Below are 230,686 nucleotides of genomic sequence, written 5' to 3'. Positions count from 1 at the left end.
TTCGCGCCGATGCTGCCCAGCGGCGCCAAGGAGCCGCAGGCCGCCGAGCTGGAGCGGCTCACCGAGCGCGAGCGCGAGGTGATGGTCCTCGTCGCCCAGGGCCTGTCCAACGGCGAGATCGCGGCGCACCTGGTGCTCTCCGAAGCCACCGTGAAGACGCACGTCGGCCGCATCCTCACCAAGCTGGGCCTGCGCGACCGCGTCCAGGTCGTCGTCCTCGCCTATGAGACGGGGCTCGTCCGCGCGGGCGGGCGCTGAGCCACGGGGGCGTCAGCGCAGCACGCCCTCGATGAAGTCGCCGCCCAGGCGTGAGACCACGCTCAAGTCCAACTGATGCTGCACGTAACGCCCCTGACGGCGCGTCGTGATCAGGCCCGCCTTCTTCAGCACCGACAGGTGCCTGGATATCTCCGGCGCCGACATCCCGTGCGCGTCGGCCAGCTCGCTCGTCGTGTACGAGCCGCGCGCGAGGTGGCGGCACAGGCGCATCCGCACCGGGTGGGCGAGGGCGGACATGCGCAGGGTCAGCTGCTCCACGGAGGGCGGCGCCGTGAGCCCAGGTGACGAGACCGGGTAGGTGATCACCGGCTGCCAGCCCGCGCGGTGCAGCACCCACAGGTGCGGCCAGCCCAGGCTGGTCGGGATGAGGACGAGGTCGCCGTCCCCGGTCGCCGCCACCCCGTTGCTGATCTTGTCCACGACGAGGGTGCGGCCCGTCTGGTCGAGCGAGACCGCCGAGGACGTGGCCTTCAGGGCGTCCCCGAGGCCCTTGCGGCGGATCAGCGCCGTCTTGTGCCGGGCGTCGGCCGCGAGCTGGTGCTCCACCCGCGCCCACACGTCCGCGAAGAACGCCTCCTCGCAGTCGCGCAGCAGCTCCCGGAACCAGGCCCTGACCGCGGGCGGATCGTCAAGGAGGCGCTGGGTGAAACGGACCTGGTGGGCGCCGCGCGCCGCCGCGAGGTCGAGCGCGCGCTCGCGGACGCGCGGGTCGTCGAGCCGGCTGACGGACCGGCTCCCGTAACTGGTCTGGCAGGTGAACTCCAGGGCGGCGTCCACGAACTGTTCGTCGGACAGCTTGTCCAGGAGGTCCAGCTCCTCGGTGAGCGTGGCCCCGGGCCGGGTGCGCCGCCCGGCGATCCCCGCCGACGGCGTGAACACGTCCGAGAACGTCGTCCGCCACAGGAAGTCCGCCTCGCACAGACGATCCGCGAGGCAGGGGTCCAGGCGCGTGGACACGCTCGTGGTCCACCCCTGCAACCCCGGGTGGTGCGCTGGCTCGGCCAGCGCGTGCAGCGCCATGCCCAGCTCGGCCAGGGGCGAGGGCACGACGCCGATGCGCTCGGGCGTCAGGCCCGTGATGTCGATGCTCACGCTCATGGCCCCATGGTGCCCGCCGCCACTGACAACCGGGCCACCGATTGACGGCTCCCGTCAATCGACGTGACCGCGACCCCGGACTTGGCACAACCTCGTGTCATCCACCCCGGAACACGACAGTGCGGTGTCTATCGGGGGAAGACACCGCACTACGGGATGCAAGGCGCCGAACCGTGCCCAAGGGGTGCGGGGAACCGCGCGAGCAACCACAGCGAACCGGCACCCGGCAACACGCGTCACCACCCTCCCCGGAAGCCGCCACCGCACGCCGACCCACCGACCGAGCGAGGTGCCAGCCATGACCGTCACCCAGCAGTACGCCCTCGACGTCTACCGAGCCGCCCAGCGCGGCGAACCCGGGGCCCCCGCCCCCGGCCGCCACGACCGGGCCGCCCTGCGCGAGCTGCGCGACCACCGCCGCTTCGAGGCGGTCCTTGCGGGCCGCCCGGCCCGCGGCCGGATCCGCGCGGCGCTGACCCGCCGCTTCGCGGCCTTCCGCAGGCGCCCCGCGGCCGGCTGCTGACCGGGCGCTACGCCCGCCCGGGCAAGCGCCCCACGAAGTCCGCGACGGCCGCGCGGACGTCGTCGGCGCTCCACCCGAGCCCCGGTTCGGCGACCGTCACCTCGCTGACGGACACGCCCGGCACCTCGTCCGTCGGCCACCAGCGCCCGAAGAGCGACACCTTGGTCTCCTCGGCCTGGGCCACCCCGGCGTCCGTGAGCGCCTCGGCGTCGTAGGGCAGCCACACCCGGAACTCGTGCGTGTGCGGAACCTCCGGGTGGACCTTCGCCCAGGCCACGCCCGCCTCCGCGAAGCCCTCCCGCAGCGCGTGCGCGACCACGCGCGCGTGCCGCACGTACGACGGCAGCTTCGGCAGCTCCCGCTCCAGGCCCGCAAGCGCCGCGATCACCTGCGGGAACTGCTGGTAGACCTGCCCGCCGTAGCGGTGCCGCCAGGCCCTGGCCTCGTCGATGAACGACCGCGGGCCCGCGAGCGCCGCGCCACTGAGCCCACCGAGCGTCTTGTAGAACGACACATAGACGCTGTCCGCGAGCGCCGCGATCTCGTCGAGAGGGCGGCCGAAGTGCTCCGTGCACTCCCACAGGCGGGCTCCGTCGAAGTGCACGACGGCGTCACGCGCGCGTGCCGCCTCGCACACCTCCTCCAGCTCGTCCCAGTCCGGAAGGACGAAACCGGCGTCGCGGAGCGGCAGTTCCAGCATCAGCGTCCCGAACGGCTCGTCGAGGCCGGCCACCTCGTCGGCGGAGGGCTGGCGCGGCTCCCGCGTGAGGTGCACCGTGCGCACGCCCGTCAGCTGCGAGAGGGCGTCGCGCTCGTGGACCTCCGGATGGGCCAGCGGATGCAGCGCCACGGTCGGGTTCCCGGTGCGCCCGGCCCAGCAGCGCAGCGCGACCTGCTGCGCCATCGTGCCGCTGGGGAAGAACGCGGCCGCCTCCTTGCCGAGCAGCCGGGCGACCTTCTCCTCCAGGGCGGCGACGACCCCGTCACCGTAGAAGTCGAGATCACCGTCGAGGTCGGTCACCGAGGCGGCGTCCTGGGTCAGCCGGGCGAGCCGCTCGCCGAGCGTCGCCTCGTTCGGCCGCCGCGCCAGCCTCCGCTCCGCGCCCCGCCAGGCCGCGAGCCGCCGTGCGGCCCGCTTCTCGTCCTCGGTCCCGAACCCGCCGTCAGCGCTGTCAGTCATTCCCGGATGATCTCGCACGCGCGTGCGCTTGCCCACAGCCTGTGGACAGCCGAGGCCCGCCCGCCCAGATAGCGTTAACATGACGAGAAATCGTCCGGTACCCCGAGCGGACTGGAACGGAAGGCCATCGTCCCGTGTCACTTCCCCCGCCGAACGCCCATCCCGACCCCACCGATCCCCGGGACCGGCCGGCCCGCCTCACCGTGGGCGTCGTCGGCGCGGGCCGCGTGGGTCCCGCGCTCGCCGCGTCGCTCCAACTGGCCGGGCACCGCCCCGTGGCCGTCTCCGGAGTCTCCGACGCCTCCGTGCGCCGCGCCGCTGCCCTGCTGCCCGACGTGCCCCTGGTGGAGCCCGCCGAGGTGCTCGCCCGCGCCGACCTGGTGCTGCTCACCGTCCCCGACGACGCCCTGCCGGGCCTGGTCGAGGGGTTCGTCGAGACGGGCTCCATCCGCCCAGGCCAGCTGCTCGTGCACACCTCGGGCCGGTTCGGCGCCAAGGTCCTCGACCCGGCCCTGCGCGCGGGCGCCCTGCCGCTCGCGCTGCACCCCGCCATGACGTTCACCGGCACCGCCGTCGACGTCCAGCGCCTGGCCGGCTGCTCGTTCGGCGTGACCGCGCCCGAGGAGCTGCGCCTGGCCGCCGAGGCCCTGGTCATCGAGATGGGCGGCGAGCCCGAGTGGATCGCCGAGGAGAAGCGCCCGCTCTACCACGCGGCCCTCGCGCTCGGCGCGAACCACCTGGTCACCCTGGTCGCCGAAGCCATGGACCTGCTCCGGGACGCGGGCGTCGGCGCCCCCGACCGGATGCTCGGCCCGCTGCTCGGCGCCGCGCTCGACAACTCGCTCAGGTCGGGCGACGCGGCGCTCACGGGCCCGGTAGCGCGCGGTGACGCGGGCACGGTCGCCGCGCACGTCGCCGAGTTGCGCAAGCACGCCCCCGGGACCGTCGCCGGATACCTCGCGATGGCCCGCGCCACCGCCGACCGCGCCCTCGCGCACGGCCTGCTGAAGCCGGAGCTCGCCGAGGACCTGCTCGGCGTCCTCGCGACCGGAGCGGAGGACCCCCGATGAGCACGGCCCTGCTGCACAAGGGCGAGGAACTGCGGGCACGCACGCGTAGCGGGCAGCGCGTCGTCGTCATGACGATGGGCGCCCTGCACGAGGGCCACGCCACCCTGATCCGCAGCGCGCGCGAGCGCGCGGGCGCCGACGGCGAAGTGGTCGTCACCGTCTTCGTGAACCCGCTCCAGTTCGGCGCGGGCGAGGACCTCGACCGCTACCCGCGCACCCTGGACGCCGACCTCAAGATCGCCGAGCAGGCGGGCGCCGACACCGTGTTCGCGCCCTCCGCCGACGAGGTCTACCCCGGCGGGCAGCCGCAGGTCCGCATAGCGGCGGGCCCCATGGGCGAGCGCTACGAGGGCGCCTCCCGGCCCGGCCACTTCGACGGCATGCTCACCGTCGTCGCCAAACTGCTGCACCTCACGCGCGCGGACGTCGCCCTGTTCGGCCAGAAGGACGCCCAGCAGCTCGCCCTGATCCGCCGCATGGTGCGCGACCTCAACTTCGACGTGGAGATCGTCGCCGTGCCCACGGTCCGCGAGGCCGACGGCCTGGCGCTCTCCTCCCGCAACCGCTACCTCTCCCCGCAGGAGCGCCGCAGCGCCCTCAACCTGTCCCGCGCCCTGTTCGCGGGCCGCGACCGGCACGCCGCACAAGAAGCTCTACGCGCGCGTGGCGCCGAGAACCCCTCCACGCTCGCGCGGGCCCAGGCGCTCGGCGCGCTGGGCGAGGCCCGCGCCGCCGCCGACGCCCACGCCGTCGCCGCCCCGGGCGGCCCCGCAGGCGTCCTCGCCGCGACCCGCCTGGTCCTCGACGAGGCGGCCCGCCTGACGCCACCGGTCGAGCTGGACTACGTGGCCCTCATCGACCCGGCCGACTTCAGCGACGTACGGGACGGCTTCGAGGGCGACGCCGTCCTCGCCGTCGCCGCGCGCGTGGGGACGACCCGGCTGATCGACAACCTGCCTCTCACGTTCGGAGCCCGCCCATGAGCGCCTCTGCAGGAACCGGCATACGACTGCACGCCCCCGCCCCCGGCTGGTCCATCGAGGCCGACGTCGTGGTCGTCGGCTCGGGCGTCGCGGGCCTGACCGCCGCCCTGCGCTGCGAGGCCGCGGGCCTGACGACGGTCGTCGTCACCAAGGCACGGCTCGACGACGGCTCGACGCGCTGGGCCCAGGGCGGCATCGCCGCGGCGCTAGGCGACGGCGACACCCCCGAGCAGCACCTCGACGACACCCTCGTGGCAGGCGTGGGCCTGTGCGACGAGGAGGCGGTCCGCACCCTCGTCACCGAGGGCCCCGACGCCGTACGCCGCCTCATCGAGACCGGCGCCCGATTCGACGAGGCCCCGGACGGCACCCTCGACCTGACCCGCGAGGGCGGCCACCACCGCCGCCGCATCGCGCACGCGGGCGGCGACGCGTCCGGGGCGGAGATCTCCCGGGCCCTCGTCGAAGCCGTACGCGCGCGTGCGCTCCACACCATCGAGAACGCCCTCGTCCTGGACCTCCTCACGGACGCCGACGGCCGCACGGCCGGCATCACCCTGCACGTCATGGGCGAGGGCCAGCACGACGGCGTCGGCGCCGTCCTGGCACCCGCCGTGGTCCTCGCGACCGGCGGCATGGGCCAGGTCTTCTCCGCGACGACCAACCCGCGCGTCTCCACCGGCGACGGCGTCGCGCTCGCCCTGCGCGCGGGCGCCGAGGTCAGCGACCTCGAATTCGTCCAGTTCCACCCGACCGTGCTCTTCCTGGGCGCCGACGCCGAGGGCCAGCAGCCGCTCGTGTCCGAGGCCGTACGCGGCGAGGGCGCCCACCTCGTGGACGCCGACGGCGTGCGCTTCATGGTGGGCCAGCACGAACTCGCCGAACTGGCGCCGCGCGACATCGTCGCCAAGGGCATCACCCGCCGCATGCAGGAGCGCGGCGCCGAGCACATGTACCTCGACGGACGGCACTTCGGCGCCGCCATGTGGGAGAAGCGCTTCCCGACGATCCTGGCCGCCTGCCGCGCCCACGGCATCGACCCCGTCACCGAGCCGATCCCGATCGCCCCGGCCGCGCACTACGCCTCCGGCGGCGTCCGCACCGACCCGCACGGCCGCACCACCGTGCCCGGCCTGTACGCGTGCGGCGAGGTGGCCTGCACGGGCGTCCACGGCGCGAACCGGCTGGCCTCCAACTCCCTCCTGGAGGGCCTCGTCTACGCGGAGCGCATCGCGGACGACATCCAGCGCGGCCATGCCGGACAGCGGCTCCACGCCCGCGTGCCGGCACCCGTCCCGCACCCGAGCACCCCGACCCACCCCCTCCTGCCGCCCGAGGCCCGCTTCGCGATCCAGCGGGTGATGACCGAGGGCGCGGGCGTGTTGCGCTCCGCCGACTCCCTCGCCGAGGCGGCGGCCCGCCTCGGCCGCATCCATGCCGAGGCCGTCAACTCCCTGGCCGAGGACGGCAAGACGGCCGAGCCCGGCGTCGACACCTGGGAGGCCACGAACCTCCTGTGCGTGGCCCGCGTCCTGGTCGCCGCCGCACGGCGCCGCGAGGAGACCCGCGGCTGCCACTGGCGCGAGGACTTCGCCGACCGCGACGACGCGCACTGGCGCCGCCACATCGTCGTGGGCCTGAACGCCGACCGCACCCTGGCCACGCACACCACCCCGACCGCGAACTTCCCGGCAACGACCCTTCAGGAGCAGTGACCGACGTGAGCGCCACCCCCGACCTTCCCCTGGCAGCCGCCGACAGCGGCGGCTGCGGCGACAACTGCGGCTGCGCGCAGGCCACCTCCGACGACGCCACCGACGCCATGGAGTGCGGCCTCGACCCGTCGCTCGCCCAGCTCCTGCTCGACGCGGGCCTGCACCCCGTCGAGGTCGAGGACATCGCCCACATGGCGATCGCCGAGGACCTCGACGGCGGCGTCGACGTGACGACCGTCGCGACCATCCCCGAAGAGGCCGTCGCCACCGCCGACTTCACCGCACGGGACAACGGCGTCGTGGCGGGACTGCGCGTCGCCGAGGCGATCATCTCCGTCGTCGCCACCGACGAGTTCGAGGTCGAGCGGCACGCCGAGGACGGAGACCGCGTGATCGCGGGCCAGAAGCTCCTGTCCGTCACCACCCGCACCCGCGACCTCCTCACCGCCGAGCGCAGCGCGCTCAACCTGCTGTGCCGCCTCTCCGGCATCGCCACGGCCACGCGCGCGTGGGCGGACGCCCTGGACGGTACAAAGGCCAAGGTCCGCGACACCCGCAAGACCACCCCGGGCCTGCGCTCCCTGGAGAAGTACGCGGTCCGCGCGGGCGGCGGCGTCAACCACCGCATGTCGCTGTCGGACGCGGCGCTCGTCAAGGACAACCACGTGGTCGCCGCGGGCGGCGTCGCCCAGGCGTTCCAGGCGGTACGGGACCGCTTCCCCGGCCTGCCGATCGAGGTCGAGGTCGACACGCTGCACCAGCTGCGCGACGTCCTTGACGCGGGCGCCGACCTGATCCTCCTGGACAACTTCACGCCCCTGGAGACCGAGGAGGCGGTGGCCCTCACCGACGGCCGCGCGCTTCTGGAGTCCTCGGGCCGGCTGACCCTGGAGAACGCGGCGACGTACGCCAGGACCGGCGTCGACTTCCTCGCCGTGGGCGCCCTCACCCACTCCGCGCCGATCCTCGACATCGGCCTCGACCTCCGAGAGGCCGATGCCTGATGCTGCTCACCATCGACGTGGGCAACACCCACACCGTCCTCGGCCTGTTCGACGGCGAGGAGATCATCGAGCACTGGCGCATCTCCACGGACGCGCGCCGCACCGCCGACGAACTCGCCGTCCTGCTCCAGGGCCTCATGGGCATGCACCCGCTGCTCGGCGACGAACTCGGCGACGGCATCGACGGCATCGCCATCTGCTCGACCGTCCCCTCGGTCCTGCACGAGCTGCGCGAGGTGACCCGCCGCTACTACGGCGACGTGCCCGCCGTCCTCGTCGAGCCCGGCATCAAGACCGGCGTCCCGATCCTCATGGACAACCCCAAGGAGGTCGGCGCCGACCGCATCATCAACGCGGTCGCCGCCGTCGAGCTGTACGGCGGCCCCGCGATCGTCGTGGACTTCGGCACGGCGACGACGTTCGACGCGGTCTCCGCGCGCGGGGAGTACGCCGGCGGCGTCATCGCGCCCGGCATCGAGATCTCCGTGGAGGCGCTCGGGGTACGCGGCGCGCAGCTCCGCAAGATCGAGCTGGCCCGGCCGCGCAGCGTCATCGGCAAGAACACCGTCGAGGCCATGCAGTCGGGCATCGTGTACGGGTTCGCGGGCCAGGTCGACGGCGTCGTGCACCGCATGGCGAAGGAATTGGCGGCCGACCCGGACGATGTCACCGTCATCGCCACCGGCGGTCTCGCGCCGATCATCCTCGGCGAGTCGTCGGTCATCGACGAGCACGAACCGTGGCTGACCCTGATCGGATTGCGACTGGTGTACGAGCGCAATGTCTCGCGGCTCTGAAACGGCTCCATCGCCGGGCCTATAGCCGACCCCGTAGCCCGACCTCATAGTCCGACCCCACAGCCGGCTCCCTGGTCGGCTCCATAGCCACGCCGTAATTTCCGAATAAGCCGATTTTGTCGGTAATGGCACGTATCGTCTTTTCATGCCCACGCCTTACGGAAACCGCGGCGGCCTGGCGTTCGGTGCAGAAGAGCTGCGTGTGCTCCGACGCGCCCTCGCCCTCGCCCTCCATCCCAGCCCCGCCTCGGACACGGACGTCCGGGACTGTCTCCGACTCGCGGAGTCGGTCGACGCGGCCGCGCGGGAGAGCGCCCGCATGCGGGCCTTCCTCCTCGCCGACCTCGACCGCTACCGGGCCGCCCTGCCCGGCTCCGCCAGCGGCTACCTGAGCCTCCTCGCCGACGCCCTGGCCGCGGGGTACCGGCCGGGCGCCGACGACCTCGCCGGGCTGCGTGCCCTGCGCGGCAACCCGGTGGCCGCCACGCTGCTCGGCCGCTGCCGCGCCTTGGCCGAGGAGGGCGTGCGCGAGCGCCTGGCGGCCCGCCACCGCCCGCGCGTCCCGGCCTCCAGGTCGCATCTGCTCGCCCTGCCCGGCGGCCTGGCGGCGGGCGACAAACAGCCCGCGAAGCCGCAGCCCGCGCCGCCGAAGCCGATGCCGACCCCGGCCGAGGTCTTCCCGCCCAAGCGGCGACCGGCGCGTCCCGCGGCCCCGTCGCAGCGCCTTGCCGTGGGCTAGCTACTCTGGAGCCATGGACTACGTCTCCGCGCTCGTGCCCCCCGTCGTGATGGCCGTGTTCTTCATCGGCCTGATCGTGACGATCGTGAAGTCGCAGGGTGGCGACAAGAAGGCCAAGGAGGACGCGGCCGTCGACGCCGCCCTCGCCCGCGCCGAGGCCGCCCGCCAGAGCGGCGGCGCGCACGAGGCCGGGGCCTGACAGCACCGCTGCCACGCACGTCCGTGGCAGAGCGAGGGGCGCCCACGGGCGCCCCTTTTGCTGTTGCTTGCAGCCGTTCGCCACGTCTGGCGTTGAATTACCGTCTTCTCCCACTATTGTGCTGTTCGTGCCCCGCCCCTTGGGAGAACTCGAAGACGCTGTGATGACACGGGTGTGGAAGTGGAACCGCCCGGTGACGGTGAGGGAAGTCCTGGAGGATCTCCAGCAGGAACGCTCCATCGCGTACACGACGGTCATGACCGTATTGGACAATCTCCATCAGAAGGGCTGGGTGCGCCGCGAGGCGGAAGGCCGGGCCTATCGATATGAGGCCGTCTCCACCCGCGCCGCGTACTCGGCCGCGCTGATGAACGAGGCATGGGGGCGCAGCGACAACCCCGCCGCCGCCCTCGTCGCCTTCTTCGGCATGATGTCGTCCCAGCAGCGCGAAGCGCTCCGCGACGCCATGCGCATCGTTCAGCCCGAAGTGCCCGCCGAAGTGCCGGTCGAAGTGCCGGTCGAAGTGCCGGTCGAAGTGCCCGCCGTAGTCCCGGCGGAAGAAGCACCCGAAGTCCGGGCCGAAGGGGCCCCCGAAGAGGCCCCCGAAGAGGCCCCCGAAGAGGCCCCCGAAGAGGACCCTGAAGAGGACCCCGAAGTACCGGCCGAAGTGCCGCCAGGACCCGGGGAACCGGACGAGGGCCCCGGGCGATAGCGTCCGCTCATGCCAGCAGAGCCCCCCGAAGTCTTCCCCCGCTCCGATTCCTCCGCTAAAGCGGTCAGCGTCCGCAGGGCCAGGACCGCCGATGTGCCCGCGGTGCGCCGACTGCTCGACGCGTACAGCCGACAGGGGATCCTGCTCGACAAAGCCACCGTGACGCTTTACGAGGACATCCAGGAGTTCTGGGTCGCGGAACGGGACGACAACGCGGAGGTCGTCGGCTGCGGCGCCCTGCACGTCATGTGGGAAGACCTGGCGGAAGTCCGCACGCTGGCGGTGAACCCCCTGGTCAAGGGCGGCGGCGTGGGGCACCAGGTCCTCGACAAGCTGTTGCAGACTGCACGTTGGCTCGGCGTTCGCAGGGTTTTCTGCCTGACCTTCGAAGTCGAGTTCTTCGCCAAGCACGGCTTCGTGGAGATCGGCGAGACGCCCGTCGATACGGTCGACACCGATGTCTACAGCGAGCTACTGCGTTCCTATGACGAGGGCGTCGCGGAGTTCCTCGGTCTCGAACGAGTGAAACCGAACACCTTGGGCAACAGCCGGATGCTTCTGCATCTGTGATCGACCCGTCCGGCATTTCGGCAACGGGGCGGAGCCGGGTGCCCTATGTCCGAAACGCGCATGTTTACTGCCCGGGCGGGCAGCGTACAACTCCGGGATCTCTCCGGATCTCAGCCAGGGGTTTGTGTTTTTCCCGGAAAAGCGGTTTGCTTTCCGACGTACTGCAGTAGTGCATATAACAAGGGGACGGCGAATCGGCGGCCGTGGTCGCGTGGTCGGCCCTTCGGATATCGATGAAAGGAAATCCGGTGGCACAGAAGGTTCAGGTCCTTCTTGTCGATGACCTCGACGGTGGCGAGGCGGACGAGACCGTGACGTTCGCGCTCGACGGCAAGACCTACGAGATCGACCTCACCACCGCCAATGCGGACAAGCTGCGCGGTCTTCTCGACGCGTACGTGAAGAGCGGCCGACGCACCGGTGGCCGCGCCGCGAGCGGCCGGGGCAAGGCGCGCGCCGCGTCCGGCGGCAACCAGGACACCGCGCAGATCCGCGCGTGGGCGAAGGAGAACGGCCACGACGTGAACGACCGCGGCCGTGTCCCCGCGGCGATCCGTGAGGCCTACGAGAAGGCCAACGGCTGAGCGCTCGGCGATGCCGACGCGCGGCGCAGCCGGGCCCGGTGGCAGCACGTCGCCGCCGTGTCCACGAGACGTACGAGATCGGGGGCGCCCCCACCGCCACCCACGACCGGCAAGGTCGACACGGCCGTCAAGGTCGTCAGGGCCGGCAGGACCGGTTCCACCTCGCGTCCGGGCTCGGGGGGCCGCACCCACACGGCGGCCTCCTGCGAGCCGGTCCATCCCGGAGGCGTCGGCGCGTCGATGGACCCGCCCGCCCCGAGCGTGACGAGGTCGAGGGGGAGCGCCCCCCACTCCAGCCAGTCGAGCAGGCCCGGCACTTCGTCGGCGCTGCCCGCCGCGAGCAGCAGCCGCATCGTTTCCCCCCGCACGGCCACCGGCGAGCGGGGATCGAGCCTGCGCAGCATCGCGAACCCGGCGTCGGCCGGCACCTCGAGGACGTCGAACCGGAGCCCCGTGTGCAGCCGGGCCCCGTCGGGGCCGCTCGTCGCGGCCCAGCCGAGCTCGTCCTCGTACCACTGACGGACGCGCTCGGATCCGGCCACATCGGCCGGTACACCCACATCGGCCGGTGCACCCGCGTCGAGCGGGCGTCGCGGCTTCGGGAGGGCGGCGTCGGGGCGCGAAGGGCTGGGCGAAGGAACGACCATGCCAGAAGCAACCCCGGAAAACGGTCCGGGGTTACGCGCTGTGCCGGTCCAAACGCGTTACGTGTCCGAAATGGGGGCGTACGGGAGCGTTGGGTAGCGCAATGGTGTTCGCCCATAGCGGAGGGAACCGGCGCGCGCCGCATGGACTGTCAGTCCTTGCGGGTAAGACATCCCTAGTGGGAGGGGCGACACGGAAGGGCCGGGCCGCCCGCGTTCGCCATCGGCGTAGTGATGGTGGTCGTATCTGCCTGGCCTGCGGGAACATCGTCTCGCACCATCGGGTTGGAGCAGGTGTCGGCGTTCGGGGACGGGAGACTGTCCAGGGAAGGGTCCGGGTGTCGGCAGATGGAATGAGCGGTCCCCGCTTACGGGACTAAGCTGCGGAAGGACAGGGAGGGGACAGCCCCCTTACTGCCTGACCGCTCTGAGGAGCGATTAACGATGTTCGAGAGGTTCACCGACCGCGCGCGGCGGGTTGTCGTCCTGGCTCAGGAAGAAGCCCGGATGCTCAACCACAACTACATCGGCACCGAGCACATCCTCCTGGGCTTGATCCACGAGGGCGAGGGTGTCGCCGCTAAGGCCCTGGAGAGCCTCGGGATTTCGCTCGAGGCGGTCCGCCAGCAGGTGGAGGAGATCATCGGCCAGGGCCAGCAGGCCCCGTCCGGCCACATTCCCTTCACCCCCCGTGCCAAGAAGGTCCTGGAGCTGTCGCTCCGCGAGGCCCTTCAGCTGGGCCACAACTACATCGGCACGGAGCACATCCTGCTCGGCCTGATCCGCGAGGGCGAGGGCGTCGCCGCCCAGGTCCTGGTCAAGCTGGGCGCCGACCTCAACCGGGTGCGGCAGCAGGTCATCCAGCTGCTCTCCGGTTACCAGGGCAAGGAGACCGCCACCGCCGGCGGTCCTGCCGAGGGCACCCCCTCCACGTCCCTGGTGCTCGACCAGTTCGGCCGCAACCTGACGCAGGCCGCTCGTGAGTCCAAGCTCGACCCGGTCATCGGGCGCGAGAAGGAGATCGAGCGCGTCATGCAGGTCCTGTCGCGCCGTACCAAGAACAACCCGGTCCTGATCGGTGAGCCCGGCGTCGGCAAGACCGCCGTCGTCGAGGGCCTCGCCCAGGCCATCGTCAAGGGCGAGGTGCCCGAGACCCTCAAGGACAAGCACCTCTACACCCTCGACCTCGGCGCCCTGGTCGCCGGTTCCCGCTACCGCGGTGACTTCGAGGAGCGCCTGAAGAAGGTCCTCAAGGAGATCCGCACCCGCGGCGACATCATCCTGTTCATCGACGAGCTGCACACGCTCGTCGGCGCGGGTGCCGCCGAGGGCGCCATCGACGCGGCTTCCATCCTGAAGCCGATGCTGGCCCGCGGTGAGCTCCAGACCATCGGTGCCACCACGCTCGACGAGTACCGCAAGCACCTGGAGAAGGACGCCGCGCTCGAGCGCCGCTTCCAGCCCATCCAGGTCGCGGAGCCGTCGCTGCCGCACACCATCGAGATCCTCAAGGGTCTGCGCGACCGCTACGAGGCCCACCACCGTGTCTCGATCACGGACGAGGCCCTCGTGCAGGCGGCCACGCTCGCCGACCGGTACATCTCGGACCGCTTCCTGCCGGACAAGGCGATCGACCTGATCGACGAGGCCGGTTCCCGGATGCGCATCCGCCGGATGACCGCGCCGCCGGACCTCCGCGAGTTCGACGAGAAGATCGCGGGCGTCCGTCGCGACAAGGAGTCGGCGATCGACTCCCAGGACTTCGAGAAGGCGGCCTCTCTCCGCGACAAGGAGAAGCAGCTGCTCGCGGCGAAGGCCAAGCGCGAGAAGGAGTGGAAGGCCGGCGACATGGACGTCGTCGCGGAGGTCGACGGCGAGCTGATCGCCGAGGTCCTCGCGACCGCCACCGGCATCCCGGTCTTCAAGCTGACCGAGGAGGAGTCCTCGCGTCTGCTGCGCATGGAGGACGAGCTCCACAAGCGGGTCATCGGTCAGAAGGACGCCGTCAAGGCGCTCTCGAAGGCGATCCGTCGTACGCGGGCCGGTCTGAAGGACCCGAAGCGTCCGGGTGGATCGTTCATCTTCGCGGGCCCGTCCGGTGTCGGTAAGACGGAACTCTCCAAGGCGCTCGCCGAGTTCCTCTTCGGCGACGAGGACGCGCTGATCTCCCTCGACATGTCGGAGTTCAGCGAGAAGCACACGGTCTCGCGTCTCTTCGGTTCGCCCCCCGGCTACGTGGGCTACGAAGAGGGCGGCCAGCTGACCGAGAAGGTGCGCCGCAAGCCGTTCTCCGTCGTCCTCTTCGACGAGGTGGAGAAGGCCCACCCGGACATCTTCAACTCGCTGCTCCAGATCCTGGAGGACGGTCGCCTGACCGACTCCCAGGGCCGCGTCGTGGACTTCAAGAACACGGTCATCATCATGACGACCAACCTTGGTACGCGGGACATCTCCAAGGGGTTCAACCTGGGCTTCGCCGCCCAGGGCGACACGAAGTCCAACTACGAGCGCATGAAGAACAAGGTGTCGGACGAGCTCAAGCAGCACTTCCGTCCCGAGTTCCTCAACCGTGTGGACGACGTCGTCGTCTTCCCGCAGCTCTCGCAGGACGACATCCTCAAGATCGTCGACCTGATGGTCGGCAAGGTGGACGAGCGCCTCAAGGACCGCGACATGGGCATCGAGCTCTCGCAGTCCGCGAAGGAGCTCCTCTCCAAGAAGGGCTACGACCCCGTGCTCGGCGCGCGTCCGCTGCGTCGCACGATCCAGCGCGAGGTCGAGGACACCCTCTCGGAGAAGATCCTCTTCGGCGAGCTGCGTCCGGGCCACATCGTGGTCGTCGACACGGAGGGCGAGGGCGAGAACAAGACCTTCACCTTCCGCGGCGAGGAGAAGTCGGCGCTGCCGGACGTTCCTCCGATCGAGGACGCGGCGGCGGGCGGCTCCGGCGGCCCGAACCTGAGCAAGGAGGCGTAGCCCCTCCGGGGTGAGCCTGTAAAGGGTGGGCCCGAACCGTTCCTTCCGGACGGTTCGGGCCCACCCTTTTGTCGTGTGCGGCCCTTCAGCTTTGTCGCGTGCGGCACCCTTCAGCGGGCCCGGACGGTGATCTCCGCGTCCGGGAGGAGGGCGGCGTACGCGGCCGGGTCCTGGTCCGTCGCCGCGCCCGGGAAGACCTCCACGGCGCGGACCGAGGGGAAGAGCTCCGCGTACGGGGCGAACCGGGCGGGGCCGTCGGGCAGATGGAGGCCGAGGCGGGTCACGCCCGGGAGCGGCGGCAGTGGCGGCGAGGGGAGGATCTCGGCGGCCAGGAAGAGGCCGGTGAGCCCCTCGTGCAGGGCCAGGTCCTCCCAGTCGTCGGGGGAGAGGGGGCCGAGGGTGGCGCTCAGGCTGAGGAAGCCGAGACCGGACAGGATGGCCAGGGCGCGCAGCCCGGTGTGGGTGACCGCGCCCCGGGTCAGGAAGAGGGAGCGGAGCCGGTCCGAGAAGGGCAGCTCGTCCGTGAGCGCCGCTCCGGGCAGCGGATAGCCGATCGTGAGGGAGCCGAGCCGCTTCAGTGCGGACAGGCCACGCGTGCCCGGTACGTCGATGACGCCGAGATGCTCGACTCCGGTGTTGGCGAGCGGCGCGAGGTCGAGGGTGTGCGGGGAGCGCCGCAGCGTCAGGCTTCGCAGCGCGGGCAGCTCCCGCAGCGGGCCCAGATCGTCCACGGCGGCGTTGTCGGAGAGCGTGAGGCCTTCCAGCCGCTCCGGGTCCGTCGCGGCGAAGATCTCCTCCCATGTGTACGAGCCCGTGAGGTCGAGGCGGTGCCAGGGCGCCATCGTCCGCGCCGCCTCCCACTGCTCGCGGCTGTGCACCGTCAGGTCCAGCCTGTCGCGGTCCAGGTGGGCCAGGACGTCGTCCGCGTACTCCTGGGACGGAAACCTGTGCCACGTCCCCACCAGCTGTCTCCGCACTTCGAGGGACGGGTGCTCGCGGTACTTCTTCAGGACCGGGAGGGAGCCCTCCTCGCCGAGGAGGGACGCCGTCACGGTCACCGCGTGTGCCTCGTCGTCCGACAGGCCCCGCGGTCCGGGGAGGAGTTCCAGGACGAGACGGCCCGCCTGCGCCAGCGCCTCCGCCTCGGTCACCGTGCGCGGCGGGATCAGCACCCCGGCCCGTCTCCGGACCTCCTCCGCGACCTCCTGGTCCACCGACGCCGCGTCCTGGAGGCACGCCAGGGCCAGCAGCGTCATGCGCGGGGTCCCCGCGGCGAGGAGGCCGCGCAGGAGGCGGCCCCGTTCGCGGGTGCGGGCGTGGGCGACGGCCATGCGCAGGACGTCCTCCCACTGGGTGTCGTCGGCGCGGCCGAGCAGGACGTCGAAGTGGCCCTCCTCGACCGCGTACCGGGCGGCGAGATGGTCGAGGAAGGTGCGGTGTGCGAAGTCGACGACGCCGGCGGCAGGGGAGCGCAGGACGCCGCTGCGGAGGAGGAGGTGGCGCAGGATCGCGGTGGCGTCGCCCTGGGAGGCAGCCGCGGGGACGGTGGGCAGGGCGCGTTCGAGGAGGGAGAGCGCGGTCTCCTCGTCCATCTCGCTGCGGCCCGCGAGGACGAGGGCGTAGGCGAGGCGCTGGAGGAGTTCGATCTGGTCCTCGGTCTCCAGGTCGATGCCGTCGAGGTTGCCCATGCCGCGCTGCCGGTCGCGCTCGGTGAGGATCATCTGGAGCGCGGCGTCGTAGAGGGCCTTGCGGCGGGGCGGGAGGTAGCCGCGGCGGGCCCGGTGCAGGGCGCAGATCAGGCCGCACATCAGCGGGTTGGCGGCGAGCCGGGCGAGGTCGGGCTTGGTGCGCAGGGCGTCGAGCAGGGGGTCCTGGTGCTCGGGGGCGCGGGCGGCGGTGTGCCAGCGGCGGACGAAGGCGGCGACGCGGGGGCCGTCCATGGGGGCCAGCGTCAGTTCGGCGAAGTCGTCGTCGGCCAGCCACTGGGGGCGGACGGCGGTGGGGCGTGCGGTGAGCAGCCAGCGGTTGCCGGGGTAGCCGCGGACGAGGGCGAGGAGCCAGTCGCGGACGCGGCGGCGGTCGGCGGCGGGGATCTCGTCGAGGCCGTCGACCATGACGAGGGCGCGGCCGTCGGTCAGGACGCGCTCGGCCCAGCCCTCGGGCGGGGTGTGCGGGCAGTCCGTACCGGCGAGGAAGTCGGCGGGGGAGGGCAGCCGGGGCGCACGGGCCAGGGTGCGCAGCGGCAGGACGTAGGGGACGCGGTCCTCGGTGGTGGTGGCCAGCCACTGGATCAGGGTGGTCTTGCCGGATCCGGCGCCGCCGCGCAGCAGGACGCGGTCGTGGGCGGCGATGGCGTCGGCGACCGCGACGCGCACGGTGACCGGGGCGGGCTCGGGCGAGCCGGGCCCCGGTGGAGCGTCCTCGACGGCAGTCGCTTCGAGGCTGAGGTAGGCGACGTCGAGCGGCCAGGTGTCGGCGGTGTCGCCGGCGTCGAGGCCGAAGATCGTCAGGTGGTTGTGGCGCAGGCCGAGATAGCTCCGGTACCGCTGCTCGAACGCGCGGTCGGCGGCGCTGCCCGGGGCCCGAGCGAGCAGGGCGTCCAGCTTGGCGATGGTCTCGGCCTGCCCTCGGCTCTGTTCGACCAGGGTCCGGGCGACGAAGGTGGACCGCTGCGTGAAGAAGTGCAGGATGTGCAGGCACGCCCACTCGGTGAGGGAGTCGAGGAAGTAGGCGGCGTCCGTGGACAGGCCGGGGGCGGGGGCCGCGGCGCGCAGGGCGCGGGCGAGCGCGCCGGGGCCGAGCCGGACGGCCTGCACGTCGTCCATGGACAGGTCGCCGAGGGAGCGCAGGGTGCGGGCGAGCGCGAGGACGACCGCTTCGCCCTCGTCGTACGGGAACGGGGGCTCGCCGGGCCCTTCGAGGGCGGCCGTGACGAGCTTCCTGGCCAGCCGTTCGACGTCCTGTTCGGTGAGTGTGCGCTTCTCGCCCCTGAAGGAGACGAGGCCCGAGATACGGACGGGGCGGTCGGTGAGGCCGGCTCCCGGACCCTCCTGGACGAGCAGTTTGCGGAGCGCCGGGACGATCAGACTCGATGCCAGCCGGGTGCCGAGGACAGCGGGATCCATGGCTCGGGAGCGTAGCCCCGATCACACTCGGCGGGGGTTGGATCTTGAGCGTCGGTGACAAGCCGCACAGGCGTTTTGTCCGGTACTACCTGAAATAGTGGGACGTTCGTCCGGCGGGGTGGCTGTTACGCGATCGATGGCGACCCTTGTTTTGTCCGTTTTGAGAATAAAGAGGCCGACTGGGCGGGCAGGCCCGGGAGCCAGGCGCGCCAGGTGGGGCTAAACCATCGATCGGCGGATAAATCCGGCACTTCGCCGTGGGTTCGCAAGGGGTGTCAAGAGACCGCCGTCACCCCACCCGTGTACGAGGTGTCGTAGTAATTCGGGACATTGAACCGGGGTCGGGGTGGGGGTTACCAAGGGATGGCCGACCCGGCGACACGAGGACGTGAGCCGGGTCCCTTCCTGCCCACCGGATTCCGCTTCAGGGATTCAGGAGGGCGACCGGACCCGAATGTCCCCGAAGCTCGAAGAGGTCTCCCGCATGTCGAAGCGCACCATGTCCCACCGTCCCAGCACGTCGGTCTTCCGCAAGCGCGCCACCGTCGTGGCCGCCGGTTTCGGACTCTCCGCCGCACTGGGCACCGGGGCCGCGTTCGCCGCCGACTCCGCCCAGGGCCCGCTGCCCGCCGTGTCCGCCGCGTCCGTGCAGGCGCAGGCCGACGCCCAGGCCAAGGCCGCCACCTCCGCCAAGCAGAGCGCCGCGAAGGCCAAGGAGGCCGCCGCGAAGAAGGCCGCCTCCTGGATCGACCCGGTCAAGAACTACAAGCTCTCCGCCGGCTACGCCCAGGGCGGCAGCATGTGGTCCACCGGCAAGCACTCCGGCCAGGACTTCGCCGTGCCGATCGGCACCAGCGTGATGGCCGTGCACGGCGGCACCGTCGTCAAGACCGGTGGCAACGGCGCCGGTGACGGCCCCGCCTACGGCAACGCCGTCGTCATCAAGCACGCCAACGGCACGTACTCGCAGTACGCGCACCTCTCCCGCGTCGACGTCCACGTCGGCCAGACCGTCTCCACGGGCCAGCACATCGCCCAGTCCGGCAACACCGGCAACTCCAGCGGCCCCCACCTGCACTTCGAGATCCGTACGACCCCGAACTACGGCTCCGCGGTGAACCCCGTGAACTTCATGCACTCCAAGGGCGTGAAGGTCTGACCCACCCGGGGCGTCAGCTCTGGTGGGCCTGCACGACCAGGTCCATGGCGACCTCGAGGATGGCTTCGCGCTTCTCCTCGGGGTCGCCTTCGACGTCCTTGAGGACGAACATCCCCGCGTGCATCGAGAACAGGGCGCTGAAGCAGCGCACCCGGTTGGTCATGGTGGCGTCCTCGGGCAACAGGTGGTCGAGGAGGGTCTTCATCCGCTCCTTGAAGTTCTCGCCGATGCTCAGCTCGCGCATCGTCGCCTGGTTCTCCTGCATGAAGCGGAAGAGCGGGGACGCGTTGGTGAGCGCGGTGCCGTAGCGGGTGAGGATCTCGCGCTTGGTGTCCAGCGTCGGCGGTTGCTCGCCCGCCCAGACGATCAGGTCGTCGATCGGCGTCATCAGGTCGTCGAAGAGGCTGACGACGATGTCTTCCTTGGTCTTGAAGTGGTAGTACAGGGCGGCCTTGGTGACCCCGAGCCGTTCGGAGATCTCCCGGAGCGAGGTCTTCTCGTACCCCTGCTCGGCGATGAGTTCGAGGGCCACGTCCTGGATGCGCTGGCGGGTGTCCCCGCGCCGCTGCTGCGGCTTGTTGCTGCTGCCCGTGACCATCGCGTGCCCCTCGTGCTCCTTGAAGTTCTCTTGGGAGAAACTTACTTGACGCCCGGCTAGTTAGCCCTCTACCTTCCCCATTGTAGGTAACTAGCCGGGCGACAAGTAAGTCCCGGAATCCGTCTTCTGGGGGAGCTGGGGATCATGGCGACAGCAGCGATACAGGACAAAGAGCAGGTGAAACAGCCACGCAGCGTACGCGTGGTGCTGATGGCGCTGATGATCGCCATGCTGCTCGCCATGCTCGACAACATGATCGTGGGCACCGCGATGCCCACGATCGTCGGCGAACTCGGCGGCCTCGACCACCTCTCGTGGGTCGTCACCGCCTACACGCTCGCCACCGCCGCCTCCACCCCCATCTGGGGCAAGATCGGCGACATGTACGGCAGGAAGGGCGCCTTCCTGACCTCCATCGTGATCTTCCTGATCGGCTCCGCGCTCAGCGGCATGGCCCAGGACATGGGCCAGCTCATCGGCTTCCGGGCCGTCCAGGGCCTCGGCGCCGGCGGTCTGATGGTCGGCGTCATGGCGATCATCGGCGACCTCATCCCGCCCCGCGAGCGCGGCAAGTACCAGGGCATGATGGCCGGCGTCATGGCGCTCGCCATGATCGGCGGACCCCTTGTCGGCGGCACCATCACCGACCACCTCGGCTGGCGCTGGGCCTTCTACATCAACCTGCCGATCGGCGCGGTCGCGCTCGTCATGATCACGGCGGTCCTGCACCTGCCGAAGAAGCGCTCCTCGGGGAAGATCGACTATCTGGGTGCGGCGCTGCTCACCGTAGGCATCACCTCGATCGTCCTGGTCACCACCTGGGGCGGCTCCGAGTACGCCTGGGGCTCCGCCGTGATCATGGAGCTCATCGCGATCGGCGTCGCCGCGCTCGTCGGCTTCGTCTTCTCGCAGACCAAGGCCGCTGAACCGATCCTGCCGCTGCACATCTTCCGCAGCCGCAACTTCACGCTGATGTCCCTCATCGGCTTCATCACCGGCTTCGTGATGTTCGGCGCGGTGCTCTTCCTGCCGCTGTACCAGCAGGCGGTCCAGGGCGCGTCCGCGACCAACTCGGGTCTGCTGCTCCTGCCCATGCTGCTCTCGATGATGGTCGTCTCGCTGGTCGCGGGCCGGGTCACCACGAACACCGGCAAGTACAAGGTCTTCCCGATCGTCGGCAGCGTCCTGATGGTCGCCGGGCTCTTCCTGCTCGCCCAGATGGACACCGGCACCTCCCGCTTCACCTCCGGCCTCTACATGGCGGTGCTCGGCGCCGGCATGGGCTGCCTCATGCAGATCACGATGCTGGTCGCGCAGAACAGCGTCGAGATGAAGGACATGGGCGTCGCCTCCTCGTCCACCACGCTCTTCCGCACCCTGGGCTCGTCGTTCGGTGTCGCCATCATGGGCGCCCTGTTCAACAACAAGGTGCAGGACGTCATGGCGCAGAAGGCCGGCGCCCTCGGCGGCAAGATCACCGAGCAGTCGGCGCAGCTCGACGCGGCGAGCCTGGCGAAGCTTCCCGCGCAGGCCCGCGAGGCCTACCAGGACGCGGTCTCCTCCGGCACGCACTCCGCGTTCCTGCTGGGCTCGATCGTGGCGATCGGCGCGCTGATCACGGCGTGGTTCGTGAAGGAGGTCGCGCTGCGGGGGGCGGGGCCGCAGAAGGCGCCGGGGGCGTCTGCGGAGGTGGCTCCGGGGGCGGCTCCGGGGGACGGTACGGGGGCCGGTGTTGAGGCGGCTGACCGAGGGGTGGCCGGTGCCGAGGCGGCCGGTGCCGAGTCGGCCCGTGTTGCGTCGGCCGATGGCAAGTCGGCGGGTGTCGTGTAGGTCGGTGCCGACCCGGCCGGGGAGTCGGTCGGTCGGTTACGAGCCGGCCGTGGGCGGTGCGGCTGGGGACGCCGCGTGGGGCGGGGGGACGGGCGTGGAGTCCGTCTGAGCGGACCGCCCCCTCATCCGCCCTCGGTCTATGGACGGCCCCGGCGCTGTGAAGCGCCGGGGTCGTCCGCCGTTCACGTCCGCCGTTCACGGACATCGGGTACGGCCGCCGTTCACGGACATCGGGTACGGACATCGGGTACGGACACCGCGTACGGACACCGGGTACGGGCTATGTACGGGTGTCGGGCAGGCGCAGCATCGGGAAGCTGCCGGTGTTGGTCGGTGCGTGCTCGGGCAGCCAGAGCACGGCGACCGCCCCCTCGGCGGGCGTGTCGGGCCCGGCGCCCGGCGGACGTACGTTGCGGAAGGTGAGCCGGGCGCCGAGCACCTGTGCCTGGCCGGCCGCGATCGTCAGGCCGAGCCCGTGCCCGTGCCCCGCGCGGTCGGCGGCGCCGGTGCGGAACCGGCTCGGCCCTTCCTCCAGAAGCTCCTCGGGGAAGCCGGGCCCATGGTCGCGGACCCGGATGACGCGGCCCTCGACGCTGACCTCGATGGGCGGCCGGGCGTGCTTGGAGGCGTTCGCCAGCAGGTTGATGAGGATGCGCTCCAGGCGGCGCGGGTCGGTCGTCACCTCGGACTCGTGGACGACCTGTACGGAGACTCCGTCGGCGGCGCGGGCCGCGATCCGGCGCTCCACGAATTCGCCCAGCAGGATGTCCTGCAGCTCGGCCCGCTCGGCGGCGCTGTCGAGCCGGGCCACTTCGAGGACGTCCTCGACGAGGGTGCGCATCGCCTGCGCCCGGTCCTTCACCAGCTCGCTCGGCCGCCCCTCGGGCAGCAGTTCGGCCGCCGTCAGCAGACCGGTGACCGGGGTGCGCAGCTCGTGCGCGATGTCCGCGGTGACCCGGCGCTCGGCCTCCAGACGCTGCTGGAGCGCGTCCGCCATCGCGTCGACGGCACGGGCGAGGTCGTCGGTCTCGTCCCGCACGACACCGCCGATCGCCTCCCGTACGCGGACATCGGTGCTGCCCTGCGCGACCTCGCGGGCCGCGCCCGCCGCCTTGCGCAGTCGGCGCGAGAGCTGGCCGCCGATGAGCACGCCGAGCGCGCTGCCGCCGAGGACCACCGAGATGGAGCCGATGAGCAGGGCCTGGTCCAGGTCCTTCATGACGGTGGCGCTGCGGTCGGTGAAACGGGTGTGCACCGAGAGCAGGTCGCCGTTGCTGAGCGGCACTGCGGCCCAGATGTCGGGCACGCCGTTGGACGGCTCGGAGATATAGGTGGCGCGGCGGCCGGACAGCGCCTTCAGCCGCAGGTCACGGGGCATGTCGGGGTCGTTGACCTTGAACCCGACCGGCAGGTTGCCGCCGCGCGCCTCGTACTGCCGCTGCACGAACTGGATCCGCTCGTCCTGGACGTCGCGGGCGTTGTCCAGCATCGAGACGCGCGCCGCGTTGTGCACGACGAGACTCAGCGCGACGGCGACCAGCGCCCCGACCGAGGCGATGGCCACGCTGATCTTCCACCGCACGCCGGAGCGCAGGCTGCGCCGCAGACGGCGGGGGAGAAGGGTGCGCAGGGAGAGCCGGTTATGCCGTGACTCGGGCCCCGTCATATCCCCGTCCCCGTAAAAGCTCTGGGCGTCAGCATCAACATCGTCGTCAACATCGGCATGGGTATCGGTATCGGCATCGGCATCGGGATCGGCATTGATTTGGGCCGCTCAGGCCTTGAGCTTGTAGCCGAAGCCGCGGACGGTCTCGATGCGGTCCTGCCCGATCTTCGTACGCAGCCGCTGCACGTGGACGTCGACGACGCGGGTGTCCCCGCCCCAGCCGTAGTCCCAGACGCGCTCCAGGAGCTTGTCGCGGGAGAGCACGGTGCCGGGGGCCGAGGAGAACTCCAAAAGGAGCCGCATCTCGGTCGGCGTCAGCGCGACCGTGACCCCGTCCTTCCTGACCTCCATGCCCTCCGTGTCGATCTCAAGGTCACCGAAGTGCAGCACACCCCCGCCGGGCCCCTCCGACTCCTCCGCGCCGCCGGAATGCGCCGACGACGGCCCGCCGGCGTGCCCGAAGCGGCGCAGCACCGCGCGGATACGGGCGACGAGCACGGCCCCGTCGAACGGTTTCGTCACGTAGTCGTCGGCCCCCGCCTCCAGGCCAAGGACGACGTCGATGGAGTCCGCGCGCGCGGACAGCATGATCACGGGGACGGTCGAGTCGTCGCGGATGCGGCGGCACAGGGAGACCCCGTCGAGCCCCGGCAGCATCACGTCGAGGAGGGCGATGTCCGGCTGGTCCGTGCGGAACGCCTCCAGCCCGGCGAGCCCGTCGGGCATCGCGGTGACCGCGAAACCGTCCCGCTCCAGAGCGAGCTGCGTCGCCTCGCGGATGACGTCGTCGTCCTCGACGAACAGCACGTGGGTCTGCTCGCCCTTGCGCTCACCCATCGCGCTCATCGCCCTCTGCCCTCTCCATCGATGCACCTGTCCGTAGACGTCCGTAGGTGTCCATATGAGTAGTCTCAGCCGTCGTCCGAGGGCGGGGGCGACGCCCCGTCCACCGCATGGCTGTAATCGTTGTGCGTACGGCTCTCCTGCGCGAAGCCGTCGCCGCTCCAGCGGTAGGTGAGGATCTCCTCGCCCGACGGGGAGGAGACCGAGTCGCCCTTCTCGTACACCTGCTTGGTGACCACCAGATCACCCCGGTCGATCTCCGCGTAGACCGGGGGCTCCTCGGCCTGGAAGACGTTCCGGTACGAGCCCGCGTCGTCCTGGTACACATATGTCCCGATCCCGACTGCGTCACCGCAGGTCATCACGTTGACCAGGACGTCGTTCGACGCGCTGCCGGTCAGATTCCCGTAGCTGACGTCGACCGGGTACTCGTCGGCGACACATGGCTTGAGATCGCGCTTGATGTCCGAGCTGACCTTGGGATCGTCCTTGACCAGCCGAACGGCGTCGACCGAGTCGGGAGCCTCGGCAGACGGGGCCGACGAGGACGAGCGGCCCGACGAGGACGAGCGGCCCGAAGAGGACGAGGGGGACGACGGGGACGAGGGGGTCGGCGGCGACGCCTTCGCGGTGGCGGCCGACTCGCTCGACCCGACCGGATCCGTCCGGGCGGGGCCCTCGTCACGGGCGCCCGTACCACCGGCCGAACATGCCGCGAGGACCCCGACGAAAAGCCCGACGGCGGCGAGCCCGGCGATCGCCGAACTCCCCGCCCTCAGAGCCCACAGGGCCCAACGGATCCGAGAGGCACGTATGCCTAGGCCGCGCAACGCTCCCGCTCCTCACGCTCGAGCGCGCGTGCATCGAGGTCCCGGCTCTCCAGCTCCTCACGGAGGCGGGCGAGGGCCCGGTGCAGCGTGCTCTTCACGGTTCCGGCCGACATTCCGAGCGCGGCGGCCGTCTCCTCGGTGGACATCTGCTCCCAGTGTCGCAGCACCACGACACTGCGCTGCTTGGGAGCCAGCACCTTCATGATGTCCATCAGGAGCGCGCGGTCGGCGTGCTGCTCCGTCGAGTCGTCCATCGAGGACTCCGGGAGCTGCTCGGTCGGCACCTCTTCCAGCTTCCTGGCGCGCCACCACTCGGTCCGCGTGTTGATCATGACGCGCCGCAGGTAGGCGTCGGCCAGGCGCTTGTCGGCTATGCCGTCCCAGCGCCCGTACGTCCGAACGAGCGCGGTCTGCAGCAGGTCCTGGGCGTCCACGGGGTCCGGCACCAGGCGCCGGGCGCTGCGCAACAGGGCGTCCTGTCGCGTCCTGACGTACTCCTCGAACTCGAGCACCTCGCCGCCGTGCGCCATGATCAACCGCCTCCCGCTTCCCGCAAGCCCCGTGTGTGTCGCCCGCACCGGTCATGTGCGGTCACGAGGAAGAAGTTACGGAGGGGTTGTCACGGCGTTGTCCGTTCCAGGCGTCGAAGAACGCACGGCTGTCCGTCGGTTGTGTAACGAACGCAAGAGTCGACTCTCAACTGCGACGACGCGCTCCGCGACAGCGACGGGGAAGCGGCGGAGTCTGCAGGTCAGCGTACTGGTCAGGCTGTTGCTCGGCGCGCTGCTCAGCCTGCTGCTCGGCGCGCTGCTCAGCCGGCGGGGAGGCGGTAGAACCCGCCCCCCAGCGGTTCCACCAGACCGTCGTCGACGAGGCCGTCCAGCGCGCGGGCCCGCTGCACGGGCTCGTGCCACACGCGGTCGAGCGCCGCCTGCGGTACGGGGGCGACGGCGTCCCGCAACACGGCCAGCAACTTGCCCCGCACCTGACGGTCCGTCCCCGCATACGTCTGTCCGCGCCGCGGCGGCCCGTCATGCGCGGGCTTGCCGGCCAGCCGCCAGGCACACATCGCCGCGATCGGACACCGGTGACACTCCTCGTTCTTCGCCGTGCACACCAGCGCACCCAACTCCATAGAAGCGGCGGCCCACTTGGCCGCCGTCTCCTCCTGCTCGGGCAGGAGCGCGCGGGCGAGCTTGCGCTCCGCGGCGGTCGTGGCGTTCGGCGGATACTGCACGCCGCTGACGGCCCGCGCGAGAACGCGCCGCACATTCGTGTCGAGGACGGCATGCCGCTGCCCGTACGCGAACGACGCGACCGCCGCCGCCGTGTACTCCCCGATCCCCGGCAGCGCGAGCAGCTGCGCGTGCCCCGTCGGTACGTCGCCGCCGTGCCGTTCCGTTATGGCCACGGCCGCGCCGTGCAGCCGCAGTGCGCGCCGCGGGTAGCCCAGGCGGCCCCACGCGCGTACGGCCTCGCCGGGGGCGTCCTTGGCGAGGTCCGCGGGGCGGGGCCACCGCTCGACCCACTGCTCGTACACGGGCAGCACCCGGCTCACCGGGGTCTGCTGCAGCATGAACTCGCTGACCATCACGGCCCACGGGCCCGCGTCGGGGTGGCGCCAGGGGAGGTCCCTGGCGTGTTCGCCGAACCAGTCGATGACGGGTTCGTGGAGATCGGGGCGGCCGGGGACGTTCTCGGGGATCTTCGTGAGCGCAGTCATGGCACCCACGATGGTGCCACGCCCCGGGCGTCCCCCGGGCCCGACCCGCGCGCCTGCTCGGCTGGCCGGGTATTGCGGGGGCCTGTTGGTGTGGTGCGGCCGGTTTCAAGCGTGTCTCTCTTGGCACGGGCCACCTAATGCGGATGCCCCGCATACACGCGGCAGCGCGCCCGCCCGGCGCCCCGGCGCTAAGCGAGCCGCCGGGGTCCTTGCAGGGGCTCGCTCGCCCGGTGCCCCGGCACTGAGGTGCCGCGTTCTTGTACGGGCCCGTATACCCGCTGCCCCGGCGCTGGGGTGCCGCCTTGCCCACCCTGCCGCCCCAGGCGGCAGATTGCCCAAGGCGGGGCGGGCCTCGCCCGGGGCGGGCTGGGGTGGGCCTTGGTCGGTGACCGGGCGGGCCACCGGGATGCACTCGCGTCTCGACGGGAGGGGACGTGTCGGGGTGCCCCCGCAGGACTCCGCGGGAATGCAGTCCAGGATGACGCGCCTATGGCGGACCGTGGGGGATGAGGCCTATCCGGCCGAGGAGGTACCCCGGCGCGGCCCCGCCCCACGACACGACTGGGCGCAAGGAGAGCGCGGCTCCTCCCCCACATGCTGGGCGCAAGGAGAGCCCCGCGCCCAGGGCGCCAGGAAAGCCCGGCCCCGAACCCACGCCCCGGGCGGACCCCTTACCGTCGAGGGGGTGAAGCGCAGAGTTTGTCGTGTCGTTGCGCCGGATCTGGCGCTCTGGATGGCGCTCGCCCTGCCGGTCCTCCTCGTGGACCACCTCCACCTGCACGAACCCAGCGCCGCCTGGCAACAACCGGCCGGCCTCACCGCCCTCGCCGCGGCAGCGGCCACGCACCGCCGGCTCCCCGCCACCGCCTTCCTCCTGGCGGCCGCCCCGGGCCTCGCCACCGCCCCCAGCCTCTTCACGCTCTCCTACGGCCCCGCCCTGGCCGCCTTCGCGTATCTGATGGGGTTGCGCTCCCACCCCGTACGCCCGTCGCTCCTGACCTTCGCCGCTCTGACCCTCACCGGCACCGCGAGGATCATGGCGCGCCAGGTCGACCCCGCCGCGGAGTGGCTCGTGCTGATGGGCACGCTGCTGTTCGGCGCGGTTTTCCCGTGGCTCATCGGCCGCTATTGGCGACAGAGCAGGGAGCTGACCGCGGCCGGCTGGGCCAGAGCGGAGCAACTGGAGCGCGAGCACCGCATCGTCGCCGACCGCGCCCGCCTCCTGGAACGGGCGAGGATCGCCCAGGACATGCACGATTCCCTGGGCCACGAGCTGAGCCTGATCGCGCTGAGGGCGGGCGCCCTCCAGGTGACCCCGGACTTGGCGGAGCCCCACCGCAGGGCCGCCGCCGAACTGCGCGCGGCGGCGTCCGACGCGACGGACCGGCTGCACGAGATCATCGGCCTGCTGCGCGAGGAGGACGACGAACCGGCCCCGCTCGCCCCGCCCGGCGAGAGCGTCGCGGAGCTGGTGGAACGGGCAGCGGAGTCGGGCATGCCGGTCCAGCTCGTCGGACCGCGGGCCCCGGCCGACCGGACCGCGTACAGGGTGGTCCAGGAGGCGCTGACGAACGCGGCGAAACACGCACCGGGCGCGGAAGTCACGGTGGAGACGACGGAAGCGGCGGCGCACCGGGAGCACCCACCCGCGCTGACGATCACCGTCACCAACGGCCGCCCGCCGAGCCTCCCGCGCCCACCCCACCGCAGCAGCGGCACGGGCCTCCGCAATCTGCGGACCCGCGTCACGGCCCTGGGCGGCACGTTCGAGGCGGCCCCGCACGAGGAGGGCTTCCGGGTCACGGCCCGCGTGCCCGCGCCGAACGCACCGCAGACGCGCACCACCCCGGACGGCTTCGCGTACGCCCGCCGCAGCGCCCGCCGCCGCGTCGCTCTGGCGTTCACGGCGGCGGCGGTCGCGGGAACCGTTCTGATCGGCGCGGCGTTCACCTGGTACGCGTACACGAAGACGCATGCCGTCCTCTCCCCGCAGGCGTACGCGCAACTGCGCCCCGGCACCCCCTTCGCCGAGGCGGCGTCCCGGCTGCCCGACCGCACGATCAGCGATCCGCCGGTGGAGCGGGCGCCGACGCCGCCGCCCGCGCGGGCGGACTGCCGCTACTACCGGGCGAGCGGTGAACTGTTCGTGCCGGTCGAGCACTTCAGGCTCTGCTTCGACGACGACGCGGCGCACACCCTCATCGACAAGGCGGTGATCCCGAAGGCGGGCACGGCCGAGCAGGTACAGGAAGAGGAAGAGGAATGGGCCCGCTGAACGAGAATCCGCAGCAGCGCATCAGGGTCCTCCTGGCCGACGACGAGGCGATGATCCGGGCCGGTGTGGGCGCGATCCTCGCGGCGGGCGGGGACTTCGAGATCGTGGCGGAGGCGGCGGACGGCCGCGAGGCGGTCGCGCTGGCGACGGCGCACCGCCCGGACGTGGCGCTGCTCGACATCAGGATGCCCCGCCTGGACGGTCTGGCGGCGGCCGAGGAGATCACGGCGACGGTGCCGGGCACGGCGGTGGCGATGCTGACGACGTTCTCCGAGGACGCGTACGTGGCGCGGGCACTCGGCGGCGGGGCGACGGGTTTCCTGCTCAAGTCGGGCGACCCGCACGAACTGATGGCGGGCGTACGGGCGGTGGCGTCCGGCGCGGCGTTCCTGTCGCCGAAGGTGGCCCGGCACGTGATCGACGGCATGGGCGGCGCCGGGAGGCTCGCGCGCGAGGCGTCGGCACGCGAGCGGGTGGCGCGGCTGTCGCCGCGGGAGCGGGAGGTCCTGGGCCTGGTCGGCGCGGGCCTGTCGAACCCGGAGATCGCCGGCCGCCTGCACTTGGTCGAGGGCACGGTGAAGGCGTATGTCAGCGCGGTCCTCGACCGGTTGGAGGTCAAGAACCGGGTGCAGGCGGCGATCGTGGCGTACGAGGCGGGCCTACTGCCGTAGCGAGGCGAGGCGAGGCCCGCAACGCGAAGCCCGCAACGCGAAGCCCACAAAGCGAACCCGCAAGGCGAGGCCCACAGGGCGAGGCTGCGAAGCGAGGCCCGCAAGCCGGCCCCCCGCGAAGCGAGGCCCGCAAGCCCGGCCCCCGCGAAGCGAGGCCCGCAAGCCCGGCCCCCCGCGAAGCGAGGCCCGCAAGCCGGCCCCCCCGCAAAGCGAGACCCGCAAGCCACACCCCGCGATAACCCCCTACCGCCGATGCGCCCCGCCCCGGGCCCGTCGCCCCCCGGACGCCACCGCATACCCGCCCCCGCCCGCAGGCCCGGGCCCGGCGAACCATCGGGCGAGCCCGTTCCCCGACCCCCGCATCGCCTCGGTGACCCGCGCCCCCGGACGCGTCAGAAGGCGTACGAGGAGCAGCGCGACCAGGGTGCCGAGGACAAGGCCCGTGGCGACGTCGTGCGGGTAGTGCACGCCGACGAAGACGCGGGAGAAGGCCATGAGAATCGCCATCGGCACGGTGAGGAAGCCGAGTCTGGGCCAGGCGAGGGCAAGCCCGACGGCGGCCGCGGCGGCGATCGTGGCGTGGTTGCTGGGGAAGGACCAGTCCCCGTAGACGGGACAGTCCACGAGGGGCGGCAACGCACCGGAGACGGCCCGGCACGGCCGTTCCTCATCGATCCCCGATTTGGCCAACTCGCTGCACACGTAGGCGACCGCGGTGGCCAGCGGCGCCAGTACGGCGACGGCGAAGGCGCGCGGGTCGCCGCGTCGTGCCCGTCCCCAGGCGACGACGAAGAGCACGGCGAAGAGCAGCAGCCCCAGTTCCGTCCACACCTCCATCAAGTGCTGAAACCAGGAAGGAGTGTCGTGTGCGAACTGGAGGATGGAGCGATAGAGATCGGAGTCGATGGTTCCCATGGTGACGGACAGTACGCAATGACCGGGCCCCGTCACATCTCGCGATGGTCGCGGACCGCACCTGACGAAAGACAGGGGTGCGTGGAGGCGCGCGCCGCACCCGAGTGACGCCTGCGTGATGATGATCCGGAAAACTTGCCGTGCGGGGCGGCGGGTGAGCGCGGGACAACGCCCTTTCTCTCGTAAGGTTTGGGGCGTGGGATCTCTGCGCAATCCGATCGGGCCGCTTCCCTCCTCCATCTACTGGCGTAGGAGGGTTGTTCTGGCGTCCGTTGTCGTGCTCCTGGCGCTGCTCGTCGTGTGGGTCGCCAACTTGGGCGGCGGGGGCGGGAACAACGGCGCCGACGGTTCCAACGGCAAGCACCCGACGGACGCCATCACGCCGGGCCCGTCCGGCACGGGTCCCGCGATCACCGAACACCCCGGCGGCCGGGACGAGTCGGGCGGTTCGGGGTCGGGCGGCGGTTCCGGTTCCGGCGGCGGATCGGGCGGCGGATCGGGCGACGACGCGGGCGCGGGCGACGGTTCCGGCGACAGCGCGGGCGGCTCGGCGGGTGGCAGCGCCGAGGGCACGGGCGGCGACAAAAGCGGCGCGGGCGGCGGCAACGGCTATGGCGGCGGCTCCACTTCGACCTCCGGCGACCAGGTCCCGGCCGGATCGAGCCTGCCCGACTGCACGGCCGGCGGTGTGAGCCTAGCGGTGCGCAGCATCCACAACTCGTACGGCCCGGGGGACAAGCCGAAGCTCGAACTGGCCGTCAAGAACACCACCGACAAGGACTGCAAGGTCGATCTCGGTCCGAAGACGGCCGTCGTCACGATCACGAAGGCGGACGGCGACGAGAAGTACTGGGCGTCGGAGGACTGCCCGGCCGGTACGGGCGGCATCCTGCTCCGGGTTCCGGCGGGCGGCAAGGTCACGCAGACGCTGACGTGGGACCGCAAGCCGAGTGCTCCGCGGTGTGCCACTCCCGCGGCGGGGTCGGCGGGTCCCGGCACGTACCTGGTCGAGGTCAAGGGGGCCCAACTGGCCGCCGTCAGCACGTCGTTCGTGCTGAAGTCGGACTGAGGGCCCCACCGGGGCCCGGCCCACCGCCCCGTGGCTCCGCCCGGCCCCCGCTCCTCAAATGACGGAGAGGCTGGAACCGCTCCGCAAACGCCGGAGAAGCTGAAACAGGGGCCGAGAACCAGCACCCTTACACGTACCGCTCCAAGATCGACGACTCCGCCAGCCGCGACAACCCCTCCCGCACGCTCCGCGCCCGCGCCTCCCCGACCCCGTCCACCGTCTGCAGGTCGTCCACGCTGGCGGCGAGCAGTTTCTGCAGGCCGCCGAAGTGCTCCACGAGGCGGTCGATGATCGCGCCGGGCAGTCGCGGGACCTTGGCGAGGAGGCGGAAGCCGCGTGGCGACACCGCGGAGTCGAGCGCCTCGGGGGACCCGGTGTAGCCCAACGCGCGGGCCACGGTGGGCAGTTCGAGCAGCTCCCCGTGGTGCAGCGAGTCCAGTTCGACGAGGGCCTCGTCGACCGTGCGGGACCGCTTGGCCGTCGGCTCGGGCACGTAGTCCCGTACGACGAGTTCGCGCTCGGGCTCGACGCCCGCGATCAGCTCGTCGAGCTGGAGCGCCAGGAGGCGTCCGTCGGTGCCGAGCTCCACCACGTACTCGGCGATCTCGGTGGCGATGCGGCGCACCATCTCCAGGCGCTGCGCGACGGCGGTGACGTCCCGGACGGTGACGAGGTCCTCGATTTCCAGCGCGGACAGCGTGCCCGCGACCTCGTCGAGGCGGAGCTTGTACCGCTCCAGGGTGGCGAGCGCCTGGTTGGCGCGGGAGAGGATCGCCGCCGAGTCCTCCAGGACGCGGCGCTGCCCGTCCACGTACAGGGCGATGAGCCGCATCGACTGCGAGACCGAGACGACCGGGAAATTGACCTGCTTGCTCACGCGGTCCGCGGTGCGGTGCCGGGTGCCGGTCTCCTCGGTGGGGATCATCGGGTCCGGGACCAGCTGGACGCCGGCCCGCAGGATCTTGTCGAGGTTGGAGGAGACCACGATGCCGCCGTCGAGCTTGCACAGCTCACGCAGGCGCGTGGCCGTGAACTCCACGTCGAGGACGAAACCGCCGGTGCACATCGACTCGACCGTCTTGTCGGAGCCGAGGACGATGAGCCCGCCGGTGTTGCCGCGGAGGATCCGCTCCAGACCGTCCCGCAGGCCCGTTCCGGGCGCCACGGCGCTCAGCGCGGCGCGCATCGAGGCGTCCGCACCGGAGCTCCCTCCGGACTTGCCGGGAGCTGCCGCCCGGTCGTTGGCTGCCACTGCACTCCTCCGGATCGCAGACTCTGGGGCGCCGCCCTGGGTTTGTCGCGTTCGTACGGTTGTCGCGTTCGCACGCACAGGCGAGACCAGGGCAAAGTCTACCGGCGCTCCTCCATCTCCCGCGGGGCCTCTCGACGACGGCTCTTGGGCAGGACCCGCAGCGCGTCCCCTATATCGGCGACTTCCAGGACCTTCATACCGGCTGGGATCTTGCCCGGATCGCCCGGAACCAGCGCGTGCGTGAAGCCGAGACGGTGCGCCTCGGCCAGCCTGCGCTGCACCCCGGTGACCCGTCTGACCTCGCCCGCCAGGCCCACTTCTCCGATCGCGACCAGGTTCTTCGGCAGCGGGGTGTCGCTCGCGGCGGAGGCGAGGGCGAGGGCGATGGCCAGGTCGGCGGCGGGTTCGGTCAGCTTCACGCCGCCGACCGTCGCCGAGTAGATGTCCCTTTTGCCCAAGGCGCTGATCCGGCCGCGCTGTTCGAGGACCGCGAGCATCATGGACACCCGGGACGTCTCCAGGCCGGATGTCGTACGGCGCGGCGAGGGGATCTGGGAGTCCACCGTGAGCGCCTGGACCTCGGCCACCAGCGGGCGGCGGCCTTCCAGGGTGACGGTCAGGCAGGTGCCGGGAACCGGCTCGTCGCGGCGCGTCAGGAACAGGCCGGACGGGTCGGCGAGGCCGGTGATGCCCTCGTCGTGCAGCTCGAAGCAGCCCACCTCGTCCGTCGTCCCGTACCGGTTCTTCACGCCGCGGACCAGGCGCAGGCGCGCGTGCCGGTCGCCCTCGAAGCTGAGGACCACGTCCACGAGGTGTTCGAGCAGGCGCGGGCCCGCGATCGCACCGTCCTTCGTGACGTGACCCACGAGCAGCGTGGACATGCCGCGCTCCTTCGAGGCGCGGATCAGCGCGCCCGCGACCTCGCGGACCTGCGCCATGCCGCCGGGCGCCCCGTCGATCTCGGGCGACGCGACCGTCTGCACGGAGTCCATGATCAGCAGGGACGGTTTCACCGCGTCCAGGTGGCCGAGCACCGCCGACAGGTCCGTCTCCGCCGCCAGGTAGAGGTGGTCGTCGATCGCCTTGATGCGGTCGGCCCGCATCCTGACCTGCGACGCCGACTCCTCGCCGGTCACATAGAGCGTCTTGTGCTCCGCGTCGGCCGCCTTCGCCGCCACGTCCAGGAGCAGCGTGGACTTGCCCACGCCCGGCTCGCCCGCCACCAGCACCACCGCGCCGGGTACGAGGCCGCCGCCGAGCACCCGGTCCAGCTCGGGCACGCCCGTGCTGCGGGCCGTCGCCTGCTTGCCGTCGACCTGGCCGATGGGCAGCGCGGACGTGGTGACGCGGCCCGGCGCGGTCGTGCGCACCGCTGGCGCGCCGTACTCCTCGATCGTCCCCCACGCCTGGCACTCGGCGCAGCGGCCCAGCCACTTGGCCGTCTGCCAGCCGCATTCGGTGCAGCGGTAGGACGGGCGGTCCTTCGCGGATTTCGTACGGGCAGCCATGGAGGGAACCGTAGCGGGCGGCTCTGACAACGCCCCTGCCCGCCCGGTCGACGGGTCCGGCGCGGCCGTGATCTGCCGGGTATCCAGGGTGACCTTGCCCCTGGCGGTTGCCGCGCGTAGCCACGCTGGCCATGGGATGCAGGGTTCCTGTCCCCTTTTGAGGGATCGTTTCACCCGTAAGGATTAAAAGTGTGCAAGGGGGCGTAAGTGGTTCGCGCCCGACGCCTACGGTCGCACGGGTGATGAGCAGCAGGCCGGAAACCCCCACCCAGACCACCGGCGCACACCGGGCGCAGCGCACCGGGACGCGGCGGCCGGTGCCCCGTGCCGTCCCGCAGCGCCCGCCCGCCCGCTACGAGCCGTGTCTCGACGGCCTGTTCACGTACTGCCTCTCCGTGCTCTGCGACCACGACGAGGCGATCACCGCCCTCGGCGACGCCCTCGCCCTCGCCGAGCGCCGCGGCTCCCGCGCGCCCGCCGCCGACTCCGAGGCCGATCGCAGGGCCTGGCTCTACGCGCTCGCCCGCTGGTCCTGCCTGCGCCGCCTCGCCGAGGCCAAGCGGCGGCGGCAGGCCACGCACGGGGCGGGCAAGAGCCGTCCCGCCGAGCCCGCGCCTTCGTCCGGGGCCGTGCCGGCGCCCCATGCCGCCGGTGACGACTCGCTCCTCCAGGAAGAACGCCGCCGGCAACTCGCCCTGCTCGCCTGGCCCGAAGCCGCCGGCACCACCCCCGAGCAGCGCGAAGCCCTCGAACTCGCCGTCCGCCACCAGCTCTCGCCCCGCGAGGTCGCCGCCGTCCTCGGCACCGACCCCGGCGCCACCCGTGAACTCCTCGCGGCCGCCGCCTGCGAGGTCGAGCGCACCCGCGCCGCCCTCGCCGTCGTCCAGACCGGCACCTGCCCCAGCGTCGCCCGCCTCACCGGCGACAACCAGCTCCTGCTCTCCTCCGCCCTGCGCCGCGAACTCGTCCGGCACGTCGACGACTGCCCCCGCTGCCGCCGCACCGCCGAGCGCGCCGCCCCCGGCACCTGGCCCGGCACCTCCGTCACCCCCGCCGCGCTGCCCCTCGTCGACGCGCCGCGCGCCGCCCTCCACCACGCCATGCACATCCCGCGCCGCCACGGCGCCGCGCCCCGCTTCGACCGGCTCGGGTTCCCCATGGACCCCAAGGACCGCGCCGCCCGGCGCGACCGGCTCCGCGCGCGTGCCGTCACCACGACCGTCGTCGCCACCGTCGTCGCCGCCCCCGTCATCGCCCTCTGGGCCGCCTACCGGGGCGCCCCGCTCATCGGCGAAGGCACCGACGGCCGCTCCATCGGCGCCGGTGAGGCCGGGGACCCGGGCGGCCCCGCCGGTGAGCGCAGCGGCGACACCTACGAGAACGCGGGCAACGCCAGGACCACCCCCGACCCCCGCTTCCGCCACGACGGCAGCGCCTCGCCCGACGACGTCTCCGTCGAAGTGATCTCGCCCCCCACGCGCGCGGGCAGCACCGGGCCCGGACGGCTCACCGTCGAGGCGCAGCCCAGCGGTGGCACCACCCTGATCACGCTCACCGCGTCCGGCAGCACCGCCGTCCACTGGACCGCCCACACCCCCGCCTCCTGGCTCCGCCTCAGCCGCACCTCGGGGACGCTCCAGCCGGGGGAGTCCGTCACCCTCCAGGTCTACGTCGACCAGGACCGCGAGCCGAACGGGCACTGGAGCGCACGCGTCGCCATCGACCCGTCCGGGGCCGTCATCTCCATCGAGGGGTACGGGCGCTGGGGCAGCGGGCATCCGGGACACGGTCCCGGGCACGGGTCCGGCCACCACCCCGGGCACGGGCACGGGCCGGGGCCCGGCTCCGGCGGGGGGACCGGGCCCAGCGATCCCGGGCCCAGTGATCCCGGCCCGAGCGACCCGGGGCCCAGCGACCCCGGGCCCAGTGACCCGGGACCCAGCGACCCCGGGACCGGGGGGCCCTCGCCGTCCGATCCCGATCCGACCTCGCCCGGGCCCGACCCCAGCTCTCCCGGAACCGATCCGTCGCCCGGGGACTCCACGCCCGCGCCCTCCGACCCGTCCGGGTCCGGGAGCGCCACACCGTAGGTGTGAGGTGCTCGCTTACGCGCGCGGGCCCGGCAGTGGCGCCGGGTCCGCCGGGTCCGCCGGGTGCGCCGCCGGCAGCGGGCGGCCCTTCGGCGCCGCCGCCAGGCGCTCCTCGCAGAGCTCCACCAGCTTGTCGTAGCCGTCCTTGCCCATCAGCTCGATCAGCTCCGGGCGGTACGACACGTACACCGGGTCGCCCGCGCCGTGCGCCGACGTCGCCGACGTGCACCACCAGTGCAGGTCATGGCCGCCAGGACCCCAGCCCCTGCGGTCGTACTCGCCGATCGAGACCTGCAGCACCCGTGTGTCGTCGGGCCGGTCGATCCACTCGTACGTCCTGCGGACCGGCAGCTGCCAGCACACGTCCGGCTTCGTCTCCAGCGGCTCCCTGCCCTCCTTCATCGCCAGGATGTGCAGGGAACAGCCCATGCCGCCCGCGAACCCCGGACGGTTCTGGAAGATGCACGAGCCCTTGTACGGGCGCGTCTGCCGCTCCCCGTCCTCGTCCTCCGACACCCAGCCCGTCTTCGTGCCCACCGCGTGGTGCTGCCAGATGTCGGGCGTCAGGCGCGCCACGTGCTCCGCCACGCGCTTCTCGTCGTCCTCGTCCGAGAAGTGCGCGCCGAGCGTGCAGCAGCCGTCGTCCGCGCGGCCCGCCTGGATGCCCTGGCAGCCGCTGCCGAAGATGCACGTCCAACGAGAGGTCAGCCATGTCAGATCACAACGGAAGACCTGCTCGTCGTCGGCCGGGTCCGGGAACTCGACCCACGCGCGCGGGAAGTCGATCCCCTTCTCGTCCGGCCCCGCCGTCAGCGCTCCCGCCGCGGCAGGGCCCGGCTGGATCTGGAGGAGCTGCTCAGGCTCCTTCTTCCGCTTCGCCGACTTGTCTTCGCTCTTGTTGTTCTTGCTGCTCTTGTCGGTCTTGTCCGTCTTGGCCTTTTTCGTCTTTGGCACCGTTCCAGAGTAAGCGCGCCAAGGGGGACGAGAAGACCTCTGCGGCCGATGAGCGGACACATGCGCGCAGTAGCGTTCCTTATATGAGACTCGGTGTCCTCGACGTGGGTTCGAATACGGTCCATCTGCTCGTGGTGGACGCGCACGGGGGTGCCCGGCCGCTGCCCGCGCACTCGCACAAGGCGGATCTGCGCCTCGCTCAACTCCTCGACGAGCGCGGGGCGATCGGGGCGGACGGCGTCTCGCAGCTCATCCGTACCATCCATGGCGCTCTGGAAGCCGCCGAGGACAAAGGCGTCGAGGACCTCCTGCCCTTCGCCACCTCCGCCGTGCGCGAGGCCAGCAACGCGGACGAGGTCCTCGCGCGTGTCAAGGACGAGACCGGGGTCGCGCTGCGGGTCCTCAGCGGCGAGGAAGAGGCCCGGCTCACCTTTCTCGCCGTCCGGCGGTGGTTCGGGTGGTCCGCCGGGACCCTGCTCGTCCTCGACATCGGGGGCGGATCCCTGGAGATCGCCTACGGGATGGACGAGGAGCCCGACGCGGCGGTGTCGCTGCCGCTCGGGGCCGGGCGGCTGACCGCCTCGTGGCTGCCCGGGGATCCGCCGGACCCCGCCGATGTGAAGGCGTTGCGGCGGCATGTGCGGGCCGAGATCGCGCGGACCGTGGGGGAGTTCAGCCGGTTCGGGGCGCCGGATCATGTGGTGGCCACGTCGAAGACGTTCAAGCAGCTGGCCCGGCTGGCCGGGGCGGCCCGGTCCGCCGAGGGCGTGTACGTGCAGCGGGAGTTGAAGCGGAAGTCGTTGGAGGACTGGGTGCCGCGGCTCGGGGCGATGACCGTTCTCGAACGGGCGGAGCTGCCCGGGGTTTCCGAGGGGCGGGCCGGGCAGTTGCTCGCGGGGGCGTTGGTGGCCGAGGGGGCGATGGATCTGTTCGGGGTGGAGACGCTGGAGGTCTGCCCCTGGGCGCTGCGGGAAGGGGTCATCCTGCGGCGGCTCGATCATCTGCCGGGCTGAGCGTTCGGCGCTTCGACTTTCGACTGGTGAGTGGAGGGCGGCCGTCTGATGTCGCCCTGGCGGCCGACGGTCTCGTTCCCACGGGTGTCGGGGTGGGTACGGGGCGGAGCCCTCGGAGGTGCGGGCAGCGGACCGGGCTGTGAAGAGCGGCGCAGATCCCGGCCCGGGCTGTGAAGAGCGGCACAGATCCCGGCCCGGGCCCCACCACTTCCCCCCGCCCGGCAAGGGCCCCGTACTCTGTCTGCGTGGCAGAACCAGTGGTGCGCATCCCGGATGCGAAGGTCGCCCTGTCGACCGCCTCGGTGTATCCGGAGTCGACGGCGACGGCCTTCGAGATCGCCGCACGCCTGGGCTACGACGGCGTCGAGGTCATGGTGTGGACCGATCCCGTCAGCCAGGACATCGAGGCGCTGCGCCGGCTGAGCGACTATCACCGGATTCCGATTCTGGCCGTGCACGCGCCATGTCTGCTGATCACGCAGCGGGTGTGGTCGACGGACCCGTGGGTGAAGTTGCAGCGGGCCAGGGCCGCGGCCGAGAAACTCGGGGCGTCGACGGTCGTGGTGCATCCGCCCTTCCGGTGGCAGCGCAATTACGCCCGGGATTTCGTGAGCGGTATCTGGCGCATGGCCGATGAGACGGATGTGCGGTTCGCCGTAGAGAACATGTATCCGTGGCGGTACCGGGATCGCGAAATGCTCGCCTATGCGCCCGACTGGGATGTCACCAAGGACGACTACCGGCATTTCACCGTCGACCTGAGTCACACCGCCACCGCCCGTACGGACGCGATGCAGATGATCGACCGCATGGGCGACCGGCTCGGTCATGTGCATCTGGCCGACGGGAACGGCTCCAACAAGGACGAGCATCTTGTGCCGGGCCGCGGAACGCAGCCTTGCGCCGAGTTGCTGGAGCGCCTTGCGGTCAGCGGGTTCGACGGGCACGTGGTGATCGAGGTCAATACGCGGCGGGCCATGTCCAGCGCCGAGCGTGAGGCCGATCTCGCGGAGGCGCTGGCCTTCACGCGGCTGCAGCTGGCGTCCGCGGTGCGAGTACCGCGTTCATGACGGAGCCATCGAAGCCATCGAAGCCACCGGGGCCCGCGGCGCCCGCGGCGCCCGTAGAGCCCGCGGCGCCCGTAGAGCCCGCGGCGCCCGTAGAGCCCGTACGGCGGCGTGGGCGGCCCTCGCGGAGTGAGGGTGCGGACGGGCCCGGGACCCGTGAGCGGATTCTCGGCGCGGCCCGGGAGGAGTTCGCCGAGCGGGGCTACGAGAAGGTCTCCGTGCGGGGGATCGCGAAGGCCGCCGGGGTCGACTCGGCGCTCGTACACCACTACTTCGGGACGAAGGAGCAGGTGTTCGCCGCCTCGGTGGAGACGGCTCTCGCGCCCGCCTTCGAAGCGCCCGACCGGCTGGCGGACGGGCCGCTGGACGGCATCGGCGAGCAGCTGACCCGGTTCATCTTCGGCGTCTGGGAGAACCCGGTGACCAGGGCGCCCGTCCTCGCCGTCGTGCGGTCCGCCGTCAACAACGAGGTCGCCGCCGGTGTCTTCCGGCGCCTTGTCGCCGCACAGTTGCTGGCGCGCATCGGGCGGCGTCTCGAGGTGCCGGAGCAGGAGGCCGAGCTGCGGGCCTCACTGGCGGCCGCGCAGCTGGTGGGGACCGCGATGCTCCGGTATGTGATCAAGGTCGAGCCGCTCGCGTCGGTCGATGCCGAGGTCTTGGTCGCGCGCCTCGCACCCGTGGTGCAGGGCCATCTGATGGGCGTCCCCAACAGTTCTCCCTGATCCTTGACGGGCTTTCCCGACAGTTCTTCCTGAGGGGCTTCTCCAGCAGCTCCCCGTGAGACGAGCGTCCCGCCATTCGGACACGCTGTCCGGATCTTGGAGAGGCGGCGTAGGGTCGGACGCAGTCTTTTCTGTCTGAAGGAGCGAGCGACGATGCCCGAGCTGAGGTCCCGCACAGTCACCCACGGCCGCAACATGGCGGGCGCCCGCGCCCTTATGCGCGCCTCCGGTGTACCCGGTGCGGACATCGGCCGGAAGCCGATCATCGCGGTGGCGAACTCGTTCACCGAGTTCGTGCCCGGCCACACGCACCTGGCCCCGGTGGGCCGCATCGTGAGCGACGCCGTGCGCGCCGCGGGCGGTATCCCCCGCGAGTTCAACACCATCGCCGTCGACGACGGCATCGCCATGGGCCACGGCGGCATGCTCTACAGCCTGCCCTCGCGCGACCTCATCGCCGACTCCGTCGAATACATGGTCGAGGCGCATTGCGCGGACGCCCTGGTCTGCATCTCCAACTGCGACAAGATCACCCCGGGCATGTTGAACGCCGCTCTGCGGCTCAACATCCCGACCGTGTTCGTCTCCGGCGGCCCCATGGAGGCCGGCAAGGCCACGCTCGTCGACGGCACCGTCCGGAAGCTGGACCTCGTCAACGCCATCAGCGACGCCGTCGACGAGAGCGTCTCCGACGAGGACATCCTCCGTATCGAGGAGAACGCCTGTCCGACCTGCGGCTCCTGCTCCGGCATGTTCACCGCCAACTCCATGAACTGCCTGACCGAGGCCATCGGCCTGTCGCTGCCGGGCAACGGCTCCGTCCTCGCCACGCACACCGCCCGCAAGGCGCTGTACGAGAAGGCGGGCGCGACGGTCGTCGAGATCGCCAAGCGGTACTACGACGGTGACGACGACTCGGTGCTGCCGCGCTCCATCGCCACCCGCGCCGCCTTCGACAACGCCATGGCGCTCGACATCTCCATGGGCGGCTCCACCAACACCATTCTTCACTTGCTGGCCGCCGCGCAGGAGGCCGAGCTGGACTACACGCTCGCCGACATGGACGCCGTCTCGCGCCGCGTCCCCTGCCTGTCGAAGGTCGCCCCGAACGTCGCCCCCGGCGGCACGTACTACATGGAGGACGTGCACCGCGCCGGCGGCATCCCCGCGATCCTCGGCGAGCTGTACCGCGGCGGACTGCTCCACGAGGACGTCCACACCGTCCACTCCGCCTCCATCAAGGAGTGGCTCGGCACCTGGGACGTGCGCGGCGGCTCGCCCTCGGAGGAGGCCGTCGAGCTGTGGCACGCCGCCCCCGGCTGCAAGCGCTCCGCCGAGGCCTTCTCCCAGTCCGAGCGCTGGGACACCCTCGACACCGACGCGGCGGGCGGCTGCATCCGCGACATCGCCCACGCCTACTCCGAGGACGGCGGCCTCGCCGTCCTCAAGGGCAACATCGCCGAGGACGGCTGCGTCGTGAAGACCGCCGGCGTCGACGAGTCCATCTGGACCTTCGAGGGCCCGGCCGTCGTCTGCGAGTCGCAGGAGGAGGCCGTCGAGAAGATCCTGCTCAAGCAGGTCAAGGAGGGCGACGTCGTCGTCATCCGCTACGAGGGTCCCAAGGGCGGCCCGGGCATGCAGGAGATGCTGTACCCGACCTCGTACCTGAAGGGCCGCGGTCTGGGGAAGGCGTGCGCGCTCGTCACCGACGGCCGGTTCTCCGGCGGCACGTCGGGTCTCTCCATCGGCCACGCCTCGCCCGAGGCCGCCGCCGGTGGCGCCATCGCCCTCGTCGAGGACGGCGACCGCATCCGCATCGACATCCCGGGTCGCTCCATCGAACTCCTCGTCCCCGAGGAGGAGCTGGCCGCCCGCCGCGAGGCCCTGGGCGGCGTCTACGCCCCCAAGTCCCGCCAGCGCAAGGTCTCCGCCGCCCTCCGCGCCTACGCCGCCATGGCCACCAGCGCCGACCGCGGCGCCGTCCGGGACGTCTCCAAACTCGGCTGAACCATCAGGCGCCGAGCGCTAATCGTCGAGCGCCGAGCGTCGAGCGTCGAGTACGGAGACGCAGAAGCTGTCACGTGGCGGTCGCCCCCTCATCAGTCCCGGGGGCGGCCGCCGCGCCCTTTCCGCGGCGACCCGTCTCACCAGTCCTGCGGCCGCCTCACCAGCCCTGCGGCCGCCTCACCAGTCCTGCGGTCGCCCGCCGTCCGTCCCGAACACCGTGCCGTCCGGTGCGCTCGCGTAGACCCGGCCGTCGGCCACGACCGGGGACGGCAGGTCCGCCACCACCCGGTCGGTACGGGCGCCGGGGCGCGGCCGCGTCTGGCCGAGCGGGCGGCCCGTGGTCGGGGAGACGGCCAGGAGGCGGCCGTCAGGGGCGGTCACGTAGACGCGCCCCCGGCTGTCGACGCTGGGCGCCGAGCCTCTGCTCACCGAGGTCTCCGACCGCCAGAGCTGCTTGCCGGAGGCCAGGTCCTGCGCGACCAGCGCCCCGCCCGCGGCGAGCAGGTACGCCTTGCCGGCGTGGACCGACACCGTCGCCTGCGGCAGGGGCAGGGCGAGCCGGACGCGCCGGGCGATCGTCCCGTCGGAGAGGCGGTGTCCGACGAGGCCCACCGTCGCGCCGTCCGCCCCGCGCCGCACGCACCACACCACATCGGCGCTCACCCCCACTGGAGTGGCCGAACCCGGCGACTCCCGCTGCCAGCGCACTGCCCCGGTCGTCGGGTCGACCGCGCTGACCAGCGAGTTCACCCCGTCCGCCGCCATAGTGGTGGCGTAGGCGAGGGCGCCGCCGGGGTACGAGAGCACCGGCTGCTGTGTCGTCGGCCGACGCTGCCAGCGCTGCTCACCGGTCCCGGCGTCGAGCGCGGTCAGCGTGCCGTCGGGGGCGGCCAGCAGGACCGTATCGCCTACCGGCTGCACCTGGCCCTGGTACGCGGCGATCCCCTTCGACCAGCGGGTTTTCCCGGTCGCCGGATCGAGCGCGAGCAGGCGGGTGCTGTCCGCCGAGACGACCTGGAGCAGACCGCCCGCGAGGACGGGCGCGGGCGCATTGCCATAGGCGGTCCCGGACGCCTTGCGCAGCCACAGCACCGTGCCGTCACGCGGATCGAGCGAGGCGGCCAGCACCCCGGGCGCGGCGCAACGCAGAGCCCCCTTCCCGTACGAGCACGCCGTCCCCGGCCCCGAACCGACCTGCCGGTTCCAGGCGTGGGACGCGACCTCCGCCGTACGGGGCGCGGGCGCGTCGTCGTCGGCGGCGTGCGGCACCAGGGCCAGGACCGCCGCCGCGAGGGCGCCGCACAACGCCAGACCACCGATGAGGGCCGCCCGCACACGCGTCCGCAGGCGCCCGGTCGATTTCCCAGCGGAGGCGGAGGCGGAGGCCGAGGCGGACGCACCCGCGGACTCGGACTCGGACTCGGAGTCGGAGTCGGACGAAGACGGGGAGGGGGAGGAAGTCGGAGACGGGGACGGAGACGAGGACGGGGACGGGGCCGAAGGCTCGGGCCCCTCCCAAGCAACCCGCTCCGACGCCCCCCGCTGCGCCGGTATCAACGACCGCCCCGCCAAGGAGTCGGCGAACGCCCCCGTCGTGAACGCCTGCGTGTCGTACTTCGCGGACATGGCCCGCATCTCCGCCATCAGCTCATCAGGCGTCGGCCGGTCCTCCGGCTCCTTCGCCAGGCAGCGCAGCACCAGCGGCGCCAGTTCCTCGGGCAGCCCGGTCACATCCGGCTCGTCGTGCACGACCTGGTACGCGACGAGGTACGGGCTGTCCGAGTCGAACGGCCCGCGCCCGGTCGCCGCGTGCACCAGGACCGAGCCGAGCGCGAACACGTCCGCCGCCGGGCCGACCTCGCGCGGCCGCCGGAACTGTTCCGGCGCCATGAACGGCGGCGTGCCGATCAACTTGCCGGTCTCGGTCCGCAGTTCGCTGTCCTTCGGCCGCGAGATCCCGAAGTCGATGACCTTGGGGCTGTCCTCGGCCAGCAGCACATTGCTGGGCTTCAGATCACGGTGCACCACCCCGACCCGGTGGATGTCGCGGAGCGCCTCCGCGAGCCCCGCCGTGACATGCCGCAACTGGGCGGGCGTCAGCGGCCCGTTCCGCTTGACGTGGTCGGCGAGGGTCGGGCCGGGAATGTACAGGGTCGCCATCCAGGGCCGTTCGGCGTCCGGGTCGGCGTCCACGACGGACGCCGTGAAGGCCCCGCTGACCCGCCGCGCCGCCGCGACCTCCTGCCGGAAACGGCCCCTGAACTCCGGGTCCTTGGCGAACTCGGCGTGCACCACCTTCACCGCGAGCGGCAGCCCCGCCGCCGAACGCGCCAGATGCACCACACCCATGCCGCCCGCGCCGAGGCGCTCCTCCAGTCGGTAGTGCCCGGCATACTCCGGAACTTCCGCTTCCGCGTCGGGCCCGATGCTCGGCCGTGACGGCATGTCCACCCCCGTGGATGTCGTCGTGATCGTCGTGCCCGATCCCGTCCGACGTCGTACGTGATCTCCGTGTGCGCGCGACGCACGGAGCCTAGTCGAAGGTTCGTCCGGGACCGGAGAGGCTTGCTAGCCTCCGCCCACACACCATCGCAACAGGGCCTCAACAAACGCTGAACGAGCCTTGTTCGCGGTTCGGTGTCCGACACGAATGACGCTTCATGATCGACGGGGGAGACGACATGGCGATCGAGAACGTGCCTACTGACGTACCTACTGACGTACCTGCTGACGTACCTGCTGACGTACCTGCTGACGTGCCTACCGAGGACGTGGCGGAGACGGCGGCGACCGTGGCCGCCACGGCGTCCGCCTCCTACCCGGTGGCCCCGGGCTACAACGTGAACGTCCGCAGCGGCCCCGGCACCCAGTACCGCCTGGTCCGCCGCCTGCCGCTGGGCGCGCGCGTCACGATCGGCTGCCAGAAGCCCGGCCAGTGGGTCACCGGCCCGTACGGCACCACGAACATCTGGGACTGCATCGGCGTCGGCGAGTACATCTCCGACTCCTACGTGCACACCGGCAGCGACGGCTACGTGGCCCCCCGCTGCGCCTGACCTTCCCCGCCGCCCGGCGATAATCGACACGTGAGCGACGAAACCGGCACTGGCACAGACACAGGTACAGACACCAGCACCGTTGCAGGCGGCCCACGTCCCGAAGAGATCCGTTTCTTCGGGACGACCTGGGTCGACCACAGCGGCGGCTACGCCCTGCGCCGCGCCGCCGTCGGCGTGGGCGCGCTCGTCGCCGCGGCGGCCGGCTGCCTCGTGCTGCGCCTCGCCTACCAGGGGCTGGCCATCGCGGACGTCGGCTCCTTCGTGAACGTCCTGGTCGTCGTCATGTTCGCCGTCTGCAGCGCCTTCGCCTTCACCCGCACCTGGGGCGGCTTCACCCAGCGCCCCGACCCGGAGCGCCAGGCGTCCCTGCGCGGCTTCATGACCATCGGCTTCGTCGGCGTTCTCGTCGCCCACGCCCTGCGCTGCCTGACCGAGGCCCCGGGCGAGAAACTCCGCAGGCAGGAGTACGAGACCGCCAGCGACCAGTACGAGCGCCGCACCGCCCGCCGCGCGGGCAACCCGGCCAAGAAGCCGCGCAACAAGAAGAGGCGCTGACCCGCCCGGCAGGAGGCGCTGACCCGCCCGGCAGCTGGCAGTGAGGGGCCGGCGCGAAGACGATGCCCCCATGACGAACCAGCCCACGGACCCCGCAGGCACGTCCGACCCCGCAGCCACGTCCGACCCCGCAACCACGTCCGACCCCGCAACCACGTCCGACCCCGCAGGCACGTCCGACCCCGACTTCGCCCTCTCCTTCGACACCGTCGCCGCTCAGTACGCCGCGGCCCGCCCCAGCTATCCCCCCGAGCTGTTCGACGCGGTGGAGGAGCTGGCGGCGCTGGACCTGCGCGGCGCCCGCGTCCTCGACATCGGCGCGGGCACCGGCATCGCCACCCGCCTCCTGCGCGACCGCGGGGCCGACGTCACCGCCGTCGAGCCGGGCCCCGGCATGGGCGCCGAACTCCGCCGCGCCCTGCCCGACGTCCCCCTGGTCCGCGCCGTCGGCGACGCACTGCCGTTCGCGGACGCCCGCGTCGACCTGGTCACGTACGCCCAGTCCTGGCACTGGACCGACCCGGCCCGCTCGGTCCCGGAGGCGTTGCGCGTGCTGCGGCCGGGCGGCGCGCTCGCCGTGTGGTGGAACGTGCCGGACCCCGACGCCGAGTGGACCGTCGCCCAGGAAGCCCGCCTCCAGGAGACGCTTCCCGGCTACCACCGCCACGGGGTCGCCACCGACGCCCCCGCCCTGATCACCGCGCTCGGCCTGCCCACGACCCCGGTCCTCCGCCGCTTGCACTGGTCCCGCCGCATCCCCGTCGACCTGCACCTGAAGCACCTCAGCAGCCGCTCCTACTTCGCGGTCCTTGGCCCCGCCCGTTCCGCCCCGATCCTGGCGGCCGAACGCGCCCACCTCCTGGCCCGCTTCCCCGACGGCATCGTCGACGACGCCTATGCCGTGGAGCTGACGGTCCTCCGCGCCCCCGCCCCTTGACCGCGCCGCGACACCGGGAGCAATATTCATCATGTGATGAATAAAAGCTCGGGCTCCCCCGGAGTCGGCCCCGAAACCGGCGCCAGCACCGAAACCGGCACCGGTACCGGCCCCCGTAAAGCGGTCCCCCGAAAAGCCGACGCCCGGAATGCCGGCCCCCGGAATACCGTCACCCAGGAAGCCCTCACCCCCGCCATCCGCGCCGCAGGCCTAACCGTCGTCCGCGGCCCCCGCACCGTCCTGCACGGCCTCGACTTCACCGTCCCGCGCGGCCGGATCACCGGTCTCCTCGGCCCCTCCGGCTGCGGCAAGTCCACTCTGATGCGCGCCCTGGTCGGCACCCAGGCCAAGGTCACGGGCACACTCGAAGTCCTCGGCGAACCAGGGGGCCACCCGTCACTGCGCGCCCGCGTCGGCTATGTCACCCAGGCCCCGTCCGTCTATCTCGACCTGACGGTGCGGCAGAACCTGGACTACTTCGCTGCCGTCCTCGAACCCGGCCGCGCGGCAGCCGCACGCCGCCGCACGGACATCGACCGCGTCCTGACCGACGTAGACCTGACCACCCACGCGGACGCTCTCGCCGGCAACCTCTCCGGCGGCCAGCTCGGCCGTGTCTCCCTCGCCGTGGCCCTCCTCGGCGCCCCCGAACTCCTCGTCCTCGACGAGCCGACGGTCGGCCTCGACCCGGTCCTGCGCCGCGACCTCTGGCACCTCTTCCACGACCTCGCCGCCACTCGCGGCACGACGATCCTGGTCTCGTCCCACGTCATGGACGAGGCCGAACGCTGCCACCGCCTCCTCCTCATGCGCGACGGCGAACTCCTCGCCGAAGGCACCCCCGAAGCCCTGCGTACGCGCACCGCCTCGCCCACGGTCGAAGAGGCGTTCCTGCGTTTGGTCGACCCGGCCGACGCCACCCACTGACCCGGCCCACCGGCCTCCCCTCCGCGGCCCACCGGCCTCCCTTCCGCGGCCCACTGGCCTCCCCTCCGCGCTCACCCCCGGGACAGACCCGCCATGAACACGTACCGCACCACCGCCACCGCCGCCCGCGTCCTGCGCCAGCTCCGCCACGACCCGCGCTCCATCGCGCTGATGCTCCTGGTCCCGTGCGTGATGCTCTTCCTTCTCCGCTACGTGTTCGACGGCAGCCCGCGCACTTTCGACTCCATCGGCGCCTCGCTCCTCGGCATCTTCCCGCTGATCACGATGTTTCTGGTGACGTCCATCGCCACCCTGCGCGAACGCACCAGCGGCACCCTCGAACGCCTCCTCGCCATGCCCCTCGGCAAGACCGACCTCATCGCCGGTTATGCCCTAGCATTCGGCGCCCTCGCCGTCGTCCAGTCGGCACTGGCCACCGGCCTCGCCCTCTGGGTGCTCGACCTGCACGTCACCGGCTCGGCCTGGCTCCTGCTCCTGGTGGCTCTCCTGGACGCGCTGCTCGGCACGGCCCTCGGCCTGTTCGTCTCGGCGTTCGCGGCATCGGAGTTCCAGGCCGTCCAGTTCATGCCGGCGGTGATCTTCCCCCAGCTCCTCCTCTGCGGCCTGTTCATCGCCCGCGACAAGATGCAGCCGGTCCTGGAAGCGATCTCGAACGTCCTCCCGATGTCCTACGCGGTCGACGGCATGAACGAGGTCCTGCGCCACACCGACCTCACCGCCCTCTACGTGCGCGACGTCTTGATCGTCGCGGGCTGTGCCGTCCTCGTCCTCGCCCTCGGCGCGGCCACCCTCCGCCGCCGCACGGCCTGACCCGGCACCCACGCCCCCCGCCGACTCTCGCGCCGCCGGTGCGGACCGTCCGTCCACCGGACAGGCCCCGGCCGCCCGGCCCGCCCGATGCGAGGATGCGACCGGACGACCCAGCCGCACCCGCGCACACGGAAGGCCCGAGCCGACATGAGCCAGACGACGCCCCAGACGAGCCCGAACCCGCGCCACAAGCTCGCCGTGCTCGGCACAGGGAAGATCGGCGAGGCCCTGCTCAGCGGCATGATCCGCGGCGGCTGGAGCCCCGACGACCTCATGGTCACGGCCCGCCGCCCCGAACGCGCCGACGAGCTGCGCACCCGCTACGGCGTCACCCCGGTCACCAACCAGGAGGCCGCGAAGCAGGCGGACACCCTGATCCTCACGGTCAAGCCCCAGGACATGGGCACCCTGCTCGCGGAACTCGCCCCGCACCTCCCCGCCGACCGCCTGGTCATCAGCGGCGCGGCAGGCATCCCGACGACGTTCTTCGAGGAGCGCCTGGAGCCGGGCACCCCGGTGGTCCGCGTCATGACGAACACCCCGGCCCTCGTCGACGAGGCCATGTCCGTCATCTCCGCGGGCACGCACGCGACCGCCGCCCACCTCACCCACGCCGAGGAGATCTTCGGCTCGGTCGGCAAGACCCTCCGCGTCCCGGAATCCCAGCAGGACGCCTGCACCGCCCTCTCCGGATCAGGACCCGCCTACTTCTTTTACCTGGTCGAAGCAATGACCGACGCCGGCATCCTGCTCGGCCTGCCCCGCGACAAGGCCCACGACCTCATCGTCCAGTCCGCCATCGGCGCGGCCACGATGCTCCGCGACAGCGGGGAACACCCGGTGAAGCTCCGCGAGAACGTGACCTCCCCGGCCGGTACGACGATCAACGCCATCCGCGAGCTCGAGAACCACGGCGTCCGCGCGGCCCTCATCGCCGCCCTCGAAGCGGCCCGCGACCGCAGCCGCGCCCTGGCCTCCGGCAACAACAGCTGACAGCGCGACGGGCCGGGGCGTGAAGTTGACACGCCCCGGCCCGGTACGTAGTGTGCTCCGAGTTGTCCGACGTGAGCGCCGCCTCTGGTCGGCCCCGGACAGCGATTCCGCAAGACCTACTCAAACGCTCGGCGCTTGTCGTCGCGCTGTTCGCGTACGCCTTTCCGGAATGAGGAATCCACGTTCGAAAGAGCGGGACCCCGATTAGGTCGGGGACCGGGATTCCGCTAAAGTCTCACCAGTCGGAACGGCCGAAGGGCCGCGCAGACAACCCGGTTGACAGGGAATCAGGCCCGAAAGGATCTGATAGAGTCGACACCGCAGGAAGGCCGAAAGGCCGGAAAGCGAAAAGCAACACCAAGCAAAACCGAGCAAGACCCCGAGGAAATCGGATCGGAAAGATCTGATAGAGTCGGAAACGCAAGACAGCAAGACCGAAGGGAAGCGCCCGGAGGAAAGCCCGAGAGGGTGAGTACAAAGGAAGCGACCGTTCCTTGAGAACTCAACAGCGTGCCAAAAGTCAACGCCAGATATGTTGATTACCCCGCCTCCGGCCGTCACATGATGGTTGGGGCGAGGTTCCTTTGAAATAAACACAGCGAGGACGCTGTGACCGGACGGGACTATTCCTCCTGTCTGGTCCGCTCTCGTGGTGTCACCCCGATTACGGGGAAACATTCACGGAGAGTTTGATCCTGGCTCAGGACGAACGCTGGCGGCGTGCTTAACACATGCAAGTCGAACGATGAAGCCCTTCGGGGTGGATTAGTGGCGAACGGGTGAGTAACACGTGGGCAATCTGCCCTTCACTCTGGGACAAGCCCTGGAAACGGGGTCTAATACCGGATAACACTTCCGTCCTCCTGGACGGTGGTTAAAAGCTCCGGCGGTGAAGGATGAGCCCGCGGCCTATCAGCTTGTTGGTGAGGTAATGGCTCACCAAGGCGACGACGGGTAGCCGGCCTGAGAGGGCGACCGGCCACACTGGGACTGAGACACGGCCCAGACTCCTACGGGAGGCAGCAGTGGGGAATATTGCACAATGGGCGAAAGCCTGATGCAGCGACGCCGCGTGAGGGATGACGGCCTTCGGGTTGTAAACCTCTTTCAGCAGGGAAGAAGCGAAAGTGACGGTACCTGCAGAAGAAGCGCCGGCTAACTACGTGCCAGCAGCCGCGGTAATACGTAGGGCGCAAGCGTTGTCCGGAATTATTGGGCGTAAAGAGCTCGTAGGCGGCTTGTCACGTCGGTTGTGAAAGCCCGGGGCTTAACCCCGGGTCTGCAGTCGATACGGGCAGGCTAGAGTGTGGTAGGGGAGATCGGAATTCCTGGTGTAGCGGTGAAATGCGCAGATATCAGGAGGAACACCGGTGGCGAAGGCGGATCTCTGGGCCATTACTGACGCTGAGGAGCGAAAGCGTGGGGAGCGAACAGGATTAGATACCCTGGTAGTCCACGCCGTAAACGGTGGGAACTAGGTGTTGGCGACATTCCACGTCGTCGGTGCCGCAGCTAACGCATTAAGTTCCCCGCCTGGGGAGTACGGCCGCAAGGCTAAAACTCAAAGGAATTGACGGGGGCCCGCACAAGCAGCGGAGCATGTGGCTTAATTCGACGCAACGCGAAGAACCTTACCAAGGCTTGACATACACCGGAAAACCCTGGAGACAGGGTCCCCCTTGTGGTCGGTGTACAGGTGGTGCATGGCTGTCGTCAGCTCGTGTCGTGAGATGTTGGGTTAAGTCCCGCAACGAGCGCAACCCTTGTTCTGTGTTGCCAGCATGCCCTTCGGGGTGATGGGGACTCACAGGAGACCGCCGGGGTCAACTCGGAGGAAGGTGGGGACGACGTCAAGTCATCATGCCCCTTATGTCTTGGGCTGCACACGTGCTACAATGGCCGATACAATGAGCTGCGATACCGCAAGGTGGAGCGAATCTCAAAAAGTCGGTCTCAGTTCGGATTGGGGTCTGCAACTCGACCCCATGAAGTTGGAGTTGCTAGTAATCGCAGATCAGCATTGCTGCGGTGAATACGTTCCCGGGCCTTGTACACACCGCCCGTCACGTCACGAAAGTCGGTAACACCCGAAGCCGGTGGCCCAACCCCTTGTGGGAGGGAGCTGTCGAAGGTGGGACTGGCGATTGGGACGAAGTCGTAACAAGGTAGCCGTACCGGAAGGTGCGGCTGGATCACCTCCTTTCTAAGGAGCACTTCTTACCGCACTCTTCGGGGTGAGGTCAGAGGCCAGTACATCGGCGCACGTTCGATGCTGGTTGCTCATGGGTGGAACGTTGACTATTCGATCCGGTTGTCGGGTCGGAGGCTGTGAGTACTGCTCTTCGGGGCGTGGAAAGCATGATCTCCGGACGGGACCGGGTCGGGCACGCTGTTGGGTATCTGAAGGTACGGCCGAGTACGGCTGCCTTCAGTGCCGGCCCCAGTGCACTCGAATCTACTGGTTCGGGGTGATGGGTGGTTGGTCGTTGTTTGAGAACTGCACAGTGGACGCGAGCATCTGTGGCCAAGTTTTTAAGGGCGCACGGTGGATGCCTTGGCACCAGGAACCGATGAAGGACGTGGGAGGCCACGATAGTCCCCGGGGAGTCGTCAACCAGGCTTTGATCCGGGGGTTTCCGAATGGGGAAACCCGGCAGTCGTCATGGGCTGTCACCCGCTGCTGAACACATAGGCAGTGTGGAGGGAACGCGGGGAAGTGAAACATCTCAGTACCCGCAGGAAGAGAAAACAACCGTGATTCCGGGAGTAGTGGCGAGCGAAACTGGATGAGGCCAAACCGTATACGTGTGAGACCCGGCAGGGGTTGCGTATGCGGGGTTGTGGGATCTCTCTTCTGTCGTCTGCCGGCGACAGGACGAGTCAGAAACCGTTGATGTAGGCGAAGGACATGCGAAAGGTCCGGCGTAGAGGGTAAGACCCCCGTAGTCGAAACGTCAGCGGCTCGTTTGAGAGACACCCAAGTAGCACGGGGCCCGAGAAATCCCGTGTGAATCTGGCGGGACCACCCGTTAAGCCTAAATATTCCCTGGTGACCGATAGCGGATAGTACCGTGAGGGAATGGTGAAAAGTACCGCGGGAGCGGAGTGAAATAGTACCTGAAACCGTGTGCCTACAAGCCGTGGGAGCGTCGCGCAAGGAACTTGTTCCTTGCGTCGTGACTGCGTGCCTTTTGAAGAATGAGCCTGCGAGTTTGCGGTGTGTTGCGAGGTTAACCCGTGTGGGGAAGCCGTAGCGAAAGCGAGTCCGAATAGGGCGATTTAGTAGCGCGCTCAAGACCCGAAGCGGAGTGATCTAGCCATGGGCAGGTTGAAGCGGAGGTAAGACTTCGTGGAGGACCGAACCCACCAGGGTTGAAAACCTGGGGGATGACCTGTGGTTAGGGGTGAAAGGCCAATCAAACTCCGTGATAGCTGGTTCTCCCCGAAATGCATTTAGGTGCAGCGTCGTGTGTTTCTTGCCGGAGGTAGAGCACTGGATAGGCGATGGGCCCTACCGGGTTACTGACCTTAGCCAAACTCCGAATGCCGGTAAGTGAGAGCGCGGCAGTGAGACTGTGGGGGATAAGCTCCATGGTCGAGAGGGAAACAGCCCAGAGCATCGACTAAGGCCCCTAAGCGTACGCTAAGTGGGAAAGGATGTGGAGTCGCACAGACAACCAGGAGGTTGGCTTAGAAGCAGCCACCCTTGAAAGAGTGCGTAATAGCTCACTGGTCTAGTGATTCCGCGCCGACAATGTAGCGGGGCTCAAGCGTACCGCCGAAGTCGTGTCATTGCAGCAATACGCCCAACGGCGGCTGTGATGGGTAGGGGAGCGTCGTGTGCCGGGTGAAGCCGCAGCGGAAGCTAGTGGTGGACGGTTCACGAGTGAGAATGCAGGCATGAGTAGCGATACACACGTGAGAAACGTGTGCGCCGATTGACTAAGGGTTCCTGGGTCAAGCTGATCTGCCCAGGGTAAGTCGGGACCTAAGGCGAGGCCGACAGGCGTAGTCGATGGATAACCGGTTGATATTCCGGTACCCGCTGTGAAGCGTCAAACATCGAATCCAGTGATGCTAAGGCCGTGAAGCCGTTCCGGACCCTTCGGGGAATGGAAAGTGGTGGAGCCGCCGGTCCAATCTGGTAGTAGGTGAGTGATGGGGTGACGCAGGAAGGTAGTCCAGCCCGGGCGGTGGTTGTCCCGGGGTAAGGGTGTAGGCCGTGCGGTAGGTAAATCCGTCGCACATAAGGCTGAGACCTGATGCCGAGCCGATTGTGGTGAAGTGGATGATCCTATGCTGTCGAGAAAAGCCTCTAGCGAGTTTCATGGCGGCCCGTACCCTAAACCGACTCAGGTGGTCAGGTAGAGAATACCGAGGCGTTCGGGTGAACTATGGTTAAGGAACTCGGCAAAATGCCCCCGTAACTTCGGGAGAAGGGGGGCCATCACTGGTGATCCGATTTACTCGGTGAGCTGGGGGTGGCCGCAGAGACCAGCGAGAAGCGACTGTTTACTAAAAACACAGGTCCGTGCGAAGCCGTAAGGCGATGTATACGGACTGACGCCTGCCCGGTGCTGGAACGTTAAGGGGACCGGTTAGTGCACTTTCGGGTGTGCGAAGCTGAGAACTTAAGCGCCAGTAAACGGCGGTGGTAACTATAACCATCCTAAGGTAGCGAAATTCCTTGTCGGGTAAGTTCCGACCTGCACGAATGGCGTAACGACTTCTCGACTGTCTCAACCATAGGCCCGGTGAAATTGCACTACGAGTAAAGATGCTCGTTTCGCGCAGCAGGACGGAAAGACCCCGGGACCTTTACTACAGTTTGATATTGGTGTTCGGTTCGGCTTGTGTAGGATAGGTGGGAGACTGTGAACTCTGGACGCCAGTTCAGGGGGAGTCGTCGTTGAAATACCACTCTGGTCGTGCTGGATGTCTAACCTGGGTCCGTGATCCGGATCAGGGACAGTGTCTGATGGGTAGTTTAACTGGGGCGGTTGCCTCCTAAAGAGTAACGGAGGCGCCCAAAGGTTCCCTCAGCCTGGTTGGTAATCAGGTGTTGAGTGTAAGTGCACAAGGGAGCTTGACTGTGAGACCGACGGGTCGAGCAGGGACGAAAGTCGGGACTAGTGATCCGGCGGTGGCTTGTGGAAGCGCCGTCGCTCAACGGATAAAAGGTACCCCGGGGATAACAGGCTGATCTTCCCCAAGAGTCCATATCGACGGGATGGTTTGGCACCTCGATGTCGGCTCGTCGCATCCTGGGGCTGGAGTCGGTCCCAAGGGTTGGGCTGTTCGCCCATTAAAGCGGTACGCGAGCTGGGTTTAGAACGTCGTGAGACAGTTCGGTCCCTATCCGCTGTGCGCGTAGGAGTCTTGAGAAGGGCTGTCCCTAGTACGAGAGGACCGGGACGGACGAACCTCTGGTGTGCCAGTTGTCCTGCCAAGGGCATGGCTGGTTGGCTACGTTCGGAAAGGATAACCGCTGAAAGCATCTAAGCGGGAAGCCTGCTTCGAGATGAGGACTCCCACCCCCTTTGAGGGGTTAAGGCTCCCAGTAGACGACTGGGTTGATAGGCCAGATCTGGAAGCCCGGTAACGGGTGGAGGTGACTGGTACTAATAGGCCGAGGGCTTGTCCTCAGTTGCTCGCGTCCACTGTGTTGGTTCTGAAACCACGAACAACCGTCGTAGCCATGGTCACGGCTCCGGTTGACAGTTTCATAGTGTTTCGGTGGTCATAGCGTGAGGGAAACGCCCGGTTACATTCCGAACCCGGAAGCTAAGCCTCACAGCGCCGATGGTACTGCAGGGGGGACCCTGTGGGAGAGTAGGACGCCGCCGAACTAATTGTAGAGAAAAGCCCCGTGCCCTTGGCACGGGGCTTTTCTGCGTTCAGGAGAACATGCTCATCTAGGGTGCGACGTATGCGCTATGAACTCGTCCTCTTCGACAATGACGGTGTCCTCGTCGACAGCGAGCCGATCTCCAACACCCTCCTCGCCGGCTACCTCACCGAGCTGGGGCACCCCACCTCGTACGAGGACTCGCTGCGGGACTACATGGGCGCTGCCATGCATCGTGTGCACGACCTCATCGCGGAGCGGACCGGGAAGCGACTGCCCGCCGATTTCGACGACGTCTTCCACGCCCGGGTCTTCGACGCGTTCGAGCAGGAGCTCAAGCCCGTACCCGGCGTCGTCGACGTGCTGGAGAAGCTGGCCGCCGACGGAGTGCCGTACTGCGTCGCCTCGTCCGGGAGCCATGAGCGGATCCGGGTCGGGCACCGGACGACCGGGCTCGACCAGTGGTTCGGGGACGGGCGGATCTTCAGTTCGCAGGACGTGGGGCGCGGGAAGCCGGCCCCGGACCTCTTCCTGTACGCCGCTGAGCGCATGGGCGTAGCGCCCGAGAAGTGCCTGGTCATCGAGGACAGTCCGCTCGGGGTGCAGGCCGCCGTCGCCGCCGGGATGGATGTGTACGGGTTCACCGCCATGACGCCCGCCGAACGGCTCGGCGGGGCGCGGCAACTCTTCGCCGACATGCGCGAGTTGCCCGCGCTCCTCGCGGCCGGGGATCCGGACCAAATCACCCGGTGATCCATCTACCCACCAGTATCCCCAGCGCATACGCTGTGCCGCCATGACCGATGGCACGGGCGGGACGGGCAGCACCGACGGCACGAGTGGCATAACCGGCGTGATGCGCCGCGGGCGCGGCGCCCTCGGGTTCAGCTTCTTCGCCCAGGGAGCGGCCTTCGCGCTGCTCGTGACGCGGATCCCCGCGCTCCAGGACCAGTACGGGATATCCGACGGGCTGCTGCCCGTGTTCCTGGCCGCCGTGCCCATCCTGGCCGGAGTCGGCAGCGTGGGCACCGAGCAGCTGGTGAAGCGGGTGCGGCCGAGCCGGGTGCTGCGGTGGTCGCAGCCCGTCGCCCTCCTGGCGCTGCTCGGCGTGGGCGCCGGGGACAGCATGTGGGAAGTGGCCGTAGCGCTCGCCGCGTTCGGGTTTGCCGTGGGGGCGCTCGACGCGTCCATGAACATGCTCGGGGTCAGCCTCCAGCGGGCGTACGGGCGCAGCATCATGCTCGGGTTCCACGCCGCCTACAGCCTCGGCGGGATCGTGGGCGCCTCGCTCGCCTGGGCGGGGGCGCACTGGGATCTCTCGCTGTTCGTGCTGTATCTGCCGGTCGTCGTCGTGTTCGTGCCCGCCTTGTTCGTCGGGAGCCGGTGGTACGTGGATGCCGGTGGCGACGCCGGCCTCGTCGAGGACGCCGTACGGGAGCAGGCGGGCGGGCTCGTCTTCAAGATGCTGCTGCCGTTGTGCCTGGTGATGACCTTCGCGTACATCGGGGACTCGACCGTCTCCAACTGGAGCGCGAAGTATCTGCAGGACGTGCTGGGGAGTTCGGAGCAGCTGTCGACCGTTCCGTACAACGTCTACATGGTGATGACGCTGATCGGGCGGGCCGTCGGCGACGTGGGGGTGCGGCGGTTCGGGGCGGTGGCCGTGGTGCGGATGGGGACGGTCGTCGCCGCCGCCGGATTCGGTGTCGTGGCGATCGCGCCCGGGGCCTGGGTGGGGATGGCCGGGTTCACGCTGCTCGGGCTCGGTCTGTGTGTCATCGTGCCGCAGACCTTCGCCGCGGCGGGGCGCATGTTCCCCGGTGCGTCCGATGCGGCCATCGCGCGGCTCAATATCTTCAACTACGTAGGCTTTTTGATCGGTTCGCCGCTTGTGGGGGCTCTGGGTGACGCGTGGAGCTACCGCTGGGCGATGCTCGTACCGATGGCGCTGGTGCTGGTGACGCTCGTGTACGCCCCTTCGTTCGGTTCCGGGGCGGACCGATACGGTGGCAGGCATGAGCGGCCGCGCGCAGTTGATGTGGGACCCGGCGGTGACGGGGTATGACTTCGGGTCCGGGCACCCGATGGACCCGGTCAGACTCGATCTGACCCGGCGCCTCGTCGACGCCCTCGGGCTCGACCGGGACGTGGAGATCGTCGCGGCCAAGCGGGCGGGTGAGTCGACGCTGCGGCTCGTGCACCGCCAGGACTACGTGGACGCGGTCAAGGCCGCCTCCGCCGACCCGGCCGCGGCCGACCAGGCGTACGGGCTCGGGACGGTCGACGATCCGGCCTTCGCGGGGATGCACGAGGTGTCCGCGCTGATCGCCGGGCAGTCCGTGGGCGCCGCGGAGGCCGTGTGGCGGGGCGAGGCCCTGCACGCCGTGAACTTCGCCGGCGGGCTTCATCACGCCATGCCGGGCGCGGCGTCCGGGTTCTGCGTGTACAACGACGCGGCCCTCGCCATCGCCCGCCTGCTCGAACTGGGCGTCGAGCGGGTCGCGTACGTGGACGTGGACGTGCACCACGGGGACGGGGTGCAGGCCGCGTTCTGGGAGGACCCGCGCGTCCTCACCATCTCGCTGCACGAGCACCCGCGGACGCTGTTCCCGCAGACCGGGTGGCCCGAGGAGACGGGTGCCGAGGGTGCCGCCGAGGGGACCGCCGTCAATGTGGCGCTGCCGGCCGGGACCGGGGACGCCGGATGGCTGCGGGCCTTCCACGCCGTCGTGCCGGAGCTGCTCGCGGAGTTCCGGCCGCAGGTCCTGGTGACGCAGCACGGGGCCGACACGCACTTCGAGGACCCGCTCGCCCACCTCGCGGTGTCGCTGGACGCGCAGCGGGCCGTGCAGGTCGCCTGCCATGAGCTGGCGCACACGTACGCGGAGGGGCGCTGGGTGGCGCTCGGCGGGGGCGGGTATGCCGTCGTGGACGTCGTGCCGCGCTCCTGGACGCATCTGGTGGCCATCGCGGCCGGGCGGGAGATCGCGCCCGAGACGCTGACGCCGGAGAGCTGGCGGCAGGATGTGTACGCCCGTACGCGGCAGTTGGCGCCGGGGCGGATGACGGACGGGCGCTGGCCCGTCGAGCACCGGGAGTGGGAGGCGGGCTACGACCCGGCCGACCGGCTCGACCAGGCGATCCTGGCCACCCGCAAGGCGGCGTTCCCGCTGCGGGGGCTGCTGCCTTAGAGGTTGTTCGCAGACAGGCTCTTAGCCAACACGGGCGTCCGGGGACGGGACTTTGGGCCCGCGTTACTCCGACTGTGGGGTGTTCGGGGCTTTTCGGCGGTATCCGGGCGGCCAATGCGCCAGCATCGGGCACGTGTTGAGCACCGGCGCCCTGCGTGCGCACCTGTTGGCGGCTCGCCTTGCCGGGCCCGTGACGACCTCCCGCGAGGAGAGCCTGCGGAGTTACCGCCTGTTCGAGGCGCGCGACCCGCGGGTCCTGCTCGGGCTCGATCCTGAATGGGCCTGGGGGCAGCGGGACTTGCTCGCGCTCATGGCCGACAAATGTGGCGTGTCGGATGATCCCGGGCACACCTCGGGCTTCGACGTCATCGACCCGGAGCTGACCCTGGCGGCGCTCGACGCCTTCGGGGACCGTCTCGGCCGGGCCGCTCATGAGCGTTCCCCGGTACTCTTCGGGACCGGGCATCCGCACCGCCTGCTCGGCTTCTACGCCGCGCTCGCGGACGCGCTGTCGGCGCTCGGATGTCCCGTCCTCACCCCCGCGCAGGGTCAGAGTGTCGACATAACGACCCGGTTCGGACTACGTACGTACAACCTTGACTACGTACGAGGAGTCGCGCTGGTGCGCGAACCCGGCGCGTGCGCCCCCGGCGACGAGCCCGGCGCGCACACCCACTCCCCACTCCCGGTTCGCACCGCCCTGGCGGGGTGCGCGGAGGCCGGATGGCCCCTCCCGCACCTTGTCATCGGAGACCACGGATGGGTCTGCGGTGCAGGTCAGTTGGGGTTCGATGCCATCGGCCTGGCCGATACCGACGATCCGGCCCTGTTCGTCGGTGAGGCGGAGGGGCGAGTGTCCGTCGTCGTTCCGCTTGATGACGCTGTGCGGTCTGATTACTACCGACCGCTTAGTCGCTATGTACTCAATCGAGCGTGTCTGTCACAGTAGGCGGCCGATCGCTGCTCCTCTTCCCCACTCGCACCACACGCCCCTAGTCTGGGGAGTGAGCACGCAACGACGTTGAGTCACCGGAAGGGGAAGCCGGTGGCCGTCGAGTGCGGAAGGTTCAGGTGTGTCATGGCTGCTGGTGAAGGTAGGCCTCTGAACGAGGTGCAATTCCTGACCGTGGCGGAAGTCGCCTCGGTCATGCGAGTGTCCAAGATGACCGTGTACCGGCTGGTGCACAGCGGTCATCTGCCCGCCATCCGGGTGGGGCGGAGCTTCCGCGTCCCCGAGCAGGCGGTCCACGAGTACCTCCGCGAGTCCTACGTGGGGGTGGAGAGCGGCTGATCGACCCCTCGATTTCTAGCTCGGCGCTCGGGCGGGGTACGCTGGCCCTCCGTAGGTCGTGTGGGCCCCAATGCAGCCCCGCACCGAGTGATTGTCCCCGCACCGCGGGGGTTGTCCGAGAAGTGAGCGAGGGTAGTCGTGGGCTCTGTTATCAAGAAGCGGCGTAAGCGGATGGCGAAGAAGAAGCACCGCAAGCTGCTGAAGCGCACGCGTGTGCAGCGTCGCAACAAGAAGTAAGCGACCGCTGTACCAACAGCGCGATCTGTGGCCCTTCCACCGTTTCCTTACGGTGGGAGGGCCACAGTGCGTTCACGAGCCGTTCCGCGTGCGGTCCGAGTCCGTTCCGACTGCGTTTCGGACAAGTTCTTCCAGGCACTCGTGGGGACGGCACCACGCGGAGCAGGCTCAGGGCTGTACGTACGCCTGTGGCTGTCGTCACTTCCTGCATCGGGTGGACATCACAGCGCAACGACGAAGCGCTAACGTGAGCCGCGACACGGGTACGTCGAGCGTGGAGCGCGGCGGGGCTGGGGACGGAAGGTAGGCGCTGATCTTGGGCAAGGTCGTGCTCGTGACCGGGGTGGCCCGGCAGCTGGGGGGCCGCTTCGTACGGCGCATCCAGCGGGACCCCGAAGTGGACCGGGTCATCGGCGTGGACGCGGTACCGCCCGCGCACCATCTGGGCGGCGCGGATTTCCTCCAGGCCGATATCCGGCAGCCGACGATCGCGCGGGTGCTCGCCGAGCACTCCGTCGACACGGTCGTGCACATGGACGTCACCGGGACGCCGCTCGCCAGTGGCGGCCGCGGCTCGGTGAAGGAGACCAACGTCATCGGCACGATGCAGCTCCTCGGCGCGTGCCAGAAGGCGCCGAGCGTGCGGCGGCTCGTGGTCAAGTCCAGTACCAACGTGTACGGGTCGGCACCCCGCGACCCGGCCGTCTTCACCGAGACCACGCCGCCGAAGTCGCTGCCGAGCGGCGGTTTCGCCAAGGACACCGTCGAGGTCGAGGGGTATGTGCGCGGCTTCGCCCGACGCCGGCCCGATGTCGCGGTGTGCGTGCTGCGGTTCGCCAACATCCTCGGACCGAGGGCCGATTCACCGCTCGCGGAGTACTTCTCGCTGCCGGTTCTGCCGACGGTGTTCGGCTACGACCCCCGGCTGCAGTTCGTGCACGAGGACGATGTGATCGAGGTGCTGCGGCTCGCCTCCCGCGACCCGGAGCGCGGCACGCTCAACAGCGGGACCTTCAACATCGCGGGCGACGGCGTCCTGCTGCTCTCGCAGTGCTCGCGACGGCTCGGCCGGCCGACCGTCCCGGTGCTGCTGCCCGCGGTGACGTGGGTGGGCGGAGCGCTGCGTACGCTGGGCGCGACGGACTTCTCACCCGAGCAGATCAGGCTGCTCACCCATGGGCGGATGGTGTCGACGGCCCAGATGAAGGACACGCTGGGCTTCCGGCCCCTGTACTCGACCGCGGAGACCTTCGAGGACTTCGTCCGTGGCCGGGGCCCCGGCCTGCTGCCGCCGAGGGCGGTGGCGGGAGCCGTCGACAGGATCGCGTCGCTGCCGTTCCTGGGCGGCGGGCGCGCAGCGAGCCACCCCCCGAAGCAGAGCGCCAACTGAGGAGCGCGTGAACGATGGCGGACGCCAAGGTCATTCGGTTCGACGACGACAGGTCGCGGGGGGCCACCGGCAAGAGCGCCGGGCGGCGCAAGGGCCGGCGCAAGAACGAGCCGGCGGGGGCCGGTGACGTGCACGAGATCAAACCGCTGCCGGTGCAGCGCCCGGAACCGGCGGCCGGGCCGTCACCGCAGGCGCCGCCGGCCGGGGAGCGCGGGGGCTGGGAGCGGCGGGTCGCTGGCGGGCTCGCGTTCCTGCGGCGGCGGCTGACCGGGGACTACGAGATCGACGAGTTCGGCTACGACGAGGAGCTCACCGACCACGTCCTGATGTCGCTGCTGCGGCCGGTCGCGGAGAAGTACTTCCGCGTCGAGGTGAAGGGCGTGGAGAACATCCCGTCCGAGGGCGGGGCGCTGATCGTCTCCAACCACTCCGGGACGCTGCCGCTCGACGGCCTGATGATGCAGGTCGCCGTGCACGACCACCATCCGGCCGGGCGGCATCTGCGGCTCCTCGCGGCCGACCTGGTCTTCATGCTGCCGGTCGTCAACGAGCTGGCGCGCAAGGCCGGGCACACCCTTGCCTGCGCGGAGGACGCGCAGCGGCTGCTGGAGAGCGGTGAGCTGGTCGGCGTGATGCCGGAGGGGTTCAAGGGGATAGGGAAACCGTTCAGCGAGCGGTACAAGCTGCAGCGGTTCGGGCGCGGCGGGTTCGTGTCGACCGCGCTGCGCGCCGGGACGCCGATCGTGCCGTGCTCGATCGTCGGGGCGGAGGAGATCTACCCGATGCTCGGCAACGCGAAGACGCTGGCGCGGGTGCTCGGCTTCCCGTACTTCCCGATCACGCCGACGTTCCCCTGGCTCGGGCCGCTCGGGGCGGTGCCGCTGCCGACGAAGTGGACCATCCAGTTCGGGGAGCCGATCCCGACGGACGGCTATCCGCCGGAGGCGGCGGAGGACCCGATGCTGATGTTCAACCTGACCGACCAGGTCCGCGAACAGATCCAGCACACGTTGTACAAGCTGCTGGTGCAGCGACGGTCGGTGTTCTTCTAGCAAGGCATGCGAACGGCGCGGCACGCGACCGGCGCGGCACGCGACAGGGCCCGGGGTGTACGAACCCCGGGCCCTGCGTGTTGCTCGGAAGGACTGGGTCAGTCCGCGTCCTCCGCGTCGATGCCGAGGCCCGGCAACAGGCCCGGCAGGAGCGGCGGCAGGGTCACGTCCGGCTTGGGGACCTGGGGCGTGTCGAGCTTGCCGTCGTCCGACGCGGGCGGGCTCGTCTCGTCCTTCGGCGGGTCGAGGAGGCCGCCGGTGGTCTCGCCGAGGAGGCCGTCATGGTCCTGGCTCGTACCGCTGCCGGAGCTGGACGGCTTCGGCTTGGTGGAGCTGGTGCCCTGGTGGTCCTGGCCCGCCGGGTCGGACGGGGTGGCCCGGTGGGTGCCGGACGTGCCCGGCGTCGTCGCGCCACTGCGGCCGGTGGCCGGGGCGCCGCCCCGGGTCGGGGTCTTGGGGAGCAGGGAGCGCAGCGGGTCGACCTCTTCGTCTATGGCGTCGAAGACCGAGCTGACCTCGTCCCGCACGTCCCCGAGCTGGACCGGCAGCCGGTCGCTGAGCGCCTGCCAGCTGCGCCGGTGCGACTCCGAGAACGCGTTCAGCGCCTGGATCGGGCCGAGGGAGCCGTCCCGCTTGTAGGCGGCGCTGAGCAGCCGGTGCCCCTCGGAGGCGTCGTAGCGCATACCGGAGAGCGCGCGGCGGACCTCGCCGATGGACTCGTGGTCGAGGGGGCCGCTGCGGTCGCGCTCCATCAGCCGCCGCGCCTCACTGAGCCGCGTCGACGCCTGGTCGAGGTATAGCGTGCCGCGGTCGGAGTCGCTGTCGGCCAGGCCCAGCTTGAAGTCCTCCATGCCGCGCTTGAGGCCGTAGAGATTGTCCCCCGGCAGGGCGTTGGAGCTGGCCGCCGCCACTCCGCCGAAGGCGCCGGCGGCCACGCCGACCGTGAGCCCGCCCGCGGCGAGCCCCTTGGTCAGGCGGGTGCGGGGCCGCAGCTTGCGCAGGGGGCTCGCCCGGTGCGCTCCCTTGGCCCGGGTCCGCTGCTCCGGTACCGCTGGGCCTACGGTGCCCTCCTGGAGCATGGCCTCCATGGCGGCGACGAGCTGGGCCCGCTGCACCACTTTGACCTCGGGGTCCAATCTCGGCCTGGGCAGTTCGCCGAGGCCGGAGGCCAGGGACAGGAGCCTGCCCTGTTCGGTCCGATCGGACCGGTCGCTCGCTCGAGCTTCCGGTTCCTCCGGCTGCTGCGCCGCCGGGTCCAGGTCGGACTGGTCCTCCAGGGCCTGGGCGAAGGCGTTCGCCCGCCGGTGTGCCGATACGTTCGCGATCACTGGCGGCACCTCCTCTCGTCATGACGGTCGACTCCCACGTGGTCGACTCCCCAAGGGGTCCTGAGGGTTGCACGCCGCGCCGACTTGCACACGAACGAGTGAGCGGAGTCGGTCCAGGAGTGACCACAGGGAGCCTGCATCCCGCTCAACGAGCGGCGCGGCACTTGGGTTACGGACGAAAGATGATCCGACCACGATCTCATCTCGCCCTCACAGAAGGTGAGTTGAGAATCGCGGACGGTGACGGGCGCCGTGCGCCGGTGCCGGGGCCGGGCGGCGTCAGCGGGCGTCGTCCGGCAGGAGGCGGGCGAGCGTGCGCACGGCCCGGTACTGGAGGGTCTTGATCGCGCCCTCGTTCTTGCCCATCACGCGGGCGGTCTCGGCGACGGACAGACCCTGGAGGAAGCGGAGCGTGACGCACTCCTGCTGCTGCGGGTTGAGCCGTCGCACGGCTTCGAGCAGGGCCGCGTTGGAGAGGGACTCGAGGACGGAGTCCTCGGGGGAACGCTCCACCTCGTTCGCGTCGAGCATTTCGCCGGTGGTCACTTCGAGGCGGAAGCGGCTCGACTTGAAGTGGTCGGCGACCAGGTTGCGCGCGATCGTGACCAGCCAGGCGCCGAAGTCGCGGCCCTGCCAGGTGAAGGTCCCGATACGGCGCAGGGCGCGCAGAAAGGTCTCGCTGGTGAGGTCCTCGGCCGTCGCCTTTCCGCCGACGCGGTAGTAGATGTAGCGGTAGACGGTGTCGCTGTACTGGTCGTAGAGGCGGCCGAAGGCATCGGCCTCGCCGGACTGGGCGCGCTCGACCAGCTCCATCATGCGGGCACTGTCGCTGTCCGCGGCGGGACGGCGTGGGGCGGACGCCGTCGACGTGCCGGACGCGCCGGCGGCTCCGGACCTGGTCCGTCTGCCGACGGTGGCGGCACCGGAATCGGCCATGGCGAAGCACGGGCCGACCGGTGCGGCGACGGCGAGGGCGGGGACGGCGTACGCGGTGGGGACGAAGCCGCGCAAGCGGTCGATGACCGTTGCGCGCAGCGTAGCCAGGCCCGAGGCGTCAACCCCGACGTGTTGAAACACGGGACTCCCAGAGGCAGAGCTTCCATCACGTGCAGTGCGGGACCGTTCACTCGTCGTGCTGACGTGCCGGTACCGGAATGCGTCTGAGGAGAATAACGCTTCGTGCAGGGAGCGCTACACCGAGTTGCTCAAATCATCGATTACGTCACTTCTGTAGTCGATCGACGAGGCTTTGAGCACCGGAGAGTGACCGTTTCTTGATCGGATGAGGTCATGTTCGGGCTATGCCGGTGACTCGTTGTGGCCGAGTGGTATCAACGGGGCGTCAATGCGACTGGCGGCGGCCGGAGCCGGGTATGCCCCTCTGTCCGCCCCGCAGACGTCAGCGACGGCGCCGGTGCAGGGCGATCGCCGCCGCCGTGCCGCCCGCGACCGCGCCCACCCCCGCGGCGGCCGGGATGCCGACCTTCGCGGCCTTGCGGCCCGTGCGGTAGTCCCGCAGCCGCCACTCCCGTTCGCGCGCGTACTTGCGCAGTTTCGCGTCAGGATTGATCGCATACGGATGTCCGACGAGCGAAAGCATCGGGATGTCGTTGTGCGAGTCGCTGTAGGCGGCGCAGCGGCCGAGCTCCAGGCCCTCGGCGGAGGCGAGCGCGCGGACGGCCTCGGCCTTCGCGGGGCCGTGCAGCGGTTCGCCGACGAGCTTGCCGGTGTAGACGCCGCCGATGGACTCCGCGACCGTGCCGAGCGCGCCGGTCAGGCCGAGGCGCCGGGCGATCACCGTGGCGATCTCCACGGGCGCGGCGGTGACCAGCCAGACCTTCTGGCCCGCGTCGAGGTGGGCCTGGGCGAGGGCGCGGGTGCCGGGCCAGATCCGCTCGGCCATGTACTCGTCGTAGATCTCCTCGCCGATGGACTGCAGCTCGGCGACGCGGTGGCCCTTGACGATGGACAGGGCGCTCTCGCGGACGTCCTGCATGTGCTCGGGGTCCTCGACCCCGGCGATCCGGAACCAGGCCTGCTGCCACGCGAAGCGGGTGAGTTCGCGGCGCTCGAAGAACTTCCGCTTGTAGAGGCCGCGCCCGAAATGGAAGATCGCGGCGCCTTGCATCACGGTGTTGTCCAGGTCGAAGAAGGCGGCGGCCTTGTCGTCGCCGAAGACCGGGAATTCCGGTTCCTGGCCTTCCGGGCTCTCCGCGGGCGGCGCCTGTTCCTCGAGTTCCTGCGAGGTCTTGCGGGCGGCCTCCGCCGACGCCTCGCCCGCGAGGACACTGCGCGCGGTCGCGGGGCGCCTGCGAGGGGTGAGCCATCCGAATCCGATCAGCGGCATGGCGTGCCTCCTGCCGGGGCGGCGGTAGGGCGACGGGCGGGACATGGCGCGAGCATAGCCATTGTGTTCGGTGCTTCCGGGGTCGAGGGGATTTCGGGAAGCTGTCGGTCCGGGAAATCCCGGCGTCGTACGACAGCCGAGGGCGGGGTCAGAATGGCCGGTATGAGTCCCATTTTTCGCCGTGGTGAGAAGAAGAATCCGCAGGAGCGTGTCGTCACGCTGATCCGGAAGCCCGGATGCCACCTGTGCGACGACGCCCAGGTGGTGATCGAGAAGGTGTGCGCCGAGGTGGGCGCCGCGTGGGAGATGAAGGACATCACCGAGGACGAGGAGTTGTACCGCAAGTACTGGGAGCAGATCCCGGTCGTTCTGGTCGACGGCGCGCAGCACGATTTCTGGCGCGTGCAGGAGGAGCGGCTGCGGCGTGCGCTCACGCGGTAGCCGTCCGTGCACGGGCGCTGCCCGCGGTCGCGAACGTCACTGACCGACGAGTCCAACTAATCCCCAAAGTCGCTTAGGATCGGGGGCGGTTTGGTCTCGGGGGGCGTGGATCTGAAGGAAGGTGTCCGGTTTTGCCCCCCACAGGTATGCAACGAGGCTGCCTGCGCGCCGGTTCCACGAGAGCGCGCCGGGGGCGCGTGACCCCGGTCACGTTGGCCGGGCAAATCGGACACCATCTTTGTGCACGCGTTCACAAAGACATAGCCTGCATTCGACGGGGCGGTCCAGGAACAAAGAGCCGCCCGCAGCCCCGCTCTACCCGCAGGAGCACCGTGGCAACTGGCCGAACTCACCGACCGGCGACCCGCAGCCGAGGAATTCCCGAGGCCACCGTCGCCCGTCTCCCGCTGTACCTCCGAGCCCTCACCGCTCTGTCGGAGCGCTCGGTGCCCACGGTCTCCTCCGAGGAGCTCGCGGCCGCGGCGGGGGTCAACTCCGCGAAGCTGCGCAAGGACTTCTCCTACCTCGGTTCGTACGGGACCCGCGGTGTCGGCTACGACGTCGAGTACCTCGTCTACCAGATCTCACGCGAGCTGGGCCTCACGCAGGACTGGCCGATCGTGATGGTCGGTATCGGTAACCTCGGCGCGGCCCTCGCCAACTACGGCGGGTTCGCCTCGCGCGGGTTCCGGGTCGCGGCGCTCATAGACGCTGATCCGGCGATGACGGGCAAGACCGTCGCCGGGATGGCGGTGCAGCACGCCGACGACCTCGAGAAGATCATCGACGACAACGGGGTGTCGATCGGCGTCATCGCGACCCCGGCCGGCGCCGCGCAGCAGGTCTGCGACCGGCTCGTCGCCGCCGGTGTCACCTCCATCCTGAACTTCGCGCCGACCGTCCTGTCCGTGCCGGACGGGGTCGACGTGCGCAAGGTCGACCTCTCCATCGAGCTGCAGATCCTCGCCTTCCACGAGCAGCGCAAGGCGGGCGAGAGCGCCATGGAGGCGGCCGAGGGCGCCGTGGGCGTCGAGGGTCCGGCCGCCAAGGTCACCAAGCCCAGCACCGTTGCCGACCGCAAGGGACCCGACGGGGACGTGCCCGCCGTGATGCCGGCATGAGCCTCCTCGTCGTAGGGCTGAGCCACCGCAGCGCCCCGGTCTCCATCCTGGAGCGGGCCGCGCTGACCGCGGACGCCCAGGCCAAGCTCGTCCAGGACACGCTGGCCGCCGAACCGGCGGCCGAGGCGGCGCTCCTGTCGACCTGCAACCGCATCGAGCTGTACGCGGACGTGGACAAGTTCCACGCCGGTGTCGCCGAGCTGTCGACGCTGCTCGCGCAGCACAGTGGCGTGGGTCTGGAAGAGCTGACTCCCTATCTTTATGTGCACTACGAGGACCGGGCGGTGCACCACCTGTTCTCGGTGGCGTGCGGGCTCGACTCGATGGTCGTCGGCGAGGGCCAGATCCTCGGCCAGATCAAGGACACGCTCGCCCGCGCCCAGGACCTGCACTCCGCGGGCAAGCTCCTCAACGACCTCTTCCAGCAGGCGCTGCGGGTCGGCAAGCGGGCGCACTCCGAGACCGGGATCGACCGGGCCGGACAGTCGCTCGTCACCTTCGGGCTCGAACAGCTCGCGCAGAAGGAGCCGGTGGCCGCCTGGGCGCAGGGCAAGCGCGCGCTCGTGATCGGCGCGGGCTCGATGTCCTCGCTCGCCGCGGCGACGCTCGCGCGCGCCGGGGTGGCCGAGATCGTCGTCGCCAACCGGACCATGGAGCGCGCCGAGCGCCTCGTGGCCCTTCTCGAAGAGAACTACGGACACGGTCTGGGTGAGGGCGGTACCGCCGCCCGTGCCGTCGCCATGGACGCCGTGGCGGACGAACTGACACGTGCCGACGTCGCGATCTCCTGCACCGGCGCGACCGGGCTCGTCCTGACCGCCGACGCCGTGCGCGCCGCCGTCGCGGGCCGCACGCCGACCGCGGGCGGCGACGTGCCGCAGCAGGTGTCGGCGCCGGGCGCGAAGGCGCCGGTCGAGGGCTGCCCCGTCGACCCGAGCGCGCCCGTGCGCGGCGGGTTCTCCGTCGAGGGCGAGGCCGCCGTCGCCGGGTTCGACGCCGCCGCGCTGGAACAGCACGGCGCCTGGGTCGACAACGCGCCGGGCGAGCGGGTGCGGCCCTCCGAGGCCGACACCATCGCCGCCCTCGCGGCCGCCGGCCGGGTGCCCGAGATGCGCCGTGAGCGGCAGCCCGAGCCGGTGCAGCGTGTCGCGCTCGCCCTGCTCGACCTGGCGATGCCGCGCGACATCGACGCGGTCGCGCACCGGATCGACGGGGTCCGCCTCGTCGACATCGAGTCGCTCGCGGACGCCTCCGCGGACGCGCCGATGGCCGCGGACGTGGACCAGGTGCGCACGATCGTCGCCGACGAGGTCGCCGCGTTCGGCGCCGCGCAGCGCGCCGCGCACATCACGCCGACCGTCGTGGCGCTGCGCACCATGGCCGCGTCCGTCGTCACCAGCGAGATCGCGCGCCTGGACGGCCGGCTGCCAGGGCTGGACGAGAAGCAGCGCGCGGAGATCACCCAGACCGTGCGGCGCGTGGTGGACAAACTGCTGCACGCGCCGACCGTACGGGTCAAGCAGCTCGCCGCCGAGCCCGGCGGTGCCGGGTACGCGGACGCGCTGCGGACCCTGTTCGACCTGGACCAGGAGACGGTCGCCGCCGTCTCCCGGGCCATCCCCCGAGACCGTGAATCCGCAACCGGCACGGTAGGCAAGAATCGAGGCCCGGCATGACCGCCGCCGACAAAGCACTGAGGCTGGGGACCCGGCGCAGCAAGCTGGCCATGTCCCAGTCCGGGCATGTCGCCGAAGCCGTACGCCAGCTGACCGGCCGCGAGGTCGAGTTGGTGGAGATCACCACGTACGGGGACACCTCCCGTGAGCAGCTGGCGCAGATCGGCGGGACGGGGGTCTTCGTCACCGCTCTGCGCGACGCGCTGCTGCGCGGTGAGATCGACTTCGCCGTGCACTCGCTGAAGGACCTGCCGACGACGCAGCCCGAGGAGCTCACGCTGGCCGCCGTGCCGGTGCGCGAGGACCCCCGGGACGCGCTGGTCGCACGGGACGGGCTGAAGTTCACCGACCTGCCGGCCGGCGCCCGGATCGGCACCGGTTCGCCGCGCCGCATGGCCCAGCTCAACGCGTACGCCCGTAGCCACGGGATGACCATCGAGACCGTGCCGATCCGCGGGAACATCGACACCCGCATCGGCTACGTCGAGAAGGGGGAGCTCGACGCCGTCGTCCTGGCGGCCGCAGGGCTCAACCGCATAGGCCGCGCCGCGGAGGCCACCGACCTCCTCGCGACCGACACCGTCCTGCCCGCCCCCGGTCAGGGGGCACTGGCAGTCGAGTGCACCACGCAGAACAGTGCGCTCGCCGCCGCGCTCGCCGAGCTCGACGACCCGTTCACCCGGGTCGCCGTCACGGCCGAGCGAGCCCTGCTCGCCGCCCTGGAAGCCGGTTGCAGCGCCCCTGTGGGCGCGCTGGCCGACCTCCTGGCCGACGGGCAGATTGCCAATCAAATGCGCCTCCGCGGCGTCGTCGGCACCACCGACGGCTCCGAGCTGGTGCAGCTGTCCACCACCGGTCCCGTGCCCTCGTCGGAGGACGAGGCGCTGGCGCTCGGGCGGGAACTCGCCGCCGAGATGCTGGCCAAGGGTGCGGCCGGTCTGATGGGGGAGCGAGCACTTTGAGCCCCACCACGCCTCAATCGACCGCCTGCGCACCTGGGCACGTCACCTTCCTGGGTGCCGGTCCCGGTGACCCAGGACTGCTGACACTGCGGGCCGTGGAGGCCCTGACCCGAGCGGATGTGCTGATCGCCGAGCCCGAAGTGCTCGACGTCGTCCGCACGCACGCCGCCGCGGGCGTGACCGTGCTCGACGCGGGCACGCCGGGGCGCACGGCTGCTGACGGGGCGTCAACTGCCGTCGTGGTCCCGGCTCTGAGGGACTGGGCCAATCTTGTCATGGAGGCCGCGGGCAGCGGCAAGCGGGTCGTCCGTGCGGTCTCGGGCGACCCCGGGCTCGACACGTACGCGGCCGAGGAGATGCTCGCCTGTGCCTCCGCCGGCATCGACTTCGAGGTCGTCCCCGGTGTCGCCGCCGCCGTCGGTGTCGCCGCGTACGCCGGTGTCCCGCTGCGCGACGCGCAGGGCGCCGACGTCCGCTTCGTCGACGCCGCCACCGCCTCCGAGCGGTGCTGGAGCGAGGTCGGCGCGTCCGACGGCACGCTCGTCGTCTCCACCACGCTCGACTCGGTGGCCGCGGCCGCCGGTGAGCTGGTCGCGGCGGGCCGCAAGCCGGACACGCCGCTGACGGTGACCGTCGCGGGGACGACGACGCGCCAGAAGACCTGGACCGCGACGCTCGGCACCATCGCGCAGACGTTCAAGCAGGCCAAGGTGTTGCCCTCGCCCGAGGGCAACCGGCCGGTGATAGCCGTGGTCGGTGAGCGGTCCGCCGCCGCGCAGCGCGACCAGTTGTCGTGGTTCGAGTCCAAGCCGCTGTTCGGCTGGAAGGTGCTCGTCCCGCGCACGAAGGAGCAGGCGGCGTCCCTCTCCGACCAGCTCCGGTCGTACGGCGCGGTGCCGCACGAGGTCCCGACGATCGCCGTCGAGCCGCCGCGCACCCCGCAGCAGATGGAGCGCGCGGTCAAGGGCCTGGTCACGGGCCGCTACGAGTGGATCGCCTTCACCTCGGTCAACGCGGTCAAGGCGGTGCGCGAGAAGTTCGAGGAGTACGGGCTCGACGCGCGCGCCTTCGCCGGGATCAAGGTCGCGGCGGTCGGCGAGCAGACGGCGAACGCGCTGATCGCGTTCGGCGTCAAGCCGGACCTGGTGCCGAGCGGCGAGCAGTCGGCCGCGGGGCTCCTGGAGGACTGGCCGCCCTACGACCCGGTCTTCGACCCGATCGACAGAGTGTTCCTGCCGCGCGCGGACATCGCCACGGAGACCCTGGTCGCCGGGTTGATCGAGCTGGGCTGGGAGGTCGACGACGTCACGGCCTACCGGACCGTACGGGCCTCGCCCCCGCCGGCCGAGACGCGTGAGGCGATCAAGGGCGGCGGCTTCGACGCGGTGCTCTTCACTTCGTCGTCCACCGTGCGCAACCTGGTCGGTATCGCGGGCAAGCCGCACAACGTGACGGTGATCGCCTGTATCGGCCCGGCCACCGCCAAGACCGCCGAGGAGCACGGCCTGCGGGTCGACGTGATGGCCCCCGAGCCGTCGGTGCTCAAGCTGGCCGCCGCGCTCGCCGACTTCGGCGCCCGGCGCCGGGACGCGGCGATCGAGGCCGGTGACCCGGTGACGCGGCCGAGCGAGCGGCGGCCCGGGTCGCGGCGCAGGCGCGCGGCTCCGTAGGAGTAGAAGTGGGGGCGGGTACCGGGTGCGAGCCGGGTACCCGCCCTGGTTCATTTGGTCCAGGTACACGTAGGTACGACGAGGTGACAGTCCAGTGACTCGGTACGGCTCTTTCCCCGGTTCGCGGCCCCGGCGGCTGCGCACGACTCCCGCCATGCGGCGCATGGTCGCCGAGACACGGCTGCATCCGGCCGATCTGATCCTGCCCGCGTTCGTGCGGGAAGGGATCGACGCGCCGGTCGAGATCGGCTCGATGCCCGGCGTGTACCAGCACACGCGTGACTCCCTGAAGAAGGCTGCGGCCGAGGCGGTCGAGGCGGGCGTCTCCGGGATCATGCTCTTCGGTGTTCCGCTGGAGGAGAAGAAGGACGGCGCCGGAACGGTCGGCACCGACCCCGACGGCATCCTCCAGCAGGGCCTCCGGGACGTACGGGCCGAGGTCGGGGACGACCTGATCGTCATGTCCGACCTGTGCCTGGACGAGTTCACCGACCACGGGCACTGCGGCGTCCTCGACGAGCAGGGCCGGGTCGACAACGACGCGACCCTTGAGCGGTACGCCGAGATGGCGCAGGTCCAGGCGGACGCGGGCGCCCACGTCGTCGGCCCGTCCGGGATGATGGACGGCCAGATCGGCGTCATCCGCGACGCGCTCGACCAGATCGGCCGCGAGGACGTGGCGATCCTCGCGTACACGGCGAAGTATTCGTCGGCGTTCTACGGCCCGTTCCGTGAGGCCGTCGGCTCCTCGCTCAAGGGCGACCGCAAGACGTACCAGCAGGACCCGGCCAACATCCGGGAGTCCCTGCGGGAGCTGGCGCTCGACCTGGAGGAGGGCGCCGACATGGTGATGGTCAAGCCGGCCGGTCCCTACCTGGACATCCTCGCGCGGGTCGCCGACGAGGTGGACGTGCCGGTCGCCGCGTACCAGATCAGTGGCGAGTACGCGATGATCGAGGCGGCGGCGCAGCGCGGCTGGATCGAGCGCGACCGGGCGATCATGGAGTCGCTGACCGGGATCAAGCGCGCGGGCGCCAACATGATCCTGACGTACTGGGCGACCGAGGTGGCCCGGCAGCTGGGCTGACCGGCCCGGGCCCCGGGGGTCCTGTCAGTGCCGTGGCGGACAATCCCGTCATGACAGCGACAGCGATCACCGAGCGCGCCCTGAACAGGTCCACTCTGGCCCGGCAGTTGCTGCTTCAGCGGCAGCCGCTCGGGGCGGAGGACGCGGTACGGCGGGTTGTCGCGCTCCAGGCGCAGCAGCCCGCTTCGCCGTATGTGGCGCTGTGGAACCGGGTGGCGGGGTTCCGCGCGGCGGACCTCGACGCGGCGCTCGCCTCCTTCCGCGTGGTCAAGTCGACGCTGATGCGGATCACGCTGCACGCGGTCCACGCCGACGACTACGCGGCGTTCCGCGCGGCGGTGGAGCCGACGGTACGGGGCGCGCGGCTGCGGGACCCTCGGTTCAAGGCGTCGGGGCTCACGGAGTCGGACGCCGACGCGCTGCTGCCCGAGCTGCTGACGCGGGCCGAAGTGGCGGGCGGCGCGCGGGAGTTGGGGGAGTGGCTGCGGGCGCGGGCCGGGATCGGGAGGGAGTCGGCGCCGACGGCGTGGCGGATGCTGCGGCAGTACGCGCCGCTGTGGCATGTGCCGGTCGAGGGGGCGCCGTGGTCGTACGTGTCCGGGGCCGGGCAGCGGTATGTGTCGGCGGGTGCGGCACACCGCCCGGCGCTGCGGGACGAGGAGGCGGTGGCGGAGGGGATGCGGGCGCTCGTCCGCCGGTATCTGGCGGGGTTCGGCCCGGCGTCCGTCGCGGACATCGCGCAGTTCGGGCTGGTGCAGAAGGGCCGGGTGCGGGCGGCGCTCGGGGACGACCTGGAGGAGCTGCCGGGCCCCGGCGGAAGCGTGCTCTACGACGTGCCCGGGGCCGTCCGTCCGTCGGAGGAGGTGGCGGCGCCGCCGAGGCTGCTGCCGATGTGGGACAGCGTGCTCCTCGCCTACGCGGACCGGGGCCGCGTCCTCCCGCCCGGGTACCGCAAGCAGGTGACCCGGGTGAACGGGGACGTACTCCCGACCGTCCTGGTCGACGGATACGTGGCCGGGGTCTGGCGGATGGCACCGGACGGCTCCGGCATCGAGGTGAGCGCGTTCCACCCGCTCACGGGCCAGGTGTGGGAGGCGCTGGAGGAGGAGGCGCGGGGGCTGCGCGGGCTGCTGGCGGAGCGGGACGAGGCCGCGTACCGGCGTTCTGACCACTGGTGGGTGAAGGGGCTGCCGGTGGTGGAGGCGAAGGTGTTCGGGTAGGTGCGGTGTCCGGGCGCCCGGCCGGTGGACGTTCGGCCGGGCGTCGCCCGCGACGTGGCGGCTACTGCTTGCCCGTGCCCACCGGGTCCACCGTGACGCCCGCTTCGGTGGGGCTGTCGGTGACCGGGAGGTTGATGGCGACGGGGAGGGTCTTGGAGTGGGTCTCGTTCGGCGGGGTGACGACGAGCCGGGTGATGTCGACGCCGGAGCCGCCGCTGTCGTTGCGCGGGTAGTGCAGGTGGAAGCGGGTCTCCTCGCCGGACTTGAGGGTGACGAGCGGGGCGCTGAGCTTGGTGCGCTCGGCGCTGATGGCGCCAGGACCGCTGTCGGCCTTGAGGTCCACGCCGGGGAAGCCCTTGAGGGTGCAGGCGTCGCCGGTGTTCTTCATGGCGACCGTGAAGTCGCCCTCGCCCATGCCGTGGGCGGTGTGGAAGGAGAGGTTCGCGGTCTTGCAGGGGCCGGTGGTGATCTGGCCGCCGCCGCTGCCTTCGGCGGAACCGTCGGTGGCGGCGTCGCTGCCCGTGTTCTCGGTGCCGGCGCCGTTGGAGGAGGGAGAGTTGGCGGAGGTGTCCGATTCCGAGGAGGAGGACGAGGATGACGAGGACGCTGCCGTGGACCCGGAGTCGTTCGCGTCGGAGGCCTTGGCGTCGTCGCCGCTCTGGCAGGCGGTGAGGGAGAGACCTGCGACGAGGGCGATACCGGCGAGGGTGATCTTCTGAGCGCGCATGGTGCCTTCCTTGCGGTCGGTGCGGAGTGCTCGACACGAGCGTTCCTTGCTGCCTCCTAGGACCCGCCTGTGCCGCGCGGCCGTTCCCTCCGCCCGTTCCCTCGTACATGCCTGTTACACGAAGTGGCGTTCGAGGGGGGTTCTGTCACAGGTGGGCAACGCGAAAAGGGGCCGAGCGTCTGCTCGGCCCCTTGCTCAATGATTCGGCCGCGGCGGCTCCCCCTCCGCGCCGCCGCGGCCGATCCCCGTCGGGAATGAGGTCTGTTCAGCCGCGCGGGTCCACAGGCGGCGCGGGCATCTGGTTGTCCATGGTGACGATGGTGTCGTCGGCGGGCGGCGCCGGCATCTGGTTGTCCATCGTGACGATGGCGTCGTCCGCGGGCGGGACGGGCATCTGGTTGTCGAGCGGCCTTGCCTGCGTTTTCTTCTGCTCGCTCATCGTTCGTACTCCTTCGCAACGGCGAGAGCTGGTGTGAAACGCCCGCCCGGAAGTTCCCCCGTGGACCGCCGGGCGGGCGATCAGAGCCGCAGATTAGCCGTAGCGGCTCCCCCGTGGACCGTCTGCCCCCCGATGCGACGGTCCGTTGGTTATGAGAGTGCCGTGCCGCGATAAACGAATGCTGAACGCCTGCGGCGACCGGGACGGCGCGGGCCGTTCAGGCCGCCGCGGCCGGCCTGAGCAGGGCGCGGACCTCGACGGCCTCGGGGGCGCCGGCGTCCTCGTAGAGCTTGAGCGCCTCGTGCCAGCAGGCGCGGGCCCGGTCGACCTGGCCCAGCCGGGTGAGGGCCCTGCCGAGCAGCGTGAGGACGTTGCCCCGCATCCGGTCGCCGCCGATGCACCCGATGGCGAGGGCCTGTTCGGCGTGCTGGGCCGCCTGGGCGGGGCGCAGCGCGGCGACGTGCGCCTCGGCGATGCGGAAGTGCGTGGTCCCTTCCCAGAGCCGCTGGCGGTGGTCCACGAAGATGGTGACGGCCTCGTGCAGCTGGCTGAGCGCCTCGTCGTGCCGGGCGGCCTTGGTCAGCGCCATGCCGAGGGCGTAGTGCCCGTTGGCGAGCCGCATGGTCCTGCCGAGTTCGGCGAGGAGGGCGAGGCCGTGCCGGGCGATGTCGACGGCCTTGGCGACCTGGTCCATGCCGAGGTGGGCGCGGGACAGGTTGAACAGGGTCGTCGCCTCGCCGGCCCGGTTGCCCGCGGTGGTGTAGCCCTGGATGGCCTGGTCGAAGAAGACCTTGCCGTCGAGGTACTGGTGCTGGTGGAGGGCGATGAGCCCCCGGTCGTTGGCGACCCAGCTGTGCGCGGCGATGTCCTTCGCGGCGGCGGCCCGGTCCATGGCGAGCCGCGCCTCGTCCGCGGCCTGCCGGATGCGCCCGGAGACCAGCAGCACGTTGGTGAGCGTCGTCCGGGCGCGGCCCTCGGCGCGGACGTCCCCCGCGGCCTGGGTGGCCTCGCACACGGCGACGGCGGTGGCCTCGTACTGGCGGGAGTTGGCGCCCGACTCGGCCAGGTCCTTCGCCGCCCACAGGAGGTCGACGCCGCGCCGCAGCCGGTCGGTGGTCACGGACTGCCGGACGCAGGCGAGCAGGGACTCGCCCTCCGCGTAGAGCCAGTCCAGGGCTTTGGTGGCGTCCTGGAAGTGCAGGCCGTCGTGGTCGGTCGGCTCCAGATGGTCGACGAGGCGGTCGCCTGGCCGTTCGATGGCGTAGGTCCGCGCGGCCGTCGCCAGGTAGAAGTCGAGGAGCCGCGACAGTGCCGCCTCCCGCTCCGACGACGGCAGTTCGTCGCGCTGCGCGCACGCACGCGCGTAGAGCCGGACCAGGTCGTGGTAGCGGTAGCGGCCGGGCGCCGCCGACTCCAGGAGGGAGGTGTCCACCAGGGACTCCAGGAGGTCCTCAGTCGCCTCCGGGCCGAGATCGAGGACGGCGGCCGCCGCGGCGAGCGAGATGTCCGGGCCGTCGGCGAGGCCGAGGAGGCAGAAGGCGCGGGCCTGGCCGGGTTCCAGGTGGCCGTAGCCGAGTTCGAAGGTGGCCTTGACGGCGAGGTCGCCGGCCTGGAGTTCGTCGAGGCGGCGGCGCTCGTCGGCCAGCTTGGCGGCGAGGACGGAGACCGTCCAGGTGCGGCGGGCGGCGAGGCGTGACGCGGCGATGCGGATGGCGAGGGGGAGGAAGCCGCAGGCGGCGACGACGTCGAGGGCGGCCTCGCGTTCGGCTGCGACGCGCTCCTCGCCGACGATGCGGGTGAAGAGGAGCAGCGCTTCTTCGGGGGACATGACGTCCAGGTCGACGAGGTGGGCGCCGACGAGGTCGACCATGCGGACCCGGCCGGTGATCAGGGCGGCGCAGCCCTCCGTGCCGGGGAGCAGGGGCCTGACCTGGGCGGCGTCGCGCGCGTTGTCGAGCAGCACCAGGACGCGGCGGCCGTCGAGCGTGGAGCGGTAGAGGGCCGCGCGCTCTTCGAGGGTGTCCGGGATCGCCGCGTCCGCCGTGCCGAGGGCGCGCAGGAACGAGCCGAGGACCGTCTCCGGCTCGGTGGCGCGGGCGCCCGCGCCTTGCAGGTCCACGTACAACTGGCCGTCGGGGAAGGAGGAGCGGGCCGCGTGCGCGACGTGGACGGCGAGGGTCGTCTTGCCGACGCCGCCGATGCCCGCCACCGCCGAGACGGCCATGACGGAGCCCGTGCCGTCGTCCGACGAGGCCGCCGCGAGGACCTCGCTCAGCTCCTTGACGAAGGAGGCGCGGCCGGTGAAGTCCGGGACGCGGGCCGGTAGTTGGGCGGGGCGCAGTGGCGTCGAGGCGGGTTCCGGCACCGGTGCGGAGGTCTCCGCGAGTGACGGGTCGGCGCGCAGGATGCGCTGCTGGAGTGCGGAGAGGCCGGGGCGGGGGTCGACGCCGAGTTCGTCGGCGAGGAGGCGGCGGGTGTCCGCGTAGACGGCGAGGGCCTCCGCCTGGCGGCCCGAGCGGTAGAGGGCGAGCATCAGCAGTTCGCGCAGGCGCTCGCGCAGCGGGTGCGCGGCGGTCAGCGCGGTGAGTTCGGAGACGGCGTCGGCGTGGCAGCCCTGTTCGAGGTCCATGTCGAGGCGGGACTCGATGAGCTGGAGGCGCCATTCGTCGAGGCGGGCGCGCTGGGTCTCGGCGTGCGGTCCGGGGACCCCGGCGAGCGGTTCGCCGTCCCAGAGGCCGAGCGCCTTGTTGAGGAGGGCGCGGGCCTGGCGCAGGTCGCCGTTCTGCCGGGCCTTCTCCGCGTCCGCCCACAGCTCCTCCGCGACGGCCAGGTCGAGGGCGCCCCCGGTGAGCGAGCGGATCGCGTAGCCGCCGGACTCGCTGACCAGGATGTCCGCGCCGAGGGCCTTGCGCAGCCGTGAGGCGTAGGTGCGGATCGCCGCGAGGGCCTGCTGCGGGGACTCCTCTCCCCAGACGGCGTCGATCAGTTCGCCCGCCGTGGCGGTGCGGCCCTCGCGCAGGAGGAGCGTCGCGAGGAGCGCCCGCTGCTGCGGCGAGCCCGTCGCCAGCGGTTCGCCGCCGCGCCACGCCCGCACCGGGCCGAGCACGCTGAAGCGCAGGCCGGAGGCGGCGGACGGCACCGCTTCCGGGATGTCGCCGGACGCGGCGGGACGCCGCTGCTCCGGTACCCGCGCTCCACCGTCCATCTCTGCCCCCTGCCGCCGTGCCGGTTCACGTGTGGTGCCGTCGCCGTCCAGGCGGCGCGCCGTCGAGGCGACGGACCCGCAAGGACAACCCCGCCAGTTTGCCTTGTTCATGGCGGATACGTCAGCCGTGGGAGACAGCCATCACAGACACCTCACGCGTACGGATGCCGCTGAAGCCCGATCCGGCTAGCTGACGGGTCGTCAGATCGGCGCTACCGTGACCCCATGGAGACCACGGAGACCGGAAATCCGAACAATGCCCTGATATCCGATGAGTTCCCGCCGATCATTTCCGTCGACGACCACACCGTCGAACCGCCGACCGTCTGGTCCGACCGCCTCCCGAAGAAGTACCTCGACACCGGCCCGCGCGTCGTACGGGCGCCCCTGAAGGAAATGTCCTTCCTGGGCGGAAAGTTCGCGCCCGTCATGGGCGAGCCGGGCGACGACGGACCCATCGGGGACTGGTGGATCTACGAGGACCTGCACCGCCCGCTCACCCGGCTCGACACCGCCGTCGGCTACGACCGGGACGAGATCAAGCTGGAGGTCATCACCTACGAGCAGATGCGCAAGGGCTCCTACGACGTCCCCGCGCGCCTGGCCGACATGGACGTCAACCACGTCCAGTCCGCCCTCTGCTTCCCCACCTTCCCGCGCTTCTGCGGGCAGACCTTCACCGAGGCGCCCGACCACGAGCTCGGGCTGCTCGGCGTCCGCGCCTACAACGACTGGATGGTCGAGGAGTGGTGCGGCCCCGAGGCGCGCGGCCGCCTCATCCCGCTGACGCTCGTGCCGCTCTGGGACGCGGAGCTGGCCGCCGCCGAGGTCCGCCGCAACGCCGCGCGCGGGGTCCGGGCCGTCGCGTTCTCCGAGATCCCGCCGCACCTGGGCCTGCCGAGCATCCACGGCGACGACTGGGATCCGTTCCTCGCCGCCTGCGCCGAGACCGGCACGGTCATCGCCATGCACATCGGGTCGAGCAGCAGGATGCCGTCCACCTCGGCGGACGCGCCACCGGCCGTCGGCTCGACCATCACCTTCGCCAACTGCTGCTTCTCGATGGTCGACTGGCTGATGAGCGGCAAGTTCGAACGCTTCCCGAACCTGCGCGTCATGTACGCGGAGGGCCAGATCGGCTGGATCCCGTACATCCTGGAACGCGCCGACGTGGTCTGGGAGGAGAACCGGGGCTGGGGCGGCGTCGCCGACAAGGTCAGGAAACCGCCGAGCGAGTACTTCGCGGACCACGTCTTCGGCTGCTTCTTCGACGACGCGTTCGGCCTGCGGAACCTCGACGCGATCGGCCTGTCCAACGTCCTCTACGAGACCGACTACCCGCACTCCGACTCCACCTGGCCGAAGTCCAGGGAGGTCGGCGAGGCGCAGATGGCCCACCTGGACCCGGCGACCGTCGAACGGATCGTCCGGGGCAACGCCATCGACCTGCTCGGCCTGACACCGGAAGGGCTGTGGCGCCGGTGACGGCCCGAGGCGGCCGCCTGACCTACGGGATGCAGCTGCCGGTCCAGTCGCAGAGCACGATCTACGCCGAACCGTGGGAGGCGGGCGCGGGCACCGCCGAACTCGCGGAGATCGCCCGCGCCGCCGACCGGGGCGGCTTCGACTACATCGCCTGCTGCGAGCACGTCGCCATCCCGCGCCGCCTGGCCGACGCGATGTCGACCGTCTGGTACGACCCGGTCGCCACGCTCGCCTTCCTGGCGGGCGTCACCGCACGCGTCCGTCTCCTCACCCACGTCGCCCTCGTCGGCCTGCGCCATCCCCTCGCCTCCGCCAAGCAGTACGCGACCCTGGACCATCTCAGCGGCGGCCGGCTGATCCTCGGGGTCGGGGCCGGCCACGTCCAGGAGGAGTTCGAGGCGCTGGGGGCCGACTTCGGGCGCCGGGGCGCGGTCCTCGACGAGACGGTGGACGCGCTGCGGGCGGCCCTCGGCCCGGACGAGTTCCCCGTGCACAAGGGGGAGCGCTACGCGTTCGAGGGGCTGGGGCAGCGGCCACGGCCCGCGCAGGCGCGCGTCCCCGTCTGGGTCGGCGGCTCGTCGGCGCCCGCCGTCCGCCGCGCCGCGCTCAAAGGCGACGGGTGGCTCCCGCAGGGCGACCCGCGCGACCGGCTCCCCGAGCAGATCGCGACCCTGCGGCGGCTGCGCGCGGAGGCAGGCGTCGAGGCGCCCTTCACCGTCGGCGCCCTCACCGAGCCGCTGTACGTGGGCGTGCCCGGCTGGGACGTCGGGCGGCGCACGCTGTCCGGCGCCCCAAAGGCGCTGGCGGAGTCGCTCCGCGCGTACGCGGCCATGGGCGTCGACCAGATCCAGGTCCGTTTCCGGAGCCGGTCGTGCGCCGAACTGCTCGACCAGATCGCCGCCTTCGCGGCCGATGTCGTACCCGAACTCGACTGAGGGGCAGGAACTGATGGGCAAGCTCGACGGGCGCGTCGTCATCGTCACCGGTGCGGCGCGCGGGCAGGGCGAGCAGGAGGCGCGGCTGTTCGCGGCGGAGGGCGCGCGGGTCGTCGTCGCCGACGTGCTCGACGATCAGGGGGAGAAGGTCGCCAAGGAGATCGACGAGAGCGTCGGCGCGGGGAGCGGCGGTGCGAGGAGCGGTGGCGCCGCCCTCTACGTCCATCTCGACGTGAGCGAGGAGGCCGACTGGGCCGCCGCCGTCACGGCCGCCAAGGACGCCTTCGGCAAGATCGACGGGCTGGTCAACAACGCGGGCATCCTCCGCTTCAACGCACTCGTCTCGACGCCCCTCGACGAGTTCCAGCAGGTCGTGCGGGTCAACCAGGTCGGCGCCTTCCTCGGTATCAAGACGGTGGCACCGGAGATCGCGGCGGCCGGGGGCGGCTCCATCGTCAACACGGCGTCGTACACCGGCCTGACGGGGATGGCGTACGTGGGCGCGTACGCCGCCACCAAGCACGCGATCGTCGGCCTGACCCGGGTCGCGGCCCTGGAGCTGGCGTCGAAGGGGATACGGGTGAACGCCGTCTGCCCCGGCGCCGTCGACACCGCCATGAGCAATCCGGCCCAGCTCGACCCGGGCTCCGACCTCGCCGAGTCCGGCGAGGCGCTCGACCGCTACTACCGCGAGCTCGTCCCGCTCGGACGGGTCGGGCGGCCGGAGGAGGTGGCGCGGCTCGCGCTGTTCCTGACGGCGGAGGAGGACTCGTCGTACATCACGGGGCAGCCCTTCGTGATCGACGGGGGGTGGCTGGCGGGGGTGTCGGTCCTCTGACCCCGCTCGCGTCGGTCCTCCGACCCCACTCGCCCCTGAGCTGACGGTGTATCAGCTATTGACGCTCCACGGGCTCGGTGGAACAGTCGGGGCATCCGATCTGACGTACCGTCAGAAACTGACGAGGACGGTGAACCTCCTTGGAATTCGGCCTCTTTGTACAGGGATACGTGGGCAAGCAGGCGCTGACGGACCCGACCGCCGAGCACCGCGCGCTCATGAACGAGACCGAGTACGTCATCCAGGCGGACCAGTCCGGCTTCAAGTACGCCTGGGCGTCCGAGCACCACTTCCTGGAGGAGTACTCGCACCTTTCCGCCAACGACGTCTTCCTCGGGTACCTGGCGCACGCGACCGACCGGATCCACCTGGGCTCGGGGATCTTCAACCCGCTCGCCCAGGTCAACCACCCCGTGAAGGTCGCCGAGAAGGTGGCCATGCTCGACCACCTCAGCGAGGGCAGGTTCGAGTTCGGCAGCGGGCGCGGGGCCGGCTCCCACGAGATCCTCGGCTTCATCCCCGGCGTCACCGACATGAACCACACCAAGGAGATCTGGGAAGAGACCATCGCCGAGTTCCCGAAGATGTGGCTCCAGGAGGAGTACCCCGGGTTCCAGGGCAAGCACTGGTCGCTGCCGCCCCGCAAGATCTTCCCCAAGCCGTACGGGACGTCGCACCCGGCCATGTGGTACGCGGCCGGGTCCCCGCCCTCGTACGCCATGGCCGCCCGCAAGGGGCTCGGGGTGCTCGGCTTCAGCGTCCAGAAGGTCTCCGACATGGAGTGGGTCCTTGAGCAGTACAAGACGGCGATCCAAAACGCGGAGCCGATCGGGGACTTCGTCAACGACAACGTGATGGTGACGTCCACGGCCATCTGCGCCGAGACGCACGAGAAGGCGGTCGAGATCGCCGTCAACGGCGGGCTCAACTACCTGCAGTCGCTGGTCTTCCGCTACCACGACACCTTCCCGCGGCCCGACGGCATCCCCGAGTGGCCGGAGATCCTGCCCGAGTACACCGCCGAGATCATCGAGCTGCTCATCGCCGAGGAGCTGATGATCTGCGGTGACCCGGACGAGGTGCTCCAGCAGTGCAAGCGGTGGGAGCAGGCCGGGGCCGATCAGCTGTCGTTCGGGCTGCCCATCGGGATGGGGCACGAGGAGACGCTGAACTCCATCCGGCTGATCGGGGAGCACGTGATTCCGAAGATCGATACGGATCCGGTCCACCGGACTTCGCGGTTCCGGGCGGCCGGGGTCTGACTTGCTGAGCCGCCCCGGCTTCTCTCCTCCCGGACAGGGGAGCCGGGGCCCCTTGTCGCTGAGGTCGCGGGGCTCCGCCCCTGGCCCCGCTCCTCAAACGCCGGAGGGGCTTGTATCTGACTGCTGGAGAGGCTGGGTAGGGATCGTGCTTGATCACCTCATCACCGGGGCCACCGTCGTCGACGGGACCGGAGCGCCCGGGTTCGTCGCCGATGTGGGGATCCGCGACGGGCGGATCGCCGTCGTCGCCGAACCCGGGGCCGTCACCGAGGAGGCCCGGAGCAGTGAGGACGCCACGGGGCTCGTGCTCGCGCCCGGGTTCGTCGATCCGCACACCCACTACGACGCCCAGCTGTTCTGGGACCCGTACGCGACGCCGTCCCTGAACCACGGGGTGACCACGGTCGCCGGCGGGAACTGCGGGTTCACGCTCGCGCCGCTCCACCCCGACCGGCCCGAGGACGCCGACTACACGCGGCGGATGATGTCGAAGGTCGAGGGCATGTCGCTGGTCGCCCTTGAGCAGGGCGCGCCGTGGACGTGGAGTTCGTTCGGGGAGTACCTGGACGCGCTGGAGGGGCGGATCGCCGTCAACGCGGGCTTCATGGTGGGCCATTGCGCGCTGCGGCGGTACGTGATGGGACCGGAGGCGGTGGGTGGTCAGCCGACGCAGGAGCAGTTGACGGCCATGCTCGACCTCTTCCACGAGGCCATGGACGCGGGCGCCTGGGGCTTCTCCACCACCCAGTCCTCCACGCACTCGGACGGCGACGGAAAGCCCGTCGCCTCGCGCCACGCCCTGCCCGCCGAGCTGATCGCCCTGAGCCAGGCGGTCGGGGAGCACGAGGGGACGCAGATCGAGGCGATCGTCGCCGGGTGCCTGGACCAGTTCAGCGACGCGGAGATCGACTTGTTCGTGGAGATGAGCGCGGTCGCCGGACGGCCGTTGAACTGGAACGTGCTGACCGTCGACGCCGCCGTGCCCGAGCGCGTGCCCCGCCAGCTCACGGCGAGCGAGCGGGCGCGGAAGGCGGGCGGCAGGATCGTCGCCCTGACGATGCCGATCCTGACGCCGATGAACATGTCGCTCGGCACGTTCTGCGCGCTGAACCTGATCCCCGGCTGGGGAGAGGTGCTGGGCCTGCCGGTGGAGGAGCGGATCGCGAAGCTCCGGAACCCGGACGTGCGCGCCGAGATGCTGCGACGGGCGGACAGCAAGGAGGCGGGGGTCTTCCGGCGCCTCACCGACTTCGGCCGTTACGTCATCGGGGACACGTACGCCGAGACGAACGCCGGGCTGACCGGGCGGGTCGTCCGGGACATCGCGGCCGAGCGGGGCCAGGAACCGTTCGAGTGCCTGGTCGAGATCTGCGCCGCCGACCGGCTGCGGACGGTCCTGTGGCCGATGCCGACCGACAACGACCCGGCGTCCTGGGCCCTGCGCGCCGAGACCTGGCTCCACGAGGACGTCATGCTCGGCGGCTCCGACGCGGGCGCGCACCTGGACCGGATGTGCGGGGCCCCGTACACGACACGGTTCATCGGGGACTGCCTGCGGGGCCGGAAGCTGATGGGCCTCGAAGCGGCGGTGAAGATGCTGACCGACGACCCGGCGCGGTTGTTCGGGCTGCGGGAGCGCGGGCGGGTCCGGGAGGGCTTCCACGCCGACCTGGTCCTCTTCGACCCGGAGACGATCGACGCGGGCAAGGCGACGCTCGTCCACGACCTCCCCGGCGACAGCCCCCGCCTCGACTCGAAGGCCATCGGCATCACGGCGGTCTGGGTCAACGGCGTCGAGGCGATCCGGCACGACGTGGTCAGCGGCGCCGTACCCGGCAAGGTGCTCCGCTCGGGCCGTGACACGCGGACGGTGAGCACGAGGTGAGCGCGCCTCCGGAGCGGGGGCTCCTCATCGGCGGCGAGTGGGTCGAGCCGGACGGCGGTTACTACGACGTCGTCGACCCGGCGAGCGAGGAAGTCGTCGGCCAGGCGCCCGAGGCGTCCCGGCGGCAGGTGTACGAGGCCGCGCGCGCCGCGCGTGACGCCTTCGGCGCGTGGTCCCGTACGGCGCCCGGGGAGCGGGCGGCGATCCTCGACCGCGCCGCCGACCTCGTCCAGCGGGACTTCGCGGAGCACGCGCGCGTGGCGCAGGCCGAGAGCGGGGCGACGGTGGGGACCGCGCGGGGGATGCAGGTCGCGGTGGGCGCGGCCCGCTTCCGGCGGTATGCGCGGGGCGCCCTCGAACCGGTCGAGGAAGGGTTGCCGCCGCAGATCAACGAGGCGGGCCCGATGGGCGGGGCCGGGGTGATCGGCGCGCTGGCGGTGCGCCACCCGGTCGGTGTCGTCACCTGCATCACCTCCTACAACAACCCGTGGGCGAACCCTGCGGGGAAGATCGCGCCCGCGCTCGCCATGGGCAACACGGTGCTGGTGAAACCGGCGCCGCAGGACCCGCTGTCCGTGTACCGGATGGCGGCGGCGCTGGCGGAGGCGGGGGCGCCGCCGGGCGTCGTCAACGTCGTGAGCGGCGCGGAGGTGGGGGTCGGGGAAGCCGCCGTCGACTCCCCGGACGTCGACATGGTCAGCTTCACGGGCTCGACGGCCGTCGGGCAGCGCATCGGCGAGGTCTGTGGCCGTGCCATGAAACGGCAGTTGATGGAGCTGGGCGGGAAAGGCGCCGCGATCGTCTTCGGCGACGCGGACCTCGACACGGCCGTCGCGGGGATCGGGACGACGTACTCCTTCTACAGCGGCCAGATCTGCACGGCGCCGACACGGGCGATCGTCCACCGCTCGGTGTACGAGGAGTTCGTGACGCGGCTGGCGGCGTACGCGGGTCTGCTGCGGGTCGGTGATCCACGGGCCGAGGGCACGGTGATCGGCCCGGTGATCTCGGCGGCGCACCGGGACCGGGTGGAGGCGTACGCGGAGCTGGGCCGGAAGGAGGGTGCACGGGTCGTCGCCGGTGGCGTGCGCCCCCCGGACCTGGACCGCGGGTTCTATGTCGCCCCCACGCTGCTCGCCGACTGCACCCCCGACATGCGCGTGGTCCGTGAGGAGATCTTCGGCCCGGTCGTCGCGGTGGTCCCGTTCGACGGCGACGAGGACGAGGCGGTGGCCCTCGCGAACGACTCCGCGTACGGGTTGATCGACTACGTGTGGACCGGGGATGTGGCGCGCGGATTCCGCGTGGCCCGTCGCTTGCGGGCCGGCGGCGTCGGCGTGAACACGATCGGCCGGAACATGGAGGCACCGTTCGGCGGGTTCAAGAAGAGCGGCGTGGGCCGGGACGTGGGCTCGTACGCGCTGCACGCTTACAGCGAGGTGCAGTCGATCGTGTGGCCGGGGTGAGAGTGCGGTCGGGTTCGGGTGGCGTTCGACTTCAGGGTGCTGAGGAGAGCGGAGTGCGGGGATGACGGCGCCCCGCACTCCGCCCCCGCATCTCAGTCCCCGAGCACCGGCAGCAGTTCCGGCAGATGCCCGTCCGATGCCGCCGCGGCCCGGACCCGCTCCTCCGGGACGGATCCGTACAGGGTCGTGCGGGGCTTGGCCGGGCGGCCTGCCGCGTCCGCTACCGCGATCAGGTCCTTGACCGACTTGTAGGAGCCGTAGGAGGAGCCCGCCATCCGGGAGATCGTTTCCTCCATCAAGGTGCCGCCCAGGTCGTTCGCGCCGGAGCGGAGCATCTCCGCCGCGCCCTCCGTGCCCAGCTTCACCCAGCTGGTCTGGATGTTGGGGATGTGGGGGTGGAGGAGGACGCGGGCCATGGCGGTGACCGCCCGGTTGTCGCGGGTCGTCGGGCCGGGGCGCGCGATGCCCGCCAGGTAGACCGGGGCGTTCGTGTGGATGAAGGGGAGCGTCACGAACTCCGTGAAGCCGCCCGTCTCCTGCTGGATCGCGGCCAGGGTGCGGAAGTGGCCGAGCCAGTGGCGGGGCTGGTCCACATGCCCGTACATCATGGTGGAGGAGGAGCGGATGCCCAGGGAGTGGGCGGTCTTGATGACCTCGATCCACGTCGCCGTGGGGAGCTTGCCCTTGGTCAGGATCCAGCGGACCTCGTCGTCGAGGATCTCCGCGGCCGTGCCGGGGATCGAGTCGAGGCCCGCTTCCTTCGCCGCCGTCAGCCATTCGCGGATGGACAGGTTGGTCCGCGACGCCCCGTTCACGACCTCCATCGGGGAGAAGGCGTGGACGTGCATGCCCGGGACGCGTTCCTTCACGGCCTTCGCGATGTCGAAGTACGCGGTGCCGGGCAGGTCCGGGTGGATGCCGCCCTGCATGCAGACCTCGACCGCGCCGACGTCCCACGCCTGCGCCGCCCGGTCCGCGACCTGGTCCAGCGAGAGCGTGTACGCGTCCGCGTCCGTGCGGCGCTGCGCGAACGCGCAGAAGCGGCAGCCCGTATAGCAGACATTCGTGAAGTTGATGTTCCGGGTGACGATGTAGGTGACGTCGTCGCCGACCACCGACGTGCGGATGTCGTCCGCCACCCCGCACAGCGCGTCCAGCGCCGGGCCGTCCGCATGGAGCAGGGCGAGCGCCTGGTCGTCTGTGAGGCGGGTCGGGTCGTCGGCCGCCACCGAGAGGGCTTCGCGTACGTCGGCCTCGATGCGGGACGGGACCATGCCCGGCGCCGCCTGTTCGCGCAGCGCCTCCCAGTCGCCGTACACCTCGTCGAAGTCGTCACGCCGGTCCGACGTGCGGCCCTCCGTGTCGATGGTGCGGTGCAGGTCCGTGCGGCCGGTGGCGGTGAACTGCTCGTCCGGTTCCTGCCACGGGCGGCCGGTCACGGGGGCGTCCGCGATCGCCAGGCCCGTCTCCGGGTCGGCCAGGGCGCGTACGTGTGGCATCAGGCGTGGGTCGAGCCATGGTTCGCCGCGGGTGACGAACTCCGGGTAGACGCAGAGGCGTTCGCGGAGCGTGAAGCCCGACTCCGCCGACCGCGCCGCCAGTTCGTCCAGTCGAGGCCAGGGCTTCTCCGGGTTGACGTGGTCGATCGTCACCGGGGACACCCCGCCCCAGTCGTCGATCCCCGCGCCGATGAGACGCGCGTACTCGCCGTCGACGAGGTTGGGCGGAGCCTGGAGGTTGCCCGACGGGCCCATGATGTGGCGGGCGACCGCCACCGTGGCGACCAGGTCGTCGAGGTCCGCGTCCGGCATACCGCGCATCGCCGTGTCCGGCTTGGCGCGGAAGTTCTGGATGATCAGTTCCTGCACCGAGTGGTACGAGCGGGCTACGCGGCGCAGCGCGAACAGCGACTCCGCGCGCTCCTCGTACGTCTCGCCGATACCGATCAGCAGGCCGCTGGTGAAGGGGACGGAGGAGCGGCCCGCGTCCTCGAGCACACGCAGTCGTACCGCCGGCTCCTTGTCGGGCGAGCCGTAGTGCGGCATCCCCGGCTCGGACCAGAGCCGTTCCGCCGTCGTCTCCAGCATCATGCCCATGGACGGCGCCACCGGCTTGAGCCGCTGGAAGTCCGTCCAGGACATGACCCCCGGGTTGAGGTGCGGCAGCAGACCCGTCTCCTCCAGGATCCGGATCGATATGGCCCGCACGTACGCGATCGTGTCGTCGTAGCCGTGCGCGTCCAGCCACTCGCGCGCCTCCGGCCAGCGGTCCTCCGGCTTGTCGCCGAGCGTGATCAGCGCTTCCTTGCAGCCGCGTTCGGCGCCCTTGCGCGCGAGGTCGAGGACCTCGTCCGGCGACATGAACATCCCGTGCCCGGCGCGCCGCAGCTTGCCGGGCACCGTCACGAACGTGCAGTAGTGGCACTTGTCCCGGCACAGCCGCGTCAACGGGATGAAAACGCTCTTCGAGTACGTGATCACACCCGGCCGGCCCGCCGCATCGAGGCCCGCGTCGCGCACCCGCGCGGCGGACGCCGTGAGGTCCGTCAGGTCGTCGCCGCGCGCCTGCAGGAGGACGGCGGCCTCGGTGACGTCGAGAGCGACACCGTCTCTGGCCCGTTTGAGCGCGCGGCGCATCGCGTTGGCGGTGGGGCGGTCCGCCTGCGGCTGTGTCTGGGGTCGGTCCTCGCTGCGTACGGCGTCGTCCGGATCACTCATGTAGCGAGCATACGAGTGGATGTGTCTCATACGTACTGGTCCAGGCCGTCCAGCGCCTTGAGCACGGTCCGCTCGTCGCCCGGTGGCAGTTGCAGCACCACCTCCGCCACACCCTGCTCGGCGTAGTGCGCGAGCTTGCCCGGCGTCGGCACGACCGCGTACGGGACGACCTCAAGGGCCGCCGGGTCCCGTCCCGCCGCCTCCCACCGCGCCCGCAGTTCGGGCAGCGTCCGGCTCAGACCGCCGCCCCCGATGGGCATCCAGCCGTCCGCGTACGCGCAGATGTGGCCGAAGAGGACCGGGCCCGCCGCGCCGCCGACGAGGGTGCGGGGCGCGCCGCCGCGGACGGGCTTGGGGAAGGCGTGGCTCGCGCGCACGGACCGCCGCCCGGGCCCGTGCGCACCCTCGTACGGGGTCGGGTCCGCGGCCCACAGCGCACGCATCAGGCCGATCCGGTCCCGGGTGAGCTCCCTCCTCGTACGCCACTCGACACCGTGATCGGCGGCTTCCTCCCGGTTCCAGCCGAAGCCGACGCCGAGCGTGAAACGGCCGCCGGAGAGGTGGTCGAGCGTGGCGACCTGCTTCGCGAGGACGATCGGGTCGTGCTCGGCGACGAGCGTGACGCCGGTGCCGAGCGCCAGCCGCTCCGTGACGGCGGCCGCCTGCCCGAGCGCCACGAACGGGTCGAGAAGGCGGGTGTACTCGCGGGGCAGGTCGCCGCCGTTGGGGTACGGGGTGGCGCGCTCGGCGGGGATGTGGGTGTGCTCGGGAAGGTAGAGGCCGTCGAAGCCGCGCTGTTCGAGTTCGCGGGCGAGGCGGACGGGGGTGATGGTCTCGTCGGTCAGGAAGATCGTGGTCGAGATCCGCATGCGGGCATTCGTAGCGCCGGGGGCCCGAGGAGTCCATGGCCGACGACATACGCGTCATCCGCCGCCCCCCTTCCCTTGCACGGGAGTTCACGGCTCAATGCCAGGGTCGCACCCGTCACACCCGACCTTCAGGGGAGCCGCGATATGTGCACCGACGACACGAACGAGCAGGCGCCAGGTATGGGCAGACGGTCGTTGCTCGTGACCGGCGCCGCCGGCGCCCTTACGCTCACCACCATGAGCTTCGCCAGCGCCGCCGAGGGCTCGCCCGAGGGCTCGGAGTCCACCAAGACGCTCAAGGGAACGCTGCCGCCGGGCGCGCCGGACTACGTGTACCTGCCGGTGGAAGTGCCGCGCGGAGTACGCGAGATCAAGGTCGCCTACACGTACACGAAGGCGACGGTCCCGCCCGGCACCCAGAACAACGCGCTGGACATCGGCATCTTCGACGAACGCGGCATCGCGCTCGGCGGCAAGGGGTTCCGCGGCTGGTCGGGCGGCGCCCGCACGGAGTTCTTCCTCCGCGCGGACGACGCGACGCCCGGTTACCTCCCGGGTCCGGTGCGCGCGGGGACGTGGCACATCGTCCTCGGGCCGTACACGGTGGCGCCGGAGGGGCTGCCGTACGAGGTGACGGTGACGTTGACGCACGGGGCGCCGGGGAAGGCGCCCGCCCGTACGTATCCGCCGAGCCGCGCGCGTGGACGCGGCCGGGCCTGGTACCGGGGCGACTGCCACCTGCACACCTGGTACTCGGACGGGCGCCGCACCCCGGCCGAGATCGGCGCGCTCGCCCGCGAGGCGGGCCTGGACTTCATCAACACGTCCGACCACAACACGCACTCCTCCCACGCCCACTGGGCGGACGTGGCGGGCGACGACCTGCTGGTGCTGATCGGCGAGGAGGTCACGACGCGCAACGGTCACGTCCTGGCGCTCGGCGTCGAACCGGAGACCTTCGTCGACTGGCGCTACCGGGCGCGGGACAACCGCTGGGCGACGTACGCGCAGAAGATCCGGCGGGCGGGCGGTCTGGTCGTGCCCGCGCATCCGCACGCGACGTGCATCGGCTGTGGCTGGAAGTTCGGCTTCGGCGAGGCGGACGCGGTGGAGGTGTGGAACGGGCCCTACACCCCGGACGACGAGATCTCGCTCGGTGACTGGGACAACACACTGATCGCGTACACCCGTTCGGGGCGCCGGACGGGCTGGATCCCGGCCATGGGCAACAGCGACGCCCACCGCGACCCGGACCGCGTCGGCGGCCCCCAGACGGTCGTCCTGGCCGACGACCTGTCCCGCGACGCGATCCAGGCGGGCATCAAGGCGGGCCGTTCGTACGTGGCCGAGTCCAAGGACGTGGAGGTCGCCTTCACGGCGACGGGCGGCAAGGGCGCCCACGCGGGCATCGGCGAACGGCTGGCGGTGGCGCTGGACACGCCGGTGACGGTTCAGTTGTCGGTGAAGGGCGCACCAGGCTGCACCCTCCACCTGGTGACGGACCAGGGCACGCTGTTCACCTCCCCCGCGCTGCCCGCCTCCGGCGAGTCCACGGTGAACTGGCGCACGACCCCCTCGTACGCGGCCTACGTCCGCGCGGAGATCCGCCACCCCTCGACGGCCCCGGGCCTCCCCGGCGCCCTGGCGGCGTTCACGAACCCGGTGTTCCTGGGCGAGTGACGAGCGGTCCCGCGGGTCAGCGGCCCAGGTCTCGGCCCAGTTGGGCGTTCGGCTCGGGGGCGTGGAGGGTGGCGGGGCCGAAGGAGGTGATGGCTGTGGTCGTCAGGCCTGTCGCGGTGCCTCGCAGGGTCCAGGCCGCGCCCGAGTCGCGGTAGGCGCCGTCCTCCAGCGGGGCCGCGGCGGTGAGGTCGGCGTGCCGGTCGCCGTCGAGGTCGGACAGCAGGACCTGGAGCCCGAACTGGTCGCCCTTCTCGCTGGCGCCGGGGACGCCGGCGGTGGACTGGTGGAAGGCCTGCGCGCCGGTGCCGGTCAGACCGCCCCTGCCGCCCTTCAGGAGGACGACGGCGCCCGCGTCGGTGACGTCGCCGATGGCCTCGCCGGGGACGCCGACGGCGATGTCCGCGAACCCGTCGCCGTTCACGTCACCGGCGGCGATGTCCGTCCCGAACCGGTCGCCGCTCTCACCGCTGCCCGGGACGCCGTTCGTCTCCTGCGTGATCGCCGTCGTACGGGTGGTGGAGGGTCCGGCGGCGCTGCCGTACAGGACCCGGACTGTGCCCTTCTCGTAGGCGATGTCCTCGTAGTTGTCGCCGATGTCGTGCACGACGAGATCGCCGTAACCGTCCCCGTCGACGTCGGCGACGGCCCCCGCCAGGCTGGAGGTGAGCGAGGTCGAGGTGTGGGAGACGCCCTCCTTGCCGCCCTTCCAGAACTTGCTGGCGTACGCCATCTCCTCGAAGCCGTGGCTCGTGACGATGTCGTCCGCGCCGTCGCCCGTGACATCGCCGACCACGAAGTCCTGCGGGCCGAAGGTCTGGCTCGTCACGATCCGGTCGGTGCGGGCGGCCGCGCCGGTCGTTCGCTCGAAGGGGCCGTACGAGACGGTCATCCCGGCGTCGTCGTTGTCCGGGTCGTCACTGCGGGGGTAGTCGTCGGTGACCAGGTCACGGTGGCCGTCCCCGTCGAAGTCCCCGACGGAGAACAGTCCGGAGCCGCCCGGCAGGCCGACCGCCCCGGTCCCGCTCAGCCCCGTCGCGGAGCCCCACAGCACGACGGGGTGCGCCCCGTTCACCGACCCGGCGACGAGGTCCGTGAAGCCGTCCCCGTCGAGGTCACCGGTGGCGGTCCGCTCCCCGAAGTACTCCCCGCCGGCCGACGCCCCCGGCACCCCGGCGGAGTCCCGGCTGAGCACGCGCGCGTGGGCGACATCGGCCCCGTTCCCCGACCCGTGGACCACCGCCACGACCCCGGCCCCCTGCTGACCGCCCACGGCACTGCCCGGCGCGCCGAGCGCGAGGTCCGCGTAGCCGTCGTGGTTGAAGTCGGTGACGGGGGTGCGGGGCGGAATCGGTGCGGCGGGGGCGGCCGCGGCCGTGGTGACCGTCAGGCCGGTCGTGGCGGTGAGGGTGGCGGTGAGGGCGGCGGTGAGGGTCAGGGCGGTCAGCAAAGTGCGGCGCACGTGGGCTCCCGGTGACGTCGAGGTGGATACGCGGGAAACACCGGCATCCATACATCCATAGGGGAGACGGTCGGGGCGTGCGAAGCGTTGTACGGCTTCCGGAACGGATTCGACGGCCCTAATTCGCGCGCCTTCTGTCAGTGCTGGTTGTTAGCCTCCTGCGGTCCGTGTGCGGAGCGTGCGGAGACGAGCACAGCGGGGTCAATGGGGAGGGGTTCAACTTGACTGTCGGAAAGCGTAGTTCGGGAAGGCTCAGACGGGCGGCGCTGGTGTGCTCGGCGACGCTGGTGGTCGTCGGGGTGCCGTCGGGTGGGGCTCTCGCGGCTGACAACCTGCCGCCCGCGCGGCCGCTTGTGCGGGATCTGGGTACGGGGGGCAAGGACTGTGCCACAGGAGCGGACCGGCCGTACGTGTCGGAGCCGCCGAGGCTGACCGCCGTGCTGTACGACCCGGAGGAGGACAACCAGCCCGCCGAGTTCAACTCCGTACGGGGCGCGTTCGAAGCGTGGTGGACCGGCGCCGACGGAGCGGTGCAGCGCAGGACCTACACGACGAACGCGACGTCGTCGGGCTCGACGCAGGCGTGGCGGATGCCGGACGACGTGCCGCCGGACACCGTCGTGTCGTGGCGGGTGCGGGCGGACGACGGGACCGCCGTCTCCCCGTGGAGCTCCGAGGACGGCGGCTTTGTCTGCGAGTTCGTCTACGACGACGAGAACCCGGCGAAGCCGGTCGTGTCGTCACCGGAGTATCCCGAAGAGCAGTGGATCGAGGGCGTCGGCAGGTACGGCACCTTCACCCTGGACTCGCCGTCCGACGACGTCGTCTCCTACCGCTACTGGTGGCTCGGCGGCTCCTACGACTACGCGCGGCCCGAGGAACCCGGCGGCCCTGCGACCGTCCGGTTCCTGCCGCTCCGTCAGGGGACGGAAACGCTCAGAGTGGAGGCCGTCGACCGATCCGGTCGTGTGAGCGACCAGACGGACTACAGCTTCTTCGTACGGGCCGGCCGTGCCCCGGTGGCCCACTGGGGCCTCGCCGACGCCGTGGGTGCGAAGTCGGCCGCCGCCGAGACCGGGCCGGTCGCCCGGGCCGGTACCGGAGTCGCCTTCGGCGCCGCGGCGCCAAGTGGCACCGCGCTGAAGACCACCGCGCACCTGGACGGTACGGGGCACGGGTACCTGACGCCCGGCACGGCGGTCGTCGATACGCGGCACACCTTCGCCGTGGGCGGCTGGGTGCGCCCCGGGCGGACGGACGCCGTACGGACCGTGGTCAGCCAGGACGCGGGCAGCGCACCCGGTTTCACCCTGGGCCTGCGGCAGGACGGCACGTCACCGGTGTGGGTCTTCGGGTTCGGCGGGGCGCAGGTGACCGGCGGCGCCCCCGAAGCCGGCGAATGGGCGCACGTCCTGGGTGTCTACGACAGCGTGACCGGCCTGGCCACGCTGTACGTGAACGGCCATGAGGTGGGCACACCGCAGGCGGCGACGCCGGCCGAGGCCGCGGGACCCTTCCAGATCGGTCGGGCCCGTGGTGCGAGCGGGTACCGGGACCGCTGGGACGGCGACGTGGGTGACGTACGGGCATTCGACCGGGTGGTCGTCCCGGGGGAAGTGGCGGAACTCGGGTTGCGTAAACCGGAGTTGCGCGGCCACTGGTCGCTGGAGGACGCCCAGGGCGGCATGAGCCCTGAACTCTACGGAGGCGCGCCGCTCGGGCTGTCCGGCGGTGCCACGATCCTTCGTTCCTCGGGGGACGACTGCTGGATGGACCCGGACTGCGTCCCCGATCTCGCGCTCGTGGGCGACGGACACCTGGAGCTGGACGGGGCCACCGGACACGCGGCCTCGGCCGGGCCCGTCGTGGACACGGACGACAGCTTCACCATCGGTGTGACGGTCCGTCTCGCCGACGCCGACCCCGACCGTCCGATGACGGTGCTCTCGCAGGGGGGTGAGAACACGGACGCGTTCAAGGTGCGCTACGTTCCCGCGAGCCACGTCTGGCAGCTCGTGGTGACCGACGGCGACGAGGCCGGCGCCGCGGAGACGGTCGTCGCGCGGGCGGCGGTCGCCGACGGTGGTGAGGGCGCCGGGCAGCGGTTGGCCGTCGTGTACGACGACGCGACCGACCAGATCAAGCTCTTCCTGGACGGTTACACCAGCGACGACGCGACCGTGTCCTTTCACGGGGCATGGCACAGCACCGGAGGGCTGCAAGTCGGGCGCGGTCACGTCGGTGACGGCTGGGGCGAGTATCTGCGCGGTGCCGTCGACGAGGTGCACGCCTTCTCCGGCGCGCTGAGCGACAGCGAGATCTTGAGCCTGGGCTTCGGCGTGGAACCCTGCCTCTGCTGAGCCGTCGGGCGCCGGACGCAGTGACGTGCGGTGCCTGTACGCCTTCGCTAATTGGGCAAAGTCTGTCTCATGTGATTTCGGGGGCGTCTCTTCGCATAAGTGGCGAGGTCATATCGGTCGCTCAAGCGAACGTTCCCGGTCGCGTTCGGTCGATTACAGTGCTGCCCGGAGGAGGGGATCCCATGGGCGCACCGGTCGCCGCCGCGGCCGTCTGGGGCCGCGTCGAGCAGCAGGACTTCCGCAGCCGGGTACGGGGCACGCTGCTCGGTGCCGCGCTCGGCGACGCCTTCGGTGCCCCGCTCAACGGGCTCACCCTCGAAGGGATCCGGGAGGCGCACGGCGCCGCCGGACTCACCCGGCTCGTACCCGCGTACGGACGTACGGGCGCCGTCACCGCGGCGACGCAACTCGCGCTGTTCAGCGTCGACGGGCTGATCCGGGCGCAGGTGCGCCGCGACACCGGGGCCTGGCATCCGCCCACCGACGTGCACCGGGCCTACCTGCGGTGGGCCGCCACCCAGCGGGACTGGGGGCCCGACGAACGCCGCAAAGAAGACGGCTGGCTGGCGCGCGAGGAATGGCTGTACGCGCGGCGCGGAGCCGCCCAGGCGTGCCTGCTCGGGCTCGGCAACGACGTCATGGGGACGCTGGACAAACCGAAGAACCCCGAGGCCGTCGGGGCCGAGGCGGTGACGCGGTCGGCGCCGTTCGGGCTGCTCGTCGGGTGGGAGCCGCAGCTCGTGCTGCAACTGGCCGTCGAATGCGCCGTCCATACGCACGGTGCCGCCGAGGCGTATCTCGCCGCCGGGGCGTACGCCGTGATCGTGCATGCGCTGGCGCGCGGGGAGTCGCTGGACGCGGCCGTGCAACGGACTCTCGTGCTGCTTGCCGCGCGGCCGGGGCATCCGCCCGTCGTCGAGGCGCTCAAGCACGCGGTGGGGGCGGTGCGGCAAGGGATGCCGAGTCCCTCGCGGGTCGGGGAACTGGTCGGCGAGGGCGGGGCCGTGGGGGCGCTCGCCGCCGCGGTGTACTGCGCGCTCGTCGGGGAGGACATACGGCACGGGCTCGGGCTCGCCGTCCACCACGATGGGCCGTCCGCCGCGGTGGGGGCGTTGTGCGGGGGGCTGCTCGGGGCGCTGCACGGGGAGACGGCGTTGCCTCCGGCGTGGGTGGCGGAGTTGGAGGGGCGGGCGACGATTCTGTTGCTGGCGGACGATTTCGCGATGGAAATGACGCAGGGCGCTGCGCTGCATGGACCGGGGGTCTCGTCCCCGGGGTGGCTTACGCGGTATCCGCGGGCCTGAGAGTGGGGGCGTGGGGGGGCGGGGCCGCGCCGGGGTACCTCCTCGGCCGGATAGGCCTCATCCCCCACGGTCCGCCATAGGCGAGTGAGCCTGGACTGCATTCCCGCGGAGTCCTGCGGGGGCACCCCGACACGTCCCCTCCCGTAGCAACGCGAGTGCACCCCGGTGCCCCGTCCGGTCACCGACCAAGGCCCACCCCGCCCCGCCTTGGGCAATCTGCCGCCTGGGGCGGCAGGGTGGGCAAGGCGGCACCCCGGCGCCGGGGCACCGTGTGAAGAGGCGTCTGCAAGGACCCCGTGGCTTCGGCAAGCGCCGCGGCACCGTGCAGACAGGCCCCCGCAAGGACCCGGTCGCCTCGCGCAGCGCAGCGCAGGGGCACCGTGCCGGCAGGCCCCCGCGACGGCCCGGCACCCCCAGCGCCGCGGGCCCGTCCAGGACAGGCCCGCACAACCCCTAGAGCCGCCGCACCTCATCCCCCGCCACCGTCGGAGACGGAATCGCCCCGATGGCGCCCGCCCCGTCGTCATCCGTGTTGAGGCGTTCGATCAGCGCATCCCGCTCAGGTGTGTCCTCCGGCTTGATGAAGCCGATGACGATGTAGAGCAGCAGCGAGACGGCGAGCGGGATGGAGACCTGGTACTGGAGGGGGACGCCGCCGTCGACGTTCCAGCTGATGGGGTAGTTGACCAGCCAGAAGGCGATGAGCCCCATCGCCCAGCTGGTCAGCGCCGCGGTCGGCCCGGATTTGCGGAACGGGCGGAGCAGCCCGAGCATCATCGGGATCGCGATCGGCCCCATGAGCCCGGCGACCCATTTGATGACGACCGTGATGATGTCCTTGAAGGTGGGGGAGTTGACCTGTGTCGCCACCGCCATCGACAGGCCGAGGAAGATGACGGTCGTGAGGCGCGCGGCCAGCAGGCCCTTGCTGCCGATCCACTGCTCCTTCGCCTTCTTCGACAGCGCCGGCGCGAGGTCCCGCGTGAACACCGCCGCGATCGCGTTCGCGTCGGAGGAGCACATGGCCATCGTGTGGGAGAAGAACCCGACGATGACGAGGCCGAGGAGCCCGTGGGGGAGGAGTTGTTCGGTCATCAGGCCGTACGAGTCCGAGCCGTCCGGCTTCTCTGCCTTGACCAGGAGCGGTGACACCCACATCGGGAAGAACAGGACCACCGGCCAGATCAGCCAGAGGACGGCGGAGAGGCGGGCCGAGCGGGTGGCTTCGCGGGGGCTGTTGGTGGCCATGTAGCGCTGGGCCTGGTTGAGCATGCCGCCGTTGTATTCGAAGAGCTTGATGAAGAGGAAGGCGAGGAGGAAGACCGTGCCGTACGGGCCGACCAGTGGTCTCCCGTGGCCTGCCAGTTCCGGTTCGTCCCAGACGCCGAAGATGCCGCCGAAGGGGCCCAGCTTGGAGACTACGGCGACGAACATGGCGATACCGGCGATGAGTTGGATGATGAACTGGCCGAGTTCGGTGAGCGCGTCCGCCCAGAGGCCGCCGATGGTGCAGTAGACGGCGGTGATGGCGCCGGTGATCAGGATGCCTTGGTTGATGGAGATACCGGTGAAGACGGCGAGCAGGGTGGCGATGGCGGCCCATTTGGCGGCCACGTCCACGATCTTCAGCAACATGCCGGACCAGGCGAGCGCCTGCTGTGTCCCCAGGTTGTAGCGGTTCTTGAGGTATTCGAGCGGCGAGGCCACGTGCAGCCGTGAGCGCAGCCGGTTGATGCGCGGCGCGAACAGGTTGGCGCCGATGGCGATGCCGAGCGCGATGGGGAAGGACCAGGTGATGAAGGACGTGACGCCGTACGTGTACGCGATACCGGCGTATCCCGTGAACATGACGGCGCTGTAGCCGGACATGTGGTGCGAGATGCCGGAGAGCCACCAGGGCATCTTGCCGCCGGCGGTGAAGAAGTCGCTGACGTTGTCCACGCGTTTGTGCGACCAGACGCCGATCGCGACCATGATGCCGAAGTAGCCGATGAGCACGGCCCAGTCGAGACTGTTCATGTGCCCCCTCCAGGGGTCCGCCTTGTGAACGTTGCGGCTCTTCGTCAGTACGTCCGTTCCAGCGGGCGCCCCCTTGCGGGAGTGGGGACTTCCGGGATTGAACCGCTTGTTCGGGCGGCCGGTCAAGAGTTTCATGGGTCATGGATGTGAACCCAGATCAGCAAGTCGAACGATTTTGCATTTTCGTTACTCGACGGGGAGTTGTCGTGAACGTGACGCCGCCCACACGATGAGCGGGCACTTCGTCAGTAGCCGCACACACGCGAACGACCGCACGGGATGCGGGTCCCGTGCGGTCGCGCAACGACCTGGAGGAGGGGATCGATCGCCCTCGACTCGCCGTTCATACCTTTCTTGTGCCGCCCGCTCACACCTTCCTGATGCCGCCGGCTTCTACCTCCCTGATGCCGCCCGCTCATACCCCCTGATGCCGTCCGCTCACGCCTCAGCGCATCAGCTCTCCCGCGTTCACCAGCAGCTGTTGGCCCGTGATCGCCCTCGCGCGGTCCGACGCCAGGAAGATCGCCGCGTCCGCCACATCGCCGTCGGTGGCCAGCTCCGGCAGGGCCATCCGTTCGGTCAGCCTCCCCAGGACCTCGTCCTCCGGCACCTGTTCGGTGTGCGCGGTGAACTGGACGTACGCCTGCACCGGCGGGCCCCACATCCAGCCGGGCAGCACCGTGTTGACCCGGATCCGGTGCGGCCCCAGTTCGCGCGCCAGCGAGTACATCGCGCTGGTCAGCGCCCCTTTCGATGCCGCGTACGCGGCCTGCCGCACCTGGGAAGGCGCGGCCACCGCCGACTGCGTCCCGATGATGACGACCGCGCCGCCCTGCTCCTTGAGCGCGGGCAGGCAGGCCCGGGTCATGCGCAGGGTGCCGAGCAGGTTCACGTCGATGACCTGGCGCCACGTCTCGAAGTCCGCGTCCTGCAGGCCGCCGAAGTAGCTGTCCCACGCGGCCACGTGGACCACCGCGTCCACCCCGCCGAACCGCTCCCGCGCGAGCGCCGCCAGCGCCTCGCACTGTGACTCGTCGCCGATGTCCGTCGCCCGGTACGCGGTCCGGGCGCCCTCCGGGTCCAGTTCGGCCGCCGTCTTCGCGAGGTTGGCCTCGGTGCGCGCGCCGAGCACCGCGTTGCCGCCGTCGCGCACGACGGCCGCCGCCACCTGGTGCCCGAGCCCGGCGCCGACGCCGGAGACGATCACGGTCTTGCCGGCGAGCAGCTCACCTGTGCCCATGGGGCCTCCCGAGTCTGGCCAATTAGCTGACGGACCGTCAGAGTATGGGTGGCACGTGGACTTCGGAAGGCAGAAGCGGGGCGGAAGAAGGAGTGGTGGCGATGGACGCACGGCCCGGGTCCGACACCCGGAGCGAGACGTACGCGGAGCTGGCGGCCCTCGGCCCCTACGGGGTCCACCCGGGCCACGCCCTGATCACCATGGTCGAACCGCACCCGGGGCACGAGCACGCGTACAACCGCTGGTACGAGGACGATCACTACTACGCCGGTGCGATGGCGATGCCCTGGATGTTCGCCGGCCGGCGCTGGGTCGCCACCCGGGACCTGCAACTCCTGCGCCTGCCCGCGAAGTCGGCCGTCGCCGAGCCCGTCACCGCCGGGTGCTACCTCTCCACGTACTGGATCACCGAGGGCCGCTACGACGACCACATGAGGTGGACCGTCGGCATCAACAAGCGGCTCAACCGGGACGGCCGCGTCCATCAGGACCGCACCCACGTCTTCACCGCGTTCCAGGACCACGAGGCGACGGTCTACCGGGACGGGGCCGCCGGGCCCCGCGACTTCCATGCCCTCGACCACCCGTACGCGGGGCTCGTCCTGGAGGTCGTCGATGTCGAGCGGGGCGAGCGGCGCCCCGAACTCGTGGAGTGGCTGCGCTCGCGGCATCTGCCGGAGGCCCTGGCCGGGTCGCCGGCCGCGATGGTCACCCTCTTCCGGCCCACGCCGCTGCCCGGCGACCGGATGACCTACGTGAAACAGGTGGAGGGCGTCGACACCCGCCTGACCCTGCTGTGGTTCCTGGAGGCCGACCCGCGCGACTGCTGGCAGGAACGGTTCACGGGGCTCGCGGAGCAGGTGGCGGGGGCGGGGCTCGGGGCGCGGGTGGAGCTCATGGCGCCGTTCGTACCGACCGTGCCGGGCACCGACCGCTATGTCGATCAATTGCGGTAGCGAAGGTTTTTGGGCACAAGCCGAGCCCCCTCGGCCGGGACGGCGGGCCAGTCGAGAGGGCTCCCACGGTGGTGCCTGTCATACAGGTGACGCTGGGTGGTGCTGGGCGTGCCGGTGGTGCTGGTGGTGCTGATCGTGCTGGTGGTGCTGGTCGTGCTGGTGGTGCTGAGTGGTGCATGTGAGGTTGTTGTGCCGTTCCTCGCCTTTTAGAACGAACCCGCGCTCACCTTCCGCACGAACGCGGTCCAGGTCTCGGGGCCGAAGTCGATCGACGGGCCCTGCTCGACCTTGGAGTCCCGGACCGCGATCGCGCACAGTTCGGGAGACCGGACCTCGACGCACGCGCCGTTCCCCGTCGAATAGGAGGACTTGACCCAGGATTCGGTGGCGCCCTGCTGGATTGCCATGATTGCTCCGCTTTTAGCCGGTGGTCGAATGCTTCCCCGCCTGGAGGTCCAGAGCGGTTCTCGCCAACGATGTTGTCTTGATGGCGTGATCGACGCTACTCGCCAACCCGAGTACGTGAAGCGGGCATTCACCCGACCGGATGGCATATTCCACGGGAGTCTTCCATTCCTCCGAGGAGTAGGTGTACCGTGCGGCACCTTTGCCTCGGAGGCATGAAATCCCTTGATCGCCGAGGGAATCCGGCCTTCCGGCGATCAACGTGAAACCGCCGGGAACACGCCTCAGTGCGCGTACTCCTTGGCGATTTCCGAGATGAACTGCCGGGATTGCTCCACATTCAGCGCCTGTGCCCGCAAGTGCTCGTACATAACGCTGTACTTCTGGACATCGTTGGCCTTCTCCAGATACAGGTCACTGGTGACGCCCTCGATGTAGACCACGCTGGAGTCGGCCGCGTCGGGGAACTCCAGGATCGCGTACTGCCCGTTGAGCCCGGGGTGCGCGCCCATGTCGAACGGGATCACCTGGACCGTCACATGCGGCAGCTGCGACTGCTCGACCAGGTGCTCCAGCTGCTCGCGCATGATGTTCTTGCCGCCGACGACCCGGCGCAGCGCCGCCTCGTCGAGCACCGTCCACAGGCGCAGCGGGTTGTCCGGCGCCTGGATGCGCTCCTGCCGGCGCATCCGGACCTGGACGCGCTTCTCGATGTCCTGCGGGGTCGTCTCCGGCAGCGCGCCGTTGATGAGCGCCTCCGCGTAGCCGCGGGTCTGCAGGAGACCGGGCACGACCTGGGGATCGTAGACGCGCAGACTCGCGGCGTCCGTCTCCAGGCCGATGTAGACGCTGTAGGGGATGTCGCCGAAGGAATGCCACCAGCCCTGCTGGCGCGAGTCCTTGGCCATCTGCATCAGCGACTCGACGATCCGGTGGTCCTCGACCTCGTAGACCCCGCACAGGTCGCGTACGTCGCGCTGGCTGATGCTGCGCCGCCCGTTCTCCAGGCGGCTGATCTTGGACTGCGACACCAGCAGGCGCTCGGCGACCTCTTCGGCGGTCATGCCCTTGAGCTCACGGAGCCTGCGCAGCTCCTGGCCCAACCGGCGTCGCCTGACGGTGGGATTGACGTTGGACGCCACGGGACGTGCACCTCCGGCTGCGTGCATCTTTTTGTACGTTGCGTATCTGCTGCTCAGCAGATTGCCACTCGGAAGCCTTTGCCGCTGGGAAACAGCGGATGTGTGTGCGGATGTGTGTACGGACTACCCGTACCAACGCGACCGCGCGGGGCGATGGCCGGGCACCCGCCGCGTTTCACGGACGTCCGGTACATCGCCCCGCGCGGTACAGCGGCTCCCGGACCGGGTCGTGGGGACTGCGGCGCGGCGCTGTTGCGGGTTGTTGCGGATGTTGCGGTTGGTGTCGTGCGGTTCTGCGGTTCTACGGTTCTGCGGTTCTACGGTTTTGCGACTCTGTGGTGCTCTGGTGCCGTGGTGCTCTGGTGTAACGGTTCTGTTTTTGCTGGCCGCCTGCCTAGTGGGCGACGGCCCGGGCCATGGAACCGTGACGCGGCTGCATCGGAACCCCCCTGGCGGGCTCCGGTGCGCCCCGGCCCGCCGGGGCGGCGGGCGAACGGCGTGGCTGAGCGGCCACCCCGTTCTGGACGTCCATCACGGCGTGCGCCACGAGGCCGCCCATCGGGTCGTGCCTGATCAGGTCCCGCAGCCGGGAGCGGGACGAGCGTCCCTCATTGCCCGGGTACAGGTGCTTGCCGAGACCGACCGCGTGGGCCAGCGCGGCGAGCGCCGCGGTCCGTGGGTCCGGCGGGACGCCGGTACGGATCGCTGAATCCAGCCGGGACCTGATCTCCCGGCTGATCGCCGTGTCCGTCGCCTGATAGCGAGTCGTCGGCAGTACCCCGCACATCTGGCCGGCCACGGCATGCACCATGCCGCACCGCTCCAGGTGCGAGAGGTAGGTCTGGCGCAGCCCGAGACGCGGCCCGCCAATCCAGTGGACCGCCCGCACAGGAGCGCCGCGCCTTCGCAGCAACTCCAACGCGCAGTCCAGAGTCGGATCTCCGGTCGGCCGTGGTGCCACCACGGCGATACGATCCCCGTCTGGGGCTATCCGTCCGGCCAGCGCCAGCTCTACTAGCTGTGCTCCGGCCAGACCTAGGTCGAGCGACTGCGGCTGTGCGGTGGTACCCGTGGTCGGGTCCAGCGCCAGCAGCAGAAGCTCCTCCGGAAGTGTTCTGCGGCTCCTGCCCATCCATGCCTCCCCGCGTGGATGAATGACAGGGTGACCCCTCTCACATTGGTCTGTCGAGAGTGCGTGGGGGCTTTGGACGGGAACCAGTAGGTATGTCGTTCTCGTCTACCACGGGGGTTAAGCCCCCACACAGGACACTGGTACATGGTTCGGACAGGGCCGCCGGGCAGGATCGGCCTGTCCGGCGCTGAGTGGTGAGTGGTCGAGGAGGCATCGGTGGCGGGGACCCCGGACAGGTCGGGCGAAGAGCAGAAGGCGTCGGGCGGCCCGGCCCGGGACGAACAGGACCCGCGCCTCGCGGTGGCGCGGGAGACTCCGTCGGAGCCCGGAGTGGATCAGGCGACGGCGGTGTTCTCCGTCCGGGACGTCGCGAAGGCGGAGACCGGTTCCGGTTCGGGTTCCGGATCCGGTTCGGGTTCCGGGTCCGGTGCGGAGACGGATTCCGGTACGGGGTCCGCGTCCGCGGCGGAGCCCGGGGACGAGCGGCTCCGCGCGGCGGTGGCGGCCTGGGTCGGCACGGCGGGATCGAAGAACGGCTCCGCCGACGACGCGGACGCAAAGCCGAGCGCTGCCAAGGCCGCTGCCGCGGACGCCGACGCCGACGCCGAAGCCGACGGCGATGCCGATGCCGGTGAGCAGGCCGGGCCGCGCGACGCCGAAAAGCCGGAGAAGCCCCGGCCCGAGCCCGCGGACGCCGCTGAGCCGGAGGCCGAGCCCGACGCGGCCCCGACGGCCGAGCCCGACGCGGCCCCGGCGGCCGAGCCCGACACCGCGCCGAAGGCCGCTGAGGCCGTCCGTGCGGAGAGTTCCGAGCCCGCTGGCGCCGCCGCCGAGCCGGCGGCCGAGCCCGACACCGCCCCCAAGGCCGCCGAGGCCGCCTGTGCGGAGGGCGTCGAGCCCGTGGACGCCGCCGAGCCGGAAGACGGGCCCCGCGCCGCTCCCAAGGCCGCTGACGCCGTGCCGGAGCCCGTCGCCGCCGACGTCGAGGACGCGGAGCCCGTCGTCGCCGATGTCGAGGACGCCGAGCCCGCCCCCGCCAAGGCGGACCAGGCCGAGTCCACCCCCACCAAGGCGGATCAGGCCGAGCCCGTTGACGACGCCGACGCCGACTCGAAGCCCGTAGCCGGTAAGGACGCCACGTCCGATCGGGGCGTCGACCAGGCCACCGCCGTTTTCAAGGCCGTCGCGCCCCCGGTCGACCAGCCCACCACCATGCTCAAGGCGCCCGGAGCGCCCGGAGCGCCCGGAGCGCCCGGCGCCAAGGGGACCGGTGAGTCCGAGGCCGAGCGGACCAGCAGGTTCGTGCCGCTCAAGTCCCTGGACGACGAGGGCGGAGCCAAGGGCAGGGCCGCCGCGCCCGGTGCCGCCAAACCCGCGGAGCGCACCGCCGAGACGGCCGTCCCTGAGCCGACCACGCAGCAGCCGCTTCCGCCGAAGCCGCCGCTCGATCTGCTCGCCGAGCTGACCAACACGCCGCCGCCCCCGGAGACCCGGGTCCGTACGACGGTGCGGCGGGTCAAGATCTGGACGCCGCTGATCCTGCTCCTGATCGTGATCTTTGCAGTCGTACAGGTCGTGCGCCCGCTGCCGACCCCGACGCTCGACCTGACCGCGAAGGAGTCCGTCTCCTTCGAGGGCGACAAGCCGTCGGTGCCGTGGCCCGGCCAGGGCCAGGCGGCGATGGACGTGAACGGCATCGGCACGTTCGGCATGTCCGGCACGCAGAAGCCGGTGCCGATCGCGAGCATCGCCAAGGTCATGACCGTCTATCTGATCCTGCGGGACCACCCGCTGAAGACGGGTGAGAAGGGTCCGAAGATCCCGGTCGACGCGGCGGCGCAGAAGCACTACGAGACCGGCAAGGCCGAGAACGAGTCGGTGGTGAAGGTCACCGAGGGGCAGCAGCTCAGCGAGTACGAGGCGCTGCAGGCGGTCATGCTCCCGTCGGCGAACAACGTGGCCAAGCTGCTGGCCCGCTGGGACACCAAGAGCTCCTCCGAGTCCGCGTTCGTCGAGAAGATGAACAAGACGGCGAAGGAGCTGGGGATGAAGAACACCACGTACACCGACCCCAGCGGCCTGGACAAGACGACCGTCTCCACCGCCGACGACCTGGTGAAGCTCGGCCGTGCCGCGATGGAGGACCCGGTCTTCAAGGAGATCTCCCGCCAGCCCAGCTACATGGACCTGAACGGGGAGAAGCAGAAGAACTTCTTCGGGCTCGTGCCCACCGTCGCCATCGGCATCAAGACGGGCACCACCACCGCGGCCGGCGGCAACATCCTCTTCGCCGCGGAGAAGACGGTCGACGGCAAGACCCAGACGATCATCGGCGCGGCCCTCGGCCAGTACGGCGCACCCGGCGTCGCCAACATCGACGAGGTCACCGGTGTCGTCCGGAAGCTGATCGAGGCGGGCCAGGGCGCGCTCAAGGCGAAGACCATAGTGAAGAAGGGCGACGTGGTCGGCCAGGTCGACGACGGGCTGGGCGGGACCACGCCGGTCGTGGCCACCAAGGACGTCTCCGCGGTCGGCTGGTCCGGGCTCACCGTTCGTCTGAAGCTGGACGGCAAGAAGGGCGAAACGCTCCCGCACTCGGCGAAGGCCGGCACCGTGGTCGGCGTGCTGAGCGTCGGCGACGGCAAGAACGACGCCACCGCCGTCGAAGTCCCCGTGGCGCTCCAGAAGGACCTCGCCGAGCCGGGCTTCGGCCCCAAGCTCCGCAGGCTCGGCTGACCCCGACCCGGCCGGACACCCTCCGCGCCCGCTGATCCGCCGGACCCACGGCGATCAGCGGGCGCGGTGCGTTGTGCCGTCAGCGCCCGACCGGAGGGCAGCGCGGCATCTCCTTGCCCGAAGGACCGCGGTAGGCCGACGTGATCCGGACCTTGCCCGGCTGCTTGACCGTGAGCCGCGTGAACTCCCCGGACGGCGCCAGGCACCCCGCGTCCGCCCACAGCCAGGGCGAATAGGCGATCCGTACGGTGACCGAGCCCGCGCGCGGCATGGAGACGACGAGGTTGGCCCCGTCGGAGCTGGCCACCGTGGCGGGCGGGTCGACGAGCGGTACCGCGTCCCGGACCCCGTAGATCTGCCAGTTGGCGTCGTGCCAGAGCAGCTTCAGGTAGGGCGGCTCGCTCTTGACCAGGGCGTGTTCCAGTTCGGCGGGGCCGTCGGGCGCGCCCTTGGGGAGGACCACGTAGCCGACCGCCCAGTGCGAGAGCCAGGCGCGGTAGGACGCGGACGTGAACGAGCCCTCGGGTACGTCCGTCCCCTCCCGGCCGCCGTAGAAGAGGCGGCCGCGTTCGACGTCGGCCTGCCGGTTCCAGCCGCGCGCCATGTTTATGTACGGGGCGAGGACGGCCGCCTCGCGGTGGTCGCGGGCGGGGACCACCTCGACGCGGGTGCGTTGCGCGCCGAGCCGCTTCAGCTCGGAGACGACGCCGTCGGTCTGCACCGCCCAGGCCGGGACCTCCGTGTTGGCCACTATGTCGGCGGTCGTCTTGCCCGTGAGCCAGGTCAGGGAGAGCAGGAGGGCGAGGCCGCAGAGCGCGGTCCGCCGTCGTGCCGTGAACCACCCGCCGGGCACAGAGGCCTGCCCGTACCGGTCCATCGCGATCACCAGCAGCGCGACCGGGGCGCCCAGCTCCGTGAGCCGTTCGACGTTCGTGCCGACCGGCGAGGCGATGAAGAAGGTGAGGACGACGCCGAGCCCGTACACGGCGGTGCCCCACCGGAGCAGGCGCCACGAGCGCGGGGCCGTCAGCAGGATCACCGCGCAGAACAGCAGGGGCGGCCAGATCCGCCCGAACGGCATCGGCTGCTCGCCCTTGAACGGGAACAGCCACGTCGTCAGCGCCACGATGAGGACCGGGGGCGCGAGCAGGGCCGCCGCCCGGCTCCCGTCGCGGGTCATGAGGTGCGCGGCGCCGACCACGACGAGGAAGAGGCCGGCGACCGGGCTGGCCATCGTCGCCACCGCCGCGCACAGCGCCGGCGCCGTGAGGCGCAAGGCGCCGCGTCCGCCGGTCAGCACGACGATCGCGGCAAGGCCGAACGCCACGCCCAGCATGAACGTGGAGCGGCCCGAGACGACCTGGCACCACAGGCAGAAGGCCAGCACGAGAGCCGGTGCCAGAGGGCGGCGCACCTTGCTGTGCAGCATCAGCGCCCCGGCGAGCCAGGAGGAGGCGAGTCCGGAGAGCAGGGTCATCGGGACGACGCCGATGGCCGCCATCACGTAGGGCGAGATCACGCTGTAGTTCGCCGTGTGCAGGCCGCCGTACCAGAACAGGTTGTACGCGTAGCCCGGGTACTGCCGCGCGAACTCCGCCCACGCCACCTGCGCCGCCAGGTCGCCGCCGCCCGTCGCGAAGACCGCCCACCACAGCCCGTACAGCGGCAGCGCGCACGCGGTGACCAGGAGCGGCACCCTGAACCGTGCGTGCCACGGCGCGGGGGGCGGGCCGGGACAGGCGGCGGCGAGGGCGTCGCCCGGGGCGGGCAGTTCGGTGGAGTGCACTGAGCGTGTCCGTCTCGGGTCGGGAACGAGGTCGTCGGTCCATGGGCGGGGCACTACCGAAGAGTGTGCCGGGCCCCGAAGGGTTGGGCCTCCGCCCGGAGAACGATGCGCCGTGAGCCCGCGGGCGGCCGGGCCGCTCCAGCGGCGCCCGCCCGCACCGCCCGTGCTAGCGTCGCGAGACCGGGGCAGGACCGGGACGTTCCCTCGGTCGGTAAGACGGTACGTACGGGAGTGTCAGCAGTGACCACAGCGGAGCCGACGCGCGCGGGCGGCGACGGGCCGGGCGCCGGGGGCGTACGAATACGGCCCGAGGCGAAGGAGCGCCGGGAGCCGGCGCCCGCCGACGACGGTGGCCGCGGGCCCTCCTCCTGGCCGGCGCGCGCCGAGCGGCGCCCGATCCTCGTCGCCACCGCCGTCGCCGCGGTGCTGCACCTCGTCTGGTTCTTCACGTTCGCGAACAGCGGCGGTGACCTCGCCGCTCAGGACGCGTGGGCCGAGTTCGTCGGCCGCCACCCCGACTCCGCGTACAACCTCGCCTGGTACGGCGGCATGCACCCGGTCTCGTACAGCGTGGTGTCGCCGTATCTGATGTCGGTGCTCGGTGTCCGGACGACGATGATGATCGCGGGCACGCTCTCCGCCGCCCTGCTGACCCTTCTCCTGATCCGTACGCGGGTGCTCGCGCGGCCCCTGTGGCCCGCGCTCGCCGGTGTCTTCGCCCTGCTGTGCAACTCCGCCTCCGGGCGCGTCACCTTCGGGCTCGGGATGCTGTTCGGGCTCGCGGCGGTCGCTGCCGTGTTCTGCTGGCCGTACCGCTGGCGTCACAAACGATGGGCGAAGGCCGCCGTCGCCGCGCCACTGGCCGCGCTCGCGACGGCGTCCTCACCCGTGGCGGGCCTGTTCGTCGGGCTCGTCGCGGTCGCGCTGTTCCTGCAGAAGCGGCGGCCCGGGGCGTACGCGCTCGGGATCGCGCCCGCCGTCGTGGTCGGGCTCTCGGCGTGGCTGTTCCCGTTCTCGGGGACGCAGCCGATGTCGTTCTGGTCGGCGCTGCTCCCGCTCGTCTACGGCCTGCTCGTCCTCTTCCTCGCGCCGAAGCGGTGGAAGACGGTCCGGATCACCTCCGCCGTCTACGTCCTGTCCGTGCTCGGCGTCTGGCTGATCAGCTCGCAGATCGGCACCAACATCACGCGCCTGCCGATGCTCTTCGCGGGCGTCGCGCTCCTCGCGATGCTGCCGTTCACCGTGCCCCGCTCCCGCAAGTGGTACGTCACGGTGATCGCGTTCATCGGCTTCAACTGCTGGGTCGGCGGCAAGATGGTCTACGACGTCGTGCACACCGTCCCCGCCGCGTCCTGGGCCCGCGAACTCGCCCCGCTCGTCAACGAACTGCAGCAGGTCAAGGCCGAGCGCGGCCGCGTCGAGGTCGTGCCCGCGCGCTCGCACCGCGAGGCGTCCGCCCTCGCCCCGTACGTGAACCTGGCGCGCGGCTGGACCCGGCAGGCCGACATGAAGCGCAACCCGCTCTTCTACGACGACACGCTCAACTCGGCGAACTACCACGAGTGGCTGAAGCGCTGGGCCGTGCACTACGTGGTCCTGCCCAAGGGCGCGCCCGACGGGGACGGCGGCGAGCGCGAGCGGGAGCTGGTCCAGCGCGGCCTGCCCTACCTCAAGCAGGTGTGGGGCGACGACAACTGGCAGCTGTTCGCCATGACCGACCCGACGCCGCTGGCCGAGCCGCACGCGACCGTGGACGCCGCCGAGCAGGCCGAGCTGACCATCGAGGTGACCAAGCCCGGCCGGGTCCTCATCCGCGTCCCGTACTCGCCGTGGCTCGCGGTCGTCGACGAGGACGGCAAGGCCCTTGAGGCCCCGCAGGAGACCGAGGCGTCGAAGCGGGCCCGGGAGAGCGACGAGTCGGCGCCCAAGCGGTACGAGAACGAGCACGGCTGCCTCCTGGAGACCGAGGAGGACGCCGCCGGCGACCAGTGGACCGAGCTGATCGCCCCGCGCGCGGGCACCTACCACCTGGCCGCGCCCTACAAGTGGTGGTCGCGGGGCACGCCCTGCCCGGAGGAGCTGAAGTAGCGGCTCACCGGCTGAAGGAGCGGCTCACCGGCTCCGGCTGGAGGAGCGGCTCACCGGTTCCGGCTGGAGGAGCGGCTCACCGGCAGATGTCCGTCGGCGGGCGGATGCCCTCCGGTGTCCGTGTCCCGGCGATCTCCGTGCGCACCGTCTCCAGCTGGCCGAGCAGTTTCCTCAGCGTCGTCTCCCGGGGCGAGCGGAAGTACTCCAGGACCGCGCGGTAGAACGCGTCGCGAAGGACCGGCGGCATGACGTCCGAGGCGTCGAAACAGAGCTTGTTGCGCTCGTCGGTGAGGTAGGAGGCGATCTCCTGCGCCGCCGCGTTGTCGTCGGGCCGCGGGTCGGAGCGGTCGGGGAAGAACGGGCGCAGATGCGCCTTCGCCTTCCTCGACCACTGCGCGCGCCCCTCCTCGCTGGTCAGCCGCTTGACGAGCTCCTGCGCGCCCGGCGCGTCGGTGAGCACGGCGGCCATGTCGCCCGACACCTCGAACGCCTTGCTGTACGCGGGCGAACCCTTCAGGAAGCGGGCCGCGGGCTCCAGGCGGATGTCGCCGCGCGGCGCGTACACGTACCGCACGAACGACCCCTGGTGCTCGTGGGTGCAGCCGGGCAGCGAACCGCCGAGCAGGCCGCGCGGGTCCCCGTCCGGATGGCGGGGGTCGGGCGTGCCCCAGAACGACATGGTCAGGGAGCGGTCCCGGGCGGCGGCCCCGAGACCACCCTCCTTGAGCAGCCCCGCCCAGGTGGTGAAGGCCCGCTTCACCTCGGTCGACTTCGCCCAGTTCAGCTGACCGGTCGCCCACCGCGCGTACGTCTCCGGGCCCGCCTGGTGCAGCAGGATGTCCTCGACCCAGTCGGTGCCGGGCCAGCCGGACGTGGCCTGCGCCGCCATCCCCACGCACCAGCGCGGCGCGGCGCCCGAGGCACCCGCCCTGCTCCACACCATGCTCTTCAGGTCGACCTTGAGCGGCACCCAGAACGTACGGCGCCTGCCCTCCACCATCAAACCCGGTGACCAGGGCTGATAGGCGCGTTCGGCGGTGGACGGGTCGAGCGGCTTCAGCTTGTTCTGGGTGGCGTACTCGGTGAGTTCGCCGATGCTGTTGAGGATGGCGACGTCCGGCGGCGCGTCGGCGGCGAGCTGCGCGACGAGCGTCTCGCGCAGCGAGCGGGTGCCCTTGTAGACGTAGTGGTGTCCGGAGCCCTCGGACAGGTCGTCCAGGACCTGCTCGAAGGCGTCGCCCTCCGGCCCCGTCCACGGCCCGAGCACGACGATCTGGCGGCCCTCGCCGGAGGAGCAGCCACCAGTGAGCGCGGTGATCCCGAGGAGGCTGCCCGCGAGGAGAAGCCGCAGGGTCCGCCCGATCCGGCTCATGATGTGCCCCCGCCCCGGCCGACCACCAGATACTCCCTCCGGTAGGCGTGCAGCGCCCCCGCGAGGACCCCGCCCACCACGAACCCCGCCGGCGTGAACCAGCCCGCCAGCGCCCCGACCCCGCCGAACCGCCCCCGGGCCACCGTCTCCTCCATCCGCGCCGTCGCCGGGCGGATCGCCGTGGGGGCGGGCTCGGCCAGCGGGTCCTCGTCCAGGGCGACCTCGACGGCCGGCGACGCCTCGTCCGCGAGCACCCGCGCGTACGGCACGGCGTCCCGCTGCGCCTGCCACGCCCGCGCCCCGTCGGCGACCGCCCACGGCACGAGGAGCAGCGGCAGCGCGGCGGCGATGAGGGGCACGCTCACCCGGATCCGCATCCGGCGGCGCAGGAAGACGAGCGTCCGCCACAGACCCACCGACAGCAGGGTGAAGGAGACGAGCGAGACGGCGAGCGCGGCCAGGACCCCCGGCCCGAGCGCGGCGCGGTCGGCGAGGCGGTCGCGCAGCTCGCTCTCCAGGGCGGCGATCCGGTCGACGACGGTCGTCGCGTCATTGCCCCGCGCCGCGCCGCACGGCGGGTAGGGCGCGTGCCGGTCCGTGGCCGGTTCGGCGGTCGTGTACGCGCACAACATGCTCTGGGCGTACGCGAGCCCGGCCTTGCGCAGCGAGCCGTTGGTGGCGTTGGTCCGCGCCCAGGCGATCCACTCCTCGTAGCCGTCGATGAGGCCCGAGACGACGTCGAGCTCCTGGCGCTGCGCCTCGGTGAACGCGCCGCCGCGGGAGAGCCGGGCGATGTCCTGCGCGGCGGCGCCGGTGCGGGCCGCGTACCGGGGGCCGAGCCCCGCCAGCTCCACCGCGGTCCCCGCGTCGAGGCTGACCTCGGCCTCCCGCTGGGCGATCCGCAGCGAGATCCGGGCGTCGGCCAGATCGCCGAGGGCGGGCGCGAGCTGGGTGCGGATGTACGCGGAGTCGTCGCGTACGTCGGCGTAGGCCCAGCCGAGCGTGGTGAAGGCGACGACGGCGAACAGCGGCAGGGCGACGAGCCGGTCCCGCAGGTAGCTGCGGTTGCGGACGCGGTCGGTGGACGGCCACAGGACGCGGCGCAGGACGAGGAGCCAGGCGGGTGCCGGGCGCGGGCTGCTCGTCGTCCGGTCCGCTCCGCGCGGTCGCGGGCGTGATTGCCGGTTCATCCGGTCCGTTCCGCGCGGTCGCGGTCGCGGTCGCGGTCGCCGGTTCATCCGGTCCGCTCCGCTCGGTCGCGGGCGCGATCGCCGGTTCATCCGGTCCGCCGGAGCAGGGGGCGCAGCAGGACGTGCAGGGGACGCCGCTCGCGGTGATGGCGCAGGGCGAGAGGGCGCACCAAGTAGGCCCGGTCGAGGAGGCGCTCGGCTATGCGGTCGGCGTGCGGCAGGTCCGCCGAGCGGGCGGCCTGGCGGGCGAGGAAGAGGTAGAAGCCGGACAGGTCCCGGCCCAGGGCCCGCTCCTGCGCCGGGAACACGAGGCGCGCGGCCGCGTCGAGCGCCGCGTCGTCCCGGGCCGCCGTCTGCGCGGCGAGCCGCCGCAGCCCGTCCGCGTCGACGATCTTTCCCGCCACGAGCTGCTGCGCCGCCTCCCACACCTCGGCCTTCATGCGGACCCGGGCCGGTTCGTCGGTGAGGCCGTGCTCGGTGAACAGGCGGGAGAGGCGGACCAGGGCGCTGCCCAGGCTGTCGGTCCCCGCCGCGTACTCGACGGCGATCCTGACCGTGGCGGTGCGGGCGGCCGTACGGTGCCGGGAGTGCTGCGGCACCGCGTCCAGCGCCTCGATCGCGGCGGCACTGGCGCGCGGCCCGCCGAGCGCGAGCCGCGCCCGCGCCGCCCCGAACGCGGCGCTGCCGAGCGACGGGTTGCGCAGCCGCACCGCCTCGTAGAGTTCGAGCGCCTCGTGGTGGCGGCCGAGCCGCTCGGCGCAGTGCCCGAGGGCGAGCTTGGGCGCGTATTCGCCGGGGATCGCCCCGTAGACCTGGTCGAAGTGATCGCGGGCCACGGTGACGTCGTCGTGGGCGAGCGCGAGGAGGCCGCGGTGCCAGTCGATCCGCCAGTCGTGCCGCGCCCGCTCCGCTCCTATGGCGTCGGCGGCGGCGCCCAGCTCCTGCTCGGCGAGTTCGAGGCCGGCCGGATCGGTCTCACCGCGCAAGGCGACGCGGAGCGTCAACCGGCAGCGCAGCAAGTGCACTTCGGGCGACGCCCGCCAGTCCGCGGTGTTCTGCAGCAGCGCCGCCGGGTCGGCGTCGGCGAGGCGGCTGATCTCGGCGTGGTGGGCGTCGTGCGGGTCGGGCCGGGGCGCGGGCAGGCTCGCGGCGGCCTCGGCTGCGGCGGGCGGTTCGTGCAGCGGACCCGGCGGGTCCTCGCCGGGCGGAACGGCCCAGCGGGGCAGCGGGGGAGCGGTGCCGAGCCCGCTGTCGAGGGCGTACGGCGACTGCAGGAACAGCGGCGACGGCTCGAATGTCTCGTCCCCGGTCCGCAAGGACCGCAACTCCCGCCATACGCCGCGTAACTGGGACTCCATCTCGCGGGCGTCGGCGAACCGGTCGGCGGGCGCGGACCGGGTGGCGCGCCGCAGCACGCGCGCGAGGGAGAGCAGACCGAGCCCCCCGGGCGCGGGCGTGGTCGTCGTCAGCGCGGTACGGGCGGCCAGTGGATCGCCCTCGCGCAGCCGGTCGAGGGCGCCGAGCGGGCCGAGGTCACGGGCGTGCTCCCCGAGCCCGCACAACCTGCGCAAGGTCTCGCCGAGCCCGAACAGATCGTCCTGCGGCTGACTGGCGCCCGCCACGTCGGCGGGCCTGAGCCGCACGTTCGGGGCGCGAAAGCCGTACGTCGTCAGCCCTGGCGCGCCCGCGGCCCGGATGGACCCCACGTCGACGACCTTGATGGCGGCCCCGTCGTGCATCACGTTCTGCGGCTTCAGATCCCCGTACACGAGCGCGGCGGTAGCGGGCCGGGAGTGCAGGTGATCAAGGGCAGACAGGATCCGCACCCCGTACGCGAGCACGAACTCGTGGAAGCGGGACCCGCCGAACCGCCCCGGGTCGAACCGGGCGAGCGCCCGCACCTCGTCCAGGTTGAGCCCGTCCACGTACGGCAGGACGAGGAAGTCGCCGACCGCCTCATGGCTGCCGTAGTTGAAGACGGGGATGATGCCCTCGTGATTGAGGTCGGCGAACGCCTGCCGCTCCTCGGCCAACGCGTGGTCGGCCAGCGCCAGTTGGCCCGGCCGCAGCGTCTTCACGGCGACCTCGCGGTTGTCGACCTTCTCGTCGCGCGCCAGATACACGTCCCCCATCCCGCCGAGCCCCAGCCGCCGCACCACCCGGTACTGCCCGGCCAGCAACGCGTCCGGCGCGAGCCCCGGCCGCCGGTCCTCCGCGTCACCCGCCACCGGATCCCGCGGCCGGATCTCCGGCAACGCCGTGACATCGGGCCCTTCCGCGGGCAGCTCGACATCGGCGTCACGCGGCCTGTCCGGCGGCGGCATGACGAACAACGGCCCCGATCCCGAGGAGTCCCCCTCCATGGCGTCCCACAATAGGTGCGGGGCGGGGGTGGTGAACCCTGAACGACTGTGTGGATTCGGTGCGACGCCCGAGCTCCCCCGGCCCTTCCGATTCCCAGCCCCTCTGGCTGGCAGCCCCTCCGGTTCCCAGCCCTTCAGGTTCCCAGCCCCTCCGATTCCCTAAGCCCCTCCGATTCCCTAAGCCCCTCCGATTCCCTAAGCCCCTCCGGCGATTGAGGAGCGGGGTCCGGGGCGGAGCCCCGCGTCAGTGACCGAGCAGCGCCGCAAGCTGATCGAGCTGAGCCGGATCCTCCAGCGCGGACCCGACGGCGACCACCCGAGCCCCGGCAGCCAAATAAGCGGACGCGCTCCCCGCATCCACACCCCCCGTGGCAACGAACGGCACCTCAGGAAACGGCCCCCGCATCGCCCGGAACCACTCCACCCCGAGCACACTCGCCGGAAACGCCTTCAGCCAGGTCAGCCCGTGCGCCCGCGCGGCCTGCACATCGGTGGCCGTGGCGACCCCGGGCAGATGCGGCAGCCCGGCCTCGACACTGGCCCGCGCCACCCCCGCGTCGAACCCCGGCGCGACGGTGAACACGGCACCGGCCGCGACCGCCCGCTCCAGCCGCTCGACGGAGGTGACGGTCCCCGCGCCGACCGGCTTGCCCCGCTCGGCCCCGGCGGCGACGACCGCGGCGAGCGCCCGCCCGGCGGCCTCGTCCTGCACGGGCACCTCGACGCACTCGATGCCGAGATCCCATGCCCGTACGGCCAGTTCGACGGACTTGTCGGGGGACATGCCACGCAGGATCGCCATGACGGGTACGCGGCCGAACAGGTCGTCGAAGGTCGGGTCTGCCCCGGGTTTCACGGACGCCATCCCAGCTCCTTGGAGATCGTCTCGGCGGTGGCGGCCAGATCGGGCAGCACACCGGTTTCGAGGGCGGCAAGATCCGCCTTGGCCTTGAGCGCGGTCACGGACACGGCGGCGACCACGTCCCCGCCGCTGTCCCGGACGGGAACGGCGACGCAGTTCACGTACTCCTCGTACTCCCCGTCGTCGACGGCCCACCCGCGCGCCCGGGTCACGTCGAGAACGCCGCGACAGGCGACGGAGTCGGTGAGCGTCGTGCCGGTGCGCGGCGCGAAGTCGCACCCCGCGAGCAGCGCGTCGGCGCGTTCGCGCGGCAGGAACGCGAGGATCGCCTTGGCGACCCCGGCGGTGTGGAGCGGGACCGGCCGCCCGATCTCGGCGTAGAGCCGGACCCCGTCGACCGGGTCGACCTTGTCGACGTAGACGATCTGATGCCCTTCGAGGGCGGCCAGCAGCACCGTGTGCCCGCACCGCTCCCCGAGGCCGCGCAGATGCGCCCCCGCGATGTCCTTGATCCCGAACTGTTCGCGCGCGAGCTGGGCGAGCCCGGCGAGCCGGTGCCCGACCGCGTACCGCCCGTCGGGCAGCCGCCGCGCGAGCCCGCCGTCGGTGAGCGACTCCAGGATGCGCAACGCGGTCGACCGGTGCACGCCCAGGTGCTCGCCGACCTCGGTCTGGGTGCGGGGTCTGCGGGCGACGAATTCAAGGATGTCGATGGCGCGCCGGACGGTCTGCGACACGGGTCAGCCCCTTTCCGTGACAGGTACGTAGTCCTCGACGCTGAGGAGGGTGCGCCCGGCGAGCCGATGCCCGAGGGCGAGCCGGTCGCGCGGGCCGGCACCGTTCAGCAGCCCGCTGAGATACCCGGCGGCGAACGCGTCCCCGGCGCCGACGGCCTCGACGACGTCCACGACGGGCGCGGCGACGAAGTGCGTGCCGTCAGGACCGAACTCGGTGGCGCCGACGCCCCCGTCCTTGACGACGAGGGTGCTTGCTCTTCCGGGCCGGAGATGCCGACGAACGGCATCGGCGTCGGGTGTGCCCCAGAGGACCTCGGCTTCATCGCGCCCGACGAGTACGAGGTCGGCGAGGTCGGCGAGTTCCTGAAGGCTGTCGGCGGCTTGCCGCGCTGAAGTCCACAAAGCAGGCCGGTAGTTGACGTCGAACGACACGAGGGTGCCGCTGTCCCGGGCCCGCGCGATCAACGTCCGCACGAGCGCGCCGCACCCCTCGGACAAGGCGGGCGTGATCCCGGTGAGGTGGAGCAGCCGGATGCCGCGCAGGTGTACGCGGTCGGCGTCGGCGACGGACATCCGGGAGGCGGCGGACCCGGCGCGGTAATAGTGCACGCGGGTGCCGTCGGGCCCGGGGTCCTTGAAGTAGACGCCGGTGCGCGCGCCGGAATCGACCTCGACCCCGCTGACATCGACCCCCCGGGCCCCCACCACCCGCACGATCCGCCGCCCGAACGGATCGTCCCCGACGCGGCTGACCCAGGCGGCCCGGTGCCCGAGATCGGCGAGGTACTGAGCGACGGTCGACTCGGCCCCGGCCACGGCGAGCCGCAGCTCCCGGCTGTCTTCGAGGGGGAGCCCGTCGACGGGCCCGACCTGCGCCATCGTCTCGCCGAGACAGAGGACGGCGGCGGGGGTGCCGGCACCGGGCATGTGGGATTCCCTTCTGGGCGTGCATGAACAACACGAGGGACCGTAGCAACGCCTGCGCAACAGGTGTGCACATGTTGCAACACCCACGCGAAATGCCGATGCGTGAAGCGGCGTGAGGGGACGATGATGCGCCCATGCCGATCGAGATCGCCCCCGTCATCGAGCCGGGCACGCTGGCCGCGACCCCGCAACCGACCCTGCGCACAGCGGATGGTGAACTACACCTGCGCCGCTTCGAGTTGACGGACGCGGCGGTCGTCCACGCGGCCTTCCAGGACCCGGCCCTGAGCTACTGGCACGCCCGCACCATGGCGACGTTGGACGAGGCCGAGACATGGGTGCGGACCGCTCGCGAAGGCTGGGCCAAGGAGACGGCGGCCCAATGGTTCGTGACCCGTGCGACCGACGGGGCCCCGCTCGGCCGGATGGCGCTGCGGGAGATGGACCTGCTGGAGGGCCTGGCGGAAGCCGCCTACTGGATGCTCCCGGAGGCAAGGGGCCGGGGTGTGGCCCCGCGGGCTCTGCGGGCGCTGACGGAATGGGCCTGGGCGACGGGCTTCCACCGCCTGGAGGTACTCCACTCGACACGGAACGAGCCGTCGTGCCGCGTGGCGCTGAAGGCCGGATACGAGCCGGAGGGGACGCGCCGCAGCTCGGCGCTGCACACGGACGGCTGGCACGACATGCACGTCCACGTGAGGATCGCGCCCGCGCGGGGGCCCGAAGCCGTCGCCTGACCCCGTGATCTGAGTACGTCATCTGAGTAGGCGCGCTCAGGCGACGGCCCGGCGAACCGACGACCCTGAACCCATGAATCAGCACCCGCGCAGCACCCGCACCCCTCTCCGCCAGGCGCTCTCCGCCCTGATCATGGCCGTGATCGCGGGCGCGGCATGGGCCGCATGGCTGGGCTGGGACCAGCACCGCGACATCGGCGCGGACGGCACGGAGACGGGCCCGTACGAGGTGTGGCAGGTCCTCGCCCTGGTGGCGACCCTGCTGCTCCCGGTGGTCTGGGCGGCGTCCCGCGACCACGTCCCCGGCGCGGTGATCGGCACGACGGCGGGCCTGACGATCGCCGCGTTCATCGACTGGTCGGACGACGCGAGCGGCCTGTACGGGGTAGGGGTCATGATGCTGCTGCTCGGCAGCCTGGCGGCGACGACGGTGGTGTCGACGGTGGTGAAGGCGGCCTGGGGCCGAGGCGACTCCCCGGACAACCACGTAACGGCGTGACGACGTGACGCCACAATGAGGGAGTGCCGACACCGACAAGGAAACCGACGCCCCTCCTCCTCTGCAACGACCCGCTGCGCCCCACCCGCTGCGACCCGCATTTCGCCCCGCAGGCGACAGCGGCCCGCGAGGCCGGCGCCTCCGTGGCGTTCATCGACCACGACGACCTGCTGGCCGGCCGCACGGAGGAAGCGATCCGCAGGGTCCCGGGCGATCTGGGCGCGGCCTGGTACCGGGGCTGGATGATCCCGTCGGCGACGTACGAGGCGCTGGACACGGCACTTCGCGCCCGGGGCACCCACTTGTGCACGACACCGGCGATGTACAGAACGGCGCATGAACTACCCGGCTGGCACCGCGCCCTCTCCGCCCACACACCACAGTCCGCGTACGCCCCCTGCGCCCCGAACGACCCACCCACGACGGCGACCCTGTCGAACCTGACGGCAGCGCTGCCGCCCGGCCCGGGCGTGGTGAAGGACTACGTGAAGTCCCGCAAGCACGACTGGACCGAGGCCTGCTACCTCCCCGACCTGACCGACACGGCGGCGGTCCACAAGGTGGTGACCCGCTTCGTGGAACTCCAGGGCGACGACCTGGCGGGCGGCGTGGTCCTGCGCGCGTACGAGGACTTCGACCGCACGCTGGGCGAGGCGAGGGTCTGGTGGCTGGACGGCACCCCGTTCCTCACAACCCCCCACCCGGACACCCCGACCCTGCACCCGTCCCCACCCCTGGACGCGCTCCGCCCCCTGATCGCGCGACTGGACGCCCGCTTCCTCACGACAGACCTGACCCGCCGCACGGACGGCACGTGGCGAGTGATCGAGGTCGGAGACGGCCAGGTAAGCGACCTCCCTTCCGGGACGGACCCGGCGGAACTGCTGGGGCCGTTGCTCGCGCAAGCTTGACCCCAGGGCGAGTCACAAGCCGAGCGTGTCGAGCATGTGATCGTCCAGCTCGGTGACGAAGTCCTCACGTCGCCACGGCTTCAGATCACGCCGGGCCTGTCGAAGCCGCATGGAGGCCACACGGCCTCCCGCGGAAGCGGTGGCGTCGACGCAGTCGTGCAGGAGGACAGCCGCCGCCTGCGGATCGTCGAGGCGAATGCACGCGGCCGCCTGGTCCGTCGTCACGATCGCGCGTTGCACCCGCTCCCTGGGCCCGGACAGTGAGGTCGCTGAGCGGACGAAGCAGGCGTGCGCCTCGGACGGGTCGCCGACGTACAGCGACGTCACTCCTTCGAAGCCCCGTAGATGTGCGGGGGAGAAGCTGACGGTCGCCGCCGCGGGGTCGCCGTCGCGATTGTTGTCCATGTCGTACCAGGCGAGCGCGAGTGCCGCCCTCGCGTGGTTGCCGGCCCCGGTCCGAGCGGCGACCTCCGCCTGCACCGCGTGAGCGCGGGCGCGAACGGTCCCGCTCTCCCCGGACCGAGCGTCACGCACAGCCGCGTCCACCAGCGTCCTCGCGCCATCGAGTCCTGAGGCCGAGTAGAGCGTCACGAGCGCGTGACTGAGGTGCACCATGGCTCGCCGCCAGGCCGCGCCGGTAGCCCCCGCTGCCGTCGTGGCCTCGGTGTACAGGGACCGTGACGCCTGATCGTCGTGGGTCTCGAACGCGAACCGTCCAGCAAGGGTGTACGCATGCGCCGCGACCGCCCGCAGATCCGGAAGGAAGGCGGCCGGGACGGGCGCTGTCCCGTCGAGCAGGCGTCGGCACGACTCGACGACGGGCGCGAGACAGAGCTGAAGCCGTACGAACGGGACGCTGCCGACCTGGTCGTTGACGTCCGTGATGGCGATGCGCAGCGCGGCGATCAGACCCTCGTCCACACGGGTCGGGTCGGCCAGCGCCGACGCGAGTGCGTTTTGAGCAGTGGGCCCCAGCAGTGCGAGCAGCCCGCTGCCGGTCTCCGTGGCCGTACGCGCGAACAGGATGCGCACCTCTTGGAGCTGCCGCTCGCCCTCGCCGAGGTGCGCGAGCGCGTCGAGCAGTTCGGCGAAGTCCGAACCCGGGCCGAGCGCCATGTGCCCGTCGGCGTCGCGCGCGTACGAGTGCGCGAGCAGGATCTGGTAGCGCCCGCTGGGCAGGACCGGCGCCGTTCGGCTCTCCCAGCGCGCGACGGAGCGCTGCACGCCGTCGAGGCTGGCGTCGAGTGGCTGTCCGAGGTGTGCGGAGGCGTCGATCAGGGCCCGGGCGGTATCCCGCAGGGACCAGCCGTGACGTTGTCGGAGTCTTTTGAGCGTGGCCGCACCGAGGGCGCTGTCGTGAGTGCTCACGGCTGCATCATGCCCACCCGGCCGGGTCAGACGGGCACGATCAACCGCGGTATGCCTCGATGCGCCCCGTAGTCGATCGTCTGCCAGGTTCCGGACGTGCCCTTCGGGCCTTCCACCGGAAACCCGATGACCATGTCGGAACGGTCGACCATCCATCGGTTCCGCGCGTGGTACGCGGCGGTCCGCAGTTCCGCAGCGCCCAACTCGACTAGTTCGGCGATCCGTTCGCGGCACTCGTACATCACCCGCTGCGCCTCGGTCGGTTGCTGCACCACCGCGCCCGGCACGACGACCGTGATCCGCGATGCCGAGTTCCGGGCCAGCCATAAGAGGGCCAGGCTGTCGACCCCCTTCGCGCCGCCGACGTAGAAATGAGATGCACCGCTGTCGGCGAAGGGGCCCAGGTAGCGAGCGAAGAGCCCCGCGTACCAGGTGACTTCTCGGTGCCCGGTTGACCGCGTGCCGGTGATCGTGATGGTCAGAGACATGATCAACTCCGTGTCATAGGTTGTCATATCCCCCGTTGCGCCACTTTGCGGTGGGATCGAGGCATGGAAGCGAACACCGCAGCCATTCTTGCGGAGCAACGTGCGGCGCATCAGGTCGGACCGCCCATACAGCGGCCACGCGAAAGACGCTTCGATCTCCGATCGGTGTCCGTCGGGCACGCGCGGTCGTTCGTCATCGACGGTCTCTCCGGCCGGCTGTCGAACGACCGGATCGACGACGTGAAGGTCTGCGTCTCCGAACTCGCCACGAATGCCATCAGGTACAGCAGCCGCAGTCACCCGGGTGACTGCTTCCTCGTCCATGTGGCGCGGTGTGCCGAGCGGTTGCGCGTAGAGGTGCGCGATGGTGGCGGCGTCGGAGGCGTGGCCCCGCACGTGCGATGGCCCGCCGATGACGACTCCGCGGGGCGCGGGCTCTTCCTCGTGGCGGCCTTGGCGGACGACTGGGGTGTACGGCGCAACACGGACTCCGGATACACCGTCTGGATCGAGTTCCGGACGACCCCGCCCACCGGCTGCGAGACAGGACGCGAGGTGACGGTCATCACACCGCGCACCCCGACCGAACCACAGAAAGGTTCCACGATGTTCGACCACGCGGAACGCATTCCCACAGGTACCGCCATCCCGACGGGACTTCCCACGCCACCGCCCTGGGGACTCGGCCGGCTCGTCCCGTACCCGTCCGCCAGGACGTCTCAGCACACTCGCGCGGAGATCGACGCGGAGTCGCAGACCGCCCGTTACTTCGATGCGGGCGGCGTCCCGGTCGCCGCACCTGGGCACGGCACGAGCAGTGGCACCAACCCGTCGACCGGCACGTCTCCCGACGGCCACGGCGGCGGCGACACGGACACCGGCAACGACACCGACCAGTGACACAGGACAACGGCAACGGCAACGGCATCGACAACGAGGTACGACCGGTCGCCGTCGTCACGATCGACGACGACCCGACCGCCGATCTCGTGATCACCGAACTGCACGGCCGGGGCATCCCCGTCGTGCGCTTCGACAGCGGCCATTTCCCCGCCACCCTGTCCTGCTCCGCCCGCATCGGCGGTGGCACGGCTGGCTGGCGGGGGGATCTCGCGACGCAAACCCGTGTCGCCGCACTCGACGGTGTACGAGCGCTGTACTACCGCCGCCCATCCGGATTCAGCTTCCCGCACCTCGACACACAGGACGCCCGCTTCGCCGCCGCACAGGCCCGGTACGGACTCGGCGGCGTTCTCGTCTCGCTCCCCGGCTGCCTGTACGTCAATCACCCGAACCGCATCGGGGACGCCGAGTACAAGCCGGCGGGGCTGGCGGCGGCGGCCACCTGCGGCTTCATCCTGCCGCCGAGACTGATCACCAACCGGCCGGACGACGCCCGCGCGTTCATCGCGCGACATCGGAACGAGGGCGGCCGGGTGATCTATAAGCCGCTCGCGGTGCCGCTGTACCTCGTGGACGGCCAGGCGCGGACCGTACTCGTCGACGAAGTCACCGAGGACCGGATCGACGACGGTATCGCCGGGACCATGCACCTCTTGCAGGCCCGGGTGGAGAAGGTCGCCGATGTACGAGTGACCGTGATCGGCCGACGGATTTTCGCGGTGCGCATCGACTCGGGCCTGCTCGACTGGCGCACCGACTACAGCACGCACACCTACACGCGGCTCAACGTTCCCCCGCCCGTGGAGCACGCACTGTTCGCATACCTGCGGCACTTCGGGCTCGTCTTCGGCGCGTTCGACTTCACTCTCTCCGCCGATGGCACGTGGACCTTCATCGAGTGCAACCCGTCGGGGCAGTGGGCATGGCTCGAACCGCCGACCGGCCTGCCCATGACGACGGCGCTGGCCGACCTCTTGGAACGAGGCACCCACCCATGACACACCCCTGCTCCCTCGAACCAGCCGCCACCGAGCTACGCCAGAGGCTCGCCGACCGCTTGTGCACCGAGGGACGGTCGAAGTTTTTGGCATGGCGCGCCGCCATCGCTTCGGTCCCCCGCCACGAATTCGCCCCCCGGTTCTACGTCCCGACCGACACTCCGCTCGGTGCTCCCACGACGACGTACGTACCGATCACTCGCGAACTCGTCGACACCGACGCATGGCTACGACGGATCTACAGTGACGCAACGCTGATCACGCAGTTCGACGGGCGAGACATCGACTGGTCGAAGCCGCAACTGATCCACGGCGCCTCACCGACCTCCTCGTCCACGCTGCCGTCCTTGGTAGTGCAGATGCTCGACGCGCTGGAGGCCGAGGACGACGGGACTACGGTCACCGAATACGGCACCGGCACCGGCTACTCGACCGCGCTGATGTGCGACCGGTTCGGCGCGGAGAGGATCACGTCGGTCGAAACGGACCCCGGAGTCGCCGACCGAGCCCGCGCGGCCCTCGGACTCTGCGGCTACGCCCCACGACTGATCGTCGGGAACGGGCTCGTCGGCACCGGTCGCAAGGACTTGGCGGCACGAACGATCGCCACGATGGGCGTACGCGGCATCCCCTGGGCATGGCTGCGCGAGACGGAACCGGGCGGATAAACGTGGCCACGCTACGCGGCTGGCTGCGCTCGCTGGGCCTAGTACGACTGAGCGTCCTCGACGGACAGAACGCGACGGGCCGCTTCATCGCAGCGGACCCCGCGTTCATGATGGCGCGACAACAGCAGGCCCCGACCAACCTCGTCCTTCTCCCTGGCGACGACGAAGGCACCACGCGCGAGACGGCATACGGGCCGGAGACGCTGCACACCCCCGGCACCGCTTTCGTGACCCAACTCGCGCTTCCGGGCGCCCGCACCTTCGACATGCCGGACGCCGACGGGCGCACACGCACGTTCATCCTGGACACCACGAACGCCTCCTTCGCGGTGCTTTCCCCAGCCGGCACCAACTGGACGGTCCGCGAGGGCGGCCCCGCACAGCTCTGGAGGGAGGTCGAACGGTCCCTCGCTCAATGGCAAGCAGCCGGCTCACCACCCGCAACCGCGTTCAGCGTGACGATTGCTGTGGACCGCCAGCGGGTGTGGCTGGACGATGCCGAGAACGGACCGTGCTGGCAGTTGCCGGTAGTACCGAGAGAAACACGGAGACGACAGCAAAACTAACGGGCAAACCTGCGACACCCGCCTTAGGAGTTCGATCTAGGGGGCGTCTTGCTCGGCCGTCGTGACGACTGTACGGACGCCTGAGGCCGGTCGGAGCCACCGTCGTTCGCTGCCGTTGAGGTCAGCCGTGGATGACAGACGACAGGGCTGGACTCGGCCAGGGGAGCCCATCAGGAGACGCAGACAAAGGCCGACCCGCTCGAACGAAGTTGGCGTACTCGTCCTGGACCACGCCCTCGTTGACCCATCTCTTGCGCACCGCGCCCGTGACCTCCTCGGCGGCAGCCAGGCCGCTCAAGGGGGCCTGGACGGTGGCAACGAGACGGCCGAAGTCTTCCTCCTCGGCGTCAGTATCGAAGGCTGGGAACGCACCCAGGTCGAAGAAGCTCTCGTGGCCCACGTCCTCAACGGTGTGGACATAGACCTCGTAAGCCCCCCGCGCTGGGCGGACCTCGACGTAGCTGACGCCGCTTCGGCCGGCAGCTGTGACCGGCCCAAGGAACTGCTCAACTTAAGGCACCGACAGGGAAAAACTCCGTCAGGTATCGCACTCTGCGCACCCTACTGAGCGAACCCACTCAACGGGAACGGACGCCCTTAGCTTGGGAAGCTCAGATTATTAAGGGTGAAGCTTCCCCGTGGTTCCCCGCCCCACCTGGCACGGGTCTGGCACGACCTGAGTGGCGAGGCAGCCGGCCCTTGTCGCACCCCGGGTCCCGGCCTTTACCGTGCGGACGACCTCACCACTCAACAGGCTATGCCTTCTGATCTGTAGCTCGACAGAGAGCGGTGGACCAGGATCGCACCGGTCGCATCAAGGACCCTCTGAGGGGCTGACGGTCACAGTTGGTTGTCCTGGTAGCTGTACTTCGCTGCTGTACAGCTACCACCGCATGCTGTACAGCTACCACCGCAGGCGAGCTAATGCGGGAAGAATGGGGTGGCTGACGGTCCCGTTGTCGGCATCGTGTTCTGAGGTCCTAGACGTGGCCACCGCCTACGCGCCTGTCAGACGGCGTTATTACCCAGGGCGGACCGGGCCGCCTCCATAAATTCAGAGCGGCTTCGATGGATCTCTTCCATTGCCGATTGTGCGCTCGAGCGATCGACGTCCATAAGGGCTGAATTGGCGTTCAGATTTTGACGAACTTGCGGTTCAGTGAGTTGTGACAGGAGCTGGGCCATAGTCGTCGTCGCATCTTCCATGCGCTGCCAGTATGCGACAGCCCTATTCATGGCGGCCCGCTCGCCTTCGAGTTCAACCATAGTGATGCATTCACTTACTCTTTCAAGTAGGGCATTGATAGATTCAGCCCTCTCAAGCAGCGAATCGATATCTATGATCTTGCTGTGCATTACCTCCCAAATGGCTTTTTTCGCCTTATTTGCCTCATTAATGAGATCGACGTAGGTTGTGCGGCTCACCTCGCGATGACGCGTGCGGTGTTGCTCTTGGAGGTCCAGGGCTTGGCTCGCCCTCTGCCCTGTGAGCTGTGTTCGGGCAACTTTGACTCCCAGCAAGCCGGTAGCGAGTGCACCAGCTACAGCGCCTGCCACTGCGCCGCCGGCGCCAACGAGTGCGATGTAGGTCTGCGACATAGGTTGATCTTCTCGAAGACTCGACCATCGAGTCAGTGAGTTGGCGGCTTCGGCGGGGTCCTAGCGAGAGAGTCAAGACCTATCTTCTTGCCCTGAGTCTTATCGGGGGATCTTGGCGGCCTGCATCTCTGCAACTCAAGGGCCTGGTCGCGACTACCTGACTGGTCGTCATTGGTCGTTGACGGCCGGTGTTGAGCGGCTTCGGGCGGCCCAGGCTGCTTCGCCAGGGGCACCGGCAGTCAAGAGGGACGTACGCGCCATGGTGGGAACTCTGTCCGGTTCTAGCCGCTACTTGACCTGCGCATATGCCATTACGCTGTGCCCTCATGGGGAAAGCCATGCGCCTGTACTGGGGATACATCGCGGTTGCGGCACTCGTAGTCGCCTGGACCCAACAATGGGCCCTTCCAATCGTCGCTGCCTTGTCCATCGCGGTCTTCGCCTACGCCTCCTTCCAGGTGCCGGTCTGGTGTGGAGCGGTCAATCGCGACGGCAGGACATACTGCCGGAACAACGCCTACGGCGTACTGATGGGGTGCCGAAACCGCCAACACCGTTGGCAGAAGCTTAAGATGATCGTGCTGCGGAGCAAGGTCGGGGACATGGGTCGCGCCGTCTTCCCGACCGCTAAAGAGAAGTTCAACGCCGTCCTTGCTGTAGGAGGCCTCCTCTCCGCCATCGCGGCGGTAATAGTTCCTGTCGTGACAGGAAACTGACTGCCCCACCCGCTTTCGGCCCGAGACACCTTGGGCTGCTCACGGTCGGTCTTGCGAGCCGTCGTAGCACGAGTCCCCGCGGGCGCCAATCCCGTACTTGAGTCGCGGCCGGTCGATCACGGGCGCCTTCTGATGCACGTCTACATGCAGGTCGATCGCGAGTGGGCGTACGGCCGTATCGAGGTCCTACGCGGGCAGGGCAACTTGTCTGCGGCTGCTGTAGCTGCGGTACTTCGCTGCTGTACTGCTGGTGAGAGGCAGGTTGCACAAAACCCTGAGGGGGGCGCATGCAATGGTCGACGCTCGCGGCTACAGGCGTGGGCACAGTGCTCGGCGTACTCGCCACGCTCATTGCCGATCATGTCCGCTGGCGGCGCGACCGTTCGGAGCGTGACCGCGACACTCTGCGCGCCGCCTTCACGGAGTACCTCACGTCCCTCTCGACAGCCAAGGATGCATTCTCCCGGGCAGCGCCTGCACCTGAACGTATTGGCCAGGGGCATGTCGCGATCGGCGAGCACGGTGTCTACGCAGCACAACAGCAACTGGAACTAGTGGCGCAACCGACACTCGTCACCAAGGCCGGTCGCGCCACCCTCGCCGTGCTCGACTTTCATGACGCGGTGGTTGCCGGCCACGCCGCGAACTCTCTTGCGTACGTCCGGGCTTGGCGATCCGCCCGCCAGACTCGGGCCACGCTGATCGAAGAGATGCGGAAGACTTTGCAACGGACCTGAAGTACCAAGCGGTCGCCAGCTTGGGAAGCTCAGCTGATTAGGCGAAGTTGGGCGTCTGGCCTGCGGTGGAGTGACCTGACGGCTCTCGATGCCGGTGGCTTGTTGCCCGCTGTTCCCCCTAGTTTCCCGCCCAACCTGGCACGGATCTGGCATGGACTTGAGCGGTGAGGCAGCCGGCCCTTGTCGCACCCCGGGTCCCGGCCTTTACCGTGCGGACGACCGCACCACTCAACAGGCTATGCCTTCTGGCTCGTAGCCGGGCGAAGTCGAGCGTTGCCCCTTGCTGTGCTTACCCCGATCGTAAGGATCGCTACTAGGGACACACCATTGGTGGTGGCGCTCACGGCTCCTGATAGTGGCGGCCAAGCGATCATCAGGATGAGGACAATGACAACTGCCCACGGGTAGCGCGGTGGGTTTGACAGATGCCTTGGGGTTGGGGCAAGACTCACTCTTGGACCTCCGGGTTCGTAGCCCATCACGCAGCTTGTTCTTGAAGGGTCCGAGCCGCGTGGTGGGCTTCTGCTGTCCTGAGCATCGTGCCGTGGGCGTGCGTCCAGCAGGGCGAGTTCCGGCTCTGATGCAGGTGGCCCGTGAGGTGTACGGGGGTCTATTACGTATTGCGTGCGTAATAGATAATCGGCCACTCATGTTTTCCCAGTTCAGGGCGTCAAGTTCGTCGTACCTGCGGACCTTCATTGCGCTCAATGCCAGGTCATATAGCTATCGCTATCCCGCGCAAGCCCGAGGAACCCCGAGGAACCCCACAGAAAAAAGTGTTTCGAATTCGCTGGTCAAATGGTGTGATACCGCCACTGCAGCAGCTGGCGACCCATCGCTCTCCCGCCACCTATCCCGTCCGCCGCCGAGCCACGCACCGCGGATTAGAGCCTCGTGAGAGCAGCCGCGATCGCAGGCCGCTCAAGGTTAGTGCCCCACAACGGGTATCCGACTGAGCATGCTTGTTCTGATCTGCATCGTCAGTCGTCCGTCGTCGTAGTCGTTGCATCAGTTTCGGCGTCGGCCGTACGGCTATCACCGCCAGTCCACTCATGAACGAAGCCTGGTACGCCGAGGATGATTGCCGGTACTGCGAGCGCCCACCACCAGAGGGTGGAGCCGCCTTGGACGGCGGCCCAGGTACCGAGCGCGATACCTCCGCCACCGAGGACGATGCCCAGACCGACGCCTACTCCGTCTCTGCGGAACGTATCCTCGCGTAGGCAAGCCTGCTTGTACTTCGCTACCGTCGCCTCAACCTGAGATTGAAGCGTGGCCTTGGCCGATCCTTCGTCTGGGAGGGTGTCCAAAGCCGCAATCTCTGCTGTGAGTCGTGCCATGATCGTGTCTGATCTCGCTCGACGATTCGAGCGAGCAGTAAAGAATCCTGTGAGTACTGCGATAGCCACAGGTGAGAATGCAGTTGCGGCCTGAGTGATCGAGTTGAGTTCCACCGGACCCCCGTTACTGAACAGTGCCTTGGACAACTAAAATAGCGGCTGCTGATGTCCTCGTTTTTGCAGCCAATCAGCCATTTCTCAGCAGCTGCTCACGTACGCGCGTGCAGCCTCTGGGCTGAGATTGAGAGGCATGCGGTGGGCGGCACGGTTGCGGACCTTACTGAGTTCCAAGATTGAGATCTTGATGTTCTGCGGAAGGTTCAGACGTTCAAGCAGCCGAGTGATGGGCACGGCCCCACGTTCGGATGTCCCGAGTTCCAGTGCCTCTAGCCGTCGAAGCTCAGACTCTACGTGCCACCATGCTGCAATAGCAGCCGACTCTGGCTGTGCCGCGGCGTAGGACAGCAGCAGTTCTTCGTGGTTCATCCTCTCTGTTCGGATCCGCACGTTGGCGGCTTTAGTGGGTTTCTCATTGGAGTCGAGTTGATTGGGCGCGTCGCCTCCTGAGAGTTCGTTGTTGAGAACCGCCACCTCTGCGCCCGTGCTCGCCTCGATGATCTCTCCAGAGAACTCGGCATCAATGCCGGGTGCGCTCAAGGCCTTTACTCTGCGGATCAGGTCGCTTAGTTGGCTCCGAAACCCGTAGATGATCGCAACTGTTGCGGTCGGCCATATGAGGACCTTGAGGTAATCGAGTATCAGTCTGGCAACTTCCACACGCGCATCATGCCGCAGCGCATGGTGCGGCGCTGGCCACCTGCAAATCTTGGTGGAGACGTGCGGCGGCTAGCGAGACTCCCCCTTCACCACAACCCACCCCTGCTCCCATCCCGTCCGCCGTCGACCCACACGCCCGCTTGGCTCTGCCTGGGGCGACGGTGGACGGGATGGGAGCCCGCCACGCTCACCACGATGGGCCCGCGGCCGGGAACGGCGCCCCCTCCCACCCGGTGTCGGCCGATCCCCCCGCCGGAGGCATGTCCTTGACCGTGGGCCGCGAACATAGGGTGCTCGACTCTTGGCCCTATCCATATGTGGGCGGGCGTCGGCGCAGCAGGGGCGGAGCGGGCCGAAGGCAGGAGCGCAGCCCCAGGCGGAGCCGGGAAGCCCGCCCGGCGGAGCGGAGCGCAGCCGGGTGCTTGAACCAGTAGAGAGGGTTGTAACTCAGTGCCTCTCGTGGGGTGCATGCGCCTACGTGTCGAGTTCATTGCTGCTCCCGCTGGCGCCGTTCGTGTAGAGCTCCGCGTGACCGTAAGGCCGTCCTCGCTGTCGTGAACTACGACCCGGTGCGCGAGTGCGCTGACCATCCTTGGTCCCCGGCCGTGTAGGGCGTCGTCGTCTGCGTGCTCGACCTTGGGGTCCGTGCCCGTGCCGCCCTCGTCGGTCACCGGCAGGACGATTGCCTGTGGGGAGAGTCGCTGAGTCCGTCGGCATCCGTGTCGTCCGGCTCCACAGCGCGAGGCCATGAGTCACACGGGTCGGCTGCTCAGGGCGCGTCGCGGTCGTCAGTGACCACCCGCGTTGATGTCAGAAGTAGATGTCAAAGGCCCCGGACCATGATCGGTCCGGGGCCTTTTGCCTGGTGCCCCCGGCAGGATTCGAACCTGCGACACCCGCTTTAGGAGAGCGGTGCTCTATCCCCTGAGCTACGAAGGCGGGGTGGCGGAGCAGACCGTAGGTCTGGGCCACCGCCGACAGTGTAGCGGGTGGGTTGTCGTGGGCGTTCGGGTTCCATTGCCCGTGCCGTCGCCCCCGTGCCGCCGCCCGCCGCGCTCCCTGTCGCCCCCGCGACCCCCGCACGCACCTTGACGCCCCCCGGCCCCCCAGACGTAGCGTCCCCGCATGGAATCCCTGGAGTCCTTGGCGTCGCTGGAAGCCTTGCTGGTCGCGCCGGGTGCGCCGTTTGCTGTGGGGCGGGGGGAGGACGGGCGGCTCGGGTATGTGGACGGGCCCCGGACCCTGCGGGAGTTCGTCGAGACCACCTGGGCCTTCGGGGACGCCCCTTTCCTGATCTCCGAGGACGGGCGGATGTCGTACGGGGAGTTCTTCGCCGCCGCCTGTGCGCTCGCCCGGCGCTACCTGAGCTCAGAGAGTGACCACGGGTATGGGCTGAACCCCGGGGACCGTGTCGTCATCGCCATGCGGAATCGGCCTGAGTGGCAAGTCGGCTATTGGGCGGCCCAGCTGGCCGGGCTCATCGCCGTCCCGCTCAACTCCTGGTGGACCCCGGACGAGTTCGCGTACGCCCTTGATGACTGCCGGCCCGGGCTCGTCTTCGTCGACGGGGAGCAGTATGAGCGAATGCAGCCATGGTGGCGGCAGCAGGCGGGGCTTGCCCGGCCCTTCGTTCTCCTCGTGCAGGACGGCAAAGAGGGCAAGGAGGGTGGTGACCTGCCCTCCCGCGTGCGGCTCTACCGTGACCTCCCCACCCCCGACCCCACCCTCGGGCCCCCCGACGTCCACGTAGCCCCCGAGGATGACGCCACCATCCTCTACACCTCCGGCACCACCGGGCGGCCCAAGGGGGCCGTCGCCACGCATCACGCGCATGTGGGGGCCATCGCCAACCCGCGTTATTTCGCGGCTCTTTCGGCGCTCGCGCGCGGGGTCGTGCCGGGGCAGGGGCCCGCGCCCGTCGGGCTGCTGACGTTTCCGTTCTTTCATGTGGCGGCGTTCACCGGGTTCTACGGGGCCATGGCGGCCGGCGGCACGATCGTCACGTTGCGGAAGTGGGACGCGGACCGGGCGCTGCGCGTCATCGAGGAGTACGGGGTGGGGGCGTTCGGCGGGGTGCCGGCCACCGCGCTGCAGTTGCTGGAGCGGGCCGAGGAGGTGGGGGACGAGCTGCCGACGCTGACCATGTTCAGTACGGGGGGTGCCGCTGCGCCGCCGCGGTTGGTCGAGCGGTACGGGGAGCGCGTCGAGCCGCGCAACGGGTACGGGCTGACGGAGACCCTCGGTGGCGTCGCCGCCAATTTCGGGGAGCAGTATCGAAGGTGGCCCGAGAGCGTGGGGAAGGTCGCGCCCGCTGTCGAGGCGCGCGTCGACGCCTCCGAGGGCGAGGTGGGGGAGCTGTTGTTGCGGGGGCAGTCCGTCATCCGCGGGTACTGGGGCGACCCCGACGCCACCGCCGCCGCCTTCACCGACGACGGCTGGTTCCGTACCGGGGATCTCGCGGTCCTCGACCGTGGCGGGCTGATCCGCGTCGTCGACCGGATCAAGGACATGGTCATCCGCGGGGGCGAGAACGTGTACTGCGTCGAGGTCGAGGCCTGTCTGCACGGGCACCCGGAGGTGGTGGAGGCCGCTGTCGTCGGGGTCGCGCATCCTGTGCTCGGGGAGGAGGTCGCCGCCGTCGTACGGGTGCGGGGCGGGGCCGCGATCGACGCCGACGGCCTGCGGGAGCACGCCGGAAAGACGCTCGCCGCGTTCAAGGTGCCCGCGCACGTCCGTATCCAGGAGGAGCCCCTGCCGCGCAACGCCACCGGCAAAGTCCTCAAGAGGGAGCTGCGGGGACGGTTCCCCGGGACGAACTAGCGCCGCGTCACGTACACGCGGTAGTTCCCCGAGTCGTCCGTGCCCGTCACCGAGATCCGGATCCCCTGCTTGCGGTCCTTGAAGACCTCGCCGGGGCGGAACGTCGCGTCGGAGAGTTCCGCGTGGACGTTCGGGCGGCGGGTGCAGCCGCCGCTGTCGGGGGTGGAGTCCTTGACGGTGATGGGGCCGCGGCCGGTGTCCACATCGGCGTCGACCTTGTAGATGAGGACGCCGGGGCGGCAGACCGCCTCGTCGTTGCCGTCCTGGGTGCGGACCTCGATCGCGTAGCCCTTCTTCTCGGTCAGCGGGACGAACGCCATCTTCGTTCCGCTGCCCTCCTTGGAGAGCGGGGCGAGGAGGTACTCCGAGGTGCCGGAGCCGGCCGCGCAGCCGATCTGGGTGTCGTCGAGCCAGCCGAGCTTCCACTTGTGCCAGCCGAGCAGGTCGTTCCCGGCGCCCCAGTCCTCGCTCATGATGTCCCAGTGGCCGACGGCGCCGCCGCCGTCCGCGGTGTAGAGGTCGGGCAGGCCGAAGACGTGGCCGTTCTCGTGCGGCAGGACCCGGTAGCCGGTCTCGGCGTACGAGCCGGAGCCGTCGTCCTGGCGGGAGTAGACGAAGGAGGCGTTGGAGAGGGGGACGCCGTCGGCGACCGGTGCCTCGCGGTTCCCGGCGAAGGTCACGGAGAGGACGGTGTCGAGGGCGGAGGGGCCCGCGTTCGGGGTGACGAGGATGTTGGCGAGGTCGTACGCGCGGAAGTCCACCTCGGGGTCGGCGGCCGCCACGATGTCGTCGACCAGCTCGCGGTAGCCGGGCTCGAAGGGGGCGCCGCGCTCTATCCCGTACTCGGAGAACGGTTTCGGCATCCGCAGCCAGTGCTTGACCGGGGCCTCGGGGACGTAGGTGAGACGGCCGTACGACGCGGTGCGGAACCAGTTCTGGGTCTTTGGGAAGAACTCCGCGAGGCGGTCCGTCGCGCTGCCCTCGCCGTGCGCGTCGGGGAAGTCGATCATCAGGTTGAGGGCGTGGACGGTGCCGGTGGAGCGGGCGTAGCCCGAGGACGTCGGCACGCCCTCCGACATCTGCACCCCGAGCGTGCCGCGGATCATGCAGGGGCCGAGCGAGGCCTCCCTCGCGGGTGCCACCGGGCCCGCCGCCGTCGGCGACGTGTCGAGCAGCCGGCCGGTGCTCGCGGTCATCGTCAGCGCGAGGGCCACCGCCGTGGCCCCGGCGACCGTCGCTCCGCGCCGGCCCCCGCGTATCCGCCGCCGCTTCCCCTGCCGCATCCGAACCGCCTCACCCTCGGGTCCCTTTCGATCACCCTGTGTCGGGGTGGGGCGGGTCGCGCGCTGGGTGCGCCGTTCGGGGGTTACCGACGCGTAGGGAGTGTGAGACGGGTCACAGGAAGGACGGGAAATAAGCGGGGACCGTCTCCCCGTTTAGACCTGTGTCCGCGCGAAGCGGGGAATCACTCCCCGCATCCCGCCCCGAAGCCGAGAGATCTGAGGAGAACGCCGTGGCCACCGCCGCCCCCGCCGAGCCGCAGCGCCGCACCCCGCGCCCGCGGGCCGACGCCCTGCGCAACCGGGAGCGGATCCTCGACGCCGCGCGTGAACTCCTCGTCGAACACGGCACCGACCTCCCGCTCGACGAGGTCGCCCGCCGCGCCGGCGTCGGCAACGCCACGCTGTACCGCAACTTCAAGGACCGCGGCGAACTCCTGCACCATGTCGTCCTCTCCGTCACCGACCGCGTCACCGAGCACGCCGACAAGGCGCTCGCCGCGCAGGAGGCCGGGGAGAGCGGCGCCTTCACCGCCCTGCGGACCTTCGTGCACGCCGCCGCCGACGAACGCATCGGCGCGCTGTGCCCGACCCTCCAGACCACCTTCGACAAGGACCACCCGGACCTGCTCGCCTCCCTCGAACGCCTCACCAGCGGCGTCGAGGACCTGCTCGGGCGCGCCCACGCGGCCGGCGAGCTGCGCCCCGACATCGGCGTCGGGGACCTGATGGTGGCCCTCTCCCAGCTCACCCGGCCGCTCCCCGGCAAGGCCTGCCTGGACTTCGACCGGTTCGTCCACCGCCATCTGCAGCTGTTCCTCGACGGCCTGATGGCACCCGCCCGCTCGGAACTCCCGGGCGAGGCCGCGACCTTGGAGGCACTCCGCAAGGGCTGACCCCGCGGCGCGCGCACCGGCCGGCCGCCCCTCTCCCAGGAAGGGTTCGTCACGGCTCGCGGCACTCCGCCCTGCCCCGTACCGAACCGATTTCTCAGCTTTATTCACGACTTTCCTGACGGCTCTCCCGCCGACTTACCTGACGTACTTGGAGTCCCGCTGTGGGTACCCCCTTGCCGAAATCGGCCCTCCCCGTAAGTGACCCGCGCCGCTGGAAGGCGCTCGTCTTCATCGCGCTCGCGCAGCTGATGGTCGTCCTCGACGCCACCATCGTGAACATCGCCCTGCCGTCCGCCCAGACGGACCTCGGCATATCCGACGGCAACCGCCAGTGGGTCATCACGGCCTACGCGCTCGCCTTCGGCGGCCTGCTCCTGTTCGGCGGACGCATCGCCGACCTGTGGGGCCGCAAGCAGACCTTCGTCACCGGCCTGATCGGCTTTGCCCTCGCCTCGGCGGTCGGCGGCGCCGCGCAGAACGAGGCCATGATGCTCGGCGCCCGCGCCCTGCAGGGCCTGTTCGGCGCGCTGCTCGCGCCCGCCGCCCTCTCCCTCCTCGCCGTCATGTTCACCGACGCCAAGGAGCGCGCGAAGGCGTTCGGCATCTACGGGGCGATCGCCGGTGGCGGTGGCGCCGTCGGCCTCATCCTCGGCGGATTCCTCACCGAGTACCTGAACTGGCGCTGGACCTTCTTCGTCAACATCCCGTTCGCCGCCGTCGCCGCGCTCGGCGCCGTACTCGTCATCCGTGAGCCGGCCGGCGGCCGCAACCGCTCGCCGCTCGACATCCCCGGCGTCCTCCTGTCGACGCTCGGCCTGGTTTCCCTCGTCTACGGGTTCACCCGCGCCGAGTCCAACGGCTGGTCCGACGCGACCACCGTCGGCCTCTTCGTCGCCGCCGCCGTGCTGCTCGTCGCGTTCGTCGCCGTCGAGGCCCGGGTGAAGCACCCGCTGCTTCCGCTGCGCGTCGTCGCCGACCGCAACCGCGGCGGTGTCTACGCCTCCCTCGGCCTCGCCGTCATCGCGATGTTCGGCCTCTTCCTCTTCCTGACCTACTACCTCCAGGTCCAGAAGGGCTTCTCGCCGGTCAAGACCGGCTTCGCGTTCCTGCCGATGATCGCGGGCATGATCACGGGCTCCACGCAGATCGGCGCCCGCCTGATGACCCGCGTCAGCCCCCGCCTGCTCATGGGCCCGGGCTTCCTGCTCGCCGCCCTCGGCATGGGCCTGCTGACCCAGCTGTCGGTCGACTCCTCCTACCCGGCGCTGATCCTCCCGGCCCAGCTGCTGCTCGGCCTCGGCATGGGTACGGCGTTCATGCCCGCCATGTCGCTCGCCACGATCGGCGTCGAGGCGCGGGACGCCGGTGTCGCCTCCGCGATGGTCAACACCTCGCAGCAGGTCGGCGGCGCCATCGGCACCGCCCTCCTCAACACGATCGCGGCCTCGGCCACGACCGCGTACATCGCCGACCACGCGGCCGGCGCGCGCAACCCGCAGCTGCTCCAGGCCCAGGCCATGGTCGACGGCTACACCCACGCCATCTGGTGGGCCGTCGGCATCCTGGTCGTCTCGGCCGCGATCGCCTTCGCGCTGATCAACACCCGCGCTCCCGGCTCCGGTCCCGCCGTGGCCGCGGGGGACGCGGAGGGTGTCGAGGACGAGTTCCGGGTGCCGGTGGTCGCGCACTGACGGTGTCCCGTGGTGGGCCGGACCTCACCTGAGCCAGGGAAGGTCCGCCCCCGCCTCCTTCGGCTGAAGTCCCTCGGCGACGATCCGCATGATCTCGCCGAGGGACTTCTGCTGTTCGGGGGTGAGCCGGTCGAAGAGGGCCTGACGGACCGCTGACACGTGTCCGGGGCCGTCTCCTTCAGAACCTCCAGGCCCGCGTCCGTCAGGACAGCGAACTGGCCGCGCTTGTCCGAGGGGCAGTCCTCGCGCCGCACCCACCCGTTCTTCTCCAGGCGGGCGACCGCGTGCGACAGGCGGGAACGGGTGATCTTGGCGCTCATCGCCAGCTCCGTCATCCGCAGCCGCCGCTTCGGGGCCTCGCTGAGCTGGACCAGCAGGCCGAAGTAGATGTGCGGCATCTTCGCGTCGCGCTGCAACTGCCGGTCGAGGTGGTCCTCAAGGAGCGTGGTGGCGTGGAGATAGGCGCGCCAGACCTGCTGCTCGTCGGCGCTGAGCCACTTGCCGGCGCCTTGGACGGCCTGTCCGCCCCGCTCGTCGTACTCGCTCTGGTTCTCGGTGTGTTTCATCGCCACCATCGTAAGGACCTCCTCCTTGAATATTAAACAAACAACGGTTACTTTGGCAGTACCTAGAGCTTGAAAGTTCAAGGAGGTTGCCGCCGTGTCCACCGCACCCGCACCGGAGCGCATGCCCGCGCTCTACCTGAGCCACGGCGCCCCGCCGCTCGCCGACGACGCCCTGTGGCCGGGACAACTCGCCGCCTGGTCCGCCGACCTGCCGCGACCCAAGGCCGTCCTGGTCGTCTCCGCGCACTGGGAAGAGGCCCCGCTCGCCCTCGGCGCCACCGTGACAGTGCCGCTCGTCTACGACTTCTGGGGCTTCCCCGAGCACTACTACCAGGTGCGCTACGCCGCCCCCGGCGCGCCCGAACTCGCGGACTCCGTACGGAAACTGCTGCGCGCCCCGGGCACCCCGGTGCAGGACGTGCCCGATCGCGGGCTCGACCACGGCGCGTACGTTCCGCTCGTCGAGATGTACCCGGACGCCGACATCCCCGTCCTCCAGGTCTCCATGCCGACGCTCGACCCGCAGAAACTCATGGACATCGGCCGCCGGCTCGCTCCGCTCCGGGACGAGGGCGTGCTGATCATCGGCTCAGGGTTCTTCACGCACAACCTCGCGGCGCTGCGGCAGGGCGGCATTCCGTCGTGGTCCGCGGAGTTCGACGACTGGGGGCAGCGGGCGCTCGACGCAGGGGATGTCGACGGGCTCCTCGACTTCGCGCATGCCTCTCCCGCTGGGGGGCTGGCTCATCCGCGTACGGAGCACTTTGCTCCGCTGTTTGTGGCTATGGGGGCGGCGGATGCGTTTGGGGAACTGGGGGCGCAGCGGGCGGTGATCGAGGGGTTCTGGATGGGGCTGGCGAAGAGGTCCGTGCAGTTCGGGTGACCGGTGGGGTTGACGGGCGGGTGGTCGGTTGAGTGCGGCGCCGTCGTGGCTGGTCGCGCAGTTCCCCGCGCCCCTGAAGGCATGCGGCTTCGCCGCGCCTTCTCCGTAGGGCGCGCGCTCCGAGGAACGAGGCCCTGTGGGGCGTGGCGCTGGAATGGTGCACGTACTGCGCATTTCAGGGGCGCGGGGAACTGCGCGACCAGCCCCCACCGGCTCGCTGACTCCGACGAGACCTCAGACCGGCTCGATCAGGCGGAGGGCCCGCTCCGCCGCGGCCAGCGCTGCCGGGTCGGCGACATCGAGCGCCGTGTCCGTGAACTTGATCGCGTGATCGTCACCGTGCACCGCCGCCAGGGCGAACACCTCCTCCGGGGACACCGAAGCGCCGGGTACGGAGGGGGCTGCCACACCAGGCGGCGCGTACGCCGCCGTCACCGCCGCGCTCGCCGCCCAGGCAGCCTCCAAGGACGCGGCCCAGAGTGCGCGGGGCAGCGCGGGCAGCGTGCGCAGGACCGCGTTCGGGGCGGTCGCCGCGTGAACGAGCATCACGGGGTTGCCGTGCGCGTGCGTCGCGTAACGGTGGACCGCCGCGGCAACCAGTTCCCCGAGCCGTTCGCGCGTCGCGTCCGGATCGACCGGCCCGGCCGCCCACGCGGGGAGGGCGGTGAGCTGGTCGAGCCGGGCGACGATGCCCCCGCTCTGGTCGGGGACGAGCGGCACCGCGTCGAGGGCGGACGGCGCGTCCGGCGCGGAGGGGAGCGCGGTCAGCGGCGGCAGCGGCTGGTGGCGGGCGGCCCAGTAGCCGAGGCCGTGGGCGAGTTCGGCGAGGCGGGGCTCGGTCGGCTCGGCCGTCAGCAGCGTACGTACGGCGTGGCCGACCCGGATCACCCCGTGTGTGGCGCCCGCGGCGATGCCGGGGAGCAGCCGGGGCCACCAGGTGGCGAGCACGTCGCGCCAGGGGTGTTCGGCGAGGGCGCGTTCGAAGTGGGCGATCCAGTCGGCGAGGCGGCGCGGGTCACCGAGGGCGGACCGCCAGTCGTCGTCGCGGAGGGGGAGGGTCCGCGCGGGCATGTCGTCGAGGCGCCGCTCGTAGTGGTCGAGCCAGCGGTGCACGCGGGGCGCCTGCCCGCCGCGTACGAGGGACTCGACGGCCATCGGCCCGTGATTGCTGAGCCAGCCGTCGAACTCGGGCCCGGTCCTGTGCAGTCGCAGGAGGGCTTCGTCGAGGGTGCCAGTCGTGTCGTCGTCCATGGAGCCGACGGTAGGCGGGCCGTGCACGCGGCGTAACGGTCCGTGGCCGTAGGCCGGCCCCGGCCGGGGCCTAGTCCCGTGGGTGTAGTTCCTTCTCGTACCAGGCGACGTCCCAATAGGAGCCGAACTTGCGGCCGACCTCGCGGTACGTGCCGACATGAGTGAAGCCGAAGCGGGTATGGAGGCGGACCGAGGCCTCGTTGGGCAGGGCGATGCCCGCGTACGCGCGGTGCAGGTCCTCACCGGCGAGGGCGTCGAAGAGGGCGTCGTAGAGAAGAGTGCCGACGCCGCGGCCGCCCGCGTCCGGGGCGCAGTAGACGGTGACCTCGACCGAGGTGTCGTACGCGGCTTTGGCGCGGAAGGGGCTGGACGTGGCGTATCCGAGCAGTGGGCCGAAGGTCCCGTTCCGTACGTCCTGCGCAACCATCAGACGGTACGGGCCGTCTTCAGGGTGGGAGAGCAGCCAAGGACGTCGCTCTTCCGGGGTGAAGACGGCCGTGTCGAAAGTGATCGGCGTCTCACGTACGTAGTGGTTGTAGAGGTTCGTGAGAGCCGTGAGGTCGCCCTCGACTCCCGGCCTGACCTGCACCTCTGTGGACCTCAACCGCAACTCGCCTCTCCTTCGTGCGCCGCGTGGCGGCACAGGGTACTGCATGATCACAAAAATGTTGGGGCCAGTTGGGAATTCTGTCCGGATTCCAGTCGTTGTTTCCATCAGATGCAGGGCACCCGGGAGGGTGTGAGCCGTCCGGCCAAGCCCAATGCCGACCTACCATCGCAAGGGAGCACGCATGGCAACCCGTGCCGTAGCCCGTCGTAAGTCCGCCGCCTCCGGCGAGACTGACGCGGCACGCAGTGTTCGCGCCGTAGGCGGGGAGATCGCCGACCGCGACCTGGTCGGCATGTACCTCGACGAGATAGCGCGTACACCGCTGCTCGACGCCGCAAAGGAAGTCGACCTCTCCCAGACCATCGAGGCGGGCGTCTACGCCCAGCAGATCCTCGACGGAGAGGTCACCGACAGCAAGGCCGCCGTCGAGGCGTCCCGCGAGGAGCTGGAGGCGCTCGTCGCCGAGGCCGAGAAGGCCAAGGACGTCTTCATCCGGTCCAACCTCCGCCTGGTCGTGGCGGTCGCCCGCCGCTACCCGCGCAGCGGCCTTCCTCTGCTCGACCTGATCCAGGAGGGGAACGCGGGCCTGGTGCGCGCGGTCGAGAAGTTCGACTACCGCAAGGGCTTCAAGTTCTCCACGTACGCCACGTGGTGGATCCGCCAGGCCATCACCCGTTCCATCGCCGACCAGTCCCGTACGATCCGGCTCCCCGTCCACCTCGTGGAGGAGCTCGGCCGCATCCGGCGCGTCCAGCGCGAGTTCAACCGGAAGAACGGGCGGGACCCGGAGCCCGAGGAGATCGCCGCCGAGCTCGACACCAAGCCCGAGCGCGTCGTCGACGTCCTCGACTGGGCCCGCGACCCGGTCTCGCTCAACATGTCCGTGGACGACGAGGGCGACACCCAGTTCGGTGACCTCCTCGAGGACACCTCCGCCGTATCGCCGGAGCAGTCCGTCCTGACCCTCCTCCGCTCCGAAGAACTGGACGACCTCATCGGCCGGCTCGACCAGCGCACCGCCTCCATCATCAAGATGCGGTACGGGATCGAGGACGGGCGCGAGCGGACGCTCACCGAGGTCGGCAAGGAGCACGGGCTCACGCGTGAGCGCATCCGGCAGATCGAGAAGCACGCTCTTCTCGAGCTGAAGAAGTTGGCCCGCGACACGGGGTTCGACGCGGCCGCGTAGCGGTTGCCCTTCGGGGAGCTGGACATCGATCGGCCCGCGCGGTTCGCTGCGCGGGCTGTCCGGGTTTAGGGGGCTTGTGCTTGTGCCAGTGTGCCGGTGTGCCGGGGGCCGGTTCTTCGGGCGCGGCGCCGTGGTGGCTGGTCGCGCAGTTCCCCGCGCCCCTTGTGGGGGTGCCCCGGTGGGCTGTTTTTTGAGGCGCAGCGCCGTGGTGGCTGGTCGCGCAGTTCCTCGCGCCCCTGAGGGGGTGCCTCGGCGGGTTGTTTTTTGAGGCGCGGCGCCGCGGGGCTTGTCGCGCAGTTCCCCGCGCCCCTCAAGGGTGCGCCGCCGTGGTGGTTGCTCGCGCAGTTCCTCGCGCCCCTGAAGGCTTGCGGCTTCGCCGCGCCTTCCCCTCCGGTGTGCTGCAGGGGGCGCACGCCTATGCCGCGCCCCTTGAGATGGCGCACGTAGTGCGCATCTCGGGGGCGCGGGGAACTGCGCGACCAGCCACGATGGTGCCGCAGTCGAGAGACGGCAGTGCGCGTTCTGGGGGTGCGGGGGACTGGGCGAGCGGTGATGGGGCGTGGCGCGGCAGGGGGTCAGGGGGCCGCGTCCCCGGACGCCCGGGTCAGCCGATCCCCCAACTCCCGCACCGCCCGAACCAGCGCCGCAGGCCCCCGTACGCGGAAGTCGAGCCCCGTCATGGCCAGACGAACCGCCATCCACTCCACGGGGCCCGCCGCGGTCGCCCGGAGCCGACACCCCTCGCCCCGGGCAACCGTTCGGGCCGCCCCACCCCCGGCGGCACCTTCGCCGCCACCTCCTCGACGGTCGCCGAGAACTCCACCTCGACCTCGTACGCCGCCCCGCCCCGCGCTTCCATGGACCGCCGGAGGTACTCCGCCGCGTCGCCTTCCGGCACTTCCCGCGGAGCGAACCGCGCCCCGGTGGCGAACGGTTCCGTCACCCGGTCGACCCGGAACGTCCGCCAGGCGTCGCGATCGATGTCGTAGGCGACGAGGTACCAGCGGCGCCCGGTGGAGACGAGCCGCAGGGGTTCGACGAGGCGGCGCGTCTCCGTACCGTCGGCGGCGCGGTAGTGGAAGCGGAGCCGTTCCGTGCCCGCGGCGGCGGAGGCGAGCACGGTCAGGGTCTCGGGCGCGATGGTGGCGCCGTCGCCCGAGGTCAGCGGGATGGTCGCGGCCTGGAGCGTGCTGACGCGATGGCGCAGGCGCGACGGCAGGACCTGCTCCAGCTTGGCGAGTGCCCGCACGGACGCCTCTTCGATGCCGTCGACCGCGTGCCCGGCGCCGGCCCGCAGCCCCACGGCTATCGCGACGGCCTCCTCGTCGTCGAGGACGAGCGGCGGCAGTGCCTTGCCCGCGATCAGCCGGTAGCCCCCGTCGGCCCCCATGGACGCCTGGACGGGGTAGCCGAGGTCGCGCAGCCGGTCGATGTCGCGGCGCACGGTGCGCCGCGAGACGCCGAGCCGGTCGGCGAGTTCGCCGCCGGGCCATTCGCGCGGGGTCTGGAGGAGGGAGAGGAGATGGAGCAACCGGGCCGGGGTGTCCGTACTGGTCGTCGTCATGGCCGTAAGACTGCCGTAGATGTGGGACACGATCTGACCTACATCGCCTCTAGGTTCCTCACATGACTTCACCGAGCTCGCCCACCGACCCCGCGGCGGCGACAGACATAGAGCCCGCCACAGAGACCGAGGCAGCGGCAGAGACTGGGACCGGGATCGCGGCAGAGACCGGGACCGGGATCGCGGCAGAGACCGGGGCCGCCGCAGACGTCGCCCGCCCGCACGACCGCCGGCGCTGGTTCGCCCTCGCGATCGTGATGGTCGCCGCGTTCATGGACCTCGTCGACGTCACGATCGTCAACGTCGCCCTGCCCACCATCCAGCACGACGAGGGCGCCTCCACCGGCCAGATCCAGTGGATCACCGCCGGTTACGCGCTGGCCTTCGCGGCGCTGCTCATCACGGGCGGGCGGCTCGGTGACATCTTCGGCCGCAAGCGGCTCTTCCTGCTCGGCATCGCCGGGTTCACCGTGGCCTCCGCGCTGTGCGGTCTCGCCGCGAACCCGGAGATGCTGGTCGCCTCCCGCATCCTCCAGGGCGGCATGGCGGCGCTGATGGTGCCGCAGGTCCTGTCGATCGTCCACGCGACGTTCCCGGCGCACGAACGAGGCAAGGTCTTCGGCCTGTTCGGCGCGATCGTCGGCCTGGGTGCCGTCACGGGCCCGCTGCTCGGCGCGCTGCTGACCGAATGGAACCTGTTCGGCCTCGAATGGCGCCCGATCTTCCTCATCAACCTGCCCGTCGGCATCGCGGCGCTCATCCTCGGCTCGCGCGTGATCAGCGAGTCGAAGGCACCGACCGCGCTCAAGCTGGACCTTGTCGGCGTCGTCCTCGTCACCCTCGCCATGCTGGCGCTCGTCTACCCGCTCACCCAGGGCCGCGAGAACGGCTGGCCGGTCTGGGGGTACGTGATGATGGCCGCGTCGGTCGTGATCGTCGTTGTGCTCGTCGCGTACGAGAAGGCGAAGGCGCGGCGCGACGGGTCGCCGCTCATCGAACTCTCCCTCTTCAAGGTCAAGAGCTTCGCCGCGGGCATCGCCGTCCAGACCGTCTTCGGCGTCACGACCGGCGTCTTCTTCCTGACCTGGACGCTCTACATGCAGCTCGGCCTCGGCTGGAGCGCGCTGCGGGCCGGTCTGACCGGGGTGCCGTTCTCGATAGCCGTCTCCGTCGCCGCCGGGATCTCCGTCCAGAAGCTCGTGCCGCGCTTCGGCCGCAAGGTGCTGCAGGCAGGCGCGCTGACGATGGCCGCGGGTGTGCTGATCTACGTGTGGGAGTCCGGGCACTACGGCCTCTCCATCGCCTCCTGGCAGATGGCGCTGCCGCTCGTCGTGATGGGGCTCGGCATGGGCCTGATCGTCGCCCCGCTGACGGACGCGGTGCTCTCCGAGGTGCCGCGCGAGCACGCCGGTTCGGCGTCCGGGCTGATCAACACGGTGATGCAGATGGGCAACGCGCTCGGCCTCAGCCTCGTCTCGGTGATCTTCTTCAACGTCGTCGAGGACCACATGAAGCGGGGCGCGGGCAACGCCGCCTTCATCGACGGGTTCCACAGCTCGCTGCTGTGGGCGGCGGGCATCCTCGTCGGTATCTTCGCGCTGATGTTCGCGCTGCCGCGTAGGCCGGCGGTGGCGGGGGCGGCGGGGGCGGCGGGGGCGTCGGGGGAGTCGGGGGATTCGGCGAACACCTCCGACGCGCAGGAGCGGGAGCCCGAGCCCGAGTCCGCGCCCAGGCCCGCGCCCGAGACGGAGCCGGAATCGCAGCTGGTCGGCTGACGCGGTTCGCGCCGCTGGATGCCTGTTTGTGTCTGACTGATGCCCGAACCTGTTTACTTTCCCGAGACGTGGCCGTACGCTCCCGGTAAAGCAACAGGTTCGGGCATCAGTCGTCCGTACGCGGCAGTGAAGGCACAGGTAAACGGGCATGTACGCACCGGAGCGCCAGCAGGAGATCCTCCGCCTCGCCCGCGACGGCGGCCGGGTCGACGTGCTGTCGCTCGCCGAGCTGTTCCAGGTCACCGCCGAAACCGTCCGGCGCGACCTGAAGGCCCTGGACCGGGCCGGACTCGTACGCCGCGTCCACGGCGGCGCCATCCCCGCCGGGCGGCTCGACTTCGAGCCCGACCTCGCCGAGCGCGAGTCGACCGCCGCCGATCAGAAGGGCCGCATCGCGCGCGCCGCCCTCGCCGAACTGCCGGCCGAGGGCAGCGTCATCCTCGACGCCGGTTCGACGGTGGCCCGGCTCGCCGCCGCGCTGCCGCTGGACTCCGAACTCACCGCCGTCACGCACTCGTTGCCGACCGCGGCGCGCCTCGCCGACCACCCCGGCATCCAGCTCCACCTCATCGGCGGCCGGGTCCGCCACCGCACCCGTGCCGCCGTCGACGCGTGGGCGCTCCGCGCCTACGGTGAGATCCGCGCGGACGTCGTCTTCCTCGCGGCCAACGGATTCTCCGCCGAGGCCGGTCTCACCACCCCCGACCTCGCCGAGGCCGCCGTGAAACGCGCCGCCGTCGCCGCGGCCCGCCGGGTCGTGCTGCTCGCGGACTCGGGCAAGTTCGGCCAGGAACACTTCGCCCGCTTCGCCGACCTGGCCCAGGTCGACCTGCTGATCACGGACGAGGGCCTGACCCCGGAGACGGCCACGGCGATCGAGGCGACCGGCACGGAGGTGCTCCGCACGTGAGCCCGGTCATGGGTGCGAGCCCCGCTTTGCATACGAGCCGTGACCCGTACGCGGCTCCTGGCGCGGGCCCCGCCCCGTACGTGGGCCCTGGCCCCTACGTGGGCCCCGCCTCGTACGCGGCCCTGGCCCGCACTCGGGCCCTGCCCCGCACACGGGTCCCGCCTCGCACACGGGCCCCGCCATGCACACGGGCGCCGCACCGCTCACAGGCCCCGCCATGCACACGGGCCCCGCCATGCACAGGGGCTCCGGATCGCACACGGGCCCCGCCCCGCACAGGGACCTCACCCCGCGCAGGGGTTCTGCCCCGCACCCGAGCCTGCACCCGAGCCCCGCCCCCCACACCCCACCAGCACACCCCCGTACCGGAACGGCGACCGCGGCATGATTCTCACCGTCACCCCCAACCCCTCCCTCGACCGCACCTACGAGCTCCCCGGGCTCGACCGCGGTGAGATCGTGCGCGCCAGCGGCGAGCGGGTCGACCCGGGCGGCAAGGGTGTCAACGTCTCCCGCGCGGTCGCCGCCGCCGGCGTCCCCACCCTGGCCGTGCTGCCGTTGGGTGGCGCGCCCGGGGCCCTGGTCGCCGAGCTCCTGGCCGAACAGGGCATCGAGGTCGCCCCGGTGCCGGTCGCGGGGCAGACCCGGTCGAACATCGCCCTCGCCGAACCCGACGGCACCCTCACGAAGATCAACGCGCCGGGCCCCGAACTGTCGGCGTCGGAGGCGGAGGCGTTCCTCGGCGTCATCGGCGCACGCTCGTCCGGCGCCGCCTGGATCGCCTGCTGCGGCAGCCTCCCGCGCGGCCTCGCACCCTCCTGGTACGCGGAGTTGGTGGCCCGCGCGCACGAGGCGGGCGCCCGGATCGCGCTCGACACGTCCGGGCCCGCGCTGCTCGCCGCCCTGCGCGAACGCCCCGACGTGGTGAAGCCCAACGCCGAGGAGCTCGCCGAGGCCGTCGGACGCCCGCTCGCCACGGTCGGCGACGCGGTCAAGGCGGCGGAGGAGCTGCGTGACCTGGGCGCGGGCGCCGTCCTCGCCTCGCTCGGCGCGGACGGGCAGCTCCTCGTCGACGCGGCGGGCGCCTGGTTCGCGAGCGCCCCGGTCGACGCCGTACGGAGCAACGTCGGCGCCGGCGACTCCTCCCTGGCCGGCTTCCTCATCGCGGGCGGCGAGGGCCCGGCCGCGCTGGCATCGGCGGTCGCCCACGGCGCGGCGGCCGTGCAACTGCCGGGCAGCGCGATGCCGACACCGGCGGACCTGGACCCGACGGCGGTGACGCTGACGGCGGAACTCCCGCTGGACCGCCCGTTGACGGAACCGGTGACGGAACCGATGTCGGAACCGGTGTCGGAACCGGCGCCGGAACCGGCGCCGCGATGAACCCCCCGCCCCACACCGCCTCCCCTTCTCACCTCACCCTCCTCTCACCCCTCACCCTCCTCTCACTCCTCACCCCGCACCCTAGGAGCCCGCGATGACGGAGATGATCACCGCGGAACTGGTCGACCTCGACCTGTCCGCCCAGACCAAGACCGAGGCCGCCCGCTCCTTGGCGCAGCGCATGGTGGCTTTGGGCCGCGTCACCGACCTGGACGGTTTCCTCGCCGATGTCGCGGCCCGCGAGGCCCAGATGCCGACCGGCCTCGACGGCGGCATCGGCATCCCGCACTGCCGCAGCGCGCACGTCACCGAGCCCACACTCGCGTTCGGCCGCGCCGCCCACGGCATCGACTTCGGCGCCCCGGACGGCCCCGCCGACCTGATCTTCCTGATCGCGGCCCCGGCCGGCGCCGACGACGCCCACCTCACGATCCTCTCCGCCCTCGCCCGGCAGCTGATGGACGAGGACTTCAAGGCATCGCTGCGCGCGGCGACGGACGCGGAGCACACGGCGTCCCTGATCCGCGGCGACGATCCGGCCCCGGCGCCCGTGGAACCGGAATCCGCCCAGCCGGAGGAGACTCCCACGACGGCGGAGAACGGCCCGTTCAGGATCGTCGCCGTCACCTCCTGCCCCACCGGCATCGCCCACACCTACATGGCCGCCGAGTCCCTGGAGAACACCGCCCGCGACACCGACGGCGTCGAACTGGTGGTGGAGACCCAGGGCTCGGCCGGCTTCACCCGCCTCGCACCGGAGGTGATCGCCGCGGCGGACGGCGTGATCTTCGCCCACGACGTCCCGGTCCGCGAGCGGGACCGCTTCGCCGGAAAGCCCACGGTCGACGTCGGCGTGAAGGCAGGCATCAACCGCCCCGCCGCCCTGATCGCGGAGGTACGCGAAAAGGCGGCCCGCGGCGAGGCGACGACGGCCCCGTCGGGCGACGCCGCGTCATCCACACCTGTGGAAAACTCTGGCGACTCCCAGGACGGTTACGGCACAAAGCTCCGCAAGTGGTTGATGTCGGGCGTCAGTTACATGGTCCCGTTCGTGGCGGCGGGCGGGCTGCTCATCGCGCTCGGATTCGCGATCGGCGGCTACGAAGTCGCGGACGTCAAGGTCGAGACCCTCCTCGACAGCTTCGACTGGGGCTCCACGACCAGCTGGGCCGCGCTGCTCTTCTACACCGGCCAGGCGGCGTTCGCCTTCCTCGTCCCGGTCCTCGCGGGCTACATCGCGTACGGCATGGCGGACCGGCCGGGTCTCGTGCCGGGCTTCGTCGGCGGTTCGATCGCGCTCACCGTCGACGCGGGGTTCCTCGGCGGTCTCGCCGCAGGGCTCATCGCGGGCGGTGTCGTCATGGCGATCCAGAAGGTGAACGTGCCGGCCGTGCTGCGCGGCATCATGCCGGTCGTCGTGATTCCGCTGCTCTCCTCGATTGCCGTCGGCTTTCTGATGTTCGTGGTGATCGGCAAGCCGATCGCCTCCCTCCAGAGCGCGCTGACGGACTGGCTCAACTCCCTGTCCGGCGCCAACGCGATCGTCCTCGGCGTGATCCTCGGCCTGATGATGTGTTTCGACCTGGGCGGCCCGCTCAACAAGGTCGCTTACGCCTTCGCGGTCGGCGGCCTCGCCAACCCGACGGACGGTTCGCTCAAGGTCATGGCGGCGGCGATGGCCGCGGGCATGGTCCCGCCGCTGGCCATGGCGCTCGCCACCACCGTGCGCGGCAAGCTCTTCACCAAGGCCGAGCGGGAGAACGGCAAGGCGGCGTGGGTGCTCGGCGCGTCCTTCATCACCGAGGGCGCGATCCCGTTCGCCGCGGCCGACCCGCTGCGCGTCATCCCCGCGTCCATGGCGGGCGGCGCGGTCACCGGCGCCCTGTCCATGGCCTTCGGCTGCACCCTGCGCGCCCCGCACGGCGGCATCTTCGTGGTCCCGCTGATCGGCAGCCCGTTCCTCTACCTGATCGCGGTCGCCGCCGGTGTCGGGGTCGCGGCCGCGCTGGTCGTCGTCCTGAAGGGCATGCGCAAGGCGGCGCCGGAGACGGCGCAGGGAACCGGTGCGGGCGAGGCGTCCGCGGCTGATGGGGCCAAGGTCCCGGCTGCCGCGTAAGGGGCGTATCGGCCACCAAGGCCTATACGCCACTCCAGCCACTCCAGTTCACTCCAGCTGGTACGGCCAATACCGCCGGTAAGGCACTAACTGTCCGTTCCTGCGAGATACATCACGGTCCGGGCCCAAAGGCCCGGAGCGTGGTGTTCACTGGTGGGCATGCCTGAGCACGCGTCGATCCTTCAGCAGATAGGCCTGGCGATTCTCGCGGTCGCCACGGTGGCATGGGTGGTCGGTCTGGTCCGACTGGTGCGCATCGTGGCCTTCGCGCCGCCCGAGACGGCGCGGTTGCCGCTGGGTGTGCTGCCGAAGCAGTCGCAGGCCCCGGCGGCGGAGTCGGCTCCGCTGACGGCCGACGAGCAGGACGCGTTCGCCGGGCTCGTACGGCAGTTCGGCCGGAGCTGAGTCCGCGCCCCGGCTGCTGAACGCTTGTGAACGGGCTTCAGGCGTACGTGCGTCAGGCGCTGGTCCGGCGCTTCGCCGCCGCCCGGTGTTCGATCGCCGTGCGGGCCTCGTCCTGGGTCGCGTAGACCTCGCACATGTGGCGGCCGTCCGGCGTCGCCGTGTGCTCGACCTCCCACAGGCTGACCTCGTCCCCGTCCCGCAGTAAGAACGCGTGCTCGTACAGCGCGAACCCCTGGCTGACGCGGCGGCCGAACGCCTGCGTGATCTGGTGCGCGCACGCGTCCCGCAGCAGCCGGGCCGTGCCGGGGCCCGGCCTGGTCGACGGGTCCGGGTTCTCCGCACGGCGCAGCAGCCGGCGCGCGTGATCGACGGAGCTGTCCGGGTCGGCGGGGCCGAAACGGTGCCGCTCCGGTGGGACCGCGGTCAACTGGACGGAGGCGAGGGGCGCATGGAGATCGAAGTCCGGGGTGGCCTCCGGGGGCAGCGGCAGTCGGCCGGTGGCGAGGTGCAGCTCGTCCTCGGTGACGTAGACCTCATGCTGTTCCGCGCCGTCCCGGCCGGTGTTGTGGACCAGCTCCCAGAGGGTGAGCGCACTGCCGTCGGCGAGCAGCCAGGTGTGCCGGTACGTCTCGCGGTGGCGGCCGCCGCTGTGGTGGGCCGAGTGCAGGGAACCGGCGTACGCGAGCGCGCTGTCGAGGAGGTGCAGGGTCTCGTCGGGCAGTTCGAACGAGTTGAGGGCGCGGCCCAGGAGCTGGGCCAGGTGCTCGTCGGGCGTGGGTGACGTGGGGGCTGTGGCCGACGAGACGGCGTCGTGTTCGTAGTCGTGCGGAACGCTCAAGGCACCTCCCGGCATTGCTGCATGTCACCTTGTGGGTGCATACCGTAGCCCCTGCTTCGGACATCATGTCCGGGAAATCGCAATCCGGGAACGGCAATTGGGAAACGTGTCCTGACAACGGGCGGGCCGCGCGGAAGGTTCCCGCGCGGCCCGTGTCGTCATGGTTTTTCGTCCGCCCTGGTGAGGGCGCGGTTACCCGCGGTCATCTCAGGCGGAGGCGCCCGACGTCCACTCGCTCCAGCTCAGGTTCCAGCCGTTGAGGCCGTTGTCGGGCGAGATCGTCTTGTCGGGGGAGTTCTTGACGACCACGACGTCGCCGACGAGCGACTGGTCGAAGAACCACTTGGCCGTCGTGTCGCCGCCCGCGCCCTTCACGTCGCGCATGCCGACGCAGCCGTGGCTGGTGCCCTGGGCGCCGAAGATGCCGGGCGAGCTCCAGTAGTTGCCGTGGATGAACGTGCCGGACTGCGACAGGCGCATCGCGTGCGGCACGTCCGGGATGTCGTACTCGCCGCCGAAGCCGACCGTCGAGCCGTTCATCCGCGTCTGGACGAACTTCTCGGAGATCACCATCTGGCCGTTGTACGTCGGGTGGTCGGCGCTGCCCGTCGACACCGGCACCGTCTTGAGGGTCCGGCCGTCGCGCACGACCGTCATCTGCTGCGTCTTCACGTCGACGGTGGAGACCTGCTTGCGGCCGACGGTGAAGGTGACCGTCTTGTTCTGCACGCCATGGATGCCCTTGGCGCCCTCGACGCCGTCGAGCGCGATCTTCATCGTGACCTTGGAGCCGGCCTTCCAGTAGTCCTGCGGCCGGAAGTCCAGGCGCTGGGAGTTGAACCAGTGGCCGACGACCTGCTGCCCGCTGCTGGACGTGACCTTGATGTGCGACCGCACGTCCTTCTGGTTCGTGATCGCCTTGTCGAACGTGAACGACACCGGCATGCCCACGCCGACCGTCGCCCCGTTGTCCGGCGTGTACGTGCCGATGAAGCTGTTGGCACTGGAGACCGTCGTGAAGATCGAGTTGGCGGCGGCGGTGTGGCCCTCGCCGTCCTTCGCGGTCGCGGAGAGGCGGTACTTGGTGCCGCGCTCCAGCTGCTCCTTCGGCTTCCATGCTGTGCCGTCTGCGGCTATCGCGCCCGCGACCTGCTTGCCGGACGCCGACTCGACCATCTTGACGTCGGTGAGCCTGCCCTCGCTGACCTTGACCCCGGTCGTGTTGATGGAGGCGCCGGTCGAACCGTCCTTCGCGGAGATCGTGATCTGCGGTGCGTTCTCCGCACCGTCCTTGCCGTGCTTGTCGTCGTCGGCATTGGCGCTGCCGCCGCAGGCCGTGAGGGTGAGGGCACCGATGACGAGAGTGGCGCACGCGACGGCCATGTTCTGCCTTCTCACGGTCTGCTCCTTCTGTTCCTTCTTGGGCGTTGCGGCCCATTGATGGCGTTGCGGTTGGTTGATCCGGTACGTGGAGAGAGTCACGGACGGCCGGAGAGGTTCCTTCCGCTTGCTGTGAACGGGGACACAGGGACAGTCCTGTTACGCGGGTGATGGCGCTGTGACGTACGGGCCCGCGCGGGGCTCTACGGGCGCGTACGGCGCTCGACGGGCGCGTACGGGGCTCCACGGGCGCGTACGGGCATCGGTTATCGGGACGACGGCTGCCCGGTGCCGTAGAGGTCGCTGTACGACAGATAGGTGCCGCCGGGGCCGTCCACCGACTCCGCCGCCCGCACGGCCCGCACGATCGCCCGCGTCACGAGGTCGGCGCCGGCCGCGAGTATCTCGTTCAACGCGAGCGGGTTCGCCGCGTCCAGCGGCCGGGCTCCGGTGGCGACGGCGAACACCGTGTCGCCGTCGTTCAGCAGATGCACCGGCCGCACGGCCCGCGCGATGCCGTCGTGCGCCGTCCCCGCCATCTTCTGCGCCTGCGCCCGGCTCAACTCGGCGTCGGTCGCGACCACGGCGAGGGTCGTGTTGAGCGGCGGTGCGGGGTCCTTCGCGGCTGCCGCGGAGAGGCGGTGCGTCGCCGCCGCGTGGACTTCGGGGGAGGGGTACGTCACCGGGCCCTGCCCCGCGAAGAACTCCCCGTACAGCGCGCCGGTCGCCGGGTCGAACGCCGAGCCCGCCGCATTGGCCACCACCAGCGCGCTCACCGTGATCCCCGAGCCGAGCACCGCCGACGCGGTGCCGATGCCGCCGCGCAGCCGGCCCACGAGCGCGCCGGTGCCCGCGCCCACATTGCCCTCCGGCACCGGCGAGCGCGGCTCCGTCGCGGCGGCGGCCTCCACCGCGGCGCGGCCGGTGGCCGCGTCGGGACGGGCCCGCCAGTCACCGCCCCGGCCCAGATCGAAGACGCAGGCCGCGGGCACCACCGGGACGACCCTGCCGGGCCCGCCCACCGGGACGCCCCGGCCCGCCTCCTCCAGCCAGGCCATCACGCCGGACGCCGTGTCGAGCCCGTACGCGCTGCCGCCGGTCAGCACGATCGCCTCGATGCGCCGCACCAGGTTGCGCGGGTCGAGCGCGTCGGTCTCCCGGGTGCCGGGGCCGCCGCCGCGCACGTCGACGGCGGTGACCGCGCCGCCCTCGGGGGCGAGCACGACGGTCGTCCCGGTCAGGAAACCGTCACCGGTGAGGGTGGCGTGACCGACCCGCAGGCCGGTCACGTCGGTGAGGGCGCCCTGGGAGGGCCGCGCCGCCGTCGTGGCTGCTGTCTCGGAGGCCGCCGTGGCTTCTGCCGCCGTGGGCGTGGGCTTGGGCGTAGTCGTAGCCGCCGTCGTCGGCGTCGTCTTCGGTGGGTGTGCTCGCTCTGTCGCCATCCACCATGCGTAGCACGGCAGTTGTGCGCGACTCAGGAGGCGTGCCCGGCCTCCGCCCGCCGTGCCCCGCGCGCCGACAGCAGCACGCCCGCCGCGACCGTGAGCCCCGCCACGAGCCCCGCCGCGAACACCGCCCAGTGTCCGGCGAACGTGCACGCCAGCATCAACAACGCGGCCACCGGCAGCGTCAGTTGCTGCGCCGTACCCACCTTGAAGTACCGCGCGTGCAGCGCCCACACCATCAGCAGGAACAACGCCGACGGGATCGTCACGGCCGCCGACGCCGCGACCGTCGAGATGTGGGCCTCGCCGACCGCCTGCTCCACGGCCACCTCGAGACCCGCGCCGATCGCCGCCGCCGACGCGAAGACGAAGTAGTGGCCGTAGCCCCAAAGGAACGCCTGCCGGTTGCTGCGCAGACGGTCGTGGACGGGGGCCGCGAAGTAGATCCACCAGGCGGCGAAGACGATGAGAAGGCCGCCGGCGGCGATCGGCAGCAGTTCGCCCAGCGCGTCGTTCTCCTGCACGCCCGTCTTCACGGCGACCGTCGCCGCCGCGATCGTCTCGCCCAGCACGATGATCGTGAACAGCCCGTAGCGCTCGGAGATGTGGTGCGGGTGCCAGGAGGACTGCCGGTCCTTCTCGGCGTACACCGGTACGCACATCTCCAGGATGGCCATCACGAGGAACACCCAGTTCCGTGCGCCGTCCGAGGCGAAGCCCAGGCTGAGCCAGCCGACCTGGCAGAGCAGAATCCCGCCCGCATACCGCAGCGCGACCGTCCGCGCGGCCCCGCTCGTCGCCTTGGCCGCGCGCAGCCAGTGCGCCGCCATCGCGACCCGCATGATCAAGTAGCCGAGCACGACCACGGTGAAGTCGTCGGCGAAGGCGCGCGAGACGCCTGCGGCCAGCACCAGGACACCGGCGATCTGGAGGAGCGTCACGAGCCGGTAGAGCACGTCGTCGTTGTCGTACGCCGAGGCGAACCAGGTGAAGTTCATCCAGGCCCACCAAATGGCGAAGAAGACCCGTGCGTAGCCGATCACGCCCGTGTCCGTGTGTCCCTCGGCGATCGCGTGCACCAGCTCCACGCCGCCCTGCGCCACCGCGACGACGAAACAGAGATCGAAGAACAGCTCCAGCGTCGACGCGACGCGGTGTTTCTCGTCCCGCCCCCTCTCCCGCAAGCGGCGCACAGGGGAAGTGTGCGGCTGCGGTGAGGCGTGCGGCACGGTGCCCTGGCCACCGGACTCGTGCGGTGTGTGGGGCGAGGGGGGCGGGGAGGAGGACGTGGGCTTCATGCGGACAGGAGACCAGATGAGGAGCCGCGCCGCGGTCACCGGCACCTGGATCGCCGGGGTGGGCGGGGGCGTCGGCGTCACCGGCGCCTGAATCACCGGGGTGAAAGGGGGCGTCGGCGTCCGTGCCGCCGGGGTGGGCGGGGGCGTCGGCGTCCGCATTCCCGGGTGGCGCCCAGCGGAGCCGGTGGCAGTCGGGGCCGCGATCCCCGGGTTCAGGGCCCAGGGTTTGGGGGCGCCAGGCTCGCCCCGGGTTCGGGGGCCCCGACGTACCCTGGAGTCATGAGTACCGCCCCCGCCCCCGAGCCGCGTGACCCCAAGGCCGCGCTGATCTTCGACGACCCGCTGACGGCCCAGTCCGCCGATGACACGGACCGTGGCTGGGGCGAGCGGCCCTCGGCCGGCGACAGCAGCGCCGCCGACCTGGCTCGCTTCCTCGACGAGAAGCCGCCCCACCACCTCTGAACCCCGGCCAGGGCTCCTGCTAGGGCCTCGGTCAGGGCTCCGCGCGGCCCGAACCGCCCCGCTGGGCCACCAGCGTGTCGCGGATCTCCTTCAGGACCTCCAGCTCCGACACCTCGACGGTCTCCGCCGCGCCCTCCCGTGCCGCCTTGCGCTCGGCCTGCCGGGCCAGGTACTTCGCCATCGGCAGCACCATCAGGAAGTAGACGACCGCGGCCGTGATGAGGAAGCCGAGCGTCGCGCTCAGGACCGAGCCCCAAAGGATCTCGATGCCCTCGTCCTCGCCGCACGGGCCCTTCAGGCAAGACTTGTAGCCCTCGAGGTCCTTGGTGCCGAAGGCGCCGACGATCGGGTTGATGACCCCCTTCACCACCGCGTTCACGATGTTCGTGAACGCGGCGCCGATGACGACCGCCACCGCCAGATCGATCACATTGCCGCGCATCAAGAAGGCTTTGAAGCCCTCCCACAGACTCGGCTCGTTCTTCTTGCTCACCAGGAGGCCTCTCTTCACGTGCGCCGGATGCGGAGCAGACGGCTTCGCAACTTACGACAGCACGGGTCAGACCTGTCCAATTCGCTAACTCGATCGGGGGACTTGACGCCCCGCACGCCATCAAGGTCCCGGTCACCACACCGTCACCGCCAGCCGTGCGGTGGCCCCGGCGCCCGCGAGCCGCACAGCCGTGGCGCGGCCCACCGACAGCACCACCAGCGCCCCGCCCGCCACTGCCCCGGCCGCGTCCGGCTCACCGGGCCCCGCGTCCGCCTCCGGCACGGACGCCACCCGCGCCCTCGACGCCAGTACCCGTACCCCGGGCCCGCCGTCCGTCCGCGCCGCCACCACGTCGACCCGGTCGCCGGCCCGCAGCAACCGCACCGCTCCCGCGTCGGCGATCCGTACCGGCGCCGACACTGACACGGCAGGGCCGCGTGCCCGCTCGCCCGGTGGTGACGCTGCCCGCTCGTGGCCGCGTCCCGCGCCGGACGACGGCACGGCGGCAGCAAGCGCCGCCGCCGTGAGAGCGAGCCCGGCGGCCATGGTCGGCCCCCGGCGGCGCCCCGGGCGTCCTGGCCGCCACCGCGGGCCCCGTACCCGTACGGGAGGGAACGAGGGCACCTCAGAGGTCGGGGGAGTGCTGAGCTGGGCCGGGGGAGTCGTCGCGGACATGGCCGTCACCGCCTGCGGGTCGTGTCGATCGAGGGTCGGGGGTCGAGGATCGTGGTCGGTGTGACCGGCTTTCACCCGTCACGCCGACCACGATCCGCCTCCCGGCCGGATCCCGCTGAGCCCCGTGTACTACCGCCGGGTTGTGGACAACTCCCTCACCCGAACGCGAGGTTCCAGCACCCCTGCCGCCCGCCGGGCCACGCCCTCACACCCCCGCCGACGCAGCTGCCCACCCCGGTCAGGGCAACCGGATCCCCGGATCCATCCCCCCGAGCGCCCCCGCGCACAGACAGTCCCGCTCCCCGTTCCCCGGCAACCCGGCGACCACGTCGAACAGCACCGTCCGCAGCCGCCCCAGATTCGCCGCGAAGACCTCGAGCACCTCGTCGTGCGAGACGCCCTCCCCTGTCTCGGCGCCCGCGTCGAGGTCCGTGACGAGCGTCAGCGACGTGTAGCAGAGCTCCAGCTCACGCGCGAGCATCGCCTCGGGGTGCCCGGTCATGCCCACCACCGACCAGCCCATCGCGGCATGGAACCGGGACTCGGCGCGGGTCGAGAAACGCGGGCCCTCGACCACGACGAGGGTGCCGCCGTCCACCGGCTCCCAGTCCTTGCCGCGCGCGGCCTTCACGGCGACCTTGCGGCCCGTGGGGCAGTAGGGGTCGGCCGGGGAGACGTGCACGACGTTCGGGACGGTGCCGTCCGGCAGCGGGTGTCCGTCGAAGTAGGTCTGCGCCCGCGCCTTCGTACGGTCCACGAACTGGTCGGGCACGAGGAGCGTGCCCGGCCCGTACTCGGCCCGGAGCCCGCCGACCGCGCACGGTCCGAGGACCTGCCGTACGCCCACGGAGCGCAGCGCCCACAGGTTGGCGCGGTAGTTGATGCGGTGCGGCGGCAGATGGTGGCCGCGCCCGTGCCGGGGCAGGAAGGCGACCCGGCGCCCGGCGACCTCGCCGAGGAAGAGGGAGTCGCTGGGCGGCCCGTACGGCGTCTCCACCTGCACTTCGGTGACGTCGTCGAGGAACGAGTAGAAGCCGGAACCGCCGATCACGCCGATCTCTGCGGCGTCGGCGTGCGTGTTCGTATTGGTCGCCATGGTCAGCACAGTAACCAAGGCCACAAATGCCGAAGACCCCGCCGCAGGTGTGCGGCAGGGTCCGGCAGGACGCTCGTGGAAGGTCGCGCCTAGGCGGCGGACGACGAGCTGGAGGAGCCGGCGGACGCGCTCGACGAGCTGGACGACGTCTTCGAGTCCGAGGAGGACGAGGACGACGACGAGGAGTCCGAGGACGACTTCGAGGACGAGTCGGAGCCCGACTTCGAGGACGACGACGCCGGGCTGCTGCTCGACGACGAGCCGCGACTGTCATTGCGGTAGAAGCCCGAGCCCTTGAAGACGATGCCGACGGCCGAGAAAACCTTCTTCAGGCGGCCACCGCAGTTGGGGCACTCGGTGAGGGCGTCGTCGGTGAACTTCTGCACCGCCTCGAGGCCTTCGCCGCACTCGGTGCACTGGTACTGGTAAGTCGGCACTGTGTCTTCCTCCTGGCACTCTCACTCATTGAGTGCTAACGACGATCCATAGTGACCTATTCCGCGAGATCAGTCCACTGCCACCGGCTGTCGGTGACCCACGCCACGCGCGACGGTGCGCCCCGAGGACGGCGGCACGAGGCGCGAGCGCAGCAGGAACATGACCCCCAGGGCGAGCACCGTGCCGCCCATCGGGACCAGGAATCCCGCACCGTCCCAGAAACGGTCCTCGAGCTGTCCCGCCACGGTCACCGCGGCCGCCTGGCCGAGGGCGACCGCGCCGGTCAGCCAGGTGAAGGCCTCCGTGCGGGAGCCCGCGGGGACGATCGACTCGACGAGCGTGTAGCCGGTGATCAGGGACGGCGCGATGCAGACGCCGACCAGCAGGCCGAGCCCGGCGAGCAGCAGTACCGACTGCGCCGCCCACAGGCCGGACGCGGTGAGCGCGAGGGCGGTGTAGCCGACGAGCAGGCGGCGCTGCGGCGCGACCTTCCAGGCGATGGCGCCGCAGACGAGGCCGGAGAGCATGTTGCCGGCGGCGAAGGTGCCGTACAGGACGCCGTTGAGGCCGGGCTCGCCGATCGCCTCGGTGTAGGCGGCGAGCGAGACCTGCATGCCGCCGAAGACGGAGCCGATGCCGAGGAACGTCACGATGAGCACCCGCACGCCGGGGACGCGCAGGGCGGAGGCGTGCTCCACGCGCGCGTGGCCGTCCGCGGCACCCGTCGCGGGAGCGGAGGCGGCCGTGGGGGTCGGCTGTGTGCGCTTCTGCGCGGCGAACAGCAGGCCGCCGACCAGGGTGAGCGCGGCTTCCGTGATCAGGCCCGCGGCGGGGTTGATGCCGGTGCACAGCGCGGTCGCGAAGAGCGGGCCGAGGACGAAGGTGAACTCGTCGGTGACCGACTCGAAGGCGGCCGCGGTCTGCATCAGGGGCGAGCCCTGCAGCTTGACGCCCCAGCGGGCGCGCACCATGGGCCCGATCTGCGGCGTGGAGGCACCGGTGGGCACGGCCGCGACGAACAGCGCCCAGGTGGGCGCCCCGGACAGGGCGAGCACGGTCAGGGTGATCCCCGCCGCGCAGTGCACGAGGACACCGGGCAGCAGGACGGCCCGCTGGCCGAAGCGGTCGGCCAGTTTGCCGCTGTAGGGCGCGAACAGGGCCATGGCGACACCGGTCGTCGCGGAGACCGCGCCCGCGGTGCCGTACGAGCCCGAGGTGTGCTGGACGAGCAGCACGATGGAGATGGTCAGCATCGCGAACGGCTGGCGCGCCGCGAAGCCGGGGAGCAGGAACGTCCAGGCCCCGCGGGTGCGCAGCAGCTGTCCGTAGCCCGGCCGGGAGCCGGGGGTGCCGGGAACCGTGTCCTTCTGTGGCACGGCCCTCGCCTTTCTGCCGCCTGGTAGCCCGGTGGCCTCCTGGTCGAGGAGTACCGGGCCGAGAGCCGTCCTCATGCGCCGGGAACCGAGTGATACCTGCGGTCCGCGCCAGGAGAGGCCCTGGGCCATGCGGTGCACGCGCGCGTGGCGGGGTGCCGCAAGGGGACCGCGGCCGCTTTGCGGTCGCGCCGGCTCTACATCAGGCAGAGTCGGTAGTTCAGTGGTTCGGGAGTTCAGTGGTTCGGGAGACATTGCGGAAAGCAATGTCTGTCCGACCATGTTAACGGGCGGTTTCGCCCCCTGTGCCCAGCCAGCCGGCGAGCTTTCCGCCGTGGGCGATGGCGCGCAGCCGGGCCTCGGCGGCGTCGCGCACCGGGTCGGTGGCCACGACCAGGAGTTCGTCGCCGTGGCGCAGCACGGTGGTGGGCGACGGGACGAAGGAGGCGCCCTCGCGCACGACGAGGGTGACGGCGGAGCCCTTGGGCAGGCGCAGTTCGCCGACCTCCACGCCGTGCATGCGGGAGCCGTCGGGGACGGAGACGGAGAGCAGGTGCCCGCGCAGCCGCTCCAGGGGCGCGGACTCGATGCCGAGGTCGGCGGCGGCGTCCGAGGAGCCGAGGCGCAGCTTCCTGGCGAGCCAGGGCAGTGTGGGGCCCTGGACGAGCGTGTAGACGACGACCAGGACGAAGACGATGTTGAAGATGCGGCGGCTGCCCTCGACGCCGGTCACCATCGGGATGGTCGCCAGGATGATGGGCACGGCGCCGCGGAGGCCCGCCCAGGACATGAGGGCCTGCTCCCGCCAGGGGATGCGGAAGGGCGCCACGCTGATGATCACCCCGAGCGGGCGGGCGATCACCGTGAGGACGAGGCCGATGAGGAGCGCGGGCACTATGTCGTCGGCCAGTTCATGCGGCGTGACGAGCAGTCCGAGCAGGACGAACATGCCGATCTGCGCGATCCAGCCGAGCCCTTCGGCGAAGCCGCGGGTGGCGGGCCAGTGCGGCAGTTTGGCGTTGCCCATGACCATGGCGGCCAGGTAGACGGCGAGGAAGCCGCTGCCGTGGGCCATGGCGCCCGCGGCGTAGGCGACGGTGGCGATGGCCATGACGGCGATCGGGTAGAGACCGGAGGCGGGCAGCGCGACGTGGCGCAGGCCGTAGGAGCCGGCCCAGCCGACCGCGAGGCCTATCGCCGCGCCGATCGCGAGCTCCAGGGCGATCTCGCCAATGAGGACGTACCAGTGTTCGACGGGCCCTGCGGCCGAGAAGGCGACGACGAGGATGACGACAGGGGCGTCGTTGAAGCCCGACTCCGCTTCCAGGACGCCGGTGATGCGGGACGGGAGAGGCACCTTGCGCAGCACGGAGAAGACGGCCGCCGCGTCCGTGGAGGACACCACCGCGCCGATGATGAGGGCCTGGTGCCACTCCAGGCCGACCACGTAGTGCGCGCCCGCCGCGGTCACACCCACGCTCACGGCGACGCCGACGAGCGACAGGGCCGCGGCCGCCGGGAGCGCCGGTTTGATCTCCTTCCACTTCGTGCCCAGGCCGCCTTCGGCCAGGATCACGACGAGGGCCGCGTAGCCGATGACCTGCGTCATCTCCGCGTCACTGAAGGAGACGTCGCCGACGCCGTCCTGGCCCATGGCGATGCCGATGCCCAGGTAGAGCAGCAGGCTTGGCAGCCCGCTGCGCGAGGAGATGCGCACCGCGGCGACCGCGATGAGCAGCACGAGCGCGCTCACGAGCAGGAGCTGGTTGAGGTGGTGGACAGTCAGGGGCCGGTCCTTCCGCGAGGGGCGCCGTCAAAGGGGATGAGGTACTTCGTTACCTTACCTAATCGTTAACGCTTTCTTGACGCCCGGCCGGTGGTTGGCCCCTCCGTTCCTGACTCCGCGTCCGGGCCCGCACCGCACTGCTCGTATGGTTGCTCCAGCCAGCCGCTAGCGAAGGACAGCAAGGATCGCGATGCCCTCCACTACGAACGCCTCTTCCGGTCGCCAGTCCGGCAAGAAGAAGGGGCGCCGAGCCCGACTGCTCGTGATCGTCCTCGTGTTGGCCGTCGTCGCGGGCATCGGATACGGCGCCTATTGGGGCGTGGACAGCGTGCGCGCGTCCTTGCCGCAGACGACGGGCTCGGTCAAGATCGACGGCCTCAAGGGACAGGTGCAGGTCAAACGGGACGGCTACGGCGTCCCGCAGATCTACGCCTCCTCGGACGAGGACCTGTTCATGGCGCAGGGCTTCGTCCAGGCGCAGGATCGGTTCTACGAGATGGACGTGCGCCGCCACACCACGTCCGGCCGCCTGTCGGAGATGTTCGGCAAGGGGCAGGTCAAGACGGACGAGTTCCTGCGCACCCTCGGCTGGCAGCGGGTGGCGCAGAAGGAGTACGACTCCAAGCTGTCGCCCGAGACGAAGAAGTACCTCCAGGCGTACTCCAAGGGCGTCAACGCCTACCTGGCGGGCAAGAGCGCCAAGCAGATCTCCGCGGAGTACGTGGCCCTGGGCTTCGAGAACGACTACAAGCCGCAGCAGTGGACCCCGGTCGACTCCGTGGCCTGGCTGAAGGCGATGGCCTGGGACCTGCGCGGCAACATGCAGGACGAGATCGACCGTTCGCTGATGACGAGCCGCCTCACCACGAAGCAGATCAAGGACCTGTACCCCGAGTACCCGTACGACCGGAACAAGCCGATCGTGCAGGAGGGCGCCTACAACAGCGCCACGGGCACGTACGACGACTCGGCGTCCGGCACGGGAACGGGCGGCACGGGCACCGGTACGGGTACTGGCACCGGCACCGGCACCGGCACCGGCACGGGTACGGGTACGGGAACCGGCACCGGCACCGGGACAGGAACCGGAACGGGCACCAGCACAGGAACCGGCACCGGAGCGACCGCCGGTACCGGCCTGACGGGCGGCACAGGCGCCCCCAGCGGCTTCCAGAGCCAGTTGGGCGGCCTCGCCGACGTCCTGGACCAGATCCCCGACTCCGCGGGCCTGGGACCCAACGGCAACGGCATCGGCTCCAACTCGTGGGTCGTCGACGGCAAGCACACCATCACCGGCAAGCCGCTGCTCGCCAACGACCCGCACCTCGCGCCGCAACTCCCGTCCGTCTGGTACCAGATGGGCCTGCACTGCACGAGCGTCTCGGCCAAGTGCCAGTACGACGTGGCGGGCTACAGCTTCGCGGGCATGCCCGGCGTGGTCATCGGCCACAACGCGGACATCTCCTGGGGCCTGACCAACTCGGGCGTCGACGTCACCGACCTCTACCTGGAGAAGTTCCAGAACGACGGGTACCTGTACGACGGCAAGACGGTCGCCTTCAAGACCCGCCAGGAAGTCATCAAGGTCGCCGGCGGCGCCTCCAAGACGATCACCGTCCGCGAGACCAACAATGGGCCGCTGCTGTCCGACCGCAATGACGAGCTCGTCAAGGTCGGCAAGAAGGCGCCGGTGGGCACCACGGCGCCGGACCGCGGTGACGGCTACGGCATGGCGCTGCGCTGGACCGCGCTCGACCCGGGCAACACCATGGACGCCGTCTTCGCCATCGACAAGGCGAAGAACTGGACCGAGTTCCGCAAGGCGGCCACCCACTTCGAGGTGCCCTCGCAGAACCTCGTCTACGCCGACACCGAGGGCCACATCGGCTACCAGCTGCCCGGCCGCATCCCCGAGCGCGGCGAGGGCGACGGTTCCCTGCCGTCACCGGGCTGGACCTCGAAGTACCGGTGGACCGGCTACCTCGACCAGGACGAGCTGCCCTACGAGTACGACCCGAAGCGCGGCTACATCGTGACCGCCAACCAGGCCGTGGTCGGCAAGGACTACCCGCACACGCTCACCACCGACTGGGGCTACGGCACCCGCAGCCAGCGGATCACCGACCTCATCAAGTCGAAGATCGACGGCGGCGGGAAGATCTCCACCGACGACATGCGGCTCATGCAGATGGACAACAGCAGCGAGATCGCCAAGCTGCTCGTGCCCAAGCTGCTCAAGATCGACGTCAAGGACACGTACGTCCGCGAGGCGCAGCAGCTCCTGGAGAACTGGGACTACACCCAGAACCCGGACTCGGCGGCGGCCGCGTACTTCAACTCCGTGTGGCGCAACGTCCTGAAGCTCGCCTTCGGCAACAAGCTGCCCAAGGAGCTGCGCGTCGAGGGCCAGTGCCTGAGCGTCACGCCGGTCGACAACACCGGCCCGGCCGACGAGGACCGCAAGGTCCGCGAATGCGGCCAGCGCGACGCGCACTCGGCGCAGCCGGACGGCGGCGACCGTTGGTTCGAGGTCGTCCGCAAGATCATCAACGATGAGAAGAACGACTGGTGGCAGACGCCGGGCAACCGCAACAACAAGGCCACCGCCACCCGTGACGAGCTGCTCGCGCGTGCCATGAAGGACGCCCGCTGGGACCTGACGGCCAAGCTCGGCAAGGACATCGACACCTGGAGCTGGGGCCGGCTGCACAAGCTGGAGCTGAAGAACCAGACCCTCGGCACCGAGGGCCCCGGCTGGCTGCAGTACGTACTGAACCGCGGCCCCTGGAAGCTCGGCGGCGGCGAGGCGGCCGTGAACGCGACGGGCTGGAACGCCGCGGGCGGCTACGGCGTCGACTGGGTGCCGTCGATGCGCATGGTGGTCAACCTGGCCGACCTCGACAAGTCCCGGTGGATCAACCTCACCGGCGCCTCGGGCCACACCTACAGCGCGCACTACACGGACCAGACCGACAAGTGGGTCAAGGGCGAGCTGCTGCCGTGGAACTTCACGGAGAAGGCCGTCGGCGACAGCACCTCGGACACGCTGGTGCTGCAGCCGTAGAACAGCGGCCGTAAGCGACGAAGGGGCCTCCACGCGCGCGTGGAGGCCCCTTCGTCGCGTTCTCGGCGCTCAAGGGAAGCGTCTAGGTGAAGCGGCGCGCTCCCGACGGTGTCACCACGGCGTGCACCGCCTTGTCGTGCGCCTCTTCCGGGACGTGCGCGACCACTTCGGCGTCGTGAAGGAGCACGACGAGTGCGGGGCGTGCACCGGCCGATTCCAGCCGGGCTAGGACGCGGTCGTACGAGCCGCCGCCGCGGCCGAGCCGCATCCCGCGCGCGTCCACGGCGAGCCCCGGGAGCAGCACGACATCGGCGGCCAGGACCGCGTCGGGGCCGAGCCGTTCGCCGCCCGGCTCCAACAGGGCGATCCGGCCCGGGTGCTGGACCTCGACGAGCGAGGAAGGGCCGTCGTACACGCCCCAGTCCAGGTCGTTGTCGTCGAGGAGCACCGGCAGCAGGACCCGCGTCCCGCGCGCGCGGAGCGCGTCGAGCAGGGGCGCGGTGCCCGGTTCGCCGCCCACGGAGACGTACGCCGCGACGGTGCCGGCCCGCGCCAGCTCCTCGACCTCGAAGGCCCGCTCGGCGAGGGCCAGCTCCGTCTTCCGCACGTCATCCACCGGCAAGCTGCTCCTCACCGCGAGGAACCTTCGTCGCAATGTGCGCTTGTCAGGGTGAGCGCCACGCGGCTTGTCTGGATGTGGGCTCATAGTCGGCTCACAAACCTCTCCTATTCCACCCATATATGCGCACACAAAGCGGAACCACAGTTTCCGCCCATACGTGGCAGATATGGTGACGGGCATGACTGACTCGCACCCCAGGATCACCAAGGCTGTCATCCCCGCAGCGGGCCTCGGCACCCGGTTCCTGCCCGCCACGAAGGCGACTCCCAAAGAGATGCTCCCCGTGGTCGACAAGCCGGCGATCCAGTACGTGGTCGAAGAGGCCGCCTCCGCGGGGCTCGACGACGTCCTGATGATCACCGGTCGGAACAAGCGCCCCCTCGAGGACCACTTCGACCGCAACTACGAGCTGGAGAACGCCCTCCAGAGGAAGGGCGACGCCGCCCGCCTCGCGAAGGTGCAGGAGTCCAGCGACCTGGCGACCATGCACTACGTGCGCCAGGGCGACCCCAAGGGCCTCGGCCACGCCGTGCTCTGCGCCGCCCCGCACGTCGGCCGCGAGCCGTTCGCGGTCCTCCTCGGCGACGACCTGATCGACCCCCGCGACCCGCTGCTCGCCCGCATGGTCGAGACCCAGGAGCGCCACGGCGGCAGCGTCGTCGCCCTCATGGAGGTGGCGCCCGCGCAGATCGGTCTCTACGGCTGCGCCGCCGTCCAGGCCACCGAGGACGACGACATCGTCAAGGTCACCGGACTCGTGGAGAAGCCCGACCCCGCCGACGCCCCCTCCAACTACGCGGTCATCGGCCGCTATGTCCTCGACCCGCACGTCTTCGACATACTGCGCAAGACCGAGCCGGGCCGCGGCGGCGAGATCCAGCTCACCGACGCCCTCCAGCAGCTCGCCGCCGACGAGAAGATCGGCGGCCCCGTGCACGGCGTCGTCTTCAAGGGCCGCCGCTATGACACCGGCGACCGTGGCGACTATCTGCGTGCCATTGTCAGACTCGCGTGCGAACGTGAAGATCTGGGCCCGGACTTCCGGACCTGGCTCCGCAGTTACGTCACCGAGGAGATGTAGCACTTTGAGCAGCGCGACCACCCCGTCCAGCACCGGGCCGAGCACCGACAGCCAGCACGTCTGGTCGGTGGACGAGCACCTGGAGGACATTCTCGCCGCCGTCCACCCGCTCGACCCCATCGAGCTGCAGCTCCTCGACGCGCAAGGCTGTGTGCTCGTCGAGGACGTGACGGTCCCGGTCTCGCTGCCCCCGTTCGACAACAGCTCGATGGACGGATACGCGGTACGCGTCGCCGACGTCGCCGGGGCGAGCGAGGAGTACCCCGCCGTCCTCACCGTGATCGGCGACGTCGCGGCGGGCCAGGCCGAGCAGCCCACCGTCGGCCCCGGCGAGGCCGCCCGCATCATGACCGGCGCCCCGCTGCCCCCGGGCGCCGAGGCCGTCGTCCCCGTCGAGTGGACCGACGGCGGGCTCGGCGCGGGCCCCGTCACCACGATGTCCGCCCACGCCGACGCCCCCGAGGGCGCCTCGGGCGAGGTCCGCGTGCACCGCCCCGCCGCGGCACGCGCGCACGTACGCGCGCAGGGCAGCGACGTCCGGGCGGGCGACCGCGCCCTCACCACCGGCACGGTCCTCGGCCCGCCGCAGATCGCCCTGCTCGCCGCCATCGGCCGCGGCACCGTACGCGTACGCCCGCGCCCGCGCGTGGTCGTCGTCTCCACCGGCAGTGAACTCGTCCAGCCCGGCGAGCCGTTGGGCCCGGGCCAGATCTACGACTCCAACAGCTTCGCCCTGACGGCCGCCGCCCGTGACGCCGGGGCGATCGCCTACCGGGTCGGCGCGGTCGCCGACGACGCCGAGACGCTCCGCTCCACCATCGAGGACCAGCTGATCCGCGCCGACCTCGTCGTCACCACCGGCGGCGTCAGCGTCGGCGCCTACGACGTCGTCAAGGAGGCACTCTCCTCGGTCGGCGACCCGGACGAGGAGGACGGCATCGGCGCGGGCAGCGGCGTCGAGTTCCGCAAGCTCGCCATGCAGCCCGGCAAGCCGCAGGGCTTCGGCTCCGTCGGCCCCGACCACACCCCGCTGCTCGCCCTGCCCGGCAACCCGGTCTCCTCCTACGTCTCCTTCGAACTCTTCGTCCGGCCCGCGATCCGCGCCCTCATGGGCCTGGACGACGACACCGCGCGCCGCACCACGCGCGCGGTGCTGAGCGCCGACAAGGCGCTCACCTCCCCGGCGGGCCGCCGCCAGTTCCTGCGCGGCGCTCACGACGCCGAGGCGGGCACGGTCGCCCCCGTCGGCGGCTCGGGCTCCCACCTGATCGCGGCGCTCGCCCAGGCGGACGCGCTGATCGTGGTGGACGAGGACGTGACGGCCCTGGAACCGGGCACCGAAGTGGCCGTCGTCCGCCTCGGCTGACCGGCCCGGGCCGCCCGTTTTCGCGGGCCCCGCGATACCGTGTCGCGCACAGGCAGTCCGGCGCGCCGCACCGCGCACGGCTCGGATCGGGAGCGCCACAGCACCATGAGCACTTCGCAGGACCGACTCACCCACATCGACGAGGCGGGCGCGGCCCGCATGGTCGACGTCTCGGAAAAGGACGTCACCGCGCGCACCGCCCGCGCCAGCGGCCGCGTCCTCGTCTCACCGCGCGTGGTCGAGCTGCTGCGTGGCGAGGGCGTCCCCAAGGGCGACGCCCTCGCGACGGCCAGGATCGCCGGGATCATGGGCGCCAAGCGCACCCCGGACCTGATCCCGCTCTGCCACCCGCTCGCGGTCTCCGGCGTGAAGCTGGACCTCTCCGTCGCCGACGACGCCGTGGAGATCCTTGCCACCGTGAAGACGACGGACCGTACGGGCGTGGAGATGGAGGCCCTCACCGCGGTCTCCGTCGCCGCGCTCACGGTCGTCGACATGGTCAAGGCGGTCGACAAGGGCGCGGTGATCACGGACGTCCGCGTCGAGGAGAAGACGGGCGGCAAGTCCGGCGCCTGGCACCGCGAGGAGCGGGCATGACGCACACCTACCGCGCCCTCGTCGTCACCGCCTCCAACCGCGCCGCCGCCGGCGTCTACGCGGACAAGGGCGGCCCCCTGATCGCCGAAGGGCTGCGCGAGCTGGGCTTCGAGGTCGAGGGCCCGCAGGTCGTACCGGACGGCGACCCCGTGGAGGCGGCGCTGCGGGCCGCGGTCCAGGCGGCGTACGACGTCGTGATCACCACCGGCGGCACCGGCATCTCGCCCACCGACCGCACGCCCGAGGCGACCGCCCGCGTCGTCGAGTACGACGTGCCGGGCATCCCCGAGGCGATCCGCGCGTACGGGCGCGAGAAGGTGGCGACCGCCGCGCTCTCGCGTGGCCGCGCCGGGGTCGCCGGGCGCACACTGATCGTGAACCTGCCGGGTTCGAGCGGCGGGGTGAAGGACGGGCTCGCCGTCCTCGCGCCGCTCCTCACCCACGCCGTCGACCAGCTGCGCGGCGGCGATCACCCCAGACCCGGCGCCCACGAAGCCGGGGGTGCGCACTGAACAGCCCGTCCTGGCCCGTCGTCCTGGCGGAGGGCGATGTCGTCCTCCGGCCGATAAAGCTGCGCGACCAGCGCGCCTGGCGTGAGGTCAACCGCCGCAACCGCGACTGGCTGCGCCCCTGGGAGGCGACGATCCCGCCGCCCACCGCGAGCGGCCCGATCACGCACCGCCCCACGTACCGTCAGATGGTCCGCCATCTGCGCTCGGAGGCGAACGCGGGCCGGATGCTGCCGTTCGTCATCGAGTACCAGGGCGTGCTCGTGGGCCAGTTGACGGTCGCCGGGATCACCTGGGGCTCGATGTGCTCGGGCCACGTGGGCTACTGGGTGGACCAGGGGGTGGCCGGGCGCGGGGTGATGCCCACCGCCGTCGCGCTCGCCGTCGACCACTGCTTCCGCACGGTCGGCCTGCACCGCATCGAGGTCTGCATTCGCCCCGAGAACGGGCCGAGCCGCCGCGTCGTGGAGAAACTCGGATTCCGCGAGGAGGGGCTGCGGCCCCGCTATCTCCACATCGACGGCGGCTGGCGCGACCATCTCGTCTTCGCGCTCACCGCCGAAGAGGTCCCCGAAGGACTCCTTCGTCGCTGGCGGCGCGGACGGCGCGGCAACACCGCAGGTCCGGCCGGTTCCAGCGCCGTCGATCCGGGCGCCCCCTCGAAATAAAATAAATGTTCGAATTTCGCTCGTGAACGCGCACGAGGCGGCCCGGAACGCCCTCCAGGTCATTGAATTCGCACCCTCGGTGGCCAGTTGATCGCACCAGTCGGAAAAAATGCTCGAAATATCAGGCAGATCGTGCGACACACCGGCCCAATTGGCGGATGGCTCCCCGCAAACCCCTCTACGGTGTGAGGCGTGAGCAGCAGCGGCCTCATCTACGCAGTCATCGTCGGGGCCTGGGCCGCCTACTTGGTGCCGATGTGGCTCCGTAGGCAGGACGAGCTGAACGAAGCCCGTCCGACGGAACGCTTCAGCACCGCCATCCGACTTCTGTCCGGACGAGCGGGCATGGAGCGCCGGTACGCCAAGGACCTGCAGGCGCGCTCCCCGGAGACGGACGAGCAGCCCCTGGCCGACCCGGACGCGCCCACCGACGCGGTGGACGTCCGGGCCCTCGGCGCGCCCCCGGCCACCGCGCGGCAGCGCCCCGAGCCCGCACGCGTGCCCGAGCCCGTACGCGTGCCCGAGCCCGCCCGCGCGCCCGAACCCCAGCCGGAGCCCGCCGCCGAACCCGCCCCCAAGTCCCGCCCCGCGCGCACCACTTCCGCCGCAGAGGCGCAGGCACGGGCCCGGCGGACCAAGGTGCTCGCACGCAGGCGCCGTACGACCGTGCTGCTCTTCGTCGCCTTCACCGCCGGCGCCGTGGTCGCCGGGGTCGGCGGCGTCGCCTTCCTGTGGGCGCCCGTCGCGCCCGCGCTGCTGCTCAGCACCTACATCGTCTACCTGCGGGCCCAGGAGCGACGCCGGTTCGCCTACGTCATGGACCGCCGCCGCGCCGAGATCGCCGCCCAGCATCTGCGCGAGCGCCAGCCCCGGCGCCGTCAGCCGTCCGCGCAGCGAGGCGCCGCCGACGACCTGGAGGACGGCCCAGACACCGAGGTGGGCACCGACCCCGGGCTCGAAGCGCTCGCCGCCGACCGGCGCGCCCTCGTCGAACAGACCGACCACGCCGAATGGGTCGACCAGCAGCGCGAGCGCCAGCGCCCGCCCGGCGCCGGTGACAGCTGGGACCCCGTCCCCGTACCGCTGCCCACCTACGTGACCGCGCCGGTCGCCCCGCGCGCGGGCGGCGGTGTCGACTACGGCGCCCCCGAGACGTGGAGCGCGGCCCGCTCCTCCGCCGCCGAACAGACGGCGCCCGAACCGCCGCAGGAACAGCCCGCCGACGACGGCCGCAGCGACGCCCGCCGCGCCGCCTCCGCCCGCCGCTCCCGCGAGCGCGGCCGCACGCCGCTGTTCGACCAGTACGACGACGGCGCCGACGCCGGGGGCCGTCCCAAGGCCGCCAACGAGTGACCTGGCTGACCTGCCCGGAAGCGATTTTGGGGCTACCGGGTGAGGGTGCTAGAGTTTCACTCGTTGCAAGGGCCTGTGGCGCAGTCTGGTAGCGCACCTCGTTCGCATCGAGGGGGTCTGGGGTTCAAATCCCCACAGGTCCACCGCAATTGAGAACCCCGCCGGGAAACCGGCGGGGTTCTTGCTTTGCCTCCTGTCGGGGCGGCCCCCTGGGGCGGGGCGACCGCTGTGACGGTCACCACATCGCCACCACCGCCCCCTATAGCGCCTTCGCGTAACAGCGGCTCAGCTCCTCGAAGCGGTACAGGCCGAACTTGGCGCACTCCTCGTAGCCGCTCGACGCGTACAGCGCGATCGCCTCCGGCTGCTTCGTGCCCGTCTCCAGGACCATGCGCCCGCGCCCGGCCGTGCGGGCGTCCGCCTCCAGGGCCGACAGGATCCGGCGGGCCAGGCCCAGGCCGCGCGCCTCCGGTATGACGTACATCCGCTTCAGCTCGGCGTCGCCGTCCGCGTACCCCTCCTCGTTCGCGTCCTGGGCGCGCCAGCCGCCCGTGGCGAGCGGGGTCCCGGCCTCGTCGTACGCGATCAGGTACAGGCCCTGCGGCGGGGTGAACATCGTCGGGTCGAGCGGTGTGATGTCGCCCTCGTCGCCGTAGCGCTCCGCGTACTCGAGCTGGACGCGGTCGTTGAGCGCGACCGCGTCGGGGTGGCCGTAGGAGACGGTGCGCAGGGTGATCGCCGTGGCGGAAGAGGTCTGGATACTCATGCGTCCGATCGTATCTCTATGCTTGTAGGGGCGGTGTACCTGTTCAGTGTGCCGGTACCGTGGCCCGGTGCTGACTGTGACCACCGTGAACGTGAATGGGCTCCGCGCCGCCGCCAAGAAGGGCTTCGTCGAGTGGCTCGCCGCCACCGACGCCGACGTCGTCTGCCTCCAGGAAGTCCGCGCCGAGCCCGGACAACTGCCCGCCGAGGTGCGCGCCCCCGAGGGCTGGCACGTCGTGCACGCGCCCGCCGCCGCCAAGGGCCGGGCCGGCGTCTCCCTCTACACGCGGCGCGCGCCGGACGAGGTACGCATCGGCTTCGGCTCCGCCGAGTTCGACACCAGCGGCCGCTACGTCGAGGCGCACCTGCCCGGCGTGATCGTCGCCAGCCTCTACCTGCCCTCCGGCGAGGTCGGCACCGAGCGCCAGGACGAGAAGATCCGCTTCATGGCCGAGTTCCTGGAGTACCTGAAGGAGCTGCGTGTCCGGGCCGCCGCCGACGGCCGCGAAGTCGTGGTCTGCGGCGACTGGAACATCGCCCACACCGAGGCCGACCTCAAGAACTGGCGCGGCAACAAGAAGAACTCCGGCTTCCTCCCCGAGGAACGCGAGTGGCTGACGCGCGTGTACGACGCGGCGGACGGCGGCTACGTGGATGTGGTGCGGGCGCTGCATCCGGGGGTGGAGGGGCCGTACTCGTGGTGGTCGTACCGGGGGCGGGCCTTCGACAACGACACGGGATGGCGCATCGACGTCCTCGTCTCGACCCCCGGGCTCGCCGCGCGCGCCGTGAAGGGGTTCGTCGAGCGGGCCGCCAGCCACGGGGAGCGGTGGTCGGACCACGCGCCGGTGACGGTGGTCTTCTCCTAGGAGGGGGCAGCGGCCACACTGGCGTGCGGGGAGGGGATTCCGATGTCCGAGGTTTCTCGTGTTCCGTCACGGCGGAGGCTGTTGTTCGGGGCCGCCGGTGCGGGGGCCGGTGTCGTGTTCGGGGGTGCGGCGTCGGGGAGCGCGGCCGGGGTGCGGGTGGCGCCGGTGTTGCTCACCGAGCAGGCCAGCAAGCGGATCCTGGTTCTTGATCCGGGTCGGGACGTGTGGGACCCGGCGGCCGATCCCGGTGTCGTGCGGTGGGCGTTCTCGCCGCTCGGGGATCGCCGCTATGAGGACCTCGATCCCGAGGTCAGCTGGGTGTATCCCAGTGAGGCGAAGGTGCGGCTCCATCGGGGGCGGACGTTCGTGCTGACCACGGCCTCGTTCGGGTTCGTCGGCGTGGTCGAGTGGCCGAGCGGGCGGCGGTACTGGGGGACGGCGATCGGGCCCGGGGACGATCTGTTCAACCCGCACTCCGCGGAGATCCTGCCGGACGGGAACGTCGCCGTCGCGTGCAGTACGGGCGCACGCGTGCGCTTGTACGCCGCCTCGCTCGGGCCGCGCGCCGCGCGGTTCGCCGAAGCCGGGCTGAAGGGCGCGCACGGGCTGCACTGGGACCGGCGGCGCCGGGTGCTGTGGGCGCTTGGCGATGACGAGCTGGTCGCGTACGAGGTGACGGGGGTGGCGGCGCGGCCGGGGCTCACGCGGCTCTTCGCCGATCCGCTGCCGGTCGCGACCCCGGGGAAGTCCGCCGGTGGGCACGATCTGTTCCCCGTCGCCGGGCGGCCGGGACGGATGTGGGTGTCCACCAGCGCGGCCGTCTTCCAGTACGACGTGAACGGGCGGGTGTTCCTCCAGGACTTCGCCGGGGTCGGCGAGATCAGCCGGAAGGGTGTGAAGTGCGTCGGTGATGATCCGCGTACGGGGCGGGTCGTCACCACCGTGCCGGAACCCGGGCTCGAAGAGACCTGGTGGACCACCACCGTGAGCCTGCACCGGCCCGCAGGGGCGTACAGGCTGGTGGGCGGGGGGATCTACAAGGCCCGGTGGTGGCTGCCGGTCTGAGTCAGCGCCCGGACGGCGGCGGCAGTTTCCTGTCCAGGGCCATCGAGAGTTCCGCCTCCACCACCGACTTGGCCAGCGGGCGCAGGCGCTGTACGTCCTTCTCCGTGCCGTGGGCCAGGACCATGTCGGTGAAGAGGGTGGCCATGGCGTCGGCGTGTGCGCGGACGCGGCTCGCCGCCGAGAGGACCTCGGCCAGCGGGATGCCCTCGCGGACCAGGGCCGAGGAGACCTCCAGGAGGCGGCGGCTGACGTGGACGATCTCCTCGCCGTCGGTACCGAGGTAGCCGAGGTCCAGGGCGGCCTGGAGGTTCTCCGGGGTCACCTGGCCCGCGAAGTGGTCGGCCAGTTCTTCGGGGGTGAGGCGGACCGGGGTCTCCTCGGTGGGTTCGCCGAGGCCCATGAGTTCGCCCACGTCGCGGCCGCGGTCGAACGCCTCGGAGAGTTCCGTGATGCCGTTGAGGGTGTGGCCCCGGTCCAGGAGCGCGGCGATCGTCCGCAGCCGGGTCAGGTGCGTCTCGTCGTACCAGGCGATGCGGCCTTCGCGGCGGGGCGGCTTGATCAGGCCGCGCTCGCGGTAGAAGCGGACGGTGCGGACGGTGATGCCGGCCGCCGCCGCCAGTTCCTCCATGCGGTATTCGCGGGGAGCGGGCCCGCTTTCCCCGTCGCCGTCTGCGTCCGTCGCCGTTTCTGCCACGACCACGACCCTAAGCCGTACTGGCGGTAACTTTCCTCGGCCCGCCCCCTACCCATCAGTACGCCCCTGCTCTACGCTCACCAACTGTGCCAGTGTTCACTGGCAGAGTCGCGCGGCAAGGGAGGCGCCGGTATGCCCGAGCAGGAGCACGTACACGTGCGGGTGGCGGTGATCGGGTCCGGCTTCGGCGGTCTGGGCGCCGCGGTCAGACTGCGCCGCGAGGGCATCACCGACTTCGTGGTCCTGGAGCGGGCCGACGCCGTGGGCGGCACCTGGCGCGACAACAGCTACCCGGGCTGCGCCTGCGACGTGCCCTCGCACCTGTACTCCTTCTCGTTCGCCCCGAACCCGGACTGGCCGCGCACGTTCTCCGGGCAGGGGCGGATCCGGGAGTACCTGGAGCACGTCGCCGACACCTTCCGGCTGCGACCGCACATCCGGCTCAACTCCGAGGTGACGCAGCTCAGGTGGGACAGTGAGCGGCTCCTGTGGGAGATCGACACGGCGAGCGGCACGCTCACCGCCGATGTCGTCGTCTCCGCGACCGGGCCGCTCTCCGACCCCAAGGTGCCGGACATGCCGGGGCTCGACACCTTCCCCGGCAAGGTCTTCCACTCCGCCCGCTGGGACCACGGTTACGACCTGCGCGGCAAGCGCGTCGCCATGATCGGCACCGGCGCCTCCGCCATCCAGATCGTGCCCGCCGTCCAGAAGGAGGTCGGGCGGCTCACCCTCTTCCAGCGGACGCCGCCGTGGGTGATGCCGCGGGCCGACCGTGCCATCACCAAGGCCGAGCGCTGGCTGCACCGGCAGCTCCCGTTTACCACGCAGGCGCGGCGCGGAGTGCTGTGGGGCATCAGGGAGTTGCAGGTCCAGGCGTTCACCAAGCGGCCCAATGAGCTGGGCATGGTCGAGCAGCTCGCCAAGCGGAACATGTACCGGGCGATCAAGGACCCGGCCCTGCGCGCCAAGCTGACGCCCGACTACCGCATCGGCTGCAAGCGGATCCTGCTGTCGAACACCTACTACCCCGCGCTCGCCCAGCCGAATGTCGACGTCGTCGCGTCCGGCCTGCGCGAGGTGCGCGGCAGCACCCTCGTCGCCGCCGACGGCACCGAGGCCGAGGTCGACGCGATCGTCTTCGGCACCGGGTTCCACGTCACCGACATGCCGATCGCCGAGCGCGTCATCGGCGCGGACGGTGTCAGCCTGGCCGAGAGCTGGAAGGGCGGGATGGCCGCCCTGCGCGGGGCCACCGCCGCCGGCTTCCCGAACTTCATGACGATCATCGGGCCCAACACCGGGCTCGGGAACTCCTCGATGATCCTCATGATCGAGTCCCAGCTGAACTACCTGGCCGACTATCTGCGCCAGTTGCACGTGCTCGGCGGCCGGGTCGCCCTCACCCCGCGCCCGACCGCCGTCACCGGCTGGAACAACCGCGTACAGGACCGGATGAGGCGGACGGTGTGGAACACCGGCGGCTGCACCAGCTGGTACCTCGACGAGAACGGGGTCAACACGACCGTGTGGCCCGGCACGACGACCGAGTTCCGGCAGGCCACGCGCCATGTGGACGTGGGGGAGTACGAGGTTCTGCGCGCCCCCGCGTCCGCACCGGGCGCCGCCGCCGCGGACGCTGCGAAGAAGGCTGAGGTGAGCGCCGCATGAGCCGGCCGACCCATATGCGGACCGGGCCCTACGCGCCGCCCGTCCCCGCTCGCGAGCTGACCGCCGTCTCGGCGGACGGATCACGGCTGTACGTGGAGGTGCACGGGCCCGACGACGCGCCCGCGGTGGTGCTCTCGCACGGATGGACCTGTTCGACGGCGTTCTGGGCCGCGCAGATCCGCGCCCTGTCCACCGATCACCGGGTGATCGTCTACGACCAGCGCGGGCACGGGCGTTCACCGGCCGCGACGCGGCTCCCGTACACCGCCGACATGCTCGCCGACGACCTGGAGGCCGTGCTCGGGGCGGTGCTCGCGCCGGGCGAGCGGGCGGTGCTCGCCGGGCACTCCATGGGCGGCATGACGATGATGGCCGCCGCCGGGCGGGAGAAGTTCAAGGAGCACGCGGCCGCCGTTCTGCTGTGCAGCACGGGCAGTTCGCGGCTGGTGGCCGAGGCGACCGTCGTGCCGCTGCTCCTCGCGGGCGCGGTGCGGACCCGGCTGACGAAGTCGATCCTCGGGTCGAAGGCGCCGCTCGGCCCTGTCACGCCGCTCGGCAAGCGAATACTGAAGTACGCGACGATGGGGCCCGGCGCCGCGCCCGGCCAGGTCGAGGCCTGCGCCCACATCGTGCACGCCTGCCCGCGCGCCGTGCGGTACGGCTGGTCGCACGTCCTGGAGACGCTCGACATGGACGCCGCCCTCGCCGAACTGACGCTCCCCGTGGCCGTGCTCGGCGGCACCGCCGACCGGCTCACCCCGATCGTGCACGCCCGGCGGATCGCCGCCGCGCTGCCGGAGTGCGTCGGCCTGAGCGAGCTGCCCGGACTCGGGCACATGACGCCGATCGAGGCGCCGGAGGCCGTCACGGGCGAGGTCCGTGAACTGGCCGCCACTTACCTGGAGAACCGAATGGAGAAGGGGGCGGATGTCGCATGAGCAGGGTCAGCCTTGAGGGCCAGGTCGCGGTGGTCACGGGAGCGGCGCGCGGGGTCGGTGAGCTGCTCGCGCGCAAGCTGTCCGCGCGCGGCGCCAAGATCGCGCTCGTCGGTCTTGAGCCGGACGAGCTGAAGCAGGTCGCGGGGCGGCTGCACTCCGACGCCGACTGGTGGCACGCCGACGTCACGGACCACGAGGCGATGGCGCGGGTCGCCGCCGAGGTGAAGGAGCGGTTCGGCAAGGTCGACATCGTCGTGGCCAACGCCGGTGTGGCCACGGGCGGTCCGTTCGTCGACTCGGACCCGGTCGCCTGGCGCCGCGTCATCGAGGTCAACCTCATCGGCTCCGCCGTGACCGGCCGCGCCTTCCTGCCCGTACTGACCGAGTCGCGCGGCTACTTGCTGCAGATCGCCTCGCTCGCCGCGATCACGCCCGCGCCGATGATGTCCGCGTACTGCGCGTCGAAGTCGGGCGTGGAGGCGTACGCGCACAGCCTGCGCGCCGAGGTCGGCTACAAGGGCGTGAAGGTCGGCATCGGCTATCTGTCCTGGACCGACACCGACATGGTGCGCGGCGCCGACCAGGACGACGTGATGCGCGAGCTGCGTCAGCGGCTGCCCTGGCCGTCGAACAAGACGTATCCGCTGGGCCCGGCCGTGGACCGGCTCGTGGCGGGCATCGAGCGGCGCTCCTCGCACGTGTACGCGCAGTGGTGGCTGCGGGGAATGCAGGGCATCCGGGGTTATCTGCCCGCGCTCATCGGGACGGTCGGGCAGCGCGAGATGCGCCGGTTCGAGCCGCGGCTCGGGAGTGTGTCGCGGGGGCTCGTCGGTGCGGGTGGCGCGGCTGACGAGACCGCGCGCACGCACTGACTGACCTGCGGTTTCAGGTCCTGGCCACGGTCCGTTATTGATCGAAATGCGGCTGATGTCCCGGCGTGTCAGTCTGGTCGAGCCCCACCCCACCAACCCCTTCGGGAGTGACACAGCATGGGCATCAAGGACCAGTTCCAGGACAAGGCCGACGAGCTCTCCAACAAGGCCAAGGGCCGCATGGGCGACGCCAAGGACCAGGCGCGCGAGCGCGGGCAGCAGGGCCAGGACGAGCTGAGCGACCGTGGCCGGCAGGGCCGTGACCGCGCGCAGGACGCCTCGCAGCGGACGCAGGACACGTTCGACCAGGGTCGCGACGCCTGACGCCCTGTCCTGAACGAGAGGCCCCACCCGGGACGCCGGGTGGGGCCTCTCGCGTCCCGGGGTTCACCGGGGCGGCAGCGGCGGCCTCCGCTTGTCGGGGACGTCCGACAGGTCCGGCGGTTCGAGCGCGCCCTGCTTGTTCAGCAGGTCGAGCGCGAGATGGACGGCGTCGTCGAGCTGCGCGTAACGGCCCTCGGCCCAGTCGAGCGGGGTGCGCAGCGCCTCGATGTCGGGGTCGACGCCGCGGTTCTCGACGGACCAGCCGTACTCGGGGAACCAGGCCGCGTTCATCGGCACCGTGATCACCGTGCCGTCGCCGAGCTTGTGGCGGCCGGTCATGCCGACGACGCCGCCCCAGGTGCGCTGGCCGACGACGGGGCCGAGCCCGAGCAGCTTGAACGCGGCGGTGATCATGTCGCCGTCGGACGAGGTGGCTTCGTCGGCGAGGGCGACGACCGGGCCGCGCGGCGCGTTGGAGGCGTAGGAGACGGCCTGGGCGTTGCGGGTGAGGTCCCAGCCGATGATCTTCCGGCTGAGTTTCTCGATGACCAGTTCGCTGATGTGGCCGCCCGCGTTGCCCCGTACGTCGACGATGAGGGCGGGCCGGGACACCTCCATGCGCAGGTCGCGGTTGAACTGGGCCCATCCCGAGCCGCCCATGTCGGGGATGTGCAGGTAGCCGCACTTGCCGCCGCTCAACTCGCGGACCACTTCGCGGCGTTTGGCGACCCAGTCCTGGTAGCGCAGGGGGCGTTCGTCGACGAGGGGGACGACGGCGACCCGGCGCGGGCGCCCGCCGCCCTCCGAGCGCGTGAACGTCAGCTCGACCGTCGTGCCGCCCGCGCCCGCGAGCAGCGGGAACGGGCCCGCGACCGGGTCGACCGGGCGGCCGTCGACATGGGTGAGGACGGCGCCCTCGCGGATGCCGGTGCCGGCGAGCGGGGAGCGGGCCTTGGAGTCGGAGGAGTCGCCGGGCAGGATGCGCTGGACCATCCAGCCCTCGTCGCGGCAGACGAAGTTGGCGCCGAGGAGACCCTGGGCGCGCTGGTAGTGGGCCGGGCCCTCGTTGCGCCGGGCGGCGGAGACGTAGGCGTGGGAGGTGCCGAGCTCGCCGAGGACCTCGCGGAGCAGGTCGGCGAACTCGTCGGGGGAGGCGACCCGTTCGACCAGCGGGCGGTACTGGTCGAGCACCGCCGACCAGTCGATGCCGCACATGTGCGGCTCCCAGAAGTAGGCGCGGATGATCCGGCCCGCCTCCTCGAAGGCGCCGCGCCACTCGGCGGGCGGGTCGGCCTCGTGGAGGATGCGGCGCAGGTCGATCCAGACGGTGGAGTCGCTGTCGCCGCTCTCGGTGGAGGGGACGGCGCGCAGCTCGCCCTCGTCGCCGACGACGAGCCGGGTGCCGTCGCCGCTGACCGCGAACCAGTCCATGTGGTCGACGAGTTGCGTCTTCTTGCACTTGGCGAGGGAGAAGTGTTCGAGCGTGGGCTGCGAGGAGGTGTCGGCCGGGTTGGCGAACGTCTCGCCGAGCGCGCCCGAGATCGGCCAGCGCAGCCACACGAGCCCGCCGCCCGCGACGGGATGCAGACCCGAGTACTTGGAGGCGGCGACCGGGAAGGGCACGACCCGGTTGGCGAGCCCCTCGATCTCGACGGTCGGGGCGGCCTGGGTCAGCCCCGAGCCCGTCTCCTCGATCGGGTCGAGCCCGCCCGCCGCCGTGCGCCCGTCGGGCGAGAGCGCGAACGGGGAGGCCGTCGCCGACGACAGCGGTACGAGGTAGGGGCGGCAGCCGAGCGGGAAGGACAGGTCGCCGGTGTGCACGTCGTAGACCGGGTCGAAGCCGCGCCAGGACAGGAAGGCCAGGTAGCGGCCGTCGCGGGTGAAGACCGGGTTCTCGTCCTCGAAGCGGCCGTCGGTGACGTCGACGATCGTACGGTCCTTGATCCGGGCCAGTTTGATCTGCCGCAGGGAGCGGCCGATGCCCGGGTGGGACCAGGTCAGCCAGGCGCCGTCGGGCGAGAAGGCGAGATCGCGGACGGGCCCGTTCACGGACCGGATCAGCTCGACGACCTGACCCTCCGGTCCCTCCGCCTCCTCGCCCGCGTCGATGAGCAGGAGCCGCCCGTCGTGCGAGGCGATGGCCAGGCGCTCGCCGTCCGGGTCGCTGACGAGTTCCTGGACGCGGCCCAGGTCGCCGCCCGCGAGGCGGCGCGGCGGGCGGTCGCCGGTGGCGCGCGGCAGGTAGGCGATCTCCACGCTGTCCTCGCCGGCCACGTCGGTGACGTAGGCGACCTGTCCGCCGGAGCCGAGCATCTCGGGCAGCCGGACGCGGACGCCGGGGGTGTCGGCGAGGGTGCGCGCCGGGCCGTCGCGGTGGGTCAGCCAGTACAGGCTGCCGCGTACGACGACGGCGCTGGCCCGCCCCGTCTCGTCGACGGAGAGGGCGTCGACGTGGAGGGAGGCCGGGACCTGATAGGCGCGGCGTCCGGCGCGCGGTCCGCCGAGGCGCACGTCGAGGCGGCGCGGCCGTGAGGTCGGCGAGAGGTCGTCGAGGAGCCAGATCTCGCCCGCGCACTGGTAGACGACGCGGGTGCCGTCGCTGGAGGCGTGGCGGGCGTAGAAGGCGTCGTGGTCGGTGTGGCGGGTGAGGTCGGACCCGTCGGGCAGGCACGAGTAGACGTTGCCGATGCCCTCGTGGTCGGAGAGGAACGCGATGCGGCCGTCCACGAACATGGGGTCGTCGAGGTGGCCGTCGAGGTCGGCGAGGATGCGCTCGCCGTGCATCCACAGGCGGCCCTGGGCGCCGCCCCGGTAGCGCTTCCAGGAGGCCGGCTCGTGCGGTGGCGTGCCGGTCAGGAGGAGCGTCCTGCGTTCGCCGTCGATGTCAGCGACCTGGATGTCGGAGACCGGGCCCCAGGGCAGTTTGCCGCCGGGGGAGCCGTCGGTGGGGACGCGGTAGGCGAAGGTGAAGTAGGAGAACGGCTCGCCGTGCGAGGCCACCGCGAGGATGTCGCCGTCCGGGGTCCAGCCGCGCACCTGGGTGTCGACGCTGCCCCAGTAGGTGAGGCGGCGCGCCGAGCCGCCGTCGGCCGGGGACACGTAGATCTCGGGGTCGAGGCTGCGCCAGGTCGTGTACGCGATCCGGTCGCCGTCCGGGGAGAAGCGCGGATGGCTGACCTTCGTGCGGTCGACGGTGATCCGCCACGCCCGCGCCGAGCCGTCGACGGGCGCGACCCACAGGTCGTCCTCGACGACGAAGCAGAGTCGCTCGCCGCTCAGGTGCGGGAATCGCAGGTAGGCCCGGCCCGTGTGGTCCTCGTTCGCCTCAGTCGCCTCAGTCACCTCCTCATGCTTTTCCGTCCCGGAGGCTTAGGCAACCGGGCCGCGGTACATACGGGTCCCTACACGTTCTTTACGACTGTGGTGGACCCCACGTACGAAACGGTTTCGTTTCGTTTAGGCGCGGGGTATGTTCAGGGCGTACGAGATCCGAGGAAGAGGTGACGATCATGGTCGCGGAAGCAACGGCGCGCCGCAGCCGGATCACCCCCGAGCGCGAGGCCGAGCTGTACGGCGCCGTGCTCGATCTGCTCCGCGAGGTCGGTTACGACGCCCTGACGATGGACGCCGTGGCCGCGAGGACCCGGGCCAGCAAGGCGACGCTCTACCGCCAGTGGGGCGGGAAGGCGGAGCTGGTCGTCAAGGCGCTGCGGCACCAGAAGCCGCGCTTCGCCGAGATCGACACCGGCTCCCTCCGCGGTGACCTGCACGCGATGGCCGTCCGCGAGGACGACTGTCACATGGAGCAGAACAGTGCGCTGATGCGCGGCCTGATGGTCGCCGTGCACGTCAACCCCGACCTCCTGGAGGCCTTCCGGGAATGGATCGTCGAGCCCGAGCTGTCGGGGCTCGACCGGCTGCTGCAAAGAGCCGTGGAGCGCGGCGAGATCCGGGCCGACAACCCGGGCCTCGGCTATGTGCTCCACATGCTGATCGGCGCGTTCGCCACCCGCACGCTCATCGACGAGCAGCCCCCGACCCAGGCCTATCTGACCTCGTACATCGACGCTGTGGTCCTCCCCGCTCTCAGCGCCTGACCCCGCACCACCCTGTTTTCCCACCCCGCACCTGACGCGACCGCTCACGTCGTCGGGCTGAACCTCCCTGCCCTTTTTGACCCCCACGACCTGACCGGGAGTCGCCCCCCGTGGCCACATTCCTCTACAAACTCGGCAAGCTCGCCTATCGGCGGCGCCACTTCGTCGTCCTGATATGGATCGCGCTGCTCACGCTCGCGGGCGTGGGCGCCGCCACCGCGCCGACCGCCGCCTCCAGCTCCTTCTCGATCCCCGGCACCGAGGCGCAGAAGGCGTTCGACCTGCTCGACGCGCGCTTCCCCGGCTCCGCCGCCGACGGCGCGACCGCCCGCATCGTCTTCAAGGCGCCGACGGACGAGAAGCTCACCGGCGCCGCCAACAAGGCGGACGTCGAGGACACCGTCGCCAACCTGAAGAACAGCTCCAAGCAGGTCGCCTCCGTCGCGGACCCGTTCGTCGCCAAGACGGTGAGCAAGGACGGCAGGATCGCCTACACCACGGCCACGTACAAGGTCTCCTCGATGGAGCTGACCGACGACGACCGTGACGCGCTCCAGAAGGTCATCGACGAGGCGAAGAAGACGGGCCTGACCGTCGAGGCCGGCGGTGACGCCTTCCAGGCCATGCCGGAGACCGGTGCCACCGAGGTCATCGGCATCGCGGTCGCGGCCGTCGTCCTGGTCATCACCTTCGGCTCGCTGGTCGCGGCCGGGCTCCCGCTGCTCACCGCGCTGATCGGCGTCGGCATCGGCGTCTCCACGATCACCGCGCTCGCCAACGCGCTCGATCTCGGCTCCACCACCTCGATCCTCGCGATGATGATCGGCCTCGCGGTCGGCATCGACTACGCGCTGTTCATCGTCTCCCGCTACCGCGCGGAACTCGCCGAGGGACGGGGGCACGAGGAAGCCGCCGGACGGGCCGTGGGCACGGCGGGCTCGGCGGTCGTCTTCGCCGGTCTGACCGTCGTCATCGCCCTGGTCGGCCTCGCCGTCGTCAACATCCCGATGCTGACGAAGATGGGCGTCGCCGCCGCCGGCACGGTCGCCATCGCCGTCCTCATCGCACTGACCCTGATCCCCGCGCTGCTCGGCTACGTCGGCAAGCGCGTCCACGGCCGCAAGGCCCGCAAGGCGCTCGACTCCACCGAGAAGGCGGAGCCCAAGGTCAACATGGGCACCCGCTGGGCCCGCTTCGTGCTGCGCCGCCCGGTCATGGTCCTCGTCGCGGGCGTCATCGGCCTCGGCGCGATGGCCATCCCGGTCGCCTCGCTCGAACTCGGCCTGCCCGACGACGGCGTACAGCCCACCGACACCACCCAGCGCAAGGCCTACGACCTGCTCTCCGACGGCTTCGGGCCCGGCTTCAACGGCCCGCTCATGACCGTCGTCGACGCCAAGGGAGCGGACGACCCGAAGGCCGCCGTCGACCGCGTCGTCAAGGAGATCAAGGGCACGGACGGCGTCGCGGCCGTCACCCCGGCCACGTTCAACAAGGCCGGTGACACGGCCATCGTCAACGTCGTCTCCAAGTACAAGCCGTCCTCCGTCGAGACCGAGAACGTCGTCCACGCCATCCGCGACGCGGGCAAGGACATCAAGGCCGACACCGGCGCCGAACTCGCGGTCACCGGCTCCACGGCCATGAACATCGACGTCTCGCAGAAGCTCAACGACGCGCTCGTGCCCTACCTGGCGCTCGTCGTCGGCCTGGCCTTCCTGCTCCTGATGGTCGTCTTCCGCTCGGTCCTCGTCCCGCTCAAGGCGGCCCTCGGCTTCCTGCTCTCGGTGCTCGCCGCGCTCGGCGCCGTCGTCGCCGTCTACCAGTGGGGCTGGCTCGGCTCGCTCTTCGGCGTCGAGCAGACCGGTCCGGTCATGTCGATGATGCCGATCTTCATGGTGGGCGTGGTCTTCGGTCTCGCCATGGACTACGAGGTCTTCCTCGTGACCCGGATGCGCGAGGCGTACGTCCACGGGGAGCGGCCCGCGCAGGCCATCGTCACCGGGTTCCGCCACGGTGCCCGCGTCGTGACGGCCGCGGCGGTCATCATGATCGCGGTGTTCGCCGGCTTCATCGGCTCCTCCGAGCAGATGGTCAAGATGATCGGCTTCGGCCTCGCGATCGCCGTCTTCCTCGACGCGTTCGTGGTCCGCATGACGCTCGTGCCCGCGGTGCTCGCGCTGCTCGGCAAGCGCGCCTGGTGGCTGCCGAAGTGGCTGGACCGGGCGCTGCCCAACGTGGACGTCGAGGGTGAGGGCCTGAACGCGGCCCAGGAGAAGGAGCGGGAGCTCGTCGACGCGTAGCCCTCGGGTTATGGCGTGAGTGTCGCCGCCGGGGTGACGGCCGTGTACGTACGACGCAGGAAGCGGATCAGCGCTTTGACGTCGAACTGCACGACCGTCACCCCGTTCTGCTGTCCGGACTCCCCGGGCTGCTGGGGCTCCTGGGACTCCTGGGACCCCTGAGGGTGAAACTCGATCACGGCCTGGACGCGGCCGCACGGCCAGATGCGGACGGCGCCGCCGCTGACCGGCGCCCGCAGACCGCGTTCGAGCAGGTCACGCGGGAAGGTCCACTCACCCGCACCGGGCAGGGTGACGCGGACGCGGCCGTCGTAGCGCAACACAGCGGGCACGGCCCGGTGGACGTCCGGGGAGTCGGTGACGACATGGGCGCGGACGTACTGCTCCACGTACTGCTCTGTGCCGACGGTCATGTCTTCCAATGTCCCATATGCCCAGGTTGTGTGGAGTGCTTCGGGTGTACGGACCGGGCCCAATTGGTGCTGAGACGCTCTTGCAAGCCGTTCGCAAGAGGGCACTATCATCGAACGGTTAACCAGCTTCCAAGCGCCGGAGTGCCCTGCCATGCATGTACCCGACGGATTCATCAATGCCCCCGTCTCGGCGGCCGCCGGTGTCGTCGCCGCGGGCGCTGTCGCCGTCAGCCTGCGCGGCGCCCGCCGTGAGCTGGACGAACGCACCGCGCCGCTCGCCGGACTCGTGGCGGCGTTCATCTTCGCCGTGCAGATGCTGAACTTCCCCGTGGCGGCGGGCACCAGCGGCCACCTCCTCGGAGGCGCTCTGGCCGCGATACTGGTCGGCCCCTATACAGGGGTCCTCTGCGTGTCCGTGGTGCTCCTCATGCAGGGCGTGCTCTTCGCCGACGGCGGCCTGACCGCGCTCGGCGTGAACATCACGGACATGGCGATCACCACCACGGTCGTCGCCTACCTCGTCTTCCGGGGCCTCGTGAAGGTCCTGCCGCGCGGCCGCCGCTCGATCACCGCCGCCTCCTTCGTGGCCGCCGTCCTCTCGGTCCCGGCCGCCGCGATCGTCTTCACCCTCCTCTACGCCATCGGAGGGACGACCGACGTCTCCATCGGCAAGGTCGCCACCGCGATGATCGGCGTCCACGTCCTGATCGGCATCGGCGAGGCAGTGATCACGGCGCTCACCGTCGGCGCGGTCGTCGCCGTCCGCCCCGACCTCGTGTACGGCGCCCGCGGCCTGACCCAGCCGCTCAAGCTGAAGGTCGGCGGCGAACTGGTCGACGCCCCCGCCGCCGCGCCCGCCCCCGCGGCCCCGCGCTCGCACCGCAAGATCTGGATCACCGGCCTGGTCACCTCCCTCGTCCTCGCCGGCTTCGTCTCCTTCTACGCCTCGGCCAACCCCGACGGCCTGGAGAAGGTCGCCCACGACAAGGGCATCGACAGCAAGACCGAGGAGCACGCCTCCGCCGACTCGCCGCTCGCCGACTACGGGGTCAAGGACGTCACCGACGCCCGGCTCTCCGGGGGCCTCGCCGGGATCATCGGCGTCGGCGTGACCGTCGTCGCCGGTTCCGGGATCTTCTGGGCGCTGCGCAGGCGCCGTACGAGCGACGCGGCCTCCACCGAGGTCACCGCGACGGAATCGGTCTGACATGGGCGCCGGACACGCCCACCGCCTCTACCGCGCCGGGCACTCGCCCGTGCACGCGCTGCCCCCGCACACGAAGCTCGCCGCGGTCTTCTGCTTCGTCGTGGTCGTCGTCTCGACGCCGCGCGAGGCGATGTGGGCGTTCGCGCTGTACGCGGCGCTGCTCGGGACGGTGGCGTACGCGGCCCGGGTCCCGGCGGGCTATCTGCTGAAGCGCCTGCTGATCGAGGTCCCGTTCGTCGCCTTCGCGGTCCTGATGCCGTTCGTCGCGGAGGGCGAACGCGTGCATGTGCTCGGCATGTCGCTCAGCGAGAGCGGACTGTGGGGCGCGTGGAACGTCCTGGCGAAAGGCACGCTGGGGGTGGCCGCGTCGGTCCTCCTGGCGTCGACGACGGAGCTGCGGGAGCTGCTCCTCGGCCTGCAACGCCTGAAACTGCCACCCCTCCTCGTCCAGATCGCCTCCTTCATGATCCGCTACGGGGACGTCATCACGGACGAGATGCGGCGCATGAAGATCGCGCGGGAGTCGCGCGGCTTCGAGGCGAGCGGCGTCCGCCACTGGGGCGTCCTCGCCAAATCGGCCGGGGCGCTGTTCATCCGCTCCTACGAACGGGGCGAGCGGGTGCACCTGGCGATGGTCAGCCGGGGCTACGCGGGATCGATGCCGGTGATCGACGAGGTGACGGCGTCGCGGGCGCAGTGGTCCTCCGCGCTGGCCCTCCCGTGTGCGGCGCTCGTGGTCTGTCTGCTGGGATGGACGCTGTGACTGCCTCTCTCGAAGTTTCCGGCCTCGCCTTCGCCTACCCCGACGGCCACCAGGCCCTCTTCGGCGTCGACCTGACGATCGCGAAGGGCGAGCGAGTCGCACTGCTCGGCCCGAACGGCGCCGGCAAGACCACCCTCGTCCTGCACCTCAACGGCATCCTGACCGGCGGCGCGGGCACGGTGACCGTCGCCGGGCTGCCCGTCGACAAGCGGAACATGGCGGAGATCCGCCGCAAGGTCGGCATCGTCTTCCAGGACCCCGACGACCAGCTGTTCATGCCGACGGTCCGCGAGGACGTGGCCTTCGGCCCTGCCGCGGCCGGCATGAAGGGCCCCGAGCTGGAAGCCCGGGTCCGCAAGGCGCTCGCCTCGGTCGGCATGGCGGAGTACGCGGACCGGCCCCCGCACCACCTCTCCTTCGGCCAGCGCCGCCGGGTGGCGGTCGCCACGGTCCTCGCCATGGAACCGGAGATCCTCGTCCTGGACGAACCGTCCTCCAACCTGGACCCGGCCTCCCGCCGCGAACTCGCCGACATCCTGCGCTCGCTGGACGTGACGGTCCTCATGGTCACGCACGACCTGCCCTACGCCCTGGAACTCTGCCCGCGCTCGGTGATCCTCAGCGAGGGCGTCATCGCGGCGGACGGCGCGACCGGCGACCTGCTGACGGACGAGGACCTGATGCGCGCCCACCGCCTGGAGCTGCCGTTCGGGTTCGACCCGAAGTCGGTGGCGGGGAAGACGGCTTGAGCGGGATCACGGCGGAGCAGGTGGTCACGCCCCGCCTGGACCTCCTCCCGCTGGAGGTGGCGCACGCGCCCGAGATGGCGGGCGTGCTCGGCGACCCGGACCTGCACACGTACATCGGCGGCACCCCGCACACCCCCGATACCCTGCGCGCCCGCTACGCGCGCCTGACCGCGGGCTCCCCCGACCCGGCGGTGACCTGGCTGAACTGGGTGATCCGGCTGCGCGCCGAGTCCTGCCTGACGGGCACGGTCCAGGCGACGCTCAACGGCCCCGTCGCGGAGGTCGCGTGGGTGGTGGGCACGCCGTGGCAGGGCAGGGGCATCGCCGGGGAGGCGGCGCGGGGGCTGGCCGACTGGCTGGCGGGTGTGCGGCAGGTGCGAACGCTGATCGCGCACATCCACCCCGACCACTCCGCGTCCGCCGCCGTGGCGAGGTCCGCCGGGCTCGCCCCGACGGATGCGGTCCAGGACGGCGAGATCCGTTGGAGCCGCACCCTGTGACGTAGCGGCGGATCGGAATGGGCAGACACCCATGCCTGTTGCACCCACCGTGGATACAGCAGTGAACGGCACGATCGCCCCCGGATTCGAAGGCGTCGGGGCCGCCTTCGCCAGGAACTTCGAGGAGGCCGGGGAGCGTGGCGCGGGCGTCGTCGTCTACCGGGACGGCCGCAAGGTCGTCGACCTGTACGCGGGGACACGCGACGTGGACGGGGACGAGCCCTGGGAACCCGGCACCGCGCAGATCCTGCGCTCCGCCACCAAGGGCGTGTCCGCCGCCGCGCTGCTCCTGCTGCACCAGCGCGGAGAGCTGGACCTGGACGCGCCGGTCGGGGCGTACTGGCCCGAGTTCAAGGCGCGGGGCAAGGAGGACGCGCTCGTCCGGCACGTACTGGCACACCGCGTCGGGGTCCCGGCCCTGGACCGCCCGCTGACCCCCGCCGAGGCCGCCGACCACGACCACGCTGCCGCCGCCGTCGCCGCGCAGGCCCCCACCTGGGCGCCCGGCACGGACCACGGCTACCACGCGCAGACGTACAGCTGGCTCACCGGCGAGCTGGTGCGCCGGGTCACGGGACGCTCCCTCGGCGCGTTCGTCGCCGACGAGATAGCCGGCCCCGCCCGCGCCGACCTGTGGATCGGGCTGCCCGCCGCACAGGCCCACCGCGCCGGCCGCGCAGGCCCGACCGAGGCCCCGGTCGTGCCCGGCGCCCCGCGCGCCAAGCCCAAGCGGGCCCTGGTCGAGGCGTACACGAACCCGCAGTCCCTGACCCGGCGGGCCTTCGACTCGATCACCCCGGCACCGGACGAGAACGACCCGGCGTACCGCGCCGCCGAACTCCCCGGCTCCAACGGCATCGGCACGGCGGAGGGCCTGGCCCGCTTCTACGCGTCCCTGATCGGCGAAGTGGACGGCGGGCAACGCCTGTTCACCCCCGCGACCCTGCGACTGGCCCGCACGGAGGCCTCGTCCGGCCCCGACCGCGTCCTCGCCGTCCCCTCCCGCTTCGGCCTCGGCTACATGCTCCACGGCATCGCCTCCCCACTCCTCACCCCGCACTCCTTCGGCCATCCGGGCCGCGGCGGCGCCCTCGGCTTCGCCGACCCGGAGACGGGCATCGCGCTCGGCTACGTCACCAACGGGATGCGGCAGGGCGTGACGGCGGACCCGCGGGCGCAGGCGCTGGTGCGGGCGGTGCGCGAGGCCGTCGGGGCGGCGCGATCCGGTTGATCCACGACCGCTGACCTCCGCCCGCTCCCCGAGTAGCGTCGGGATCATGACACGTTTCGAGGGACACGCGGCCATGGTCACCGGCGCGGGACGCGGCATCGGTGCCGCCATCTCCCGTCGTCTCGCTTCCGAGGGCGCTCACGTCCTCGTCACCGACGTCGACATGGACGCGGCGGAGAAGATCGCCGGGGAGATCCGGGAGCGGGGCGGCACCGCCACCGCGCACCTCTGCGACGTCGGCGACCGGGGATCCGTCGAGGCGGCCGTCGCCGCCGCCGTCGAGAACTTCGGGCGGCTCGACGTCCTCGTCAACAACGCCTACGCCTGCCACCCCGACGCCCCGCTCTTCGAGGACGAGGACGACGAGACGTGGGCCGTCGACCTCGACCTCACCCTCACCGGCACCTATCGCTGCTGCAAGGCGGCCATGCCGCACCTCGCCGCGTCCGGGCGCGGCGCGATCGTCAGCATCGGCTCCGTCAACGGCCTCCAGGACTTCGGCAACCACGCCTACAGCGCCGCGAAGGCGGGCCTCGTCTCCCTGACCCGTACGCTCGCCGGGCACGCGGGCCCGCGCGGCGTCCGCGTCAACCTCGTCGCCCCGGGCACCGTCCGCACCCCCGCCTGGACGGGCCAGGGCCGCGACCCCGACGTCATGCGCGACCTGTATCCGCTGGGCCGCGTCGGCGAACCGGAGGACATCGCGGCGGCGGTGGCGTTCCTGGCGTCCGGCGACGCGGCGTGGGTGACGGGCGTGACGCTCCCCGTGGACGGCGGCATCACGGCGGTGCAGACGGGGTTCAAGCGCTCGGCCCCCTGAAGGAACACCGAGGGGAACTCACCCCGCGTGCAGCATCAGCCCGATCCCCGCCACCATCACGCCCGCCGCCACGATCCGCGGCAACCCGAACCGCTCCTTGAAGAACACCGCCCCGATCGCCGCCCCGACGATGATCGAGGACTCCCGCAGTGCGGAGATCGGGGCCAGGTCCGCGCGCGTCTGTGCCCAGATCACCAGGCCGTACGCGCCCACGGACAGCGCGGCGCCGAGGAGGCCCAGCCGAGCGAACGGCCGTAGCCGACCGAGCAGTTCGCCGCGCCAGCGGTACGCCGCGTACACCGGCACCGCGATCCCTTCGATGATCATCAGCCACGCGATGTACCCGGTCGAGGTGCCGGACTCGCGGACCCCGAGCCCGTCCACCACCGTGTACGCGGCGATGGAGACCCCGGTGGCGAGCGCCGCCCCGATCGCCTTCCAGTCGGGCCGCCGCCCTGATCCGCGTAGCCCCCATACGGCGAGCCCGGTCAGGCCCGCGCACGACACCGCGACGCCCGCCGCCTGCCAGCCGCCCGGTACCTCGCCCGCGAAGAGGGCCGCGAGGACGGTCACGACCAGCGGGGACGTGCCGCGCGCGATCGGGTACGCCTGGCCGAAGTCGCCGAGTCGGAAGGATGTGATCAGCAGTGCGAAGTACACGATGTGAATGACTGCCGACAACACCAGGTACGGCCACGCGCCCGCCGCCGGGAACGGCACGAACGGGGCCATCAGCAGCCCGATCAGCGCGCCGCCCCCGGAGATCAGCGTGAAGCCGACGAGTTTGTCGGTGATGTGGTGGGCCAGCGCGTTCCAGGACGCGTGGGTGACGGCCGCGAGCAGGACCGCGGCGGCGACTATCGGAGGCACGGGTGGGCGGCTCCGCTCAGCCGGCGCCGTTGAGCAGCATCTCGCGGACGATCGGGCCCGCCGAGTCGCCGCCGTGGCCACCCTGCTGCACCACCGCCGCCGAGGCGAGGTCGCCGCGCCAGGCCGTGAACCAGCCGTTGGGCTCCTTCTGCCCGTCGACCTCCGCCGAACCGGTCTTCGCGCCCATGTCGGAGCCGAGCCCCGCCATCGGCTTGACCGCCGTACCCGCGATCGCCGTGTAGTGCATCAGCTCCCGCAGGGACGCCACGGTCCCGGCCGACATGGTCCGCGACGCCTTCGCCAGCGCACGGTTGTCGACGTCCGGCGAGACGAGGTAGGGCTGGTGGAAGGTGCCGGACTTCACGGTCGCCGCGACCGACGCCATGTTCAGCGGGTTCATCCGCACCCCGCCCTGCCCGATCAGCGACGCCGCCATCTGCGCCTCCGACTGCACGGGGACCGAGCCGTCGAAGCTGGGCACGCCGATCGCCCAGTTGTTCAGCCCGAGCCCGAAGACCTGCTGCGCCTGCTTGGTCAGCGAGTCGTCGTCCAGCTTCGGGGCCTGGCTGATGAAGGCGGTGTTGCAGGACGCGGCGAAGCTCGCCTTGAACGTGCCGTTCTTGATCTGGAACTTGTCGTCGTTCTGGAACTTCCAGTGCCCGTACGTGAAGTACTTCGGGCACGGGTGCTTCTTGTCGACCCCGGCAAGCCCCTTCTCCAGGAGCAGCGACGACGTGATGACCTTCATCGTCGAGCCGGGGGCCAGCGAGCCCTGGAACGCCGTGTTGAAGCCGGGGCTGGAGTTGGCCACACCGAGGATCTCGCCGGTCGAGGGCCGCAGGACGACGACGGACGCGCGTTCGCGCTTGGCGACCTGCTGCTCGGCCGCCGTCTGCACGGACGGGCTGATCGTCGTCTTCACTGTGCCGGGCGTGCCCTCGGTGAGGGTGAGCAGCGTCTTGTCGGGCACGGCGTTCTTCTCCGAGGCCTTGCCGGACCCGCCCGCCGACTCCTTGCGCACGACGCGCAGTTCGACGCCCGCCGTGCCGCCCGCCTTCTTGCCGTACTTCTCGCGCAGCCCGTCGATGACGGTCCCGAGCGACGGGTACTTCTTCGCGGTCAGTTCACCGCCCGCACGGTCCACCGCCTTGATCGGCGGATCGCCCGCCTCCCCGGTGACGAGCCGGTCGCCGTCCTTCAGTTCGGGGTGCGCGACGGACGCCTGCCAGCCGACGAGGACCTTCCCGTCGCTCGCGCGCCGCACGGCCGTCAGCGCCGAGTCGTACGCGTACGGCTTGCTGATCCCCGGCCCGCCGGCCTTCTTCTCGTACGAGACCGTCGACGTGACGTGGAAGGGGACCTTGGCGCCCGCCGGGGCACCCGGGGCGACCTTCACGCCGGTGAGGCGGGCGTCCTTGGCGAGCGAGGTGAGCGCGGCCTGCGCGGCGGTCACGTCGTCGGTGTACGAGGCCGCCTTCGCCGCGTCGCCGGACTGCCAGGCGGCGAGGAACGCGTCCGCCACCGCGTGGACCTCGGCGGCGCTCGGCGGCCCGGAGGGCATCTTCGGCTTGTCGTCCGACGCGGCCGCGGCGGAGGCCCCCGTACCGCTGTCCATCAGCGCGTACGCGCCGACGCCCGCCCCGACGACAGCGACCACGGCAGCCGCCCCGATCACCAGTGTGCGGGTGTTGCGGCGCTCGGGTTCCCTGCGCCTGCCTCTGGTGCCCAACGTCGTCCTCCGGTGCTCTGCGGGTGGCCCAAGGTTACGGGGTGGCCCAAGTCGCGGCTGTTGTAGGACAGAACGCCGTACAACGGCCCTTGGTTTCGTTACGATCCGGCGCGCAGCACGGACGCCACGATCGGCCCCGCCGCGTCGCCGCCGTGTCCGCCGCCCTCGACCATCGCGGCGGCGGCGACGTCGCCCCTGAAGCCCGTGAACCAGGAGTTGGAGACGGCCTGGCCGCCGACCTCCGCCGAGCCCGTCTTCGCCCCGATGTCGCCGCCGAGCCCGGCCATCGCGTGCGTGGCGGTGCCGATGGACGAGGTCGCCGTCGCCCGCATCATCTGCTTCAGCTGGGCGACGGTCGAGGCGGGCAGCCCCTGCGCGGTGGCGAGTTGACGGTCGCCGAGCTTCGGGGAGACGATCACCGGCTGCCGGAAGGCGCCGGTGATTGCGGTCGCCGTGACCGAGGCCATGTTCAGCGGGTTCATCGTGACCTTGCCCTGGCCGATCATCCCGGCCGGGTCGTCCGAGTCCCCGTTGACGGGCACGGAGCCGTCGTACGAGACGATCCCGGTCTGCCAGTCCTTGCCGAGGCCGAACCGGTCCTGCGCCTCGGCCGCGAACCTGTCCGGGCGCAGCTCGTCGGAGAGCTTGATGAAGGCGGTGTTGCAGGAGCGCTGGAAGCTGCTGGACAGCGTCGCGCCCTCGTCGGGTGCCATGTTTTCGAGATTGTGGAAGGTCTGGCTCAGCGCGGGGGCCTCGTTCGGGCAGGGCGCCGAGCCCGTCATCGAGGTGACACCGTTGTCGATCAGCGCCGCCGCGGTGATGATCTTCATCGTGGAGCCGGGCGCCAGCTTCGCCTCGAACGCGGCGTTCCACGCCCCGTAGCCGTGGTTGGCGACCGCGAGCACCTCACCGGTGGACGGCTTCACCGCGACCACCGCCGACTTCGGGAACTTCGCCGCCGACTGCTCGGCCGCCGCCTGCGCGCTCGCGCTGAGCGTCGTGCGCAGCGTGCCCGGCTTGCCCTTGGCGAGGGTGAGGAGCGTCTTGGCGGTGGTCGTGCCCTCGGCGTCCTGACGCTGGATGAACGTCTCGACGCCCGGCGTGCCTCCGGCCGAGTCCCCGTACCGGGCGCGCAGCGTCTCCAGGACCGGCCCGAGCGAGGGGTACTTCTCCTTGCTCAGCACCGCCCCGTTGCGGTCCACCGCCTGGATGGGCGGGGCCGCCGACTCGCCGGTGAGGAGCGTGTCGCCCTCGCGCATCTCCGGGTGCAGGACCGAGGGACGCCACTGCACCAGCGGCCGCCCCGTCGTCTCGCCGCGCACGACCGTCAGCGCCGAGTCGTACGACAGCGTCCTGCTCACCTCGTCGAACTGCACGGTCGCCCTGACCTTGAAGGGAACCTCCGCCCCGGCCGGCGTACCCGGCGTCAGGACGGTGCGCGTGACGTGCGCGTCGTCGTGCCAGCCGGTGAGGGCGGGCAGCGCGCTGTCCGCGTAGTTCGTGAGACCGGCCGCCGTGGCCACGTCGTTCTTCGCCCACGCCGCGAGGAACTTCCGCGACGTCTCCCTGATCTCCTCGCTCGTCGGCGGCCCGCTCCTGCGCGTCGCCGTGACCGACGTGCCGCCACCGGTGTCCGACACCGCCGAGACGATGTTGAACGCCCCGTACCCGGCACCGCCCACCATCGTGGCGAACACTCCGCCCACGATGGCGACCTTGACGCCCTTGCGCATCACGCGCCCCCTCCCCAGGTTGACCAAGGGACTGTAGGCACGCGGGGGCCCCGATACGCAGGGCGTTTTCCAGATGGTGTCCGAAGGTGTCCGAAGAGTGATCGGGGAGACGGCCGAAACCCGGTCAGATCCAGGTATCGAGCCACATCCGTGAACGCCACGAGTCGATCGGGATCGCCGTCCCCGTATAGATCGGCCAGAAGTAGACGAAGTTCCAGGCGATCAACAGGACCAGGACCCCCGCGCTCGCCGCGCCCGCGACCCGGCGGCGGTCGCTCGCGCCGGGGCGGCCGATGACCGCGCCGAGGAGCATCGCCAGGGCCAGGCAGAGGAACGGGGCGAAGACGACCGCGTAGAAGTAGAAGATCGTGCGTTCCTGGTACTGGAACCAGGGGGCGTAGCCCGCGACGACGCCGCAGACGATCGCGCCCGCCCGCCAGTCGCGGCGGAAGAACCAGCGCCACAGGACGAAGAGCAGCGCGAAGCAGGCCGCCCACCAGAGCAGCGGGGTGCCGAGGGCGAGGACCTCGCGGGCGCACTTGTCCGCCGCGTCCGCCGGGCAGCCCTGCCGGCCCGCGGAGGGGGACTCGTAGAAGTAGGAGACCGGGCGGCCGTCGACCATCCAGCTCCAGGGGTTGGACTGGTAGGTGTGCGGCGAGCTGAGATGGGTGTTGAACTCCCAGACCTCGTGCTCGTAGTGCCACAGGCTGCGCACCCAGTCGGGCAGCCAGGTGAAGTGGCCGCCCTTGCCGGCGGTCGCCGCCCAGTCGCGGAAGTAGCCGCCGGAACCGTCGGCGGGGGAGAGGATCCAGCCCAGCCAGGAGAGGACGTAGGTGGCGATCGCGACCGGGACGGTGGCGACGAACGCCGGGACGACGTCCCGCTTCAGGACGGCCAGGTAGGGGCGGTGCGCGCCCGCCACGCGCCGCGAGCCCACGTCCCACAGCACCGACATCAGCGCGAACGCGGCCAGGTAGATGAACCCGTTCCACTTCGTGCCCGCCGCGAGGCCCAGGCAGAGGCCGGCGAGGAGCCGCCACGGGCGCAGGCCGAGGCGCAGGGTCTCGGCGATGTGGGCGTCCGGGCGGACCAGGCCGTGTTCGTCGACCGGGAGCGCCGCCGCGAGCCGTTCGCGGGTCCGGTCCCGGTCCACGAGCAGGCAGCCGAACGCCGCCACCACGAAGAAGACGAGCACCGAGTCGAGCAGCGCGGTCCGGCTCATCACGAACGCCAGGCCGTCGACCATGAGCAGCGCCCCGGCCAGGCAGCCGAGGAACGTCGAGCGGAACAGGCGCCGCCCGATCCGGCACACCATCAGCACGCACAGCGTCCCGAGGACCGCCGTCATGAACCGCCAGCCGAACGGGTCGAACCCGAACATCCACTCGCCGACGCCGATGACGTACTTGCCGACCGGCGGATGCACGACGTAGGAGGCGTCCGTCGGGACGGGGACGTGCCCGTTCTTGTCGAGGATCAGGTCGTTGGCGTTCTTGGCCCAGTTCACCTCGTAGCCGCGGTGGATGAGCGCCCACGCGTCCTTGGCGTAGTACGTCTCGTCGAATATCACCGCCTTGGGGCTGCCGAGGTTCCAGAACCGCAGCACACCGGCGACGAGCGTGACGAGCAGCGGGCCCGCCCAGCCGAGCAGCCGCCCGGCCTGCCCCGCGGTGAACCGGCTCAGGCCGAACGACGCCCACAGCCGGGACGACGGCGCGGGATACGGCGGCACGAGGCGTGCGCGGACGTCGCCGCCGCTCTCCGGCGCCCGGTACCCGAACCGGCGCAGGCCGTGCAGCCACGCCGACGACGGCCGCCGCCCGGTGGGCGGTTGCTCGGGCGGGGCGCTGGTCGGGGCCGGGTGGGACGACGACGCGGTACTGGTCACCGCGCCATCGTAGGGAACGGCGCTGTGCGAGTCCCGTGCACGGGCCCGACTCGGCCGCACCCGCCGCATCGCGGGGACGGCACGGCGCCGCGGCCCTGCGAGGATGGACGGGTGACAGGAAGCCCCGATCCCCAGAACGCCGGAACGCTCGTACTCGCCGGCACGCCCATCGGCGACGTCGCCGACGCGCCGCCGCGGCTCGCCCAGGAACTGGCCACCGCCGATGTCGTCGCCGCCGAGGACACCCGCCGCATGAAGCGGCTCGCGCAGGCGCTCGACGTTCAGGTCGGCGGGCGTGTCGTCTCCTACTTCGAGGGCAACGAGGCCGCCCGCACACCGGAGCTGGTCGAGGCCCTGGCGGGCGGCGCGCGCGTGCTGCTCGTCACCGACGCGGGTATGCCGTCCGTCTCCGACCCGGGCTACCGGCTCGTCGCCGCCGCGGTCGAGCGGGACATCCGGGTCACCGCCGTGCCGGGCCCGTCCGCCGTGCTCACCGCGCTCGCGCTCTCCGGACTGCCCGTCGACCGGTTCTGCTTCGAGGGGTTCCTGCCGCGCAAGGCGGGCGAACGCCTCAGCCGCCTCAAGGACGTCGCAGGCGAGCGCCGCACCCTCGTCTACTTCGAGGCTCCGCACCGCCTGGACGACACGCTCGCCGCGATGGTCGAGGCGTTCGGCGAGGACCGCCGCGCCGCCGTCTGCCGCGAGCTGACCAAGACGTACGAGGAAGTGAAGCGCGGGCCGCTGAAGGACCTCGCCGCATGGGCCGCGGACGGCGTACGGGGCGAGATCACCGTCGTCGTGGAAGGCGCCCCGGAGAAGTCCGGCGACGACCTCACCCCCGAAGAGCTGGTACGCAGGGTGCGGGTGCGGGAGGAGGCGGGGGAGCGGCGCAAGGAGGCGATCGCCGCCGTCGCCGCCGAGGCCGGGCTACCCAAAAGGGACGTGTTCGATGCCGTGGTGGCGGCAAAGAATGCGGCGCGAGAGACCCCATAAGGGCGTAAAGGACTAACCTGAAAAGCAAAGCGAAGACCGGGTGTCACGGCTGTTCAGGCAGGGAAAGCCCAAATCGGCTCCAATAGTCGACAGGGCTTTTGCGCCCGGCCCGGCGGAGGCGTCCACTGGTTGAAGGGACGCACCCGTCCCCACGCTGCCCGCGGGCAGCGCTTGTCCAGCGGACAAGAGGAGCCGGCATGAGCGAGTTCGCAGTCTCCAGTACGTCGACCGGTGCTGCAACGCCCATCACACCCCCGTCCATTTCTTCGACACGCGGCGCGGCGATATCCATCGCCCACGAGTCGTACGCGTTCGCCTGCATGCGGTGCGGGCACGGCTGGGAGCAGTCGTACGAGATAGAGCACCATGTCGACGGGGACGGCGCGCCCTACGTGCGGTACGTGGCGGACGGTACGCGGGTGCCGTCGCCGCTGACCCGGCCCACCTGCCAGAACTGCGACGGGCACGTCCTGCGGATCATGCGGGCTGGCCGCGTCTCCTCGGCACAGAACGTGCTGCACACCTCGCGCCACGACGAGACGCCCGCCGCGGGCCCGGTGGAGGCTCCCGGGCCGGCGGCCGGGGAAACGGCGCCGCCCTCCCCGGACGGGCAGCGCCACCACTGGCACCTGTCCGACCTGCTGCATCCCTTCAGCCACCACCACGGCAAGGAGGCGTGAGCGCGGCTCCGCGGAACGGGTTCGTAAAATCGGGGCCATGAGCTCCGACCGTGCCAAGGACGTCACCCCGCCCCCGCTGCCCGCACCGCTCGCGGTGGAGGTCGCCGACTCCCACACCCACCTGGACATGCAGGCGGGCACCGTGGAGGAGGGCCTCGCCAAAGCGGCGTCGGTGGGCGTGACGACCGTGGTGCAGGTCGGCTGCGACCTGGCCGGGTCGCGCTGGGCCGCGGACGTCGCCGGGCAGCACGCGCGCGTGCACGCCACCGTCGCCCTGCACCCGAACGAGGCGCCCCGCATCGTCCATGGGGACCCCGACGGCTGGTCCCGGCAGGGAGCGCGACAGCCCCTCGGTGACGCCGGGCTCGACGAGGCGCTCGCCGAGATCGACAGGCTCGCCGCGCTCCCGCAGGTCAAGGGCGTCGGCGAGACCGGCCTCGACTACTTCCGCACCGGCCCCGAGGGCAAGGCGGCCCAGGAGCGCTCGTTCCGCGCCCACATCGAGATCGCCAAGCGGCACGGCAAAGCGCTCGTCATCCACGACCGCGAGGCCCACGACGATGTGCTACGCGTCCTGAAGGAAGAGGGCGCGCCCGAGCGCACCGTCTTCCACTGCTACTCCGGCGACGCCGAGATGGCCCAAGTCTGCGCCGAGAACGGCTACTTCATGTCGTTCGCGGGCAACGTCACCTTCAAGAACGCGCAGCCGCTGCGCGACGCCCTCGCCGTCGCCCCGCTCGAACTGGTCCTCGTCGAGACCGACGCGCCGTTCCTGACCCCGGCGCCGTACCGCGGACGGCCTAACGCGCCGTATCTCATTCCGGTCACGCTGCGGGCGATGGCGGCGGTCAAGGGCGTCACGGAGGAAACCCTCGCCACGGCGGTCTCCGCCAACACGGCCCGCGCGTTCGGTTACTGACCGATAACGCGCGCCCGCGCACCGTCGACGAGGCATGCGCAACGCCGCGACACTGCGTCACCGACCTGCTTTGGAGAGTGACCGCTCCTCCGCTAGGTTCTGCTCGCCCGATCCGCCCCGCCCGGGGTACGGACCCCTGGAGCGGCTGGAGCGTCGTCGTGAGCAATACGCCGTACGAGACGTACGAGGACACGTACGGCCCTTACGTTCCGCACGCCCGGTACGGGGGGCCTCCGGCGGCGGTTCCGGATCCGAGGGTGGCGGCGCCGCCGTACGAGGGCGGGGCGGACCCGTACCCGGAGGGGACCGGACAGGGCCTGTACGCGGCGCCCGATCTCCAGGTCGCGGCGGACGCCCACGCCGCGCCGGGCCCCTACCCCCTCCACGACACCTACCGCCCCGCCTACACCTACAGCCGCACCGCCGGGCCCGGGCCCACTCCGGCCGCACCCGTGCCCGTACCCGTACCCGTACCGGAAACCGTGACCGGTCGGGGTGCCGCCCGGAGGGCCGCGCGGCGGAGGAAGGCCGAGCAGCGGCCCGAGACGTTGCGGCGGCTCGTGCCGCAGGCGCTGGTCGTCGCGTTCCTGGCCGGAGGCACCACCGCGTTCGTCGCCGACGACAAGGCGATCCGGCTGAACGTCGACGGCAAGGAGCGCACCCTGCACACCTTCGCCGACGACGTCACCGAGCTGCTCGCGGACGAGGGCGTCGACGTCGGCGCCCACGATGTGATCGCGCCGGGCCGCACCGCCGCCCTAACCAGCGGCGACGAGGTCGCCGTCCGCTACGGCCGCCCCGTCCGGCTCACCCTCGACGGGCAGAGCCGCCAGGTGTGGACGACCGAGCGCACCGTCGACGGGGCGCTGAGACAGCTCGGGGTGCGGGCGGAGGGCGCGTACGTCTCCGCGTCCCGGTCCCGCCGCATCGAGCGCCACGGCCTCGACCTGGACGTACGGACCGAGCGGAGCGTCACCGTCATGGCCGACGGCCGCCGCCGCACCATCCGCACGAACGCGGCGACCGTCGGCGAGGCCGTCGACGCCGCCGGGGTCCGGCTGCACGGCCAGGACACCACCTCCGTACCGGCGCAGAGCTTCCCCCGCGACGGGCAGACGATCACCGTGATGCGGGTGACCGGCGGGAAGGAGGTCCGCGAGGAGATCGTCCCGTTCGCCACCGAGCGCATCGACGACCCGGCCCTCTTCCAGGGCACGGAGGTCGTCACGCAGGCGGGTGAGTCCGGTATGCGCCGGGTCACGTACGCGCTGCGCACCGTCAACGGCGTCAAGCAGAAGCCGCGCCGTCTGAAGGCGGAGCCGGTGCGCACCCCCCGTACGCAGATGATCCGGGTCGGGACGCGGCCGCTGCCCAGCTCCGTGGCGGGCGCCGACACCCTCAACTGGTCCTCGCTGGCCGCCTGCGAGTCCGGCGGCAGCCCCGCCGCCACCGACACGACCGGCACCTACGGCGGCCTCTACCAGTTCGACACGCAGACCTGGCACAGCCTCGGCGGCGCGGGCCGCCCGCAGGACGCGCCCGCCGCCGAGCAGACGTACCGGGCGAAGAAGCTCTACGTGCGGCGCGGCACCAGCCCCTGGCCGCACTGCGGGCCCCGGCTGCACGGGTGAACCCGGGGCGGCGCCGCCCCGTACCCTTGAACGGTGAGCACCCCTGACCCCCAAGGCCCCCTGTTCGGCGCCGCCGACATCCGCGAGCTTGCCGCCGTCCTCGGCGTCCGCCCGACCAAGCAGCGCGGCCAGAACTTCGTCATCGACGCCAACACGGTCCGCCGGATCGTCCGCACCGCGGAGGTCACCGCGGACGACGTGGTCGTCGAGGTCGGTCCGGGCCTCGGCTCGCTCACCCTGGCGCTGCTGGACGTCGCCCGGCACGTGACCGCCGTCGAGATCGACGACACGCTCGCCGCCGCGCTGCCCGCCACTGTCGCGGCCCGCATCCCGGCGAAGAAGGACGCCTTCGACCTGGTCAACATGGACGCCATGCAGATCACCGCGGTCCCGGGCCCGGCCCCGACCGCCCTGGTCGCGAACCTCCCGTACAACGTGGCGGTCCCGGTCCTCCTGCACATGCTCGACACCTTCCCGACCATCGAGCGCACCCTCGTCATGGTCCAGGCCGAGGTCGCCGACCGGCTCGCGGCGGGCCCCGGCTCCCGCGTCTACGGCGTCCCGTCCGTCAAGGCCAACTGGTACGCCGAGGTCAAGCGCGCGGGCAGCATCGGGCGGAACGTGTTCTGGCCCGCCCCGAACGTCGACAGCGGCCTCGTCTCCCTCGTCCGCCGCGCCGAGCCGGTCGCCACGACCGCGTCGAAGGACGAGGTCTTCGCCGTCGTCGACGCGGCGTTCGCCCAGCGCCGCAAGACGCTGCGCGCCGCGCTCGCCGGGTGGGCCGGTTCGGCCGCCGCGGCGGAGGCGGCGCTCGTCGCCGCCGGGGTCTCACCGCAGGCACGCGGCGAGGCGCTGACGGTCGAGGAGTTCGCCCGGATCGCCGAGCACAAGCACGAGGAGACGGCCGCGTGAGTGTGACCGTACGCGTCCCCGCCAAGGTCAACGTCCAGCTCGCGGTCGGCGCCGCCCGCCCCGACGGCTTCCACGACCTGGCCAATGTCTTCCTCGCGGTCGGCCTCTACGACGAGGTGACGGTGGAGGAGGCGCCGGCTTTCGAGATCACCTGCACGGGCCCGGGCTCCGACCAGGTCCCCCTCGACCGTACGAACCTGGCGGCGCGCGCCGCGATCGCGCTGGCCGAGCGGCACGGGCTGGGCGGTGACGGGCCGGGCGAGCCGAAGGTCCGTATCCACATCGCCAAGGACATCCCCGTGGCCGGCGGCATGGCGGGCGGCTCCGCCGACGCGGCGGGCGCGCTCCTGGCCTGCGACGCGCTATGGGGGACCGGCGCTTCGCGCGACGAACTCCTCGACATCTGCGCCGAGTTGGGCAGCGACGTGCCGTTCAGTCTGGTGGGCGGGGCGGCGCTGGGCACGGGCCGGGGCGAGAAGCTCGACGTCCTCGACGTCAGGGGGCAGTTCTGGTGGGTCTTCGCGGTCGCGGACGGGGGTCTGTCGACGCCCGCCGTGTACCGGGAGTTCGACCGTCTGACGCCGGACGCCCCGGAGCCCGTCGCCTCGCCCGCGCTCCTGGAGGCGCTCCGCACCGGCGACGCGTCGGCCCTGGCGGCCACCGTCACCAACGACCTCCAGCCCGCGGCCCTGTCCCTCTTCCCGTCCCTGAAGGCGACGCTCGACGCGGGTACGGGGGCCGGGGCGCTGGCCGCGCTGGTCTCCGGCTCCGGGCCGACCACGGCGTTCCTCGCGGCGGACGAGGCGGCCGCGCGCCGGGTCGCCGCCGCGCTGACCGCCTCCGGGACCTGCCGGACCGCGCGCGTGGCGGCGTCGCCCGCGCCGGGCGCCTCGCTCGTCACCGGGTGAGACGCCCGGACGCCGTGCTCAGGGGCGGGGCAGCGAGACGTTGGTGACCGGCAGCTTCGTCTCCGTGCCCGCCACGTAGAGGTCGCGCGTCGCCGTGCGCAGCACGAAGACGCCGTCCTCCGCGCGGATCCGCGCGGACATGACGAACGTGCCGTCCTCCTCCGTGGTGACCTTCACGCGGGACTGGCTCTCCCAGTACGTCTGCAGGAAGACCTCGATGTCCTGGGGGTCGACACCCCGGGGCACGGTCACCTTCCCCTCGACGGTGAGGATGTCGCCCTTCTTCACCTTCTTCTTGTTCACCTTGTACGTGAGCGAGGTCGGCTTGGTCGCGGCGTGCACGGTGGTCTCGTCGAAGTAGCCGTCCTGCGGGGTGTTCAGGTCGCCGTCCTCGTCCCACATGGCGGTGATGTGCACGTCCTGCTGGACGTTGAGCAGGCTGCTGCCGGTGGTGTGGTCGATACGGACGTCCGGGATCGTGAACCTGCCGTTCGCGTCGGTGACCGGGGTGCCCAGGTCCCGGGGCTCGTAGTAGGCGGGGTCGATCGGGTCGCTCCACGGGTTCCAGGTCGTGAACTGCACGACCTCCTGGACGGTGACCGGGACGTTCGGCGCGGGGGTGCCGTCGGCCTTGGTGACGGTGCCCGTGACGTCGACGGTGCGGTGGTCGTAGTCGGTGCCGGTCGGGTCGGTGGTCACGTCGACGACGTAGGGGTCGCCGGGCGCGGGGTCCGCCGAGGCGGCGGGGGCGGTCAGGGCGGCGGTCGCGAGCAGCAGGGCGGCGGTGGCGGCGAGCCGCGTCGGCAGGGTGGGTGCAGGCACGTTCGAACTTCCTTTTCGGTCAGGGTCCGAGGATGTGCGCCGGGCGGCACCGGTTCCGCCGCGGCGCGGGGTGTGCGACGCACCCGGTTCGACGGTGGGCCCGGGGCGGGAGTTGTCCGGTCCGGGGTTGCCGTTACGCGGCTGTGGCAAGGGGTGGATTTGTCCCGGTTACGCGTTCACCTGGGAGTTGCCGGAGGTACTCATCCCGGACGTGAGTACGGGGGCGCTGCCGCGCGGGGGCGGGAGGCGTCACGCTGCGTCCATGAACAACACGGGTCCGCATTGTCGTGACCGCCGCCGCCGCCGCCGTCATCGTCGTCTGCGTCGCGCCGCCGTTCCGCTCGGCACGGTCGCCCTCTTCGGGCTGCACGCGGCGATGGCGTCCCGGGGACACCCGCTGCCGCCGCCCGCGCTCGGGCAGGGGCGGATCGCGCGGCCGCGGGAGGTCGTGGTGCTCGTCCGCCACCGCCGCAGGCGGCCGTAGCGGTGTCGCGGCCGCGCCGCCGTCGTGGCTGATCGCGCAGTTCCCCGCGCCCCTGAGGCCCAGCGGCTCCGCCACGCCTTCCCCCGAGGGCGCCCCCGAGAACGCGCCCATGAGATGACGCACGAAGTGCGCATCTCAGGGGCGCGGGGAACGGCGCGAGCAACCACGACGGCGGCGCACCCGGCGACCCGGCCCCACAACCCCGCGGCGCGAAGCCCACCCCGAGACCCCGACTACGCTGGAGGACAGTTACCCCCGCGGCAGGAGCGAAATGGCAGTCAATCTGGTCAACGTCGAGAACGTCACCAAGGTCTACGGCACAAGGGCCCTGCTCGACGGCGTCTCCCTCGGCGTATCGGAGGGCGACCGGATCGGCGTGGTCGGGCGGAACGGGGACGGCAAGACGACCCTGATCCGGATGCTCGGCAAGCTGGAGGAGGCCGACACGGGCCGGGTCACGCACAGCGGCGGCCTGCGCCTCGGCATGCTGACGCAGCACGACTCCCTCGACCCGGCGGCGACCGTACGCCACGAGGTGATCGGCGACCTCGCCGACCACGAGTGGGCGGGCAACGCCAAGATCAGGGACGTGCTCACCGGCCTCTTCGGCGGACTCGACATGCCCGGCTTCGACCAAGGCCTCGATACGGTCATCGGCCCCCTCTCCGGCGGGGAACGCCGCCGCATCGCGCTCGCGAAGCTGCTGATCGCCGACCCGGACCTGCTGATCCTGGACGAGCCCACCAACCACCTCGACGTGGAGGGCATCGCCTGGCTCGCCCGCCACCTGCAGGCTCGCCGCTCGGCGCTGGTCTGCGTCACGCACGACCGCTGGTTCCTCGACCAGGTCTGCACCCGCATGTGGGACGTGCAGAAGGGCACGGTCTACGAGTACGAGGGCGGCTACTCGGACTACGTGTTCGCCCGCGCCGAGCGCGAGCGCATCGCGGCGACCGAGGAGACCAAGCGGCAGAACCTGATGCGCAAGGAGCTGGCGTGGCTGCGCCGCGGCGCCCCGGCCCGCACCTCGAAGCCCCGCTACCGCATCGAGGCCGCCAACGAGCTGATCGCCGACGTGCCGCCGCCCCGCGACAAGAGCGAGCTGATGCGGTTCGCGAACGCCCGGCTCGGCAAGACCGTGTTCGACCTGGAGGACGTGACCGTCCAGGCCGGACCGAAGGTGCTCCTCAAGCACCTCACCTGGCACCTCGGCCCCGGCGACCGCGTCGGCCTGGTCGGTGTGAACGGCGCGGGCAAGACGTCCCTGCTCCGCGCCCTCGCGGACGCCGCCCGTACGCAGGGCGAGCGGCAGCCCGCCGCCGGGAAGATCGTCGTCGGCAAGACGGTCCGGCTCGCCTACCTGTCGCAGGACGTGACCGAGCTGCCCGCCTCGCTGCGCGTCCTGGAGGCCGTCCAGCAGGTCCGCGACCGCGTCGACCTCGGCAAGGGCCGCGAGATGACCGCGGGCCAGCTGTGCGAGCAGTTCGGGTTCAGCAAGGAGAAGCAGTGGACGCCGGTCGGCGACCTGTCCGGCGGTGAGCGGCGCCGCCTGCAGCTCCTGCGCCTGCTCATGGACGAGCCGAACGTCCTCTTCCTCGACGAGCCGACCAACGACCTCGACATCGAGACCCTGACCCAGCTGGAGGACCTCCTCGACGGCTGGCCCGGCTCCATGATCGTGATCTCCCACGACCGGTTCTTCATCGAGCGCACCACCGACAACACGTACGCGCTGCTCGGCGACGCCACCCTGCGGATGCTGCCGCGCGGCATCGAGGAGTACCTGGAGCGCAGGCAGCGGATGATCGAGGCCGCCTCGCCCGCGCCCGTGGCCGCCGCCCCCGCCGCCGCGAAGTCGGGCCCGTCGGCCGCGGACGCCCGCGCCGCGAAGAAGGAGCTGCAGAAGATCGAGCGGCAGATGGACAAGATCTCCTCCAAGGAGTCGACGCTGCACGCGCAGATCGCCGAGAACGCCACAAACTTCGAGAAGGTGGCCAAACTCGACGCAGAGCTGCGCGAACTGGTGGCCGAGCGCGAGGACTTGGAACTGCGCTGGCTGGAACTCGCCGATGACGCGTGAAGGCCGCGTGTAGGCGCGTAACAGACGCATCACAGGCCGGTCCACCCTTGGGAACAGGGGCTGGACCGGCCTTCGCATGTGTGTCCGGAATGATAGAAAGGGCGGCTGGGGGCGGCCTGAGCGCACCTCGTGACCACCTTGAGAACGTCCGGAAAACACCCAGGCGTGCCGGTACATCAGCAGTGAAAGAGGGGGGAGCGCTGATGACTCAGCCGCCCAGCGGGCCGCCGTCCGGCGGGTTCGGAGCGCCACAGGACCCACCGAATCCGCAGCAGGGTCCACCGAATCCGCCGCAGGGTCCACCGAATCCGCCGCAAGGCCCGCCCAACCCGCCGCAGGCCCCACCGACCCCGCCGCAGGGTCAGCCCCAGCCACCCCAGGGGCCCGGGTACGGGTACCCGCAGCAGCAGCCCGGCTATGGGTACCCGCAGCAGCCCGGACCGTACGGTCAGCCCCCGCAGCAGCCGGGCCCCTACGGACAGCCCGGACAGCCCGGGCCTTACGGTCAGCAGCAGCCGGGCCCGTACGGGTATCCGCAGCAGCAGCCGGGCCCCTACGCCCAGCAGCCGCAGTACGGCTACCCGCCGCAGCAACCCCCGGCCCCGCAGGGTGGCGGCGGTGGCGGTGGCGGTATCAAGGGCAAGACGTGGGCGATCGCGGCCGCGGCCGTCGCCCTGCTCGTCGTCGCGGGCGGTGTCGTGTTCGCCGTGGTCGGTGGCGACGACGACGGTGATGACGGCAAGACGGACACCGCCGGCAAGGACAAGGACCCCAGGGCGTCCGCCTCCGCCTCCGCCCCGGTCAACCCGGGTGACGGGCAGGGCGACGGGCACGGCGGTGAGGAGGACCTCAACGCGGGCCGCCAGGACGGCGAGGCCAAGGTCCTCTGGTACAAGACCGCCCCCAAGGTGGGCAGCGACGGTGCCGACGCCCCCGGCATGTGGATCACCGACAAGGTCGCGGTCAAGGCCGCGTTCAAGGAGGTCCTGGCGTACAACACCGCGGACGGCAAGGTCAGCTGGCCCGCGATCACGCTGCCGCAGAAGATCTGCGCCGTCACGAAGACGCAGTCCGACGCGGGCAAGATCGTCGTCGCGTACATGAGCGGCACCAGCTCCCGCGCCCACTGCAACCAGGTCCAGGAGATCGACCTCGCCACCGGCGCCAAGGGCTGGACGGCGAAGATCCCCGAGCGCGAGGACAAGAACGACTTCTTCGACGGCACCGGCTCCAGCATCTCCCTGGCCTACGTGGGCACCGACACCCTGATGGTCGGCCGCGAGATGTCGGGGCTCGCGCTGGACGCGAAGACCGGGGCGAAGAAGAAGTTCGTCGTCAGCGAGTACGGCAGCAACTGCTTCCCCAAGGCCTACACCGGCGACAAGACCAAGCTGCTCTCCGTCGCCTCCTGCGCGGCGGGCGGGGACAACGCGCACGAGGAGCTGCGCCAGCTCGACCCGGAGACCGGGAAGGCGCTGTGGACCAAGAAGTTCCCCAAGAACTGGACCATCGGGAACGTCTACTCCGTCAGCCCGCTGGTCGTGTACAGCACGAACAACGAGGCCAAGAAGTACAACATCGCCTCCTTCTCGCCCGGCAGCAGCGCCGTGCGGGCCGAGGTCACCGTCGACGGCCTCGACACGCGCTGCGGCGGCTCCGGCATCTTCTCCCTGAACCGGAGCATCACCGGCTGCGCGGGCGTGGTCGCGGACGCCTCCACCCTCTACATGCCGACGCAGGGCAAGGCCGGCGGGCGGAACGAGGTCGTCGCGATCAGCCTCACCAGCGGCAAGGAGCGCTGGCGGGCCAAGTCGCCCGAGGACCTGCCCCTGCAGCCGCTGAAGGTCGAGAACGGCGCCGTCGTCGCGTACATGGGCGCCTCGTACAGCGGCAGCGCGGGGCGCGTGGTGTCCCTGCCGGTCTCCGGCGCGCACACGCCGAGGACGCTCCTGCAGAACCCGGCCGGCACGGCCGAGATCGAGAGCGGCTTCTCCTCGCCGGACGTCGCCTGGCGCGACGGACGCTTCTACATGTCCGCCACCCGGCTGTCCGGCAGCAAGGGCCAGCAGAAGCTGATGCTGGCGTACGGCGACTGACCCGCTCCCTTCTTCCCCCTCCCGTCCCCGCTCCAGGCACCGAGGTACCCACGCCATGACACAGCCGCCGCCGCCCCCGCAGCAGCCCCCGAACCAGCCGCCCAACCAGCCCCCGGGCCAGCCGCCCAACCAGCCTCCGGGCCAGCCCCCGCAGGACCCTTTCCGCAAGCAGCCCGAGCAGCAGCCGCAGCAGCCCCAGCCTTCGCAGCAGCCGCAGGCACCGCAGCAGCCCCCCGCCCCCGGCGGTTTCGGCGCGCCCACCACGCCCCCGCCCGGCGGCTTCGGCGCCCCGACCCCGCCCCCGCCGCAGGGCGCCCCGGGCTACGGCTACCCGGCCCAGCCGCCGCAGCAGCAGCCGCCGGCACCCGCGTACGGCCAGCAGCCCTACGGTCAGCCGCAGCAGCCCTACGGCCAGCAGACGCAGCCCTACGGCCAGCAGCCGCAGTACGGCTACCCGCAGCCGCCCACCGCCCCGATGACGGCGGCCGGCGGGCCCGGTGGCGGAGGCGGCAAGAAGGTCTCGCCGATCGCCTGGATCATCACCGCGGCCGTCGTGGTGATCGCCCTCATCGTCGGCGGCGGCATCTTCTACGCCGGCTCGTCCGACGACGACAAGGACGGCACGAAGAACTCCGCCGACGGTGGTGACAAGGGCGGCGACGAGGGCAAGGACGGCGGCTCCGGGAGCTCGGCCGGCGACGAGAAGGTCCCCGGCTCCACCGCCGCGAGCATCGCCTTCCAGCTGCCCGCGCCCGCCGTCGTCAAGGACGCCGTGTGGAGCGTCGAGGGATCGTGGCTGACCGACTCCGCGTACGTGAAGTCGGGCCTCGCCGAACTCAACGGCTACGACCCGGACTCCGGCACCAAGAAGTGGACCCTCCCGCTGTCCGGCCAGACCTGCGGCGCCTCGCCCGAGGTGACCGAGGCGGGCCTGGCCGCCGTGCTCTCCGAGGACGGCAAGCGCAAGAAGGAGAAGGACTACTTCAAGTGCACCGAGATCACGGTCTTCGACGTCAACACCGGTAAGAAGGTGTGGACGAACAGCGTCGAGGCGTCGGGCCAGAAGATCGCCTTCAAGGAGCTGTCCATCAGCGGCAACACGCTGGCCGTCGGCGGCGGTTACGACGGCGGCGCGGCGTTCGACATCACGTCGGGCAAGTCGCTGTGGAAGCCGCAGCAGGGCAGCTGCGAGGACGTCGGCTATCGCGGCGGCGAGCAGCTCGTCGCGGTCCGCAAGTGCGGTGACTTCGACGCGGAGACGTACGAGGTCCAGGTCCTCGACCCGGCCTCCGGCAAGCCCCGGTCGACGTACAAGGTCCCCGGCCAGGCCGGCAGCGTCAACCTGCTCTCGGTCTTCTCCAGCAAGCCGGTCGTCTTCGGCGTCGCGCTCGGCGAAGAGGTCAAGTACACCGACGCGTTCTCGCTCGACGACAAGGGCGCCCTGCGCGCCAAGATCTCCATCGACCCGGAGAAGTACGACGTCGACTGCGAGGTCGGCGAGGTGCACGGCTGCAAGGGCGTCGTCGTCGGCAACGACCGCCTCTACCTGCCGTCGCAGCAGCACGACGGCAGCGGTACCGACCAGGTCAACGAGATCGTGTCGTTCAACCTCGCCGACGGAAAGATCACCGGCGACCGTTTCGACAGCGGCGCGGACTACGAGATCTTCCCGCTGCGCATGGACGGCGGCAACGTGCTCGCGTACAAGGACGGCCCGTACGACAAGGGCGCCCAGATCATCACCATCGCGCCCAAGGGCGGCAAGCAGACGACGCTCCTGGAGACCCCCGGGACCCAGGCCGTGCGCAGTGTTCTGAGCCGCATGGTCCCGAGGTCGTCCGAAATGCTGTATGCGAACGGCCGTCTGTTCCTGGCCGAGGACCTGATCAGCGAGCGGTACTCCGCGGACGAGAAGCAGTACGCCGCGGTCGGTTTCACCGCCAAGTAACGCATGAAATAAGCGGTTTGCTCCTCCGACGGCCCCGCGCCCTCTATCGGGCGGCGGGGCCGTCGCGTACGCGAAGGCCGGAATTTCAGCATTGCGGGCCGCATCTCACCGGTAGGGGGCGCGCAACGTCGAACAAGCGTGTAGCTTCCGGGGGATGAAGGAGGACGGAGAGTCGGGGGGCTCGCCTGTCCGTGGGGGGCCCGGGAGTCCATAGGCAGCTTCTGGGGCGAACTGGGGGGTTTGCTCAATGGGTGTGCGGCTCATGGTGGTCGACGACCACCGATTGCTCGCCGAGGCACTCGCCTCGGCCCTCAAGTTGCGCGGGCACCGGGTGCTCGCCGCGGCCGCGCCCGCCGCGGGCGCCGCCGAACTCGTCATATCCAGGGCGCCCGAGGTCTGCCTCATCGGGACCGCGACCCCGGCCGAACCCGGCACCTTCGACCCGGTGGTCCGCATCAAGAAGGAGCGCCCCCAGGTGGCCGTGGTGGTCCTCGGCCCCGTCCCGTCCCCGCGCGGCATCGCCGCCGCCTTCGCCGCCGGCGCCTCCGGCTACGTACGCCACGACGAACGCATAGAGGGTGTCGAACGAGCCCTGATGAAGGCGAGAGCGGGCGAGGCGGCCGTGGCGCCGGCCCTCCTCCAGGGCGCGTTCAGCGAATTGCTGAACCCGGCGGCCCAGCCCGACGACGAGGGGCAGCGCCTGCTCCAGATGCTGACACCGCGCGAGGTCGAGGTCCTGGTCCGCGTCGCGGACGGTGAGGACACCCGCCTCATCGCGGCCGGCATGGGCATCGCCCCCTCCACGGCGCGTACGCACGTCCAGCGCGTCCTGATGAAACTCGGCGTCGGCTCCCGCCTGGAGGCGGCGGCCCTCGCGGCGCGCACCGGCCTCCTCGACAGGGCGGGCCCGGTCCCGGCGCCCGCGGCCTCCCCCTCGTCTCCCGCTCCGGACTCGCCAGAACCGGATTCGTGAGTTACAGTTGATCTTGTTCGGCACCGCAACAGCGGCCACCGGACGATGCGTTGGTCGTCTAAGGAAAGACGCCCCACTTCCTGTGGGGAAATGCAGGTGCAAGGCCTGCCCGGCGCTCCACTCCACGTCCCGCCCTGCCGCTTCGGCAGGGCGGGACGTGTGCGTTCACGCCATCGCGTCCACCTCGTCGAGGTACCGGGCCACGGGCCCGAAGGTGACCAACCCACTGGCCGCGCCCGCGTGTTCGGTACGGGCGTCACGCAGGGCGTCCGCGGCGCGGGCGGCGAGGTCACGCGCGCCGAGCAGCACGCCGGCGCGGGCGGTCAGACACCACATGGCCTCCTGCAGATGGTCGTGTTCCGGTTCCGGTACGGCGCGCAAGGCCGTACGGGCGTCCGCCTCCCGCCCCTTCGCGAGGAGGACGAGAGGCCGCGCCCAGGGCTCGTACGGGCCCCAGTCGAGCCGGGGATCGGTGGGCGCGGGCCGGTCGTTGAGGAGCCGGAGACCGAGGACGGCCAGCGGGAGGAGGCCGCGGTGCAGCCCCGGCATCCCGGCCGTACGGAGGCGGTCCTCGGCGGCGCGGTAGCGGGCGGCGGCGGTGACGGCGTCCGTTTCCGCGGTGGCGCGGGCCCGGAACCAGTCGGCGAGGACCGGCACGAGCGGCGACTCGATGGCGGAGGCGAGGCGTTCGGCGGCCTCGGCGTGCGCGGCGGCGGCGTCGAGATCCCCAAGGGCGGAGGCGGACTGCAACCGGATGAGCCGCCCGAGCACGGCGAAGCGCGGCAGGTCGTGGTGGGTGGCGAGGTCGAGCATCTCGGCCCCGGTCCGATCCCGTACGGGGGCGAGCCCGCACCGGTGGAACGACTGGAGGAAGACACCGTTGAGGGCGAAGACCAGCAGGGCGGGGTCACCGGCCTCGCGCGCCAGGGATTCGGCTTCCCGGGCCGCGTGCTGCGCGCGGCGCGCCTCCGCCGGGGTCAGATCGGCGCTGCGGCTCTCGACGGCGATGGTCGCGAGGAGGCGGACGCGGAGATCGCCGGGTCCTTCTGGCCCCAGGGCGTCGAGCGTGCGCTCGGCGGCGGCCACGACGGCCCGGGACTGCGCGGGGTCGTCGGCGCGGCTCCAGAGCGCGGGCACGTCATAGGCGCCGATGATGCGGGCGGTGAGGAGGAGATCCCCGGTGCGTTCGGCGGCCTGGGCGGCGGCGAGCCGGTCGCGCCGCGCGTGGACGAGGGCGTCGCCGCCCGCGAGGGCGAGGGTGCGGGCGAGGTCGACGGTGGTACGGGGTCCGAGCCGGGCGGTGAAGGGTGGTGCGGTGGCCTCTTCGCGGTTGACGGAGTCGTTGAGGAGGTCCGTCTCCAGGCGCTGGAGTCCGGGCCCCGGGTCGAGCCCGAGCTGCCCGACGAGCATGGCGCGGGCCCGCCGCAGCGAGGCGAGGGCGTCGGCCCGGCGCCCCGCACGGTGCAGGGCGCGGGCGAGCAGCCCCCAGGCGGGCTCGCGCCAGGGGTGCTCGGCGACGTGTGCGTCCAGGCCGGCGACGAGATCGGCCCCGTCCCCCCGGTCGAGAAGGATGCGGGCCCGCAACTCCAGCCCCTCCAGCCGCAGCTCTTCCAGCCGGGCCCGCTCGCGCCGGGCCCACGCGGAGTCGGCTACGTCGGCGTAGGCGGGGCCGCGCCAGGAGGCGAGCGCGGCGGAAAGGCCGTCCACGGCGGCCGGGTTCCCGCGGGCCCGCCTCAGGGTGTCCTCGTAGCGCTGGACGTCGATGTCCTCACGCGCCACCCGCAACGCGTACCCGGGGCCCTCCGTGACGATGAGGCGCGGCGGGTCGCGGGGCGGCCGGTCGGGTTCGAGGGCGCGGCGCAGGGCGGCGACGAACGTACGCAGGGCGCCGACGGCACGGACCGGCGGTTCGGCGGCCCACAGGTCGTCGACCAGGGTGTCGGTACTGACCATCCGCCCTTCGGCGGCGACCAGCCGCCCGAGCACCTCCCGGTGCCGGGGCCCGCCCAGCTCCACGGGGCTGCCGTCGTCGTCGAGGGCACGTACGGCGCCGAGTACGTCGATTCGCATGGGTCCATCGTGCGGGGCGGGGCGGGGTGGCGCGCACGGGCACTGATCGGTTGCTGATCAGGGTGCCGGAGTCTCGGGAGGAAGTGCTTGTCACGCCCGCCTCTTCGAAGGAGCCCCGACATGACAGAGACCTTTCCCGCCTGCTTCGAACACGTACGCCTGCCGGGTGCGACGGACGACGTGGAGCTGGCGGTCGCCGTCGGCGGCACCGGCACCCCGGTGGTCCTGCTGCACGGCTTCCCGCAGACCCGTCTGATGTGGCGCCACGTTGCGGAACGACTGGCCGCCGACCACACGGTGATCTGCCCCGACCTGCGCGGTTACGGAGCGAGCGACAAGCCGGGGGCCACGGACCCGGACGTCTACGCGAAGCGGACGATGGCGGCCGACGTGGTCCGGGCGGCCGCCGCCCTGGGCCACGACCGCTTCGCCCTCGTCGGCCACGACAGGGGCGCCCTGGTCGCCTTCCGCGCGGGCCTCGACCATCCGGAGGCCATCACCCATCTGGGCATCCTGGACGTCGTCCCGACCCTGGACATGTGGAACGTCCTGCACGGCGTCCAGGCGGCGGTCGCCTGGCACCTGTACTTGATGGCGCAGCCGCCCGGCGTCCCGGAGGCGCTGATCGCGGGCAGCGCGGACACGTTCTTCGGCTCGTTCCTGGACGCCTGGTCCGTGGACCCCTCGGCGCTGCCGGACCCGGTACGGGCCGCATACCTGCGGGCCAGTGCGGCGGCGGTCCCCTCGATCGTGGCGGACTACCGGGCCTCGGCGACCATCGACGTCACGCACGACCAGGCGGACCTGGACGCGGGCTCCCAACTCGCCATGCCCGTCACGGTCATGCAGCAGGACTGGGGCGCGCAGCTCGGCTACGACGCGGCGGGGGTGTGGCGGGCGTGGGCCCCGGACCTGGATCACCGGCTGACGCGGGCGGGCCACTTCATGGCGGAGGCGGCGCCGGACGAGGTGACGGACACGATCAGGGCGCTGCTGAGGCGCTGACCCGTGACAGGACTCGCCAAATCCGTTTCTCCGGGCTACAGTGGATCTTGTCCGGCACCGCAACAGCGGCCACCGGACAATGCGTTGGTCGTCTAAGGAAAGACGCCCCACTTCCTGTGGGGAAATGCAGGTGCAAGGCCTGCCCGGCGCTCCACTCCGAGTCCCGCTCCGCCACCATGGCAGGGCGGGATTCGTGCGTTCGGCGGTGAGTACGTCGAAGGGCCGGGGCCCACCGCCGCCAAGCGATGAACCCCGGCCCTTGAACAACCCGCCCGGACGGAGTTACTCCGACTCCTCCGGCGTGGGCGGCGCCGTCGGCCGCAGCTTCAGCCAGACCAGGAAGAAGACTCCGAGCGCGAGCATGCCGATGCCCGTCCAGAGGTTGATGTTGATGTCCTGGGCCTTCTTGAGGTCCGCGTCGGATGCCGTGATGCCCGCGATCGTGACGATGATCCCGTACACCACGAAGAGTCCGCCGATGATGCGGCGCACGTCGAAGAGGCGGGCGGCCGTCGCCGACTTGGCCTCCAGCTGGTCCACCTCGTCCACGTGCTGGTTCTTGTGGTCGCTCATGTCGTGTACCTCGTGTACCTGGGGCCTCAGAAGGAGAACGGGATGTAGCAGATGACGGCGAGGGCGATCGCGCCCCAGCCCAGGAGGGCCGGCTTGCGGTACCAGGCGTCGTCACCCTCGGCCGGCGGCTCTTCCAGGCCGGGGGCCTTCGTGCCGTAGACCAGGCCGGCCAGTTCCTCGGCGGGCTTGGACTTGGTGAAGAGAGTGACGACGAACATCACGACGCCGCCGACCACGAAGGCGACGATCGAGGAGACGAAGTTGGCGCCCTGGTCGGAGGGGATCGAGATGACGCCCTGCTTGTAGAACCAGAAGTAGTTCACCATGGCGGCGACGGTGCCGGAGAGGAGGCCCCAGAAGCCGGCCGCGGCCGAGGTGCGCTTCCAGAACATGCCGATGATGAAGACGACGAACAGCGGCACGTTGAAGAAGGAGAACAGCGTCTGCAGGTAGTTCATGATGTTGCTGAAGCTGCCCGCGATGAACGCCGTGCCCATGCCGATGAAGACGCCGACGGCGGTGACGACCCGGCCGGTCTTCAGGTAGTACGCGTCGCTGCGGTCCTTCTTGACGTACGCGCCCCAGATGTCGTTCGTGAAGACGGTGTTGAACGACGAGACGTTGGCCGCCATGCCCGCCATGAACGCGGCCAGGAGGCCGGTCACCGCGATGCCGAGGACACCGTTCGGGAGCAGGTCGCGCATGAGGACCGGGATGGCGTCGTTGTACTGGAGGCCGTCCGCGCCGCCCTTGCCGAGGGAGGGCTCCATCACCAGGGCGATCAGGCCGGGCACGACCACGACCATCGGGATGAGGATCTTCGGGAACGCGGCGATCAGCGGCGTGCGCTTGGCCGCCGAGAGGTTCTTCGCGGAGAGGGCGCGCTGCACCTCGGCGAAGTTGGTCGTCCAGTAGCCGAAGCTCATGACGAAGCCGAGGCCGAGCACGATGGTCAGCCAGTTCGCGCCGAGCGGGTTGGAGGAGCCGATGCCGGTCCCGTCCCAGGCCGTCATGAACGAGTTGCCGTGGGAGCTGGAGAGGGAGTCCGTGATGCCGTCCCAGCCGCCCACGCGCTTCAGGCCGACGATCGTCAGCGGGATCAGCGCGGCGAGGATGACGAAGAACTGCAGGACCTCGTTGTAGATCGCCGAGGAGAGGCCGCCGATCGAGATGTACGCGAGGACGAACAGGCCCGCGATGACGATGGCCAGCCACTGCGGCCAGCCGAGCAGCGCCTTGAGGACCAGCGCCATGGCGTACAGGTTGACGCCCGCGATCAGCACCGAGGAGACGGCGAAGATGATCGAGGAGAGCAGGTGGGAGGAGGGGCCGAAGCGGTGCAGCAGGAACTCGGGGACCGAGCGCACCTTCGACGAGTAGTAGAACGGCATCATGACCAGGCCGAGGAAGACCATGGCCGGGATGGCGCCGATCCAGTACCAGTGGACGGTGTAGACGCCGTACTGCGCGCCGTTGGCGGCCATGCCGAGGATCTCGGTGGCGCCCAGGTTGGCGGCGACGAAGGCGAGACCCGTGACCCAGGCGGGCAGGGAGCGCCCGGAGAGGAAGAAGTCGAGGCTCGTCTTCACCGAGCGGCGGGCCATGAAGCCGATGCCGAGGACGACGACGAAGTAGATCGCGAGGATCGCGTAGTCGAGGCCGTTGGTGGGCAGCCGTAGCCCTTCGGCCAGGGTTGTCGTGCCGGACAGTGTGGGGGACTGCATGGGGGAACTCGCTTCGTTGCGCGAACTGAATCAGACGGGAACCTACGCCCCTATGTTCAATAAGTGAACAGTTCTCATGACGTTCTTTGTTTGATTGTGATCGAGGACTCGCACTCGGCCATGCGCGGCGCGCCCCTTGACGCCCCTGTTGCCTTATGCTTCATTGTGTTTGGTTCTGTTTGTTTGAATGTTGGTTGGCGCGATGAGGAGTGTCGGACGTGAAGAAGACGTCGACCCGGCTGGCTGATGGGCGCGAGCTCATCTACTACGACTCGCGCGACGACGTCGTACGGGAGGCCGTCGACCGGCGCCCCCTCGACCGCACCGTCACCACCTCCGAGATCCGCCGCGACCCGCTGCTCGGCGACTCGGTCGCCATCGCCTCGCACCGCCAGGGCCGCACCTACCACCCGCCGGCCGACCAGTGCCCCCTCTGCCCGACCCGGGGCGAGCGGCTCAGCGAGATCCCGGACTCGACCTACGACGTCGTCGTCTTCGAGAACCGGTTCCCCTCGCTCGCCGGGGACTCCGGCCGCTGCGAGGTCGTCTGCTTCACCTCCGACCACGACAAGTCCTTCGCCGACCTGAGCGAGGACCAGGCGCGGCTCGTCCTGGACGCGTGGACCGACCGCACCGCAGAGCTCTCCCACCTCGACTCCGTCGAGCAGGTCTTCTGCTTCGAGAACCGGGGCGCCGAGATCGGCGTCACCCTCGGCCACCCGCACGGGCAGATCTACGGCTACCCCTTCACCACCCCGCGCACCGCCCTCATGCTCCGCTCCCTCGCGCAGCACAAGGAGCAGACCGGCGGCCGCAACCTCTTCGCCGACGTGATCGAGAAGGAGATCGCGGACGGCTCGCGCGTCGTCATCGACGGCGAGCACTGGGTCGCCTTCGTGCCGTACGCCGCCCACTGGCCCTACGAGGTCCACCTCTACCCCAAGCGCCAGGTCCCCGACCTGCTCGGGCTCGACGACGACGCGCGCACAGAGTTCCCCAAGATTTACCTGGAACTCTTGAAGCGCTTCGACCGGATCTTCGGGGAGGACGAGCCGCCGACGCCGTACATCGCGGCGTGGCACCAGGCCCCGTTCGGCACGCTGGAGGAGTTCGAAGGGGTCAACCGGGACGACTTCGCGCTCCACCTCGAGCTTTTCACCATCCGCCGCACTTCCGGCAAGCTGAAGTTTCTCGCGGGTTCCGAATCCGGCATGAACGTGTTCATCAACGATGTGCCGCCGGAGACCGCGGCCGAGCGACTGCGAGAGGTAGCGAGCAAGTAATGGGCAAGGCCGTTCAGAAGTACATGGTCACGGGTGGTGCGGGGTACGTCGGCAGCGTCGTCGCCCAGCACCTCGTCGAAGCGGGCCACGACGTCACGGTTCTCGACAACCTCTCCACCGGCTTCCGTGAGGGCGTGCCCGCGGGCGCCGTCTTCATCGAGGGCGACATCCGCGACGCCTCGAAGTGGCTGGACTCCTCCTATGACGCGGTGCTGCACTTCGCCGCGTTCTCCCAGGTCGGCGAGTCCGTCGTGAAGCCCGAGAAGTACTGGGACAACAACGTCGGCGGGACGATGGCGCTGCTCGCCGCGATGCGCTCCGCGGGCGTGCGCAAGCTCGTCTTCTCCTCCACCGCGGCCACCTACGGCGAGCCCGTCAACACGCCGATCACCGAGTCCGACCCGACCGCGCCGACCTCCCCGTACGGTGCCTCGAAGCTCGCCGTCGACCACATGATCAGCGGCGAGGCGACCGCGCACGGCCTGGCCGCCGTCTCCCTGCGCTACTTCAACGTCGCCGGTGCCTACGGCGCGTACGGCGAGCGTCACGACCCCGAGTCGCACCTCATCCCGCTCGTCCTCCAGGTCGCCCAGGGCCGCCGCGACGCCATCTCGATCTACGGCGACGACTACCCGACCCCCGACGGCACCTGCGTCCGCGACTACATCCACGTCGCCGACCTCGCCGAGGCCCACCTCCTCGCCGTCGGCGCCGCCCGCCCGGCCGAGCACCTCATCTGCAACCTCGGCAACGGCAACGGGTTCTCGGTCCGCGAGGTCATCGAGACCGTCCGCAAGGTCACCGGGCACCCGATCCCCGAGGTCGTGGCCCCGCGCCGCGGCGGCGACCCGGCGACCCTCGTCGCCTCCGCCGCCACCGCCCGCGAGCGCCTCGGCTGGAACCCGTCCCGCGCGGACCTCGCGGACATCGTCGCCGACGCCTGGCGCTTCGCCCAGGCGCGCCAGTAGCCGCTCGCCAGTAGTCACCACTCGTCGGAGCAGGGTAGGTAGTCAACACATGTCTGTCGCCGCGCAGTTCAAGGACCTGTACGGGTACGAGCCCGCGGGGGTGTGGGCGGCCCCCGGCCGCGTCAACCTCATTGGCGAGTACACCGACTTCAACGAGGGCTTCGTCATGCCGCTCGCGCTGCCGCACACCGCGGTCGCGGCGGTCGCCAAGCGGACGGACGGCGTCCTGCGCCTGCACTCCGCCGACATCGACGCCCCCGTCACCGAACTGCGCGTCGACGCCCTGACCCCGCTCTCCAAGTACGGGCAGGGCGGCTGGGCCGCGTACCCGGCGGGCGTCGTCTGGGCGCTGCGCGCGGCGGGCCACCCGATCACCGGCGCCGACCTGCACCTTGCGTCCACGGTGCCGACGGGCGCGGGCCTGTCGTCCTCGGCGGCCCTGGAGGTCGTGACGGCGTACGCGCTGAACGAGATCTTCGAACTCGGGCTCACCGGACCCGAGTTGGCGGTCCTGTCGCAGCGCGCCGAGAACGACTTCGTCGGCGTCCCCTGCGGCGTCATGGACCAGATGGCGTCCGCCTGCGCCACCGAGGGCCACGCCCTGCACCTGGACTGCCGCGACCTGTCCACCCGGCAGGTCCCGTTCGACCTCGCGGCGCACGGGCTCCAGCTGCTCGTCGTCGACACCCGCGTCAAGCACGAACTGGGCGACGGGGCGTATGCGGAACGCCGCGCGGGCTGCGAGGAGGGCGCGCGCGTCCTCGGCGTATCGCACCTCCGCGACGTCCCGTACGCCGAACTCGACGCGGCGCTCGCCACATTGGAGCGGGCGGAGGTGGACGAGAAGGTCGTCCGCTACGTCCGCCACGTCGTCTCCGACGACCACCGCGTCGAGCGGACCATCGCCCTGCTCGACACCGGCGACTCCGCCGACGTCCGCGCGATAGGCGCCATCCTCACCGACGGGCACCGCTCGCTCCGCGACGACCTGCGCATCTCCTGCCCCGAGCTGGACCTCGTCGTCGCGACGGCCAACGCGGCGGGCGCGCTCGGCTCCCGTATGACGGGCGGCGGATTCGGCGGCTCGGCGGTCGTCCTCGTGGAGAGCGACGACGCGGACGCCGTCACCAAGGCGGTCCTGACGGCGTTCGAAGAGGCCGGATACACCGTGCCGCGCGTGTTCCCGGCGGTGCCGTCGCCGGGCGCGCACCGGGTGTCCTGAACCGTGCGGTTCAGTTCAGCCGCTTCGTCAGCGTGAACTCCTTGACCCCCGGCGGATAGTCCGGCACCACCGCGACCACGTCGTACCCGTGCTGCCGGTAGAATCCGGGGGCCTGGAAATCCCAGGTCTCCACGCGCGCGTTGACGCAGCCGTGCTCCTCGACGGCGATCCGCTCCGCCTCCGCGAGGAGCCGGGAGCCGAGGCCCGCGCCGCGCCTGCGGTCGTCGACCCAGAGCAGGTTCACGTGCAGCCAGGTCGCCCAGGTGTGCGCGTCCAGGCCTGCGGCCAGTGAGCCGTCCTCCGCCAGGGCCCACACCTGAAGAGGGGTTTCGCGGTCGCCGGGCGTCCCGCGCAGATCGCGCAGGACGGGGGACGCCGCCGTGTTGGCGTCCGCGAGCAGCGACCGGAGCAGAAGGCGGCGCTCTTTGTCGACTTCTGTCTCAATGCGAAACATGTGCCACACCCTAAACGCGCCGGACAGTCATGGACCGGCCAACGGGTAACCAGTTCTGTGAATTGCCTTCCCCTCCTGCCGCGCAGCCCTACTCTGAGGGACAACACCGGTGGGGGCCGGTGTTGATCAGGGGGCGAGACAGCCGGGTACGACGCCCGGGGTGGGGGTAGCGGAACCGACACGGCGGCGGCCGTGCGACCGCGGTGACCCGCACACCGGGCGCCGTACCCGCGTTGATCCGACCCCCGACGATCAGGCACCCCCCGCTCCACGAGAGAGCGGGGAAGGGGGTTATCACGTGGTTCGAATCCGGGTTCTGGTCGTCGACGACCATCGCATCTTCGCCGAGTCCCTGGCCGCGGCGCTCGCCGCCGAGCCGGACGTCGACGTGTCGGCCGCGGGCAGCGGCCCGGCCGCCCTGCGCAGCCTCGACCGGGGCGCCGCCGAAGGGCGCAGATTCGATGTGCTGCTTGTCGACGCCGACCTGGGCGCGGCGTCCATGCAAGGCATGCGGCCACCGACCGTCGTGCCCGACGGGCCCGCACAAGAAGGCCTCGTCGACGGGATCTCCCTGGTCGCGGGCGTCCGCTCCGGGCAGCCGGCCGTCCGTACGGTGGTGCTGGCCGAGCGGGACGATCCGCGGCGCGCCGCGCTCGCCCTCCAGGCCGGGGCGTCCGGGTGGGTCGCGAAGGACTGCTCCCTCTCGCGGCTGCTCACGGTGATCCGGGGAGTGTTGCGGGACGAGACACATCTGCCTCCGGCGCTGCTCACGGGTGTGCTGCGCGAGCTGACCGCGGCGCGCAAGCACCGGACCGAGTCCGAGCGGCTCGTCGAATCCCTCACGCCGCGCGAGCGCGAGGTGCTGCGGTGCATGGTCGCGGGGCTCGGGCGCAAGGCTGTCGCCGAGCGGCTGTTCCTTTCGCCGCACACCGTGCGGACGCATATGCAGAACGTGCTCGGGAAGCTGGGGGTGCACTCCACGCTGGCCGCGGTTGCGCTGGCGCGCCGGGCGGGTGTGGGGCCGGTCGACCTGGAGGCGGCCAGCTGAGTCCCTGCGCGTGCGGGGTCGTTATGCCGGGTGCGGCTGCGTCGTGGCTGCTCGCGCAGTTCCCCGCGCCTCCGAAAGGCGCACTGCGTGCGCCCTTTCATGGGGCTGCGGCGAAGCCGCATGCCTCAGGGGCGCGGGGAACTGCGCGACCAGCCACGACGGCGCCGCACCCGGAAACCCCGGAGGGCCCGTCACCCAGGAATGTTGTCGAACGGGGCCGTCAACTGCCGCAGAAGCGACGCCAGTTCCCCCCGCTCGGAGCGCGAAAGCTCCGCCAGAATCGCCCGCTCCTGCGCGAGCAGCCCGGCCAGGGCCTGGTCCGCCCGGTCCCGCCCCTCGGGCGTGAGGCGGACGAGGACGCCGCGCCGGTCGCTCGGGTCGGGGAGGCGCTCGACGAGGCCCTTCTTGGCGAGGCGGTCGATGCGGTTGGTCATGGTGCCGGACGTGACGAGGGTCTGCGTCAGCAGCTGACCGGGGGAGAGCTGGTAGGGGGCGCCGGCGCGCCGCAGGGACGTGAGGACGTCGAACTCCCACGGCTCCAGCTGATGCTCGGCGAACGCGAGCCGCCGCGCACGGTCGAGATGGCGCGCCAGCCTGCTGACCCGACTGAGCACCTCGAGGGGCTCCACGTCGAGGTCGGGGCGCTCCCGGCGCCACGCTGCGACCAAGCGGTCGACCTCGTCCTCCATGACGATCAGTGTAGGGGGTGTGTCGACGTGAAGTCTCTTGATGTCAAGTTACTTGACGTCGAGAGACATGCGGCGGGACCCTGGCCCCATGGCTTCCTCCACGTCTCCCACCTGGGACCCCGACCAGTACCTGCGCCACGCCGACCACCGCGCGCGCCCCTACACCGACCTCCTCGCCCGCGTCCCGGCCCTGCCGAACGACCCGCCCCGGATCGCGGACCTGGGCTGCGGCCCCGGCAACGTCACCACGCTCCTCGCCGACCGCTGGCCCACCGCCCACGTCACCGGCTACGACAACTCACCCGAGATGCTCCACAAGGCCGAGCGGTACGCCGGGCCGACGAGCGAGGGCGGCCGCATCGACTTCGCCCCCGCCGACCTGCGGCACTGGACGCCCCCGGAGACGTACGACCTCATCGCCTCCAACGCCACGCTGCAATGGGTCCCGGACCACGCCGACGCCTTCCCCGCGCTCCTGGACGCCCTCGCGCCCGGCGGGACCTTCGCCTTCCAGGTGCCCGGCAACTTCGACGCCCCCAGCCACGTACTCATGCGGGACCTCGCCGCCTCCGCGCCCTGGCGGGACCGGCTGGCCGGGGTGCTGCGCCACGGTGACGCCGTGCTGACCCCCGCCGCCTACCTGGAGCGGCTCACCGGGCTCGGCTGCGCGGTGGACGCCTGGGAGACCACGTACGCGCATCTGCTGACCGGGGACGATCCCGTTCTGGACTGGGTGAAGGGGACCGGGCTGCGACCCGTCCTCACCGCCCTCGCCGACGACCCGGACGCGCGTGACGCCTTCGTCGGCGCCTACCGCGATCTGCTGCGCGAGGCGTATCCGGCGACGCCGCACGGCACCGTGCTCCCGTTCCGCCGGATCTTCGTCGTGGCGGTCAAAGGGGCGGTCAGAGGAGCGGTCGAAGGGGCGGGCGAAGCGTGATCACCGGAATGGAGCACGTCCAGCTCGCCGTGCCCGCCGGGAGCGAGGACGTCCTGCGCGCCTTCTACGCCGGCACCCTCGGCATGACCGAGACGCCGAAGCCGCCGGCGCTCGTGGCGCGCGGCGGCTGCTGGTTCGAGGCGGGGAGCGCCCGGCTGCATCTCGGTGTGGAGGAGCCCTTCCGGGCCGCCCGTAAGGCGCATCCAGGGCTGCTCGTCCGGGACATCGAGGCGTACGCGGCGCGGCTCACCGCCCGGGGAACCCGCGTCACCTGGGACGACGGGCTGCTGCCCGGGTACCGGCGCTTCTACTGCGCCGATCCCGTCGGCAACCGGCTCGAATTCCTGGAGCCCGCGCGCTAGCTCTTCCGGTGGCCTATCAGGCGCGGCTTCGGCTCCAGGCCGTCCAGGCCGTGCCATGCCAGGTTCACCAGGTGCGCCGCGACCTCCGCCTTCTTCGGCTTGCGGGCGTCCAGCCACCACTGGCCCGTGAGGGCGACCATGCCGACCAGCGCCTGCGCGTACAGCGGGGCCAGCTTGGAGTCGAAGCCGCGGGCCTTGAACTCGCGGCCCAGAATGTCCTCGACCTGTGTGGCGATGTCGGAGATCAGCGAGGCGAACGAGCCCGTGGACTGCGGGATGGGGGAGTCGCGGACGAGGATGCGGAAGCCGTCCGTGTACTCCTCGATGTAGTCGAGGAGCGCGAACGCGGCCTGCTCGCACAGTTCGCGCGGGTGCCCGGCGGTCAGGGAGCTGGTGACCATGTCGAGGAGCTGGCGCATCTCCCGGTCCACGACGACCGCGTACAGGCCCTCCTTGCCGCCGAAGTGCTCGTACACCATCGGCTTGGAGACCCCGGCCTTCGCCGCGATCTCCTCCACCGACGTGCCCTCGAAACCCTTCGCGGCGAAGAGCGTGCGGCCGATCTCCAGCAGCTGCTGACGGCGTTCGGCTCCCGTCATCCGCGTCCGGCGCGTACGCCGGGGCTTGTCGGGCCGGTCGCTGCTCGCGCTGCTGGAGGTGCTTGAGTCGGTCGCCACACTCCCATCATGCCTGGCCCCACTCACGCGGTGTCGGGTACCTCTGCCTCGGCCCTGCGGCGCTCGATCCGCTCCTTGGACGGCCAGCGCACGTCGTGCGCCCAGCCCAGCTGTTCGAACCAGCGGATGAAGCGGGCCGAGGAGTCGATCTGGCCGCGGAGCACGCCGTGCCGGGCCGAGGTCGGGTCGGCGTGGTGCAGGTTGTGCCAGGACTCGCCGCAGGAGAGGACGGCCAGCCACCACACGTTGCCCGAGCGGTCGCGGGACTTGAAGGGGCGCTTGCCGACCGCGTGGCAGATCGAGTTGATCGACCACGTGACGTGGTGCAGCAATGCCACCCGGACGAGCGAACCCCAGAAGAACGCCGTGAACGCCCCCCACCACGACATCGTCACCAGACCGCCGATCAGGGCGGGAAGCAGCAGCGAGAGCGACGTCCACAGGACGAACTGGCGGGAGATCGCGCGCAGCGCAGGGTCCTTGATCAGGTCGGGCGCGTACTTCTCCTGCGAGGTCTGCTCCTCGTCGAACATCCAGCCCATGTGCGCCCACCACAGGCCCTTCATCAGGGCCGGCAGGTCCTCCCCGTAGCGCCACGGCGAGTGCGGGTCGCCCTCCGCGTCGGAGAACTTGTGGTGCTTGCGGTGGTCCGCCACCCAGCGCACCAGCGGGCCTTCGACCGCCATGGAACCGGCGACGGCGAGCGCGATGCGCAGCGGGCGCTTCGCCTTGAAGGAGCCGTGCGTGAAGTAGCGGTGGAAGCCGATCGTGATGCCGTGACACCCGAGGTAGTAGAAGAACACGAGCAGCCCGAGGTCGAGCCAGCTCACGCCCCAGCCCCAGGCCAGCGGCACCGCCGCGCACAGGGCGACGAACGGCACGACGATGAAGAGGAGCAGCGCGAACTGCTCCACGGAGCGCTTCTGCTCACCGCCGAGGGTCGCGGGCGGGGGTGGTGCGGTGGAGGGTCGGGGCGCCCCTTGCGGAGCGTCTTCGATCACGTCGGAACGTGTGGCCATGGGGTCCCCTGTACGTCGAGGGTCGGGTCACGGGCTGAGCGTGGGGGGCAACGGGGTCGAAGCGGGTCGAAGGGGGCGTCGGGAGGGTCGAGGAGGGTTGAGAGGGGCCGGGACTGGTGAGGAGTTCCACCGAGATCAACGGAGATCCCAGGAGATCCACGGAAGGCTCCGTCATCCCTACGGTTCCGTAACTTACGGGGTCGTAAGCGTAGCGGCGTGTATCCGGGCGCCACGAGGCCCCGGGCAGCGCCGCGAGCACGGGCACATATCCTTGGAAACGGTCGGACAGCGCGGTCCGCTCTGAATCTCCACCCGGGACTTCTACCCGGTTCCGGGGACTCTTCCCTCCAGACGAGCTTCACCACTGCAAGGAGCCGCACCTGTGAGCAGTGCCGAACAGACCGCCTCGACGAGCACCAGTGCCGAGCTGCGCGCCGACATCCGCCGACTGGGCGATCTGCTGGGCGAGACCCTCGTCCGACAGGAGGGGCCCGAGCTCCTCGAACTCGTCGAGAAGGTCCGCCGCCTGACGCGCGAGGACGGCGAGGCCGCCGCCGAACTGCTGCGCGGTACCGAACTGGAGACGGCGGCCAAGCTGGTCCGCGCCTTCTCCACCTACTTCCACCTCGCCAACGTGACCGAGCAGGTCCACCGCGGCCGCGAGATGCGCGCCAAGCGCGAGGCCGAGGGCGGTCTGCTCGCCCGCACCGCCGACCGCCTGAAGGACGCCGACCCGGAGCACCTGCGCGCGACCGTGCAGAACCTCAACGTGCGGCCCGTCTTCACGGCCCACCCGACCGAGGCCGCCCGCCGCTCCGTCCTGAACAAGCTGCGCCGCATCGCCGAGCTGCTCGAGACGCCGGTCCTGGAGGCCGACCGCCGCCGCTACGACACCCGCCTCGCCGAGAACATCGACCTGGTGTGGCAGACCGACGAGCTGCGTGTGGTGCGCCCCGAGGTCACCGACGAGTCGCGGAACGCGATCTACTACCTCGACGAGCTGCACGCGGGCGCCGTCGGCGACGTCCTGGAGGACCTCACCGCCGAGCTGGAGCGCGTCGGCGTCGCCCTCCCCGAGGAGGTCCGCCCGCTGACCTTCGGCACCTGGATCGGCGGCGACCGCGACGGCAACCCGAACGTGACCCCGCAGGTCACCTGGGACGTCCTGATCCTCCAGCACGAGCACGGCATCAACGACGCCCTCGACATGATCGACGAGCTGCGCGGCTTCCTGTCGAACTCGATCCGCTACACCGGCGCCACCGAGGAGCTGCTCACCTCCCTCAAGCAGGACCTGGAGCGGCTGCCGGAGATCAGCCCCCGCTACAAGCGGCTCAACGCGGAGGAGCCCTACCGGCTCAAGGCGACCGCGATCCGGCAGAAGCTGGAGAACACCAAGGACCGGCTCGCCAAGAACACCCCGCACGTCGACGGCCGCGACTACCTCGGCACCGCCGAGCTCCTGCGCGACCTCACCCTCATCCAGACCTCGCTGCGCGAGCACCGCGGCGGCCTCTTCGCCGACGGCCGGATGAACCGGACGATCCGCACCCTCGCCGCGTTCGGCCTCCAGCTCGCCACGATGGACGTCCGCGAGCACGCCGACGCCCACCACCACGCCCTCGGCCAGCTCTTCGACCGGCTCGGCGAGGAGTCCTGGCGCTACGCGGACATGCCCCGCGACTACCGCGGCAAGCTGCTCGCCAAGGAGCTGCGCTCGCGCCGCCCGCTCGCGCCGACCCCGGCCCCGCTCGACGCGGACGGCGAGAAGACCCTCGGCGTCTTCCACACCGTCGCCAAGGCGCTCGACGTGTTCGGGCCCGAGGTCATCGAGTCGTACATCATCTCGATGTGCCAGGGCGCCGACGACGTGTTCGCCGCGGCCGTCCTCGCCCGTGAGGCCGGCCTCATCGACCTGCACGCCGGCTGGGCGAAGATCGGCATCGTGCCGCTCCTGGAGACCACGGACGAGCTGAAGGCCGCCGACACGATCCTGGAGGACATGCTCTCCGACCCGTCCTACCGGCGCCTCGTCGCGCTCAACGGGGACGTGCAGGAGGTCATGCTCGGCTACTCCGACTCCTCCAAGTTCGGCGGCATCACCACCTCGCAGTGGGAGATCCACCGGGCCCAGCGGCGGCTCCGTGACGTCGCGCACCGCTACGGCGTCCGGCTGCGCCTCTTCCACGGCCGCGGCGGCACCGTCGGCCGCGGCGGCGGCCCCTCGCACGACGCGATCCTCGCCCAGCCCTGGGGCACCCTGGAGGGTGAGATCAAGGTGACCGAGCAGGGCGAGGTCATCTCCGACAAGTACCTCGTGCCGTCCCTGGCCCGCGAGAACCTCGAACTGACCGTCGCGGCCACGCTCCAGGCCTCCGCGCTGCACACCGCGCCGCGCCAGTCCGACGAGGCGCTGGCCCGCTGGGACGCCGCCATGGACGTCGTCTCCGACGCCGCGCACGCCGCGTACCGCAGGCTCGTCGAGGACCCGGACCTGCCGCACTACTTCCTCGCGTCGACCCCCGTCGACCAGCTCGCCGACCTGCACCTGGGCTCGCGGCCCTCGCGCCGCCCCGGCTCGGGCGTCTCCCTCGACGGCCTGCGCGCCATCCCGTGGGTGTTCGGCTGGACCCAGTCGCGGCAGATCGTGCCCGGCTGGTTCGGTGTCGGCTCGGGCCTGAAGGCGCTGCGCGAGGCCGGTCTCGACTCCATGCTCGACGAGATGCACGAGCAGTGGCACTTCTTCCGGAACTTCATCTCCAACGTCGAGATGACGCTCGCCAAGACGGACCTGCGCATCGCCCGGCACTACGTCGACACGCTCGTCCCGGAGAACCTCAAGCACGTCTTCGCCGACATCGAGGCCGAGCACGAGCTGACGATCCGCGAGGTGCTGCGGGTCACCGGCGAGAGCGAACTCCTCGCGGCGCAGCCGGTGTTGAAGCAGACCTTCGACATCCGCGACGCCTACCTCGACCCGATCTCCTACCTCCAGGTCGCCCTGCTCAAGCGCCAGCGCGACGCGGCGGCGGCGGGCGAGGAGCCGGACCCGACGCTGGCCCGTGCCCTGCTGCTCACGGTGAACGGTGTGGCGGCGGGTCTGCGCAACACCGGCTGACCCCCGCGGAAGGCTAGGCGCTGACGGCGACGAACGCCGCCGTCAGCAGCGCGAGACCGGCGCCTGCCGTGATCCACGCCAGGCGCCGGTTCAGCATTCCGCCCGCGAGCACGACCGACGCGAGCAGCAGCGCGCCGCCCAGCGGCATGAACCCGGTGAAGAACCCGGCCGTCCCCGAGCGCACGGCCTGCCGGCTGCTCGGTTTGAGCACGACCTCGATGCGGGCGCCCTTCTTCACGCCGACGGAGCGCCGCATCCACACATTGGCGCCGCCGGGCGCGGAGGCCAGCGGCCCGCTGCACTCGCTGCCCTCGCACCGTTCGACGAGCAGTACGCCGTGGGCGCGTCCCTTGGGGAACACCACGTGCTGCGCGGCGCCCCAGGAGGCCCAGAACCCCGCCACCACCAGGAGCAGGGCGATCGCCAACGCCGCGATCCGCCGGGTCACCGACACCGCTGAAGCCATGGCCGTGATCTTTGGCCATCGGTACGCGTACGGTCAACTCCCGGACGGGATCAGGAGTTGTACGAGGACTGCGCGCGCTCCAGGCCCTCCGTGACGAGCGCCTCCACCGCGTCGGCGGCGCGGTCCACGAAGTAGTCGAGCTCCTTGCGCTCCGCCGAGGAGAAGTCCTTGAGGACGAAGTCGGCGACCTGCATCCGGCCGGGCGGGCGGCCGATGCCGAACCGCACCCGGTGGTAGTCGGGGCCCATCGCCTTGGTCATCGACTTCAGGCCGTTGTGCCCGTTGTCGCCGCCGCCGAGCTTCAGGCGCAGCACCCCGTAGTCGATGTCCAGTTCGTCGTGGACGGCGACGATGCGCTCGGTCGGCACCTTGTAGAAGTCGCGCAGCGCGGTCACGGGGCCGCCGGAGACGTTCATGTACGACATCGGCTTGGCGAGGATCACGCGGCGGTTGGCGGGGCCGGGCGGGCCGATGCGCCCCTCCACGACCTGGGCCTGGCCCTTGGTCGCCCGCTTGAACTTGGCGCCCATCCGCCGCGCGAGGAGGTCGGCCACCATGAAGCCGACGTTGTGCCGGTTCATCGCGTACTCGGGGCCTGGGTTGCCGAGCCCGGCGATCAGCCAGGGGGCGTTGTCGTCGGACATCAGCGTTCCTTCGCTGGAGAGGGCGCTACGGAGGGTGCCGGAGATGGCTGTACGGGGCGGCGGGCCGTGCCCACCACCCCGTACACCGGGAGTTCACGCGACGAAGGCTCAGGCCTCCGCGGCGGCCTCGTCGCCCTCGGCCTCGGCCGGGGCCTCCTCGGCCTGGGCGGCCAGGACCTGGAGGACGACGGCGTCCTCGTCGACGGCGAGGGTGGTGCCGGAGGGCAGCTTGATGTCCTTGGCGGCGACGGAGTCACCGGCGTCGAGGCCCTCGATGGAGACGGTGACCGACTCCGGGATGTGCGTGGCCTCGGTCTCGACGGCCAGCGTGTTGAGGACGTGCTCCAGGATGGTGGAGCCCGGGGCCAGCTCGCCCTCGGTGACGATGGGGAGCTCGACGGTGACCTTCTCGCCGCGCTTCACGAGGAGCAGGTCGACGTGCTCCAGGAAGCCCTTCAGCGGGTCGCGCTGCACGGCCTTCGGGATGGCCAGCTCGTTCTTGCCGTCGATGTCCAGGGAGAGCAGGACGTTCGGCGTGCGCAGGGCGAGCAGCAGCTCGTGGCCCGGCAGGGTGATGTGGACGGGGTCGCCACCGTGGCCGTAGACCACGCCGGGAACCTTGTTCTCGCGGCGGATGCGGCGGGCGGCGCCCTTGCCGAACTCGGTACGGGTCTCGGTGGCGAGCTTGACCTCGGACATGCTCTTCAACTCCTCGTAGAACTAGGGGGACCTCGAAAGAAGGCGGTCACCCGGCCACGAACGGCCTGCTACGAAGAGCGCGTCGATAACGGACCGCCGTACAAAAGTACGGCCTCCCTCGCCGAGCAACTTCAGCAGTTTACTCGGCAGGGGAGGCCGTACCCAAATCGATCTTCAGCGGGCCTTTTTAGGCTTCGCCCTCGAAGAGGCTCGTCACCGAGCCGTCCTCGAAGACCTCGCGCACGGCGGAGGCGATGGTCGGGGCGATCGACAGGACCGTGATCTTGTCGAGCTCCAGCTCGTTCGGCGTCGGCAGCGTGTTCGTGAAGACGAACTCGCTCACCTTGGAGTTCTTCAGGCGGTCCGCGGCGGGGCCCGACAGGACACCGTGCGTGGCCGTCACGATGACGTCCTCGGCGCCGTGCGCGAACAGGGCGTCCGCGGCGGCGCAGATCGTGCCACCGGTGTCGATCATGTCGTCGACGAGGACACAGACCCGGCCCTCGACGTCACCGACGACCTCGTGGACGGTCACCTGGTTGGCGACGTCCTTGTCGCGGCGCTTGTGCACGATCGCCAGCGGGGCGCCGAGCCGGTCGCACCAGCGGTCGGCGACGCGCACGCGGCCGGCGTCGGGGGAGACGACGGTCAGCTTGGAGCGGTCGACCTTGGCGCCCACGTAGTCCGCCAGGATCGGCAGCGCGAACAGGTGGTCCACCGGGCCGTCGAAGAAGCCCTGGATCTGGTCCGTGTGCAGGTCGACCGTGAGAATGCGGTCGGCGCCCGCGGTCTTCATCAGGTCCGCGATCAGACGCGCCGAGATCGGTTCACGTCCGCGGTGCTTCTTGTCCTGTCGCGCGTAACCGTAGAACGGCACGATGACGGTGATGGAGCGGGCCGACGCGCGCTTCAGCGCGTCGATCATGATGAGCTGCTCCATGATCCACTTGTTGATCGGAGCCGTGTGGCTCTGGATCAGGAAGCAGTCGGCACCGCGAGCGGACTCCTGGTAGCGGACGTAGATCTCGCCGTTGGCGAAATCGAAAGCCTTGGTCGGGACGATCCCGACACCGAGCTGGTGCGCGATCTCCTCGGCAAGCTCGGGGTGGGCGCGGCCCGAGAAGAACATCATTTTCTTCTCGCCCTGCGTCTTGATCCCGGTCACAGCACTAGTCTCCTCAGACGAGTTCGTCCGCCGCAGCTGCCCGCGCGTCCCTATAGCAGCGAGCCAGGCGAATCGTGAGCATCTATCACGGTACGCCGTGTCGGACGCACCTGTTTCCGGTCAGCCTTCGCTGCCCGGCTCCTCGGTGAGCGCCTCGGCCGCCTTCGCGGCCGCGCTACCGGGACGCTTGCGCGCCACCCAACCCTCGATATTCCTTTGCTGGCCCCGGGCGACGGCCAGCGAACCGGCCGGTACGTCCTTCGTGATGACGGACCCCGCGGCGG

At 71.0% G+C, this 230,686-nt stretch carries 193 protein-coding genes, 2 tRNA genes, 3 rRNA genes and 3 pseudogenes (2 of these 201 only partly in view); 120 read left to right on the top strand and 81 right to left on the bottom strand.

Features of this window, described 5'->3' with window-relative positions; genetic code table 11:
- Positions 1-258, top strand: the final stretch of a protein-coding gene (locus C1N81_RS22545) for a response regulator (protein ID WP_394431858.1). Its footprint begins 411 nt before the window's first position; 258 of the gene's 669 nt are visible here — the last part of the coding sequence; its start codon lies off the left edge, out of view; its stop codon occupies positions 256-258.
- 12 nt (positions 259-270) lie between these two features.
- On the opposite strand, the gene C1N81_RS22540 is transcribed toward C1N81_RS22545, so the two are convergent.
- Positions 271-1,377 (bottom strand): DUF5937 family protein, encoded by a 1,107-nt coding sequence (locus C1N81_RS22540; protein ID WP_394431856.1) that lies wholly within the window; start codon positions 1,375-1,377, stop codon positions 271-273.
- Between the two features lie 298 nt (positions 1,378-1,675).
- Between C1N81_RS22540 and C1N81_RS22535 the strand changes: the two genes are divergently transcribed.
- Entirely contained in the window at positions 1,676-1,900 is a 225-nt protein-coding gene (locus C1N81_RS22535) for a hypothetical protein (protein ID WP_394431854.1), read from the top strand.
- Positions 1,901-1,907: 7 nt separating this feature from the next.
- Here the strand turns inward: C1N81_RS22535 and C1N81_RS22530 are convergent, their stop codons facing one another.
- Positions 1,908-3,080 carry a threonine aldolase family protein gene (locus tag C1N81_RS22530; protein ID WP_394431852.1) on the bottom strand — a complete coding sequence of 391 codons (1,173 nt, stop codon included), beginning with the start codon at positions 3,078-3,080 and terminating at the stop codon, positions 1,908-1,910.
- Between the two features lie 134 nt (positions 3,081-3,214).
- Between C1N81_RS22530 and C1N81_RS22525 the strand changes: the two genes are divergently transcribed.
- The 10 genes from C1N81_RS22525 (at position 3,215) to C1N81_RS22480 (ending at position 11,453) form a co-directional block, all read left to right on the top strand.
- A complete protein-coding gene (locus C1N81_RS22525; protein ID WP_394431850.1) occupies positions 3,215-4,150 on the top strand; it encodes a Rossmann-like and DUF2520 domain-containing protein in 936 nt (311 codons plus the stop codon).
- On the top strand, positions 4,147-5,133 hold the full coding sequence (gene panC / locus C1N81_RS22520; RefSeq protein ID WP_394431848.1) for a pantoate--beta-alanine ligase: 987 nt from the start codon (positions 4,147-4,149) through the stop codon (positions 5,131-5,133). Before C1N81_RS22525 ends, panC begins: the two co-directional genes overlap by 4 nt.
- A complete protein-coding gene (locus tag C1N81_RS22515) occupies positions 5,130-6,848 on the top strand; it encodes an L-aspartate oxidase (protein WP_394431846.1) in 1,719 nt (572 codons plus the stop codon). Before panC ends, C1N81_RS22515 begins: the two co-directional genes overlap by 4 nt.
- Positions 6,845-7,852 carry a carboxylating nicotinate-nucleotide diphosphorylase gene (gene nadC, locus C1N81_RS22510; protein ID WP_394431844.1) on the top strand — a complete coding sequence of 336 codons (1,008 nt, stop codon included), beginning with the start codon at positions 6,845-6,847 and terminating at the stop codon, positions 7,850-7,852. Before C1N81_RS22515 ends, nadC begins: the two co-directional genes overlap by 4 nt.
- Positions 7,852-8,649 (top strand): type III pantothenate kinase, encoded by a 798-nt coding sequence (locus C1N81_RS22505; RefSeq protein ID WP_394431842.1) that lies wholly within the window; start codon positions 7,852-7,854, stop codon positions 8,647-8,649. Before nadC ends, C1N81_RS22505 begins: the two co-directional genes overlap by 1 nt.
- 145 nt (positions 8,650-8,794) lie before the next feature.
- Positions 8,795-9,388 carry a hypothetical protein gene (locus C1N81_RS22500; protein ID WP_394431840.1) on the top strand — a complete coding sequence of 198 codons (594 nt, stop codon included), beginning with the start codon at positions 8,795-8,797 and terminating at the stop codon, positions 9,386-9,388.
- A 13-nt stretch (positions 9,389-9,401) separates the two neighbouring features.
- Positions 9,402-9,587: a hypothetical protein gene (locus C1N81_RS22495; RefSeq protein WP_394431838.1), complete on the top strand. Its 186-nt coding sequence runs from the start codon at positions 9,402-9,404 to the stop codon at positions 9,585-9,587.
- 127 nt (positions 9,588-9,714) lie between these two features.
- Entirely contained in the window at positions 9,715-10,299 is a 585-nt protein-coding gene (locus C1N81_RS22490; protein ID WP_394438152.1) for a BlaI/MecI/CopY family transcriptional regulator, read from the top strand.
- 9 nt (positions 10,300-10,308) lie between these two features.
- On the top strand, positions 10,309-10,869 hold the full coding sequence (locus C1N81_RS22485; RefSeq protein ID WP_394431836.1) for an amino-acid N-acetyltransferase: 561 nt from the start codon (positions 10,309-10,311) through the stop codon (positions 10,867-10,869).
- A 248-nt stretch (positions 10,870-11,117) separates the two neighbouring features.
- On the top strand, positions 11,118-11,453 hold the full coding sequence (locus tag C1N81_RS22480) for a histone-like nucleoid-structuring protein Lsr2 (protein WP_394431834.1): 336 nt from the start codon (positions 11,118-11,120) through the stop codon (positions 11,451-11,453).
- Here C1N81_RS22480 and C1N81_RS22475 read toward each other — a convergent pair.
- On the bottom strand, positions 11,432-12,100 hold the full coding sequence (locus C1N81_RS22475) for an SCO3374 family protein (RefSeq protein ID WP_394431832.1): 669 nt from the start codon (positions 12,098-12,100) through the stop codon (positions 11,432-11,434). The genes C1N81_RS22480 and C1N81_RS22475 overlap by 22 nt on opposite strands.
- A 441-nt stretch (positions 12,101-12,541) precedes the next feature.
- On the opposite strand from C1N81_RS22475, the gene C1N81_RS22470 reads away from it, so the two are divergent.
- Entirely contained in the window at positions 12,542-15,073 is a 2,532-nt protein-coding gene (locus C1N81_RS22470; protein WP_394431830.1) for an ATP-dependent Clp protease ATP-binding subunit, read from the top strand.
- A 110-nt stretch (positions 15,074-15,183) separates the two neighbouring features.
- Here the strand turns inward: C1N81_RS22470 and C1N81_RS22465 are convergent, their stop codons facing one another.
- Complete coding sequence (locus C1N81_RS22465; RefSeq protein ID WP_394431828.1) at positions 15,184-18,198, bottom strand: NACHT domain-containing protein; 3,015 nt, start codon at positions 18,196-18,198, stop codon at positions 15,184-15,186.
- 484 nt (positions 18,199-18,682) lie between these two features.
- On the opposite strand from C1N81_RS22465, the gene C1N81_RS22460 reads away from it, so the two are divergent.
- Entirely contained in the window at positions 18,683-19,357 is a 675-nt protein-coding gene (locus C1N81_RS22460; protein ID WP_394431826.1) for a M23 family metallopeptidase, read from the top strand.
- A gap of 13 nt (positions 19,358-19,370) precedes the next feature.
- On the opposite strand, the gene C1N81_RS22455 is transcribed toward C1N81_RS22460, so the two are convergent.
- Positions 19,371-19,955 (bottom strand): TetR/AcrR family transcriptional regulator, encoded by a 585-nt coding sequence (locus C1N81_RS22455; RefSeq protein ID WP_394431824.1) that lies wholly within the window; start codon positions 19,953-19,955, stop codon positions 19,371-19,373.
- Between the two features lie 144 nt (positions 19,956-20,099).
- Here C1N81_RS22455 and C1N81_RS22450 point away from each other — a divergent pair, with 144 nt between their 5' ends.
- The gene (locus tag C1N81_RS22450; protein ID WP_394431822.1) at positions 20,100-21,785 is read left to right on the top strand and encodes an MDR family MFS transporter; all 1,686 of its coding nucleotides are present in this window, start codon (positions 20,100-20,102) and stop codon (positions 21,783-21,785) included.
- Positions 21,786-22,065: 280 nt separating this feature from the next.
- On the opposite strand, the gene cseC is transcribed toward C1N81_RS22450, so the two are convergent.
- The 5 genes from cseC to C1N81_RS22425 form a co-directional block, all read right to left on the bottom strand.
- Positions 22,066-23,451: a two-component system sensor histidine kinase CseC gene (cseC, locus tag C1N81_RS22445; protein WP_394431820.1), complete on the bottom strand. Its 1,386-nt coding sequence runs from the start codon at positions 23,449-23,451 to the stop codon at positions 22,066-22,068.
- 108 nt (positions 23,452-23,559) lie between these two features.
- Positions 23,560-24,288, bottom strand: coding sequence for a two-component system response regulator CseB (gene cseB, locus C1N81_RS22440; protein WP_394438150.1), 729 nt, complete (start codon positions 24,286-24,288; stop codon positions 23,560-23,562).
- 74 nt (positions 24,289-24,362) lie between these two features.
- A complete protein-coding gene (locus tag C1N81_RS22435) occupies positions 24,363-25,124 on the bottom strand; it encodes a hypothetical protein (RefSeq protein ID WP_394431818.1) in 762 nt (253 codons plus the stop codon).
- On the bottom strand, positions 25,112-25,654 hold the full coding sequence (locus C1N81_RS22430; protein WP_394431816.1) for a SigE family RNA polymerase sigma factor: 543 nt from the start codon (positions 25,652-25,654) through the stop codon (positions 25,112-25,114). Before C1N81_RS22430 ends, C1N81_RS22435 begins: the two co-directional genes overlap by 13 nt.
- Positions 25,655-25,935: 281 nt before the next feature.
- Positions 25,936-26,847, bottom strand: coding sequence for an HhH-GPD family protein (locus C1N81_RS22425; RefSeq protein WP_394431814.1), 912 nt, complete (start codon positions 26,845-26,847; stop codon positions 25,936-25,938).
- Between the two features lie 685 nt (positions 26,848-27,532).
- Between C1N81_RS22425 and C1N81_RS22420 the strand changes: the two genes are divergently transcribed.
- Together C1N81_RS22420 and C1N81_RS22415 are read left to right on the top strand one after the other, a co-directional pair.
- Positions 27,533-29,122, top strand: a complete 1,590-nt coding sequence (locus tag C1N81_RS22420; RefSeq protein ID WP_394431812.1) for a sensor histidine kinase — start codon at positions 27,533-27,535, stop codon at positions 29,120-29,122.
- Positions 29,110-29,793, top strand: a complete 684-nt coding sequence (locus C1N81_RS22415; protein ID WP_394431810.1) for a response regulator — start codon at positions 29,110-29,112, stop codon at positions 29,791-29,793. The genes C1N81_RS22420 and C1N81_RS22415 overlap by 13 nt, the downstream gene beginning before the upstream one ends.
- Before the next feature lie 243 nt (positions 29,794-30,036).
- On the opposite strand, the gene C1N81_RS22410 is transcribed toward C1N81_RS22415, so the two are convergent.
- Entirely contained in the window at positions 30,037-30,708 is a 672-nt protein-coding gene (locus C1N81_RS22410; protein WP_394431808.1) for a phosphatase PAP2 family protein, read from the bottom strand.
- 196 nt (positions 30,709-30,904) lie between these two features.
- Between C1N81_RS22410 and C1N81_RS22405 the strand changes: the two genes are divergently transcribed.
- On the top strand, positions 30,905-31,777 hold the full coding sequence (locus tag C1N81_RS22405; protein WP_394431806.1) for a hypothetical protein: 873 nt from the start codon (positions 30,905-30,907) through the stop codon (positions 31,775-31,777).
- A 127-nt stretch (positions 31,778-31,904) separates the two neighbouring features.
- Here the strand turns inward: C1N81_RS22405 and disA are convergent, their stop codons facing one another.
- Complete coding sequence (disA, locus tag C1N81_RS22400; RefSeq protein WP_394431804.1) at positions 31,905-33,029, bottom strand: DNA integrity scanning diadenylate cyclase DisA; 1,125 nt, start codon at positions 33,027-33,029, stop codon at positions 31,905-31,907.
- Between the two features lie 98 nt (positions 33,030-33,127).
- The gene (gene radA / locus C1N81_RS22395) at positions 33,128-34,537 is read right to left on the bottom strand and encodes a DNA repair protein RadA (RefSeq protein ID WP_394431802.1); all 1,410 of its coding nucleotides are present in this window, start codon (positions 34,535-34,537) and stop codon (positions 33,128-33,130) included.
- 242 nt (positions 34,538-34,779) lie between these two features.
- Between radA and C1N81_RS22390 the strand changes: the two genes are divergently transcribed.
- Entirely contained in the window at positions 34,780-36,627 is a 1,848-nt protein-coding gene (locus C1N81_RS22390; protein ID WP_394431800.1) for a BACON domain-containing protein, read from the top strand.
- Between the two features lie 15 nt (positions 36,628-36,642).
- On the opposite strand, the gene C1N81_RS22385 is transcribed toward C1N81_RS22390, so the two are convergent.
- Complete coding sequence (locus C1N81_RS22385) at positions 36,643-37,581, bottom strand: hypothetical protein (RefSeq protein WP_394431798.1); 939 nt, start codon at positions 37,579-37,581, stop codon at positions 36,643-36,645.
- 83 nt (positions 37,582-37,664) lie between these two features.
- On the opposite strand from C1N81_RS22385, the gene C1N81_RS22380 reads away from it, so the two are divergent.
- The 4 genes from C1N81_RS22380 to ilvD all read left to right on the top strand — a co-directional run bounded on the left by C1N81_RS22380 (position 37,665) and on the right by ilvD (position 42,390).
- The gene (locus tag C1N81_RS22380) at positions 37,665-38,594 is read left to right on the top strand and encodes a Ppx/GppA phosphatase family protein (protein ID WP_394431796.1); all 930 of its coding nucleotides are present in this window, start codon (positions 37,665-37,667) and stop codon (positions 38,592-38,594) included.
- Between the two features lie 245 nt (positions 38,595-38,839).
- Positions 38,840-39,664: a sugar phosphate isomerase/epimerase family protein gene (locus C1N81_RS22375; RefSeq protein ID WP_394431794.1), complete on the top strand. Its 825-nt coding sequence runs from the start codon at positions 38,840-38,842 to the stop codon at positions 39,662-39,664.
- The gene (locus C1N81_RS22370; RefSeq protein ID WP_394431792.1) at positions 39,661-40,383 is read left to right on the top strand and encodes a TetR/AcrR family transcriptional regulator; all 723 of its coding nucleotides are present in this window, start codon (positions 39,661-39,663) and stop codon (positions 40,381-40,383) included. The genes C1N81_RS22375 and C1N81_RS22370 overlap by 4 nt, the downstream gene beginning before the upstream one ends.
- Positions 40,384-40,536: 153 nt before the next feature.
- Positions 40,537-42,390, top strand: coding sequence for a dihydroxy-acid dehydratase (ilvD, locus tag C1N81_RS22365; RefSeq protein WP_394431790.1), 1,854 nt, complete (start codon positions 40,537-40,539; stop codon positions 42,388-42,390).
- Positions 42,391-42,567: 177 nt separating this feature from the next.
- Here ilvD and C1N81_RS22360 read toward each other — a convergent pair whose 3' ends face one another.
- Entirely contained in the window at positions 42,568-44,835 is a 2,268-nt protein-coding gene (locus C1N81_RS22360; protein WP_394431788.1) for a protein kinase domain-containing protein, read from the bottom strand.
- A gap of 215 nt (positions 44,836-45,050) precedes the next feature.
- Between C1N81_RS22360 and C1N81_RS22355 the strand changes: the two genes are divergently transcribed.
- The 17 genes from C1N81_RS22355 to C1N81_RS22275 all read left to right on the top strand — a co-directional run bounded on the left by C1N81_RS22355 (position 45,051) and on the right by C1N81_RS22275 (position 62,701).
- Positions 45,051-45,446, top strand: a complete 396-nt coding sequence (locus C1N81_RS22355; protein WP_394431786.1) for an SH3 domain-containing protein — start codon at positions 45,051-45,053, stop codon at positions 45,444-45,446.
- Positions 45,447-45,476: 30 nt separating this feature from the next.
- Entirely contained in the window at positions 45,477-46,004 is a 528-nt protein-coding gene (locus tag C1N81_RS22350) for an EamA/RhaT family transporter (protein WP_394431784.1), read from the top strand.
- A 70-nt stretch (positions 46,005-46,074) separates the two neighbouring features.
- A complete protein-coding gene (locus tag C1N81_RS22345) occupies positions 46,075-46,941 on the top strand; it encodes a class I SAM-dependent methyltransferase (protein WP_394431783.1) in 867 nt (288 codons plus the stop codon).
- 36 nt (positions 46,942-46,977) lie between these two features.
- Positions 46,978-47,868, top strand: a complete 891-nt coding sequence (locus C1N81_RS22340; protein WP_394431781.1) for an ABC transporter ATP-binding protein — start codon at positions 46,978-46,980, stop codon at positions 47,866-47,868.
- A gap of 93 nt (positions 47,869-47,961) precedes the next feature.
- A complete protein-coding gene (locus tag C1N81_RS22335) occupies positions 47,962-48,699 on the top strand; it encodes an ABC transporter permease (RefSeq protein WP_394431779.1) in 738 nt (245 codons plus the stop codon).
- 147 nt (positions 48,700-48,846) lie between these two features.
- Positions 48,847-49,692: a pyrroline-5-carboxylate reductase gene (gene proC, locus C1N81_RS22330; protein ID WP_394431777.1), complete on the top strand. Its 846-nt coding sequence runs from the start codon at positions 48,847-48,849 to the stop codon at positions 49,690-49,692.
- Between the two features lie 677 nt (positions 49,693-50,369).
- Positions 50,370-51,895 (top strand): 16S ribosomal RNA (locus tag C1N81_RS22325).
- Between the two features lie 319 nt (positions 51,896-52,214).
- A 23S ribosomal RNA gene (locus tag C1N81_RS22320) occupies positions 52,215-55,337 on the top strand.
- A gap of 87 nt (positions 55,338-55,424) precedes the next feature.
- A 5S ribosomal RNA gene (gene rrf / locus C1N81_RS22315) occupies positions 55,425-55,541 on the top strand.
- Together the 16S, 23S and 5S rRNA genes form the textbook arrangement of a ribosomal RNA operon.
- 80 nt (positions 55,542-55,621) lie before the next feature.
- Complete coding sequence (locus tag C1N81_RS22310; protein ID WP_394431775.1) at positions 55,622-56,293, top strand: HAD family hydrolase; 672 nt, start codon at positions 55,622-55,624, stop codon at positions 56,291-56,293.
- A 43-nt stretch (positions 56,294-56,336) separates the two neighbouring features.
- Positions 56,337-57,605, top strand: coding sequence for an MFS transporter (locus tag C1N81_RS22305; protein ID WP_394431773.1), 1,269 nt, complete (start codon positions 56,337-56,339; stop codon positions 57,603-57,605).
- Positions 57,556-58,731: an acetoin utilization protein AcuC gene (locus C1N81_RS22300; RefSeq protein ID WP_394431771.1), complete on the top strand. Its 1,176-nt coding sequence runs from the start codon at positions 57,556-57,558 to the stop codon at positions 58,729-58,731. The genes C1N81_RS22305 and C1N81_RS22300 overlap by 50 nt, the downstream gene beginning before the upstream one ends.
- A 133-nt stretch (positions 58,732-58,864) precedes the next feature.
- The gene (locus C1N81_RS22295; RefSeq protein ID WP_394431769.1) at positions 58,865-59,680 is read left to right on the top strand and encodes a phosphatase; all 816 of its coding nucleotides are present in this window, start codon (positions 58,865-58,867) and stop codon (positions 59,678-59,680) included.
- A 129-nt stretch (positions 59,681-59,809) separates the two neighbouring features.
- The gene (locus C1N81_RS22290) at positions 59,810-60,022 is read left to right on the top strand and encodes a helix-turn-helix domain-containing protein (protein WP_394431767.1); all 213 of its coding nucleotides are present in this window, start codon (positions 59,810-59,812) and stop codon (positions 60,020-60,022) included.
- A gap of 138 nt (positions 60,023-60,160) precedes the next feature.
- Positions 60,161-60,259, top strand: coding sequence for a 30S ribosomal protein bS22 (locus C1N81_RS22285; protein ID WP_003948845.1), 99 nt, complete (start codon positions 60,161-60,163; stop codon positions 60,257-60,259).
- A gap of 316 nt (positions 60,260-60,575) precedes the next feature.
- Positions 60,576-61,649: an NAD-dependent epimerase/dehydratase family protein gene (locus C1N81_RS22280; RefSeq protein ID WP_394431765.1), complete on the top strand. Its 1,074-nt coding sequence runs from the start codon at positions 60,576-60,578 to the stop codon at positions 61,647-61,649.
- 14 nt (positions 61,650-61,663) lie between these two features.
- On the top strand, positions 61,664-62,701 hold the full coding sequence (locus C1N81_RS22275; RefSeq protein ID WP_394431763.1) for a lysophospholipid acyltransferase family protein: 1,038 nt from the start codon (positions 61,664-61,666) through the stop codon (positions 62,699-62,701).
- A gap of 98 nt (positions 62,702-62,799) precedes the next feature.
- Here the strand turns inward: C1N81_RS22275 and C1N81_RS22270 are convergent, their stop codons facing one another.
- From C1N81_RS22270 to C1N81_RS22260, 3 genes are all read right to left on the bottom strand, one after another.
- A complete protein-coding gene (locus tag C1N81_RS22270; protein ID WP_394431761.1) occupies positions 62,800-64,029 on the bottom strand; it encodes a DUF5667 domain-containing protein in 1,230 nt (409 codons plus the stop codon).
- 279 nt (positions 64,030-64,308) lie between these two features.
- The gene (locus tag C1N81_RS22265) at positions 64,309-65,106 is read right to left on the bottom strand and encodes an ECF subfamily RNA polymerase sigma factor, BldN family (protein WP_394431759.1); all 798 of its coding nucleotides are present in this window, start codon (positions 65,104-65,106) and stop codon (positions 64,309-64,311) included.
- Between the two features lie 322 nt (positions 65,107-65,428).
- Positions 65,429-66,370, bottom strand: coding sequence for an HAD family hydrolase (locus C1N81_RS22260; protein ID WP_394438148.1), 942 nt, complete (start codon positions 66,368-66,370; stop codon positions 65,429-65,431).
- Positions 66,371-66,538: 168 nt separating this feature from the next.
- Here C1N81_RS22260 and C1N81_RS22255 point away from each other — a divergent pair, with 168 nt between their 5' ends.
- The 7 genes from C1N81_RS22255 to C1N81_RS22225 all read left to right on the top strand — a co-directional run bounded on the left by C1N81_RS22255 (position 66,539) and on the right by C1N81_RS22225 (position 74,553).
- Positions 66,539-66,817 (top strand): glutaredoxin family protein, encoded by a 279-nt coding sequence (locus tag C1N81_RS22255; protein WP_394431757.1) that lies wholly within the window; start codon positions 66,539-66,541, stop codon positions 66,815-66,817.
- Between the two features lie 332 nt (positions 66,818-67,149).
- Complete coding sequence (locus C1N81_RS22250) at positions 67,150-67,938, top strand: redox-sensing transcriptional repressor Rex (RefSeq protein WP_394431755.1); 789 nt, start codon at positions 67,150-67,152, stop codon at positions 67,936-67,938.
- A complete protein-coding gene (locus C1N81_RS22245; RefSeq protein ID WP_394431754.1) occupies positions 67,935-69,614 on the top strand; it encodes a glutamyl-tRNA reductase in 1,680 nt (559 codons plus the stop codon). The genes C1N81_RS22250 and C1N81_RS22245 overlap by 4 nt, the downstream gene beginning before the upstream one ends.
- Complete coding sequence (gene hemC / locus C1N81_RS22240) at positions 69,611-70,576, top strand: hydroxymethylbilane synthase (protein WP_394431752.1); 966 nt, start codon at positions 69,611-69,613, stop codon at positions 70,574-70,576. The genes C1N81_RS22245 and hemC overlap by 4 nt, the downstream gene beginning before the upstream one ends.
- Complete coding sequence (locus C1N81_RS22235; protein ID WP_394431750.1) at positions 70,573-72,246, top strand: bifunctional uroporphyrinogen-III C-methyltransferase/uroporphyrinogen-III synthase; 1,674 nt, start codon at positions 70,573-70,575, stop codon at positions 72,244-72,246. The genes hemC and C1N81_RS22235 overlap by 4 nt, the downstream gene beginning before the upstream one ends.
- A gap of 94 nt (positions 72,247-72,340) precedes the next feature.
- The gene (hemB, locus tag C1N81_RS22230; RefSeq protein WP_394431748.1) at positions 72,341-73,333 is read left to right on the top strand and encodes a porphobilinogen synthase; all 993 of its coding nucleotides are present in this window, start codon (positions 72,341-72,343) and stop codon (positions 73,331-73,333) included.
- 50 nt (positions 73,334-73,383) lie between these two features.
- Positions 73,384-74,553: a winged helix DNA-binding domain-containing protein gene (locus C1N81_RS22225; RefSeq protein ID WP_394431747.1), complete on the top strand. Its 1,170-nt coding sequence runs from the start codon at positions 73,384-73,386 to the stop codon at positions 74,551-74,553.
- A 61-nt stretch (positions 74,554-74,614) separates the two neighbouring features.
- Here the strand turns inward: C1N81_RS22225 and C1N81_RS22220 are convergent, their stop codons facing one another.
- The 3 genes from C1N81_RS22220 to C1N81_RS22210 all read right to left on the bottom strand — a co-directional run bounded on the left by C1N81_RS22220 (position 74,615) and on the right by C1N81_RS22210 (position 78,924).
- Positions 74,615-75,280: a DUF4232 domain-containing protein gene (locus C1N81_RS22220; RefSeq protein ID WP_394431745.1), complete on the bottom strand. Its 666-nt coding sequence runs from the start codon at positions 75,278-75,280 to the stop codon at positions 74,615-74,617.
- Positions 75,281-75,545: 265 nt separating this feature from the next.
- Positions 75,546-75,719 carry a hypothetical protein gene (locus C1N81_RS22215; RefSeq protein WP_394431743.1) on the bottom strand — a complete coding sequence of 58 codons (174 nt, stop codon included), beginning with the start codon at positions 75,717-75,719 and terminating at the stop codon, positions 75,546-75,548.
- 217 nt (positions 75,720-75,936) lie between these two features.
- On the bottom strand, positions 75,937-78,924 hold the full coding sequence (locus tag C1N81_RS22210) for an AfsR/SARP family transcriptional regulator (RefSeq protein WP_394431741.1): 2,988 nt from the start codon (positions 78,922-78,924) through the stop codon (positions 75,937-75,939).
- A 225-nt stretch (positions 78,925-79,149) separates the two neighbouring features.
- Here C1N81_RS22210 and C1N81_RS22205 point away from each other — a divergent pair, with 225 nt between their 5' ends.
- The 6 genes from C1N81_RS22205 (at position 79,150) to C1N81_RS22180 (ending at position 86,795) form a co-directional block, all read left to right on the top strand.
- The gene (locus tag C1N81_RS22205; protein WP_394431739.1) at positions 79,150-80,409 is read left to right on the top strand and encodes an amidohydrolase family protein; all 1,260 of its coding nucleotides are present in this window, start codon (positions 79,150-79,152) and stop codon (positions 80,407-80,409) included.
- A 29-nt stretch (positions 80,410-80,438) separates the two neighbouring features.
- On the top strand, positions 80,439-81,344 hold the full coding sequence (locus C1N81_RS22200) for an LLM class F420-dependent oxidoreductase (RefSeq protein ID WP_394438146.1): 906 nt from the start codon (positions 80,439-80,441) through the stop codon (positions 81,342-81,344).
- Between the two features lie 13 nt (positions 81,345-81,357).
- Complete coding sequence (locus C1N81_RS22195) at positions 81,358-82,182, top strand: SDR family NAD(P)-dependent oxidoreductase (protein ID WP_394431737.1); 825 nt, start codon at positions 81,358-81,360, stop codon at positions 82,180-82,182.
- 140 nt (positions 82,183-82,322) lie between these two features.
- Positions 82,323-83,444 carry an LLM class flavin-dependent oxidoreductase gene (locus tag C1N81_RS22190; RefSeq protein ID WP_394431735.1) on the top strand — a complete coding sequence of 374 codons (1,122 nt, stop codon included), beginning with the start codon at positions 82,323-82,325 and terminating at the stop codon, positions 83,442-83,444.
- A 145-nt stretch (positions 83,445-83,589) separates the two neighbouring features.
- Positions 83,590-85,329, top strand: coding sequence for an N-acyl-D-amino-acid deacylase family protein (locus C1N81_RS22185; protein ID WP_394431733.1), 1,740 nt, complete (start codon positions 83,590-83,592; stop codon positions 85,327-85,329).
- A complete protein-coding gene (locus C1N81_RS22180) occupies positions 85,326-86,795 on the top strand; it encodes an aldehyde dehydrogenase family protein (RefSeq protein ID WP_394431731.1) in 1,470 nt (489 codons plus the stop codon). Before C1N81_RS22185 ends, C1N81_RS22180 begins: the two co-directional genes overlap by 4 nt.
- A gap of 92 nt (positions 86,796-86,887) precedes the next feature.
- Here C1N81_RS22180 and C1N81_RS22175 read toward each other — a convergent pair whose 3' ends face one another.
- Together C1N81_RS22175 and C1N81_RS22170 are read right to left on the bottom strand one after the other, a co-directional pair.
- A complete protein-coding gene (locus C1N81_RS22175) occupies positions 86,888-89,512 on the bottom strand; it encodes a bifunctional FO biosynthesis protein CofGH (RefSeq protein WP_394431729.1) in 2,625 nt (874 codons plus the stop codon).
- A 26-nt stretch (positions 89,513-89,538) separates the two neighbouring features.
- Entirely contained in the window at positions 89,539-90,381 is an 843-nt protein-coding gene (locus tag C1N81_RS22170; RefSeq protein WP_394431727.1) for an LLM class F420-dependent oxidoreductase, read from the bottom strand.
- Positions 90,382-90,525: 144 nt separating this feature from the next.
- On the opposite strand from C1N81_RS22170, the gene C1N81_RS22165 reads away from it, so the two are divergent.
- Positions 90,526-92,061 carry a CehA/McbA family metallohydrolase gene (locus C1N81_RS22165; protein ID WP_394431725.1) on the top strand — a complete coding sequence of 512 codons (1,536 nt, stop codon included), beginning with the start codon at positions 90,526-90,528 and terminating at the stop codon, positions 92,059-92,061.
- Between the two features lie 16 nt (positions 92,062-92,077).
- Here the strand turns inward: C1N81_RS22165 and C1N81_RS22160 are convergent, their stop codons facing one another.
- Positions 92,078-93,520, bottom strand: coding sequence for an FG-GAP-like repeat-containing protein (locus tag C1N81_RS22160; protein WP_394431723.1), 1,443 nt, complete (start codon positions 93,518-93,520; stop codon positions 92,078-92,080).
- Positions 93,521-93,930: 410 nt separating this feature from the next.
- Here C1N81_RS22160 and C1N81_RS22155 point away from each other — a divergent pair, with 410 nt between their 5' ends.
- The gene (locus C1N81_RS22155; protein ID WP_394431721.1) at positions 93,931-95,880 is read left to right on the top strand and encodes a LamG domain-containing protein; all 1,950 of its coding nucleotides are present in this window, start codon (positions 93,931-93,933) and stop codon (positions 95,878-95,880) included.
- Positions 95,881-96,062: 182 nt separating this feature from the next.
- Complete coding sequence (locus C1N81_RS22150) at positions 96,063-97,184, top strand: ADP-ribosylglycohydrolase family protein (RefSeq protein WP_394431719.1); 1,122 nt, start codon at positions 96,063-96,065, stop codon at positions 97,182-97,184.
- Positions 97,185-97,637: 453 nt separating this feature from the next.
- Here C1N81_RS22150 and C1N81_RS22145 read toward each other — a convergent pair whose 3' ends face one another.
- On the bottom strand, positions 97,638-99,203 hold the full coding sequence (locus C1N81_RS22145; RefSeq protein WP_394431717.1) for a sodium:solute symporter family protein: 1,566 nt from the start codon (positions 99,201-99,203) through the stop codon (positions 97,638-97,640).
- A gap of 445 nt (positions 99,204-99,648) precedes the next feature.
- A complete protein-coding gene (locus C1N81_RS22140; protein ID WP_394431715.1) occupies positions 99,649-100,443 on the bottom strand; it encodes an SDR family oxidoreductase in 795 nt (264 codons plus the stop codon).
- 101 nt (positions 100,444-100,544) lie between these two features.
- Here C1N81_RS22140 and C1N81_RS22135 point away from each other — a divergent pair, with 101 nt between their 5' ends.
- Complete coding sequence (locus C1N81_RS22135; protein ID WP_394431714.1) at positions 100,545-101,399, top strand: hypothetical protein; 855 nt, start codon at positions 100,545-100,547, stop codon at positions 101,397-101,399.
- A gap of 206 nt (positions 101,400-101,605) precedes the next feature.
- On the opposite strand, the gene C1N81_RS22130 is transcribed toward C1N81_RS22135, so the two are convergent.
- The 3 genes from C1N81_RS22130 to C1N81_RS22120 form a co-directional block, all read right to left on the bottom strand.
- Positions 101,606-101,806: a DUF397 domain-containing protein gene (locus tag C1N81_RS22130; protein WP_394431712.1), complete on the bottom strand. Its 201-nt coding sequence runs from the start codon at positions 101,804-101,806 to the stop codon at positions 101,606-101,608.
- A 282-nt stretch (positions 101,807-102,088) separates the two neighbouring features.
- Positions 102,089-102,946 (bottom strand): helix-turn-helix domain-containing protein, encoded by an 858-nt coding sequence (locus tag C1N81_RS22125; protein WP_394431710.1) that lies wholly within the window; start codon positions 102,944-102,946, stop codon positions 102,089-102,091.
- Positions 102,947-103,340: 394 nt separating this feature from the next.
- Positions 103,341-104,078, bottom strand: coding sequence for a GOLPH3/VPS74 family protein (locus C1N81_RS22120; RefSeq protein WP_394431708.1), 738 nt, complete (start codon positions 104,076-104,078; stop codon positions 103,341-103,343).
- A gap of 216 nt (positions 104,079-104,294) precedes the next feature.
- Between C1N81_RS22120 and C1N81_RS22115 the strand changes: the two genes are divergently transcribed.
- Positions 104,295-106,814 carry a D-alanyl-D-alanine carboxypeptidase gene (locus tag C1N81_RS22115; protein ID WP_394431706.1) on the top strand — a complete coding sequence of 840 codons (2,520 nt, stop codon included), beginning with the start codon at positions 104,295-104,297 and terminating at the stop codon, positions 106,812-106,814.
- Positions 106,815-106,893: 79 nt separating this feature from the next.
- Here the strand turns inward: C1N81_RS22115 and C1N81_RS22110 are convergent, their stop codons facing one another.
- Entirely contained in the window at positions 106,894-108,600 is a 1,707-nt protein-coding gene (locus C1N81_RS22110) for a hypothetical protein (protein WP_394431704.1), read from the bottom strand.
- 240 nt (positions 108,601-108,840) lie between these two features.
- Between C1N81_RS22110 and C1N81_RS22105 the strand changes: the two genes are divergently transcribed.
- Entirely contained in the window at positions 108,841-110,688 is a 1,848-nt protein-coding gene (locus C1N81_RS22105) for an MFS transporter (protein WP_394431702.1), read from the top strand.
- A 76-nt stretch (positions 110,689-110,764) separates the two neighbouring features.
- On the opposite strand, the gene C1N81_RS22100 is transcribed toward C1N81_RS22105, so the two are convergent.
- From C1N81_RS22100 to C1N81_RS22075, 6 genes are all read right to left on the bottom strand, one after another.
- Positions 110,765-112,060 (bottom strand): alpha-glucoside ABC transporter substrate-binding protein, encoded by a 1,296-nt coding sequence (locus tag C1N81_RS22100; RefSeq protein WP_394431700.1) that lies wholly within the window; start codon positions 112,058-112,060, stop codon positions 110,765-110,767.
- Positions 112,057-113,250 (bottom strand): hypothetical protein, encoded by a 1,194-nt coding sequence (locus C1N81_RS22095; protein ID WP_394431698.1) that lies wholly within the window; start codon positions 113,248-113,250, stop codon positions 112,057-112,059. Before C1N81_RS22095 ends, C1N81_RS22100 begins: the two co-directional genes overlap by 4 nt.
- An 86-nt stretch (positions 113,251-113,336) precedes the next feature.
- Positions 113,337-115,613, bottom strand: a complete 2,277-nt coding sequence (locus C1N81_RS22090) for a tetratricopeptide repeat protein (RefSeq protein WP_394431696.1) — start codon at positions 115,611-115,613, stop codon at positions 113,337-113,339.
- 244 nt (positions 115,614-115,857) lie between these two features.
- Positions 115,858-116,478, bottom strand: coding sequence for a bifunctional 4-hydroxy-2-oxoglutarate aldolase/2-dehydro-3-deoxy-phosphogluconate aldolase (locus C1N81_RS22085; RefSeq protein ID WP_394431694.1), 621 nt, complete (start codon positions 116,476-116,478; stop codon positions 115,858-115,860).
- Complete coding sequence (locus C1N81_RS22080) at positions 116,466-117,212, bottom strand: IclR family transcriptional regulator (protein WP_394431692.1); 747 nt, start codon at positions 117,210-117,212, stop codon at positions 116,466-116,468. Before C1N81_RS22080 ends, C1N81_RS22085 begins: the two co-directional genes overlap by 13 nt.
- Before the next feature lie 3 nt (positions 117,213-117,215).
- A complete protein-coding gene (locus C1N81_RS22075; RefSeq protein WP_394431690.1) occupies positions 117,216-118,139 on the bottom strand; it encodes a sugar kinase in 924 nt (307 codons plus the stop codon).
- A 134-nt stretch (positions 118,140-118,273) separates the two neighbouring features.
- Here C1N81_RS22075 and C1N81_RS22070 point away from each other — a divergent pair, with 134 nt between their 5' ends.
- The 3 genes from C1N81_RS22070 (at position 118,274) to C1N81_RS22060 (ending at position 120,286) form a co-directional block, all read left to right on the top strand.
- The gene (locus C1N81_RS22070; RefSeq protein ID WP_394431688.1) at positions 118,274-118,876 is read left to right on the top strand and encodes a GNAT family N-acetyltransferase; all 603 of its coding nucleotides are present in this window, start codon (positions 118,274-118,276) and stop codon (positions 118,874-118,876) included.
- Positions 118,877-118,949: 73 nt separating this feature from the next.
- Positions 118,950-119,375 carry a hypothetical protein gene (locus C1N81_RS22065; protein WP_394431686.1) on the top strand — a complete coding sequence of 142 codons (426 nt, stop codon included), beginning with the start codon at positions 118,950-118,952 and terminating at the stop codon, positions 119,373-119,375.
- A 23-nt stretch (positions 119,376-119,398) separates the two neighbouring features.
- Positions 119,399-120,286, top strand: coding sequence for an ATP-grasp domain-containing protein (locus tag C1N81_RS22060; RefSeq protein WP_394431684.1), 888 nt, complete (start codon positions 119,399-119,401; stop codon positions 120,284-120,286).
- A gap of 12 nt (positions 120,287-120,298) precedes the next feature.
- On the opposite strand, the gene C1N81_RS22055 is transcribed toward C1N81_RS22060, so the two are convergent.
- Entirely contained in the window at positions 120,299-121,654 is a 1,356-nt protein-coding gene (locus C1N81_RS22055; protein ID WP_394431682.1) for a hypothetical protein, read from the bottom strand.
- 26 nt (positions 121,655-121,680) lie between these two features.
- Positions 121,681-122,142, bottom strand: a complete 462-nt coding sequence (locus C1N81_RS22050; protein WP_394431680.1) for a hypothetical protein — start codon at positions 122,140-122,142, stop codon at positions 121,681-121,683.
- A 165-nt stretch (positions 122,143-122,307) separates the two neighbouring features.
- On the opposite strand from C1N81_RS22050, the gene tgmA reads away from it, so the two are divergent.
- Genes tgmA through C1N81_RS22030 form a run of 4 tightly spaced genes read left to right on the top strand, consistent with a single transcriptional unit; the run spans position 122,308 to position 125,277 of the window.
- The gene (tgmA, locus tag C1N81_RS22045) at positions 122,308-123,042 is read left to right on the top strand and encodes a putative ATP-grasp-modified RiPP (protein WP_394431678.1); all 735 of its coding nucleotides are present in this window, start codon (positions 122,308-122,310) and stop codon (positions 123,040-123,042) included.
- Entirely contained in the window at positions 123,039-124,043 is a 1,005-nt protein-coding gene (gene tgmB / locus C1N81_RS22040; RefSeq protein WP_394431676.1) for an ATP-grasp ribosomal peptide maturase, read from the top strand. The genes tgmA and tgmB overlap by 4 nt, the downstream gene beginning before the upstream one ends.
- The gene (locus C1N81_RS22035) at positions 124,040-124,711 is read left to right on the top strand and encodes a methyltransferase domain-containing protein (protein ID WP_394431674.1); all 672 of its coding nucleotides are present in this window, start codon (positions 124,040-124,042) and stop codon (positions 124,709-124,711) included. The genes tgmB and C1N81_RS22035 overlap by 4 nt, the downstream gene beginning before the upstream one ends.
- A gap of 2 nt (positions 124,712-124,713) precedes the next feature.
- Complete coding sequence (locus C1N81_RS22030; RefSeq protein WP_394431672.1) at positions 124,714-125,277, top strand: methyltransferase domain-containing protein; 564 nt, start codon at positions 124,714-124,716, stop codon at positions 125,275-125,277.
- A gap of 121 nt (positions 125,278-125,398) precedes the next feature.
- On the opposite strand, the gene C1N81_RS22025 is transcribed toward C1N81_RS22030, so the two are convergent.
- Together C1N81_RS22025 and C1N81_RS22020 are read right to left on the bottom strand one after the other, a co-directional pair.
- On the bottom strand, positions 125,399-125,677 hold the full coding sequence (locus tag C1N81_RS22025; RefSeq protein WP_394431670.1) for a hypothetical protein: 279 nt from the start codon (positions 125,675-125,677) through the stop codon (positions 125,399-125,401).
- Between the two features lie 608 nt (positions 125,678-126,285).
- Complete coding sequence (locus tag C1N81_RS22020) at positions 126,286-126,876, bottom strand: hypothetical protein (RefSeq protein ID WP_394431668.1); 591 nt, start codon at positions 126,874-126,876, stop codon at positions 126,286-126,288.
- 326 nt (positions 126,877-127,202) lie between these two features.
- On the opposite strand from C1N81_RS22020, the gene C1N81_RS22015 reads away from it, so the two are divergent.
- Both C1N81_RS22015 and C1N81_RS22010 read left to right on the top strand, forming a co-directional pair.
- Positions 127,203-127,592 (top strand): hypothetical protein, encoded by a 390-nt coding sequence (locus tag C1N81_RS22015; protein ID WP_394431667.1) that lies wholly within the window; start codon positions 127,203-127,205, stop codon positions 127,590-127,592.
- 287 nt (positions 127,593-127,879) lie between these two features.
- Positions 127,880-128,329: a hypothetical protein gene (locus tag C1N81_RS22010; RefSeq protein ID WP_394431666.1), complete on the top strand. Its 450-nt coding sequence runs from the start codon at positions 127,880-127,882 to the stop codon at positions 128,327-128,329.
- Between the two features lie 980 nt (positions 128,330-129,309).
- On the opposite strand, the gene C1N81_RS22005 is transcribed toward C1N81_RS22010, so the two are convergent.
- The 4 genes and pseudogenes from C1N81_RS22005 to C1N81_RS21990 all read right to left on the bottom strand — a co-directional run bounded on the left by C1N81_RS22005 (position 129,310) and on the right by C1N81_RS21990 (position 131,385).
- Positions 129,310-129,783, bottom strand: a complete 474-nt coding sequence (locus tag C1N81_RS22005) for a hypothetical protein (protein ID WP_394431665.1) — start codon at positions 129,781-129,783, stop codon at positions 129,310-129,312.
- Between the two features lie 84 nt (positions 129,784-129,867).
- Complete coding sequence (locus C1N81_RS22000) at positions 129,868-130,446, bottom strand: hypothetical protein (protein WP_394431663.1); 579 nt, start codon at positions 130,444-130,446, stop codon at positions 129,868-129,870.
- Positions 130,447-130,973: 527 nt separating this feature from the next.
- Positions 130,974-131,126 (bottom strand): annotated as a pseudogene (locus C1N81_RS21995) (ATP-binding protein); the annotation flags it as partial.
- Positions 131,127-131,309: 183 nt separating this feature from the next.
- Positions 131,310-131,385, bottom strand: a tRNA-Arg gene (locus tag C1N81_RS21990).
- A gap of 186 nt (positions 131,386-131,571) precedes the next feature.
- Between C1N81_RS21990 and C1N81_RS21985 the strand changes: the two genes are divergently transcribed.
- Positions 131,572-133,266 carry a class I adenylate-forming enzyme family protein gene (locus C1N81_RS21985; RefSeq protein ID WP_394431661.1) on the top strand — a complete coding sequence of 565 codons (1,695 nt, stop codon included), beginning with the start codon at positions 131,572-131,574 and terminating at the stop codon, positions 133,264-133,266.
- On the opposite strand, the gene C1N81_RS21980 is transcribed toward C1N81_RS21985, so the two are convergent.
- A complete protein-coding gene (locus tag C1N81_RS21980; protein WP_394431659.1) occupies positions 133,263-134,549 on the bottom strand; it encodes a M6 family metalloprotease domain-containing protein in 1,287 nt (428 codons plus the stop codon). The two genes, C1N81_RS21985 and C1N81_RS21980, sit on opposite strands and share 4 nt — an antisense overlap.
- A 230-nt stretch (positions 134,550-134,779) precedes the next feature.
- Between C1N81_RS21980 and C1N81_RS21975 the strand changes: the two genes are divergently transcribed.
- Both C1N81_RS21975 and C1N81_RS21970 read left to right on the top strand, forming a co-directional pair.
- The gene (locus C1N81_RS21975) at positions 134,780-135,442 is read left to right on the top strand and encodes a TetR/AcrR family transcriptional regulator (RefSeq protein ID WP_394431657.1); all 663 of its coding nucleotides are present in this window, start codon (positions 134,780-134,782) and stop codon (positions 135,440-135,442) included.
- Between the two features lie 161 nt (positions 135,443-135,603).
- Positions 135,604-137,133 (top strand): MFS transporter, encoded by a 1,530-nt coding sequence (locus C1N81_RS21970; RefSeq protein WP_394431655.1) that lies wholly within the window; start codon positions 135,604-135,606, stop codon positions 137,131-137,133.
- 24 nt (positions 137,134-137,157) lie between these two features.
- Here the strand turns inward: C1N81_RS21970 and C1N81_RS21965 are convergent.
- Positions 137,158-137,699 (bottom strand): annotated as a pseudogene (locus C1N81_RS21965) (MarR family winged helix-turn-helix transcriptional regulator).
- Positions 137,700-137,820: 121 nt separating this feature from the next.
- On the opposite strand from C1N81_RS21965, the gene C1N81_RS21960 reads away from it, so the two are divergent.
- A complete protein-coding gene (locus tag C1N81_RS21960) occupies positions 137,821-138,582 on the top strand; it encodes a dioxygenase family protein (protein WP_394438144.1) in 762 nt (253 codons plus the stop codon).
- 234 nt (positions 138,583-138,816) lie between these two features.
- On the opposite strand, the gene C1N81_RS21955 is transcribed toward C1N81_RS21960, so the two are convergent.
- A complete protein-coding gene (locus tag C1N81_RS21955) occupies positions 138,817-139,833 on the bottom strand; it encodes a questin oxidase family protein (RefSeq protein WP_394431653.1) in 1,017 nt (338 codons plus the stop codon).
- A 70-nt stretch (positions 139,834-139,903) separates the two neighbouring features.
- Entirely contained in the window at positions 139,904-140,437 is a 534-nt protein-coding gene (locus C1N81_RS21950; RefSeq protein ID WP_394431651.1) for a GNAT family N-acetyltransferase, read from the bottom strand.
- A 187-nt stretch (positions 140,438-140,624) separates the two neighbouring features.
- Between C1N81_RS21950 and C1N81_RS21945 the strand changes: the two genes are divergently transcribed.
- A complete protein-coding gene (locus C1N81_RS21945) occupies positions 140,625-141,632 on the top strand; it encodes a sigma-70 family RNA polymerase sigma factor (RefSeq protein WP_394431649.1) in 1,008 nt (335 codons plus the stop codon).
- A gap of 575 nt (positions 141,633-142,207) precedes the next feature.
- On the opposite strand, the pseudogene C1N81_RS21940 reads toward C1N81_RS21945, so the two are convergent.
- A pseudogene (locus tag C1N81_RS21940) lies at positions 142,208-143,196 on the bottom strand (helix-turn-helix transcriptional regulator).
- Positions 143,197-143,453: 257 nt separating this feature from the next.
- On the opposite strand from C1N81_RS21940, the gene C1N81_RS21935 reads away from it, so the two are divergent.
- The 5 genes from C1N81_RS21935 to C1N81_RS21915 all read left to right on the top strand — a co-directional run bounded on the left by C1N81_RS21935 (position 143,454) and on the right by C1N81_RS21915 (position 149,785).
- Positions 143,454-144,971: a DHA2 family efflux MFS transporter permease subunit gene (locus C1N81_RS21935; protein ID WP_394438142.1), complete on the top strand. Its 1,518-nt coding sequence runs from the start codon at positions 143,454-143,456 to the stop codon at positions 144,969-144,971.
- A gap of 148 nt (positions 144,972-145,119) precedes the next feature.
- Positions 145,120-145,881 (top strand): DeoR/GlpR family DNA-binding transcription regulator, encoded by a 762-nt coding sequence (locus tag C1N81_RS21930; RefSeq protein ID WP_394431647.1) that lies wholly within the window; start codon positions 145,120-145,122, stop codon positions 145,879-145,881.
- A 384-nt stretch (positions 145,882-146,265) separates the two neighbouring features.
- Positions 146,266-147,264, top strand: a complete 999-nt coding sequence (gene pfkB / locus C1N81_RS21925) for a 1-phosphofructokinase (RefSeq protein WP_394431645.1) — start codon at positions 146,266-146,268, stop codon at positions 147,262-147,264.
- 94 nt (positions 147,265-147,358) lie between these two features.
- Positions 147,359-149,380, top strand: a complete 2,022-nt coding sequence (locus C1N81_RS21920) for a PTS fructose transporter subunit IIABC (RefSeq protein WP_394431644.1) — start codon at positions 147,359-147,361, stop codon at positions 149,378-149,380.
- Between the two features lie 159 nt (positions 149,381-149,539).
- Positions 149,540-149,785, top strand: a complete 246-nt coding sequence (locus tag C1N81_RS21915) for a hypothetical protein (protein WP_394431642.1) — start codon at positions 149,540-149,542, stop codon at positions 149,783-149,785.
- A gap of 52 nt (positions 149,786-149,837) precedes the next feature.
- Here C1N81_RS21915 and C1N81_RS21910 read toward each other — a convergent pair whose 3' ends face one another.
- From C1N81_RS21910 to C1N81_RS21895, 4 genes are all read right to left on the bottom strand, one after another.
- A complete protein-coding gene (locus C1N81_RS21910) occupies positions 149,838-150,623 on the bottom strand; it encodes a DUF6227 family protein (protein ID WP_394431641.1) in 786 nt (261 codons plus the stop codon).
- A 207-nt stretch (positions 150,624-150,830) separates the two neighbouring features.
- Positions 150,831-152,006, bottom strand: a complete 1,176-nt coding sequence (locus tag C1N81_RS21905) for a L,D-transpeptidase (protein ID WP_394438140.1) — start codon at positions 152,004-152,006, stop codon at positions 150,831-150,833.
- A gap of 263 nt (positions 152,007-152,269) precedes the next feature.
- The gene (locus C1N81_RS21900) at positions 152,270-153,445 is read right to left on the bottom strand and encodes a P1 family peptidase (protein ID WP_394431639.1); all 1,176 of its coding nucleotides are present in this window, start codon (positions 153,443-153,445) and stop codon (positions 152,270-152,272) included.
- Between the two features lie 32 nt (positions 153,446-153,477).
- Positions 153,478-154,746 carry a low temperature requirement protein A gene (locus C1N81_RS21895; RefSeq protein WP_394431637.1) on the bottom strand — a complete coding sequence of 423 codons (1,269 nt, stop codon included), beginning with the start codon at positions 154,744-154,746 and terminating at the stop codon, positions 153,478-153,480.
- 279 nt (positions 154,747-155,025) lie between these two features.
- Here C1N81_RS21895 and C1N81_RS21890 point away from each other — a divergent pair, with 279 nt between their 5' ends.
- Positions 155,026-155,208: a hypothetical protein gene (locus C1N81_RS21890; protein ID WP_394431635.1), complete on the top strand. Its 183-nt coding sequence runs from the start codon at positions 155,026-155,028 to the stop codon at positions 155,206-155,208.
- 31 nt (positions 155,209-155,239) lie between these two features.
- On the opposite strand, the gene C1N81_RS21885 is transcribed toward C1N81_RS21890, so the two are convergent.
- The 6 genes from C1N81_RS21885 to C1N81_RS21860 all read right to left on the bottom strand — a co-directional run bounded on the left by C1N81_RS21885 (position 155,240) and on the right by C1N81_RS21860 (position 161,036).
- Positions 155,240-155,650 (bottom strand): MscL family protein, encoded by a 411-nt coding sequence (locus tag C1N81_RS21885; protein ID WP_394438138.1) that lies wholly within the window; start codon positions 155,648-155,650, stop codon positions 155,240-155,242.
- Positions 155,651-155,833: 183 nt separating this feature from the next.
- Complete coding sequence (locus tag C1N81_RS21880; protein ID WP_394431634.1) at positions 155,834-156,247, bottom strand: hypothetical protein; 414 nt, start codon at positions 156,245-156,247, stop codon at positions 155,834-155,836.
- A 367-nt stretch (positions 156,248-156,614) separates the two neighbouring features.
- Positions 156,615-157,472 (bottom strand): S-methyl-5'-thioadenosine phosphorylase, encoded by an 858-nt coding sequence (locus C1N81_RS21875; RefSeq protein ID WP_394431632.1) that lies wholly within the window; start codon positions 157,470-157,472, stop codon positions 156,615-156,617.
- A gap of 89 nt (positions 157,473-157,561) precedes the next feature.
- The gene (locus C1N81_RS21870; RefSeq protein WP_394431630.1) at positions 157,562-157,909 is read right to left on the bottom strand and encodes an FmdB family zinc ribbon protein; all 348 of its coding nucleotides are present in this window, start codon (positions 157,907-157,909) and stop codon (positions 157,562-157,564) included.
- 69 nt (positions 157,910-157,978) lie between these two features.
- Entirely contained in the window at positions 157,979-159,286 is a 1,308-nt protein-coding gene (locus C1N81_RS21865) for an MFS transporter (RefSeq protein ID WP_394431628.1), read from the bottom strand.
- A 280-nt stretch (positions 159,287-159,566) separates the two neighbouring features.
- Entirely contained in the window at positions 159,567-161,036 is a 1,470-nt protein-coding gene (locus C1N81_RS21860) for a potassium/proton antiporter (RefSeq protein ID WP_394431624.1), read from the bottom strand.
- A gap of 223 nt (positions 161,037-161,259) precedes the next feature.
- On the opposite strand from C1N81_RS21860, the gene C1N81_RS21855 reads away from it, so the two are divergent.
- Complete coding sequence (locus C1N81_RS21855; protein WP_394431622.1) at positions 161,260-164,133, top strand: penicillin acylase family protein; 2,874 nt, start codon at positions 161,260-161,262, stop codon at positions 164,131-164,133.
- 82 nt (positions 164,134-164,215) lie between these two features.
- Here C1N81_RS21855 and C1N81_RS21850 read toward each other — a convergent pair whose 3' ends face one another.
- Positions 164,216-164,839 carry a 5-formyltetrahydrofolate cyclo-ligase gene (locus C1N81_RS21850; RefSeq protein ID WP_394431620.1) on the bottom strand — a complete coding sequence of 208 codons (624 nt, stop codon included), beginning with the start codon at positions 164,837-164,839 and terminating at the stop codon, positions 164,216-164,218.
- A gap of 94 nt (positions 164,840-164,933) precedes the next feature.
- On the opposite strand from C1N81_RS21850, the gene galU reads away from it, so the two are divergent.
- The 7 genes from galU (at position 164,934) to C1N81_RS21815 (ending at position 170,472) form a co-directional block, all read left to right on the top strand.
- Complete coding sequence (gene galU / locus C1N81_RS21845; protein WP_394431618.1) at positions 164,934-165,836, top strand: UTP--glucose-1-phosphate uridylyltransferase GalU; 903 nt, start codon at positions 164,934-164,936, stop codon at positions 165,834-165,836.
- Between the two features lie 4 nt (positions 165,837-165,840).
- Positions 165,841-167,202, top strand: coding sequence for a molybdotransferase-like divisome protein Glp (glp, locus tag C1N81_RS21840; protein ID WP_394431616.1), 1,362 nt, complete (start codon positions 165,841-165,843; stop codon positions 167,200-167,202).
- Positions 167,203-167,307: 105 nt separating this feature from the next.
- Positions 167,308-167,799, top strand: a complete 492-nt coding sequence (gene moaC / locus C1N81_RS21835; RefSeq protein ID WP_394431614.1) for a cyclic pyranopterin monophosphate synthase MoaC — start codon at positions 167,308-167,310, stop codon at positions 167,797-167,799.
- Positions 167,796-168,311 (top strand): MogA/MoaB family molybdenum cofactor biosynthesis protein, encoded by a 516-nt coding sequence (locus tag C1N81_RS21830; protein WP_394431612.1) that lies wholly within the window; start codon positions 167,796-167,798, stop codon positions 168,309-168,311. The genes moaC and C1N81_RS21830 overlap by 4 nt, the downstream gene beginning before the upstream one ends.
- Positions 168,308-168,976: a GNAT family N-acetyltransferase gene (locus C1N81_RS21825; protein ID WP_394438136.1), complete on the top strand. Its 669-nt coding sequence runs from the start codon at positions 168,308-168,310 to the stop codon at positions 168,974-168,976. Before C1N81_RS21830 ends, C1N81_RS21825 begins: the two co-directional genes overlap by 4 nt.
- 192 nt (positions 168,977-169,168) lie before the next feature.
- Complete coding sequence (gene glpR / locus C1N81_RS21820) at positions 169,169-170,329, top strand: divisome protein SepX/GlpR (RefSeq protein WP_394431610.1); 1,161 nt, start codon at positions 169,169-169,171, stop codon at positions 170,327-170,329.
- A 69-nt stretch (positions 170,330-170,398) separates the two neighbouring features.
- Positions 170,399-170,472: transfer RNA gene (locus C1N81_RS21815), tRNA-Ala, on the top strand.
- Between the two features lie 116 nt (positions 170,473-170,588).
- On the opposite strand, the gene C1N81_RS21810 is transcribed toward C1N81_RS21815, so the two are convergent.
- Positions 170,589-171,095 carry a GNAT family N-acetyltransferase gene (locus C1N81_RS21810; protein WP_394431608.1) on the bottom strand — a complete coding sequence of 169 codons (507 nt, stop codon included), beginning with the start codon at positions 171,093-171,095 and terminating at the stop codon, positions 170,589-170,591.
- A gap of 67 nt (positions 171,096-171,162) precedes the next feature.
- Here C1N81_RS21810 and C1N81_RS21805 point away from each other — a divergent pair, with 67 nt between their 5' ends.
- A complete protein-coding gene (locus tag C1N81_RS21805) occupies positions 171,163-171,963 on the top strand; it encodes an exodeoxyribonuclease III (RefSeq protein ID WP_394431606.1) in 801 nt (266 codons plus the stop codon).
- Positions 171,964-172,005: 42 nt separating this feature from the next.
- Positions 172,006-173,028: a DUF6528 family protein gene (locus tag C1N81_RS21800; RefSeq protein ID WP_394431604.1), complete on the top strand. Its 1,023-nt coding sequence runs from the start codon at positions 172,006-172,008 to the stop codon at positions 173,026-173,028.
- A 1-nt stretch (position 173,029) separates the two neighbouring features.
- Here the strand turns inward: C1N81_RS21800 and C1N81_RS21795 are convergent, their stop codons facing one another.
- Positions 173,030-173,656, bottom strand: a complete 627-nt coding sequence (locus C1N81_RS21795) for a MerR family transcriptional regulator (protein WP_394438133.1) — start codon at positions 173,654-173,656, stop codon at positions 173,030-173,032.
- A gap of 198 nt (positions 173,657-173,854) precedes the next feature.
- Here C1N81_RS21795 and C1N81_RS21790 point away from each other — a divergent pair, with 198 nt between their 5' ends.
- The 4 genes from C1N81_RS21790 (at position 173,855) to C1N81_RS21775 (ending at position 177,527) form a co-directional block, all read left to right on the top strand.
- Entirely contained in the window at positions 173,855-175,393 is a 1,539-nt protein-coding gene (locus tag C1N81_RS21790) for a flavin-containing monooxygenase (RefSeq protein ID WP_394431602.1), read from the top strand.
- Positions 175,390-176,331 carry an alpha/beta fold hydrolase gene (locus tag C1N81_RS21785; RefSeq protein WP_394431600.1) on the top strand — a complete coding sequence of 314 codons (942 nt, stop codon included), beginning with the start codon at positions 175,390-175,392 and terminating at the stop codon, positions 176,329-176,331. Before C1N81_RS21790 ends, C1N81_RS21785 begins: the two co-directional genes overlap by 4 nt.
- Entirely contained in the window at positions 176,328-177,203 is an 876-nt protein-coding gene (locus C1N81_RS21780; RefSeq protein ID WP_394431598.1) for an SDR family oxidoreductase, read from the top strand. Before C1N81_RS21785 ends, C1N81_RS21780 begins: the two co-directional genes overlap by 4 nt.
- A 117-nt stretch (positions 177,204-177,320) precedes the next feature.
- Complete coding sequence (locus C1N81_RS21775) at positions 177,321-177,527, top strand: hypothetical protein (protein WP_394431596.1); 207 nt, start codon at positions 177,321-177,323, stop codon at positions 177,525-177,527.
- Between the two features lie 63 nt (positions 177,528-177,590).
- On the opposite strand, the gene C1N81_RS21770 is transcribed toward C1N81_RS21775, so the two are convergent.
- Positions 177,591-180,869, bottom strand: coding sequence for a S41 family peptidase (locus C1N81_RS21770; RefSeq protein WP_394431594.1), 3,279 nt, complete (start codon positions 180,867-180,869; stop codon positions 177,591-177,593).
- A 167-nt stretch (positions 180,870-181,036) separates the two neighbouring features.
- Here C1N81_RS21770 and C1N81_RS21765 point away from each other — a divergent pair, with 167 nt between their 5' ends.
- Both C1N81_RS21765 and C1N81_RS21760 read left to right on the top strand, forming a co-directional pair.
- On the top strand, positions 181,037-181,624 hold the full coding sequence (locus C1N81_RS21765) for a TetR/AcrR family transcriptional regulator (protein ID WP_394431592.1): 588 nt from the start codon (positions 181,037-181,039) through the stop codon (positions 181,622-181,624).
- Between the two features lie 110 nt (positions 181,625-181,734).
- Positions 181,735-183,927, top strand: coding sequence for an MMPL family transporter (locus C1N81_RS21760; RefSeq protein WP_394431590.1), 2,193 nt, complete (start codon positions 181,735-181,737; stop codon positions 183,925-183,927).
- A gap of 8 nt (positions 183,928-183,935) precedes the next feature.
- Here the strand turns inward: C1N81_RS21760 and C1N81_RS21755 are convergent, their stop codons facing one another.
- On the bottom strand, positions 183,936-184,340 hold the full coding sequence (locus tag C1N81_RS21755) for an SsgA family sporulation/cell division regulator (RefSeq protein ID WP_394431588.1): 405 nt from the start codon (positions 184,338-184,340) through the stop codon (positions 183,936-183,938).
- 151 nt (positions 184,341-184,491) lie between these two features.
- On the opposite strand from C1N81_RS21755, the gene C1N81_RS21750 reads away from it, so the two are divergent.
- The 6 genes from C1N81_RS21750 to C1N81_RS21725 are packed head-to-tail and all read left to right on the top strand — an operon-like array spanning position 184,492 to position 189,610.
- Positions 184,492-185,547 (top strand): energy-coupling factor ABC transporter permease, encoded by a 1,056-nt coding sequence (locus tag C1N81_RS21750; RefSeq protein WP_394431586.1) that lies wholly within the window; start codon positions 184,492-184,494, stop codon positions 185,545-185,547.
- 1 nt (position 185,548) lies between these two features.
- On the top strand, positions 185,549-186,310 hold the full coding sequence (gene cbiQ, locus C1N81_RS21745; protein ID WP_394431584.1) for a cobalt ECF transporter T component CbiQ: 762 nt from the start codon (positions 185,549-185,551) through the stop codon (positions 186,308-186,310).
- On the top strand, positions 186,298-187,059 hold the full coding sequence (locus C1N81_RS21740; protein WP_394431582.1) for an energy-coupling factor ABC transporter ATP-binding protein: 762 nt from the start codon (positions 186,298-186,300) through the stop codon (positions 187,057-187,059). The genes cbiQ and C1N81_RS21740 overlap by 13 nt, the downstream gene beginning before the upstream one ends.
- Positions 187,056-187,559 carry a GNAT family N-acetyltransferase gene (locus C1N81_RS21735; protein ID WP_394431580.1) on the top strand — a complete coding sequence of 168 codons (504 nt, stop codon included), beginning with the start codon at positions 187,056-187,058 and terminating at the stop codon, positions 187,557-187,559. Before C1N81_RS21740 ends, C1N81_RS21735 begins: the two co-directional genes overlap by 4 nt.
- Positions 187,560-187,590: 31 nt before the next feature.
- On the top strand, positions 187,591-188,790 hold the full coding sequence (locus C1N81_RS21730; protein WP_394431578.1) for a serine hydrolase domain-containing protein: 1,200 nt from the start codon (positions 187,591-187,593) through the stop codon (positions 188,788-188,790).
- Between the two features lie 46 nt (positions 188,791-188,836).
- A complete protein-coding gene (locus tag C1N81_RS21725; protein ID WP_394431576.1) occupies positions 188,837-189,610 on the top strand; it encodes an SDR family NAD(P)-dependent oxidoreductase in 774 nt (257 codons plus the stop codon).
- Positions 189,611-189,628: 18 nt separating this feature from the next.
- Here the strand turns inward: C1N81_RS21725 and C1N81_RS21720 are convergent, their stop codons facing one another.
- The 4 genes from C1N81_RS21720 to C1N81_RS21705 all read right to left on the bottom strand — a co-directional run bounded on the left by C1N81_RS21720 (position 189,629) and on the right by C1N81_RS21705 (position 195,830).
- On the bottom strand, positions 189,629-190,480 hold the full coding sequence (locus C1N81_RS21720; protein ID WP_394431574.1) for a DMT family transporter: 852 nt from the start codon (positions 190,478-190,480) through the stop codon (positions 189,629-189,631).
- Between the two features lie 16 nt (positions 190,481-190,496).
- Complete coding sequence (locus C1N81_RS21715) at positions 190,497-192,209, bottom strand: penicillin-binding transpeptidase domain-containing protein (RefSeq protein WP_394431572.1); 1,713 nt, start codon at positions 192,207-192,209, stop codon at positions 190,497-190,499.
- Between the two features lie 98 nt (positions 192,210-192,307).
- Positions 192,308-193,942, bottom strand: a complete 1,635-nt coding sequence (locus tag C1N81_RS21710) for a penicillin-binding transpeptidase domain-containing protein (RefSeq protein ID WP_394438131.1) — start codon at positions 193,940-193,942, stop codon at positions 192,308-192,310.
- A 124-nt stretch (positions 193,943-194,066) separates the two neighbouring features.
- A complete protein-coding gene (locus C1N81_RS21705) occupies positions 194,067-195,830 on the bottom strand; it encodes a dolichyl-phosphate-mannose--protein mannosyltransferase (protein ID WP_394431570.1) in 1,764 nt (587 codons plus the stop codon).
- Positions 195,831-195,941: 111 nt separating this feature from the next.
- On the opposite strand from C1N81_RS21705, the gene rsmI reads away from it, so the two are divergent.
- The 6 genes from rsmI (at position 195,942) to C1N81_RS21675 (ending at position 201,873) form a co-directional block, all read left to right on the top strand.
- Complete coding sequence (gene rsmI, locus C1N81_RS21700; protein ID WP_394431568.1) at positions 195,942-196,823, top strand: 16S rRNA (cytidine(1402)-2'-O)-methyltransferase; 882 nt, start codon at positions 195,942-195,944, stop codon at positions 196,821-196,823.
- 197 nt (positions 196,824-197,020) lie between these two features.
- Positions 197,021-197,503, top strand: a complete 483-nt coding sequence (locus C1N81_RS21695) for a hypothetical protein (protein ID WP_394431566.1) — start codon at positions 197,021-197,023, stop codon at positions 197,501-197,503.
- 37 nt (positions 197,504-197,540) lie between these two features.
- Positions 197,541-198,422, top strand: a complete 882-nt coding sequence (locus tag C1N81_RS21690) for a TatD family hydrolase (RefSeq protein ID WP_394431564.1) — start codon at positions 197,541-197,543, stop codon at positions 198,420-198,422.
- A 158-nt stretch (positions 198,423-198,580) separates the two neighbouring features.
- On the top strand, positions 198,581-200,053 hold the full coding sequence (locus C1N81_RS21685; RefSeq protein WP_394431562.1) for a ubiquitin-like domain-containing protein: 1,473 nt from the start codon (positions 198,581-198,583) through the stop codon (positions 200,051-200,053).
- Between the two features lie 33 nt (positions 200,054-200,086).
- Positions 200,087-200,965, top strand: coding sequence for a 16S rRNA (adenine(1518)-N(6)/adenine(1519)-N(6))-dimethyltransferase RsmA (rsmA, locus tag C1N81_RS21680; RefSeq protein ID WP_394431560.1), 879 nt, complete (start codon positions 200,087-200,089; stop codon positions 200,963-200,965).
- The gene (locus tag C1N81_RS21675) at positions 200,962-201,873 is read left to right on the top strand and encodes a 4-(cytidine 5'-diphospho)-2-C-methyl-D-erythritol kinase (protein WP_394431558.1); all 912 of its coding nucleotides are present in this window, start codon (positions 200,962-200,964) and stop codon (positions 201,871-201,873) included. Before rsmA ends, C1N81_RS21675 begins: the two co-directional genes overlap by 4 nt.
- Before the next feature lie 18 nt (positions 201,874-201,891).
- On the opposite strand, the gene C1N81_RS21670 is transcribed toward C1N81_RS21675, so the two are convergent.
- Positions 201,892-202,695, bottom strand: a complete 804-nt coding sequence (locus tag C1N81_RS21670; RefSeq protein WP_394431556.1) for a transthyretin-like family protein — start codon at positions 202,693-202,695, stop codon at positions 201,892-201,894.
- A gap of 262 nt (positions 202,696-202,957) precedes the next feature.
- Here C1N81_RS21670 and C1N81_RS21665 point away from each other — a divergent pair, with 262 nt between their 5' ends.
- The 5 genes from C1N81_RS21665 (at position 202,958) to C1N81_RS21645 (ending at position 210,276) form a co-directional block, all read left to right on the top strand.
- Entirely contained in the window at positions 202,958-203,179 is a 222-nt protein-coding gene (locus C1N81_RS21665; protein ID WP_394431554.1) for a hypothetical protein, read from the top strand.
- Between the two features lie 271 nt (positions 203,180-203,450).
- Positions 203,451-205,259, top strand: coding sequence for an ABC-F family ATP-binding cassette domain-containing protein (locus C1N81_RS21660; protein WP_394431552.1), 1,809 nt, complete (start codon positions 203,451-203,453; stop codon positions 205,257-205,259).
- Positions 205,260-205,462: 203 nt separating this feature from the next.
- Positions 205,463-207,355 (top strand): outer membrane protein assembly factor BamB family protein, encoded by a 1,893-nt coding sequence (locus tag C1N81_RS21655; RefSeq protein ID WP_394431550.1) that lies wholly within the window; start codon positions 205,463-205,465, stop codon positions 207,353-207,355.
- A gap of 55 nt (positions 207,356-207,410) precedes the next feature.
- Positions 207,411-209,303, top strand: coding sequence for an outer membrane protein assembly factor BamB family protein (locus C1N81_RS21650; protein WP_394431548.1), 1,893 nt, complete (start codon positions 207,411-207,413; stop codon positions 209,301-209,303).
- Between the two features lie 247 nt (positions 209,304-209,550).
- Positions 209,551-210,276 carry a helix-turn-helix transcriptional regulator gene (locus C1N81_RS21645; protein ID WP_394431546.1) on the top strand — a complete coding sequence of 242 codons (726 nt, stop codon included), beginning with the start codon at positions 209,551-209,553 and terminating at the stop codon, positions 210,274-210,276.
- A 165-nt stretch (positions 210,277-210,441) separates the two neighbouring features.
- Here the strand turns inward: C1N81_RS21645 and C1N81_RS21640 are convergent, their stop codons facing one another.
- Complete coding sequence (locus C1N81_RS21640; protein WP_394431544.1) at positions 210,442-212,346, bottom strand: BTAD domain-containing putative transcriptional regulator; 1,905 nt, start codon at positions 212,344-212,346, stop codon at positions 210,442-210,444.
- A 120-nt stretch (positions 212,347-212,466) separates the two neighbouring features.
- Between C1N81_RS21640 and C1N81_RS21635 the strand changes: the two genes are divergently transcribed.
- Complete coding sequence (locus C1N81_RS21635; RefSeq protein WP_394431542.1) at positions 212,467-213,351, top strand: alpha/beta fold hydrolase; 885 nt, start codon at positions 212,467-212,469, stop codon at positions 213,349-213,351.
- A gap of 282 nt (positions 213,352-213,633) precedes the next feature.
- On the opposite strand, the gene C1N81_RS21630 is transcribed toward C1N81_RS21635, so the two are convergent.
- Entirely contained in the window at positions 213,634-213,924 is a 291-nt protein-coding gene (locus C1N81_RS21630; protein WP_394431541.1) for a hypothetical protein, read from the bottom strand.
- A gap of 26 nt (positions 213,925-213,950) precedes the next feature.
- On the bottom strand, positions 213,951-215,648 hold the full coding sequence (locus C1N81_RS21625; protein ID WP_394431539.1) for a sodium:solute symporter family protein: 1,698 nt from the start codon (positions 215,646-215,648) through the stop codon (positions 213,951-213,953).
- A 218-nt stretch (positions 215,649-215,866) separates the two neighbouring features.
- Here C1N81_RS21625 and galT point away from each other — a divergent pair, with 218 nt between their 5' ends.
- The 3 genes from galT to galK are packed head-to-tail and all read left to right on the top strand — an operon-like array spanning position 215,867 to position 219,121.
- Positions 215,867-216,931 carry a galactose-1-phosphate uridylyltransferase gene (gene galT / locus C1N81_RS21620; protein ID WP_394431537.1) on the top strand — a complete coding sequence of 355 codons (1,065 nt, stop codon included), beginning with the start codon at positions 215,867-215,869 and terminating at the stop codon, positions 216,929-216,931.
- A complete protein-coding gene (gene galE, locus C1N81_RS21615; RefSeq protein WP_394431535.1) occupies positions 216,931-217,899 on the top strand; it encodes a UDP-glucose 4-epimerase GalE in 969 nt (322 codons plus the stop codon). Before galT ends, galE begins: the two co-directional genes overlap by 1 nt.
- Positions 217,900-217,948: 49 nt before the next feature.
- Positions 217,949-219,121 (top strand): galactokinase, encoded by a 1,173-nt coding sequence (gene galK, locus C1N81_RS21610; protein ID WP_394431534.1) that lies wholly within the window; start codon positions 217,949-217,951, stop codon positions 219,119-219,121.
- A 10-nt stretch (positions 219,122-219,131) separates the two neighbouring features.
- Here galK and C1N81_RS21605 read toward each other — a convergent pair whose 3' ends face one another.
- Positions 219,132-219,575 (bottom strand): GNAT family N-acetyltransferase, encoded by a 444-nt coding sequence (locus tag C1N81_RS21605; protein ID WP_394431532.1) that lies wholly within the window; start codon positions 219,573-219,575, stop codon positions 219,132-219,134.
- A gap of 298 nt (positions 219,576-219,873) precedes the next feature.
- On the opposite strand from C1N81_RS21605, the gene C1N81_RS21600 reads away from it, so the two are divergent.
- Complete coding sequence (locus tag C1N81_RS21600; protein WP_394431530.1) at positions 219,874-220,623, top strand: LuxR C-terminal-related transcriptional regulator; 750 nt, start codon at positions 219,874-219,876, stop codon at positions 220,621-220,623.
- A gap of 191 nt (positions 220,624-220,814) precedes the next feature.
- Here the strand turns inward: C1N81_RS21600 and C1N81_RS21595 are convergent, their stop codons facing one another.
- On the bottom strand, positions 220,815-221,312 hold the full coding sequence (locus tag C1N81_RS21595) for a MarR family winged helix-turn-helix transcriptional regulator (RefSeq protein WP_361071929.1): 498 nt from the start codon (positions 221,310-221,312) through the stop codon (positions 220,815-220,817).
- Positions 221,313-221,400: 88 nt separating this feature from the next.
- Between C1N81_RS21595 and C1N81_RS21590 the strand changes: the two genes are divergently transcribed.
- The gene (locus C1N81_RS21590; protein ID WP_394431528.1) at positions 221,401-222,252 is read left to right on the top strand and encodes a trans-aconitate 2-methyltransferase; all 852 of its coding nucleotides are present in this window, start codon (positions 221,401-221,403) and stop codon (positions 222,250-222,252) included.
- Positions 222,249-222,614, top strand: a complete 366-nt coding sequence (locus tag C1N81_RS21585; protein ID WP_394431526.1) for a VOC family protein — start codon at positions 222,249-222,251, stop codon at positions 222,612-222,614. The genes C1N81_RS21590 and C1N81_RS21585 overlap by 4 nt, the downstream gene beginning before the upstream one ends.
- Here the strand turns inward: C1N81_RS21585 and C1N81_RS21580 are convergent.
- A complete protein-coding gene (locus C1N81_RS21580; RefSeq protein ID WP_394431524.1) occupies positions 222,611-223,291 on the bottom strand; it encodes a TetR family transcriptional regulator in 681 nt (226 codons plus the stop codon). The two genes, C1N81_RS21585 and C1N81_RS21580, sit on opposite strands and share 4 nt — an antisense overlap.
- Before the next feature lie 23 nt (positions 223,292-223,314).
- A complete protein-coding gene (locus C1N81_RS21575; protein WP_394431522.1) occupies positions 223,315-224,310 on the bottom strand; it encodes an acyl-CoA desaturase in 996 nt (331 codons plus the stop codon).
- Between the two features lie 382 nt (positions 224,311-224,692).
- On the opposite strand from C1N81_RS21575, the gene ppc reads away from it, so the two are divergent.
- Complete coding sequence (gene ppc, locus C1N81_RS21570; RefSeq protein ID WP_394431520.1) at positions 224,693-227,428, top strand: phosphoenolpyruvate carboxylase; 2,736 nt, start codon at positions 224,693-224,695, stop codon at positions 227,426-227,428.
- 13 nt (positions 227,429-227,441) lie between these two features.
- Here ppc and C1N81_RS21565 read toward each other — a convergent pair whose 3' ends face one another.
- From C1N81_RS21565 to glmU, 5 genes are all read right to left on the bottom strand, one after another.
- Entirely contained in the window at positions 227,442-227,894 is a 453-nt protein-coding gene (locus tag C1N81_RS21565) for a hypothetical protein (RefSeq protein WP_394431518.1), read from the bottom strand.
- Between the two features lie 50 nt (positions 227,895-227,944).
- Positions 227,945-228,538, bottom strand: coding sequence for an aminoacyl-tRNA hydrolase (gene pth, locus C1N81_RS21560; RefSeq protein ID WP_394431516.1), 594 nt, complete (start codon positions 228,536-228,538; stop codon positions 227,945-227,947).
- Positions 228,539-228,646: 108 nt separating this feature from the next.
- A complete protein-coding gene (locus C1N81_RS21555; protein ID WP_394431514.1) occupies positions 228,647-229,237 on the bottom strand; it encodes a 50S ribosomal protein L25/general stress protein Ctc in 591 nt (196 codons plus the stop codon).
- A gap of 187 nt (positions 229,238-229,424) precedes the next feature.
- Positions 229,425-230,402 carry a ribose-phosphate diphosphokinase gene (locus tag C1N81_RS21550; protein ID WP_361071905.1) on the bottom strand — a complete coding sequence of 326 codons (978 nt, stop codon included), beginning with the start codon at positions 230,400-230,402 and terminating at the stop codon, positions 229,425-229,427.
- A 120-nt stretch (positions 230,403-230,522) separates the two neighbouring features.
- Positions 230,523-230,686: the 3' portion of a bifunctional UDP-N-acetylglucosamine diphosphorylase/glucosamine-1-phosphate N-acetyltransferase GlmU gene (gene glmU / locus C1N81_RS21545; RefSeq protein ID WP_394431512.1), read on the bottom strand. 1,291 nt of this gene lie beyond the right edge of the window; 164 of the gene's 1,455 nt are visible here — the last part of the coding sequence; its start codon lies beyond the right edge, outside the window; its stop codon occupies positions 230,523-230,525.

Source organism: Streptomyces sp. SGAir0957, assembly GCF_043523415.1.
Note: the sequence above shows the minus strand (reverse complement) of the source record. Positions and strands in the feature narration are given on the sequence as shown.

Coding starts and splice junctions, on each gene's coding strand:
- C1N81_RS21945 (WP_394431649.1), top strand. CDS start 140,625: ATGGCAACCCGTGCCGTAGCCCGTCGTAAGTCCGCCGCCTCCGGCGAG.
- cseC (WP_394431820.1), bottom strand. CDS start 23,451: ATGACGGGGCCCGAGTCACGGCATAACCGGCTCTCCCTGCGCACCCTT.
- galK (WP_394431534.1), top strand. CDS start 217,949: ATGTCTGTCGCCGCGCAGTTCAAGGACCTGTACGGGTACGAGCCCGCG.
- C1N81_RS21625 (WP_394431539.1), bottom strand. CDS start 215,648: ATGCAGTCCCCCACACTGTCCGGCACGACAACCCTGGCCGAAGGGCTA.
- C1N81_RS22390 (WP_394431800.1), top strand. CDS start 34,780: ATGAGCAGCAGGCCGGAAACCCCCACCCAGACCACCGGCGCACACCGG.
- moaC (WP_394431614.1), top strand. CDS start 167,308: ATGAGCACTTCGCAGGACCGACTCACCCACATCGACGAGGCGGGCGCG.
- C1N81_RS22515 (WP_394431846.1), top strand. CDS start 5,130: ATGAGCGCCTCTGCAGGAACCGGCATACGACTGCACGCCCCCGCCCCC.
- C1N81_RS22360 (WP_394431788.1), bottom strand. CDS start 44,835: ATGCCGTCACGGCCGAGCATCGGGCCCGACGCGGAAGCGGAAGTTCCG.
- C1N81_RS22305 (WP_394431773.1), top strand. CDS start 56,337: ATGACCGATGGCACGGGCGGGACGGGCAGCACCGACGGCACGAGTGGC.
- C1N81_RS21555 (WP_394431514.1), bottom strand. CDS start 229,237: ATGTCCGAGGTCAAGCTCGCCACCGAGACCCGTACCGAGTTCGGCAAG.
- C1N81_RS22430 (WP_394431816.1), bottom strand. CDS start 25,654: ATGGCGCACGGCGGCGAGGTGCTCGAGTTCGAGGAGTACGTCAGGACG.
- C1N81_RS21645 (WP_394431546.1), top strand. CDS start 209,551: ATGGGTGTGCGGCTCATGGTGGTCGACGACCACCGATTGCTCGCCGAG.
- C1N81_RS21830 (WP_394431612.1), top strand. CDS start 167,796: ATGACGCACACCTACCGCGCCCTCGTCGTCACCGCCTCCAACCGCGCC.
- C1N81_RS22495 (WP_394431838.1), top strand. CDS start 9,402: ATGGACTACGTCTCCGCGCTCGTGCCCCCCGTCGTGATGGCCGTGTTC.
- C1N81_RS22345 (WP_394431783.1), top strand. CDS start 46,075: ATGACGAACCAGCCCACGGACCCCGCAGGCACGTCCGACCCCGCAGCC.
- C1N81_RS22065 (WP_394431686.1), top strand. CDS start 118,950: ATGAATCAGCACCCGCGCAGCACCCGCACCCCTCTCCGCCAGGCGCTC.
- C1N81_RS22300 (WP_394431771.1), top strand. CDS start 57,556: ATGAGCGGCCGCGCGCAGTTGATGTGGGACCCGGCGGTGACGGGGTAT.
- C1N81_RS22335 (WP_394431779.1), top strand. CDS start 47,962: ATGAACACGTACCGCACCACCGCCACCGCCGCCCGCGTCCTGCGCCAG.
- C1N81_RS21690 (WP_394431564.1), top strand. CDS start 197,541: ATGAGCTCCGACCGTGCCAAGGACGTCACCCCGCCCCCGCTGCCCGCA.
- C1N81_RS21895 (WP_394431637.1), bottom strand. CDS start 154,746: ATGAAGCCCACGTCCTCCTCCCCGCCCCCCTCGCCCCACACACCGCAC.
- C1N81_RS22140 (WP_394431715.1), bottom strand. CDS start 100,443: ATGGGCACAGGTGAGCTGCTCGCCGGCAAGACCGTGATCGTCTCCGGC.
- C1N81_RS22175 (WP_394431729.1), bottom strand. CDS start 89,512: ATGAGTGATCCGGACGACGCCGTACGCAGCGAGGACCGACCCCAGACA.
- C1N81_RS22120 (WP_394431708.1), bottom strand. CDS start 104,078: ATGGGCAGGAGCCGCAGAACACTTCCGGAGGAGCTTCTGCTGCTGGCG.
- C1N81_RS21730 (WP_394431578.1), top strand. CDS start 187,591: ATGCCTGTTGCACCCACCGTGGATACAGCAGTGAACGGCACGATCGCC.
- C1N81_RS22255 (WP_394431757.1), top strand. CDS start 66,539: ATGAGTCCCATTTTTCGCCGTGGTGAGAAGAAGAATCCGCAGGAGCGT.
- C1N81_RS22145 (WP_394431717.1), bottom strand. CDS start 99,203: ATGAACAGTCTCGACTGGGCCGTGCTCATCGGCTACTTCGGCATCATG.
- C1N81_RS22170 (WP_394431727.1), bottom strand. CDS start 90,381: ATGCGGATCTCGACCACGATCTTCCTGACCGACGAGACCATCACCCCC.
- C1N81_RS22290 (WP_394431767.1), top strand. CDS start 59,810: ATGGCTGCTGGTGAAGGTAGGCCTCTGAACGAGGTGCAATTCCTGACC.
- C1N81_RS22355 (WP_394431786.1), top strand. CDS start 45,051: ATGATCGACGGGGGAGACGACATGGCGATCGAGAACGTGCCTACTGAC.
- C1N81_RS22090 (WP_394431696.1), bottom strand. CDS start 115,613: ATGGAGGGGGACTCCTCGGGATCGGGGCCGTTGTTCGTCATGCCGCCG.
- C1N81_RS21920 (WP_394431644.1), top strand. CDS start 147,359: ATGACGGAGATGATCACCGCGGAACTGGTCGACCTCGACCTGTCCGCC.
- C1N81_RS22205 (WP_394431739.1), top strand. CDS start 79,150: ATGGAGACCACGGAGACCGGAAATCCGAACAATGCCCTGATATCCGAT.
- C1N81_RS21885 (WP_394438138.1), bottom strand. CDS start 155,650: ATGCGCGGCAATGTGATCGATCTGGCGGTGGCGGTCGTCATCGGCGCC.
- C1N81_RS22340 (WP_394431781.1), top strand. CDS start 46,978: ATGAATAAAAGCTCGGGCTCCCCCGGAGTCGGCCCCGAAACCGGCGCC.
- C1N81_RS21660 (WP_394431552.1), top strand. CDS start 203,451: ATGGCAGTCAATCTGGTCAACGTCGAGAACGTCACCAAGGTCTACGGC.
- C1N81_RS22135 (WP_394431714.1), top strand. CDS start 100,545: ATGGACGCACGGCCCGGGTCCGACACCCGGAGCGAGACGTACGCGGAG.
- proC (WP_394431777.1), top strand. CDS start 48,847: ATGAGCCAGACGACGCCCCAGACGAGCCCGAACCCGCGCCACAAGCTC.
- C1N81_RS21750 (WP_394431586.1), top strand. CDS start 184,492: ATGCATGTACCCGACGGATTCATCAATGCCCCCGTCTCGGCGGCCGCC.
- C1N81_RS21955 (WP_394431653.1), bottom strand. CDS start 139,833: ATGGACGACGACACGACTGGCACCCTCGACGAAGCCCTCCTGCGACTG.
- C1N81_RS22275 (WP_394431763.1), top strand. CDS start 61,664: ATGGCGGACGCCAAGGTCATTCGGTTCGACGACGACAGGTCGCGGGGG.
- pth (WP_394431516.1), bottom strand. CDS start 228,538: ATGTCCGACGACAACGCCCCCTGGCTGATCGCCGGGCTCGGCAACCCA.
- C1N81_RS22450 (WP_394431822.1), top strand. CDS start 20,100: ATGGCGACAGCAGCGATACAGGACAAAGAGCAGGTGAAACAGCCACGC.
- C1N81_RS21740 (WP_394431582.1), top strand. CDS start 186,298: ATGGACGCTGTGACTGCCTCTCTCGAAGTTTCCGGCCTCGCCTTCGCC.
- C1N81_RS22225 (WP_394431747.1), top strand. CDS start 73,384: ATGACAGCGACAGCGATCACCGAGCGCGCCCTGAACAGGTCCACTCTG.
- C1N81_RS21650 (WP_394431548.1), top strand. CDS start 207,411: ATGACACAGCCGCCGCCGCCCCCGCAGCAGCCCCCGAACCAGCCGCCC.
- C1N81_RS22530 (WP_394431852.1), bottom strand. CDS start 3,080: ATGACTGACAGCGCTGACGGCGGGTTCGGGACCGAGGACGAGAAGCGG.
- C1N81_RS22425 (WP_394431814.1), bottom strand. CDS start 26,847: ATGACTGCGCTCACGAAGATCCCCGAGAACGTCCCCGGCCGCCCCGAT.
- C1N81_RS21850 (WP_394431620.1), bottom strand. CDS start 164,839: ATGAGCCCACATCCAGACAAGCCGCGTGGCGCTCACCCTGACAAGCGC.
- C1N81_RS21725 (WP_394431576.1), top strand. CDS start 188,837: ATGACACGTTTCGAGGGACACGCGGCCATGGTCACCGGCGCGGGACGC.
- C1N81_RS22195 (WP_394431737.1), top strand. CDS start 81,358: ATGGGCAAGCTCGACGGGCGCGTCGTCATCGTCACCGGTGCGGCGCGC.
- C1N81_RS21590 (WP_394431528.1), top strand. CDS start 221,401: ATGGCTTCCTCCACGTCTCCCACCTGGGACCCCGACCAGTACCTGCGC.
- C1N81_RS21980 (WP_394431659.1), bottom strand. CDS start 134,549: ATGCGGCAGGGGAAGCGGCGGCGGATACGCGGGGGCCGGCGCGGAGCG.
- C1N81_RS21785 (WP_394431600.1), top strand. CDS start 175,390: ATGAGCCGGCCGACCCATATGCGGACCGGGCCCTACGCGCCGCCCGTC.
- C1N81_RS21635 (WP_394431542.1), top strand. CDS start 212,467: ATGACAGAGACCTTTCCCGCCTGCTTCGAACACGTACGCCTGCCGGGT.
- C1N81_RS21655 (WP_394431550.1), top strand. CDS start 205,463: ATGACTCAGCCGCCCAGCGGGCCGCCGTCCGGCGGGTTCGGAGCGCCA.
- C1N81_RS21630 (WP_394431541.1), bottom strand. CDS start 213,924: ATGAGCGACCACAAGAACCAGCACGTGGACGAGGTGGACCAGCTGGAG.
- C1N81_RS22070 (WP_394431688.1), top strand. CDS start 118,274: ATGCCGATCGAGATCGCCCCCGTCATCGAGCCGGGCACGCTGGCCGCG.
- C1N81_RS21755 (WP_394431588.1), bottom strand. CDS start 184,340: ATGACCGTCGGCACAGAGCAGTACGTGGAGCAGTACGTCCGCGCCCAT.
- C1N81_RS22310 (WP_394431775.1), top strand. CDS start 55,622: ATGCGCTATGAACTCGTCCTCTTCGACAATGACGGTGTCCTCGTCGAC.
- C1N81_RS21665 (WP_394431554.1), top strand. CDS start 202,958: ATGAACAACACGGGTCCGCATTGTCGTGACCGCCGCCGCCGCCGCCGT.
- C1N81_RS21795 (WP_394438133.1), bottom strand. CDS start 173,656: ATGGAGGAACTGGCGGCGGCGGCCGGCATCACCGTCCGCACCGTCCGC.
- C1N81_RS22245 (WP_394431754.1), top strand. CDS start 67,935: ATGAGCCTCCTCGTCGTAGGGCTGAGCCACCGCAGCGCCCCGGTCTCC.
- hemC (WP_394431752.1), top strand. CDS start 69,611: ATGACCGCCGCCGACAAAGCACTGAGGCTGGGGACCCGGCGCAGCAAG.
- C1N81_RS21915 (WP_394431642.1), top strand. CDS start 149,540: ATGCCTGAGCACGCGTCGATCCTTCAGCAGATAGGCCTGGCGATTCTC.
- C1N81_RS22220 (WP_394431745.1), bottom strand. CDS start 75,280: ATGCGCGCTCAGAAGATCACCCTCGCCGGTATCGCCCTCGTCGCAGGT.
- ilvD (WP_394431790.1), top strand. CDS start 40,537: ATGCCCGAGCTGAGGTCCCGCACAGTCACCCACGGCCGCAACATGGCG.
- C1N81_RS22165 (WP_394431725.1), top strand. CDS start 90,526: ATGTGCACCGACGACACGAACGAGCAGGCGCCAGGTATGGGCAGACGG.
- C1N81_RS22010 (WP_394431666.1), top strand. CDS start 127,880: ATGCAATGGTCGACGCTCGCGGCTACAGGCGTGGGCACAGTGCTCGGC.
- C1N81_RS21890 (WP_394431635.1), top strand. CDS start 155,026: ATGAGTACCGCCCCCGCCCCCGAGCCGCGTGACCCCAAGGCCGCGCTG.
- radA (WP_394431802.1), bottom strand. CDS start 34,537: ATGGCTGCCCGTACGAAATCCGCGAAGGACCGCCCGTCCTACCGCTGC.
- C1N81_RS22015 (WP_394431667.1), top strand. CDS start 127,203: ATGGGGAAAGCCATGCGCCTGTACTGGGGATACATCGCGGTTGCGGCA.
- panC (WP_394431848.1), top strand. CDS start 4,147: ATGAGCACGGCCCTGCTGCACAAGGGCGAGGAACTGCGGGCACGCACG.
- C1N81_RS21790 (WP_394431602.1), top strand. CDS start 173,855: ATGCCCGAGCAGGAGCACGTACACGTGCGGGTGGCGGTGATCGGGTCC.
- C1N81_RS21930 (WP_394431647.1), top strand. CDS start 145,120: ATGTACGCACCGGAGCGCCAGCAGGAGATCCTCCGCCTCGCCCGCGAC.
- C1N81_RS22500 (WP_394431840.1), top strand. CDS start 8,795: ATGCCCACGCCTTACGGAAACCGCGGCGGCCTGGCGTTCGGTGCAGAA.
- C1N81_RS22505 (WP_394431842.1), top strand. CDS start 7,852: ATGCTGCTCACCATCGACGTGGGCAACACCCACACCGTCCTCGGCCTG.
- C1N81_RS22380 (WP_394431796.1), top strand. CDS start 37,665: ATGAGACTCGGTGTCCTCGACGTGGGTTCGAATACGGTCCATCTGCTC.
- C1N81_RS22485 (WP_394431836.1), top strand. CDS start 10,309: ATGCCAGCAGAGCCCCCCGAAGTCTTCCCCCGCTCCGATTCCTCCGCT.
- C1N81_RS21605 (WP_394431532.1), bottom strand. CDS start 219,575: ATGTTTCGCATTGAGACAGAAGTCGACAAAGAGCGCCGCCTTCTGCTC.
- C1N81_RS21935 (WP_394438142.1), top strand. CDS start 143,454: ATGGTCGCCGCGTTCATGGACCTCGTCGACGTCACGATCGTCAACGTC.
- C1N81_RS21880 (WP_394431634.1), bottom strand. CDS start 156,247: ATGGCCGCCGGGCTCGCTCTCACGGCGGCGGCGCTTGCTGCCGCCGTG.
- C1N81_RS22215 (WP_394431743.1), bottom strand. CDS start 75,719: ATGAGCGAGCAGAAGAAAACGCAGGCAAGGCCGCTCGACAACCAGATG.
- C1N81_RS21775 (WP_394431596.1), top strand. CDS start 177,321: ATGGGCATCAAGGACCAGTTCCAGGACAAGGCCGACGAGCTCTCCAAC.
- C1N81_RS22130 (WP_394431712.1), bottom strand. CDS start 101,806: ATGGCAATCCAGCAGGGCGCCACCGAATCCTGGGTCAAGTCCTCCTAT.
- C1N81_RS22100 (WP_394431700.1), bottom strand. CDS start 112,060: ATGAGCCGGATCGGGCGGACCCTGCGGCTTCTCCTCGCGGGCAGCCTC.
- C1N81_RS21960 (WP_394438144.1), top strand. CDS start 137,821: ATGCCCGCGCTCTACCTGAGCCACGGCGCCCCGCCGCTCGCCGACGAC.
- C1N81_RS21855 (WP_394431622.1), top strand. CDS start 161,260: ATGCCCTCCACTACGAACGCCTCTTCCGGTCGCCAGTCCGGCAAGAAG.
- C1N81_RS21575 (WP_394431522.1), bottom strand. CDS start 224,310: ATGGCCACACGTTCCGACGTGATCGAAGACGCTCCGCAAGGGGCGCCC.
- C1N81_RS22410 (WP_394431808.1), bottom strand. CDS start 30,708: ATGGGAACCATCGACTCCGATCTCTATCGCTCCATCCTCCAGTTCGCA.
- C1N81_RS22475 (WP_394431832.1), bottom strand. CDS start 12,100: ATGGTCGTTCCTTCGCCCAGCCCTTCGCGCCCCGACGCCGCCCTCCCG.
- C1N81_RS22540 (WP_394431856.1), bottom strand. CDS start 1,377: ATGAGCGTGAGCATCGACATCACGGGCCTGACGCCCGAGCGCATCGGC.
- C1N81_RS21905 (WP_394438140.1), bottom strand. CDS start 152,006: ATGGCCGTCGCGTGCGCCACTCTCGTCATCGGTGCCCTCACCCTCACG.
- C1N81_RS21780 (WP_394431598.1), top strand. CDS start 176,328: ATGAGCAGGGTCAGCCTTGAGGGCCAGGTCGCGGTGGTCACGGGAGCG.
- C1N81_RS21695 (WP_394431566.1), top strand. CDS start 197,021: ATGAGCGAGTTCGCAGTCTCCAGTACGTCGACCGGTGCTGCAACGCCC.
- galU (WP_394431618.1), top strand. CDS start 164,934: ATGACTGACTCGCACCCCAGGATCACCAAGGCTGTCATCCCCGCAGCG.
- cbiQ (WP_394431584.1), top strand. CDS start 185,549: ATGGGCGCCGGACACGCCCACCGCCTCTACCGCGCCGGGCACTCGCCC.
- cseB (WP_394438150.1), bottom strand. CDS start 24,288: ATGGGTGAGCGCAAGGGCGAGCAGACCCACGTGCTGTTCGTCGAGGAC.
- C1N81_RS21875 (WP_394431632.1), bottom strand. CDS start 157,472: ATGGCGACCAATACGAACACGCACGCCGACGCCGCAGAGATCGGCGTG.
- C1N81_RS22465 (WP_394431828.1), bottom strand. CDS start 18,198: ATGGATCCCGCTGTCCTCGGCACCCGGCTGGCATCGAGTCTGATCGTC.
- C1N81_RS22200 (WP_394438146.1), top strand. CDS start 80,439: ATGCAGCTGCCGGTCCAGTCGCAGAGCACGATCTACGCCGAACCGTGG.
- C1N81_RS22470 (WP_394431830.1), top strand. CDS start 12,542: ATGTTCGAGAGGTTCACCGACCGCGCGCGGCGGGTTGTCGTCCTGGCT.
- C1N81_RS22535 (WP_394431854.1), top strand. CDS start 1,676: ATGACCGTCACCCAGCAGTACGCCCTCGACGTCTACCGAGCCGCCCAG.
- C1N81_RS22370 (WP_394431792.1), top strand. CDS start 39,661: ATGACGGAGCCATCGAAGCCATCGAAGCCACCGGGGCCCGCGGCGCCC.
- C1N81_RS21900 (WP_394431639.1), bottom strand. CDS start 153,445: ATGGCGACAGAGCGAGCACACCCACCGAAGACGACGCCGACGACGGCG.
- C1N81_RS21710 (WP_394438131.1), bottom strand. CDS start 193,942: ATGCGCAAGGGCGTCAAGGTCGCCATCGTGGGCGGAGTGTTCGCCACG.
- C1N81_RS21595 (WP_361071929.1), bottom strand. CDS start 221,312: ATGGAGGACGAGGTCGACCGCTTGGTCGCAGCGTGGCGCCGGGAGCGC.
- C1N81_RS22460 (WP_394431826.1), top strand. CDS start 18,683: ATGTCGAAGCGCACCATGTCCCACCGTCCCAGCACGTCGGTCTTCCGC.
- C1N81_RS22095 (WP_394431698.1), bottom strand. CDS start 113,250: ATGAACCGGCAATCACGCCCGCGACCGCGCGGAGCGGACCGGACGACG.
- C1N81_RS22415 (WP_394431810.1), top strand. CDS start 29,110: ATGGGCCCGCTGAACGAGAATCCGCAGCAGCGCATCAGGGTCCTCCTG.
- C1N81_RS21565 (WP_394431518.1), bottom strand. CDS start 227,894: ATGGCTTCAGCGGTGTCGGTGACCCGGCGGATCGCGGCGTTGGCGATC.
- C1N81_RS22455 (WP_394431824.1), bottom strand. CDS start 19,955: ATGGTCACGGGCAGCAGCAACAAGCCGCAGCAGCGGCGCGGGGACACC.
- C1N81_RS22075 (WP_394431690.1), bottom strand. CDS start 118,139: ATGCCCGGTGCCGGCACCCCCGCCGCCGTCCTCTGTCTCGGCGAGACG.
- C1N81_RS21985 (WP_394431661.1), top strand. CDS start 131,572: ATGGAATCCCTGGAGTCCTTGGCGTCGCTGGAAGCCTTGCTGGTCGCG.
- C1N81_RS22210 (WP_394431741.1), bottom strand. CDS start 78,924: ATGGACGGTGGAGCGCGGGTACCGGAGCAGCGGCGTCCCGCCGCGTCC.
- galE (WP_394431535.1), top strand. CDS start 216,931: ATGGGCAAGGCCGTTCAGAAGTACATGGTCACGGGTGGTGCGGGGTAC.
- C1N81_RS22050 (WP_394431680.1), bottom strand. CDS start 122,142: ATGTCTCTGACCATCACGATCACCGGCACGCGGTCAACCGGGCACCGA.
- pfkB (WP_394431645.1), top strand. CDS start 146,266: ATGATTCTCACCGTCACCCCCAACCCCTCCCTCGACCGCACCTACGAG.
- C1N81_RS21810 (WP_394431608.1), bottom strand. CDS start 171,095: ATGAGTATCCAGACCTCTTCCGCCACGGCGATCACCCTGCGCACCGTC.
- C1N81_RS22035 (WP_394431674.1), top strand. CDS start 124,040: ATGACACACCCCTGCTCCCTCGAACCAGCCGCCACCGAGCTACGCCAG.
- C1N81_RS21640 (WP_394431544.1), bottom strand. CDS start 212,346: ATGCGAATCGACGTACTCGGCGCCGTACGTGCCCTCGACGACGACGGC.
- C1N81_RS21800 (WP_394431604.1), top strand. CDS start 172,006: ATGTCCGAGGTTTCTCGTGTTCCGTCACGGCGGAGGCTGTTGTTCGGG.
- C1N81_RS22150 (WP_394431719.1), top strand. CDS start 96,063: ATGGGCGCACCGGTCGCCGCCGCGGCCGTCTGGGGCCGCGTCGAGCAG.
- C1N81_RS21765 (WP_394431592.1), top strand. CDS start 181,037: ATGGTCGCGGAAGCAACGGCGCGCCGCAGCCGGATCACCCCCGAGCGC.
- C1N81_RS22020 (WP_394431668.1), bottom strand. CDS start 126,876: ATGTCGCAGACCTACATCGCACTCGTTGGCGCCGGCGGCGCAGTGGCA.
- C1N81_RS22085 (WP_394431694.1), bottom strand. CDS start 116,478: ATGGCGTCCGTGAAACCCGGGGCAGACCCGACCTTCGACGACCTGTTC.